The 192,635-nt window shown below is 39.7% G+C and carries 202 protein-coding genes, 1 tRNA gene, 8 pseudogenes, 1 riboswitch and 3 other annotated features; of the genes and pseudogenes, 34 read left to right on the top strand and 177 right to left on the bottom strand.

All coding sequences use genetic code 11. The features are described from left to right. Window positions 1-300: 300 nt before the first annotated feature. From HT728_RS04950 to HT728_RS04860, 20 genes and pseudogenes are all read right to left on the bottom strand, one after another. Window positions 301-747 carry an ArpU family phage packaging/lysis transcriptional regulator gene (locus tag HT728_RS04950; RefSeq protein WP_173234111.1) on the bottom strand — a complete coding sequence of 149 codons (447 nt, stop codon included), beginning with the start codon at window positions 745-747 and terminating at the stop codon, window positions 301-303. A 76-nt stretch (window positions 748-823) separates the two neighbouring features. Further along, window positions 824-1,054 carry a helix-turn-helix transcriptional regulator gene (locus HT728_RS04945; RefSeq protein WP_173234109.1) on the bottom strand — a complete coding sequence of 77 codons (231 nt, stop codon included), beginning with the start codon at window positions 1,052-1,054 and terminating at the stop codon, window positions 824-826. Further along, a complete protein-coding gene (locus HT728_RS04940) occupies window positions 1,047-1,223 on the bottom strand; it encodes a hypothetical protein (RefSeq protein ID WP_173234107.1) in 177 nt (58 codons plus the stop codon). The genes HT728_RS04945 and HT728_RS04940 overlap by 8 nt, the downstream gene beginning before the upstream one ends. Beyond that, complete coding sequence (locus tag HT728_RS04935) at window positions 1,216-1,452, bottom strand: DUF3310 domain-containing protein (RefSeq protein WP_173234105.1); 237 nt, start codon at window positions 1,450-1,452, stop codon at window positions 1,216-1,218. The genes HT728_RS04940 and HT728_RS04935 overlap by 8 nt, the downstream gene beginning before the upstream one ends. Next, complete coding sequence (locus HT728_RS04930; RefSeq protein WP_173234103.1) at window positions 1,437-1,793, bottom strand: hypothetical protein; 357 nt, start codon at window positions 1,791-1,793, stop codon at window positions 1,437-1,439. Before HT728_RS04930 ends, HT728_RS04935 begins: the two co-directional genes overlap by 16 nt. Next, entirely contained in the window at window positions 1,790-2,179 is a 390-nt protein-coding gene (locus tag HT728_RS04925) for a YopX family protein (protein ID WP_173234101.1), read from the bottom strand. Before HT728_RS04925 ends, HT728_RS04930 begins: the two co-directional genes overlap by 4 nt. Then, window positions 2,176-2,667 (bottom strand): MazG-like family protein, encoded by a 492-nt coding sequence (locus HT728_RS04920; RefSeq protein ID WP_173234098.1) that lies wholly within the window; start codon window positions 2,665-2,667, stop codon window positions 2,176-2,178. The genes HT728_RS04925 and HT728_RS04920 overlap by 4 nt, the downstream gene beginning before the upstream one ends. Then, a complete protein-coding gene (locus HT728_RS04915) occupies window positions 2,664-3,077 on the bottom strand; it encodes a hypothetical protein (RefSeq protein ID WP_173234096.1) in 414 nt (137 codons plus the stop codon). The genes HT728_RS04920 and HT728_RS04915 overlap by 4 nt, the downstream gene beginning before the upstream one ends. Beyond that, entirely contained in the window at window positions 3,074-3,334 is a 261-nt protein-coding gene (locus HT728_RS04910) for a DUF1372 family protein (protein ID WP_173234094.1), read from the bottom strand. The genes HT728_RS04915 and HT728_RS04910 overlap by 4 nt, the downstream gene beginning before the upstream one ends. Further along, window positions 3,331-3,807, bottom strand: coding sequence for a methyltransferase domain-containing protein (locus HT728_RS04905; RefSeq protein ID WP_173234092.1), 477 nt, complete (start codon window positions 3,805-3,807; stop codon window positions 3,331-3,333). Before HT728_RS04905 ends, HT728_RS04910 begins: the two co-directional genes overlap by 4 nt. Then, the gene (locus HT728_RS04900; protein WP_173234090.1) at window positions 3,807-4,328 is read right to left on the bottom strand and encodes a DUF1642 domain-containing protein; all 522 of its coding nucleotides are present in this window, start codon (window positions 4,326-4,328) and stop codon (window positions 3,807-3,809) included. Before HT728_RS04900 ends, HT728_RS04905 begins: the two co-directional genes overlap by 1 nt. Before the next feature lies 1 nt (window position 4,329). Continuing rightward, the gene (locus HT728_RS04895; RefSeq protein WP_171043438.1) at window positions 4,330-4,647 is read right to left on the bottom strand and encodes a hypothetical protein; all 318 of its coding nucleotides are present in this window, start codon (window positions 4,645-4,647) and stop codon (window positions 4,330-4,332) included. 169 nt (window positions 4,648-4,816) lie between these two features. Then, window positions 4,817-5,242, bottom strand: a complete 426-nt coding sequence (locus tag HT728_RS04890; protein WP_173234088.1) for a hypothetical protein — start codon at window positions 5,240-5,242, stop codon at window positions 4,817-4,819. Between the two features lie 149 nt (window positions 5,243-5,391). Continuing rightward, window positions 5,392-5,574: pseudogene (locus HT728_RS10630) on the bottom strand (helix-turn-helix transcriptional regulator); the annotation flags it as partial. Window positions 5,575-5,946: 372 nt separating this feature from the next. Continuing rightward, the gene (locus HT728_RS04880; protein WP_173234084.1) at window positions 5,947-6,996 is read right to left on the bottom strand and encodes a DUF1351 domain-containing protein; all 1,050 of its coding nucleotides are present in this window, start codon (window positions 6,994-6,996) and stop codon (window positions 5,947-5,949) included. A 1-nt stretch (window position 6,997) separates the two neighbouring features. Continuing rightward, window positions 6,998-7,738 (bottom strand): phage recombination protein Bet, encoded by a 741-nt coding sequence (gene bet, locus HT728_RS04875; RefSeq protein WP_173234082.1) that lies wholly within the window; start codon window positions 7,736-7,738, stop codon window positions 6,998-7,000. Then, on the bottom strand, window positions 7,735-7,914 hold the full coding sequence (locus HT728_RS10625; protein WP_240149013.1) for a hypothetical protein: 180 nt from the start codon (window positions 7,912-7,914) through the stop codon (window positions 7,735-7,737). The genes bet and HT728_RS10625 overlap by 4 nt, the downstream gene beginning before the upstream one ends. Window positions 7,915-8,019: 105 nt before the next feature. Next, entirely contained in the window at window positions 8,020-8,163 is a 144-nt protein-coding gene (locus HT728_RS04870) for a hypothetical protein (RefSeq protein WP_173212775.1), read from the bottom strand. Between the two features lie 16 nt (window positions 8,164-8,179). Then, a complete protein-coding gene (locus HT728_RS04865; RefSeq protein WP_173234080.1) occupies window positions 8,180-8,506 on the bottom strand; it encodes a hypothetical protein in 327 nt (108 codons plus the stop codon). A 10-nt stretch (window positions 8,507-8,516) separates the two neighbouring features. Then, window positions 8,517-8,807, bottom strand: a complete 291-nt coding sequence (locus HT728_RS04860) for a hypothetical protein (protein WP_173234078.1) — start codon at window positions 8,805-8,807, stop codon at window positions 8,517-8,519. A gap of 146 nt (window positions 8,808-8,953) precedes the next feature. Here HT728_RS04860 and HT728_RS04855 point away from each other — a divergent pair, with 146 nt between their 5' ends. Further along, window positions 8,954-9,145, top strand: a complete 192-nt coding sequence (locus HT728_RS04855) for a YjzC family protein (RefSeq protein WP_173234141.1) — start codon at window positions 8,954-8,956, stop codon at window positions 9,143-9,145. A gap of 470 nt (window positions 9,146-9,615) precedes the next feature. Here the strand turns inward: HT728_RS04855 and HT728_RS04850 are convergent, their stop codons facing one another. The 9 genes from HT728_RS04850 to HT728_RS04810 all read right to left on the bottom strand — a co-directional run bounded on the left by HT728_RS04850 (window position 9,616) and on the right by HT728_RS04810 (window position 12,892). After that, window positions 9,616-9,879 (bottom strand): HTH domain-containing protein, encoded by a 264-nt coding sequence (locus HT728_RS04850; protein ID WP_173234076.1) that lies wholly within the window; start codon window positions 9,877-9,879, stop codon window positions 9,616-9,618. Window positions 9,880-10,015: 136 nt separating this feature from the next. Then, a complete protein-coding gene (locus tag HT728_RS04845) occupies window positions 10,016-10,231 on the bottom strand; it encodes a hypothetical protein (protein WP_061438988.1) in 216 nt (71 codons plus the stop codon). Between the two features lie 33 nt (window positions 10,232-10,264). Then, window positions 10,265-10,675 (bottom strand): ORF6C domain-containing protein, encoded by a 411-nt coding sequence (locus tag HT728_RS04840; RefSeq protein ID WP_173234074.1) that lies wholly within the window; start codon window positions 10,673-10,675, stop codon window positions 10,265-10,267. Then, window positions 10,672-11,547 carry a DUF3102 domain-containing protein gene (locus HT728_RS04835; protein WP_173234072.1) on the bottom strand — a complete coding sequence of 292 codons (876 nt, stop codon included), beginning with the start codon at window positions 11,545-11,547 and terminating at the stop codon, window positions 10,672-10,674. Before HT728_RS04835 ends, HT728_RS04840 begins: the two co-directional genes overlap by 4 nt. Then, window positions 11,544-11,741 carry a helix-turn-helix transcriptional regulator gene (locus tag HT728_RS04830; protein WP_173234070.1) on the bottom strand — a complete coding sequence of 66 codons (198 nt, stop codon included), beginning with the start codon at window positions 11,739-11,741 and terminating at the stop codon, window positions 11,544-11,546. The genes HT728_RS04835 and HT728_RS04830 overlap by 4 nt, the downstream gene beginning before the upstream one ends. A 282-nt stretch (window positions 11,742-12,023) precedes the next feature. Continuing rightward, the gene (locus HT728_RS04825) at window positions 12,024-12,206 is read right to left on the bottom strand and encodes a hypothetical protein (RefSeq protein ID WP_173234068.1); all 183 of its coding nucleotides are present in this window, start codon (window positions 12,204-12,206) and stop codon (window positions 12,024-12,026) included. A 12-nt stretch (window positions 12,207-12,218) separates the two neighbouring features. After that, a complete protein-coding gene (locus tag HT728_RS04820) occupies window positions 12,219-12,404 on the bottom strand; it encodes a helix-turn-helix transcriptional regulator (protein WP_000274132.1) in 186 nt (61 codons plus the stop codon). 122 nt (window positions 12,405-12,526) lie between these two features. Continuing rightward, on the bottom strand, window positions 12,527-12,718 hold the full coding sequence (locus HT728_RS04815; protein ID WP_173234066.1) for a helix-turn-helix transcriptional regulator: 192 nt from the start codon (window positions 12,716-12,718) through the stop codon (window positions 12,527-12,529). Window positions 12,719-12,733: 15 nt separating this feature from the next. Next, entirely contained in the window at window positions 12,734-12,892 is a 159-nt protein-coding gene (locus HT728_RS04810) for a hypothetical protein (protein WP_166727863.1), read from the bottom strand. Between the two features lie 359 nt (window positions 12,893-13,251). On the opposite strand from HT728_RS04810, the gene HT728_RS04805 reads away from it, so the two are divergent. The 4 genes from HT728_RS04805 to HT728_RS04790 all read left to right on the top strand — a co-directional run bounded on the left by HT728_RS04805 (window position 13,252) and on the right by HT728_RS04790 (window position 17,061). Then, window positions 13,252-14,058: a S24 family peptidase gene (locus HT728_RS04805; protein WP_173234064.1), complete on the top strand. Its 807-nt coding sequence runs from the start codon at window positions 13,252-13,254 to the stop codon at window positions 14,056-14,058. A 151-nt stretch (window positions 14,059-14,209) separates the two neighbouring features. Continuing rightward, entirely contained in the window at window positions 14,210-15,160 is a 951-nt protein-coding gene (locus HT728_RS04800; RefSeq protein WP_023937584.1) for an Abi family protein, read from the top strand. A 63-nt stretch (window positions 15,161-15,223) separates the two neighbouring features. Beyond that, window positions 15,224-15,670: a hypothetical protein gene (locus HT728_RS04795; RefSeq protein ID WP_173234062.1), complete on the top strand. Its 447-nt coding sequence runs from the start codon at window positions 15,224-15,226 to the stop codon at window positions 15,668-15,670. 245 nt (window positions 15,671-15,915) lie between these two features. Next, on the top strand, window positions 15,916-17,061 hold the full coding sequence (locus HT728_RS04790) for a site-specific integrase (RefSeq protein ID WP_191994277.1): 1,146 nt from the start codon (window positions 15,916-15,918) through the stop codon (window positions 17,059-17,061). A gap of 87 nt (window positions 17,062-17,148) precedes the next feature. On the opposite strand, the gene eno is transcribed toward HT728_RS04790, so the two are convergent. Beyond that, window positions 17,149-18,453, bottom strand: coding sequence for a surface-displayed alpha-enolase (eno, locus tag HT728_RS04785; protein ID WP_112443688.1), 1,305 nt, complete (start codon window positions 18,451-18,453; stop codon window positions 17,149-17,151). Between the two features lie 163 nt (window positions 18,454-18,616). Between eno and HT728_RS04780 the strand changes: the two genes are divergently transcribed. After that, the gene (locus HT728_RS04780) at window positions 18,617-19,063 is read left to right on the top strand and encodes a DUF1694 domain-containing protein (protein ID WP_173234060.1); all 447 of its coding nucleotides are present in this window, start codon (window positions 18,617-18,619) and stop codon (window positions 19,061-19,063) included. On the opposite strand, the gene HT728_RS04775 is transcribed toward HT728_RS04780, so the two are convergent. The 13 genes from HT728_RS04775 to HT728_RS04715 all read right to left on the bottom strand — a co-directional run bounded on the left by HT728_RS04775 (window position 19,060) and on the right by HT728_RS04715 (window position 36,998). Beyond that, window positions 19,060-20,175: a glycerate kinase gene (locus tag HT728_RS04775; protein WP_173234057.1), complete on the bottom strand. Its 1,116-nt coding sequence runs from the start codon at window positions 20,173-20,175 to the stop codon at window positions 19,060-19,062. The genes HT728_RS04780 and HT728_RS04775 overlap by 4 nt on opposite strands. A gap of 8 nt (window positions 20,176-20,183) precedes the next feature. Next, on the bottom strand, window positions 20,184-20,828 hold the full coding sequence (serB, locus tag HT728_RS04770; RefSeq protein WP_173234055.1) for a phosphoserine phosphatase SerB: 645 nt from the start codon (window positions 20,826-20,828) through the stop codon (window positions 20,184-20,186). Between the two features lie 58 nt (window positions 20,829-20,886). After that, window positions 20,887-22,320 (bottom strand): glycogen synthase GlgA, encoded by a 1,434-nt coding sequence (gene glgA, locus HT728_RS04765; protein ID WP_173234053.1) that lies wholly within the window; start codon window positions 22,318-22,320, stop codon window positions 20,887-20,889. Beyond that, a complete protein-coding gene (glgD, locus tag HT728_RS04760) occupies window positions 22,317-23,456 on the bottom strand; it encodes a glucose-1-phosphate adenylyltransferase subunit GlgD (RefSeq protein WP_173234051.1) in 1,140 nt (379 codons plus the stop codon). Before glgD ends, glgA begins: the two co-directional genes overlap by 4 nt. Beyond that, complete coding sequence (locus HT728_RS04755) at window positions 23,446-24,588, bottom strand: glucose-1-phosphate adenylyltransferase (RefSeq protein WP_000787247.1); 1,143 nt, start codon at window positions 24,586-24,588, stop codon at window positions 23,446-23,448. The genes glgD and HT728_RS04755 overlap by 11 nt, the downstream gene beginning before the upstream one ends. Further along, window positions 24,578-26,506, bottom strand: a complete 1,929-nt coding sequence (gene glgB / locus HT728_RS04750; protein ID WP_173234049.1) for a 1,4-alpha-glucan branching protein GlgB — start codon at window positions 26,504-26,506, stop codon at window positions 24,578-24,580. The genes HT728_RS04755 and glgB overlap by 11 nt, the downstream gene beginning before the upstream one ends. A 382-nt stretch (window positions 26,507-26,888) precedes the next feature. After that, window positions 26,889-29,168: a type I pullulanase gene (gene pulA, locus HT728_RS04745; RefSeq protein ID WP_050971579.1), complete on the bottom strand. Its 2,280-nt coding sequence runs from the start codon at window positions 29,166-29,168 to the stop codon at window positions 26,889-26,891. Between the two features lie 110 nt (window positions 29,169-29,278). Beyond that, entirely contained in the window at window positions 29,279-31,237 is a 1,959-nt protein-coding gene (gene ligA / locus HT728_RS04740; RefSeq protein ID WP_173217846.1) for an NAD-dependent DNA ligase LigA, read from the bottom strand. 92 nt (window positions 31,238-31,329) lie between these two features. After that, the gene (locus tag HT728_RS04735; RefSeq protein WP_001083042.1) at window positions 31,330-32,508 is read right to left on the bottom strand and encodes an MFS transporter; all 1,179 of its coding nucleotides are present in this window, start codon (window positions 32,506-32,508) and stop codon (window positions 31,330-31,332) included. Window positions 32,509-32,587: 79 nt separating this feature from the next. Beyond that, the gene (locus HT728_RS04730) at window positions 32,588-33,451 is read right to left on the bottom strand and encodes an XRE/MutR family transcriptional regulator (RefSeq protein ID WP_000440277.1); all 864 of its coding nucleotides are present in this window, start codon (window positions 33,449-33,451) and stop codon (window positions 32,588-32,590) included. Between the two features lie 2 nt (window positions 33,452-33,453). Next, window positions 33,454-35,355: an ABC-F family ATP-binding cassette domain-containing protein gene (locus HT728_RS04725; RefSeq protein WP_000584859.1), complete on the bottom strand. Its 1,902-nt coding sequence runs from the start codon at window positions 35,353-35,355 to the stop codon at window positions 33,454-33,456. A 421-nt stretch (window positions 35,356-35,776) separates the two neighbouring features. Continuing rightward, window positions 35,777-36,052 carry an HU family DNA-binding protein gene (locus tag HT728_RS04720; protein WP_001284639.1) on the bottom strand — a complete coding sequence of 92 codons (276 nt, stop codon included), beginning with the start codon at window positions 36,050-36,052 and terminating at the stop codon, window positions 35,777-35,779. 106 nt (window positions 36,053-36,158) lie between these two features. Further along, the gene (locus tag HT728_RS04715; RefSeq protein WP_173234047.1) at window positions 36,159-36,998 is read right to left on the bottom strand and encodes a DegV family protein; all 840 of its coding nucleotides are present in this window, start codon (window positions 36,996-36,998) and stop codon (window positions 36,159-36,161) included. A 141-nt stretch (window positions 36,999-37,139) separates the two neighbouring features. Here HT728_RS04715 and HT728_RS04710 point away from each other — a divergent pair, with 141 nt between their 5' ends. Beyond that, on the top strand, window positions 37,140-37,988 hold the full coding sequence (locus tag HT728_RS04710; RefSeq protein WP_050243034.1) for a YitT family protein: 849 nt from the start codon (window positions 37,140-37,142) through the stop codon (window positions 37,986-37,988). A gap of 87 nt (window positions 37,989-38,075) precedes the next feature. On the opposite strand, the gene HT728_RS04705 is transcribed toward HT728_RS04710, so the two are convergent. Then, entirely contained in the window at window positions 38,076-38,993 is a 918-nt protein-coding gene (locus tag HT728_RS04705; protein ID WP_000587434.1) for a bifunctional riboflavin kinase/FAD synthetase, read from the bottom strand. Between the two features lie 307 nt (window positions 38,994-39,300). Here HT728_RS04705 and HT728_RS04700 point away from each other — a divergent pair, with 307 nt between their 5' ends. Both HT728_RS04700 and HT728_RS10745 read left to right on the top strand, forming a co-directional pair. Further along, window positions 39,301-39,438: an SPJ_0845 family protein gene (locus HT728_RS04700; protein WP_000268693.1), complete on the top strand. Its 138-nt coding sequence runs from the start codon at window positions 39,301-39,303 to the stop codon at window positions 39,436-39,438. A gap of 50 nt (window positions 39,439-39,488) precedes the next feature. Next, window positions 39,489-39,578: pseudogene (locus HT728_RS10745) on the top strand (TIGR03943 family protein); the annotation flags it as partial. Between the two features lie 266 nt (window positions 39,579-39,844). Here the strand turns inward: HT728_RS10745 and rpmA are convergent. The 4 genes from rpmA to HT728_RS04675 form a co-directional block, all read right to left on the bottom strand. Beyond that, window positions 39,845-40,138 (bottom strand): 50S ribosomal protein L27, encoded by a 294-nt coding sequence (rpmA, locus tag HT728_RS04690; protein ID WP_000916509.1) that lies wholly within the window; start codon window positions 40,136-40,138, stop codon window positions 39,845-39,847. A gap of 16 nt (window positions 40,139-40,154) precedes the next feature. Continuing rightward, on the bottom strand, window positions 40,155-40,499 hold the full coding sequence (locus tag HT728_RS04685; RefSeq protein ID WP_000613699.1) for a ribosomal-processing cysteine protease Prp: 345 nt from the start codon (window positions 40,497-40,499) through the stop codon (window positions 40,155-40,157). A gap of 15 nt (window positions 40,500-40,514) precedes the next feature. Continuing rightward, complete coding sequence (gene rplU, locus HT728_RS04680) at window positions 40,515-40,829, bottom strand: 50S ribosomal protein L21 (protein WP_000109141.1); 315 nt, start codon at window positions 40,827-40,829, stop codon at window positions 40,515-40,517. Between the two features lie 35 nt (window positions 40,830-40,864). After that, window positions 40,865-40,952: a sequence feature (ribosomal protein L21 leader region), on the bottom strand. Window positions 40,953-41,030: 78 nt separating this feature from the next. Then, the gene (locus HT728_RS04675) at window positions 41,031-41,726 is read right to left on the bottom strand and encodes a YoaK family protein (RefSeq protein WP_173234136.1); all 696 of its coding nucleotides are present in this window, start codon (window positions 41,724-41,726) and stop codon (window positions 41,031-41,033) included. A gap of 398 nt (window positions 41,727-42,124) precedes the next feature. On the opposite strand from HT728_RS04675, the gene HT728_RS04670 reads away from it, so the two are divergent. Beyond that, a complete protein-coding gene (locus HT728_RS04670; protein WP_000981523.1) occupies window positions 42,125-42,424 on the top strand; it encodes a YbaB/EbfC family nucleoid-associated protein in 300 nt (99 codons plus the stop codon). A gap of 328 nt (window positions 42,425-42,752) precedes the next feature. Here the strand turns inward: HT728_RS04670 and pta are convergent, their stop codons facing one another. Genes pta through HT728_RS04650 form a run of 4 tightly spaced genes read right to left on the bottom strand, consistent with a single transcriptional unit; the run spans window position 42,753 to window position 46,136 of the window. Beyond that, complete coding sequence (gene pta / locus HT728_RS04665) at window positions 42,753-43,727, bottom strand: phosphate acetyltransferase (RefSeq protein WP_173217834.1); 975 nt, start codon at window positions 43,725-43,727, stop codon at window positions 42,753-42,755. A gap of 42 nt (window positions 43,728-43,769) precedes the next feature. Further along, complete coding sequence (locus tag HT728_RS04660) at window positions 43,770-44,666, bottom strand: RluA family pseudouridine synthase (RefSeq protein ID WP_173234045.1); 897 nt, start codon at window positions 44,664-44,666, stop codon at window positions 43,770-43,772. Further along, window positions 44,663-45,481, bottom strand: a complete 819-nt coding sequence (locus tag HT728_RS04655) for an NAD kinase (protein ID WP_000799049.1) — start codon at window positions 45,479-45,481, stop codon at window positions 44,663-44,665. The genes HT728_RS04660 and HT728_RS04655 overlap by 4 nt, the downstream gene beginning before the upstream one ends. Continuing rightward, window positions 45,465-46,136, bottom strand: coding sequence for a GTP pyrophosphokinase family protein (locus HT728_RS04650; protein ID WP_000171681.1), 672 nt, complete (start codon window positions 46,134-46,136; stop codon window positions 45,465-45,467). The genes HT728_RS04655 and HT728_RS04650 overlap by 17 nt, the downstream gene beginning before the upstream one ends. 128 nt (window positions 46,137-46,264) lie before the next feature. On the opposite strand from HT728_RS04650, the gene HT728_RS04645 reads away from it, so the two are divergent. The 7 genes from HT728_RS04645 to HT728_RS04615 all read left to right on the top strand — a co-directional run bounded on the left by HT728_RS04645 (window position 46,265) and on the right by HT728_RS04615 (window position 51,037). After that, window positions 46,265-46,834, top strand: a complete 570-nt coding sequence (locus tag HT728_RS04645; RefSeq protein ID WP_173234043.1) for a CYTH domain-containing protein — start codon at window positions 46,265-46,267, stop codon at window positions 46,832-46,834. Window positions 46,835-46,946: 112 nt separating this feature from the next. Beyond that, window positions 46,947-47,906, top strand: coding sequence for a ribose-phosphate diphosphokinase (locus HT728_RS04640; protein ID WP_173234041.1), 960 nt, complete (start codon window positions 46,947-46,949; stop codon window positions 47,904-47,906). Between the two features lie 9 nt (window positions 47,907-47,915). After that, window positions 47,916-49,031: a cysteine desulfurase family protein gene (locus tag HT728_RS04635; protein WP_172931788.1), complete on the top strand. Its 1,116-nt coding sequence runs from the start codon at window positions 47,916-47,918 to the stop codon at window positions 49,029-49,031. Between the two features lie 4 nt (window positions 49,032-49,035). Beyond that, window positions 49,036-49,383, top strand: coding sequence for a DUF1831 domain-containing protein (locus HT728_RS04630; protein WP_001864230.1), 348 nt, complete (start codon window positions 49,036-49,038; stop codon window positions 49,381-49,383). 7 nt (window positions 49,384-49,390) lie between these two features. Further along, window positions 49,391-49,606, top strand: coding sequence for a DUF4649 family protein (locus tag HT728_RS04625; RefSeq protein ID WP_000462491.1), 216 nt, complete (start codon window positions 49,391-49,393; stop codon window positions 49,604-49,606). A gap of 82 nt (window positions 49,607-49,688) precedes the next feature. Further along, window positions 49,689-50,330: a redox-sensing transcriptional repressor Rex gene (locus HT728_RS04620; RefSeq protein WP_000653414.1), complete on the top strand. Its 642-nt coding sequence runs from the start codon at window positions 49,689-49,691 to the stop codon at window positions 50,328-50,330. A 17-nt stretch (window positions 50,331-50,347) separates the two neighbouring features. Then, window positions 50,348-51,037, top strand: coding sequence for a gamma-glutamyl-gamma-aminobutyrate hydrolase family protein (locus tag HT728_RS04615; protein ID WP_173234038.1), 690 nt, complete (start codon window positions 50,348-50,350; stop codon window positions 51,035-51,037). Here HT728_RS04615 and radC read toward each other — a convergent pair. From radC to HT728_RS04490, 26 genes and pseudogenes are all read right to left on the bottom strand, one after another. Then, on the bottom strand, window positions 51,034-51,714 hold the full coding sequence (gene radC, locus HT728_RS04610) for a DNA repair protein RadC (protein WP_173234036.1): 681 nt from the start codon (window positions 51,712-51,714) through the stop codon (window positions 51,034-51,036). The two genes, HT728_RS04615 and radC, sit on opposite strands and share 4 nt — an antisense overlap. Before the next feature lie 42 nt (window positions 51,715-51,756). Further along, complete coding sequence (pcrA, locus tag HT728_RS04605) at window positions 51,757-54,048, bottom strand: DNA helicase PcrA (RefSeq protein ID WP_112443667.1); 2,292 nt, start codon at window positions 54,046-54,048, stop codon at window positions 51,757-51,759. 517 nt (window positions 54,049-54,565) lie between these two features. Then, entirely contained in the window at window positions 54,566-55,426 is an 861-nt protein-coding gene (locus tag HT728_RS04600; RefSeq protein ID WP_000631543.1) for a methionyl aminopeptidase, read from the bottom strand. Window positions 55,427-55,441: 15 nt separating this feature from the next. Next, window positions 55,442-56,719: a CBS-HotDog domain-containing transcription factor SpxR gene (gene spxR / locus HT728_RS04595; protein WP_173234034.1), complete on the bottom strand. Its 1,278-nt coding sequence runs from the start codon at window positions 56,717-56,719 to the stop codon at window positions 55,442-55,444. Next, a complete protein-coding gene (locus HT728_RS04590; RefSeq protein WP_173234134.1) occupies window positions 56,712-57,263 on the bottom strand; it encodes a GNAT family N-acetyltransferase in 552 nt (183 codons plus the stop codon). Before HT728_RS04590 ends, spxR begins: the two co-directional genes overlap by 8 nt. A gap of 15 nt (window positions 57,264-57,278) precedes the next feature. After that, window positions 57,279-58,538: a UDP-N-acetylglucosamine 1-carboxyvinyltransferase gene (locus tag HT728_RS04585; RefSeq protein WP_173234031.1), complete on the bottom strand. Its 1,260-nt coding sequence runs from the start codon at window positions 58,536-58,538 to the stop codon at window positions 57,279-57,281. 1,004 nt (window positions 58,539-59,542) lie between these two features. Next, window positions 59,543-59,701 carry a hypothetical protein gene (locus HT728_RS04580; protein WP_007284777.1) on the bottom strand — a complete coding sequence of 53 codons (159 nt, stop codon included), beginning with the start codon at window positions 59,699-59,701 and terminating at the stop codon, window positions 59,543-59,545. A gap of 9 nt (window positions 59,702-59,710) precedes the next feature. Next, window positions 59,711-61,021 carry a GTPase ObgE gene (gene obgE, locus HT728_RS04575; RefSeq protein ID WP_173234029.1) on the bottom strand — a complete coding sequence of 437 codons (1,311 nt, stop codon included), beginning with the start codon at window positions 61,019-61,021 and terminating at the stop codon, window positions 59,711-59,713. Window positions 61,022-61,084: 63 nt separating this feature from the next. Further along, window positions 61,085-61,219: a DUF4044 domain-containing protein gene (locus HT728_RS04570; RefSeq protein WP_000863859.1), complete on the bottom strand. Its 135-nt coding sequence runs from the start codon at window positions 61,217-61,219 to the stop codon at window positions 61,085-61,087. A gap of 58 nt (window positions 61,220-61,277) precedes the next feature. Beyond that, on the bottom strand, window positions 61,278-61,454 hold the full coding sequence (locus HT728_RS04565; RefSeq protein WP_173234132.1) for a PspC domain-containing protein: 177 nt from the start codon (window positions 61,452-61,454) through the stop codon (window positions 61,278-61,280). Between the two features lie 29 nt (window positions 61,455-61,483). Next, window positions 61,484-62,809 carry a glycosyltransferase family 4 protein gene (locus HT728_RS04560; protein WP_173234027.1) on the bottom strand — a complete coding sequence of 442 codons (1,326 nt, stop codon included), beginning with the start codon at window positions 62,807-62,809 and terminating at the stop codon, window positions 61,484-61,486. A gap of 15 nt (window positions 62,810-62,824) precedes the next feature. Then, a complete protein-coding gene (gene cpoA / locus HT728_RS04555; protein WP_173234026.1) occupies window positions 62,825-63,868 on the bottom strand; it encodes an alpha-galactosylglucosyldiacylglycerol synthase in 1,044 nt (347 codons plus the stop codon). A 115-nt stretch (window positions 63,869-63,983) separates the two neighbouring features. After that, window positions 63,984-64,313, bottom strand: a complete 330-nt coding sequence (locus HT728_RS04550; RefSeq protein WP_173234024.1) for a metal-sulfur cluster assembly factor — start codon at window positions 64,311-64,313, stop codon at window positions 63,984-63,986. 13 nt (window positions 64,314-64,326) lie between these two features. Further along, entirely contained in the window at window positions 64,327-65,436 is a 1,110-nt protein-coding gene (gene rpoD / locus HT728_RS04545) for an RNA polymerase sigma factor RpoD (protein ID WP_000201900.1), read from the bottom strand. A 2-nt stretch (window positions 65,437-65,438) separates the two neighbouring features. Then, entirely contained in the window at window positions 65,439-67,199 is a 1,761-nt protein-coding gene (gene dnaG, locus HT728_RS04540) for a DNA primase (protein WP_173234022.1), read from the bottom strand. Window positions 67,200-67,288: 89 nt separating this feature from the next. Then, window positions 67,289-68,047, bottom strand: a complete 759-nt coding sequence (locus HT728_RS04535) for an ABC transporter ATP-binding protein (RefSeq protein WP_173234020.1) — start codon at window positions 68,045-68,047, stop codon at window positions 67,289-67,291. Continuing rightward, the gene (locus HT728_RS04530; RefSeq protein WP_173234018.1) at window positions 68,044-68,910 is read right to left on the bottom strand and encodes an ABC transporter permease; all 867 of its coding nucleotides are present in this window, start codon (window positions 68,908-68,910) and stop codon (window positions 68,044-68,046) included. The genes HT728_RS04535 and HT728_RS04530 overlap by 4 nt, the downstream gene beginning before the upstream one ends. 68 nt (window positions 68,911-68,978) lie before the next feature. Then, window positions 68,979-69,983 (bottom strand): tryptophan ABC transporter substrate-binding protein, encoded by a 1,005-nt coding sequence (gene trpX, locus HT728_RS04525; protein WP_173234016.1) that lies wholly within the window; start codon window positions 69,981-69,983, stop codon window positions 68,979-68,981. Window positions 69,984-70,246: 263 nt separating this feature from the next. Further along, window positions 70,247-70,465 (bottom strand) — a binding site (T-box leader). Between the two features lie 96 nt (window positions 70,466-70,561). Further along, window positions 70,562-73,258, bottom strand: coding sequence for a phosphoenolpyruvate carboxylase (gene ppc, locus HT728_RS04520; RefSeq protein WP_173234014.1), 2,697 nt, complete (start codon window positions 73,256-73,258; stop codon window positions 70,562-70,564). A gap of 24 nt (window positions 73,259-73,282) precedes the next feature. Then, the gene (locus tag HT728_RS04515) at window positions 73,283-74,506 is read right to left on the bottom strand and encodes an FtsW/RodA/SpoVE family cell cycle protein (protein WP_050242906.1); all 1,224 of its coding nucleotides are present in this window, start codon (window positions 74,504-74,506) and stop codon (window positions 73,283-73,285) included. A gap of 143 nt (window positions 74,507-74,649) precedes the next feature. Further along, window positions 74,650-74,964, bottom strand: a pseudogene (locus tag HT728_RS04510) (transposase family protein); the annotation flags it as partial. Window positions 74,965-75,146: 182 nt separating this feature from the next. Then, a complete protein-coding gene (locus tag HT728_RS04505) occupies window positions 75,147-76,316 on the bottom strand; it encodes a hypothetical protein (RefSeq protein WP_173218370.1) in 1,170 nt (389 codons plus the stop codon). A gap of 23 nt (window positions 76,317-76,339) precedes the next feature. Continuing rightward, window positions 76,340-77,410, bottom strand: a complete 1,071-nt coding sequence (locus HT728_RS04500; RefSeq protein ID WP_173218368.1) for a hypothetical protein — start codon at window positions 77,408-77,410, stop codon at window positions 76,340-76,342. Between the two features lie 346 nt (window positions 77,411-77,756). Beyond that, complete coding sequence (locus tag HT728_RS10615; protein ID WP_240147173.1) at window positions 77,757-78,191, bottom strand: hypothetical protein; 435 nt, start codon at window positions 78,189-78,191, stop codon at window positions 77,757-77,759. Next, window positions 78,184-79,041 (bottom strand): hypothetical protein, encoded by an 858-nt coding sequence (locus tag HT728_RS04495; RefSeq protein WP_240147172.1) that lies wholly within the window; start codon window positions 79,039-79,041, stop codon window positions 78,184-78,186. The genes HT728_RS10615 and HT728_RS04495 overlap by 8 nt, the downstream gene beginning before the upstream one ends. A gap of 75 nt (window positions 79,042-79,116) precedes the next feature. Further along, window positions 79,117-79,461, bottom strand: coding sequence for a hypothetical protein (locus HT728_RS04490; protein WP_001127479.1), 345 nt, complete (start codon window positions 79,459-79,461; stop codon window positions 79,117-79,119). A 184-nt stretch (window positions 79,462-79,645) separates the two neighbouring features. Between HT728_RS04490 and HT728_RS04485 the strand changes: the two genes are divergently transcribed. Further along, a complete protein-coding gene (locus HT728_RS04485; protein ID WP_173218366.1) occupies window positions 79,646-80,017 on the top strand; it encodes an AbiH family protein in 372 nt (123 codons plus the stop codon). A 609-nt stretch (window positions 80,018-80,626) separates the two neighbouring features. On the opposite strand, the gene HT728_RS04480 is transcribed toward HT728_RS04485, so the two are convergent. The 21 genes and pseudogenes from HT728_RS04480 to HT728_RS04380 form a co-directional block, all read right to left on the bottom strand. Next, the gene (locus tag HT728_RS04480; protein ID WP_050252851.1) at window positions 80,627-81,391 is read right to left on the bottom strand and encodes an ATP-grasp domain-containing protein; all 765 of its coding nucleotides are present in this window, start codon (window positions 81,389-81,391) and stop codon (window positions 80,627-80,629) included. Window positions 81,392-81,453: 62 nt separating this feature from the next. Continuing rightward, complete coding sequence (locus HT728_RS04475) at window positions 81,454-81,642, bottom strand: hypothetical protein (protein ID WP_000179769.1); 189 nt, start codon at window positions 81,640-81,642, stop codon at window positions 81,454-81,456. Between the two features lie 321 nt (window positions 81,643-81,963). Beyond that, the gene (locus tag HT728_RS04470; protein WP_050971352.1) at window positions 81,964-82,530 is read right to left on the bottom strand and encodes a hypothetical protein; all 567 of its coding nucleotides are present in this window, start codon (window positions 82,528-82,530) and stop codon (window positions 81,964-81,966) included. Window positions 82,531-82,994: 464 nt separating this feature from the next. Then, window positions 82,995-83,738 carry a CPBP family intramembrane glutamic endopeptidase gene (locus HT728_RS04465; RefSeq protein WP_050971353.1) on the bottom strand — a complete coding sequence of 248 codons (744 nt, stop codon included), beginning with the start codon at window positions 83,736-83,738 and terminating at the stop codon, window positions 82,995-82,997. Window positions 83,739-83,999: 261 nt separating this feature from the next. Further along, window positions 84,000-85,448, bottom strand: a pseudogene (gtfA, locus tag HT728_RS04460) (sucrose phosphorylase). 8 nt (window positions 85,449-85,456) lie between these two features. Continuing rightward, window positions 85,457-85,777, bottom strand: a complete 321-nt coding sequence (locus HT728_RS04455) for a PTS lactose/cellobiose transporter subunit IIA (protein WP_173218364.1) — start codon at window positions 85,775-85,777, stop codon at window positions 85,457-85,459. A 13-nt stretch (window positions 85,778-85,790) separates the two neighbouring features. Continuing rightward, window positions 85,791-87,104 (bottom strand): PTS sugar transporter subunit IIC, encoded by a 1,314-nt coding sequence (locus HT728_RS04450; RefSeq protein ID WP_173234012.1) that lies wholly within the window; start codon window positions 87,102-87,104, stop codon window positions 85,791-85,793. A 10-nt stretch (window positions 87,105-87,114) separates the two neighbouring features. Then, the gene (locus HT728_RS04445) at window positions 87,115-87,417 is read right to left on the bottom strand and encodes a PTS sugar transporter subunit IIB (protein ID WP_001020606.1); all 303 of its coding nucleotides are present in this window, start codon (window positions 87,415-87,417) and stop codon (window positions 87,115-87,117) included. A gap of 12 nt (window positions 87,418-87,429) precedes the next feature. Beyond that, window positions 87,430-88,860, bottom strand: coding sequence for a 6-phospho-beta-glucosidase (locus HT728_RS04440; RefSeq protein WP_173218360.1), 1,431 nt, complete (start codon window positions 88,858-88,860; stop codon window positions 87,430-87,432). A gap of 148 nt (window positions 88,861-89,008) precedes the next feature. Then, the gene (locus HT728_RS04435) at window positions 89,009-89,761 is read right to left on the bottom strand and encodes a MurR/RpiR family transcriptional regulator (RefSeq protein ID WP_023932686.1); all 753 of its coding nucleotides are present in this window, start codon (window positions 89,759-89,761) and stop codon (window positions 89,009-89,011) included. A gap of 8 nt (window positions 89,762-89,769) precedes the next feature. After that, a complete protein-coding gene (locus HT728_RS04430; RefSeq protein ID WP_173218358.1) occupies window positions 89,770-90,492 on the bottom strand; it encodes a MurR/RpiR family transcriptional regulator in 723 nt (240 codons plus the stop codon). A 528-nt stretch (window positions 90,493-91,020) separates the two neighbouring features. Beyond that, the gene (rlmD, locus tag HT728_RS04425; RefSeq protein WP_173218356.1) at window positions 91,021-92,376 is read right to left on the bottom strand and encodes a 23S rRNA (uracil(1939)-C(5))-methyltransferase RlmD; all 1,356 of its coding nucleotides are present in this window, start codon (window positions 92,374-92,376) and stop codon (window positions 91,021-91,023) included. 73 nt (window positions 92,377-92,449) lie between these two features. After that, window positions 92,450-93,424: a DUF1002 domain-containing protein gene (locus HT728_RS04420; RefSeq protein WP_042751122.1), complete on the bottom strand. Its 975-nt coding sequence runs from the start codon at window positions 93,422-93,424 to the stop codon at window positions 92,450-92,452. A gap of 73 nt (window positions 93,425-93,497) precedes the next feature. Continuing rightward, window positions 93,498-94,112 (bottom strand): cell wall hydrolase Pmp23, encoded by a 615-nt coding sequence (gene pmp23 / locus HT728_RS04415; protein ID WP_173234010.1) that lies wholly within the window; start codon window positions 94,110-94,112, stop codon window positions 93,498-93,500. Further along, window positions 94,112-95,086: a nucleoid-associated protein gene (locus HT728_RS04410; RefSeq protein WP_173234008.1), complete on the bottom strand. Its 975-nt coding sequence runs from the start codon at window positions 95,084-95,086 to the stop codon at window positions 94,112-94,114. Before HT728_RS04410 ends, pmp23 begins: the two co-directional genes overlap by 1 nt. Before the next feature lie 7 nt (window positions 95,087-95,093). Then, on the bottom strand, window positions 95,094-96,350 hold the full coding sequence (gene glyA, locus HT728_RS04405) for a serine hydroxymethyltransferase (RefSeq protein ID WP_173234006.1): 1,257 nt from the start codon (window positions 96,348-96,350) through the stop codon (window positions 95,094-95,096). Window positions 96,351-96,410: 60 nt separating this feature from the next. Then, window positions 96,411-96,842, bottom strand: a complete 432-nt coding sequence (locus HT728_RS04400; RefSeq protein ID WP_173234003.1) for a GNAT family N-acetyltransferase — start codon at window positions 96,840-96,842, stop codon at window positions 96,411-96,413. A gap of 1 nt (window position 96,843) precedes the next feature. Then, entirely contained in the window at window positions 96,844-97,446 is a 603-nt protein-coding gene (locus HT728_RS04395) for an L-threonylcarbamoyladenylate synthase (RefSeq protein ID WP_173234001.1), read from the bottom strand. Beyond that, window positions 97,430-98,266, bottom strand: coding sequence for a peptide chain release factor N(5)-glutamine methyltransferase (gene prmC / locus HT728_RS04390; protein WP_173233999.1), 837 nt, complete (start codon window positions 98,264-98,266; stop codon window positions 97,430-97,432). Before prmC ends, HT728_RS04395 begins: the two co-directional genes overlap by 17 nt. Next, on the bottom strand, window positions 98,266-99,345 hold the full coding sequence (gene prfA / locus HT728_RS04385; protein WP_173233997.1) for a peptide chain release factor 1: 1,080 nt from the start codon (window positions 99,343-99,345) through the stop codon (window positions 98,266-98,268). Before prfA ends, prmC begins: the two co-directional genes overlap by 1 nt. Then, window positions 99,342-99,932, bottom strand: coding sequence for a thymidine kinase (locus tag HT728_RS04380; RefSeq protein WP_173233995.1), 591 nt, complete (start codon window positions 99,930-99,932; stop codon window positions 99,342-99,344). The genes prfA and HT728_RS04380 overlap by 4 nt, the downstream gene beginning before the upstream one ends. 122 nt (window positions 99,933-100,054) lie before the next feature. Here HT728_RS04380 and HT728_RS04375 point away from each other — a divergent pair, with 122 nt between their 5' ends. After that, complete coding sequence (locus HT728_RS04375; RefSeq protein WP_001117401.1) at window positions 100,055-100,237, top strand: 4-oxalocrotonate tautomerase; 183 nt, start codon at window positions 100,055-100,057, stop codon at window positions 100,235-100,237. 137 nt (window positions 100,238-100,374) lie between these two features. Next, window positions 100,375-101,748: a tRNA uridine-5-carboxymethylaminomethyl(34) synthesis GTPase MnmE gene (mnmE, locus tag HT728_RS04370; RefSeq protein WP_173233993.1), complete on the top strand. Its 1,374-nt coding sequence runs from the start codon at window positions 100,375-100,377 to the stop codon at window positions 101,746-101,748. A 46-nt stretch (window positions 101,749-101,794) separates the two neighbouring features. Here the strand turns inward: mnmE and dapA are convergent, their stop codons facing one another. From dapA to HT728_RS04350, 4 genes are all read right to left on the bottom strand, one after another. Next, complete coding sequence (dapA, locus tag HT728_RS04365; protein WP_173233991.1) at window positions 101,795-102,730, bottom strand: 4-hydroxy-tetrahydrodipicolinate synthase; 936 nt, start codon at window positions 102,728-102,730, stop codon at window positions 101,795-101,797. 55 nt (window positions 102,731-102,785) lie between these two features. Then, window positions 102,786-103,862, bottom strand: coding sequence for an aspartate-semialdehyde dehydrogenase (locus tag HT728_RS04360; RefSeq protein ID WP_119947698.1), 1,077 nt, complete (start codon window positions 103,860-103,862; stop codon window positions 102,786-102,788). A 354-nt stretch (window positions 103,863-104,216) separates the two neighbouring features. Then, window positions 104,217-104,289: transfer RNA gene (locus HT728_RS04355), tRNA-Thr, on the bottom strand. Between the two features lie 99 nt (window positions 104,290-104,388). Beyond that, window positions 104,389-104,898, bottom strand: coding sequence for a QueT transporter family protein (locus HT728_RS04350; RefSeq protein ID WP_000737071.1), 510 nt, complete (start codon window positions 104,896-104,898; stop codon window positions 104,389-104,391). Further along, window positions 104,896-104,992, bottom strand: a riboswitch (PreQ1 riboswitch). It overlaps the preceding gene by 3 nt. A gap of 28 nt (window positions 104,993-105,020) precedes the next feature. Here HT728_RS04350 and HT728_RS04345 point away from each other — a divergent pair. After that, a complete protein-coding gene (locus tag HT728_RS04345) occupies window positions 105,021-105,452 on the top strand; it encodes a GtrA family protein (protein ID WP_173233989.1) in 432 nt (143 codons plus the stop codon). 81 nt (window positions 105,453-105,533) lie between these two features. Continuing rightward, window positions 105,534-105,911 (top strand): large conductance mechanosensitive channel protein MscL, encoded by a 378-nt coding sequence (gene mscL / locus HT728_RS04340; RefSeq protein ID WP_000916792.1) that lies wholly within the window; start codon window positions 105,534-105,536, stop codon window positions 105,909-105,911. Between the two features lie 40 nt (window positions 105,912-105,951). On the opposite strand, the gene hemH is transcribed toward mscL, so the two are convergent. Then, window positions 105,952-107,046 (bottom strand): ferrochelatase, encoded by a 1,095-nt coding sequence (gene hemH / locus HT728_RS04335; RefSeq protein WP_173233987.1) that lies wholly within the window; start codon window positions 107,044-107,046, stop codon window positions 105,952-105,954. A 154-nt stretch (window positions 107,047-107,200) separates the two neighbouring features. Here hemH and pepT point away from each other — a divergent pair, with 154 nt between their 5' ends. Then, window positions 107,201-108,424, top strand: coding sequence for a peptidase T (pepT, locus tag HT728_RS04330; protein WP_172921652.1), 1,224 nt, complete (start codon window positions 107,201-107,203; stop codon window positions 108,422-108,424). 53 nt (window positions 108,425-108,477) lie between these two features. Here pepT and HT728_RS04325 read toward each other — a convergent pair whose 3' ends face one another. From HT728_RS04325 to glmU, 18 genes and pseudogenes are all read right to left on the bottom strand, one after another. Further along, on the bottom strand, window positions 108,478-112,008 hold the full coding sequence (locus tag HT728_RS04325) for a pneumococcal-type histidine triad protein (RefSeq protein WP_173233985.1): 3,531 nt from the start codon (window positions 112,006-112,008) through the stop codon (window positions 108,478-108,480). A 210-nt stretch (window positions 112,009-112,218) separates the two neighbouring features. Next, on the bottom strand, window positions 112,219-115,311 hold the full coding sequence (locus HT728_RS04320; RefSeq protein WP_173233983.1) for a pneumococcal-type histidine triad protein: 3,093 nt from the start codon (window positions 115,309-115,311) through the stop codon (window positions 112,219-112,221). Window positions 115,312-115,318: 7 nt separating this feature from the next. Further along, window positions 115,319-116,236, bottom strand: a complete 918-nt coding sequence (gene adcAII / locus HT728_RS04315) for a zinc-binding lipoprotein AdcAII (RefSeq protein WP_173233981.1) — start codon at window positions 116,234-116,236, stop codon at window positions 115,319-115,321. A gap of 142 nt (window positions 116,237-116,378) precedes the next feature. Further along, window positions 116,379-117,770, bottom strand: coding sequence for an amino acid permease (locus HT728_RS04310; protein WP_173233979.1), 1,392 nt, complete (start codon window positions 117,768-117,770; stop codon window positions 116,379-116,381). 120 nt (window positions 117,771-117,890) lie between these two features. Further along, window positions 117,891-118,457 (bottom strand): thiol-disulfide oxidoreductase-associated lipoprotein SdbB, encoded by a 567-nt coding sequence (sdbB, locus tag HT728_RS04305; protein WP_173233977.1) that lies wholly within the window; start codon window positions 118,455-118,457, stop codon window positions 117,891-117,893. Between the two features lie 11 nt (window positions 118,458-118,468). Next, window positions 118,469-119,176: a thiol-disulfide oxidoreductase-associated membrane protein CcdA2 gene (gene ccdA2 / locus HT728_RS04300; RefSeq protein WP_173233975.1), complete on the bottom strand. Its 708-nt coding sequence runs from the start codon at window positions 119,174-119,176 to the stop codon at window positions 118,469-118,471. A 229-nt stretch (window positions 119,177-119,405) separates the two neighbouring features. Next, window positions 119,406-119,822: a transmembrane domain-containing protein gene (locus HT728_RS10515; protein ID WP_345890033.1), complete on the bottom strand. Its 417-nt coding sequence runs from the start codon at window positions 119,820-119,822 to the stop codon at window positions 119,406-119,408. Window positions 119,823-120,248: 426 nt separating this feature from the next. After that, a pseudogene (locus HT728_RS10610) lies at window positions 120,249-122,330 on the bottom strand (DUF1542 domain-containing protein); the annotation flags it as partial. Between the two features lie 729 nt (window positions 122,331-123,059). Beyond that, window positions 123,060-123,548, bottom strand: a pseudogene (locus tag HT728_RS04280) (hypothetical protein); the annotation flags it as partial. Next, window positions 123,538-124,434 carry an Rpn family recombination-promoting nuclease/putative transposase gene (locus HT728_RS04275; protein ID WP_173233971.1) on the bottom strand — a complete coding sequence of 299 codons (897 nt, stop codon included), beginning with the start codon at window positions 124,432-124,434 and terminating at the stop codon, window positions 123,538-123,540. The pseudogene HT728_RS04280 and the gene HT728_RS04275, both read right to left, overlap by 11 nt. Window positions 124,435-124,643: 209 nt before the next feature. Further along, on the bottom strand, window positions 124,644-125,567 hold the full coding sequence (locus HT728_RS04270; RefSeq protein WP_173233969.1) for an Rpn family recombination-promoting nuclease/putative transposase: 924 nt from the start codon (window positions 125,565-125,567) through the stop codon (window positions 124,644-124,646). Window positions 125,568-125,891: 324 nt separating this feature from the next. Then, window positions 125,892-127,655 carry a glycerophosphodiester phosphodiesterase gene (locus HT728_RS04265; RefSeq protein ID WP_173233967.1) on the bottom strand — a complete coding sequence of 588 codons (1,764 nt, stop codon included), beginning with the start codon at window positions 127,653-127,655 and terminating at the stop codon, window positions 125,892-125,894. 8 nt (window positions 127,656-127,663) lie between these two features. Beyond that, complete coding sequence (locus tag HT728_RS04260; protein WP_173233966.1) at window positions 127,664-128,254, bottom strand: 3'-5' exonuclease; 591 nt, start codon at window positions 128,252-128,254, stop codon at window positions 127,664-127,666. 103 nt (window positions 128,255-128,357) lie between these two features. Then, entirely contained in the window at window positions 128,358-128,849 is a 492-nt protein-coding gene (gene rocS, locus HT728_RS04255) for a chromosome segregation protein RocS (protein ID WP_000021242.1), read from the bottom strand. Window positions 128,850-128,925: 76 nt separating this feature from the next. Then, window positions 128,926-129,618 (bottom strand): 5'-methylthioadenosine/adenosylhomocysteine nucleosidase, encoded by a 693-nt coding sequence (locus HT728_RS04250; RefSeq protein WP_173233965.1) that lies wholly within the window; start codon window positions 129,616-129,618, stop codon window positions 128,926-128,928. 16 nt (window positions 129,619-129,634) lie between these two features. Next, window positions 129,635-129,946 carry a cell wall synthase accessory phosphoprotein MacP gene (gene macP / locus HT728_RS04245; protein ID WP_173233964.1) on the bottom strand — a complete coding sequence of 104 codons (312 nt, stop codon included), beginning with the start codon at window positions 129,944-129,946 and terminating at the stop codon, window positions 129,635-129,637. A gap of 11 nt (window positions 129,947-129,957) precedes the next feature. After that, on the bottom strand, window positions 129,958-130,503 hold the full coding sequence (locus HT728_RS04240; RefSeq protein WP_000393816.1) for an NUDIX hydrolase: 546 nt from the start codon (window positions 130,501-130,503) through the stop codon (window positions 129,958-129,960). A gap of 9 nt (window positions 130,504-130,512) precedes the next feature. Beyond that, window positions 130,513-131,892: a bifunctional UDP-N-acetylglucosamine diphosphorylase/glucosamine-1-phosphate N-acetyltransferase GlmU gene (glmU, locus tag HT728_RS04235; RefSeq protein ID WP_164227026.1), complete on the bottom strand. Its 1,380-nt coding sequence runs from the start codon at window positions 131,890-131,892 to the stop codon at window positions 130,513-130,515. 143 nt (window positions 131,893-132,035) lie between these two features. On the opposite strand from glmU, the gene HT728_RS04230 reads away from it, so the two are divergent. From HT728_RS04230 to HT728_RS04215, 4 genes are all read left to right on the top strand, one after another. After that, the gene (locus tag HT728_RS04230) at window positions 132,036-132,836 is read left to right on the top strand and encodes a glycoside hydrolase family 25 protein (RefSeq protein WP_173233963.1); all 801 of its coding nucleotides are present in this window, start codon (window positions 132,036-132,038) and stop codon (window positions 132,834-132,836) included. A 94-nt stretch (window positions 132,837-132,930) separates the two neighbouring features. Next, on the top strand, window positions 132,931-133,773 hold the full coding sequence (locus HT728_RS04225) for a DUF368 domain-containing protein (RefSeq protein ID WP_173233962.1): 843 nt from the start codon (window positions 132,931-132,933) through the stop codon (window positions 133,771-133,773). After that, window positions 133,773-134,255, top strand: coding sequence for an aminoacyl-tRNA deacylase (locus HT728_RS04220; protein ID WP_061423884.1), 483 nt, complete (start codon window positions 133,773-133,775; stop codon window positions 134,253-134,255). The genes HT728_RS04225 and HT728_RS04220 overlap by 1 nt, the downstream gene beginning before the upstream one ends. Continuing rightward, complete coding sequence (locus tag HT728_RS04215) at window positions 134,255-134,875, top strand: histidine phosphatase family protein (protein WP_173233961.1); 621 nt, start codon at window positions 134,255-134,257, stop codon at window positions 134,873-134,875. The genes HT728_RS04220 and HT728_RS04215 overlap by 1 nt, the downstream gene beginning before the upstream one ends. Before the next feature lie 359 nt (window positions 134,876-135,234). Here the strand turns inward: HT728_RS04215 and HT728_RS04210 are convergent. From HT728_RS04210 to ybeY, 18 genes and pseudogenes are all read right to left on the bottom strand, one after another. Then, a pseudogene (locus HT728_RS04210) lies at window positions 135,235-135,330 on the bottom strand (IS630 family transposase); the annotation flags it as partial. A gap of 307 nt (window positions 135,331-135,637) precedes the next feature. After that, a complete protein-coding gene (prsA, locus tag HT728_RS04205; RefSeq protein WP_173233959.1) occupies window positions 135,638-136,579 on the bottom strand; it encodes a peptidylprolyl isomerase PrsA in 942 nt (313 codons plus the stop codon). 66 nt (window positions 136,580-136,645) lie between these two features. Beyond that, window positions 136,646-137,359 carry an O-methyltransferase gene (locus HT728_RS04200; protein WP_173233957.1) on the bottom strand — a complete coding sequence of 238 codons (714 nt, stop codon included), beginning with the start codon at window positions 137,357-137,359 and terminating at the stop codon, window positions 136,646-136,648. Window position 137,360: 1 nt separating this feature from the next. Further along, complete coding sequence (gene pepF / locus HT728_RS04195) at window positions 137,361-139,163, bottom strand: oligoendopeptidase F (protein WP_173233955.1); 1,803 nt, start codon at window positions 139,161-139,163, stop codon at window positions 137,361-137,363. 18 nt (window positions 139,164-139,181) lie between these two features. Beyond that, window positions 139,182-140,135, bottom strand: a complete 954-nt coding sequence (locus tag HT728_RS04190) for a competence protein CoiA family protein (RefSeq protein ID WP_173233953.1) — start codon at window positions 140,133-140,135, stop codon at window positions 139,182-139,184. 77 nt (window positions 140,136-140,212) lie between these two features. Beyond that, entirely contained in the window at window positions 140,213-140,590 is a 378-nt protein-coding gene (locus HT728_RS04185) for a type II toxin-antitoxin system HicB family antitoxin (RefSeq protein WP_173233951.1), read from the bottom strand. Window positions 140,591-140,617: 27 nt separating this feature from the next. After that, window positions 140,618-140,809: a type II toxin-antitoxin system HicA family toxin gene (locus tag HT728_RS04180; protein ID WP_173234128.1), complete on the bottom strand. Its 192-nt coding sequence runs from the start codon at window positions 140,807-140,809 to the stop codon at window positions 140,618-140,620. A 223-nt stretch (window positions 140,810-141,032) separates the two neighbouring features. Then, window positions 141,033-141,893 (bottom strand): SAM-dependent methyltransferase TehB, encoded by an 861-nt coding sequence (tehB, locus tag HT728_RS04175; protein ID WP_164226022.1) that lies wholly within the window; start codon window positions 141,891-141,893, stop codon window positions 141,033-141,035. Window positions 141,894-141,907: 14 nt separating this feature from the next. Beyond that, on the bottom strand, window positions 141,908-142,375 hold the full coding sequence (gene smpB / locus HT728_RS04170; protein ID WP_001051750.1) for an SsrA-binding protein SmpB: 468 nt from the start codon (window positions 142,373-142,375) through the stop codon (window positions 141,908-141,910). Continuing rightward, the gene (gene rnr / locus HT728_RS04165; protein ID WP_173233949.1) at window positions 142,338-144,692 is read right to left on the bottom strand and encodes a ribonuclease R; all 2,355 of its coding nucleotides are present in this window, start codon (window positions 144,690-144,692) and stop codon (window positions 142,338-142,340) included. Before rnr ends, smpB begins: the two co-directional genes overlap by 38 nt. Before the next feature lie 101 nt (window positions 144,693-144,793). After that, window positions 144,794-145,027 carry a preprotein translocase subunit SecG gene (gene secG / locus HT728_RS04160; protein ID WP_000282517.1) on the bottom strand — a complete coding sequence of 78 codons (234 nt, stop codon included), beginning with the start codon at window positions 145,025-145,027 and terminating at the stop codon, window positions 144,794-144,796. Window positions 145,028-145,066: 39 nt separating this feature from the next. After that, window positions 145,067-145,216 (bottom strand): 50S ribosomal protein L33, encoded by a 150-nt coding sequence (gene rpmG, locus HT728_RS04155; RefSeq protein ID WP_001809104.1) that lies wholly within the window; start codon window positions 145,214-145,216, stop codon window positions 145,067-145,069. Continuing rightward, window positions 145,216-146,415: a multidrug efflux MFS transporter gene (locus HT728_RS04150; RefSeq protein WP_049488727.1), complete on the bottom strand. Its 1,200-nt coding sequence runs from the start codon at window positions 146,413-146,415 to the stop codon at window positions 145,216-145,218. Before HT728_RS04150 ends, rpmG begins: the two co-directional genes overlap by 1 nt. Continuing rightward, a complete protein-coding gene (gene coaE, locus HT728_RS04145; RefSeq protein WP_173233947.1) occupies window positions 146,402-147,007 on the bottom strand; it encodes a dephospho-CoA kinase in 606 nt (201 codons plus the stop codon). Before coaE ends, HT728_RS04150 begins: the two co-directional genes overlap by 14 nt. Continuing rightward, window positions 147,007-147,831: a DNA-formamidopyrimidine glycosylase gene (mutM, locus tag HT728_RS04140; RefSeq protein ID WP_173233945.1), complete on the bottom strand. Its 825-nt coding sequence runs from the start codon at window positions 147,829-147,831 to the stop codon at window positions 147,007-147,009. The genes coaE and mutM overlap by 1 nt, the downstream gene beginning before the upstream one ends. 48 nt (window positions 147,832-147,879) lie before the next feature. Further along, entirely contained in the window at window positions 147,880-148,779 is a 900-nt protein-coding gene (gene era, locus HT728_RS04135) for a GTPase Era (protein WP_000143264.1), read from the bottom strand. A gap of 16 nt (window positions 148,780-148,795) precedes the next feature. Then, on the bottom strand, window positions 148,796-149,191 hold the full coding sequence (locus HT728_RS04130; protein WP_173233943.1) for a diacylglycerol kinase: 396 nt from the start codon (window positions 149,189-149,191) through the stop codon (window positions 148,796-148,798). Continuing rightward, window positions 149,172-149,669: an rRNA maturation RNase YbeY gene (gene ybeY, locus HT728_RS04125; protein WP_000275156.1), complete on the bottom strand. Its 498-nt coding sequence runs from the start codon at window positions 149,667-149,669 to the stop codon at window positions 149,172-149,174. Before ybeY ends, HT728_RS04130 begins: the two co-directional genes overlap by 20 nt. Window positions 149,670-149,773: 104 nt before the next feature. Between ybeY and pavA the strand changes: the two genes are divergently transcribed. Continuing rightward, entirely contained in the window at window positions 149,774-151,429 is a 1,656-nt protein-coding gene (gene pavA / locus HT728_RS04120; RefSeq protein ID WP_173233941.1) for an Rqc2 family fibronectin-binding protein PavA, read from the top strand. 60 nt (window positions 151,430-151,489) lie between these two features. Here pavA and HT728_RS04115 read toward each other — a convergent pair whose 3' ends face one another. From HT728_RS04115 to HT728_RS04070, 10 genes are all read right to left on the bottom strand, one after another. Further along, window positions 151,490-153,259, bottom strand: a complete 1,770-nt coding sequence (locus tag HT728_RS04115; RefSeq protein WP_173233939.1) for a glucosaminidase domain-containing protein — start codon at window positions 153,257-153,259, stop codon at window positions 151,490-151,492. A gap of 41 nt (window positions 153,260-153,300) precedes the next feature. Continuing rightward, window positions 153,301-154,287 (bottom strand): dihydroorotate dehydrogenase, encoded by a 987-nt coding sequence (locus HT728_RS04110; RefSeq protein ID WP_173233937.1) that lies wholly within the window; start codon window positions 154,285-154,287, stop codon window positions 153,301-153,303. Continuing rightward, window positions 154,250-155,050: a dihydroorotate dehydrogenase electron transfer subunit gene (locus tag HT728_RS04105; RefSeq protein ID WP_173233935.1), complete on the bottom strand. Its 801-nt coding sequence runs from the start codon at window positions 155,048-155,050 to the stop codon at window positions 154,250-154,252. Before HT728_RS04105 ends, HT728_RS04110 begins: the two co-directional genes overlap by 38 nt. 248 nt (window positions 155,051-155,298) lie before the next feature. Beyond that, window positions 155,299-155,679: a VOC family protein gene (locus tag HT728_RS04100; protein WP_049511764.1), complete on the bottom strand. Its 381-nt coding sequence runs from the start codon at window positions 155,677-155,679 to the stop codon at window positions 155,299-155,301. Window positions 155,680-155,736: 57 nt separating this feature from the next. Further along, on the bottom strand, window positions 155,737-156,096 hold the full coding sequence (gene rplT / locus HT728_RS04095; protein WP_000124834.1) for a 50S ribosomal protein L20: 360 nt from the start codon (window positions 156,094-156,096) through the stop codon (window positions 155,737-155,739). A 51-nt stretch (window positions 156,097-156,147) separates the two neighbouring features. Next, a complete protein-coding gene (gene rpmI, locus HT728_RS04090; protein ID WP_001125943.1) occupies window positions 156,148-156,348 on the bottom strand; it encodes a 50S ribosomal protein L35 in 201 nt (66 codons plus the stop codon). Window positions 156,349-156,380: 32 nt separating this feature from the next. After that, window positions 156,381-156,911: a translation initiation factor IF-3 gene (infC, locus tag HT728_RS04085; RefSeq protein ID WP_000848180.1), complete on the bottom strand. Its 531-nt coding sequence runs from the start codon at window positions 156,909-156,911 to the stop codon at window positions 156,381-156,383. A gap of 15 nt (window positions 156,912-156,926) precedes the next feature. Beyond that, window positions 156,927-157,058 (bottom strand) — a sequence feature (ribosomal protein L20 leader region). A 72-nt stretch (window positions 157,059-157,130) separates the two neighbouring features. Next, window positions 157,131-159,371, bottom strand: a complete 2,241-nt coding sequence (locus HT728_RS04080) for a DNA internalization-related competence protein ComEC/Rec2 (protein ID WP_173233933.1) — start codon at window positions 159,369-159,371, stop codon at window positions 157,131-157,133. Next, complete coding sequence (locus tag HT728_RS04075; RefSeq protein WP_173233931.1) at window positions 159,355-160,002, bottom strand: helix-hairpin-helix domain-containing protein; 648 nt, start codon at window positions 160,000-160,002, stop codon at window positions 159,355-159,357. Before HT728_RS04075 ends, HT728_RS04080 begins: the two co-directional genes overlap by 17 nt. A 66-nt stretch (window positions 160,003-160,068) precedes the next feature. Further along, window positions 160,069-160,638: a GNAT family N-acetyltransferase gene (locus tag HT728_RS04070; protein WP_173233929.1), complete on the bottom strand. Its 570-nt coding sequence runs from the start codon at window positions 160,636-160,638 to the stop codon at window positions 160,069-160,071. Window positions 160,639-160,809: 171 nt separating this feature from the next. Here HT728_RS04070 and ald point away from each other — a divergent pair, with 171 nt between their 5' ends. After that, entirely contained in the window at window positions 160,810-161,922 is a 1,113-nt protein-coding gene (gene ald / locus HT728_RS04065; protein ID WP_173233927.1) for an alanine dehydrogenase, read from the top strand. Between the two features lie 55 nt (window positions 161,923-161,977). On the opposite strand, the gene HT728_RS04060 is transcribed toward ald, so the two are convergent. From HT728_RS04060 to HT728_RS03975, 18 genes and pseudogenes are all read right to left on the bottom strand, one after another. Continuing rightward, window positions 161,978-162,973, bottom strand: coding sequence for a PhoH family protein (locus HT728_RS04060; RefSeq protein WP_173233924.1), 996 nt, complete (start codon window positions 162,971-162,973; stop codon window positions 161,978-161,980). Between the two features lie 84 nt (window positions 162,974-163,057). Further along, entirely contained in the window at window positions 163,058-163,273 is a 216-nt protein-coding gene (locus HT728_RS04055; RefSeq protein WP_001232089.1) for a YozE family protein, read from the bottom strand. A gap of 8 nt (window positions 163,274-163,281) precedes the next feature. After that, a complete protein-coding gene (gene cvfB / locus HT728_RS04050; protein WP_173233922.1) occupies window positions 163,282-164,136 on the bottom strand; it encodes an RNA-binding virulence regulatory protein CvfB in 855 nt (284 codons plus the stop codon). A gap of 59 nt (window positions 164,137-164,195) precedes the next feature. Then, entirely contained in the window at window positions 164,196-164,753 is a 558-nt protein-coding gene (gene frr, locus HT728_RS04045) for a ribosome recycling factor (RefSeq protein WP_001262225.1), read from the bottom strand. Between the two features lie 8 nt (window positions 164,754-164,761). Next, window positions 164,762-165,499: a UMP kinase gene (gene pyrH, locus HT728_RS04040; RefSeq protein ID WP_039704027.1), complete on the bottom strand. Its 738-nt coding sequence runs from the start codon at window positions 165,497-165,499 to the stop codon at window positions 164,762-164,764. A gap of 83 nt (window positions 165,500-165,582) precedes the next feature. After that, on the bottom strand, window positions 165,583-166,917 hold the full coding sequence (gene trmFO / locus HT728_RS04035) for a methylenetetrahydrofolate--tRNA-(uracil(54)-C(5))-methyltransferase (FADH(2)-oxidizing) TrmFO (RefSeq protein ID WP_173233920.1): 1,335 nt from the start codon (window positions 166,915-166,917) through the stop codon (window positions 165,583-165,585). A gap of 431 nt (window positions 166,918-167,348) precedes the next feature. Then, window positions 167,349-168,227: a 16S rRNA (cytidine(1402)-2'-O)-methyltransferase gene (gene rsmI / locus HT728_RS04030; protein ID WP_173233917.1), complete on the bottom strand. Its 879-nt coding sequence runs from the start codon at window positions 168,225-168,227 to the stop codon at window positions 167,349-167,351. A 2-nt stretch (window positions 168,228-168,229) separates the two neighbouring features. Next, window positions 168,230-168,547: a DNA replication initiation control protein YabA gene (gene yabA / locus HT728_RS04025; RefSeq protein WP_000358227.1), complete on the bottom strand. Its 318-nt coding sequence runs from the start codon at window positions 168,545-168,547 to the stop codon at window positions 168,230-168,232. Window positions 168,548-168,586: 39 nt separating this feature from the next. After that, window positions 168,587-169,477 (bottom strand): DNA polymerase III subunit delta', encoded by an 891-nt coding sequence (locus tag HT728_RS04020; RefSeq protein ID WP_173233915.1) that lies wholly within the window; start codon window positions 169,475-169,477, stop codon window positions 168,587-168,589. Continuing rightward, window positions 169,474-170,112: a dTMP kinase gene (gene tmk, locus HT728_RS04015; protein ID WP_173233913.1), complete on the bottom strand. Its 639-nt coding sequence runs from the start codon at window positions 170,110-170,112 to the stop codon at window positions 169,474-169,476. The genes HT728_RS04020 and tmk overlap by 4 nt, the downstream gene beginning before the upstream one ends. A gap of 227 nt (window positions 170,113-170,339) precedes the next feature. Next, window positions 170,340-171,137, bottom strand: coding sequence for a pyrroline-5-carboxylate reductase (gene proC / locus HT728_RS04010; RefSeq protein ID WP_173233911.1), 798 nt, complete (start codon window positions 171,135-171,137; stop codon window positions 170,340-170,342). A gap of 3 nt (window positions 171,138-171,140) precedes the next feature. Then, complete coding sequence (locus HT728_RS04005) at window positions 171,141-172,403, bottom strand: glutamate-5-semialdehyde dehydrogenase (protein ID WP_173233909.1); 1,263 nt, start codon at window positions 172,401-172,403, stop codon at window positions 171,141-171,143. 9 nt (window positions 172,404-172,412) lie between these two features. Beyond that, window positions 172,413-173,522, bottom strand: coding sequence for a glutamate 5-kinase (gene proB / locus HT728_RS04000; RefSeq protein WP_240149004.1), 1,110 nt, complete (start codon window positions 173,520-173,522; stop codon window positions 172,413-172,415). Between the two features lie 100 nt (window positions 173,523-173,622). Next, window positions 173,623-175,506, bottom strand: coding sequence for a phosphorylcholine esterase CbpE (cbpE, locus tag HT728_RS03995; RefSeq protein ID WP_173233905.1), 1,884 nt, complete (start codon window positions 175,504-175,506; stop codon window positions 173,623-173,625). Window positions 175,507-175,511: 5 nt separating this feature from the next. Then, a pseudogene (locus tag HT728_RS03990) lies at window positions 175,512-176,579 on the bottom strand (MBL fold metallo-hydrolase); the annotation flags it as partial. 105 nt (window positions 176,580-176,684) lie between these two features. Continuing rightward, window positions 176,685-177,572, bottom strand: a complete 888-nt coding sequence (locus HT728_RS03985; protein ID WP_173233903.1) for an RluA family pseudouridine synthase — start codon at window positions 177,570-177,572, stop codon at window positions 176,685-176,687. Further along, entirely contained in the window at window positions 177,562-178,023 is a 462-nt protein-coding gene (lspA, locus tag HT728_RS03980) for a signal peptidase II (RefSeq protein WP_173233900.1), read from the bottom strand. Before lspA ends, HT728_RS03985 begins: the two co-directional genes overlap by 11 nt. Beyond that, window positions 178,020-178,928, bottom strand: a complete 909-nt coding sequence (locus HT728_RS03975) for a LysR family transcriptional regulator (RefSeq protein WP_001025693.1) — start codon at window positions 178,926-178,928, stop codon at window positions 178,020-178,022. Before HT728_RS03975 ends, lspA begins: the two co-directional genes overlap by 4 nt. Here HT728_RS03975 and HT728_RS03970 point away from each other — a divergent pair. After that, entirely contained in the window at window positions 178,921-179,118 is a 198-nt protein-coding gene (locus tag HT728_RS03970; protein WP_173233898.1) for an AraC family transcriptional regulator, read from the top strand. The two genes, HT728_RS03975 and HT728_RS03970, sit on opposite strands and share 8 nt — an antisense overlap. Before the next feature lie 52 nt (window positions 179,119-179,170). Here the strand turns inward: HT728_RS03970 and HT728_RS03965 are convergent, their stop codons facing one another. Further along, window positions 179,171-179,842, bottom strand: coding sequence for a CPBP family intramembrane glutamic endopeptidase (locus HT728_RS03965; protein WP_173233896.1), 672 nt, complete (start codon window positions 179,840-179,842; stop codon window positions 179,171-179,173). Window positions 179,843-180,060: 218 nt separating this feature from the next. On the opposite strand from HT728_RS03965, the gene HT728_RS03960 reads away from it, so the two are divergent. The 3 genes from HT728_RS03960 (at window position 180,061) to HT728_RS03950 (ending at window position 182,683) form a co-directional block, all read left to right on the top strand. Continuing rightward, a complete protein-coding gene (locus HT728_RS03960) occupies window positions 180,061-180,870 on the top strand; it encodes a Cof-type HAD-IIB family hydrolase (RefSeq protein WP_173233893.1) in 810 nt (269 codons plus the stop codon). Window positions 180,871-181,011: 141 nt separating this feature from the next. Further along, complete coding sequence (locus HT728_RS03955) at window positions 181,012-181,920, top strand: ABC transporter ATP-binding protein (protein ID WP_173233891.1); 909 nt, start codon at window positions 181,012-181,014, stop codon at window positions 181,918-181,920. Window positions 181,921-181,930: 10 nt separating this feature from the next. Continuing rightward, window positions 181,931-182,683, top strand: a complete 753-nt coding sequence (locus HT728_RS03950) for an ABC transporter permease (protein ID WP_000581958.1) — start codon at window positions 181,931-181,933, stop codon at window positions 182,681-182,683. Window positions 182,684-182,723: 40 nt separating this feature from the next. Here the strand turns inward: HT728_RS03950 and HT728_RS03945 are convergent, their stop codons facing one another. The 8 genes from HT728_RS03945 to HT728_RS03910 form a co-directional block, all read right to left on the bottom strand. Then, entirely contained in the window at window positions 182,724-183,602 is an 879-nt protein-coding gene (locus HT728_RS03945) for a HAMP domain-containing sensor histidine kinase (protein WP_173233889.1), read from the bottom strand. Next, complete coding sequence (locus tag HT728_RS03940; protein WP_173233887.1) at window positions 183,599-184,300, bottom strand: response regulator transcription factor; 702 nt, start codon at window positions 184,298-184,300, stop codon at window positions 183,599-183,601. Before HT728_RS03940 ends, HT728_RS03945 begins: the two co-directional genes overlap by 4 nt. 190 nt (window positions 184,301-184,490) lie before the next feature. After that, window positions 184,491-185,366 (bottom strand): N-carbamoylputrescine amidase, encoded by an 876-nt coding sequence (aguB, locus tag HT728_RS03935; protein ID WP_173233885.1) that lies wholly within the window; start codon window positions 185,364-185,366, stop codon window positions 184,491-184,493. 9 nt (window positions 185,367-185,375) lie between these two features. After that, complete coding sequence (gene aguA, locus HT728_RS03930; RefSeq protein WP_173233883.1) at window positions 185,376-186,461, bottom strand: agmatine deiminase; 1,086 nt, start codon at window positions 186,459-186,461, stop codon at window positions 185,376-185,378. After that, on the bottom strand, window positions 186,458-187,585 hold the full coding sequence (gene nspC, locus HT728_RS03925; protein ID WP_173233881.1) for a carboxynorspermidine decarboxylase: 1,128 nt from the start codon (window positions 187,583-187,585) through the stop codon (window positions 186,458-186,460). Before nspC ends, aguA begins: the two co-directional genes overlap by 4 nt. Beyond that, a complete protein-coding gene (locus HT728_RS03920; protein ID WP_173233879.1) occupies window positions 187,585-188,844 on the bottom strand; it encodes a saccharopine dehydrogenase family protein in 1,260 nt (419 codons plus the stop codon). Before HT728_RS03920 ends, nspC begins: the two co-directional genes overlap by 1 nt. Beyond that, the gene (gene speE, locus HT728_RS03915) at window positions 188,841-189,701 is read right to left on the bottom strand and encodes a polyamine aminopropyltransferase (RefSeq protein ID WP_000366713.1); all 861 of its coding nucleotides are present in this window, start codon (window positions 189,699-189,701) and stop codon (window positions 188,841-188,843) included. Before speE ends, HT728_RS03920 begins: the two co-directional genes overlap by 4 nt. Then, the gene (locus tag HT728_RS03910; RefSeq protein ID WP_173233878.1) at window positions 189,702-191,162 is read right to left on the bottom strand and encodes an aminotransferase class I/II-fold pyridoxal phosphate-dependent enzyme; all 1,461 of its coding nucleotides are present in this window, start codon (window positions 191,160-191,162) and stop codon (window positions 189,702-189,704) included. It abuts the gene before it with no gap. Window positions 191,163-191,872: 710 nt separating this feature from the next. On the opposite strand from HT728_RS03910, the gene HT728_RS03905 reads away from it, so the two are divergent. Beyond that, the gene (locus HT728_RS03905) at window positions 191,873-192,568 is read left to right on the top strand and encodes a VIT family protein (RefSeq protein ID WP_173233877.1); all 696 of its coding nucleotides are present in this window, start codon (window positions 191,873-191,875) and stop codon (window positions 192,566-192,568) included. Window positions 192,569-192,635: the final 67 nt, after the last annotated feature.

Raw genomic sequence — 192,635 nt, 5'->3', positions numbered from 1 at the left:
AAATGACAGTAGCTGGAATCGAACCAACTGGTCTAGCAGTAAAACGCACGTTTGGTAAAAAAATTAAGGAGACCCAAACAACCTGCTAACCTGTCCTTACTGTCTAAGAGGCCGAAGCCTCAGAAATAAAATGAAAAATATAAAGGAGACGTCAATGAACGAAATAGAGAAAGGGACTCGAACCCTCAACGCCTTTACGACACCCTGATTTCAGGTAACCATCTACCAAATTCTGAGACCTCTATTTCTAATTATTGACAATACTATTTTATCATGTAAAATAAGCCATTTCCTAGCAATTTACTTGCAAATATCTCCCAAAATTTTACGATAAACAATCAGCTTACCTTTTCGATAAGCTTCCGCAAATTCCAACGCACCTCTACTAAGCATGCGGTAGAACTCACTCTCAGAATATCCTAAGTCCATATAGATAGCCTTGTCTGATAATTGGATTTTCATATCCATGTACTTCTTTGCGATAACCTGCCGAACATATGGATCCATAATGCAGTTGACTGCTCTCTCAATCTCCAGGACTTCTGCCTCTGCATCCACATGGTCGATAACCATATTCTCAGTAACTGTGTTCTTACCAGTAAATGTCTTTGGTTCAAATGAGTAGGTCGTTGTGATTTTAGGCAAATACTCAGCGCCTGCCATTCGGACATACGAGCGATAACTCTCTAGAACATCATAGACATTTTTCTTGGTGAATTGCACGTCAACCTTTTTTAATAACCTCACAACATCGCTCCTTTATGATATAATAGTTTCAAGGAATAATTCATAAAGAGGGTCAGTCGTGTACTGGCTCTTTTTTTCATGTCCTGCTACCGAGTATGATGTCAGTAGGAAATCCAAAGTATGTGCAGACATCTTCAACATTGTAGACATCTGGTGCACTCCCTTCTTCCTCCCACTGAGTGATTAGATAGCGACTATAACCTAGTTTAGACGCCAACTTATCTTTGCTAAGTTTCTGCTCTTTACGCTTTAATTTTAGTAAGAATGCAAATCTACTTGCTTGCTTTGGATTTAATTTTTCATTCATCATCCACCTCAATCTTTACGACTGCTCTACCATTCGGATTTTTTCTCTGTGTTGATGCGAAAGTATAATACTTTAACATCCGTTCAGCAATTCCTGTTTCTTTGCTGATCTCCGCAAGTGTCCCCATAGTAATGAATGTGTCGCCTTCGTACAATGCGTATTCACTCATGTTCCATCTCCTCAATCAACCAGTCAAGGTTCTTACGGGCTTTCTTCAGGTCTTCAAGACCGTTCTTCTCTTTGTAGCGAAGTAAATACTCAACTGCACTGCACCAGCGGTGCGCTTCCATTTCAGTCTTGCCTTTGATGAAATTAGCTGTAACATCCTTTACTTCGAGACCATGAGTCCCGATGTAATGATTTGGTTTGTTTATGCTGTCAATTATTTCTGGGTCCATTTGATAGCCTCCAAAAGTTCTAAGATTATTCGGTTCCATTCTTCGATTGTTGTTTCTCTAAAATCAAACTGAGACATCATTTCAGCTCTTTTGAATAATGCCCTCTTAAAGAATGAAGTTTTTCTGAAAAAATTCATGTCATCTGTTTTAAATTCGGTTATGATTTTCTTTCCATAACCCTCTATCTCTACATGGACTCTTGTTTTTCTATAGAGAGGTAGAGGCTCCGCCCAAACACTTCCTTTCAAGTCTGATTCATCGACTTTCTTAAGCATTAACGATATCTTCTTAGCTTCACTCTCTTTTTTAGCACCACTGAACGGGTATCTTTTTGGTCTCATTCCTTATCCTCCAAAAGTTCTCTGTTTTCGTAGATGTTGCCGATGATTTCTTCATGCTCAGTCCACGCATATCCTTCTCCCAAGTCTTTTAGGTATACAGCTGGCATTCCTCCAAAATACGTACCGCCATATTCTTTTTCTATATAGACTTCGTGCAGGCATCCTCTTGTACATTTGATAATATCTCCGACAAAGACCTCCTTACCATTCTTATCTTTGAGTCCTGTTGATTGCATGAGGATCAATTCTGATTTTTCGATAGGAATAAGAAGTTTGCAGTCCGATGTTGGTTTTTCCATGTTGCAAATCAAGCCGTTATCTGTGATAAAAAAATGTTCTACGAATTTCTTTTTTGCGCTATCCCACGCTCTAAACTTCGGTATCATCCCAAATCCTCCTCTTTCACAAACGAGCCATCAATCCAACGACCTTTTCTGTCTTTGATTTCTTGGTAAGCCAGTTCAAAACATTCTTCGAAGCTATAACCTAGCGATTTACTGATTATTTTCAACCAATTGACTGAAGATGATAGTAAGTTCTTACACGTTGGTTTTCCTTCCCAGTCATAGCACATTTGAAAACAGCTGATACATCCATTTAGGTCTTTTAGGTAATCAGAAGTATCTTGTTTAAATTCTTCTGTAAATCCCTCAAAAACTTCCTGCACATCTACCTTAATCAGCAAGGCAAGACCGACAATCACGACTGCGCAATCTCCGATGCTGTCCTTGGTCAGTTTCTCATTCTTCTTGAGATAGCCTGCGCACAACTCACCGAACTCTTCGCTAAGCTTCAAAGACTGCTTGTCCAGCCGTCCACCGTTTTCAAGATCACGGTCAATAAACCATTGTTTGACTTTGTCTATTGTGTTCATAGTAACCCCTGCAATTCTTCCAAATCAAAATACTCTGTCAGCTCATTTTTCAATTCTTCAAGAGTTCCACATCGTCCAATCAAATCCGACACATCTAGCATCGTATCCTCTTTGTTCAACGTGTTCTCTGCCACTGCATCAGCTACCCATTTTGGATGTGTGCCAGCCTTAGAGAACTGATCTTGAGGTAATAGCTCAAGCAATGTTTCATATCGCTCTTCAAGAGCAATTAGAGCACCAAATACATTGATGTAGTCAGTATCTGCTTTCTTGCTTTCAAAAACTTCTGGCTGATTTTGTTTCACAATTTCCGCATAAATAGCAGACCATTCTTTTTCTGAAAAACGTGATTTCTCAACTAATGCACCGTATTCGATTTCCTTACCATCGACTGTTACTTTATAGTTCATATTCTTACCTCATCCCCTACTTTGATTTTTTCAAACTGTTCTTTCGTAACTACGAACACCCCATAGTCACGAATCGTAATCGTGTACAACTTCCCATGCCGTCCTTTCTCGACGACACGGCCGAATATCTCAACGCCTGCATTATCTGCCTTGTAGATAACCATTGGCTTCTTCTCTTCTAAATCTCGAATCCTGTCCATCTGCCAGATGTTTAATCCAGCAGATAGCAGAATCCAGATTGCTATGAATCGTTTCAATCTGTTGCCTCCTCAAATTTCATAAACGTCATCCAATGCGTCGTCCCACGTTGTTGGCCGAAAAGTGGTTGATGCGGAACTAATTCCAAAATTTCCTTAACGTTTACCTGGGCATCGGACCATTTAAAAATAAGTGTTCCACCTATTTTCAAGACCCTAAAACATTCTTCAAAACCTTGTTGCAAGTCTAATCTCCAAGTCAACAAGTCTAGCTGACCATATTGCGCACGCATAAACGATTTCTGGCCAGCCCATAAAAGGTGTGGCGGATCAAATACAACAAGGTTAAATGTTTCATCATCAAATGGCATATCTCGAAAATCTGCAACAATGTCTGGCTTAACATTGATTTTCTTTTTGTGAATTTCAAATTCTTCTTCACGTCTATCCATGTATGTTGTGTGTGGCTCTTGTTTATCAAACCAGAACATCCTAGACCCACAGCACGCATCTAGTATTCGTATATCTCCCATCACTCCACCTCCTCGACTTCCACGCCTGGGCAATCGAACACCCAGCCGAAGTCTGCGTCTTCTAGTTGTTTGCGAGTGTGTTCTGAACGAAATTTTTTATCTAGTGTTATATTTTTTAACGTCCAAGCGTGAAGGTGCTTAATCAAGGTTAAGTAACTATATGCTTCTTCAATCCATTTAAATCTTACATAATACCGTTTCTCTTTCTCGACCTCGTAGCCTAGAAGCCATGCACGGGCAAGTGTTTCTTGATTACATTCGTGATAAAACCATCTTTGAAGTTCCTCACTATCTTCACCATCTATAGACTTCATTAAATCTTGCAAGTCCCAATTATATTCTTTGGCTTCTTGAATATATTTATGAACACACTGCGGAACTTTGACTTTTTCTGGTTCGTCTAGTTGTTTGATTAATGTAATTGCAGTTTCGGTCGGAATGCCTTCGACTACAGTTCCAAACATATTCAAACCATGAATCCCGATTTCTTCAAATTTTTTAATCAATTCCTGCTTATTCATCTTAGTTTCCTCCATAAATCAAATAAACTGCAATAACTACCTGAGCCATACTTGGCGAATAGCCAATCCAATCATCAAACTCGTTAGATTTTGGCAACCAACCCTTAGTAGCTCCCAAATCATAGTCTGTAGGCTTTTCATCAGCGAAGATACATTCCATCGCTCCCATAAACGTCATGCCATCTTCTGTCATTTCCCAGAAATAGTCCGCCCGGTCTTTCACTGCTTGTGGTAAATCTTGCTTGGGAGGCTTGGGCTTCCCGTCTTCTACCGACCAGCCGTATACTTCATTAACTTTTTTCTTTAAATCTTCCATCATCGTCCAACTCCTCCACTTTCCGTCTCAATTCTTTATTCTCTTTCTCAACGAATCCCGTTCCAGCGCTCTAATCCGTCTCTTTCGTGCATCACACGGCTTCGAATACTCGACTATCTTTTCTTCGTTTTGCTCGATTGTGCGTAGATAACCTTTTATCAATTCTTGCTTATCAAATCCCATCAACTATCCTCTGCAATATCTCGTGATATTCGTAAATCTCCAGTTCAATCCTGTAATTCTTATTTCCAGACTTACCACCGTGCATGAACTCAGTCGATACTATCACATTGTAATTGTCATCTGTCCAAATCTTTGCGTCCGTCAATCCATCGAACAAAGCCTTGCTTGTGGGTGCCCAATTCGGTGGATCATACTTCCGATTTGTCGGAGGATATATCCGAACCTTAACCTTGCAAGGCTTATCCTCGCTGTAAGGCAAACCAAAGTAATCTCTCAGTACATTGTTGCCCTCGTATGCAGCCAACTGCCTTAAGAACTTAGTGATTTTAGCCTTTTGATGAAAGTGCGGTCTATCATTTGCGTTAATCATCTGCTTCCTGTTCAACTCAAACTTCAAAATCAATCGTTCTTTCATCAATACCCCTCAAGCGTCGCTTCGATTAGTTCCATACATACCTCACGAATTGCCACACGGTCATCGTGATTAGGATTTTCAGATTTCACTCTAAGTAATGCTGAATAGACTTCATCGTAGATTGACCGCTTTAGCATACCTTCTGGTTCATATCCCAGTAGATAACCTACGCTTACTCCAAAATATTCAGCCAGCATTTTAGCATTTTTGCTCCTAATTGAAGTTTCTCCATTTTCCCAACGTTGTATGGTTCTATATGGTATTTTGATTTCTTTAGAAAATTCTACTTGAGTTAGTTTTTTGCCTTTCCTTAATTTCTTTAGTCTGTTCATCCGAACACCTCATTCAGTTCCATAATCTCCTCGTTGTTGTTATACGGATCATACGCTAACCGCCCGAAACCTGCTTTATTCGTACTTGTTGGTGTGTTACCTGTCCATTTCAAATGAAGTGACATACTGCATCCACGACAGTTAATTGAACAAGGTTTTAGTTTTGCGAATCGTGTATAGCATATTCCACAAAACGGACATTGCACATCTACTTTTACTACTTCAGTCATACTTTCTACCAAAATCCCACGCCTGCCAAATTGTGAGCAAGGCAAGCATGAGTGAAATTCTTTGCGTCATTCGTCCAAAGTCTCATAAGTGTCACTGACGCATTTTCTAGTTCGCTTTTTTCGTGGTTCACGGCACGTTGTTTTATTTAATCAGTTCATCCAATTCCGCCTGCGTCAACGGCTCAATTCGTTGATAACCTTGGACAGTGTAGTTTTTCTTGTATTCAAATCCCAAATCCGCAAGGCTATTCTTGAAATAGTCTTTTTCTTCCGTGTCAGTGAAATACACTTCCAAGGTCATTTTTTGGGTATATCGTTCCAAGCCGTTTTCAGCCCCTATGACGGCTTCTTGTCGGTTTTGGGATAATTGCCCACCGTCTAAGATTTCGCCCGTCTCTGGGTCAAATTTTGCGGTCTCCGTTGATTTTGGCGCTTGCTCTTGTTGCTGAGCTAAAACTTCCTCACGTTCTCGTTCAGCTCGCTCTTGAGCCAATCTAACTTCTTCCTTTTGCTTTTCAAAAGCATAGTCTGCTTTGATTTGCTCCAGCACTTCAACCAAAGTCATATCTTTCAGCATTCGAATATATGGCTGGTCTGTCATTCCGTACTCGGCACATTGTCCTGAGATTGCTGAGATGGTTTTCTTGTATTCTTCTTGTTTCTGAAACTCAAATGTGACCATGTCATCAAGTGACTTCATAGTGGCTTTTTTAAGCGTCACGCCGTCAGCCATGAAATCGCCAGCCTTGACATACTCAAGGGCCTTCTCGTCAAAGAGACGAGGATCCAGCATGTACTCAGCTGATTTGTTGGCTAGATAACTCTTAACCGTATCTATTTTTAGTTGTCTTTGATGTTCTTCAATTTCCTTGATACCTTTATCAAATTCACTAACTACGGTTGCAAATGGTTCAATAATTGACTTTGCATAACTATCCCATGTATTAGCCGTCTCTGATAGCAAGTTTTTAGTGTCAATACGGATACGATTTTTAGACTCAATTAACTTGTTAAATTCAGCCCGCTTTGCCTTGTCGTCTTTGAGAGTTCCAGCTGTAGGAATATAGTCCTTGTACTTCTCAGTAGCCTCTATGAGGTCTTTTTCAAAAGACTCTCTAGTAAGTTCATCCGTTGTGATCATCTCATAGATTTTATTGATTTTCTTATCATCAATAACCTGTAATTCTTGCATGTTAGTACTCCATTTCTTCTAAGAGTTCACCTTGTAGTGGTTCGTCTTCAAAATCAGGAATTTCATCTTCTGGATAAGCTGATGTTTGATGTTTCTCCTGATCTCGCTTCATCTCTTCAATCTGAGCCATTTTCCTCGTTCTCACTTCTTCTTGAGATTCTTGAGGAGTTACATCGATAGGAGCTGCTTGTTCCATTTCCTCACTTGTATAAAGTCCGCCCACATCTTCTGAGAACGAATCACGGACTGCTGCAACAATTGCAACTTTCTCAATCATCTGCCCTGGCGCTTTTTGCCACCAGTTCTTCCCAGTGTTATACGCTGACAACTCAACTTCACGATATACTGGTCTAGTTCTATCTTTACGATAAACCTCACACCAACCACCGATTAGAGTACAATTTTTAGGTAAGATGACGCCTTTTTTATTTTTTAACTCTCCACTTGCATCTTCGTAGATAATTCCACTTTCAAAACCGTCATAATTTTGATTTTGTTCCGCACGCTTCATAAAAGCGTCCTTTGAGACAACAATCTGTGCAGGATTGTTTCCGTACTTGATAAAGTAAACTTCTTTTGTGAATGGGTTTAAATTCCGATTTTTCACGATAGCCAGTAAAGTTTGTAATTCTTGTGGGCTTGCTTGATGTTTTGGGTCAACAAAATTTCGCAATGTTGCTCCGTCTAGTTTTTGCAAGTCTGTTAGATATGCGCCTTTTGTTTGTGTTAGTTCGTTTGTCATTTTCTTCTTCCTTTCGTCTTCTTCAAATTCCAATTTTCACGTTTTAAGTGTCTATTTTCGTTTTGTAATCTCAAAATAATATCCTGTTGGTCGTTGATGATTTCTCCGAGCTCTCGGCCAAGATGCATATATTCAGCTCGCCAGTTGTCGATTTCTTCGTGTAGCTCCTGGATCATATTTCATCACCCACGTATCGATACTGCCCACATCCAACATAGATGTACTGGCTTGGGTCAAGCTCTTCATGTTCTTCAGGCGGTTGAATCATATCTCTGTCATAATCAAACATGAGCATACACCTTTCCAAGTTCCAGAACTCGTTTCACATATCCGGCCTTGGACGTTAGCCCAAGATCCAGTAATTCGTTTTTTTCTTCATGATTGGCCAAAAGCCACACACGGTTTTCAAGTTCAATTCTAGTCATTAGCGTCTCCTTTGCTCTACCCCAAATACTTTGCATAGCGTGCTCTTCGTGGTTCTGGTAAAGCTAATGGCTCAGGTCGCAATCCTTGAGGCGGTTCGTTGTCATATGTGAAGCCTTTGAACTCACGGCGAATATTCTTGCGAATCTCTTGCCATTTGTCCTCTCTACCACGTTCGAATGCGTGATTGTAGCCTTGGATAATCTTAGACACAAATTCTTGCTCTTTTTGTCTCTCTTCTTCCTTGCGTTTTTCCTGCAATTTGATATGACGGCAAAGCCCTGCAAATCCAAGCAGCAAGGCTCCAACACCCATCAGCTGGTCTAAAATCGGTGGTTCAAACATTTTTATCTCCTTACGCTCTTAATTTTCGTACTTCTTTCTCTAACTCCAAAATTTCATAAACATCATTGACATCATACATAATATCTTTTCCTTGCTTACGAAATCTTAATCCTTTGCGTTCTAACTTCTTAACATAGGCATGAGTAAAGCCGAACTTCTTCATCAAAGCCTGTTGATTGATTGGCATGCGATCATTCTCTAACTGCTCTTTGACTTGCTTTTCAGCAAAGGCCAGTAATTGATTCGTGAACAATTCAGCACTTTCGCCGTCCAATCGTAATTGTAACGTTATACCTTCCATTTTCTACATCCTCTCAACTATGCGGGCAAGCATTTTTGTGATATAATGGTTTAAATTGTTTTAGTATGCGCCTGACTTCGTTAGGTGCTTTTTTGTTTTATCTTAATTCATCTATGCTGACTTCCAGTGCATCAGCGATTTTGCACATGTTCTTAAAAGAAATACGCTCGGTTTTGATATTTCTGATAAAACCTGGAACAGATAATCAGGAACCTGGTCGCTATGTAGAGGTAGGACCTCGTGGCGGAAAAGTTACTAATGGTCATACCGCAACTATCGGAAAAGGTGATCGGCTCCCTCCGACATCTGCTAAAGGTAACGGCTGGAAAAAAGTCTAATCTTCGTTTGCGTACAATCGTTCAATGGTTGTACGCTTTTTCCATACACAAAAGCACATTCCAAAAATATTGATTTGAATCCATGCTTCGGCGTAATCTTTCCCATTGCTGGCATAGTGAGTTATATAATGGTGAATCATTTTATTCCTTCCTCCTATTGAGTTACTTGAGAAGTATCATGAATGGTTTCACAGCTAAGATGCTTGAATTTTTCTAAGTCTATCTGAAAATTGATAGGCTTTTTTATTTCCCCACTATACGGATATCGTCTCGGTCTCATTTCCTTCTCCTTTGTATTTATTTTTTCTACCCTCTCTTTTATTTATTTAGAGGAGTAGGACTTGTTGTCTTTTAATATTTATTGTTATTTAATACTTGTTGTTATTTAATACTTATTAGTGCCTTATTTTACTGATTTGTAAAATACAGATTTGTAAAATACAGATTTGTAAAATAAGGAAATGTAACTGCTAACCTGTGGATAACTTTTCTAAAGCCTCCTCTAAACTCTGTTGCATCATCTCAAATTGAAAATCAGTTATTTTTGTATCTGAGAAGAATCTGAAAGTCTGAACTCCTCGCCCTCTGCCGAGACTTTTTTTAAAAGTTCTGAGATAACCTGCCTTCTCTATCTTTTTGAAATGCCTATCTACCATATCCCGACTCACTCCTAAGCGCTTTGCGATTTCTTCTGGATAGACCAGCCAGTTCTCTTTATTGCTGAGGACGACCATCAAGATACCGATAGAAGCAGGCTCTAGGTTCGAATCTTTGAGAAAATCATTGCTGACAGAAGTGTAATCATTAACTGGATTTTTGAAAGATGAGCTGAGCTTCCAAGTTCTTAAAATCTAACATGATTTCTCCTTCCTAATCCTCAAATACCAAGCGTTTTCTGGTGACTGTTTCCGTCTCTATGCGGACGTTTTTCAGTCCGTTTTTAAAGATATAATCCGCCGCTTGACTGATTGGTATTCCGCTTCCTTGAGCTAGCTCATATAAATCCTCAAATAGTTCATCTGAGATTGCGACCGTGCGAACTCCACGGCTACTCTTTTTTGCTGGTCTCCCTTTACCTGGTTGCATCTTTACTATCTCCTTCTCTAAATTGCTTAGCATTTACCCATTTATGGTCTTGATTTCCATCTTGGTATTATGTGATGGTTCCCATGATTTCCAGTAATCAAAAGCCCTCTCTTCGTCTTTTTTCTTCAGCAGGTCATACCGTGGAATCCTAAAGAATTCTTTAAAGTCTTTAGCAGCCTGACGAAATACCTTGCCAGCAAAAGAACGATCTTTATAAGCTTGACTATCCTTACCACCAAGAGCCATGATAACTTTCACTCTTCGTAAATTTTCAAGCTCTAAACAAATTGACGGATTAACAGGTTGCTCATTTTTTAAATAATCAACATCCCCTGCTAACACTTCCTGATTTTGCTTTAATTCTTTTTGAGTTTGTAGAACCTGAATTAAAATATCTTCTTGGGTTAATTCGCTTGGTTGAATTGCAACTACTTCATGCGTCATAAGATTTCTCCCTCTAAGATTTGATTGTCTTTATTTCTGATTGCTTGTAAATCCGTAAAGAATCGGATGCCTCGATTGACGAAACTGTCGAACTCCTGACCAGCAACACCGTCCGTATGCAGGACTTTTTCTTCATCTGCGTAGATGAGACCGCCCATATTGGCAAGAAAATCATTCCCTTTCTGGATAAGGCTAAGGATATTCTTGTAGGAAGCGATTTTTTTCTGGTAGTCGTCCAACTGCCCTTTGGATTGCTGGATGGCTTTTGTCAATTCATCGTACTTGTTCGATTTTTCATCCACTTCTGCGCGTTGAGCGTAGAGGTCTTTTAATTGAGCTTCAAGAAAAGTATTCCTTTCCTCTGCAGACTTGGCACGCTCTTCTAGTTTTTGACGATTCTGGAGAGCTTCTTGGTAGTCTGCTGGCATAACAGGAACTTCTTTCACGATTTCCTTAGTTGGTTCTTGCCCCTTTTGTAGTTCCATTATTTTTCTTTTAGCTGCAGAAAATTTTAATTTCAAATCTTGCAACTCTCTGACTGTTGGGTTATCACCTTGCTCAATCCTGTTAATTTGAGCTTGTTTCTCTTCTTCTGGTAGGGTTGCAATGAGATAAAGGGCTGTACTACCCAAATTACTCAACGTTGGGTAATTTGGTAATTCTTTAGCAACCTTCATCATGCGGTTTGCTTCCGACCAATTCAAATCAACTTTTTTCAGCCACTCCATAAACTGACCATGAGTCAAATTATGCTCCTTAACATGATTGAGTCGTCTGCCGATTTCCCAAATTGACTGCCCTGCAATTTGTTTGTGATGATTGATTTCTAGTTCAATCTGATTGAGGTTGTTTGATAAAGATATTTCATTCATTCCCTCTCCTCTCTAAATTCATCCAAGCTGACTTCCAGTGCGTCAGCGATTTTGCACATGTTCGTCCATGACATCTCTTTCAATCTTCCAGCCTTTAGGTTAGAAAAATTGGATGGATGGACATCCGATTCCTTAGCTAAACGATACATCGACCAGCCTTTTATTTTTAATTGTTTTTTAATTTTATCCCACATCAAAAATACCATATGTTGTGTTTTTCAAGCACATCAGTTCCTTTCTTATACAATATGTTGACAAACAAAAATGTTTGAGTTATAATATATCCTGACTAAAACGATTTGATAAGACCTTTCAAACTCCTTATGAAAATCGCAAGTCAAATAATTAAGAAAGGAGAATTGCTTATGGTAAAAAATACTAAGCAGACCTCTACTAAAGTCGCCACCAAGGCAAGCAAAGCTCTTCGTGACGGGCGTTCTTCTGCTCGAACAAAGTCTATCGCTGGATCGGCGCTTTCACAGACTCGTAAAAAGTAATACGATATAGTCTGAGTTTAAAATATAGCTTTTTCCTTTTTCAGAAACTTTTATAAGATTCTGTTCTGGGAAAAGCTTTTTTATTTCTTCAGGAACTTCTTGAATATCGCACTCCCCGAAAAAAATTTCTGAGTCTATCGTTGTAATTCCATCAATTTTCATGCTTCCTTCCTCCTACAACATATCTTCTACCCTACACCCTAGCGCCTTGGCGATGACCACCGCCTGCGACAGCGTCACTGCCTTCAGGTCGTTCTCGATCCGTGACAAGGTCGTGTAGTCTATCAAGGTTCGCTTAGCAAGCTCACGCAAGCCCAGCTTTTGAGCCGTTCTCAGCTCCCTCATTTTCGCTCCATACATTGACTTTTTCCTTTCTACTAATAGGTCTTTTCAAAACTGTTGGTACTTGTCAACAGTTTTGATAGAATTATTCTATCGATTTTGAAAAAAGTTTGACCTTTTTGATGTTTCCATTTTGGTGACTATCTTGGTAAAAAAATTTCTTGCAATGGTTTATTAAAAAAACTATGCAAGAAAAACATTTCATCTTGAGTAAAAGGACGTTGCCCCTTTTCTTTCTGACGATATGCCGTTTCGGATATCCCAAGTTTATCTGCCAATTTTTTTTGCGTCAATCCTTTGGATTTACGTAATTCATACAAAAGTATTTGCAAATCATAACCACCTCCCTATCTGAAAATTAAATATAAAATTAGTACGATAATACCAGACCAGAACAATATACTCGGAATAAGTCCACCTCGAATTTCCAAGGAAGTTTTTGCATGATTGTCTTGATTTATCTTTTCGTAATCAAAGTTACCAAACAAGAATTTTTTCCAATCCATATTTTTCTCCTTTTTCTTGCAGGAGATACAGCCTATATGATACAATGACAGTACCCCTTTAAAGGGGAGGGGCTTTAGGTCAGCCCCTTGTAAACTTCTACCACTCTATTGAGTAGTGAAGTTCGAATTTGAACCAGAGAATTTGGATTTTTAAGCCGAATTCTCTTTTTTTAGGTCTTTGTTCCTGTCGCCTCATTGGCTGCACCTCCTTTTTTATTTGGTTGATTACCTCAACCATGATTTAATTATATCACCATTTTGGTGACAAGTCAACACTTTTTTAATGAAAAAATAAAAAAAGTTGCGTTTTCGGTGACTTTTTTATATAATCTACATATAACATCACAGGAGTAAAAAATATGGACTTAAAAAAATACATAGGAAATCAGATAAAGCTATTCAGAAAATCAGCTGGTTTTACTCAAGATGAACTTGCTCAAAAGCTAAATACAACAAAACAAACCATTAGTAGATATGAAAAGGGGGAACGTAAAGCTAATCAAGATATGCTATTTTCTCTATGCGATATTTTGGGTGTAAGTATTGATGACTTCTTTCCATCTATTAGTAAAGGAGACACCCCCACAGCGTCCCCAGATTTGCTCATACAGCAGATAACGGACAAGGTAGTACAATTAACCCCAGATAATAAAAAAATCGTCCTACGGACGTCTGAGGAGCTTCTGGAGAGACAAAAAGCAAACGGCGAGATGTACACAGAGCAAAACGAAGAAGAAACGAAGATAAACGAAGTATCGGAAGTTATCAGCTTGTACCAAGTTGAGGTTGTATCTGAGACGGCTGCAGCTTGTGGATTTAACTATGGATTTGGCTACGACGATACAGACAGAGAGACTATAGAGGTTGACCAGCAACCACCACGTCACGATATTGCGACTAAGGTCAGCGGAGACTCCATGCAACCTGACTATCAAGACGGAGACATTCTCTATTTAGTAGACAAAGGACTAACTACCTACAACGGAGATTTAGCAGTTATCGCATACGGAGACCGTTCTTACTTCAAAAAGATATACACCGAAAACGGACGACTACGCCTCGTATCACTCAATGACAAGTACGAAGACATCACCCTAGACTTCCCACCAGCCGAAGACACGCACATCAAGATTTATGCAGTTATCGGAGTGTATAGAGGGGAATAAAAAAATTATTTTTTTAAAAATATTAAAAAAACAGTTGACTTTTTAAAAAAAATCATTTAGAATGAATTCATTAGAGAGAAAGCGTCGGGATCTCTACGGGGACCGATACGGGAAAACTCCTTCATTCTAAATTAGAATGGGGGAGTTTTTTTTGAAGCCATTTAAAACAATCGAGGAACAAATCGCAACACTAAAAATCAGAGGGTTATCCATTACAGATGAGTCTAAAGCAGCTAAGTACCTACTAAGTAACAATTACTACAATATTATCAATGGATACAGTAAGTTTTTTCAACACCCTGGTACTGACACTTATATTGACGGCGTCACATTTGACGAAGTTTCAAGTCTCTATACATTTGACAAAGATGTAAAACGAGCCATTTTGCAAGCTATTCTTGAAGCTGAACACCATATCAAGTCAATCACTGCTCACAGATTCGCCGAAGCCTACCCCAGTCAAAAATACGCTTATTTAAACACCAATTCTTATGCAGATAATAAAATATTAGACGTGGGATTTATTGTATCAAAACTATCCAAAATCATAAACACAAACAAGCGATACAGAGGAAATTCCATTCACCACTACGCACATACTCATTCAGATGTCCCAATCTGGGTACTAACTGATTATCTAGAGTTTGGAGATTTACGCACGATTATTGAAAACCTGCCGAACTCACTCCAAAATGAAATCGCACGGGATTTAGTAAGTTTTATAAGCACAAACATACCTGACTTTAACGATGTTTTCCCACCAGAAACCTTGATATCTTTTCTAAAAAATATTAACGAGGTACGAAACAAATGCGCTCACAATAATCGCTTATTAAACTTCAGATGCCGTTCTAATAGTACGTTTTGGGAAACGATTCATAACGAAGAGATCTTGATGGGAGATGACAGTAGAAAAACTGTATATTCAACAATTATTAGCCTTCAATGCTTTATTAGTAAAGCAGAATTCAACATTTTATGGAATACTCTTAGAAAGAAAGTTATCAAACTAGAGAAAAAGCTGCCTTCTATAGACATCAATGTAATCAACCAGTCTTTAGGTTTTCCTAATGATTGGCACCGTAATGAACCAAGAGTATAAATTAAAACCAACTGTTTCCATTTTGGAAATAGTTGCGTAAACCGGAAATAAAGGAGAATACCCATGAAAAAACTACTGACCACATCAGCAATCTTGCTTACTGCTACTGTTCTAGCAGCCTGCTCTAACAATCAATCGGCTACCAAAGATAGCGCAGAACAACCAAAAACCGAGCAAACTAAAGCAAATGACAAACCTGCTTCTAAAAAGGCTACTAGCTTAGACGATTTTAAAAAAGCGCTAGAAAGCAATGGCTTCACAATCAAAGAAGAAATCTCAAAAGAAGCTAGCCTTATTCAAGCCGAATCAGGGAAAGGGTTCATCTTAGAAGATGATACTGCTGTAGAGGTTTACGAATATTACGATAAAAACCCAATGTTTAAAGAAGCTAAGAAAGAAAAAGAGTTAATCGGGCACCCTGCTTATATCTACGGAAATTATGTTGTCTTAGTGCTTAACGCTACAGACTCAAAAGATAAGATTTTAGAGAGTTTCAAAGGGTTTGAGTAGATTGTTGACAGTATTTATAAATTGAACTATAATTAAGTTACTTAGAGGCATGCCCTCATAATTTTAGACTTTGCACCTTAGCGTGCCAGGGGAAGTAACTTAACTGTTGCTTCCCTTTTCAAAACCAAAAAAATCCCCACGCTCTCCGACGGCCATCTTTGAGTGTGAGGATATCCTGTATAGTAAACGGCATTAAAAAGCCTGCTTTACTATACCTATTTTATCAAGAAATGAGGTGAAAATCAATGTGGATGGAAGAACTTCCTAACGGAAAATACAAATTTTTTGAGCGATACAAAGACCCTTATACCGAGAAATGGAAAAGGGTGTCTGTAACCCTTGACTCTGGATCAAGCAGGGCTAAGAAAGAAGCTCAGAAACAACTGGACGAAAAGATAGAATCCTTACTGCAAAAATTGACTACTGCTTCTGCTCTCTTTCACACAGTCTTTGACGAATGGTGGGAATTTCACCAGAAGCAAATTAAATTGAGTACGTATAAGACTATGTTAGCTACCTACAACCGAATATCCGATAAAGTTGAACTAGGTACTAAATTGGAAAATATGGATGTGCGGCTGGTTCAAAGATTGATTGATACTGAAGAATGGACATATACCCAAAAATACCGTGTCAAATCAATTCTAAACGTCTTCTTTGACTATGCTATCGACCAAGGTTTTATCGAAAATAATCCTGCTAGAAAAGCGAAATTGCCTAGAAAGAAACAAAGCTTAGAGCAGATGAAAAACGCAAAAGATAAATACCTAGAACCAAAAGAATACAAGGCTATTTTAAAAGAACTCTATCGAAAAGATATTACATTACGATACGCCTTGGCATGTGAGTTCATGATTCTGAACGGTTGTCGTGTCGGTGAGTTGGCTGGTCTGACTCTAGACAAATATCACAAAGATAGTAAGACATTAGATATTCATACTACATTTAATCGATACATTCCAGACGATGATGGAACTAAGACTTTTGCCAGCTTCAGGACGACACACCTCACAAAAAGAGAGATTGAAATACTTGATAAAATGATTGAATTAAATCGTCTAAGCGAAACAACCGATAAGAATTGGCATAAAAGCGACCGCATCTTTGTTACAAATACGGGAAAGCCCGTTCATAGCTCCATCCTAAGCAAGTCTCTCCAGCGAGCAAATGAACGCCTTAAAAAACCAATTCCTAAACATCTATCACCTCACATCTTCAGACATACAACTATTAGCATTTTAGCTGAAAATAAAATTCCTCTAAAAACAATCATGGACAGGGTTGGCCATTCTGATTCTGAGGTCACCACTTCCATCTATACCCACGTCACAAAGAACATGAAAGATGAAGCAATCAATGTACTGGATAAAGTTATGAAAAAGATTTTTTAAAAAGTTTTGCCCCTTTTTTGCCCCCTAAATACAAAAATAGCCCTTCGGATAAAATCCGAGGGGCTAGAAACGTTGTTAAATCAACGATTATTTCTTAAGGTTGTAGAATGATTTCAATCCACGGTATTCAGCTACTTCACCAAGTTGGTCTTCGATGCGAAGCAATTGGTTGTATTTAGCGATACGGTCTGTACGTGAAAGTGAACCAGTCTTGATTTGTCCTGCGTTAGTTGCAACTGCGATGTCAGCGATTGTTGAATCTTCAGTTTCACCTGAACGGTGTGATACAACGGCAGTGTAACCAGCTTCTTTCGCCATTTCGATAGCGTCGAATGTTTCAGTAAGAGTACCGATTTGGTTAACTTTGATAAGGATTGAGTTAGCAGCACCTTCTGCAATACCTTTTTCAAGGTAAGAAGTGTTTGTTACGAAAAAGTCGTCACCAACCAATTGAACTTTACCACCAAGACGTTCAGTAAGAGCTTTCCAACCGTCCCAGTCATTTTCATCCATACCATCTTCGATAGTGATGATTGGGTATTTGTTTACCAATTCTTCAAGGTAGTCGATTTGTTCTGTAGCAGTACGTACAGCTGCTCCTTCACCTTCGAATTTAGTGTAGTCGTAAACTTTACGTTCTTTATCGTAAAATTCTGATGAAGCACAGTCAAATCCGATAAATACGTCTTTACCAGGAACATATCCAGCAGCTTCGATAGCAGCAAGGATAGTTTCAACACCGTCTTCAGTTCCTTCAAAACGAGGAGCAAATCCACCTTCGTCACCTACGGCTGTTTCCAAACCACGAGATTTAAGGATTTTCTTAAGTGCATGGAAGATTTCAGCACCCCAACGAAGAGCTTCTTTGAATGATGGCGCACCAGCAGGTACGATCATAAATTCTTGGAAAGCGATTGGAGCGTCAGAGTGAGAACCACCGTTGATGATGTTCATCATTGGAGTTGGAAGAACTTTAGTATTGAATCCACCAAGGTAGCTGTAAAGTGGGATTTCAAGGTAGTCAGCGGCAGCACGAGCTACAGCGATAGACACACCAAGGATTGCGTTTGCACCCAATTTACCTTTGTTAGGAGTACCGTCAAGAGCGATCATAGCACGGTCGATAGCTTGTTGATCACGTACATCGTAGCCAATGATAGCTTCAGCAATGATGTTGTTTACGTTGTCAACAGCTTTTTGTGTACCAAGACCACCGTAACGAGATTTGTCACCGTCGCGAAGTTCAACTGCTTCGTGTTCACCAGTAGAAGCTCCTGATGGAACCATACCACGTCCGAAAGCACCTGATTCAGTGTAAACTTCTACTTCAAGTGTTGGGTTACCGCGTGAGTCTAGGACTTCGCGAGCGTAAACATCAGTAATAATTGACATTTTTTACTCTCCTTATGAGTTAAATTTTTTACACCTCTATAATACCTTAAAAACCCTCCTTTTTCAAGAAAAAACGTTATCTTTGTGCAAATTTTCCTTAACTTTATAAAGTAATCGCTTTCTTTTGTCTGTTTTATTCTAACTTTTATGATATACTATTTTCATGACAGATTTATCAAAACAATTACTTGAAAAAGCTCATGGTGAGCCAAAACTAAATCCGGATGAGCAAAGACGCTATCTTGGTACTTTTGAGGAAAGAGTTCTTGGATATGCAGATATTGACACAGCAAATAGCCCTCAGCTAGAAAAAGGCTTTTTATCTATTTTAGAAAACCTTCAGGAAAAAGCAGAGCCACTATTTGTGAAGATTTCACCAACTATCGAATTTGACAAGCAAGTTTTCTACTTGAAGGAAGCAAAAGAAACTGATAGTCAAGCTACCATTGTATCTGAAGAGCATACTTCTTCTCCTTTTGGCCTGATTATCCATAGCAATGCACCAGTACAAGTAGAAGAAAAGGACCTTCGACTTGCTTTTGCAAAACTTTGGGAAGGTAAAAAGGAAGAACCTGCCAAAACATCCTTATGGAAGAAATGGTTCGGCTAAATCTTACTCAGACTTAATAAACGCCCAATATTGGCAGCCGTGTGCTCCAGATAGAGACTGGCATTTTTCAAACTATCTTCTAAAGGTTCACATTTCTCCAAAATAGAAAAGGTAGCTTGGATATTTTCAAATGGTAAAGGAGGTAAATCGTCAGCAAGACTACCACAAATAGCAATGACAGGAACTCCGACAGGGGTTCTTTTTGCAACACCTATAGGCGCTTTACCTGCTAAACTTTGACGATCTAGCCTTCCTTCTCCTACAACTACCAAGTCAGCATGTGAAACTTTCTTATCAAAGTTAATTAAGTTCAAGCAGGTATCAATTCCAGACACGATATTTGCCTGAGCAAAGGCACACAAACCGCCAGCAATGCCTCCACCAGCTCCTACTCCTTTAATTTCCAATGTTACAGGTGAGGCTTTTTCATAAAAATCTTGGATTGCCTGATCTACGACTTCAAACATAGTAGGATCAAGGCCTTTTTGTTTTCCAAAAATGTAGGTCGCACCTTGAGGACCACATAAGGGACTCACGACATCTGCTAAAATACGAATTTGCACATCTTCAGGAAGTTCACAGCGATTTTCTGTTGACATAGAAGCTAAGTTTAATAAGGACTGACCGCAAGTGGGCAAGACATTTCCATCCCTATCATAAAATCGATAACCTAAACCAGCAGCGATCCCAATTCCTCCATCATTACTGGCCGTGCCACCAACGCCAATATAGATATCTTTAATCCCTTGAGCAATGAGATGGCGAATCAACTCTCCAATACCACAAGTTTGGATTTGAAGTGGATTTCGTTTCTCTATCGGAATTTTTCCAAGGCCAACCAAATCAGCTACTTCAAATAGTGCCAGTTCCCCTTTTTGAAAATAGCGCATGGCTTCTTTTTGTCCAAAAGGGCCTGTCACTTGGATCCATTTTTCTTCAAGGTCAAGAGAATGTCGGATAGCATCTACAGTACCTTCTCCCCCATCACCAATAGGGCAGAGAAGACATTCTACATCTGCTATTGATTGTTGGAAGCCTCTTTTTATTGCTTCAGCTACCTCTTCAGCAGTTAAGCTTTCCTTAAACGAATCTGGTGCAATTACAATCTTCATATTTTCCCTCATTCTAAACAGTCAATCAAGGGAAGAACTTCTAAAAAATCCCTCTTGTCAACATGGTTTGGTATTTCTTGTTTCAGTACTTTTTTGGCACAAAAAGCAATTCCCAGTCCTGCTGACTTCAACATTAATAAGTCATTAGCCCCGTCACCGATTGCAACAGTTCTTTCTTGAGGAAGTTTTAGTTCCTCTCTCCATTTTTCCAGAGTCTCTTTTTTGACCTCAGGACTTATAATTTGTCCAATCAATTTTCCAGTTAAAAGACCATCTTTGACTTCAAGTTGATTGGCAGAGAAATAGGCAATACCAAGGAATTTTGCAAGCCTCTCAACTATTGGAGTAAATCCACCAGACACCAGACCAACCAAGATGCCATTCTTTTGAAGAATAGAGATGAATTCTTGGGCATTTGGCGATAGATGAATTGAGTTGAAGACTTTATCAAATACAGAAACAGGAAGTCCTTCCAACAAGGAAACTCTTTTTCTTAAACTGCTTTCAAAGTCTAACTCTCCTCTCATTGCCCGACTTGTAATCAGCGAAATTTCCTCCTCACGACCTGCCTCTCTTCCCAAAAGATCAATTACTTCTTCTAGGAGTAAGGTTCCATCAACATCCATAACACACAAACCTTTTACTTGAGACATCAGTTCTCCTCTCTAAACAGCCCAAAAATCGTATGAAGTCATCATACGATTTTATCTATTAATTAACTAAACTATGGTACAACTCAAGGTATGACCTGCAGGCTGTATCCCACGAGAAATCACACTCCATAGCTTGTTTTTGTAGATTTCTCCAAACATCAGGATGGTTTCTATACAAGTCCAAAGCTGTTTGGAAAGTCCAATTTAACCAGTAAGGAGATAGATTGTCAAAGCTAAAGCCAGTACCGCTTCCTTCGATTGGATTAAAGGCTTTAACGGTATCTCGTAAACCACCAACTTCATGAACCAATGGCAAGGTTCCGTAACGCATAGCCATCATTTGAGACAAGCCACATGGTTCAAAACGACTCGGCATGAGGAAGAGGTCACAAGCAGCGTAGATTTCTTGAGCTAGTTTGACATCAAAAGTGATATTTGCTGATAGCTTGTCTGGATATATTTGAGCAAACCATGAGAAAGCTCCTTCAAAGGCTGGATCACCAGTTCCCAAAAGAACAATCTGAACATCATTTTGCAAGATATGGTGCAGACTTTCCACCACCACATCAAAACCTTTTTGACGTGTCAAACGAGAAACAATTCCCACCAGAGGAACGTCAGATCTAACTGGCAAGCCAACTCTCTCTTGCAATTTTGCCTTGTTTTGGACCTTCCCAGACAAATCTTCCTGATTGAAATGATAGTCTAAAAGAGCATCCGTCTGAGGATTATAAAGGTCAGCATCAATCCCATTTACGATACCAGAGACCTTACCAGACTCCATTCGAAGAATCTGATCCAAGTTACATCCAAACTGACTAGTCATAATTTCATGAGCATAGCTAGGCGAAACGGTTGAAACACGATCCGCATAGAGAATACCTGCCTTCATCCAGTTTAAACAGTTATTCCAGCGAAGGGTGCCATCAGCGTAACGTTCAAAGCCGACTCCAAACAAATCCCATAACATTCCTTCTGAAAATTGTCCTTGGAATTCCAAATTATGAATGGTTAAAACAGTTTTAATGCCCTCATAGGCTTGAATCCAACGGTATTTTTCCTTTAACAAGAAAGGAATCATAGCTGTATGGTAGTCATGAACATGGAGAAGGTCAGGAATAAAGTCAATTCTTTCCATAGCCTCAATGGCAGCCAGTTGGAAAAAGGCAAAGCGTTCTCCGTCATCAAAATCGCCGTAAACATGACCACGGAAGAAATAATATTGGTTGTCAATAAAGTAGAAGGTCACACCATTTAGTACTATTTTCTTAATTCCACAGTACTGTCTGCGCCAACCAACACTCACCTCAAAATGAAGAATATCTTCAATCTGATTTCCAAATTTAGCCTCTACCATGTCATAGTAGGGTAAAATCACTGCAACTTCATGTCCCGCTTTTACCAGTGATTTAGGAAGAGCGCCAATGACGTCTCCCAAACCACCTGTTTTTGAAAAGGGCGCACCCTCAGCTGCTACAAATAAAATTTTCATGAATGAATATCCTCTGTTACTTTAGCACCTTTCTTAACAACGACTGGATGTTCTGCAGTTCCTCGAATCACAACGCTATCCGCAACTTCAACACCCTTATCCAAGATAGCATATTCCACCTGAGCCCCTTCTCCAATAACAACACGAGGGAATAAGATGCTATCTTTAACCAAGCTATCCTTATGGACATGAATATTACGTGATAAAACAGAATTAGCCACTTGACCTTCAATAATACTACCAGATGCAAACTGAGAAGTGCTTACCTTAGATGTATTAGCATAATAAGTTGGCTCTTCGTTTTTGACCTTTGTATAAATCTTTTGATTTGGTGAGAAGAGAGAGTAGAATTTTTGTGATTCAAGCATATCTTTGTTAGCTTTGTAATAAGACTCTACAGAATGAATATTTGCCAGATAACCTGTGTACTCGTAGGCAAAAGCTCCTTCTTTGGCAGCTAAATCACGTAAAACATAACGCAATTTCTCTGGATGTTCTTTCTTAGCTTCTTCTTCCAAGCGTTCAATCAACCAAGGTGTATCGACGACAAAGATATCTGTGGACATGTTATAGATTTGATCTGGTAACTTGCTATCAAATAGTTTATGAGAACGAACATGGTCTGTTTCATCTACTTCCAAGATTGCGTTTACTTCTGAAATGTCTTTCTTAGCTAGTTTTTTATAAACTACAGTGATAGGTCCCTTTGTTGTACTATGTAGATGGAAAACTTGGTTCAAATCAATGTTAATCAGAACATCGCAGTTGAGGGCAACTGTTTGGTTTGACCCAGAGCGTTTTAAATAGGTGAGCAGCTGTTGGTAGTATTCTTTTCCAACTGTGCTACTTTCTACACGGGTATTGTAAATACCTAGATAATAGTGACTGAGAAGGGTTGATAAGCCCCACTCACGTCCTGAGCGGATATGGTCAAAGACAGAACTGATATTATCTTGTTGGAAAATACCAAAGATACTACGGACACCTGCATTAGCAAGACTGGAAAGTGGGAAGTCAATCAAGCGATATTTACCACCAAATGGCAAACTAGCTACTGGACGGTGATCCGTCAGTGTTGACATATCATGAAAACCAACTGTATTTCCTAAAATGGCAGAATATTTATCAATCTTCATCTGTTGCTACCCCCACTACTTCATTATATCCTACAACTTGTACTTCTTCTGTTCCATCAATTTCGACACCGTCAGAAATAACTGCACCTTCACCAATAATGGCACGTTTAATTTTAGCTCCCTGACCAACAATTGCACCACTCATGATAACTGAATCTACTACTTCTGCCCCTTCGCGAACTTGCGCACCTGTTGAAAGGATAGAATGTTTAACAGTTCCATCTACAAAACAGCCATCAACAACCAAGGAATCTTCCACATGAGCATTTGCCCCAAGGAAGTTTGGTGGTGAAATTAAGTTTCTTGAGTAAATCTTCCATTGACGGTTACGGCTGTCCAAGGCATTCTCTGGAGAAATGTACTCCATATTTGCTTCCCAAAGTGACTCAATGGTACCAACATCTTTCCAGTAGCCATTAAACTCATATGCATAGACACTTTCACCTGACTCAAGGTAATTTGGAATGACATTTTTACCAAAATCTGACATATCTACATTGCTCTTTTCAGCAGCAACAAGCATATTGCGCAGACGTTGCCAATCAAAGATGTAAATACCCATAGAAGCCTTTGTAGATTTTGGTTGTGCTGGCTTTTCTTCAAATTCAACAATGCGGTTATTGGCATCTGTGTTCATAATACCAAAACGGCTAGCTTCTTTTAGAGGAACATCAAGAACTGCTACTGTCAAACTAGCATTATTATCCTTGTGTGACTGGAGCATATCATCATAGTCCATTTTATAGATGTGGTCCCCAGACAGAATCAAGACATACTCAGGATTGACACTGTCGATATAGTCAATATTTTGGTAAATAGCGTGACTAGTCCCTTCGAACCAACGATTTCCTTCACTTGCAGAATACGGTTGAAGAATAGAGACACCAGAATTGATACCGTCTAGTCCCCAGCTTGAACCATTCCCAATATGGTTATTGAGAGCAAGAGGTTGGTACTGTGTAATGACTCCAACATTGTGAATCCCTGAGTTGGCACAGTTTGAAAGAGCAAAGTCAATGATACGGTAGCGCCCACCAAATTGCACAGCTGGTTTTGCAAGGTTTTGAGTGAGTTTTCCGAGACGAGTTCCTTGCCCACCAGCAAGAATCAAAGCTAACATTTCATTCTTCATTTTCTACTCCTTTTTGGTTTTTATTTGTGACGGTTTTTGCAGATTTCAAGCGGCGTTTGATTTTCCAAACACTTGCTCCCATAGCCGGTAGGGTAAAGGTCAAGGTCTGCTCATAATCTTTCCATAGTCCTTCTTGCGTTTGAACAGTTTGATTATGTTCTTTCCAAACGCCTCCCCACTCTTCTAACTCAGTATTCCAGACTTCTTCATAAATCCCTGCAATAGGCAGTCCAATTGTAAAATCTTTTCGTTCAACAGGTGCCATATTAAAGACGCAGACTAGCATGTCGCCCTTCTTACCCTTACGGATGAAGGAAAGAACACTCTGGTCTCGATTATCCGCATCAATGATTTCAATACCATCATAGCTGGTATCAATTTCCCACAGACAGCGGTTGTCTTTGTAAAACTGGTTTAGCTGAGAAGTGAAATACTTCATCTTAGCATTAATTGGGTCTTCTAGGTTAGACCATTCCAACTGTTCCTCAGATTTCCATTCTAGGAATTGACCATATTCGCTACCCATGAAGAGCAATTTCTTACCAGGGTGACAAATTTGGTAAGTGTAGAGATTGCGCAAACCTGCAAATTGATTGTAACGATCTCCCCACATCTTATGCATCATACTCTTCTTGCCATGAACCACTTCATCGTGCGAGAATGGTAAGAGATAGTTTTCATTGAAAACATACATAAAGCTGAAAGTCACCAAATTAAAGTCATACTTACGGTAAATTGGGTCTTCTTCGTAGAAACGGAGGATATCATTCATCCAGCCCATATTCCATTTGTAGTCAAATCCTAGACCACCAAGCTCTTTCATTCCCGTAATCTTGGTTGCAGACGAACTTTCTTCTGCAATCATCATCACATCTGGATATTCTAACTTAATAATGTCATTCAAGCGTTGAAGGAAATAATAACCTTCATAGTTGAGATTTCCCCCATCTTTGTTAGGTGTCCATGGAGCATCATCATAGTCCAAATAGAGCATGTTGCTAACAGCATCCACACGAATACCATCCAAATGATAGACATCGATCCAATGCTTAATACAAGAAATCAAGAAGGACTGGACTTCATTTTTTCCAAGGTCAAAATTGAGAGCGCCCCAACCATAGTTATGAGCCTTATTATGGTCTTGGTACTCAAAAGTCGGTGTCCCATCATAATAGGCTAAGGCATCATCATTGATGGTAAAGTGACCTGGTACCCAGTCTACGATAACCCCAATATTATGGATATGACACTCCTCGACAAAATCTTGAAACTCCTCTGGTCTACCATAAGCATGCTCTAAAGCGAAGTAACCCATAAGCTGATAACCCCAACTCAACCCCAAAGGGTGGGACATCAAGGGCATAAACTCAATATGAGTATAGTTCATTTCAACGAGATAAGGAATGAGTTCATCCTTGAGCTGGGCAAAACTATAAGGACTACCATCAGGATTTCTTTTCCATGAGCCAGCGTGAACTTCATAGATATTGACAGGACGTTCAGCAAAGCCCCAACGTTTTCTTCGTGCCAGCCAAAGTCCATCCCTCCATTTCTTCTCAGGAAGCTCTGTTACGATTGCCCCTGTTCCTGGACGCGCCTCATATCTGACAGCAAAAGGGTCAATCTTCATCAGTTGATGACCATTTTGACGTGTGACATGATATTTGTAAATATGCCCTTCTTGAGCCATATTGGTAAAGACTTCCCAGACCCCAAAGTCATTTCTTACCATTGGAATCTGACCCTCAATCCAGTTGGTAAAATCCCCCACCAAGTGGACAGCCTGAGCATTAGGTGCCCAAACACGGAAAGTATAACCATACTCTCCATTTAGCTCTTCCTTATGTGCTCCTAGATAATGCTGAAGGTGAAAATTCTCTCCTGTCATAAAGGTGCGCAAAGCTTCTCTTTTATCCATAATACCCCCTCTTTTCTGTAAGCGTTTTCTATGTTTTTATTATACTACCTTTTTAGAGAAGATTCAAGTAAATTACTATACTTCTTTAAAATTATTTTGAAAATCTTCAACAAATTCACTGATGTGTCCACTTGTAAAGCAATATTTTTTCAAAAAAATGTGAAAACGCCTTTCTTTTCTCTACTATAATACCAAAAAGTTCGGATTTTTTCTATGATTATTATTGTTTTATAGCAAAAAAATAAAACCAGGAAAACAATTTCCTGATTTTACACATTTGATGAAAATATTTATCAACTTTTCTATACAAGTGAGTTGTTAGCTAAGCTCTTTCTATTCGTTCACTTCCAATAATGTGTTAGAATAGCGAGATAGATGGTCTTTATAAAACACTCAAGACGGCTAGACTAATATCATCTAAAACATTATCTTCTTTTGAACGACTATTGGTTACCAACATGGCTAAATTTCCTGCATTCTCAAACTGATAGGGTTCGGATTTAGCATTCACAACAACCAAGAGGTGTTCTTTCCCATGAACTTCATAGATAAGGCAGCCGCTATGTTCAATCGCAGAATGCACAAAGACATGATGGTAAATTTCATCATAGCTAGAGTAAGAAAAGGCACCAGTTTTTGTCTTCAATCGGATGACTTGACGGATAAACTCAATACTATCTTGACGCTCATTGATCAAATCCCAGTTGACTTGGTTCACACTGTCAGGAGCATTATAGCTATTCATCGCACGCTCTCTATCATCATGGGTCAACTCACCATTCTCACCAGTCGCAACCAGTTTGGTACGACCAAATTCTTGACCGATTTCCATAAAGGCCATTCCTTGCATGAGCAGATTCATGGCTGTGGCTGTCTCAACCTTGCGCATGATTTGTTCTGAACTTTGGTCTGGATGAAGAGTTGCCAATAAATCGTGAAGATTGTAATTGTCATGGGCTTCTACATAGTTAAGCACCTGATTTGGATGTGTATAGGTTCCTAATTCACGACTTCCTAGGATTGCTTTAGCTAGAATTGGCTCTGTCGCAGCACCACTGACAAAACCTGATTTAATTGCACCGTAAACTTCTCCACCTTTGACAGCATCACGCTGATTGTCATTAAAGAAACCAATGTTTGGCATTTCGTAGGCGTTGTCTTTCTTAGCCTTATCATAAGGGGCAAGACCTGTTCCCATATCCCAACCTTCTCCATAGAGGATAATGTTAGGGTCAATTTCATCCAAACTCTGACGAATCATCTGCATGGTCTTGACATCATGAATCCCCATCAAGTCAAAACGGAATCCGTCAATATTGTATTCCTGCACCCAGTATAGAAGAGAATCAATCATATACTTGCGAAACATTTCGTGTTCACTGGCTGTTTCATTTCCAACACCCGTTCCATTCTGGAAGGTACCGTCTGGATTCATACGATAATAGTAATCAGGGACAGTTGTTTGGAAAGGTGCATCAACAACTGAAAAGGTATGGTTATAGACCACATCCATAATGACACCAATACCCGCATCGTGGTAAGCTTGAACCATGGTCTTCAAATCACGAATGACCTGAGCTGGATCATCTGGATTAGTTGAAAAACTAGTTTCTGGTGCGTTATAGTTTTGTGGATCATAACCCCAGTTGTAGGTTACATTCCCGTCCTCATCGTATTCTTTGTGACGGTCTGCAATTGGTTGCAACTGAACATAATTGTAGCCCAACTTCTTGATATGATCAAAAGCAGTTGACTGACCGTACTGGTTAACCGTTCCAGTCTGAGCAGCACCCAAGAACGTTCCTCGAAGATGTTCATCCACACCTGAGGTCGGTGATTGGGTCAAATCACGAATATGCATTTCACAAATAACTGCCTTACATGGATTTTCCAAACGCCAAGCAGCATCAGAACCATGCTTGACCTCGAAATTTTCGACTTGTTTTTCTGCATGGCTCAGAATAGCAGAACGTTTGCCATCAGGGCTGGTCGCTATTGTATAAGGATCACGTGTCAGTGTTTCGTGATGAGGGAATTGGACTTGATACTGATAAGCCTTACCAGTCAAATCTTCCTCAACATCCAAACTCCAGACACCAATAGTATTGTCCTTATGGTTATAAGAGTAGCGATTGCCTCTCTCCATATCAAAAGTCTTCCAAACAGGTGCATCATTAGTAGCTGATTCATAAACCACAACCTGTACTGCTGTCGCTGTTGGTGACCAGAGGGAAAAATGAGCCTGATTGTCCTCTACATGGCAACCCAATTCCCCTTGGTAACCCCAATGATGGTCAAAACTAGCGCTGTTAATGGCCTTATCAAAGGCAAAAGGATTTTGATTTTTATAGAAAGGACTGGCAATAGCAGGATTTTCAGAGTAATAAATCCGATCATCGCCTTCCAAAATCCAGACCTCTGTTAAGAGGGGATAGTGATTAAAACGGATAGCATATTCTTTACTGATTTGGCCGGTATGAACCACAAAATTCAAGCTTTCTAAGGGATGAACACTTGGGTGTTCAAAGCTAAATAAGGCACCAAAATAATCTTCTTGGTAAGTTAGTAAATCAATTCGTTGATCCTGGCTTTTTACAAAAGAGCAAGTGTCATATTCACCATTCTTGCGATGGTAATGAATGCGCATAGGGTAGGTATACATTTTTATTTTTCCTTTTTATTTTATTTCTGTTTCACTAATAAATTCTTGACCGATTTTGTCCCGATTAACAAATATTGTCATTCTATCTAAACTCTATTTTTAAAAGATCATTACAAACTTTCTAGCCATGCCTCGTCTCTAACCTCAATACCAAGTTCTTGTGCCTTTTGAAGTTTACTTCCAGCATCTGCTCCTGCCACGACGAGGTCGGTCTTTTTAGACACACTGCCTGTTACCTTGGCACCCAGACTTTCGAGTTTACTTTTGGCTTCTGAGCGCTTGAGACGTTCCAATTTTCCAGTCAATACCACGGTCAAACCTGACAAGGCTGCATCCGCTACTACTGTCTGACCTTTATAGTCCAGATTGACCCCAGCTTCTTTTAATTCTCTGAGAAGAATTTCAGAGCCTTCTGTAGCAAAGTAAGTCTGAAGACTCTTGGCAATCACACCACCCAGGCTTTCAATACTAGCCACTTCCTCTGGATCTGCCTGAGCCAGATTTTCGATTGAGAGAAAATGTTGAAGTAAAAGCTGACTGGCCTTACTGCCGACATGACGAATTCCCAAACCAAACAAGAGTTTCTCGGCTGAATTTTCCTTAGATGCTTGGATAGCCTGATATAGTTTAGAAGCGGACTTTTCCTTGACCCCCTCTAAAAGGAGAAAATCTTCTTCTTTCAAACGGTAAATATCTGCCACATCCTTGACTAGATCTGCAGCAAATAATTTCTCAACTACTGATGGTCCAAGGCCTGTAATATTCATGGCATCTCGAGAGGCAAAGTGGATCAAACCTTCCATGATTTGAGCAGGGCAACGCGGATTGATACAACGGAGAGCCACTTCATCTTCAAAGTGCAACAAGTCAGAGTTACAACTTGGACAGTTTGTAGGAATATCTAGTTTCTCTTCAGAAACCCGTTTGGACTCTACCACACGTAAAACGGCAGGGATGATGTCCCCGGCCTTATAGACGATGACCGTGTCGTCTTTGCGAATATCTTTTTCAGCAATATAATCCACATTGTGCAGGGTCGCACGGCTAACAGTTGTACCAGCAAGCTGAACAGGTGTCAGATTTGCAGTTGGGGTTACAACACCGGTACGACCAACTGTCCAATCAACTGATAAGAGTTGAGCTTCTTTTTCTTCAGCAGGAAACTTGTAGGCTACTGCCCACTTTGGAGCCTTGACGGTAAAACCGAGTTCTTCTTGGCTTGCTAGGTCATTGACCTTGATTACAACTCCATCAATATCATAAGGCAGATTTTCCCGTTCCTCTCCTACTTCTTGGATAAAATTCCAAATCTCATCCATGCTTTCAGCCAGAATTCGTTTAGAATTGACTACAAAACCAAGTTGTTCTAGGTGCTTCAAAACCTTTTCTTGGCTGTCACGAGTTGACGGGCTGGCTTCTTGATAGAGAAACGTTGCAAGATTGCGCTTGGCAACTACTGCTGTATCCAGCTGACGTAGTGTGCCTGCCGCCGCATTACGGGGATTGGCAAATTCAGGCTCTCCATTTTCTTGGCGAGCTTGATTAACCTGGTCAAAAGAAGCGCGTGGCATATAACATTCCCCACGAACTGTGATATCTAGTTCTTCTGGCAAAGTTAAAGGAATGTCTTTAACACGCTTAAGATTTTCTGTGATGTTCTCCCCAACAGAACCGTCTCCACGTGTTGCACCTGCAACTAAAATCCCCTTTTCATACGTCAGCGAGATAGATAAGCCATCGATTTTCAGCTCACAAATATAGGTTGGATGAGCCACTTCCTTACGAACACGCGCATCAAAAGCTTCAAGCTCCTCACGTGAAAAAGCATCCTGCAAACTATAAAGAGGATACTGATGACTGTATTTTTCAAAACCATCTAAAACCTTACCACCAACACGATGGGTCGGACTGTCTGCTAATACTTGATCTGGATAGGCAGTTTCTAACTCAACCAACTCTCGGTAAAGACGGTCATACTCACTGTCTGAAACCGATGGATTATCGCTGGTATAGTACTCAGTCGCATAGCGATTGAGCAAGGCGACTAACTCATTCATTCTTTTATTCATAAGACCATTTTACCATAAACTAAGCCCTCCTCACAAACGAGAAGGGCGGAAAAAATACTTAGTTTGAAATTATTTTTGAAACTCAAGCAGCCTTATATCAATTTTTCAAAATGAGTTCGAACATAAATAAACGATATACAAGACAAGATGATAACACCACTTCCAATTATCAGGAAAGAAGAGAGATGTACACTTGGCAAGACTGTCATAAATCCTTTTGCAATAGGCATAAATAGAATAGCTAAGGTAAAAATCGTACTTAGTACTCTCCCAAGAAATTCGCTCTCAACCTTGGTTTGTACTTGAGTAAAAAAGTGAATATTAAAAATCGTCATAAACAATTCACAAACTAAATTTCCAGAAAAGGAAAGAAAAGTTGGCAGTGGTAATCCCATCATAAAAACTCCGACACCTGTCAAAGCCAGTAAAATCAAAAGATTATAAACATTAGCTTTAATTTTACTAGCTAGAAGAGCCCCAATGATGGAACCAATAGCCCCCATAGTTAAAATACTTGCATAGGCTCCTTCTGACCCGTAAAGCTGATTCGAAAAGGGGAGGAGAAATTCAAAAGCTGCAAAAAAGAAATTGACGCTGGAAGCTACCAGCAAAAGGAAAAAAATTTCTTGCTGATGCCAGATATAGTGTAACCCATCCTTGATATCTACAAAAATATCTCTCCCAGTAAAAGCCTTTTTCTCTTGAACTTTTGCTTCCTCTTTCGGAAGGAAAGCCACTAGAACAAAAGCAATGAAAAAAGTCAGCGAGTCTAGCAGTAGCGTCATATGGAGACTTGCAAACTGTAAAACAAGGAAGGAAAGAACAGGAGAGCTAACACCTACAACCTGCAAAACCAGCTCTAAGCGAGAGTTATAGATCACAATCTCATCTTTCTCCACCACTTCAGTTATAATAGCTTTATTGGCTGTACGAGAAAAGGCAAAAGCAATAGCCTGCACAATGTTAGCAACAATCAAAGCTCCAATCATCCAGCTGTCATTCCTTATAAAAGAAATAGCCAGACAAAGAATCCCACAAATAAGGTCTGTCGTCATCAAAATTTTGCGACGAGAAAAACGGTCTGAAATGACTCCACCAAAGGGATTTACGAGAATAGATGTGACGAGTTCAGAAATCTGATACATTCCTAAAACAGTCTGCCCGATAGTCCCCATGGAAGCCAACCAGACACTATTTCCATAATCATAGAGCATATTTCCTATCTTGTTAACAGCTCCACGGCTAATCAACTGTACGGCATAGCGATTCATATAAAAACTCCTCTCAAATTTTGAAACTATTGTATCAAAACTGAAAGGTGCTTTTTATTTTTTCCCTTATTTGGGAAAATTAATCTTTGACAAATTTTTCGTAATGTTCCTGATAGTAGGCTACTTGCTCTGGGAGATCTAGCACATCAAAAATATGCATGGCCTCTTGCATCTGCTTACAACCTTCTTTACACTGTCCTTTTTGATATAAGGCAAAACCATTTAGATAATGGAAAATATTACGCTCATAAAGCTTAATACCTTTACCAATAATCTTCTCTGTATAAGTCTCAAAATAGCTTGCATTGTCAAAAGAAAGATGCTCTAAACAATGCTGGTAACAATTGAGGGCCAAAATCAATACTAATCTCTTATGGCGACCAATCTCTAGGTAAAATTCCTCCCTCTCCATAACTTCTCTACCAATCCGAGTTACATAGTCCACATCGTAGAAACTATAGAGGTTTCCGAAAAGAATCAACTCATACATGGTCCATTCTTCCGTTTTAAAGAGATAATCTGCTACCTTATCCAAATCATCTTGCTTCATATCATAACTCGAATCTCTTTGACAAATCAAACCTTGTAGCAAAATCCAGTTCAGCTCAAAATAAAGGGGATTGATCGAACTCTTAGCCTTTTCAAGTTGTTCCCTTTGAAGCTTTTGAAAACCTGCAATATCATTTGAGTAGTAAAGCGGAATAATCTGCGCCATCATAGCAACATGTTCATGATTTTGAAAATCCCTAGCCTTGTCCATGAAATTTTCGATTGTGACATGAATGTTATCCAAAATCTCAAAGAAACGTGAGACTGCTAGGTCAGACTCCCCAAGCTCAAAGCGAGATAACTGAGAGGTAGAGCAGGACTCGCCTGCAGCCTCCTTTAAAGAATAATTTCCACTTGTCCGAAATTCACGAAGTACTTTTCCAAGACGTTCCATCTTTACACCTGCTCTGATAATTCTTCCCACTCAAGCATGGCTTCTTCCTGACGATGGCTGATTTTGTCCAGCTCTGCCTGCAATTCCATCAGTTTGTCGGCATCGTTTGTTTCCAACATTTGTTCAGAAATGGCTTGACTTTGACTTTCTAACTCTTCAATTTCAGCTTCTAGACTTTCTATTTGTCGCATGAGCTTACGAACTTCTTTTTGACTTTCTTTCTGAGCTTGATAGTCATTAACTGGGCTTGCTTCTGTTGCTTGATTGCTGGTTGAAGCTTCCTCAGTTTGAATCATTTCTACTTCTGATTTCTTCTCAACATAGTAATCGTAATCTCCAAGATAGAGAGTTGATCCATTCTCTGACAATTCCAGTACATGAGTTGCCACACGATTGATAAAGTAACGGTCGTGGCTGACGAATAGAAGAGTTCCATCAAAGTCAATCAAGACATTTTCTAGCACTTCCTTGCTATCAATATCCAAGTGGTTAGTTGGCTCATCCAGAATCAAGAAGTTGTTGTTCTCCATAGACAGTTTAGCTAAAAGTAAGCGAGCTTTTTCGCCACCAGACAGCATGCCGACTGATTTTTTGACATCATCTCCAGAAAAAAGGAAAGCACCTAGGCGGTTACGGATTTCAACTTCCGGTGTCAATTTGAAATCATTCCAAAGTTCATCCAGTACAGTATTACTTGGTGTCAGCTTGCTTTGAGTCTGATCATAGTAACCAACCTCAACATTAGCGCCAAAGCGTTTTTCACCCTTGATAAACGGAATCTGATCCACGATAGATTTGATAAAGGTTGACTTGCCAATACCATTGGGACCAACGATGGCAACAGCATTCATCTTACGAAGGTCTAGGTTAATCGGTTGTGACAGGACTTCCCCATCATAGCCAATAGCCGCATTTTCAACAGTCAAAACAACATTGCCCGACGTTTTTTCAGACTGGAAGGTCATATTGGCTGATTTCTTACCCGCTTCAGGCTTGTCCAAACGTTCCATTTTTTCCAGTTGTTTGCGGCGAGATTGGGCACGTTTGGTCGTCGAAGCACGGACTAAATTGCGATTGACAAAATCTTCCAGAGCAGCAATTTCCTTCTGTTGCTTTTCATAGTTTTTTGCCTCAGTAGCTAGTTTTTGCTCCTTCAACTCAACAAAACGAGAGTAATTCCCCACATAGCGATCCAAGGAATGCTTGGTCAAATCTAGCGTAATTGTCGCAACCTTGTCTAAGAAATAACGGTCGTGGCTGACAATAATGAGGGCACCGCTATAGTTTACCAAGTAATTCTCTAGCCAGGCAATGGTTTCAATATCCAAGTGGTTGGTTGGTTCGTCCAATACCAAAAGATTGGGCTTTTCAAGTAGCATTTTGGCTAGAGCCAGACGGGTGTTTTGACCACCAGAAAGCTCAGCAATTTTCATCTGCCACATAGATTCGTCAAACTTGAATCCATTTAAAATCGCTCGTATATCAGCTTCATAGGTAAAGCCACCTGCTTGGCGAAAATTCTCAGATAAGCGGTCGTAATCTGACATCAGTTTATCCAAATCAGCACCAGACTTTTCTCCCATCTCCAACTCCATCTGACGCAGTTGTTTCTCAGTCCGACGCAAATCATCAAAGACATGAAGCATTTCATCGTAGATAGTGTTTTCAGATTCAAAACGGCTATCTTGGGCTAGGTAAGATAGAGAAATATCTTTTTTCTTATTGATTTCTCCACTAGTTGGCTCCTCTTCTCCAACCAAAATCTTCAAAAGAGTAGACTTACCTGCTCCATTTTTCCCAACAAGAGCAATCCGGTCTCGTTCATCAACCTGCAGGTTAATATTATCGAAAAGAACCTCTCCTGCAAAAGAACGTTCAATTTTATTAGCTTGTAAAATAATCATACAAGTAGTATAGCATGTTTCCCTAAGGCATTCAAGATAATGGTAAGTATTTTAGCGAAGGGTTTATAACATAAAATAAATTATGTATATTTTATGTTAGATTCCTTCGCTATCTTGTTGGATTTTCTAACCAGCCAATCTTGCTTCAAATAGTTATCGCACAAGTCTATTATTTAATTCTTTTCATTATATACGTACGTATAGCAGATTGAAATAAGATGAGAACAAATCGATTGAGGAAGTAAAATTAATTTCTATAAATGTTTTAGAAATTGTTTCGTACTATTTTAGATTCAACTACTATATATACAATATTTTCGGAGCATTCAACTTTTTAACTCTATTTATTACTAGATTTCATAATTAAAAAGCCTACTGACCAAGCTAGAAAGCTTGATACAATAGGCTTTTTGAACACCAATTATTTAACAGCGTCTTTAAGAGCTTTACCAGCTTTGAATGCTGGAACTTTAGAAGCTGCAATTGTCATTTCTTTACCAGTTTGTGGGTTGCGACCTTTACGTTCTGCACGCTCACGAACTTCAAAGTTACCAAAACCGATCAATTGAACTTTTTCACCAGCTGCAAGATAGTCAGCTACTGCTGCAAATACAGCTTCAACTGCTGCTGCTGAGTCTTTCTTAGTCAATTCTGTAGCTTCTGCTACTTTAGCGATCAAATCTTGTTTGTTTGCCATGTTAACGATTCCTCCAAATAATTTCTAATTAACAAATATAATCATATCCTAAAATCCCTTTTAGGTCAAGTTAAAAACGCTATTTCTTCCCATTTTCTTTATTTTTTTAGGAGTGGTAACGTACCAAAATAGCCCAAGCGTTCTCACCCGTGTGAGTTTGAATAATGGAACCCGTTTCCAAAACAGAAATTGGCTGTTCAACATAAGCTTGTAAGCTTTCTTTCATCTCTTTTGCCCAATCAGCACTACCAGAATATGAAATTCCAATCTCTGCTACAGAACGTTCAGAAAGCGATGTTATCAACTCATCTAACCATTTTTTAAAAGTTTTAGCTCCACGACCTTTAACCATTGGCTGCAATTCATGGTCTTTCATTTGCATGACAACACGGATATTGAGAAGGGAGCTTAACAATCCAGTTACACGGCCAATTCGTCCACCTTTTACTAGATTTTCTAGAGTAGAAACGCCAATATAGAGCTCCGTATGGTTTTTAACCTCTTCTACATGAGCTAAAATTGTCTCCATGTCTTTGCCTTCTTGAGCTAATCTCGCAGCCTCAACAACTTGGAATTTCAAGGCTTGGTCAGTGAAGGAACTATCAACAACAGTCACATCTGCAGTAGATAAACTAGCACCTTGGCGTGCTGCTTCTACAGTCCCCGAAAGAGCATGAGACATATGAATAGCAAGAATCTGGCTACCATCCTTGCACAGGTCTTCAAAAACTTCAGCAAAGACACCTACAGGCGGCTGACTTGTTTTCGGAAGATTCTTAGCTTCTTGCATCAAGTGAAGAAATTTACCTTCTTCTTTCAAATCAGCATCAGAATAAACAACATTATCAATCATTACAGATAGTGGCACTACCGTAATATCTAATTGCTTTACTAGTTCTGGTTCAATAGTAACAGATGAATCGGTTACAATCTTAATTTTTGTCATAGTATCAATCTTTCTATTTTAGGATTCAGATTGGTTTTCTTACTTTTAATTATATCAAAAAAAGATTAAAAATCCTAATGGAGTCACTCAAATTTTCCGTAAAAATTTGATATAATCAACTTATAAGAAAAGAGGTGTCCTATGATTAAAAAAATTTACCCCATTTTAACCATTTTACTAGGTGCTGCTATTTATGCTTTTGGTCTAACTTATTTTGTAGTTCCTCATCATCTCTTTGAAGGAGGGGCAACAGGTATTACCCTTATCACCTTTTATCTTTTTAAAATCCCTGTTTCGCTCATGAACTTGCTGATTAACATTCCCCTTTTCATCCTAGCTTGGAAAATATTTGGAGCAAAATCCCTCTATTCTAGTTTGCTAGGAACCTTAGCCTTATCCGCCTGGTTAGCCTTTTTTGAGCGTATTCCACTTCATATTGATCTTCAAGGTGATTTACTAATCACTGCTCTTATAGCTGGGATTCTATTGGGAATTGGTCTTGGAATTATCTTTAATGCTGGAGGTACAACTGGCGGAACTGATATTCTAGCTCGTATTCTCAATAAATACACTCATATATCAATGGGAAAACTGCTCTTTATCTTAGATTTTTGTATTCTCATGCTCATTCTCCTTATCTTCAAGGATTTGAGATTGGTTTCCTACACACTCTTATTTGATTTTATCGTTTCTCGTGTCATTGATTTGATTGGCGAAGGAGGCTATGCTGGTAAAGGCTTTATGATTATCACAAAACGTCCTGACCAACTTGCTAAAGCGATTAATGATGACCTAGGAAGAGGCGTTACTTTCATCTCAGGTCAAGGCTACTATAGTCAAAAAGATTTGAAGATTATCTACTGTATTGTCGGTAGAAATGAGATTGTGAAAATGAAGGAAATGATTCATCGAATCGATCCTCAAGCCTTTATCACTATTACAGAAGCCCACGAAATCCTTGGAGAAGGATTTACCTTTGAAAAAGAATAAAAAGAGGTAATGTCGTGACCTCAAAAGTTAGACTAAATCATCTATCTTTTGGGTTACAAACAACCTCTTTTTTGTTTACTCAAGCTCTTAAGACCAATTTCGAGCTACTTCTTCATCAGCCTTTAACTGATCCACTAATTGATCAACAGAATCAAATTTGGTCATATCTCGAATACGATCAAGCCAATAAACCATGACGGTTTCCCCATAAATATCTTGATTAAAATCAAAAATATTGACTTCAAAACGTGCTTCTTCTCCATCAAAGGTCACGTTTTTCCCGACACTAGCCATAGCACGATACTTCTGTCTTTGAATCTCAACATCAACGACATAAACGCCATCTGCTGGCATATAAGTACGGTCTAAAAGCACCAAATTAGCTGTTGGATAACCAATCGTACGACCACGAGCATTACCATGAACCACCATACCTCTGGATGGAAGCGGTGCCCCCAAAAGTTCTCCTGCTTCTTTCACATTTCCATCTAAAATAGCTTGACGGATACGAGTTGAACTAATCTTTCCTTTCTCATCTTCTATAGGTGGAACAATGATAACTTCTCCATCAAAGTAATCCTTTAAATCTTCTGCTGTTTTTTTGTCAGAACCAAATGTATAATCAAAACCTGCAACAATAATTTTGGCATTCATAGCCTTGATATAAGTTGCAAAAAATTCTTCTGCCGTGAGACTAGCGAATTGACTACTAAAATCAAGGAGATATAATTCTTCTACACCTTCGCGCTTTAATTTTCTTTCACGTTCAGCAGGGTTCAAAATATGCAAAAACAAATCTGGATGATAAGGCTCTAAAGCGATCTTTGGAGATTCATTAAAGGTCATAACGACGATAGGCAATAAATCCTTTCTCGCAGCTTTGTTGGCAACACGAAATAATTCTTGATGCCCCTTATGTATGCCATCAAAATAGCCGAGAACAACGACTGAATCAGATGGTGTGCCAATATCTTTTTGGTTTTTTATAGGAATAGTAATAATCATAAAATAATTATATCATAGCGATAGCTATTTCTGGAACAGAAAATCTGAAATGTCGTTTTTTTCACCTGAAGTGTAGCTGTTTTCAAAAAGCACTTCACTCTATCGTTGCTTAACTATGAACTTTGCAATATTCTTCTCAAAAACTTGTAGGCCATCTTCAAAAGTTTGAAAGGAGTGATTAGACTTGTTCGGTAACCATAAAGTGTCATACTATGCTTATGTATGAAAAAGCAATGCAACTAACTCCTGAGAACTTTAAATTACTAATTGGTGCCGAAAAGGTAGAATTTAGAATCGAGGTACACCTATGGCTGTAAAATTTACAAAACGAGACAACTTGTGCAAGATATTTGAAGAGTTTCCTAAACTCCCTGATTTGAAGCAAGTCACTTTCCCTGATGACAAAGAAAAAAGCCAAAGCAGTAAAGAAAAACTAGATGACTGATTTTCAACAACTCCCATCCAGTGTGCTTCAGATTGGAGCTATTTTTCTCTCCGTCTGTTAGCTTGGATTCTCAGACAGTTTCAGTTAAAGAATATCATTTTCCCTTATCAGAAGGAACGGCTCAAGCCATTCAGACAAGTTAAGGGACGACAAGCCAATATTTGAAACCAGATACCAGTTCTTATAGTCAATTGAAATAAAATCTGAAGAAATCGAGTAGGAAACTCAAATCAATTTTTAGCAGTGTTCTATTCCAGATTCAATCCACTATACATATTAAAAAGTATGGGTACCAAAACAAAAAAACAGGCTCTCCGAAAAACTCGGAAAGCCTTATTTAATGCTACTTCTAGCTTCCTCGCCTTTACATTTCAAGGCTCAGGATAAAAAGGTTCACTGAACCTTTTTATTTAGCGATTGGGTAAACAGAAACTTGTTTTTTATCGCGTCCTTTACGTTCAAAGCGTACTACGCCTTCAACTTTAGCGAACAAAGTATCGTCTCCACCACGTCCAACGTTTACACCTGGGTAGATGTGTGTACCACGTTGACGGTAAAGGATTGATCCACCTGTTACAGTTTGTCCGTCAGCTGCTTTAGCTCCAAGACGTTTTGCTTGTGAATCACGTCCGTTTGATGTAGAACCTCCACCTTTTTTGTGGGCGAAAAGTTGCAAGTTGTTAAGAGTCATTTTTAACATAATGTTTTCCTCCGTGTTAGTTTTCTGTGATAACTCTGGTTTGGACGAACTCAGAAGAGTTCTCCGATAAGTTTGCCATACCTAAGAAAAATGATTCAAAGAATAACTGGGTCATTTCTCTCTGGTGTGAAGGCAGGTCTTTTGGAATCTCAACCATCAGATAGCCACCTTCATCTTCGTTTAATTCTAGGATTGGTTCATAGCCTGCAAATTTCTCAATGGAATTGATAAAGTTAATGGCAAGCGTAGAAACCGATGCACACACGACATCTAAGCCGTATTCGCCACTCTCGGCGTGTCCAGTAATTTCCGCACTCCTCAGCTCGCCATCTTCGGCTCTCTCAAAGACTGCCTGTATCATGTGTTCTCCTTAAAATTAAGCGTTAATTGCGTTGATGACAACTTTTGTATATGGTTGACGGTGACCTTGTTTACGGTGGCTACCTTTTTTAGGTTTGTACTTGTAAGTAACAACTTTCTTTTGTTTTCCTTGTTTTTCAACAGTTCCAACTACAGTAGCTCCAGCAACAAGTGGAGTTCCGACAACAGTGTTTTCACCACCAACAAGAACAACTTCGTTAAAAGTAACTTCTTGACCAGCTTCAACGTTCAATTTTTCAACGTAAACTGCTTGACCAACTTCAACTTTAACTTGTTTTCCGCCAGTTTTGATAATTGCGTATGTGCTCATTATGCACCTCCTATGATTTTTATGGGTTTCCCCGATTTTTTGTGAAGACTCGCCTAGCATCGTGGGACGAACCACTTAAACTTGAATAATCAAGCAACGATGTTCGTGCGGTTGCACAGGAACGTGCATAGTCAACTCTCTAAGTATAGCATATCTCCTATTTTCTTACAAGTAATAACACCTAAAATGAAGCTTTTTCTTTTACTTTTCTTTTACTTTTTTCCGCCACGAGGCAAAAAGCATACTGAGATAAAAAATGCTCATCATAATAGGAACACCAAGAATGGTCTTTTCATGATAGAAAATCGTCAAATAAGCTGAAAAGACAACACCAAGGACAAAACTACTAAGCAGGCTAACAAATATGAACCCTTCACGCAAAAAAGGTGTGTGCTTGGTTCGGAAATAATCCCCAAAAGCTAGCATGGTTCGTTTGATATTCCCTGTCATAAAAGCGTTATTGTAGGCAATACCCGATACTTCTCCAAAAGCAGTTGTCACCAGTCCCATACAGAAGGCCAAGGGCGGCACTAGATAGATATTATCTACAGTCTGCGGAACAAAACCAATAATGATTGATAGGATTGCCAAAGGAATCAGTGACAGAATTGGCTTTTTTACAATTCTCAATTTTTCCTTATAAATGGTTAGTAAAAAAACTCCCAGCATAAACGCTATTAAGGTTAAAAGCTTATCCCTAACATCCGAAACATTATTCTGTATTAGCTCTACCGAAAGAAAGACAACATTTCCAGTTTGTCCAGCTACAAGGGTATTCCCACGAACAATAAAAGTGTAAGCATCCACATATCCAGCACAAAACGTCAAAAAAAGTGCTAACCTTTTAGACTGACGTGATATTTTTCTTATAGGTAATAACCTCATTTTCCCTCCCATTGTATTTTCTCTTAGAATATTGTACCATTTTCTTTCTAAAAAATCGTAGGCTACCATTTAGATTTTACTATTAGCATAAAAATAATAAACAACTATTTTTCCAAAAATAGATAGAGGTAACATATTGGTAAACAAAGCATACGAACCTTTAGTAAAATCATTTCCATGAAACTAGAATAGAGCCCCTCTTAGCAAAAATCATTATTTTAATTTATTTCTAATTACTCCTTGACATAAATAACTCTTACCAATAAAAGACTATGTCTTAAAAAAATGATATAATAAAATCAATACTTGGGCTTGATGGCTATGCTACTAAGAACAATTAGGATAGAAAATCAGGCACTTGTTAACAACAAGGATTATCCCCTTGAGATGAAAGGAACTTTAGAAATCTTATGATGAACATGCAAAACATGATGCGCCAAGCACAAAAACTTCAAAAACAAATGGAACAAAGTCAAGCTGAACTTGCAGCTATGCAATTTGTTGGCAAATCTGCTCAAGACCTTGTCCAAGCGACCTTAACTGGAGATAAGAAAGTTGTCAGCATTGATTTCAATCCAGCTATCATTGACCCAGAGGACCTTGAAACTCTTTCTGATATGACCGTTCAAGCCATCAACTCTGCTCTTGAACAAATCGATGAAACTACCAAGAAAAAACTGGGTGCTTTCGCTGGGAAATTGCCATTCTAAAAACAAGGAGCTAGAACAATACTTGTCGATAACAAAGGCTAAGAAAGGTGCAAAAATTATAAAAAACGCATAATAGCAGGTGTCAAAACACTCAATATTATGCGTTTTCTAATGAAAAAATTCTCTTTTCATACTCATTTAATACTCTTCAAAAATCAAATTCAAACCATATCAGCGTCGGCTTGTCGTAGGTATGGTTCCTGACTTCGTCAGTCTTATCTGCAACCTCAAAGCAGTGCTTTGAGCAACCTGCGGCTAGTTTCCTAGTTTGCTCTTTGATTTTCATTGAGTATAAAAAGCCTCTTCCCAAGGGAAAGAGGACTAAATCTTATTGATGAACAGCTTGAGCTGCTGTGATGAGAGTCAAATTGTAAACATCTTCTGCACTACATCCACGTGAAAGGTCATTAACTGGCTTATTCAAACCTTGTAAAACAGGTCCCACAGCTGAGAAACCACCGAGACGTTCTGCAATCTTGTAACCGATATTTCCAGCTTCGATACTTGGGAAAATAAATACAGTTGCTTGTCCAGCAACTTTACTTCCTGGAGCTTTTAAAGCTGCCGTTTCAGGGTGGAAGGCAGCGTCAAATTGCAATTCCCCATCTATTTCAAGATCTGGGCGTAGTTCGTGCGCACGTTGTGTAGCTGCTACTACCTTATCAACGTTATCACCAAAACCAGAACCTTTACTTGAATAGCTCAACATAGCAATTTTTGGTTCTATACCAAACATTTTCGCAGTGATTGCTGAATTAATCGCAATTTCAGCCAAGGCATCTGCATCAGGATTGATATTGATAGCACAGTCACCAAATAGGTAACGTTCTGAACCACGAGTCATTAGGAAGGCACCTGAAGTACGAGTAACATTAGGACGAGTTTTAATGATTTGAAGGGCTGGACGAACTGTTGCAGCAGTTGAGTGAAGTGCACCTGAAACCATACCGTCAACCAAGCCCATATATACTAGCATTACACCAAAGTAGTTAACGTCTTCACGTAAGAGTCTAGTAGCTTCTTCTTCTGATATCTTACCGTTTCGACGTTCAACGAGCGCAGCAACCATTTCGTCAAACTTAGCGTAGTGGTCAGGATCGATGACTTCATAACCCTCGTGAATCCCTTCAATTTCAAGGTAAATTTTAATTTTTTCTGGTTTACCAAGCAAGACTGGAATAACATCTGTTTCTTTTACCAAGCGTTTCGTAGCTTGAAGAATACGAGGTTCTTTTCCTTCAGGTAGAACGATGCGGACATTTTTACCAACTAGGTTGGCTCTTAGACTTTCAAAAACTTCCATGAGTTTTCTCCTTTAAAATAATAAATTATACTCTAATATATTTTATTGAGTATTAGTTGATAACTGTTTAATAAGGTTACTGAAATCATCCGGCAAGAGACTTGATACCTGCAAGTCTTGCTCTAAAAATGGATGATAAAAGGATAGGTAATGGCAATGCAGGGCCTGACGTTGAATGCCGTCGTCCAGACTACCTCCGTACAAATCATCGCCCAACAAAGGGAAACCAATATGAGAAAAATGGACTCGGATTTGGTGGGTACGTCCAGTATGCAGGCGAATGTCGACCAAGTGGATATTTCCATAAGAAGCGACAATCTTGTAGGAAGTATGGGCGTACTTCCCACCTTTAGCTACTCTTCTAGTGATAATAGAGTCTTCATCACGCGCAATCGGAGCAATAATTTCTCCTTCAGGCTCTAAATATCCATCTCCTTTAACCAGAGCAAAGTAGCGTTTTTCAATGGACTTCTTCTGCAACTGCTTGTCTAATCGTGCATGGGCATAGCCGTGCTTGGCAAAGAGCATCAAGCCAGAAGTATCTCTATCAAGCCTGGTTACAATGTGAACCTGCTGATTTTCATAATTTTGCTTGACGTAGTAACCCTTGATAAAATTGGCAATGGTATTGGAGTGGTTAACACTAGGAATAGAAGCAACTCCATAGGATTTATTCAAGACTAGAAAATGGTCATCCTCATAGAGAATATCCAGTGGGCGCTCGATAGCTTCCAGAGTTTCAAAACCTTCCTCAGCAGGAATATCAATGGTAACGCGGTCTCCAATGTCCAATAGATAAGTTGCATTTTGCGGTTGGTCATTGACTAGAATAGCTCCACCTCGAAACTTAATCTTGGCCAAAAGTCCCTTAGAAACCTCGTGCTTTTTTAAGAAGGTCTTAACCTTGACATGCTCATCTGCGATAAATTCAAACCTCATTCGTCCACCTCGCCGATAAAGGCATCTTTAACGCGGTTCCAGAAGCTGGTATGGCTAGGAGTCGCGACAAAGTGAATCTTATGATGATCAATTTGATACTCGATTCGCTCGATACTACGAAAAGAATAGACACTATTGTCAACCGAAATGGTGTGGTAATCATTTCTTGTTGGAATGAGTTCAATCTTATCCTTCTTAGGCACAATAATGGAAGAGCCCAGAGTTCGATAGACACGATTATTAAGGCTGGCAATTTCCGTTAATTGCAAAGCTTCAATGGTAGGGTGTAAAACAGCACCACCAAGAGACTTGTTATAGGCAGTGCTACCAGTCGGTGTCGAAACTGTTAAGCCATCTCCGCGAAAACGTTCAAAGGGAACACCATTGATGACAATATCTGCCACCATGGTTCGATCAGACCTGCGGATGCTGGCTTCATTGAGGGCACGAAAAATCTTGACCTCTCCATTTCCAAGAAAAACCTTCACATTTAGAACAGGGTAAGAAACCCTTGCTCCGGTATCTAGCTGCAAATTGGTCATTAACTTATCCAACTCAAAATCACGATAATCGGTATAAAAGCCCAGATGTCCTGTATGAAGACCGATAAAGCGTACCTTATCAAGTTGGTCTTCGTACTTATGAAAGGCCGACAAGAGCATGCCATCTCCACCAATGGAAATGACAATGTCCGGACTGCTATCATTGAGTATAAACTGATTTCTCTTCAAACGATCTCGCAATTCATACAAAACCCTTTGACTCTGCGGTTTTCTATTGGCTATCAGATCAATTCGTTTACCTGTATTCTTCATCTGTATCGTCACTGTTTCCTACACCGTCATTTAATTTTCTACTCAAGGGATCAAAAAGAGCCTGGGCTTCCTGGATATCATCACGAATTTCACCCATTTCTTCATCCAACTGATGGGCGATTCTAGCTGTAATTTCCAGTCGCTTCTTAATCTCATCTGGGAAATCCCCTTGGTACTTGTAGTTGAGAGAATGTTCTATCGTTGCCCAGAAATTCATGGCCAAGGTACGAATTTGAATTTCTGCCAAAATGGTCTTGGCTCCATTGATGGTATCAACCGTATATTCTACTACCACATGATAGGAACGGTAGCCTGAAGCCTTTCGATGAGTAATGTAATCTCGCTCCTGTATGATTCGCATATCCTGACGCTTATGCAAAATCTCCACTACTTCCTTGACGTCATCTACAAACTGAACCATCACACGTAAGCCAGCAATATCCTGCAAATCGTGCTCTAAGGTCGCATAAGTAATGCCACGACGAGCCATTTTTTCTTTGATGCTCTCAATTGGCTTGACCCGACCCGTCACAAACTCAATCGGAGAATGCTTATTTTGCTTACGATATTGCTTGCGAATACCACGAAGTTTAATCTTTAACTCACCAACAGCTTGAATGTAAGGATCTAGAAATTCTTCCCATTCTAAGGTCATATATTCTCCCTTGTTCTCATATTATCCGTCAAAAATATCTTTGATTTTTTCTCCAGATTCATATACAATAAATACAATGCTTATTATACCATAAATCCGCTTTCAACGATAAAGAAAAGGTAAGAAAAATGAAACATTTAGAAATTGAATTGAAAACACTCTTGAAAAAAGATGAATATAACCGTCTAAAAGACCAGTTCACAGGTGTCACTCCTGTTCTTCAAAAAAATTACTACATCGACACGCCTGATTTTGAACTGCGAGAAAAGAAAGTCGCTATGCGCATTCGAACCTTTGAAGACTGGGCTGAGTTGACACTCAAAGTCCCGCAGAGTGTTGGAAACATGGAATACAACCAAAAATTGCAACTAAAAGATGCTGAAAACTATCTGTCTAAGGAAGAACTTCCTCAAGGGCTAGTACTGGATGAATTGGCGAAACATGGCATCCAAAGCAAGAACTGGCAGGTACTTGGTTGTCTAACAACACTTCGCTATGAAATGCAAACATCTATTGGTCTCATGGCTCTGGATGAAAGTCAATACTTTGATATGACGGATTACGAATTGGAGCTTGAAGTGGAAAATCACGAGCAAGGCAAACAGGATTTCCAACAATTTTTAGAGAAAAATCAGATTTCCTATCAAAAAGCTACTTCAAAATTGGTTCGATTTGTCAAAAGTATGAAAAATAGCTGAAATAATCTCCATTTTTTGGTAAAATAGAAAAGATAAAAATACACGAATCCCAGTTCATATATGTAAGGCAAATATCACTAGGATTTATAAAGTTTACAGAGGACGGTCTATAATGTCAGATAGAAAAAACATGAAACTTTTCGCACTCAACTCTAACCAAGAGATTGCACAGAAAATTGCTGAAGCTGTTGGTGTCCCACTTGGAAAACTATCATCACGTCAATTTTCAGACGGAGAAATCCAAGTGAATATTGAAGAAAGTGTCCGTGGTTATGATGTTTACATCATCCAATCAACAAGTTTCCCTGTCAACAACCACCTAATGGAATTGTTAATCATGGTCGACGCTTGTGTGCGCGCAAGTGCCCACAGTATCAACGTTGTCCTTCCATATTTTGGCTATGCACGTCAAGACCGCATTGCTTGTCCTCGTGAGCCACTTACAGCAAAACTAGTTGCCAATATGCTGGTTAAGGCTGGGGTTGATCGTATCCTGACTCTTGATTTGCATGCCGTTCAGGTCCAAGGTTTCTTTGATATTCCAGTGGATAATCTTTTCACTGTTCCCCTATTTGCAAAACATTACTGCGATAAGGGACTACTCGGTTCAGATGTTGTTGTCGTTAGCCCTAAAAATTCAGGTGTAAAACGTGCTCGTAGCCTGGCTGAATATCTTGATGCTCCTATCGCCATTATCGACTACCCTCAGGATGATGCAACTCGCAACGAAGGTTATATTATCGGTGATGTTGAAGGTAAACAAGCCATCTTGATTGATGATATTCTTAATACAGGACGTACCTTCTCTGAAGCTGCTAAAATCGTTGAACGTGAAGGAGCTACAGAAATTTATGCTGTTTCTAGCCACGGTCTCTTCGTTGAAGGAGCTGCTGAACTTCTTGACAATACTAAGATTAAAGAAATTCTTGTGACTGATTCAGTAGCAACAAAAGAAAAAACTCCTAAAAACGTATGCTACATCACTGCTAGTGAGTTAATTGGTGACGCTATCGTACGTATCCACGAAAGAAAACCAGTCAGCCCACTCTTTGCTTACAACAAAAAGAAATAAGGTGATTCTTTGATTTATTTGGACAATGCTGCAACGACTCCTATGTCAGCAGTTGCTATTTCAGCTATGACCAAGGTTTTACAAGAAACCCATGGCAATCCTTCTAGTATTCATGGACATGGTCGTCAAGCTGGCAAACTCTTGCGAGAAGCCCGTCAGGAACTAGCTCAGTTACTGGGGACAAAACCTCAACATATCTTTTTCACTTCTGGTGGGACTGAAGGCAACAATACTGCTATCATTGGCTACTGCCTTCGTCACCAAGAACAAGGAAAACATATCATCACAACTGCCATTGAGCACCATGCTGTCCTTGAAACCATTGATTACTTGGTTCAGCACTTTGGGTTTGAAGCAACCATTATCCAGCCAGAAAATCAGGAAATCACTGCCCAGCAAATTCAAGAGGCCTTACGTGACGATACGATTTTGGTTTCTACCATGTTTGCTAATAATGAGACAGGAAACCTACTTCCCATTGCTGAAATTGGCCAAATACTCAAGCAACACCCTGCTGCCTATCATGTTGATGCAGTTCAGGTTATTGGTAAAATCCCTATACATCCAGAAGAATTGGGCATTGATTTTCTCACTGCTTCTGCCCACAAGTTCCATGGCCCTAAGGGAATCGGCTTTCTCTACGCATCTAGCATGGACTTTGATTCTTATCTACATGGCGGAGACCAAGAACAGAAAAAACGTGCAGGGACTGAAAATCTAGCTGCCATCGTGGGTATGGTTGCAGCCCTAAAAGAAGACCTCGAAAAACAAGAAGAACATTTTCAACATGTACAAAATCTAGAGACTGCCTTTCTGGCAGAGCTAGAGGGAATTCAGTATTACCTGAATAGAGGACAACATCATCTTCCTTATGTTCTCAATATTGGATTTCCTGGCCAGAAAAATGACCTCTTACTCCTTCGTCTAGATTTGGCTGGAATTTCTATCTCTACTGGTTCAGCCTGTACTGCGGGCATTGTACAATCCAGCCATGTTCTCGAAGCCATGTACGGGGCAAATTCAGAACGCTTGAAAGAATCCGTTCGCATCAGTTTGTCGTCAGAAAATACTGTTGAAGACCTACATACCCTCGCAAAAACCTTAAAAGAAATTATCGGAGGTTAGCCATATGGCATTTGAAAAAACCATTCTGTTAAAAAATTGTCGTTACGACTACACTCTTAGCCCTTCTGTTAAAAAATTCACCCTTAAGGACAACACCTTTTTTGAGACTAAGGTTGGTAACTATGAATTGACTCGCCTACTTGAAAAAGTGCCAAACAGCGGTGAAGGCTTCCAACTCAAAATCATCATTAACAAGGAACTTACAGGTGCTAAAATCAATATCACTGACAAGTTTGGCCTTCGTCTAGTTGATATTTTCAAATCAGAAGATCACCACATTCATCAGGAAAAATTCTATTTCCTCATGGATAGCTTAGTAGAACGTGGTGTCTTTACAAAATCGGAAAGATAGAGCCAAAATGTTTGAACTGACCTATAAGGACAGCTATCATGTAGAGCGTACACTCAAGTATGAAGATTATGAGGCTCTCATGCTAGCTTTGTCAGGATGTGTGACTCTACCAGATACACTTTATGTGACTTCTTTGACTTTTAAGGGCCAGGAAGTTTATCAGGGTCTGGTCGGAGACCTCTACCGTTTTCTATCACATGCAGATTTTTTACATCAAAACTAAGATTTTTCTTAGTTTTTTCTTGTTTTTGTTGATTTTTTCACAATGTTTCTATAAAATAGAAGAATAGAAAGGTTGTGATTTTGTGAAAGATAAACAGTCTGCTATTCCAAAAGCTACAGCAAAAAGACTCTCTCTCTACTATCGAATTTTTAAGAGATTTCATGCAGAAAAGATTGAACGTGCCAACTCTAAGCAAATTGCAGAGGCTATCGGTATTGATTCAGCGACCGTACGTCGTGATTTTTCCTATTTTGGTGAACTAGGTCGTCGTGGTTTTGGCTATGATGTCAAAAAACTGATGACGTTTTTTGCCGATTTGCTTAATGATAACTCCATCACCAATGTCATGCTGGTTGGTATTGGAAATATGGGCCATGCCCTTCTCCACTACCGCTTTCATGAGCGTAACAAGATGAAGATTATCATGGCCTTTGACCTAGATGACCATCCTGAAGTCGGTAGCCAAACTCCTGATGGAATTCCCATTTACGGAATTTCTCAAATCAAGGATAAAATCAAGGATGCTGATGTGAAGACTGCTATCCTGACAGTTCCCAGCGTCAAGTCACAAGAGGTTGCCAATCTCTTGGTAGATGCTGGCGTGAAAGGAATTCTCAGTTTTTCACCAGTCCATCTGCATTTACCAAAAGACGTGGTCGTTCAGTATGTCGATTTGACAAGTGAACTCCAAACTCTCCTCTACTTCATGCGAAAAGAGGATTAGAAAGCGAAAATCATTTTATGAAAAAACCAGTTATAGGGATTACAGGAAACGAAAAAACTCATCCAGATGATGACATCATGATGAGCTACGCAGCAAAAGGCTTTGTTGAAGGCGTTAAAGACGCTGGAGGGATTCCCATCATCCTACCGATTGGTGATCAAGAAATGGCTAGCCACTATATCAATTTGATTGACAAGCTCATCTTGACAGGTGGGCAAAATGTTGATCCAAAATTCTATGGTGAACCAAAAACTATTGATAGCGATGACTACCACCTTCAAAGAGATATCTTCGAACTGGCCCTCATCAAGGAAGCTATTAAACAGAAAAAGCCAGTTTTTTCTGTCTGTCGTGGGACTCAGCTTTTTAACGTTGCCATGGGCGGAACTCTGTACCAAGATATCGAAGACCACTGGCAGGATTGTTCTGCCGAATACACAACTCAACGCTTGGTAACAGAACCTGATACTATTCTTCGAGAAATCTATGGAGAAATCTCCCATATCAACTCCTTCCACCATCAGAGTATTAAGGATTTAGCACCTAACTTAAAGATTGCAGCTCATGATCCTAAAGATGGTATCATTGAGGCTGTCATGAGTACGGATGATGTTGCCTTTCTCGGTGTCCAATGGCATCCAGAGTTTCTATTTGAAAATCGTACAAAAGATAAAAACCTCTTTGACTATGTCGTTAATGAACTTTAGATTAAATCCGTCTTTTCACGATAACTAAAGTAACTGGAGTGAGAGACAATCAAATGGTCCAAGAGAACAATCCCCATCAGGTCGCAGGCTTCTTTGACAAGTTTAGTAACATGATCATCATTTCGACTAGGTGCTACCGCTCCTGAAGGATGATTGTGGACCAAGATAAGTGAAGTCGCCATATGCTTGATTGCATAGTGAAGAATCTCTCGCGGTTCAGCGATACTACGAGTTGCAGAACCGATAAAAATGGTCTGTTGATGGATGATTTGATTTTGAGTATTGAGATAGAGCGCCACCAAGTGCTCTTGTTTTTTATGTCCCAACTCCTGTTGCATCTTCTTGGCTAACTTTTGACTGCTGAGAATACTTTCCATCTCAAGGGTTTCGTGTTTGTGAATACGATGCCCCAGTTCAATCATAGCTTGTAACTCTATGGCCTTAACACGGCCGATACCAGACAGACTCTGCAATTCCTGCAGGGTCATTTTTTTCAAATCCGTTAGCCTTGAAAGGTTGTTCAAAACTTTCTGGGCAATTTCAAAAACGCTAGCCTGACGTGTTCCTGTTCTGAGTAAAATAGCTAGCAACTCTTGGTTACTGAGCGCTTCCACTCCTTCTTGAGCCAGTCTTTCTCTTGGTAATAATGAATCTTCTTGGAATGAAATACTGTACATAAAAATCCTCCTCACTTTATTATTCGTGAGAAGGATGAAAAATTAGATTTTTTTCTCAATTGGGGCTACACTAGCTAAAAGTTTTTTCAAACCTACTTCTGGGAAATTGATTTTCAATTCCTGCGTAGCACCACTACCTGAAACTTCCAGAACAGTTCCCTCTCCCCATTTCTTGTGGAGGGCAATGTCACCAATGGACCAATTCGTCTCGCTAGAAGCTGATTTTGCTCCAGCTGTAAATTGACCAAATGGAAGACCGCTTGACTGGATAGTTTTTGGTGCTGCACTGCGTTTACGGTCTTGAAGAGCCTGAGCCAAACTCATACCATGACCGAAGGCAAGACCACCACTGCTATATGATGCCTTAAAGCTTGTATTTGCTGGACGAGCCAGACCTTGATACTCAAGTAAGTCCGAGCTGATTTCGTTAATAAAACGAGTGGGACGGTTGTAGTTGGTACGACCAAAAAGCAGGCGCGAGTTGGCATTTGTCAGATAGAGGATTTTCTCTGCACGCGTGATACCTACATAGGCTAGACGGCGCTCTTCTTCCAATTCATCTTGATCTTCAGCTGCACGACTAAGTGGGAAGACATTTTCTTCCATCCCAATCAAAAAGACAACTGGAAACTCGAGACCTTTGGCAGCATGCAGGGTCATCAGGGTCACTTCTGATGTCTCCTGACTACCTGAATCTGTATCCGCAATCAAGGCTAAATCATTTAAGAAACGACTCAGCTTGTCCAGACCAGTTTCCTCTTCTGACCCATCAGAGGTGTCATCAAAGTTTTTCGTCACAGAAAGAAACTCTTCGATATTTTCAACTCGAGCCTTGCTTTCTAAGGTTGCTTGAGCATTAAGGATATCAACGTACCCTGTTTTTTCTAGAACTGCCTCAACCAACTCAGTAATGCTTAACTGGTCCAGTTGATCCCGCAAATCCAAAATCATATTTGCAAAATCCCAAATTGACTGGGCTGCTTTACCCTTGATACCAGACAACATAATATTGGCTGAAGCATCTAGCATAGACATGTCTTGCATATTGGCAAAGTCACGGATTTTCTCAACTGTACCTGGACCAATTCCACGTTTCGGTTCGTTGATAATACGCTCAAAACTAATATTATCACTCAAATTAGCAATGAGGTTGAGGTAAGCGATAATATCTCGGATTTCCTTACGGCTGTAGAACTTGGTTCCTCCGACCATGGTATAAGGAATATTGGACTTGAGCAGGGCTTCCTCAATAGTACGGGACTGCGCATTAGTCCGATAGAGAACTGCAAAATCCTTGTGAAGGAAGTTTTGACTCCGACCAAGTTCATCGATGGTTTTGGCTACAAATACAGCCTCATCTAGTTCATCATTGGCACGATAGTAAACGATTTGCTCCCCATCAGCATTTTGAGTCCAGAGATTCTTAGGACGACGGTTTTTATTGTTTTTAATGACCTCGTTGGCCGCTTGGAGAATGGTTTTGGTGGAACGATAATTCTCCTCCAACAAAACTACCTTGGCTTGAGGATAATCCTTTTCAAAATCCAAGATGTTCTGCATATCAGCACCACGCCAGCCGTAGATAGACTGATCCGCATCCCCAACCACACAGATATTTTTAAAGCGAGACGCTAAGAGTTTGACTAGTTGGTACTGGGCATGGTTGGTATCTTGGTACTCATCAACGTGGATGTATTGGAATTTCTGTTGATAGTAAGTCAAAACATCAGGATTTTGATCAAAGAGACGCAGGGTCAGCATAATCAAATCATCAAAGTCAACCGACTCCGACTGACGAAGCTCTTTTTGATAAGCAGTGTAACACTGGGACACGATTTGCGTATACATATCGCCAGCTTGAGCAGTATAGGCAACATCATCAATCAAATCATTCTTAGCATTGGAAATGGTCCCCAAAATAGTTCGTTCATTCCATTTTTTAGGATCCAAGTTCAACTGCTTGAGAATGCGTTTCATGAGAGTTCGCTGCTCCCCTGGATCTACAATAGTAAAATTGCGGTTGTAGCCAATATGATCCGCATCGCGACGCAAAATACGCACACACATGGAGTGGAAGGTCGCAATCAGACAGTCCTGAGTGGCTGGATTAAGGTTATAAGCACGCTCTTTCATCTCACGCGCAGCCTTATTAGTAAAGGTAATGGCCAAGATATTCCACGGATTGATCAGCTTTTCATCAATCAGATAAGCAATACGGTGGGTCAAAACTCGGGTCTTTCCAGAGCCAGCCCCCGCCATAATCAACAAGGGACCTTCTGTCGTTTGCACCGCCTCAGCCTGACGGTCATTCATTCCATTCAATAATGCGTTCATCTTCTCTTCCTTACTCTTGAAGTCAATATTTCTATTATATCAGAATTCAGGGAAAATAGAAACTTTACGGGGAGTAGCAAAATATAGTGGATTGAAACTAGAATACTACACTGTAGGTTTCTAAAACACTCAACTCTTTCATTCAATTTTTTCATAAACTAGCTCAATACTTCAATATGAAAAAGGTAAATTTAAGATTGGCAATACGAACGTTAAACAGAATTTCATTGCTCTTTTTAGAATCAAAACGACAATATTGTGGAACCTCTACAGAAACAATAGATTGCGACACTAAAATATTCTCCCCTAGTTTTGCTTTACTAATAGTATATAGGAGGAGAGCCCTGAATCCTAGATCCTCTGTTATAATGTCGTTACAAACAAAGTTGAAGAAAATCTTAAAATCAGAAAAACGCATTATACCAGGCATTAAAAGCTTGATACAATACGTTTTATTATAAAAAGATCTACTGGATTTTTTATCAAAATAAACTTCCAGTAGTCTTTTCACTTTTTATTAATAAGTTCCTTCTTCACCTTGACTAGTCAAGATAACAGGACCATCTTTCGTAATGACAAATTGGTGTTCATATTGACAAGATAGTCCACCGTCAATGGTCTTATGCGCCCAGCCGGTCTTCATATCTGTATCAATTTCCCAGTCACCTGTATTGATCATTGGTTCAATAGTCAAGACCATTCCTTCACGAAGACGGAGTCCTCGACCTGCAATACCATAGTTAGGAACCATTGGTTCTTCGTGCATAGTTGGGCCAACACCATGACCAACCAAATCACGCACTACACCGTAACCACGACTTTCAGCATATTCTTGAATAGCCGCTCCAATATCACCGATACGGTTTCCAACAACAGCTTGCTCAATCCCCTTGTACATAGCTTCTTTGGTTACATCCATCAAATTTTTGACTTCTTCGGACGGTGTACCTACAGCATAAGCCCAACAAGAGTCTGCCAGACCACCAGAATAGCTCTGAGTGTATTTTTTCATTTGCTCAACATTGTTGAAGTTTAATTTTGAGACATTCAAATCAGATTTAGCAATTGGGCCTCCCAAAACCATATCAACTTTGAGCAAATCACCATCTTTCAAGATATAGTGACGAGGGAAAGCGTGAGCTACTTCATCGTTAAGAGAGCAACAGGTAGCATAAGGATAGTCCATCATTGCACCGTCAACCCCAATCTGAAGCGGAAGGAAATTTTCTTCCTTACAACGACGGCGGACATACTCTTCAACTTCCCACATATCTACGCCAGGCTTAATCAAATCACGTAAGCCGATATGAATACTTGCTAGAAAATCACCGGCCTTATCCATAGCTTCGATTTCACGAGCTGATTTTAATGTTATCATTTTTTCTCCTAGTTTCTAATTAATTTTAACGGTTACATTTGCTTTTGAAACAATCTGGTGACCATGATAAATATCGTAGTCAATAATAGCTGATCGTCTCGTATGATGAATAATCCGTGCTTGAATGCGCAGTATATCATCTATCTGAACAGCCTGCAAAAAGTAGATCAGCATTTGCTCGATAATGAGATTGCGGCCACTATTCACAACCAAATCTTGGGTCATGTGAGTCAGTATCTCCGCCAATACACCGTTAGCTAAAACACCGTTTTTCTCAAGCATAAAGGGTTCCACTGTAATCACTACTTCATCATGGTGATAAGAAAGTTTTTGTCCAATCTGCTCAGAAAAAGTCGGTAGAGCCGAAACTTGGGAACGGCTCATCTTCTCCATGACATCTCGTCGTGTCACAACTCCAAGCAAGGTTTGATTATTCCGAACAACTGGTACCATTTCAAAGTCTTCAGCAATCATCCGTTGACTAACATTGGCAATATTTGTCGATAATCCAACTAAAAATAGACTACGCGACATAACCTTGTCAATTGTGGTACTTGGTGACTTATCGCCCGCATCTCTCATAGTTACAACTCCAACGACAACCTGATGTTGGTTAATAACTGGAAAACGACTGCTTCGATTCTTACGAACTAAGTCCAAATAATCTTTAACAGTGTCTGTCTCTCTCAGAAAACCATACTCATGACTTGGATGATAAAGCTTCTCAACAGTTAAAATATCCGTTTTGATTTGGACATTTGACAAGGCTTTATTGATCATGGTCGCGACAGTGAAAGTATCATGCTTGCTTCTCAGAACAGGAATCCCTTTTTGATTGGCCAGTTTAAGTACATCATCATGAACCTGAAATCCCCCTGTAACCAGAACGGCATTTTCATTTTCCAAGGCTAGCAACTGAATACGGGTTCGGTCTCCGACAATCAAGAGCCCCCCATCGTGAAGGTAGGACAGGATATTTTGTTCAGTCATGGCACCAATTGAAAACTTACTAAATTCTCTATCTAAACCTTCTTGCCCAGCCAGAACCTCAGAAGAAGTCACTTCTGCAATTTCAGCAAAAGTTAATCTTTCAATCGCAACTTTCTGGGATTTGACGCGGATTGTTCCACTTCTAGGACGGGTCTCCACAATTCCACGGTTTTCAGCTTCTTTAATGGCCCGATAGGCAGTTCCATCACTGACTCCCAGATGATTTGAAATACTACGAACACTGACCCTTTTACCTACTGGTAATTCTTCCAAATAGCTTAGAATTTCCTGATGCTTACTCATTGAATTCTCCTTTTACATACCGAAATTCAAGATAATCCCGCATTTTTCTTGTGTAACGATCACTTCCCTTAAACTGACGAAACAAACTAAATCCAGATTTAAGAGCAACCTTTTGACTAGCTTCATTTTCAAGGTGGGTAATGATGGATAATTGTTTTAAGTCAAATTCCTCAAAAGAAAGCTGACAAATTTTTCTAACAACCTCTGTCATAAATCCTTGAGACCAAGCATCTTTTCTCAAAAAATAGCCAAGCTCAGCTTCTTTTTTGATTTCATCTAACTTCTCAAATTTAATAGAACCAATCATTTGTTGATTTTTCTGGTCACAAATTGCCCATACTCCCAAAGGGGACTTCATAAAGTAATTGGCCAACGCATATTGACTCTCTTCCAGACTTGCCTGAGTTGGGAAAATAAATTGTAAATTTTCAGGATTTGAGGCTATCTCATGGAAGTCTTGACTATCACTAAAAAAGAAAGGACGCAAATACAAGCGATCCGTTTCAAAAAAAGAAAACATTGCTAATTTGGTCCAAATATTCATAAACACCTCTACGGTTTAATCCTCAACAAGTGTAATATCCGCTCCTAGATTACGTAATTTTTCGATAATATCAGAATAACCACGTAAGATAAACTCGATATTGGTAATTTCAGTTTGTCCCTCGGCCATCAAACCAGCAATAACCAAAGCTGCACCAGCTCTTAAGTCGGTCGCTTTAACACTGGCTCCACGCAAATTACGTCCACCCGTGTACAAAATATGACCATTTGTTGTCGAAATATCCGCATCCATCTTTGCTAGTTCAAAAACATGATTTACACGTTTTTCGTAAATCGTATCGACAATTGTACCACGACCATTCGCTCTTAGTAAAAGAGGGGTAAGCGGTTGTTGCAAATCAGTTGCAAAGCCTGGGTAAGGAGCTGTCTTAATATTGATTGCTTTCAAATTAGACTGCTCTTCGACAAAAATGCTGTCTTCAGATACAGTCATTCTCACTCCCATTTCTTCCAGCTTAGCAATAAATCCTTCTAGGTGTTCGTAAAGAACATTATTGATACGAATTCCTTTACCAACTGCAGCAGCTAAAGAAATATATGTTCCAGCTTCAATACGATCTGGAATCACCTGATGACGGGTTCCATGTAATCTTTCAACACCATCAATAATGATGATATTAGTTCCTGCCCCACGGATATGGGCACCCATATTATTCAAGAGAGTAGCTACATCAATAATCTCAGGTTCACGGGCTGCATTTTCAATAATAGTACGACCATTCGCTTTAACCGCAGCAATCATCGTATTGATCGTTGCCCCTACACTAACCGTATCCATGTAAATACTTGCACCATGAAGTCCTGTATCTTTAGCAGATAACTTCATGTTATCTCCCTCGTAGCTAACAGTGGCACCCATAGCTTCAAACGCCTTAAGGTGTAAGTCAATCGGACGAGGACCAAGATCACATCCTCCCGGTAGGCCAACTGTCGCTTCACCAAAACGGCCTAAGAGGCTCCCATAAAAATAGTAAGATGCACGAAGACTGTTAATTTTCCCATAAGGCATTGGAATATTTTGAACACCTCTTGGATCAATCTCCAAGACATCGTCATAACGTTTAACAGTAGCTCCCATCAATTCCATGATTTCGACAAGACTTGCTACATCCGAAATATCTGGAACGCAATCTAAAGTCACCACATCATCAGCCAAGATAATAGCCGGAATTAAGGCTACAACACTATTTTTAGCACCACTAATAGTGATTTCACCTTGTAGTGGTAATCCACCATTGATAACAATTTTTCTCATTCTAAGTTTTCAATACTCTTTCAAGATTTCTAATAAGGTCTTTAAAATAAATTATATCATAAATGCAACCTTTTTTCCATCCTTTTCAATTTTATTGGATAAATCAGAGTTGATGATTTAGTCACTGATACTCAATGAAAATCAAANNGTCACATATATACGGCAAGGCGATATTGACGTGATTTGAAGAGATTTTCGAAGAGTATAATCTTTCTCGAATCGCTATTGCCCCTTTTTTGCCCCCTGAAATCGAGTAGGAGCTAAGACTAACCCCCTTATCTAAGTATCGGAATACGGCTGTTCAACTAAACTTTAGAAAGAACTTCTCCCCCTTCTCTCAGTTCACAGAAGCGTTTTATACATAGCGTCCTATATTTCATGAACAAGACGTTTTCAGGCTAGCATCCTATCAGACAATCTATTTTAAAGATAACCGTGACTCAGGATCACCTCTATCTGTCGTTTTCTCTTTATAGTGATAGACCTCACGGGATAAGTCATACATCTTTCCTCGTGTATACAAGATATGAGGACGTTAAAAGGTTACAGTGAAAATAGAAAATCTTAGTCCGAATTCAATTACTCTCGTGCTTTATGTATATAGGTTACGACTACCTTTTTGGACTTTAGAGTTTTGAGCCCCCTTATCCACTATATACGCCTTACTATCACGTTCCTGTTCGTAGAGCCACGATTTCGCTATCCCTTCCCCTGACGATTCTTATTTCCAGCATCAGACTTAAAACGATCTATCCCCAGACCGTTTTAATCCGCTACCTCACGATAGTCAGGCTTGGGAATCGCTATTTGACTCGCCGAGAATTTTGACATCAGATATACTATAACAAAGTGAAATAAGAATCAAACAATTTAATTTTGAAATTCAAATCAATTGATAACAATATTTTAGAAGATATGCTGTGCTATTCCAGATTCAGTTTGCTATACATCCCGTCGTACCACAAAATCCCGTATCTGATGAGGCACGGGATTTTTTAGCTTCTTTACTGAGATGGATTGTCTTTTTTAGTTCGTGCCAATCTCAGAGCACGATTTGGATTGAGACGATTAAACAGTTCTTCCAATTTCTTTTCATTCCAAACGTCTGCAGCGGAAACAAAATTACCATCCGCATCTCGGAAAGATATCGGTTTATCTCCCATATCAGTCTCCTAGTCTACAAATTCAAACTCAAATTTACCAATGCGGACCAAATCCCCATCCTTAGCACCACGCGCACGAAGGGCTTCATCAACCCCCATACCACGAAGTTGGCGGGCAAATTTCATGACAGATTCATCACGATCAAAGTTGGTCATATTAAAGAGTTTCATGAGTTTTTCACCAGAAAGCACCCATGTTGCATCGTCATCACGACTAATTTCAAAGGCTTTTTCTTCCTCGTCAAATCCATAGTAAGCTTCTTCTTCCATATCTGACTCGTCGTAGAGCAAGAATTCTGGTGTCTTGTCTAACAATTCAGCTGTCGCATCCAAGAGCGTTGCCAAACCTTGCTTGGTCAATCCAGAAATCGGGAAGATAGCTGGTAACTCTTCAAATTCATCGTAGTTTTCAGCCAATTTCTTCTTGAATTCTTCAAGATTTTCCTGACTCTCAGGCATATCCATCTTATTGGCTACGATAATCTGTGGACGCTCCATGAGACGAAGATTGTATGACTCCAGCTCTTTATTGATAGCTAGGTAGTCCTCATAAGGATCACGGCCTTCGCTAGCTGACATATCAATGATATGGAGGATGACACGTGTACGCTCAATGTGGCGGAGGAACTGGGTTCCCAAACCAACACCTTGACTAGCCCCTTCAATCAAACCTGGTAAATCGGCTACTGCAAAAGATTCACCCGATTGGGTGCGAACCATACCTAAATTTGGTACAATTGTCGTAAAGTGGTAGGCTCCAATTTTAGGTTTAGCTGAGGTAATAACACTTAAAAGTGTTGATTTCCCAACAGATGGGAATCCTACTAAACCGACATCTGCCAAGATTTTTAGTTCCAATTGTAACTCACGTTCCTGACCTGGTTCTCCGTTTTCAGAGATTTCAGGTGCAGGATTTTTGGGTGTCGCAAAGCGGATGTTTCCACGTCCACCACGACCACCGTGGGCTACAATAAATTCTTGACCATGTTCAATCAAATCTTTCAAAACCTTGCCAGTCTCTGCATCACGAACAGTCGTACCTTGTGGAACACGAACTCTGAGATCCTCTGCACCACGACCATGCATCCCTTTGGTCATTCCTTTCTCACCAGAATCAGCCTTGAAATGGCGATTATAGCGGAAATCCATGAGGGTACGTAGACCTTCATCTACAACGAAGACGACATTGCCTCCACGACCACCATCACCACCCCAAGGACCACCATTAGGGACATATTTTTCACGGCGAAAGGCAACCATACCATCGCCACCATTACCAGCCTTGACCTTAATCTTGGCTGTATCTAAAAACATACTCATTATTTCTTCTCACTTTAAAAAAGGGCTGGGAAATCCCAGTCACTAAATTTTCTTGAATCTATTTTATAGATTACTGAGGGCACCAATTGCAGTTGCAAAAATTCCCAATAAACTTGCTACTAGCATGATAATCACGATAAACAAGGTTATTTTCTCAAACATCGTTTTTTTACGATTTCCATTATCTCCAAATGCCATTTTTCTCTCCTTCGTTACATTCTATTTTCTATTATCTTAGCATGAATTGAGCTAGTTTTCAATAGTCACTTGCTACTGGTGCGATAATCCATAAAATGATATAAGCTACAATTCCCGCTCCGTAACAGCAAGCAAGAACACCCCATATTACACGAACAATAGTCGGATCCATATCAAAATAATGGGCTACCCCAGCACAAACACCAGCAATTTTTTGATCACTACCACCTCTCATCAATTGTTTTTTCATAGCTATTCCTCTTTCTATTCTTCATGGTCTTTCCAATAATCTCTGATGCTGATTAACTGTGTTTTTGAAGCCTTCAGCATGCGTCTAGAGCCTTTTACCGGTACAGCGACTACCTTTTGCGGAAGATACAAAACTGTTTTAAAAATACGCTGACTGACCGTATCATCTTTTGCTAAATCTTTCTGGAAATTATTTGAAATAATAGCATCAAGATAAAACTCATGCACCCGTTTCCCAAAGTTCTCAGCCGAAATCTCGTACAATTTTTCTGATAAGGTATGCTCATTCATGTCTGGTGTTGCAATCAGGGCTTCTAAAATGGCTCCAGCCAAATCATACTCGCCGTAATACAAGGTACCAAACATTTTATCACTAATAAGATTGTCCAGATACGGATTTCCGTGAGCAATAACAGGCGTTCCACTAGCTAAGCTTTCCAAGTAGGTCAAACCCTGCGTTTCACTTGTCGATGCCGAGATGAAGAAATCTGCCGCCTTATAATAAAGAGCCGTCTCACTAGGAGCAATCATCCCTGTAAAGACAACAGAGTCTTGAATCTCTAGTTTCTGAGCTTGCTCTTTGAGATCATCCAGATAAGGACCATCCCCAGCTACCACCAGTTTAACCTTGTCTTCTTCTTTCAGAACTTCTGCAAAGGCTGCTAAAACTGCTTGAATATTTTTTTCATAGGAAATTCTGGAAAGACTAAGCAACATCTGTTCATCATCTTGAATCCCTAATTTACTACGCAGTTCTTTCAAATTTTCCTGCTTGATTTCCGGACGCTCAAACTTGGCTAATTCAATCCCAGTTGGAATGACGCGTTTTTCAACCTTGACCTTATAGTCAGATAGCAAATCACGGACAATCTCACTCGGGCAAATAACCCCATCCACATCGTGCAGGAAACCTCTGACCAGATACTTGACCATACTAGGACGAATCAACATCCCCTTGGCAATATAATGCACATAGTCTTCGTACTGGGTGTGATAGGTATGGATGACTGGAATTTTCAATTCACGCGCAATCCAAATCCCCAACAAGCCAAGAGAAAATTCTGTCTGAGTGTGGATAATATCTAGCTGATATTGTTTAGCAATTTCAAGTGCCTTACTGAATCCTCGATAGGCAAAGCGGCGATCCTTAAAAGCAAAGAAGGGAACACTTGGAATGCGGATAATTTGCCAATCTTCATAGCGATTGACATCCTTATCTGTCGTCGTAAAGATAAAAACAGCATGTCCCTGTTTTTCAAGTTCTGTTTTCAAGGTTCGAATACTGGTCGCAACACCTGAAACCTGAGGAAAATAGGTATCTGTAAATAAACCAATTCGCATAGATTACCTCACTTTTTATTTTCTCCCTAAAGCGGCTTGTTTATCATAAAAATCCAACCAGATTTGTAACAGATGCTCTTCAGAATACTCTCTGGAAATATTCTTAGCCTTTTCTTTGAGATTTTTTAAGGCGGCAGGATTTGCTTGATATTCCAAAATAGCTTCTTTCATCTCTTCTCTATCTGCTGTCGCCCGATAATTTCCCTCCAAAATCACCTTATAAAGATCCAAATCACGTAGCATAATAGGAGCTTCACAACTAGCAGCCTCTAAAATCGTCATCGGAAAGAGTTCATTGTAACTAGGCAACAAGAAAAGATCCGCCAAGGCATACAATTCACGCATTCGCTCTGGCGACACAATGCCTGGAAAAATCAAATTTTTAGGGGGATTCTCCATGATTTTCTTGTAGCGCTCATAACCATCTGTCATGCCACCAAAAGAGAAACCACCTGCCCAGATAAAGGTAATTTGCGGCAATTCCTCAGCCAGACGGATAAAGTCATCAATCCCTTTGCGTTTCTGAACTTGACCAGCACCTACTACGATAAACTGATTGTCACTAAGACCTAGCTCTGTTCGCAGTCTCACTACCTCTTCTGGTGGAAGGGGATGCCATTTTTCCTTGTTGACAAAGTTAGGGATATAGGTCACTTTCTCACGTGGAATACCAGCTGCCACCAAATCCTCGATAAACATCGGATTGACCACAACCAAGTGCTCCATCCGGTTGTAAAAAGAAAATACATAGCGTTTCACAATCCCCTTTAAGAAAAATGGAATTTTCAAACTCCCCTCAAGTGTATCAGGCAAGAAATGCACATAGCCAATTTTCCTTCCTGAGCGTTTCTTTTGAAATGTTGATAAATAATAGGGAAAATCAATGGTATGAAAGTGAGTCACATCTGCCTCGATTGGAAGATTTTCTGTAACAATCAATTGTTCCTTGGCATCACGATGAAGAAGACGAACTAATTCACGGTAGGCACCTGAAACTCCTTGTCCTGCTACTTTCTCACTTGAACTCAACATATTGATGCGTAATTTCTTTTTTTCCATAACTACTATTATATCATTTTCTTTGAATAAAATCAGCAAAAGAAAGGAGAGACTAGAGGAAAAGAAGGAGAAATTTCCTCACTTTTCCAACGGTCTCTCACATGCTTTTATATGTTTACTTAATGCCTAGGGCAATGCGGGCATAGCGACTCATTTTTTCAACTGTCCAGGCTGGATACCAGACTAATTTAACCTCAGTATCCGTTACTTCTGGAACCTCTGTCATGGCATCATAAATCTGATCCGTCAAAAGGTCTGCTAGGGGACAACCCATGGTTGTCAAAGTCATATCAATCTCTGCTTGCCCTGTGTCGCCGTCAAAACGAATCTCATAAATCAAACCAAGATTGACAATATCGATTCCCAACTCAGGGTCGATGACTTCTTCTAAGGCTGATAAAATTCGTGTTTTGATGTTTTCAATTTGCTCTTCTGTATAAGCCATATTTTCCTCACTCTTAGTCTTCAATAAAATCACGAAGCGGTTTGCTGCGACTTGGTTGGCGTAGTTTTCTCAAAGCCTTTGCTTCAATCTGACGGATACGCTCGCGAGTCACGTTAAAGACTTTACCCACATCTTCAAGGGTACGCATTTTTCCATCATCTAGCCCGAAACGGAGACGTAGAACATTTTCTTCACGGTCTGTAAGAGTATCCAAGACCTCATCCAACTGCTCACGCAAGACGATACGAGTTGTGTAGTCCACTGGATTTTCAATCACTTCATCTTCGATAAAGTCCCCAAGGTGGCTATCATCCTCTTCACCGATTGGAGTTTCAAGAGATACTGGTTCTTGGGCAATCTTCAAGATTTCACGAACCTTATCAGGTGTCATATCCATACGTTCAGCAATCTGTTCTGGTGTTGGATCTTGACCTAATTCTTGAAGGAGATTACGCTGTTCACGAACCAGTTTGTTAATCGTTTCAACCATGTGGACTGGGATACGGATGGTACGAGCTTGATCCGCAATAGCACGAGTGATAGCCTGACGGATCCACCAAGTTGCGTAAGTTGAGAACTTGAATCCTTTAGAATAATCAAACTTGTCAACCGCCTTCATCAAGCCCATGTTCCCTTCTTGAATCAAGTCAAGGAACTGCATACCACGGCCGACATAGCGTTTGGCAATAGAAACAACCAAACGAAGGTTGGCTTCCGCAAGACGTTGTTTGGCTTCAATATCACCAGCTTCAACAGCCAGTGCCAATTCTTTTTCCTCTTCATTGGTCAAGAGAGGTACGACTCCAATTTCTTTCAAGTACATACGGACAGGGTCATTGACCTTAGCCGAAGTTGACCCAATCAAATCCTCATCGCTGAGTTCTGGTTCTTCTTCATTACTAAGAACACGCGCACTTGGATTTCCTTCGTTATCTGTGATCGAAATTCCTGCATCCTGAATTCGTTGCAAGAGATCTTCAATCCCATCAGCGTCCAAGGTAAAAGGAATGACAAGACTAGCATTGATTTCATCATCTGTTGCTGTCCCTTTTTGCTTATGATTACGGATAAATTCTGCTACTTGTACGTCAAATGTTGTTACTTCTTTTTGTTTTGTTGCCATTATTACTCCATTCTTCTCTTTTGGGAAATTAAACGTTCCAATTCTTCTAGGGCTGTATCTGTATCTCCTACATGGCTAGCTTCCTGCACCTTCTTTTTGATTCTCATATTGTCCTGATTCAAGAGAGCCTTGTTTCGAGTCATTTCTACTTCACTTAGTTCCTGCGGTGACATCTCAGCAGGTAAATCCTGAGCTAAAACTTGGTACCAAGCTCTTTCAACTTCCTCTGTCTGTTCTGCTAAAACTTCTGGAGGAAGATTGCCATACTGACCAAGCAAGTCATATAAGACCTGAAATTCAGGTGTATCAAATGCAAAGTCTTCTCGCAAGCGGTAATCGTTCAAAACAAGAGGAGATTCCATCATTCGATAAAGTAGATGGGCTTCTGCCCTCATAATAGCCGATAACTGCTTGGTGACAGGCATAGTGATTGGCATCGGTCTGGAAATTCCTTCCATGCGATTCTGCCTTTGTGCCTGACGACTCTCATTAACAATCTGCTCAATCTGAGCATAATCAAAGGACGCCAGACTGTCAGCTAAAATATGAATATAGCTGTTTTGAGCAGTGATAGACTTTTCTTGAACAATCAAAGGAGCTATTTTTTCAATAAACTCAATCTGAGCCTGTAGATTTTCACTATTTTCAGGCTTGTACTGGTGAATGTAAAACTCAATCGGACTAATACGAGTTTTCGTTAATAGATAGGCCAAGTCTTCTGGTCCATTTTTTTGTAGATATTCATCAGGATCCAAGTTATCAGGCATGCTGACGATTTGCACAGGCATACCACCAATTTCATCCAATGCTTTCAAAGTCGCGGCTTGCCCAGCCTTATCGCCATCGTAAACAAGGACTAACTTCTTGGTTAACCTTTTCAGATGCTCAACATGCTCTCGACTCAAGGCCGTTCCCATGGACGCCACAGCATTTTCGATTCCAGCCCGATAGGCTGCAATGACATCCATGAATCCTTCCATGAGGTAAATCTCACTGGCTTTACCAGAAGATTTTTTTGCCCTATCCATATGATATAATTCGTAACTTTTGTTAAAAATTGCAGTCGATCGGCTATTTTTATACTTAGAAGTTTGTGAATCCGTTTTCTGCCAGATACGACCTGAGTAGGCAATAACCTTTCCCTGATCATTGGTCAGGGGAAACATAATGCGATTGTGAAAGGTGTCTACAAATTGATTGGCATCTGAGAGGTAAAATAGTCCCGAATCCAAGAAATCCTCTTCACGATACTGACCAGCCAAACGTTGATAGAGATAGTTTCGTTCTGGAGGTGCTAAACCAATCCGAAAATGCTTGAGCACTTCATCTGTCAAACCACGCTGATAAAGGTAGTTTCTGGCCTCCTCCCCCATGGTCGTTGTCATGAGAATAGCATGATAAAATTTGGCAGCATCTTCGTGCATATCATAAAGAGCTTGGTGGGGTGAAGCTGGCTTCTGTTCACTATAAAGCGGTTTTTCCACCTCTATACCGACACGCTGACCTAAGATTTGGACAGCCTCCATAAAGGGAACCCCTTGGTACTCCTCAATGAATTTAAAGACATCACCTGAGCGACCACAACCAAAACAGTGGTAAAACTGCTTGTCCTCTACAACGTTGAAAGAAGGTGTTTTTTCACCATGAAAAGGACAGAGCCCTAGATAGTTCCGTCCTGCCTTTTGTAAAGAAATCACATCTCCTATGACTTCCACAATGTTGGCATTGTTTTTGATTTCTTCAATGACTTGTTTGTCAACCATACACAATACCTCCATGTTATCATAGTTTACTTTATATAGTATACTTTATTTCAGAAAAAAAGTAAACCATTTCACTCATTTTCCCTACTTTATTCAAAGAGTTGATAATAATCAGAGATTTTCATTTTTGCTTTATCTTCTTGTTTCAAATCTTGGATAATTCGTCCTTCTTTCATGACAATTAAACGATTGCCATATTTGAGAGCATCTTCCATATGGTGGGTAATCATAAGCGCTGTCAGCTGGTCTTTCTTGACAAATTCATCCGTCAATTCCATGAGGGAAACACTGGTCTTTGGATCAAGAGCTGCAGTATGCTCGTCTAGCAAGAGTAATTCAGGTCGCTTCAAGGTTGCCATCAAGAGACTCAAGGCCTGTCTTTGTCCACCTGATAAGAACTCAATCGGTGTATTCAAGTGTTTCTCAAGACCGTTTCCCACTTTTTCAATAGTTGTCTGAAATTCATCCTTGTAGCTAGCCAGACGTCTCGGAAATAGTCCACGCTTTTCACCACGAAACTTGGCAATCAAGAGATTCTCTGCCACTGTCATACGAGGAGCTGTCCCCATCTTTGGATCTTGGAAGACACGAGACAGATACTTAGCGCGCTTTTCTGGTGAAAACTTGGTAACATCCTCACCTAAAATACGGATAGTTCCACTGGTTAGTGATAAGGTTCCTGCAATAGTGTTAAAGAGGGTTGATTTACCAGCACCATTTCCACCCAAAATCGTGATAAAATCCTGTTCAAAAATTTCTAAGGAAACATCATTTAAAATAATCTTTTCTTCATCAAAGCCATTTTTAACGACTTTGGTTGCATTTTTTAATTCTACAATGGCTGTCATTTGCTTAACTTGGCTCCTTTCAAGATTGTTTGCTTAAATGTTGGAATCATGAGGCAGACTGCTAAAATCACTGCACTATATAGACGAAGGTAACTTGTATTAAAGCCAAATGCGATAACTGCCCACACTAAGAATTGATAAGAAATAGAACCTACAACGATGGTAACCAAACGTTCTGCCAAGCTCAAACTCTTAAAAATAACTTCCCCAATAATCAAACTTGCAAGCCCCACAACGATAACCCCGATTCCTCGAGACACATCAGCATAACCTTCTTGCTGTGCAATGAGAGCGCCTGCAAGAGCAATCACACCATTTGATAAGACCAAGCCCATAAGCTCCATGCGCCCAGTATGAATCCCGAAACTTCTAGCCATATCAGGATTGTCACCTGTAGCAATATAGGCTTGTCCGAGTTTGGTGTCTAAGAAAAAGAGCATGAGAGCAATAACAATACTCACAAAGATGAGACCTGTCAAGAGTTGATTCAAATCCGAATCAAAAGGTAGAACATCCTGAATTTGCTTGGTTCCAAGCAGGCCTAAATTGGCACGTCCCATAATCAAGAGCATGATTGAGTGACAGGAAGTCATCACCAAAATCCCTGATAGCAAGGTTGGAATCTTCCCTTTTGTATAAAGAAGTCCTGCTACCATTCCAGCCAAACACCCTGCTCCTACAGCAAGCAGTGTCGCTAAAAAAGGGTTCACGCCTTTAGTTATCAAAGTGACAGCAACAGCTCCCCCAAGAGGAAAGGAACCTTCTGTCGTCATATCTGGAAAGTTCAAAATCCTAAATGTCATAAAGATCCCCAGACCTAAAATAGCCCAGACAAATCCTTGAGAAATAATGGAAACAATCATATTTTATTTAATCCTTTCTATATTCATCTTTTTAAAAAATGGGAAGAGTCTCCTCCTCCCTACCTTATTTATTCGATGACTTGCCCTGCTTCTTTTAGAACAGAATCAGGAATCGTAATACCTAGTTCTTGTGCTATTTTTTTATTGATGACTGACTTACCAGTTGAAAAGACATTGACTGGGGTATCAGCTGGTTTTGCACCTTTCAGAACTTGGGCAATCATTTTTCCAGTTGCCACACCAAGGTCATGTTGATCAACTACAACTGATGCCAAACCACCTACTTCTACCATAGCTGTCGCACTTGGATAAATCGGTTTCTTAGAACTTTGATTGCTAGAGACAACCGTTGGAAATCCTGATGCAATGGTGTTATCAATTGGAACCCAAATAGCATCTACCTTGCTAGTCATAACAGTGACAGTTGAGGCAATTTCATTTGTTGAAGGAACTGCAAATGTTTCCACTGTCAGACCTGCTTTTTCAGCATAAGCCTTAAATTCTTCGACCTGTGTTTTTGAATTGTCTTCGCTACTTGAGTAAAGAGCTCCGATTGTTTTCACATTCGGTGTCAGAGCTTTGATGAGTTCAACTTGTTGTTGAGCTGGATTGTGGTCAGATACCCCTGTAACGTTGCCACCTGGTCTTTTCAAATCTTTAACCAAGTTAGCACCAATTGGGTCTGTAATAGCGGCCATGATAACAGGTAGGTCTTTTGTGGCACTAGCCAAACCTTGGGCTGCTGGTGTTGCGATACCAACCACAAGGTCATTCCCATTTGCAACCAATTGTTTACTCATTGTCGCAACCTTACTTTGGTCACCTTCTGAGTTCATAAAATCGATTTTAACTTGATCATCTTTATATCCTTCTTCTGCAAGTCCATCTTGGATCCCTTTATAAATCAAGTCAAGGGATGGATGGCTCACAAATTGAAGCACACCAATCTTGGCTATTTTCTTCTCATCCTTATTATTCTGAGCTTCTGATTTATTCATTGAAGAATAAATTAAGCTTCCTGCTACTAAGACTGCTAATGCAGCGATAATTCCAATTAAACGTTTATTTTTCATTCTATTTCCCCTTTTATTCCTTTAAAATACTTCACTTATCTAATACTCTTCGAAAATCTCTTCAAACCACGTCAGCGTCGCCTTACCGTAGATATATGATACTGACTCTGTCAGTTCTATCCACAACCTCAAAACAGTGTTTTGAGCAGCTTGCGGCTAGCTTCCTAGTTTGCTTTTTGATTTTCATTGAGTATAAACAAGCGACGCCATCGTTTTCTTTCCATACTAACCTCCATCAAAAAAGTCCTCACACAAAAAACTTGTGTGAGGACGTCGATGCGCGGTACCACCTCAATTATAGGGAATTTCCCTATCGCTCTGTCTCGCAATAACGAGATGCACTGTAAGGTGTGCTCACCGAATTTTTATGATTTCAAATTCTAAATAACATTCAGCCCAATTTTCATCATCATCACTTATCTGTTTTCAGCTACCACAGACTCTCTAAAAAGTTTATTATGATTACTTTTCTGAATGTTTAAATTATATCATTTTTCAACTACTTGTCAAGACTCTTTTAGCATTTTTTTGAAAGATTCAAAAACTTCCCCTATAGAAAAGAGGAAGTTTGATAGGTATCAACCTGAATTACGCAATCCTGTCGCAATTCCGTTGATGGTGATATGAATCAATCGTTCTTGATCACTGGACAATTCTCCACGACGTTGGCGTTTAATCAACTCTAACTGAATATAGTTGAGAATATTAAAGTAAGGCATACGGTAATCCAGACTAGCTTTTAGATATGGATTGTCAGCTAAGAGTTCGTCATGTCCTTCAATAGCCAAGATAACGTTCTTAGTAACTTGCCATTCATTTAAAATAGTCTCATAGATGGCCTTAACTTGCTCGTCTTCACAAAGTTTAGCATATTCAAAAGCAATATTCATATTTGATTTTGACAAAACCATATCAACATTTGAAAGAAGCGATTGGAAGAAAGGCCAATTTTGGTACATATCTCGTAAAATAGCAATATTATCTGGATTTTTATCGATAAATTCCTTGAAGCTTGAACCAACCCCGTACCATCCAGGGAACATAACACGACTTTGTGACCATGAGAATACCCAAGGGATGGCACGCAAACCACCGATTTCAGTAATCGTCTTACGAGCGGCTGGACGAGAACCGATATTAAAACTTGAAATAGCCTTGATTGGACTTGACTCAAAGAAATAGTCATAGAAATGCTCATTACCAAAGACCAAATCACGGTAGATATCGTAACTACGGTCCACTACTTGATCCATAATAGCTTCATAACGATTTGAGGTATTGGTATCGCTCTTCTTCTGCGTAATCATACGGTTAATGGCTGCAGATACTAGCATTTCAAGGTTATAGTAAGCGGCGTCTTTGTTACCGTATTTATTGCCAATTACTTCACCCTGCTCCGTCAAGCGGATACGATCCTTGATAGACTTGAGCGGTTGAGATGTGATGGCTTCATAGGTTGGCCCACCACCACGACCGACAGTCCCACCACGGCCATGGAAGAAGGTAACCTTAACGCCAAATTCATCTCCAATAGCAGTCAATTGTTGTTGAGCCTTGTAAAGGGTCCAACATGATGACAAGTAACCGCCATCTTTGTTACTGTCAGAGTAGCCAAGCATGATTTCTTGGTAGTTATTACGTGAAGCAATCCATTTTTTGGCAAGGCTAAGAGAAAGATATTGTCTCATTGTTTCCTCTGAATGATCCAAGTCTTCAATTGTTTCAAAAAGGGGAACAATCTGAACACGCGCCCTTTCCGTATCCACCAGTCCTACTTCTTTTAATAGAATAGCTAATTCTAGCATATCAGAAAGGCTGGTTGCATGTGAAATGATGGTCTGACGGATGACATCATCTCCCAACTTATCTTTCAAAACACGAGCCGTCTTAAAAATAGCTAGTTCTTTTGCTAATAATTCTGATTTCTCTGCGTGAGTCGCAGAAAGAATTCGGGGATCTTCTTCTAACTCTTTCAAGAGAAGGTCACATTTTTCTTCTTCGCTCAACTCGCTATATCGAGAATGAATTCCTGCTGATTTCAAGAGTTCTGCCACACAGGCTTCATAGACGCTAGAGTCTTGTCGCATATCAATTGATGCTAGGTAAAAACCAAATATCTCTACTGCCTGCAATAATTCCACAAAATCACCTGAAATCAAGGACTCGCCCTTATTTTCTAGTAGAGAATCTCGAATGGCAATCAAATCCTTGTAGAAATCATTGGCGGTTTCATAACGAGTCCCAACTTCCTTATCCTCAATCAGATAGGTTTTAGTTGCCTGGATTTTTGATTGAATATCAAACAAGGCACGACGGTAAAGCTCTTTTTCGCGGTAAATCGAATTATCCTTAGACTGACGAGCCATTTCTCTGACTTGCTTACTTACATTGACAATACTAGTTGAAAGAGAAAATTCACGATAAAGTTGGTAAATCTTTTCATCATAATAGTTCATGATGACTTCACACTGAGTGAGTGCAGACTGCTTCAAGGTCTCTGCTGTAACAAAGGGATTCCCATCACGGTCTCCACCAATCCACATTCCCATCGTGATCGGTTTAGCCTGTTTTAAATTCAGCCCATGGGCTTGCGCTAAGCGCTTATACTCCGTCGTCAAGTGAGGTACAGCTTTCAAAAAGGAGCTGTTGTAATATTCCATAGCATTCGTGATTTCGTTAGTCACTTTTAATTTTTTCTCACGAATCATGTCTGTCTGCATGATAATTTCGATATAACGGCGCAAATCATTGTGCCATTTTTCTTTATTGATCAACCCCAACTTAACATCACGGTATTTACGCAAAAGACTATGAATATGATTTGTTAAATCCAACATACTTTTGCGTTGCACTTGTGTTGGATGGGCTGTCAAAACAGGGACAACATTCAAGTGTTCTAGGATCTCAACGGCATTTTCTTTTTCAGCAACCATTTTGATCGTTGTAGATAATTTACCTAAATAGTCCTGATCAATATTATTTTGATGATTGATTTCATAAGCTAAATCCACATCCTCTGAAATATTAATCAAAAGAGGTAAGATTGAAAAATAGCGTGAAATATAGACCATTTCATCATTTGATAAGCTAGTCACTAGACGGTTTAGACCTTGATAATCTTCCTGCGTTGATAATTCTTTCAACTGCATGATTTTTTCAAAGGTCTCTGGGGCAAGCATGTTTTTAGTGATATCTTCCAGCAATTCTGTTAGAATCAATACTTCTTCTTGCACAACACTTTTATTACTATAATTTTCTAATTTTTGAAGAGACATAGACTATCCTTTCTTTATTCTACTTCACAGAAGGTTCATTGGTTGATTTTCCAATTCTCGGTACAACTTAGCGCGTTTTTCACTGGCATCAATATTTAAGACAAAGGCTACTGCCACTGATAAGACTAGAAGACTATTTCCACCCTGGGATAAGAAGGGGAAAGTCACTCCTGTAGATGGAATCAAGCCCGAAATCCCTCCGATATTGACAAATACCTGAACCAACATCATCCCTCCGACACCGAGTGCAACCATAGCATTGAAAGGATTCTCCGCTCGGATACCGACCAAGATAATCCGCAAAATCATGAAAAACAAGAGAGCTAAAATAAGACTGGCACCAACAAAGCCAAATTCTTCAATCACGATAGAAAAGACAAAGTCTGTATGAGCTTCTGGTAAATAACCTCGTTTTTCAATCGAATTCCCAAGACCTAGACCAAACCAACCGCCATTGACCATGGCAAAATAAGAATTAGATAACTGGTGACCCGCATCCGCACGATCGGCAAAAGGATTAAAAAAGGCACTAAAGCGCTTGGCCACATAGCCAAATACTGGAATTTTTGAAAAGGTCTCAACACCGATTAGGCTGATAGTGGTCAAGACAAAGACAGAAGCGGCAGATACGAGCGCCAGAATGGTTGAAAACCAGCGATAAGCGATTCCACTAACTGTATACATAATCAAGGAAACCAAGACTAAAATAGTCGCATTTCCTAAATCAGGGAAAATTCCCAAACTTCCAATCAGAACCAGGAGAACGAATCGCCAATCATTAAAAGCACGGGGAAGCCATTGATTTTGAGTCAAAACTTGAAAATCATAAATAGCTATTTCTTCTTGCTGTTTGGAGAATCGGTGAGCCAAATACCAAATAATAATGATTTTTAAGTACTCAGCTGGCTGAATAGTTACTCCTGCAACCGAAATCCAACCGTATGCCCCATTTACGGAAATACCAATAAAACGAGCCAAGAACAATAAAAGCATTTCTATCAATATAACTAAAATGATTAGTCGCTCATTTCTCAAAAAATCTAGTCTCAATTTATAAATTAAGGCAATCAGTATCAAACTAACAATCCAAAAGATTCCTTGGTTTCGAACCAATTGCAAGGCGCTCTTGCCTTCTTCGATTAAAATAGCGCTGGTGGTCGAATAGACCACAATCAAGCCCAAAATAGATAAAAGCAAGTAAGGAATCAAGATGGAATAATTTAATAAGTGCCTCTTACTAATCTTCATAGTATCACCACTCTACTAGGATACAGATAAATCTGTTCCAAATTCCGTTTTATTTTCTAGTTTTGATTGCTATTATACCATTTTTTCAGAAAGAAAAAAACTCTTACCTTACAATCCTTCGAATTTTACTGTTTTTACAGAATTAAGGCAGAATTTGAAATCGTAAAACCATTTTGAATAAGAGTTGCTTCAATCCATTGACTCCGACTAATTATGTTGCTTTCGTGAATGCCAAAATCAGCCGAAATTTGTTCATAAGTGCGCTATTCTCGCATGTATTGAATAGTTACCTTGAGGAGATCGTCTAGGCTTAATTTGGATTTTCGTCCACCTTTTGCGCGTTTACGTTGATAAGCTGTTTTTAACACAGATAACATCTCTTCAAAAGTCGTGCGCTGAACACCTACAAGGCTCTTGAAACGGATATCGCTTAATTGTTTACTTGCTTCATCATCCATAGTTTTATTGTCTTGTATTTTTGTTTCGCAGAAAGTCTATTATCCCTTTCGTTCCAAGGTTTTTACGCTTTTTCAAGCAATCCTACACACTCCACGTGTGGTGCTAGCAAACTTCTATATTATAGAACGAAAGTATGTAAAAGTGATTTTGGAATAATACTATAGAACGGAACTATTAAAATTTATTTAGTAAGGAAATCCCCTAACTCACTGACCAATCCTTGCTTTATAGAACAGAAATCAATACTCTGAACTTTCGTCTCACGTAATGTAATTTTTTCTGCAGTAGTATAAAAATCTAATTCATCTTGAGTGAAGAAATCTAGTGCATCATATCGACGTATAGGTATAAGTTTTTCATTATAATAAACCAGCATTTTAATCGGATTGACTCGTAATACCTCAGCCACTCCAGAATCCGCAGTTGCGAAATAATGGAGATAAATCACATCTGAATTTTCAATACAATTGAATAAAGTACTTTGTTCCAATAGTCTTATATGAAAAATATCCCATGCTGTATTATGTATTTTATCAATTAACTTCTTAGCCCCTAGCTGTAACTTTTTAAATATTTCTTGAACAGCACTATCATTTTTCAAAAAAAGTATTAATAAAGTCATTTCCAATTCTAAAAATACGCATAAATCCTCAAAACAATAGCGTTTAAACTCAGCTACTTTAGCTTTTGTAGAAAGATTTTTTGTATTTTTCAAAACGAATGCTTTCAATATATAGCAACATACTGCCTCATACTGTTGTATCACCTCATCATTGCTTAGGTAGTTTTCTGCATCTTCCCAGATTTCTTTCATCCAAATATATTTATCTGGTTTTAGAGTCTGAGGCACATTAGATTGAAATACTTCAAAATTAGTGCTATCAAAATAAACATAACTTTCAATCATTTTGGCTAATAATTCACGATTTATTGGGGTGGTATATCTTTCCATTAAAGCATTTGAAATATTATTTGTTAGACGCAACGATTTAATTTCGTGTAAAAATTTAATTAAATTCTCCTTATCTGGGACATTTCTTCCTCTATATAAATCATGTATGTAGGTAAAAATGTTTAAGTCATAATTGATAATTCTGGCAACGGGTAAGAAATTATCCTTAGCATTCACAGTATTTTTATCAATAACCCAAATTTTTTGGTAATCTCCCAAACCAATCAGATTAAACTTTCCATAGCTAAATGATTTGCCTATATTACCAAAATTTGACTTTTCTTCATCAAATAGAAAAACTCTACACTCATGAAGGTTCCATCTATTGAAAACTTCTATTTTCTGTATGGTCGTTTCACACTTAACTAGCTCCTGAATAAAAGGATATATTTCAAGCATAGGTGTTTAACCTCCAAAAATATTTAGTTGTCTTGTTCATAACGAATAACTTCTTCCCAATAATCATACTCATCACAAATATACAACATTGCATTAAATAACTTCAAAAACTCTTGTTCTTCGATTTCTTTCTCCCACCGACCATGACTAATCATATGTCGATTTGGTTCATCAAGTGTAAATCTATTAGTATCTTTGAAGAAACTATACAGCCAGTGCATCAGTCCTACATCGCTAAACGACTTATCAATAAATATATTATCAATTTCTTTAATCGCTCGGTGACCTACTGGTATTTTTTTCTCTAATGAAGTCATTTCTGAAATTCTATTTAGTGCACCATCAATTGCCAAACTTCCCAGAGTGTATGCTGCATAAAAGTTTCGATTAAAGTAGCAATCAACCATTGATCTTACAAGAGGAGCTGAATAACACGCTGAATTTTGTAAGTCAATAATAAAATCCTCATTTTTTAGTTTATCCCTAAGCAGCTCTAACCATTCGTCCTCCAAGGTATTCCATTCCTCAGCAAGTAAACGTTGATAAACATTTCTATCACGAAAATAAATAACCCATCCATTTTCTGCCAGCAGTTGAACTCGAGAAATAATCTGCTCAATTTCTTCTTGTGTGTAAATCGAAGGCAGTGACTTTAAAAGTTCATTAATGCCACTAAAAGTCTTTGAATAATCAATTTGATAGCTAGCAATTAAATTTTTAGCAGACTCTGCAATGTTTTGAATTGCTTGCAAGTGTGTGCTTGACAACATCTTATTGTACGAATCAATCACTTCTAACATAACATTAATAACGCTTTTGTCCACTTGAATTGATGAAGGCAGACTTAGTAAAGAAGTTGTCAAATTAGTAATATTCACTAATTTAGCTGAACTTAATACATTTGAAGTTGCAGTTAATTCTGAAATAATGTTAGCATTTACAGTTGCTTGAAAGCTACTAAAGGTATCAGCCAAAACAGAAATAGGTGTAGTATTTTGTCCCAATTTTATCTTTTCAGAGAGGTTTGTTGAGCTGTCTATGGGAATTTTTTTAGAGTCTATTTCAACTTTCTTCACTTTAATACTATCAATCATTTTGTCCCCCAAAAACAGCTTATTCATATTGTTTATTATACCACTAAAACTATAAAAAGACCTTAGCCATTAAGAAGTTCAACTTGAACAACCACTTTGATACAAATTGTTCCTGAACAATAAAAATTTTGTTTTCAAAAAATCTTACTATTTTAATTTATAGAAATAACAAGCAGTGATAGTGACTAAACATAGTGCAAGAAAACTTCTAAATTATAGAACGAAAGTATATACTATCTTGTATTAAAGACCTATTTATAATAAATGTGTAAAATGATTTATTATTAGTTTAGTTAATCATTTACTCTAATAACACTACACTCTGTGAAAAACTAAAAACACAAATTTACCAGTAGTACCTTTTCTCACTTAGATATTGTTCTTTTTCTTCTCTAGAATTTTCATGATTTCTGATTCCTAATAATTCATCTGATGAAGAAACTATTGGGTCGATCCAGTCAGCCTTGGATCTAATCCAATCAATTTCCTCTTTACTAAGTTTCCCTACTATCTCCAGTTTATCAGCCATCAGTCTTAAATCATTTGCTGTTTGAAAATCTTCTAGCATATTCAGAAGAGACATTGTCCGCTTCTTCTCTTCTTCGATTCTATTTTGTAATTTTCTTTTTCGCTCTTGCTCCTCTTCGTATAGTCTTGCTTTCTCTTCACGTTCAAGGCGTAAGTTCTTAACTTTATAATGCTCTTGGTAAATTAAAACAATTATTTCTGGGATTGATTGTTCAAGTGTGAATTCTTTAGTATCTTTAATGTATTTACCCATCTATTATCTTAAATCGGAATTTTCCATTTGGTATATAGTCATACTTCTTTATTCTTGGTTTAAAAGCATATCCATTAAACTTAACGCTATCATTGTACTCTGCTAGTTCTTTAGCTTCTTCTTTTGTTAATTCATGACTTACTTTGTCTGTTGATTCTATAACTTCAAAACGAACAATATCCTTATCAATTTGAATATCCCAATTTGAAGTTACATTATCACCAATTCTTTCAATTACAGTAACTAGTGTATCTAAAAAGCGATATAAACGTGGAAGAGAATTGAGTGAAATATTTTTTACAAATTTAGGTTCTTTTAAATCATTATATCTGTGCCTAGAATCAAAGTAGAGATAGGAAGCAGCTGTTTCCCTCTTATTCCACTCTGCGATTTTATCTCTTAGATTAGCTACAGATTTATGTAATCTCTTATTTGGAGCCTGGTTTAGGTTTAAAACTGCTTCAATAATACGTTCTATTTTATCGTCCTCTATAAATGATAATGAACTTCTTATACTAGTTGTATCAAGTTTAACAGTATCTTCGTTTTTATCCTCCGTACTATCTTCTTTATGTTTACTAGGTTTTATTCTATTGTTCTTTAGACTTTTTCTATCAATATGAACCTCATTTACGTCATTTTGTGGTAATGGAATAATAAGTTCACTTAAATCTTGTCCAGTATTCTTACGATACCAATAACTACCATTTGGAATTGGGATTTCAAATTCTTTGCATTTCTTGAGTAAGTCTGAATAGCTTAAATCATATTTCAATGAAACTTGTTTTGCACTTATTTCCCAGATTACTTCATAGAGTTCTTCTCTAGAAAAGGTCTTTATCATCTTCATTTGAAACACCTTTACCTTTATATTTCACATCACCATTTTTATATTTACCAAGCGAAAACGCAAATTCAAAAACTTCTAATTCTTCACTTCTGCATTTTCGCTTAATATAAAAAGTAAATCTTGTTTTAAACCGTTAAATTCCTCTATAATTTTATCTAAACTAGTTTCAATATTTTCAACACGGATCTCAGATAGCTTACCGTGATTGTATGAAATCATTCTTTCAGCAATAATATGATATGACCAACTCTCAGTGAAACGTCTGTCTCTTTCTTCGTTATGAATAGCAAAACCAATTGGAAGAAGATTATTTCTAAGACCTATCGCAACTGCTTGTGAACTTATACCTAAATAATCACCAGCAATTTTTAATGTGATTTTATTTAATTTTCTAATATCTTCATCGGTATATTTCGGCATGTTAGTACTCCTTTGTTATAATTGCAAATGCAATATTATCTAATTTAAAATATCTTGATGGGCTACTTCTAGTTGTTTTCGCTACCAATCAAATTAATAAGTTCCACATCTTAAAATATGTAATATAAGTCTACTACTATTTATCTCAATAAGTTGGTATAATATATTTCAGGAGGTAGAAAACTTGAATACACTTTTTATTATTGGAAATGGGTTTGATATGGCCTATAAATTAAACACAGGATACAATGATTTTAGAAAGTTCATAATAGACACTTGTAAAGAATTTGGTAGTAAATTTGACTTTAATAATGCTATTAATAGAATTGAACTTGAAGGTTTTCAAAATTTAACTATCCCTGAAGTCGATGAAGACAGCAAAAAATCATTTAAAGATGGCGGATATTATGGGTCTAACTATCATGAAGGTAATCTAGAAGCTTATGAATTCTTTTTCACTCTAACCGAATATGCAAATCATGATAAAAATGTCGATAATATTACATGGAATGAATTTGAAAAAAACTTTCTAAGATACCTTTCAAACAAATTCTAAAGGATAAAAACATCTGTTTAACAAAATTAAATGATTTAGTTTGTGTATATAAATTATGTCAAAATGCTGCCTTCTTTGATTGGATAAACTCAAAAATACAGAATCCTGAAAAAATCAAAATTAGAAGCAAACTCATTGATTCGTATTCAAAGGCTGCTTTTTATTTGGTCTTTAATTGCACTACTGTTTTAGAAAGAAAATATAGATTTTTTTAATAGCCTATTCACTTTGGAAGAAGTCTATGATTTCGGTCTAAATATTGTACCATCTGACATACCTGATATTCCGTATTTGAAAGAGATTATTAAACATACTGATTCAAATACAAAATTTTATGTCAACGACTATTATCTTACTGAGCAAAATAAGAACGACATACAGAACAACCTAAAAAATTGGGGATATAATGGTGTGGTTCAATTTATTAATATGATGTAAAATTTAAGACTCTAAAGGCAAAAAATATCGATTGTTTCCATACTTCCTGCTTTCCTAATCAACTTTCAAATATATAGCGTTTTCATTATTTTCTTAATCTATTATATCATTATTCAAAACAAAAAACTGCAACTTACTCGTTGCAGATACACAGATTTAATTCTGTTCTTTTTAGAAACTTATATTTTCATTTTCAGGCATAGTAAAGACATCGTTTTTTTCAAAATAAGGTTTTACCATTTCTTTCCATCTAGCTTTATGAAAGTTGATTGAGTTTAAAGGAGATAGGCCATAATTTCCCAATGCATAACCATCATTTACTTCAACAACAAGTGTTCTGCCATCACTAGTAACACCAATATCTAGTCCATAAGCTATTGGCGCATCTTTCCAACATGATATGGCTTTATCAATTACACTAGGATCAAATTGTGCATGATAATCACCTGTATAGGGTCGAACATCTAATACGCTACCATCTAAAACAAAACAACGCCATTCTGCTATGAATTCTGCAACCTCACTAATCCATATAGGATAGTCAAAAGGTAGACCAATACCTATCAAATCACGGGTTCCGTTAACAACTCTTCCAGTAAAGACTTTTGAACCAGCTTTAGGCTTAATAAATTTTCCCCAATTATCAGGTATATTTACAATCTCTCCTAAAACACCTTCATAAATCTTTCGACCATAAAAGTCTTTAAGCTCAATAGGATAGTCATAAACCGGAACATTTAACCCCATCATTTTTAGCAATGCTCTAGTCTCCATTATATAATCTACAACTATATCTTCACTTGTTAACTGTTCTATTTCAGAAAAAGATTGATATAAAATAATTTCTTCTCCTTGTAAGTAGGCACCTACTTGAGCATTGTATTTATTAATTGAAACTTCACTTGGTAGTTTGCTTTGTCTAATATAAACAACCATTTTATCACTCCTGCTTCACTAGTGTTGCACCTGTTTGTAAAAAAATAATAGCATTTTTGCTGTTATTTTTTTGAGTAAATAGCTCCCATAATATCATCGAAATAATCAACAGTATTTAGGAGTAATTCTATAACCTGGGACTTTGTTAGTCGCATTCCTCTTCTATCTCTAGCATCTTCTACTAAATTTTCAAGTTTCTCTAGATTTTTATCATCCAAGCTAATCATTATTCTATTTTTATCGGTTGCCATTTTCTTCACCTCTAGTTAATTCTATCATAGGTGTAACACTTGTGTCAACTCGCTTTTATAATACATTAGTTTAAAAGTGGAGAGAATTTTTAACACAGTAACTTTAAATCTTTAGTATTAAAAAATTTTCACAGTATTTATAGAAATAAAATCTATCTCAAATAAGTTATCAAATCTAGTATAAATTATGAGCGGCTACTCTAATACTTTCCCTCTAAACAAGAAGAAGGCTTACACTCAAGGGTTTTCTTAACCCCCTTCGTTACAACGTTTTGACGCTTTTACTAGCAAAGGTACATACTCACAAGGAACTTTGCTTGACTATTGAATCTCTCCCACCTCTTCTTTAACATATCCTTCTACATCTTCAATCTCTACAAACATTGAGTCTAAATGTGATAAGAAATGCCAATCTTCGGCACCTTTTTTTCTGTAGAGAATCGCTTCGCCGTCTTCACTTCCGAAAAAGCTTCTGTCGATTTCATATCCACGGCTTTCTAAGAAGTCTTTTGCTTTACGATAGTTCGTTTCTCTTGTTTCGACATAGGCTTTAACTTCATGGTTGTTAACGACATATGCATCGATTTTTGAATATCCTTCGATTACTCTATCGTTTTTGAGGGATAAATTTGAAATCTCTTTCCAAATAATGTCTACATTTTCCTCAGGATCGAACATAAATTTAGATAAAGGAACAATATTTCCGTTAAAAATAATTTCCATATAATCCGGTATGTTTTTAGGATTAAAATACTCCACTTCAAAACCATCTTCTGTTTCCAGAGTGTATCCCGGAATTTGAGCTACAAAGGCTTTCCCATCTTTTATGGAATCAAATGCGACTAAATCTTTAGAATAATTATTTTGATATAACTCTAATATAATCATTTATAACCTCATCTAAATTATCCGTAGATTGATTTTTCAGAATATAATACTGATTAGTTACCCTTAGGATATAGTAAATTCTTTTTTCCACCTTCTTAAAACATCATTTCAAGGCTACACACTCAGCGGTTCGCTGTTACCGTATCGTTTCGTCGTAAACTCCTTACTCTACGACAGCTATCCCATTGGCAGACTCAAAAGGTTCACCGAACATTTTGAAGATTAACTTCGTTTAACTAACAAACTTACACACTCAACATGTGTTAATATTCTTCTTTTATACTAATAAACAAAAGGCAATGAAAATCATTTTAAAATGATACTGTGGAACGGAAAGATTTTCGCCAGTTGCAAAAGAAACGACATTCATCATTCCACTTGAAATTACAACAGAAAATTCTTTAACATCGATTATCTAGATAGACCGATTGTTACCTTCAATAATGGATATACTGATCTAAATTTTAAAATGTTGTTTCCTTACTAATCCTATTACTCGCCAATATTGTATAAATTAAATAAGTAATAAATATGATAATAAAAATAAGATTAATTTTTAACACAAAATAGAGATTTAACAAATTTGCGAATGCATGAAATAATAGACAGTACCCCACAGATTTCGTTTGACGATAAAGAAGCCCTAAAACAAAACTTAAAAATAATGTATATATAAAAAATAAAATAAAAGGAAATCCTTGATGGCTTTCTCCAACTATAAACCATAAAGGCAGATGCCAAATCCCCCAAATTGATCCTACAATCAAATTAGATTGCCAATAAGTATATTTTTTATCAAGTAACGGTTGTAATATACCTCTCCATCTTAATTCTTCATGTCCACCACCAAAAAAAATTAATTGTATAAAGAATAGCGGCATCAGATAAATTGATACTCCGTTTAATTCTAAGGAAGATACAGAAAATAGTATCAAAATTGCTAACAAATGAATAATGAAATAAATACTACTATTTTTTCTTTTATTAAATACAAAATGTTTAAATTTTATATTATTACTTTTCAAATAAAAGCCACTTGCAATAGCTGGACCAAGTGCACCTACTATATGTAACATTCTCCCTATAAATGTTTCTAATCCCAAAATATGAGATTGCGTAAAGATGGCAAGAATCCCCCAAGCTATATAAGTAATTCCAAATGTACAATAAAGATAATTTTTTAAATTCCTTTTATCAATTTCTGTCATTTTATCTTCCTAATCTTGATTATTTTATGAATAATATTTTTATTGCTTCTTAGTTGCTCTCGGTTATAACTACCTATATTCTATCACAAAAATAGGAGCAGTTTAATTGACTGTTCCTGTTTTTTTATTACAAATATTCTCGAACAATTATCGTCACAACAGAATATAATTCATAGTTTACGTTTAAGTACTATTTTGTTACTAACTAGCTAACAAAAAGAGTGAGGAAATCAAACGTTTCCACCACTCTTTTGTATTCTATTATAGATAAATCGATGTTCTTTCACTATCTATTTTCTCTGTAATTTCAAATGATTTATCTTTCAGATTAGCTCTTAATTCTGCCACTGTATTGGCATCGGTATTGGTCCAACTGATGTGGATAGTATTAGCGTCTTCCATATCAACAGCAAACTCTCCATCAAATGCTGCGCTGGTATTACGGAATTTGAGCAGATCGAACAAGGACTGGACAAACTGGGCGTTGAACTTCTCGCTCAATTTCTTCCAAATCATAATAGTGACGGTTGATGTTGCGGCCTTCTTTGGTTGATTCGAGCAATTCGATATCATTTTCTCCTGACAACAAGCCAACGTAGTAAATCTGCGGAATACCTGGTGCAAAACATTGAAGCACACGTGCCAAGAGATAGGCTTGGTCATCATTTCCTAAAGTTGAATAGTAGGTACAATTTATCTTATAAATATCCAAATTGTTGTAGGCCTCTGAGCTGTAAATCTTTTTGACATTTGCTCCTTGGGTATAGAGGGCTTCTCTTGTCGCCTCTGTTTCAACATCTGTTAGCAAGTCCTTGACATCGACCACTCCGATACTATCGTGCGTGTCCAAGGTTGTAAATTGCTTGCGAGGGCAGATTTCCATCCAGTGAACAAGACGGTTGACATTACCTGAATAAAGAGCATGAAGAACCAGCATTGGAAGGGCAAAGTCATAGACATAGTGGTCTTGCTAAGCGATTTTTTGCTGAATGGTGTAATGTTCATGAATTTCTGGAAGAATTTTCACTCCTTTTGGTGCCAATAGCTGACGCGGAAAATGAAGCATTTCCCAAATATCTGGTTCAACAAAGAAACAGTTAGTGCCGATTTTCTTATTGGCGTAGGCAAAGGAATCCAAGCGAATAATGGAAGCTCCGTGGTCCGCCAGCTGTTCCAGATTTTCCTGAATAAAGCGACGAGTTGTTTCTGTTGTCACATCGAGGTCGATCTGTTGCTCATCAAAGGTACACCAAACTTTTTCCTCACTACCATCAGCAAACTTGGCAATGCGATAGGGAGCACGTGGCTTCCGTTTGTAAATCAGGTCTACATCTTCCTGAGTCGGCCCACTGTTTGGCCAAAAGTTTTTGTAGCGGATAAACAAATCCGCATAGGCAGACTCATCTTTCTTTTCTAGGAAATCAAGGAAAAAGGCGACTTGGCTGAGATATGGTTAATCATGAAATCAAACATGAGGTAGTAGTCTTGACTGAGTGCCTCAATATCGCTCCAATCTCCAAAAGCCTCATCAACCTTGGTATAGTTCATGGGTGCAAACCCGCGGTCGCCTGACGATGGAAAGAAGGGAAGAATGTGGACACCACCGACCACATCTTTCAAAGGGCCTTCTAAGACCTACTTCAAGTCTTTCAGATTTTTTCCAAGACTGTCTGAATAGGTAATTAACATTGCTTGATTTTTTACTTTCATAACTTGCTCTATTTACCTTCCTCAAAGCGTTTATAGACTGCTATAAATTCCTCAGCAATCGTTCGAAAACCTTCTGCACTCATTAACTGATCCTCAGCATGCATCAGAAGTAGACCTGTTTGGCTTAATGCCCCATTCATTTCTTTTGTCAAAAGTGAGTGGTGAGCATTGTGTCCCTGTACAAATGCTTCTTCGCCTTGTTTAATTCTATCTTTAGCCTGCTCGAATTCACCCTGCTTAGCCAATTGAATAGCATTGATGTACATAGATTTTGCTGTTCCTACATAGGTGATAATTTGAAAACACACTTCGAGTACTTTTTCGTCCATTTTAATACCTCTCTTACCAATCTTCATCTTCTAAATCGCTTGTTTCTTGTATTACAGCTTGTAAAGCTTGTTTATCCATCTGTTTAATAAACGGATAATAAACAAAGAAAGACATAACCAAAATAAGTGTTTGCAACAAGGCTGTTTTCCAACCACCGATGATAAATCCTGAAATAATTGGAGGACAAGTCCACGGAACTTGAACGGCACCATACATAGGTGTCAGTCCAAAATAAATCGCTGAATACTGGATGATACAAGATAAAATAGGCGTTAATATAAAGGGAGTTGCTAAAACTGTATTCATTACAATCGGCAAACCAAAGAGCACCGGCTCATTGATATTAAAGATGGCTGGAACCATTTCAAGACGTCCAAGAATTTTTAGTTGTTTTGATTTTGCAAATGCAACCATGTAAACTACCAAACCAATCGTAATCCCGGCACCTGTAACATTGATAAATTGATCAAAAAATTGAATCGTCACAATATGACCGCCATTGGCTAGATTTAATTCTAGGCCCTTATCTAAAATGGCTTGGTTTTCCAAAGCATTCGCCTGTAGCAAGCCACTCATGATGCCACCAACTACAGTTGAGCCGTGAACCCCAAACATCCATAAGAATGGTACAAGGAAACACATAAGCACCGCACCAAACAATGAGTCAGTCAAGCCTTGCATTGGTGTTTGAATAAGATTATAAATCACTTCAATCGTTGTGACCTTAAACAATTGTTCAACAAGTCCGACAAAGATCGTTGCCGCTGTGATGATAACAGTAGCAGGAATCAAGGCTGAAAATGCGTTGGCTACACCAGTTGGTACGCCATCTGGCATTTTGATTTTGATATTTTTCTTCAAAAACCAAGAATAGCTTGCTCCTACAATCAAACCAACGATAATGGCACCAATCATCCCTTTCCCGGAAGTCCAATCCTTCAGAATAATGTTACCAACTACATCCCCATTTTGAGAAATCAAACTGGAAGGCTGGATTAGCAAGAAAACTGCTAGGGCAATGACACCTGCCCCAAGCGGCTCCTGTTTTTCTAGCTTAGCATAGGTATACGCAATCCCAATGACTGTTACAATCGCACTGATATTAAAGGTTGCACCAATTGCTTGATTGAGAACAGGGGTAATACCACTAGTTTCTAACATCGTTGCTAGAGCTGGAACTGGAAGATTGGCCAAGATAAGAAAGATGGAGCCAACAATCAACAATGGCATAGAGAAAACAATACCATCTTTTATCGCTGTTACACCTTTGGTATTGACAAAGGCCATCATCCCATCAACAAACTTTTTAATCAGTTTATCCTTCATCATCTTCTCCTTATTTTTTCATCATGTAAGCTTGTTTAAGAACTGCCATACCGTTTGCAGTGCCATAATCAGCCATTGCAATCACTTCTACAGGAACATTGTGAGAAGCACAAATTTCTTTTGCTTTTTCAAGTTGGAAACCAACCTGTGGGCCTAATAGAGCCACATCAATATCTCCAACTCTTTGTTCCAATTCACTGATGGAATAAGCTGCAATTGTTGCATCTTTCCCTTTTTTCTGAGCCGCTTCTTTCATTCGCTCAACCAAAATACTTGTTGACATACCTGCTGCACAAAACAATCCAATATTCATTTTAATTACTCCCTATAATTCGTTTCCATTTGATGTAATCACTTTTTGATACCATGTAAAGGAATCTTTCTTCATTCGTTGCAAAGTTCCTTCGCCATTATTATTCTTATCGACATAGATAAAGCCATAACGCTTCTCCATTTCACCTGTACCAGCACTAACAATATCGATACAGCCCCAAGGGGTATAACCAATGACATTTACGCCATCTTCTTCAATCGCTAACATCATTTGTTCAATGTGTTGTTTGAGGTAATCAATGCGGTAAGAATCATGGATTCCATCAGGCTCTACCTTATCATAAGCACCGAATCCATTTTCAACTATAAAAAGCGGACAATGATAGCGATCGTATAAAAGATTTAAGCTATAGCGTAATCCCTCAGGATCAATCTGCCAACTCCAATCGCTTGATTCAATATAGGGATTTTTCTTAGTATAAACATCTTTGAAAAGTTCTTCTGTTTCCTCAGATGCTGTAGCAGTCACTGTATCACTCATATAGTAACTCAAGCCAATATAATCTACACAACCTTCTTTTAGAGTTTCTAGATCTTCTGGTAAAATATCCAGTTTGATATTATTTTTTCGACAAAAGGCCTCGATATAGTAAGGACGCTCTCCAAAAACATGAAGATCTCCATAGTGAAATAAACGATGCTCCATTGCCTTCTGGCTAGCAAGTATATCTTTTGTATCACATGTATTCGGATAAAATGGTACCATTGCCAGCATACAACCAATTTTGAAATTTTTATTGATTTTCCGACCCAATTGTACAACTTTTGCAGAAGCCACTGACTGATAATGGATAACCTGCTGTAGTACCTCAACTGGATTTTCATCTTCTTGATAAATGACACCAGAATTAGTCCATGAGCACCAAGGAACATTAATTGCACCTTGATTATTGATCTCGTTAAAGGTCATCCAATACTTAACTTTGTCCTTATATCGTTCCATGACGACTTCCGCAAAACGAACAAAGAAATCAATCAACTTGCGATTACGCCAAGCACCATACTTAGTAACTAGATGATAGGGCATTTCAAAGTGACTGAGTGTGATGACCGGTTCAATTTGACGAGCTAGCAGCTGATCAAATAAATCATCATAAAATTTCAACCCTTCTTCGTTAGGTTCTTCTTCATCTCCATTTGGGAAGATACGAGTCCAGGCAATCGAAGTTCGAAAACACTTAAATCCCATCTCAGCGAATAATTGTATATCGTCCTTATAGGTTCTGTAAAAATCTATTGCATCATGATTCGGATAATATTCGTCAGGTAAGACGCCATCAGTAATCTGTCGAGAGTGGCTAGCACTTCCAACCGTCATCACATCGGCTATCGAAATGCCTTTTCCACCTTTATCATATCCTCCTTCAATTTGGTGAGCAGCAACTGCCCCACCCCATAAAAAGCCTTCTGGTATTTTTGCCATTTTACCAATCCTTTCTGTATTTTGTACTAGCGCTATGAACAAGTCTATTTTATAACATACTGTATCTGCTGACAATAGATATTGAGATAGAAAATAAATGTACAGTCGAACAATATTTGTTACATAAAAAAAACAAGAGTTTTCACTCCTATTTTTTTAAATAAACTTGGTAACGTAAGGATTCTAAAAAATAGACAACTGGAATCTGAGTGGTCAAATTAGTGGAACGTAGCGAGGAATCTGCGTAGGCAACTGGCATAAAGTAGGATAAATTTATATCCGATAGCTGTGATAAAGTGGAAATATCTGTATTTGTCAGACTAACAATCTTAGCATTTCTTTCTTTGAATCCCTGTACCAGAGTTAGAACTTCTTCTGTCTCACCGCTGACACTTAGAGCAATAACCAAAACATCCTCCAAATTAGAATGATGCAATTTCAGAGAATAAAATGGGTTAGTAATAGCAAAGCTAAGAATACCGATTCCAGAAAAAAGATATGAGCCATATTCTGCCAAACTTAGACTAGTACCCACCCCTAAAAAGATAACTTGTTTGGCTTGAACGATCAAGTCTGCTATCTCTGATAGTTGTTTTTTTAAAGCTTCATCTTGGACACTAGTCTGTAAAAATTGTATTGCTGGAATATCAATAGGAAAGTAGTGACGATGTTTATTTTCCTTATCTTCCGACCTTGACAAGGCATATTTTAAATCATTGTAGCTATCAAATCCCATCTTTTTCGCAAAACGAATGATGGTTGTTGTCGATAGATTTATAGATGTCGATAGCTCTCTGATAGTCATCGTAGCAACTTTATCTCTATGTTGCAATATAAAATTATACACGCTTAATTCACTATTATTTAGCCCTTTTACTTTATGATAATCAAATAAATTCATAGACACCCTTATGCTTTTGTAGTATATAGTTGTTTCATTAACATTTCAATAATGAGAATAACAGGTACCTGCGTCGTAATATTAAACCCATTTAAAAATAATTGAGGAACATGATAGGTTATGGAGCAATCAGATAGCCTTGACAATGTTGATTCCAATGTATTTGTGATGGCAATAACTGGACAACCTTTTTCCTTTAATTTTTGTACAATTTTCAATGTTTGAGAAGTCTCACCAGATTCGGATAAGGCAATGACACAAGTTTTTTCCATACTGTTTTGTAGCACTGGTTGCCAAGGATCTTCAATACACATACTAAATTTGCCAATATTTGAAAAATAGCGCGCTCCATATCGACCTAAAGTTCCAGAGGAACCAATTCCGACAAAAACAATCTGTTCAACTTTCTTTAAGATTGCCACAGCCTCCATAATCAGCTGTAAAAAAGTATCTTGCTCAGTATAATCAATGAATAGCTTCAAAGAATGATTGTCTTGATTGTTTAAAATAATTTGCTCATTTTTTAAATATTCTTTATAAGCAATCTTAAAATGGCTATATCCATCAAATCCTAGATGCTTGCAAAATCGTTGTACGGTTCCAACTGATACATGTGCAAGTTGGGACAATTCCTTGATTGTCATAGAGGATATATTTTCATTTTCTAAAATAGTTGTATAAATAGCATTTTCTAAGTCGTTAAAACTTGCTACAACCTCATAACTAAACATATAATTCCTTTTTCTATCTCTATTGATTTGCTTACAATGTAACAAAAAACTAATAACCAAAGTGTTCTACACTAAAATAATGGAGAGCATAAGGCTATAAAACCAAGTCAGCATTAAAATCTATTAGAAAACCAGACGAATCAGATTTGTCTAACGAGACATGGTTAAGAGAAAATACTTTAAAACAGTATTGCCTTATGTCCTAGATTATATCATATTTTTGAGCATACTTTGAGTATTGTTAGTTAATTGACTTAAAAGAAACATAACAAGAGCTTATCTCTATTAAATTGTCTCAATTTCAATCGCCCATTCTGGAGATATGTAAGGTGGGGACGTTTCTATTCCCACAATCTCCTTGTCAATGGAAACAAACACGTACCCACAGGGTAAATGGAAATAGAAACTGATAATTTCTAGCTATCACTTCTATTCATTCCAAAAATTTTCTCACTCTGATACTTCCCCACGCCAATACAAAAAGCCTTGCAATCAAGGCTTTTCGTTATCCCTTTCATTCAAAGGTTTCTAGGTTTTTACGAGCAGAGCAACACACTCCACGTGATGCGTCTGAGGAAAAAGATCCACCGGCTGGACTTTCTTCAACTCGTATCCCAATTCTCGGTAGAGTTTGATATCACGCGCCATGGTTGCGACATTGCATGAGATATAGGCGATGCGGTCTGCTCCTGTTTGAGCGCTTGCCTTGATAAAGCTTTCTGTGAGACCTTTTCTTGGTGGGTCCACTAGGATAAGACTTGGTTGAATCCCATCTTTAAGCCAATTCTTCATAGCATTTTCAGCTGTGTCACAGACATAGTGGGCGTTTGAAATATTGTTCAGCTGAGCATTTTTTTTACTATTCTCAACCGCTTCTGGAATGACTTCAACACCGTAGACTTCTTTGACATGCTTGGCGACTGATAAACCAATGGTTCCAATACCAGAATAAGCATCAATAACCACGTCATCTTTTTTTAACTCTGCAAAGTCAATGGCTGTTTGATAGAGTTTCTCCGCCATTTCAGTATTGACCTGATAAAAGGCTGGTCCAGCGATTTGGAAGTCATTTCCCAACATCTGGTCCGTAATATAGTCTTGACCATAAAGAGTGCGCCACTCCTTACCAAAAATCGCATTGGTATTCTGGTCGTTGATATTTTGCATGACAGACACAATCTCTGGGAACTGCTTGATAACTTGTTCAATCAATTGGTCAACACGAAAAACTTTTGGACGAGTTGTCACCAAAATAACCATGATTTGCCCTGAATAGTGTCCGCGACGCACCACAAGATTACGAATCAAGCCAGCTTGTTCCTTTTCATCATAAGGTTTCAAATCATAACGGCGGAGCAAGTCACGTAGGGCTACTACTAGCTCGTCAATCACAGGATCTTGGATAAAGAAATCTTCTAGAGGCATGAGGTCATGCGAATTCTTACGGAAAAATCCAGTTTCCAAGACACCATTAACACGACGAACAGGCACCTGTGCCTTGTTGCGGTACTTGACTGGATTTTTCATACCCAAAGTTTCAGCAACCTCTATATCAGTAATTCCAGCAATCTTGTATAGACTGTCCTTGACTTGCTTAGTTTTAAACTTGAGCTGTTCTGGATAAGAAAGGTGTCCTAAATCCGCGATTCCTGAACGCAGGTAAGCCAAATCTAGATCTTGATTACGGTGTGGTGACTGGACAAGGTATTTTTCAACTTTTCCAAAGCCAATCTTTTTATTGACCTTGAGGACACGCATGAGAATTTTTTCACTCGGTAAAGCATTCTCTACAAAAAAGACCAAACCATCCACCTTGGCCACTCCTGCACCTTCATGGGTCAAGTCAACAATTTCAACTTCTACAATATCATTTTTCTTTAACATTCTCTTCTCTTTCTATTGGCCGACAAAAAAGACGGCAACGTTACGGTTACCATCTATTATACCATGATTTTTCTTAAGAACCAAAACTCTTGAAGAAGTTGACAATGGCTTGCCAGAGGGAGCTTAAGAAGTTCCCACCGTCCTCTAGCGCCTTATCCGCATCAAAATTAAGGTTGATATTTTTAAAACTGTCGCCAGCTTGTGAAACAATACTTTGTTTAAGGTCATTTAGGGTTTTAGTGAAATCTGCATTGCTGAGGATATCACTCTTTGAGAGATTCAAAGCAAAATTGATGATGATATTGATTTGGTTTCCTGTTATAACCTGATCAAGTTTGTAATTTTTCAAGGTATCTTCAACAATTTTACGGACATCTTCCTCTGTCAGATTTCCCTTGCTTTCTTTAGCTTTGGCGAGTCCTGACTTGATATCGGCTAGGGCAACGTTTAATTTATTAGCATCATAGCCTGATTTGTCCTTATTTTCAGCATTGATATCTGACAAAGCCTTTAGCTCTTCTTGAGCCAAATCTTTATTGGCCTGCGGCACCTTGGCTCCATTAGCTTCTAGCGAATAATAAATCCCTGCTAAAGCACTTTCTCCTGTAACGGGAATAGGGGCTGCTACAGTGATTTTGGCGTGTTCCACTCCTAAAGTTACGGCTGCATTGCGGTACATATCCTGCGTCACCTTAGTAATGTTTTCTGGTGTTTCAATCTTTACCTCAAGTGGTGATTTGTCACCTAGCTTTTGAATCTTGGCTGATGAATACAATTGTAAGCTAGAGTCATTGGCCACATTCATGATTTTAGAATAGACATCAGGTGTCATAGTCTTGAGTTCTTTAGTATCTGTTGAGGCATTGTAGCCTAGTTTTTTTAGAGTTTGATTTTTTTGATCTTCAGACAATGAAGAACCTAGGACATATTCAGGTTGAACATAGGTTTCATCGATGACTTTTTGAACATCTGTTGCTGCATGGGCGCTATTCATAGCTGTTACTGCCCACAAGACCGCAGCACTGGTCAGAAAGAGTTTCTTTCTCATAGGGATTTTCCTCCTTTACCTTTCTAGAGTAATATATCTATCTTAAAGAAAACTTATAACAAAAACACCTGGGCTAGCCAGATGTCGAAAAGAGAGTGAAACATTTGATGATGTAAAGGTTGAGTTGCACCTGTCTAGAATAATAATAGTTTCCTCCATTTACATAAAGTTCTGCACCGTGAAAAACGGAAATGGGGTGAATATAACTATAAGTCTTTCCAGTCGTATTGCCAAGCAAGGGAGCAACAGTCTCACGAGAATACTGTTTAGCCAGTGCTAGGGTGTTTTCCTTACCATTTTGGGCGATAAAATCGATATAGGCAGGTCCAAAATTATAAGCTTGAACAGCTGTCCAGACATCAACACCCTGCTTCTGGGCCAGATAGAGATTGTCTGTCAGAGTTTGAACGCCTTGCCGAATGCTAGAGGCATTATCATTGATGGTGTTGATGGAACCACTTGCAGACTCACTAGACTGCATAACATCGCCTTCTTTTCCTTTTGTTTCGGTATAAATCATAGCGAGCACAAGCTCTTCGTTTGCTAGGGTGTCTTTTTCACTCAAAATTTCTCGTACCATGGGTTGATAGGTCATGACTTGCTTGACATCTTGGTGAACGCGGTAAGCTTTATAGCCAGCAAAAAGGAAGACTGCTAGTACAAGCACTCTTCGAATTCGTTTAAACATTATTTACTTTGGATATCCTCGATATTTTTGATTAAGATAGAGTAAGTTCCATTGTCGTTTTGGATAAACTCAACAGACTCGGCGTCTTGATAGACGTTATTGGGAACGATGAGCTCAATTCCATTTGACAAGGAGAGTTTTTGGTTTTCAAATTTCTTAAGCTGACGACTGGCATCAATTTCATCAAATTGAACAGGCTCTGGTACAGTTTCCTTGACTTGATCAATAAAGCTCAGACGAGCAGTCAGATTATTGTCAAAAAGGTCGTTGGCCAATTTTTCAGGTGACAATTCATTGCTTTCTTCCAGATTGTTAAAAATAGCTGATTTGACCTTGGATTGAAATTGAAAATCATCTGTGTTAAAAGATTCGGCAATTCTCTGGGCTGTCTTTTCCAGTTCCTTGATAGATTTCTTAGGAGAAATCTTAGGGGCGACTGCAAGAAGATTATCTGAAAAATAGTTCAAAAAAGTCCCATTGTACTTGATTCGTTTTTCAATCAGATGGTACTTGCGACTCTGAAGATTGACTACCAAGGCCTCATCAGCCCCTGTTCCAAATCCAGGTAGGTTATTCTGAGTCAGCTTGATTGGATTATCAACTTCTCCTCCGAGGTGAGTCAAGGTCTCCCGCAGGGCAATTCGCAAGAAAGCGAAATGTTCTACACCTTCTTTAGAAAATTGCACAAAAATCAAGTCATTGGTCTTGAGGTTTTCAGAAATACTGAACTCTTCTTTCCAGAGATTAGCCAGTGTTACTGATGTCTCCAACAAATCGTCTGTGATATGATTGAAGAAGGGATTTTCTTCCTCGAAAATCCCAGTCTTGGCTTCATCTGAATACACACGTTCAATTTTTTTACGCAGGTATTCTTCGATTTTTGGAGTAATATTGAGAAATTTATCCGCTAGAAACAGCTCGGTATCATCCGGGCTGAACTGATGAATAATAGCTTTCTTAATATAAATGTCCATAAAAGTATTAGTCCTCGTATAGTGGGAAGGCATCTGTCAGCGCTTTGACTTCGCTTCTCACTTCTTCTAAGACAGCTTCATTTTCTGCATTCTTGAGAGTTTTAATGATGAGTTCAGCCACTTTGCGACTTTCTTCTTCACCAAATCCACGTGCAGTAATGGCTGCTGCTCCGATACGAATACCACTTGTCTTGAATGGTGACAAGGTTTCGTAAGGGATTGAGTTTTTATTTAGGGTAATATTGACTTCATCCAGCAAGTTTTGGGCAACTTTTCCGTTTTCTACAACTTTAGTCACATCCACTAGGAAGAGGTGATTTTCAGTCCCGCCAGAAATGATACGGAAATCAGTGTCTTGCAAGAAAACATCTGCCATAGCCTTGCTGTTCTTGATAACATTAGCAGCATATTCCTTGAAGGCTGGATCTAATACTTCTTTGAAAGAAACAGCTTTAGCTGCTACAACATGCTCCAAAGGGCCGCCCTGAATACCAGGGAAAATAGCTGAATTGATTTTCTTAGCTAAGTCTTCATCATTGGTCAAAATCAAACCACCACGTGGTCCACGAAGGGTTTTGTGGGTCGTTGTTGTAGTGATATGAGCGTATGGTACTGGGCTTGGATGTAGACCAGCAGCAACCAAACCAGCGATATGAGCCATATCTACCATGAGCTTAGCACCAACGGCATCTGCAATTTCACGGAATTTTGAAAAGTCGATAATTTGAGAATATGCTGAAGCACCTGCTACAATCAGTTTTGGTTTTACTTCTTGGGCTTGTTTCAAGATAGCATCAAAATCCAAGAGTTCCGTTTCAGGATCTACACTATAAGAAACAAAGTTGTAGGTTTGACCAGAAAAACTAACAGGAGCTCCGTGGGTCAAGTGTCCACCTGCTGCCAAATCCATCCCCATAACGGTATCACCTGACTCAATCAAGGCCATGTAAGCCGCACAATTGGCTTGGCTTCCTGAGTGAGGTTGGACATTGGCGAATTTAGCACCGAAAATTTCTTTTGCGCGTTCAATAGCTAGAGATTCTACCACATCTACTACATCTGTTCCACCATAATAACGGTGTCCTGGGTAACCCTCGGCATATTTGTTTGTCAAGATAGACCCTTGAGCTGCCATAACAGCCTTGGAAACTACGTTTTCCGAAGCAATCAACTCGATATTATTCTGTTGGCGTTCTTCTTCTTTGGCAATAGCATTCCAGAGATCAGCATCGTATACTTTAAAATCATCTTTGTCAAAAATCATAGGTCTTCTCCTTTATTGTGTGACTAGTCCATTAGTTTGATTTTACAATAAGAAAATAAACTAAAAGATGCGAATAAACCGTTTCTGCATTTTATCACAAGTATAACCAACTTTTTCATAAAATGCATGAGCACCCAGACGATGATCGGCAGAGTTTAAACGGATAAACCCATAACCACGTCTTTTTGCTTCTTGATCCAACCCTTGCAGTAAGCTTTTACCAATACCTTGATCTTGCGCTTGAGGTGAAACTGCTAAGGATAAAATATTAAATCCTGCTTTAGAATAAAGTGATTCATAGACCTCAGCGTGGACATATCCAAGCAACGCATGACTAGCTTCATCCTCATAGCCAAGAAGGAAATGATGGGAATCCTGAGATAATCTAGCTAGTTGACTAGCTGTATCCTCTTGACTAAAAGAATAACCCAAAGCATCTTGGTTGATGTCACAAATAGCTTTCACATCAGTTTCTATTAAATTTCTTAGCATTTCATGCCTCCTCCAAAGAAATCTCTGGCAACCGAGCAAGAATATCTTCTCGCTTAATGGCCCCTTGGCGTAAGATTTTCACCTTGTCTCCAGACAAATCTATAATAGTCGAATCTTGTCCAGTTAGAAAAGCATCGTCTTCCAGACCCAGAACCTCTTGGTCAAAATCCTTCAGAATTTGTTCAAAGGTTACTCCACTTGCCTGACCTGAGATATTGGCAGACGGCCCAATCAAGGGACCTGTCTTTCGAATCAAATCAAGCGTGATGGGATGACTGGGAATTCGAAATCCAACAGTCGCGAGACCAGAATTGACCCAATAGGGAACTCGGTCATTGGCTTCGAGAATAATGGTCAAGGGACCTGGTAAAAAGGTCTCTACAAGTTTTTGTAGATAAGTTGGCTGATTCTTAGAAAAGTGCAAGATGTCCTCGAGAGAGGCGATATTGAGATTGAGGGCCTTATCTCTAGGACGACGTTTGAGCTGGTATACATGATTAACTGCTTTTTCATCTAAGGCCTTAGCAAAAAGACCGTAAACTGTCTCTGTAGGTAAAACGACAGCTCCACCATTTTCCAACTCTTGTTTAATCCTGTCCATCATCAACCACGACCATCCTATCTTGACCAAATTGGTCCTTGAGTGTTCGTACTCGCTTTTCAGTAAGATGTTTCCTAAAAAGTTCAGGAACACTTTGACCTTGCTTGTATCCAATTTCAAGGTAAATCTTGCCACCGTCTTTGAGATAGTCTGTTGCATCTTCCGCAATTCTACGGTAAATAGCTAGGCCATCCTCGTCTGCAAAGAGAGCTAGATGAGGCTCCGAATGCAAAACATTCAGGCCGACCTCTGACTCATCTTCACGAGAGATATAGGGTGGATTGGAAACAATTATATCATATTTTTCAGAAATTTCTGTAAAACAGTCAGATTTTTTTAAAAATATTTGAAGATTTTGATTTTTAGCATTTTCGTTAGCTAAATCTAAAGCATTTTGGGAAATATCTGCTGCTGTCACTGACCAATCTGGTCTATTTTTTGCTAGAGCGAGAGCAATAGCTCCACTACCTGTTCCAATATCCAGAACAGAAAGATTCCTCTCAGGATTTTCAGCCAGGATAAGCTCCACCAACTCCTCTGTTTCTGGACGAGGGATCAATACTCGCTCATCCACTTTTAACTGCATTCCATAAAAATCTGCCTGTCCAATGATGTACTGGGCAGGTTTATGAGCTGCCAACTGTTGGAAAATTCCTTTTACAAATTGTTCTGCTTCTTCTGTTACCTCTTTCTGGAGGGCAAAAACAAAGTCCGTAAAAGATAGATTTTTCAGGCTACGATAGACAAAAGAGAGGCTTTCAGCTTCCTCTCCTTGTCTTATCAACTCTTCTTCAAAATCTGAAAATAATTGAGCTAATTTCATTATTTGTTTAATTCTTCTAATTTTTGTGTTTGGTCATAAAGCACCAAGGCGTCCACAACTTCGTCCAATTTACCAGATAAAATCGTATCTAGTTTTTGGAGGGTTAAGCCGATACGGTGATCTGTAACACGGTTTTGTGGGAAATTATAAGTACGAATCCGTTCTGAACGGTCACCAGTACCGATTGTTGACTTACGCTCAGCGTCTTGTTCATCCTGAGCAATTTGTGCAAAGTGGTCAGCAACACGCGCACGGATGATTTTCATGGCCTTCTCACGGTTCTTCTGCTGAGTACGTTCTTCCTGCATTTCGACCTTGATATTGGTTGGCAAGTGAACGATACGAACGGCAGTCGCAACCTTGTTGACGTTCTGTCCACCAGCACCAGAGGCGTGATAGATGTCGACACGAAGGTCTTTTGGATCAATGTCGTATTCAATCTCTTCAACTTCAGGCATGACAAGAACTGTCGCTGTCGAAGTATGAACACGACCTTGACTTTCTGTCACAGGGACACGTTGCACACGGTGGGCACCTGATTCGTACTTGAGTTTAGAGTAAACCGACTGACCAGAAACCATAGCAACCACTTCTTTAAAACCACCGACACCATTCATAGAGGCTTCCATGACTTCAAAGCGCCAACCTTGGGCTTCCGCATACTTTTGATACATGGTTAGCAAATCTCCAGCGAAAAGTGCCGCTTCGTCTCCACCAGCTGCTCCACGGATTTCAAGGATGATATTCTTGTCATCGTTTGGATCCTTTGGAAGGAGCAAGATTTTCAATTTTTCTTCGTATTCTTCTTTTTCAGCCTTGGCATCTTTGAGCTCTTGCTTGGCCATTTCTTCCAAGTCCGCATCTCCACCTGATTCCTTAATCATCTCTTCAGCATCAACGATGTTTTGAAGGACTTGTTTGTACTCACGGTAGGCTGTTACGGTATCACGAGTTGAAGCTTCTTCTTTTGAAAGCTCCATAAAACGTTTGGTGTCAGAGACCACATCCGGGTCACTCAGCAATTCTCCTAATTCTTCATAACGGTCTTCTACAGCTTGTAGTTGATCATAGATGTTCATTTTTCTTCATTCTCCTTATTGATTTCAGGGGCAAAATAATGTTTACGGCAAACCGAGATATAGGTTTCATTACCACCAATCTGGATCTGTTCTCCATCGTAAACGGGCAGTCCATCCTGTGTACGCAACACCATGGTCGCCTTTTTCTTGCAATACTGACAGATGGTCTTGATTTCGTCAATCTTGTCTGCTAAAAGCAAGAGATACTTGGAACCTTCGAACAATTCATTACGAAAGTCATTTTTCAAGCCAAAAGCCATGACGGGTATGTCTAACTCATCAACAACACGAGCTAGATCATAAACATGATGACGTTTGAGAAACTGGGCTTCATCGACCAACACACAGTAAGGTGTTTCTGGTAGGTCTCGGATAAATCCAAAGATATCCGTCGTTTCTTCAATCGCAATGGCAGGGCGTTTCATGCCAATACGACTCGACACATAGCCAACACCGTCACGAGTATCAAGAGCTGAGGTCATAATCACAACACCTTTTCCTTGCTCCTCATAGTTATAGGCCACCTTGAGAATCTCAATCGTCTTACCAGAGTTCATGGTCCCATAACGATAATACAACTGTGCCATGTTTCTTGCTTCACGTCCATTTCTAAATTTTTGCTACATTCTAGTATATCATAATTTTCTTAAGCTTTAAATGGCAAAATGTGGTAAAATAGAAGAAATCAAAACTAGTGGAGGAAGCCATTATGCCATTTGTACGCATCGATTTATTTGAAGGACGCACGCTCGAGCAAAAGAAAGCTCTTGCTAAGGAAGTAACGGAAGCGGTTGTCCGTAACACTGGAGCCCCTCAATCTGCTGTCCATGTCATCATCAACGACATGCCAGAAGGAACTTACTTCCCACAAGGGGAAATGCGCACCAAATAAGTTAGCTTAAGCAGAATTGCTTAGGCTTTTTCAATCTCCAAGTAACATCCATTGAAGAAATAGCCTAAATTTGTTACAATTTGAAAAGAGACTTGGAAAAATTTCCAAGAAAAGAGCTATTAATTAAAGGAAACATTATGATTACACGTGAATTTGATACCATCGCTGCTATCTCTACTCCACTAGGTGAAGGGGCTATTGGTATTGTCCGCCTGAGCGGAACAGAAAGTTTTGCTATTGCGCAAAAGATTTTTAAAGGAAAAGACTTGAACAAGGTTGCCAGCCACACTCTCAACTACGGTCACATCGTTGACCCTCAGACAGGAAAAGTCATGGACGAAGTCATGGTTGGAGCCATGAAATCTCCAAAAACCTTCACTCGTGAAGATATTATCGAGATTAACACTCACGGTGGGATTGCCGTGACCAATGAAATTCTCCAACTAGCTATCCGTGAAGGAGCTCGATTGGCTGAGCCTGGTGAATTTACTAAACGTGCCTTTTTAAACGGTCGCGTAGACTTGACACAGGCTGAGGCAGTGATGGATATCATCCGTGCTAAGACTGACAAGGCTATGAACATTGCAGTTAAGCAATTAGACGGCTCCCTTTCTGACCTGATTAACAATACCCGGCAAGAAATCCTCAACACACTTGCCCAAGTTGAGGTTAATATCGACTATCCTGAATATGACGATGTTGAGGAAGCTACTACTGCAGTTGTCCGAGAGAAGACAATGGAGTTTGAACAATTACTAACCAATCTCCTTAGAACAGCCCGCCGTGGTAAAATCCTTCGTGAAGGAATTTCCACTGCCATCATCGGACGCCCGAACGTTGGAAAATCCAGCCTCCTCAACAACCTCTTACGTGAGGACAAGGCTATCGTTACAGACATTGCTGGTACCACACGTGATGTCATCGAAGAATACGTCAACATCAATGGTGTTCCTCTCAAATTGATTGATACAGCAGGTATCCGTGAAACGGATGACATTGTGGAACAAATAGGTGTTGAGCGTTCGAAAAAAGCCCTCAAGGAAGCTGACCTAGTACTACTAGTGTTAAATGCTAGTGAACTGCTGACAGCCCAAGATCGCCAACTTCTTGATATTAGCCAAGATACAAACCGCATTATACTTCTTAATAAAACCGACCTGCCTGAAGCGATTGAAACTTCGGAACTACCTGAAGATGTTATCCGTATTTCAGTTCTTAAAAACCAAAATATCGATAAGATTGAAGAGAGAATCAACAACCTCTTCTTCGAAAATGCTGGTTTGGTTGAGCAAGACGCTACTTACTTGTCAAATGCCCGTCACATTTCCTTGATTGAGAAGGCCGTTGAAAGCCTACAAGCTGTTAACCAAGGTCTTGAACTAGGTATGCCAGTTGACTTGCTTCAAGTTGATTTGACTCGAACTTGGGAAATCCTCGGAGAAATCACTGGGGATGCTGCTCCTGATGAACTCATTACCCAACTCTTTAGCCAATTCTGTTTAGGAAAATAAGAAAAATCCATGATCGTTCTTACGGTCATGGATTTTATTATCTTTATTAGTAATCTGGTCTTAAGACACCTGTTACAGTTGCCTTGGTCGCTTCGTAGTCGCCATCTACGACAACCTTGATAATACGTTTGGCATCTTCTTCTGGTGCTGGAACTAGAGGTAATCGAGTTGGTCCAGCTTCAAATCCCATATAGTTAAGAACGGCCTTAACAGGAGCAGGACTTGGATAAGAGAAGAGGGCATTGACTTTAGGAATGAATTTACGCTGAATAGCCGCTGCTTTTTTCATATCGCTTTCCGCAATGGCAGTAAACATCTCGTGCATTTCATCCCCATTTGTATGGGATACAACAGAAATAACCCCATCCGCACCAAGGTTCATGGCATGGAAAGCATCTCCATCCTCACCAGTATAGACCAAGAACTCTTCTGGCTTATGCTCAATCAAGTAAGCCATATTGGCCAAGCTAGTACATTCTTTGACACCAATGATATTTGGATGGTCAGCCAAACGAAGCATGGTTTCTGGAGTTAATTCAACAACCACACGCCCTGGAATGTTATAGATGATAATAGGCAAATCTGATGCATCTGCAATAGCCTTAAAGTGCTGATACATTCCTTCTTGAGAAGGTTTGTTGTAGTAAGGAACAATAGCAAGACCAGCAGCAAAACCGCCAAATTCCGCTACTTCTTTGACAAACTCGATCGAGTCTCGCGTATCATTGGTACCTACACCCGCAATCAAAGGGACACGTCCATTGACAATCTTTTGTACAGCCGCAAAGAGTTCCAACTCCTCATCGTGGGTCAAAGTTGGACTCTCAGCAGTCGTTCCTGCGAGAAGAATACCATCTGTATGATGGGCCAATAAATGCTCAATCAAGGCTGGAATAGCATCAAAGTTGATGGAACCATCCTCGTGGAAGGGAGTAATAAAGGCCGTGATGATTTTACACTCTTTTAAATCTTGATAAGACATGAAAACACCTCTCTATTTCAAAGAAGGAGTTCATCTGAACTCCTAAACGATATGACTATTTTAATTCAAATTTCAATTTGGCAGTTGGACGAACCAATCCACGTTCGTGGAGAGTTTCAGCAATCTGAACTGAGTTCCAAGCAGCACCTTTGAGAAGGTTGTCTGAAACAACCCACATGTGAATTCCTTTTTCAGCATCCAAGTCTTTACGGATACGACCAACAAAGGTATCACGTGAACCTACTGCATTGATGGCTTGCGGATAGATTTGATGAGCTACATCATCTTCAAGAACAGCGCCTGGGAAGGCTGCGATAGCTGCTTTGACTTCTTCTATTGGAGCCACTTCTTTTGTTTCGATGTAAACAGACTCAGAGTGAGCTGACAAGACTGGAATACGGACACATGTTGCCGATACTGCAATGCTATCATCTTCCATGATTTTCTTAGTTTCCTTGGTCATCTTCATCTCTTCGTATGTGTAATCATTGTCAGTGAAGACATCGATTTGTGGAAGAGCATTGAAGGCGATAGGATAATGTTTCTTGTCACCGCCTGAAGGCAAGATTTCCGCATGCAAATCACGTGGTTTCACCCCATCATTCAAGACTTCACGAAGTTCACGTTGTGTTTCAAGAATCGCTCCCATACCAGCACCTGAAACTGCTTGGTAAGTTGAAACAATGATACGGTCCAAGCCCCATTTTTGGCGAACTGGCTCAAGAGCTACCATCATTTGGATTGTTGAACAGTTAGGGCAAGCAATAATCCCGTTGTGGGCATCAAGTGCATGAGCATTGACCTCTGGAACAACCAAAGGAACATCTGGATTTTGACGGAAGTAAGATGTGTTATCTACTACTACCGCGCCAGCTTTAACTGCGTATGGTGCATACTTAGCTGATGTAGAACCGCCTGCTGAAAAGAGAGCAATGTCAACTCCTTCAAAAGCTGTTTCAATCGTTTCTTCAATCGTAATGTCTTGGTCTTTAAATTTCAAAGTCTTGCCTGCTGAACGTGCAGAAGCAAGTAAACGAATTTTATCGATTGGAAGTGTTGATTCTTCCAACATTTTTATCATCTGAGCACCGACAGCACCTGTCGCGCCGACTACAGCAACTGTATATCCCATACATAACCTCTTTCGGAATTTTCTAAAAATTTCTATAATAGAAGTATTATACTACTTTTTCCATGAATTGCAAAGCTTTTTCATCATTTTTTGGAAAATAAAAATCCCCAATCGCTAGACTAGGGACTAAGAGGCATCTTCATGTGATGAGCAGGTTCACACAACTCATCAAGGTCCGCTCCTGCGTTATGACCTCCTTATGCTCAATAGTAGTCCAAAGACTACCTATCGACTCATCGCATCTTCTATTCTACTAAAGAGAATGACTTTTGTCAACAGCCAAAACGCCTTAACTTCATTTATACAGGTCGATAAGAAAAACCTTGATCTCCCAAGGTCATTTTGTTTCTATCATGCTAATTGCCGGGATTGAACCGGCGACCTCATCCTTACCATGGATGCGCTCTGCCAACTGAGCTAAATCAGCTTACTTGAAAAGTATACTATAATCAGAAAAGCTTGTCAAGTTTCCTTAGAAATTTTCTATAAGAAAAAGCCAGGTAAAGGCTACCTAGCTTGTCTTCTTCTATTTGCTTAAATCGATTCGACGACCAATTTTACCGATAATAATCGCTCCAATAATCAATGAGGCAAATTCACCGATCCCTGTTGTAAACCAAGTAAGGAAGAATGGTAATTCTGCTACAATATTTAACTCTGCAGCGATGGTAAACATGGAAATTGAAAAGAGGATTGAGAAGAAGAAATGATCTTTTCGAATCAATCCGTTAAAGAGGTAATCCTTGCTGTATTTTGCAAAAAGCCAAACACCTAAACTGAGGAATACTAAGGTTGAACCACCACCAACAAAGACATCTAGCAGTCCGAAGCTAAAGAAATTAGCAATCATACAACCGATAGTAACTCCGATGATGTACTTGGGATTGTAAAAAGCCATAAAGTTCATCATTTCTGAAATACGGAACTGATAAGCACCATAGCTAATGGCATTTAGAGGCGGTGTGACAGTCAAAACGACATAGATAGCAGCGACGATTGCAATATCTGCAACATCACGAATAGTTAATTTTTTCATCTTTTCTCCTTTGGCGGTTATCCGCGTGTAATATGCTTGGTGAAAGAAGCTAAGCACCAAGGGTTGACTCAATCAACCTTACTAGTATAGCACAATAGCCTGCTTTATGCTATACTTAAAGCATGAAAAAACCTATTCAAAATTTTTTTAACAATGAAATCTTAGCCTATCTCTTTTTTGGCCTTGCAACAACTCTAGTTTCGATTCTCTCACGACTAGTCATTTATCAGCTAACTCATCAGGAACTCCTTGCTACTGCCCTAGCAAATATTATTGGTATCCTCTTTGCCTTTATCACAAATGATACGATTGTATTTAAGCAAGCAAGGAAGAATCGGCTTATTCGTTTAGTGAAATTTTCTCTTGCTCGCCTTTCTACTTTTCTGTTAGATTTACTATTTACTTTTCTGTTTGTGACTCAATTCCCTCATATCATAGGGCAATTTGTAAATGAAGACATTGATAAGATAAATACTATTGAAACAATAATTGCACAAATACTCATTATTATCATCAATTATATCTTGAGCAAGATCTATATTTTTAGAAAATAATGCTCCATTTATGAGCCTTTTAATTGCCTTCTATAATGATTTAGGATACAATGAAACACGAAACGTTGAAAGGAAAACAATATGTTAAAAAATCTAAAATCATTCTTGCTTCGAGGAAATGTTATTGACCTTGCTGTCGGTGTTGTCATTGCCTCTGCTTTTGGTGCTATCGTTACTTCACTTGTAAACGACATTATCACTCCTCTTATTTTAAATCCCGCTTTGAAAGCTGCTAAAGTCGAACGTATCGCTCAACTGTCTTGGCATGGAGTCGGCTATGGTAACTTTTTAAGTGCTATTATCAATTTTATCTTTGTCGGTACCGCCCTCTTCTTTATTATCAAGGGTATTGAAAAAGCACAGAAACTGACTGGTATAAAGGAAGAAAAAACTGACGAAAAAAAACCAACCGAATTGGAAGTACTTCAGGAAATCAAAGCTCTCCTTGAGAAAAAATAATCGTTTAAAAGGATCTAGCGCAAAGCTAAATCCTTTCTCTTTACTCTTTGGGTAACTTGCCTGCTTTTTCAAGCATTTTCTTGATAAGATAAGGCATCTTGACATTCTCCCGACCTTTTTTCTCAATCAATTTTTTCACAAATTCTGGCATTTGTAAATCTTGAGATTCGGCTAAGATATTTTTAGTCTCATCTGAAGGCACTAACTCATCAAAGGTTTCTTCTTCTGGGAGAAATTCCTTAAACTCTTGATGTTCATTGGCTCTGACTGTATTGACCAAGGCATCAATTAAACGAGAATCCGTATTTGGCATTGGTGGACGATGGTAGGTCACACCCAATTCCTGACATAAGTCATAACATTCCACATCATTGTCAAACAAGACTTCAATATGCTCGCTAATGAAGCTGATAGGAACAAAAATATAATGGTCTGGATGTTCTGTCTGTTCTCTGAGATACTCCAAAACATCTGGCTTAATCCATGGAATACCGATATCACTCTCACTCTGCCAAGTATTGGTATATTGTTCTGAACTCAAGCCTAGTTTTTCAGCGACTAGCTTGCTATTTTCAAAAATTTGATCGATATAGGGATCGCCAAAATCCAAGGCAAAAATGGGCACACTGTGGGCTGAAAAGATGACTTTAAAGCTATCCTGCTTTACTTCTTCTTTTAAAATCTTAGCAATTTCATCAGCCCAATAGTTTAAGAGCGCTTCTTCTTGATACCAATCCTTAATAACTAAAAATTGAATTTGTTTGCTTTCTAAAAATTTCTCATAACCCATGACAGAGTAAAAAGAATAATGAGGCTCCAAAATCAAGCAAATACACTGTTCAATACCGTCTGCTTCCATCTGACCAATCACATCTGGAATAAAGGGTCTGGAAAATTTATTGGCAAAATAGACACTATATTCATTTCCCAATCTAGCTTCTACCAAGGCAACCTCTTCACGCGTAATTCTTTGCAGAGGAGTGCCTCCAATTCTTACATAATTATCATAGAGAGTTTGAATCTCGTGGTCTTGAGGTCTCACTCCACGACGAATATTTGTGAAAAAATCAGCCACACCTTCAAAGGTAATCTCTTCTGGCGAACCGAAAGTCATCATTAAAATTGCTTTTTTCATAATCGCTTCCTTGTGATATTTTTATCAAGTTTATTTTATCATTTATCCATTAATAAGTAAACGCCAACATAGCGAATTTCCCTAACTTCTGTCTTTTGTTTTTCTCTCTTTTCTATGATACAATGGAAAAAATGAATTCAAAAGGAGTTTTTTTATGACTTATCCCAATCTCTTGGATCGCTTCCTAACCTACGTTAAGGTCAACACGCGCTCTAATGAACACTCTACTACTACTCCAAGTACACAGAGTCAGGTTGACTTTGCAACCAATGTTCTTATCCCTGAAATGAAACGTGTTGGATTACAAAATGTTTATTATCTACCAAATGGTTTTGCAATTGGGACCTTGCCAGCCAATGATCCATCTTTAACACGTAAGATTGGTTTTATATCGCACATGGATACTGCTGATTTTAATGCTGAAGGAGTCAATCCACAGGTAATTGAAAACTACGATGGTGGTGTGATTGAACTTGGAAATTCTGGTTTTAAACTGGATCCAGCCGACTTCAAGAGTCTTGAGAAATATCCAGGACAAACGCTCATCACAACCGACGGAACAACCTTGCTGGGGGCTGATGACAAGTCTGGTATTGCTGAAATTATGACAGCCATTGAATATCTAACTGCTCATCCTGAAATCAAGCACTGTGAAATTCGTGTTGGTTTTGGTCCAGATGAGGAAATCGGTGTTGGTGCTAATAAATTTGATGCAGAAGATTTTGATGTTGATTTTGCTTACACTGTTGATGGTGGCCCACTAGGTGAGCTTCAGTACGAGACCTTTTCAGCAGCGGGGGCTGAATTGCATTTCCAAGGCCGTAATGTCCACCCTGGTACTGCCAAAGGGCAAATGGTCAACGCCCTTCAGCTAGCAATTGATTTTCACAATCAACTTCCAGAAAATGACCGACCTGAGTTAACGGATGGTTACCAAGGTTTTTACCATCTAATGGATGTGACAGGTAGTGTCGAGGAGGCGCGTGCAAGCTACATTATTCGTGATTTTGAAAAAGATGCCTTTGAAGCGCGTAAAGCAGCTATGCAGTCTATCGCTGATCAGATGAATCAAGAACTTGGTAGCGACCGTGTCACCCTAAACTTGACAGATCAGTACTACAATATGAAAGAAGTCATTGAAAAAGATATGACTCCAATTACCATTGCTAAAGCCGTTATGGAAGATCTGGGTATCACGCCTATTATCGAACCAATTCGTGGAGGAACAGACGGCTCTAAGATTTCCTTTATGGGAATCCCAACCCCTAATATCTTTGCTGGCGGCGAGAATATGCACGGACGTTTTGAATACGTTAGCCTTCAGACTATGGAACGTGCAGTTGATACAATCATTGGTATCGTAGCTTATAAAGGCTAAAAAGACGAGGTAGCTCAGCTACTTCGCCTTTCTTTTTATTCTACTGGTTTTTCTTAGTTTCCAGTACTTGTTGTAGATTCTGTTGTTTCCTTTTCTGAAGCTAATTCAGCAGGTTTAGAATCTCTTGTATTGCTTGGTTTGTTTTCGTCGCTAGCAGTTTCACTGTTAGATTCTGCAGTTGCGTTTGGTTGGTTCTCAGCACTGGTGTTAGCACCATTTGCTTCAGCATTTCTTGCTGGAGTTGCTTCTTCACTTGCGCTAGCTTTTGACTGGATTTGGTGATTCAAGACCAGAATAGCTTTTGTCAATTCAAGTAAAGCTGCTTTGTCTTTACTCTTAGCAGAAAGTTGATCTAGTAGAGCATCCACCTTATCAAAGTCCTCATCAGAACCATTATTACTTTCTAAATAAGAGTGAAGCGATATGAGAATATTGTAGAGTTTTTGATAGAGTACAAGTGTCTGAGGATCTTGTTCAGCATTTTCCTTTTCTTGTTGAAGGGCGCTGGCGATACGAGTCAAGACATCTTTTATCTGGCTGTTTACTTCATCCAAGTCTGCATCAGCCTTGTTTGTAGCAGCTTTGAGATTTTCTACTTCTTCTTCCAAGGATTGTCTGATTCCTTCTTCTTGGATTTGCTCTAAGAGTTGAGTTGCCTTGCTCAAAAGACTTTCTACTTCTTCCTTGCTAACATGATTAACATGCTCTTCTTTTTTAAGATCAGGATAAAGATCTTTCAGGAATTCATAAATTGCTTGCTTAGCAGATTGACTATCAACTTTTTCTTTATCTAAAACTGTTTCATTTACTTTTGTAGAAGCTGACTGATTTTTCAAAGCATCTTCTACTTCTTGTTTTGTTTGATAAATGCTTGGGAACAATTTATTCAAGTCCACAGCCTTACGGAAGGATTGGGATTGATATAAAGTAAAAGTCAAATTAGCTACTTTATTACGAAGCTCATCACTTAAACGACCATCGTTTACATGCTCATAGAAGTACTTGATATATTTCACTGTTGTATCACCAGTACGATCATTAAAGTCTTGTAAAGCTTGCAGTTGTGATTCAACCGCTGCTAAACCAGCCTCATCTTTAGCTAACTTAGCTTCTTGAAGTTTAACGAGAAGGTCTTTCTTAGGAAGCCCATAAGAGTCTGTATCCAGTGTGTTGATTTTATCAATCAAGACCTGATATTTCTTATCTAAAGCACTTGTTTCAACAGGTTTGACACTTTCATCGATATGGATATATTGCTTATCAAAGAGATCAAGTGTCGCAAGATAACCCGCTGTAGAGTTAGTTGCCAATTTCTTCATGTTTTCAGTAAACTGACCTAAGGCTAACTCAATCTGTCTTTGTTTGATTGGATCTTCTTTATAGACGTTTCGACTTTCAGCTAGAAGTTGATCTACTTTTGCCAAAACTGCCTTCTCATCAAAAGCTCCAGGTTGATAGTTGGATTGAAGAGCTGGAATCTTGTTTTTCAAAGCCACTTCATAGCCCTTGGTTTGAACCTTGATGTAGTGATTGTGGTCGCCATGAGGAATGACAAAACTACCGTTTTCAACCTGCAAACGATAAGGAGACACACCATCACGTAAGGCAGTCGTATAAAGTTCATTTAGGAAATCAAGTTCTGGATTTCCAGTTTGGAGTGGAAGTCGAACATGTTCCTTACGAACAGCATAAGGATGAATATGAGTTGGATCGTAGGCTTGGTCTGGATTTCCAAAAACAAAGAATCCGTTTGAAATTCTAATCGCTTCAAGTGGAACCCCATAGGTCTTAGAAATGTAAGCAATTTTTTCTTCATCGCTAGCATCTCTTGAGAAAGACTCTACCGTTTTAGCAAGAGGTTTTACAGGCTCTGCATCATGATGTGTTTTCAAATGGTCCTGTGCAGCCTTAATTTGTTCTGCTGTCAAATCCTTCTTATAGAAGTAATGATTGTGGTCCCCGTGACTCATAACAAATCCTTGATCATCTTCACTGATGACACGATCAGCATCAAAATCATGGCCATGTTCGTCATGGTGATGACCATGTGCATCTTCATCATGATCGTCATCGGCATCATGAGCTGGACTTGGTGTTGTTGTATTTGCACCTTTCAAGTGGTCTTGCGCTGCCTTAATTTGGTCTGCTGTCAAATCCTTCTTGAAGAAGTAATGGTTGTGGTCGCCGTGACTCATGATAAATCCTGCTTCATCTTCTCTGATAATTCGATTGACATCAAAATCATGACCATCTTCTTCATGTTCCACATGTGAAACACCAGGATTGGCTGAAAGAGATGGCGAAGGTGTTGTTAGACCATTGTTTGGAAGAGTCGGTTGCCCAATTACGGTTGATTTTGGAATGTAATGGAAATGATCACCATGTCTTACAATATAGGCTGTAGCAGTTTCTTCGACAATATCTTTAGGATTAAAGATATAGCCATCAGATGTTGAAGAGATAGGCTTATTTGTAAGTAATGAGGCATGATTCAAAGTAGATGGACTACTTGAAAGACTTCCTAGACTAGACGCTACTTCATGAGGTTTTTCATTTGTAGAGACCGTAGAATCAGTCCCGCCTATAGGCACCATTCTAGCAATCTTTTCTTCTAAGGCAGAAAGCTTGCTGTAAGGAATAAAGTGATAATGGTCGCCATGCGGAATCGCAACTCCATTTGCCGTACGGCTGATAATCTTAGCAGGGTCAAAAACCAGACCATCTGATTCACTGTAACGTTGGTCGCTAGGTGAATCATAGAGTTCTTTCAATAGACTTTGGAGATTTTCAACTTTGCTTTCTGACTTGCTAGTTGAGCCTTGTGCTACAGATTGCGTGTTATTGTCACTAGCTGCTGAAGAATAGCTTAACTGACTCGGTTGAGTATTTTTCCCAGCTAGATGAGCTTTTGCTGCTGCTAATTCACTAGCAGACAAATCACTTTTTGGAATGTAGTGATAGTGACCTCCGTGGGGAACGATATAAGCATCACCCGTATCTTCGATAATATCAGCTGGATTAAAGACATAACTATCATCTGTCGTATAACGTCCCTGAGACCTTGCTACAGCAACATCAGAGCTGACCTTCTCATTATCTTTGACATGTTCTTGTTTTTGACGATTGATTTCATCTTTGGTTCGAACATTATCAGCATGAGCTGCATCTTTCAGGTAAACATAATATTTTCCATCGACCTTGATGATATAACCACCCTTGACCTCATTGACAATATCTCCATCCTTAAGTTGATAGTTTGGATCCTTCATCAAGAGTTCTTCACTAAAGAGGGCATCATAAGGAACTTTCCCATTATAGTAATGATAGTGGTCACCGTGTGACGTCACATAGCCCTGATCTGTAATTTTGATGACAATTTGCTCAGCCTGAATTCCTTCTTTTTGGCTGACCTGGTCTGGTGTCAAGTTTTCACTTTTCTGACTGGACTGACTACCATCCACATAAGAGACACGATTATTGTCCTTATTTTCCTGCGATCGATGCTGGTTTAGTGCATATGCACATAGACTCAAGGATACGATAACAGCTGATCCGGCTGCTATATACTTTTTACTGAATTTCATAAATCCCTCATTTCAATAAATGATGAAGCTTTTTCTCAACTTCTTTTTCTCGGTTAAACAATTTTTCTAAACTGGTTATTTAACCATTTAATTAACCAGTAAATAGTTTACCTTTTTTAAGTTTATCTGTCAAGATTTTTATATCATTTAAAAAAATAAAAGCCAGTATTACTACTGACTCTTACATCATCTTGATTTAATAGGATAAACTTATGCTTCTGGTTTCGTCGTAACTGACTCACTACCTTTTAACAAAGCAAGTAATTTTTCTGCCTCTGTCATGATGTCATTATTATCCATGGTTTGCAGGCTCAAGTTACCTCGTAAACTAGCCAGGGTTTCAGTCGCAGTAGCTTTCAGACTAGCATCCGTTACTTTATCAAGTAAAGCTTCTACTTCTTTGAGTTTGGCTTCCACTTTTTCAGTCTCTACTTGATGGACTTCTGGCTCTTCTGTAGTATCTTCAGCTTCTTCCTCTGTCTCGTCTTCATCAGTGCTCGGTTTATAAAGATTATCTGCTGAAGGATTTAAACCAGCGTGATTCTCTTTTTCATCAGATTCAGAGCGAGTTGGCTCACTTACTTCATCATGTTCCTTATTTTCATCAGGTTTACCGTCTTGGTCTGCCTTATTTTTACGAACATGGTCGCTAGCATTACCCCAACCATTATCTGAATGAGGACGTTGGTCCGGATGTTCAACGTAGTATTTTACAGTCGCAAATAAATCTTCTAAGGTATAACCCTCAGGTGCCTTATAGAGTCCTTCGTCAAACCATGCAAACTTAAGATTATGATAGTGATCAAAGTGAGGAATTATAAAGTAACCATTCTGTACAGCTACAGTATACTGTAAATGATTTGGTATTTTTTCTAATGGTACCTTGTTCTCAGCTGTTACGCGGTTATAGATAGCTTCTGTCCCTGTTGCCTCTGGTTTTGCTTCAGTAGAATTTGGAGCTTGTAAGCCTTTTTCTTTAGCATAAGCCTGAGCTGCTGCCCTTTCAGCTTCAGATAAGCTGTCTTTTTTAATCCAGTGGCTATGGTTCAAGTGTGGAGTGACGTAGGCATTTCCTGCATCACTTTCAATATCATGTTCGTCAAAAATGTAGCCATCTGAGGTTGTATATTTACCTGCTAATTTCGCTAATTTAATTTCATCGTTTGTATAGGCAATTTGAGCATTTGGTTTGCCAAGGCGTTCTGGGTGGGTAATCGGTGCTAGAAATGCCAATAAATCATCTACCAATTTTACTTTATTATTAGAAGATTCATTATTCAAGCGTTCTGCTAATTTGTCTAAGGCTTGGAAATCAACAGCACGCCCCTTATTTTCAGACAAGGCTTTATGAGCCTGGGTTAACAGATTGTAAGCTTTATCATAAAATTCTTTGTCACGAGAAGAGACGTTTTCTTTCTTCGCAACTAGAGCATGTGTCTCTTGAGTTTTCTTAGACAAGAGATTTTCAATAGCATCAATCTTATCCTTAGCCAAGTCTTTAGCAAAAACATAGTGACTGACACCAGCAATTTCCACAACATATCCTTTTCCAACTTTTCTAACAACCTGTTCTACTGCAAAATTAGTTTGTTTTTTCTCAGTTGACGGTTGAGCTTGCGGTTTTGGTGCTGGTTTCAAATAATGCATTCCTGGCACGACTGCACCATTTTGCCCTTTTAACAGAATCATTCTTGCAATCTTCTGCTCTAAATCAGACATTTGTGAATAAGGGATAAAGTGATAATGATTTCCGTGAGGCACAGCAACACCATTTGCTGTACGATCTGTTATTTGTGCTGGGTCGAATACCAAGCCATCCGATTCCACATGTCGTTCTGACAAAGGTTTGGCATACAATTCACGTAAAAGGCTTGAAATGTCTTCCCCTTGATTTTGATGATAAGTTGGAGTGACAGTTAGATTGTGGTTCTCTGACAAGCTTGGTTGAGCTGGGTTTGCATTATGACTAAAACTTGAAGAAGGACGAGACCCCTGCTTCCCATTCCAATAGGCTTGGGCTGCAGCCAATTCCCCTGCAGACAAAGCGCCTTTTGGTATATAGTGAAAATGGTTACCATGCGGTACAATAAAAGCGTCACCTGTATCTTCAATCACATCTGTCGGACTAAAGACATACCCATCATCTGTTGTATAGGCTCCTCCAGTTGCTCTATTCGGTGCCGGCGTATTGAGATTAAAGTTTGGTTTAATGGTTGAACCTAGTTTATCTGTACTGCTTGGTTTCGTATTATCAGAATGCTTTTGAACTGGCCGACCTCCAATTGGTAGATTTCGAGCCAATTTTTCTTCCAAAGCAGACATTTGTGAATACGGAATGAAATGGAAATGATCCCCGTGAGGAACTGCCACACCATTTGCAGTACGTTTTATAATCTGTGCTGGGTCAAATACTAATCCATCAGACTCCACATGACGTTGGCTAAGTGGCAAAGCATACAATTCTTGAAGGAGACTAGCTAAATCCTCACTTTGACTTTCAGAATCTGTTGCAGGATTTTGAGGAGTTCCAGATTGACTCGTTCTCACACTAGATCTTGTTTCTCCCCTGCTAGAACGATATTCAACCGTACTTAATTGACCGCCTTTTCCAGATAGGAAGGCTTGGGCAGCAGCTAATTCACTAGCAGACAAGTCACTCTTAGGAATATAGTGGAAGTGATTGCCGTGAGGGACAATATAAGCATCACCCGTATCTTCTATAATATCAGAGGCATTGAAGATATAACCATCATCCGTTGTATAGCGTCCTTGGGCTCTGGCTACAGCAACAGCATTATCTGTGCTTGCATTATGATTATGACTGTGTTCCTGCTTCTGACGTTTAATCTCTTCTTTTGTCCGAATATTGTCCGCATGGGCCGCATCTTTAAGGTAAACATAGTATTTACCGTTTACCTTAATGACATAGCCACCCTTGATTTCATTGACAATGTCTGAATCCTTCAACTGATAATTCGGATCTTTCATCAGCAGTTCTTCACTGATGATGGCATCATAAGGAACCTTGCCATTATAGTAATGATAATGGTCTCCATGAGAGGTCACATAACCTTGATCCGTAATCTTGATAACAATTTGTTCGGCGTTGATTCCCTCTCTCTTACTGACTTCATCTGGTGTCAAATTTTCTGCCTTTTGACCAGCCTGATCACCGTCTATATAAGCAACTCGATTAGACTCTTTCTTAGCCTGACCAGCTTGGTACCGTCCAAGTTCATAGGAACAAACACTTAGGGCAAGGACTGCCACTGAACCCGCTACATATTTTTTATTGATTTTCATTCTTTCCTCACTTTAATTCTTCTGCTAAAACACTTATATTTTCTTCAAGATTTTCTAGGTAAGTCTTGTCATTTTGTGGGTCTGCCTCTAAAGGATTCAGAGTTTTAAGACCCACACCTGTTGATTTGACAAGAGTTTCAGCTACTTTTGAAGAAGCGTTACTTTCTGTAAAAATCGTTTTAACCTTATAGGTTTTAACAAATTCCTGAATTTCTGTTAGTTGTCTTGGACTTGGTTCTTGTTCAGGAGAGATGCCTGCAATACCAAGTTGATGAAGCCCAAATCTCTTAGCTAGATAAGAAAAGGCTGTATGTTGTGTTACAAATGTTTTCTGAGTCGCTTTTTCAAATTTAGGCTGAAATTTCTTAGTTAGTTCTTGAGCTTTTTTGATAAAGGCTTGCGCATTTTTCTGGTAAGTTTCTTTATGCTCACTATCCACCTCTGAAAGTTTATCAGCGATAATCTGAGCTTCTTCACCAGCTTTTTCAGGATCTAGCCAAGTGTGAGGGTCATAGAGCGTTTTTTCATCAACTCCATCCCCTGCTTCCACATCTTCTAGCCCTGGGACGCGGTCCAAGGTCATTCCCTCAGAAGCCTCTAAAACCTTAACTTTGGATTTTTTTAGATTTGGATCCAGACTTCCTGCCCAAGATTCGAGTGTATGAGAATGATAAACAAAGACATCTGCATCATAGATGGCCGCGATGTCATTTGCCGAAGGTTCAAAAGAATGAATCCCACTACTTGACTGAATCATCCGAACATCATTCAAGTCACCAGATACTTCCTTAACCATAGCGTAGATAGGATAAAAACTGGTCACAATTTTCATCCCCTTTCCTGTCTGGCTTTCCTTTTGACTACAGGCTCCTAGCAATAATAGAAAAACACTTAACAAGACTAAAAATAAATTTTGTTTCTTCATGAACAACTCCTTAACCATTTAATTAACTAGTAAACATTCTACTCCTAAAAATTTAATCTGTCAAGATATTTTTAGAAAAAATTTGAAATTTCTTTCACATATAAAAATCTGCTGAGTTTCAACAACTCAACAGATTCTCACTTTATTCTTCTATAGTAGAATGCTTATAACCATAAGTGAAGTAAATAATACTTCCTATCAACAAGGCAATCAAGAAAGCAATCCAGGTTTCCATATTATACTGTAACATAAAGGATAAACAAATGATGATTGATAAAATCGGTAATAAGGGTACCAAGGGTGTTTTAAATTCGCCCGCTTTGGGCATTCCTTTTTCTTTCCGTAAGCGAATCAAGCCGTAAGCCAGCATGATCAAGTAGGCCAAGGTACAAATGTTTAAGAAGGCTGCAATACTAGCTAGTGGGAACATTCCTGCTGCTACTGCTGAAGCTAGACCTGTCAAGATAGTAGCATTTTTTGGTACCTTACTTGTCTTCGTTAGTTCTTTAAAGGCAGCAGGCATTAAGCCATCGCGCGCTAAACTGTAAATCATACGCGATAGGGCATAGGTCATCGAAATACAAACTGTAATCAAGGTCAAGATAGCCACTAATGACACATAGTTGGCTGCCCAACTAATCCCAACACTACGAAGGGCAAAGGCAACGGCATCATCGACATTTAGATGGCTATAGTGAACTACACCAGTTAAGACAAGCGTCACCAAGGCATAAAGAATGGTTACGATAGAAAGCGATAAGACAATCCCTCTAGGAATATTTTTTTGAGGAGTCTTGACCTCATCTACAGCCATAGAGATGGATTCAAATCCCAAAAAACCGAAGAACATCAAGGACGCACCAGCCATAATACCAGTACTAGCGCCATAGATTTGTCCAAAACCATAAGGAGCAAAATTACTCCAGTTATCAAGTTTGATATGCCAAATTCCTACTAAAACAAAGAGAGCTAAAGCGGAAAATTTCAAAATCACTAGAATAGAATTAAAGCGTAAGGCTGCCTTGGCATTTAGTAAAACAAGTGAAGTCACCAAGACCAAGACAAGAATAGGCAATAAATCAACAAATGTCCCAGCTTGAGGATTAAAGGTACCATTTAAAGCCTGAGGAAGGGCTATCCCGTATTGAGAGAGCAAGCCTTTAAAATAAGCTGCCCAACCCGAAGCCACACCAGATATGGCTGTCATGAACTCCATCATGGTTAACCAGCCAGCCAACCAAGCTGGAAATTCTCCTAAAATAGAATAGAGATAACTGTAGGCACCACCTGTAGCAGGTACTCGTGAGGCAAATTCTGCAAAAAAGAGAGCTGATAATCCCACACACAAGGCAGAAATAACGATTGAAATCACTAGGGCTGGACCAGCTAGAGTTGAGGCTGCAGTACCTGTTATTGTAAAGACGCCTGTCCCTACCATGGCTCCGATACCCAGCAAAATCAAATCCCATAACTTCAAATGCCTGTGCATCTCCGTTTTATCCAAACTTACATTCTTTGTTCTAAATATATTCATATTTGACTCCTAAATAAAATGATGATTCTATTTTACCATAAATATAGGATATTTGTGAATATTTATAAAATAATTTTCTAAAAAAATCTGACTACATATTGTAATCAGATTTTATCGATTCTAGTTCATTTCTTTAAATGCTGCTTCTGCATCCGCGTTACTGATAACACCAAATTGAATCTTTCCAATCTTTCCTTGACTATCAATCAGGTATTCTGTAGGAATGCTTCGAATTTGATAAGCTTGGAAGGTAGTTGCTTTTGTATCATAAAGAACTGGGATATCCTTATAACCTTGATCTTGGAACCACTGTGGGAATTGCTCAACAGTTTTTTCACCTTGAATTCCTGGTGCAATGACACTAAGAATTTCGAAATCGCGATCTGGTTTCGCAGCTAATTCCATCAACTCAGGCATACTTTTTTTACATGGACCACACCATGAAGCCCAAAACTTCAAGTAGACTTTTTTACCCTTGTAATCAGATAACTTAACTTCTTTACCATCCATGGATTGCAAGGTGAAGTCTGGAGCATCTTTTCCAACAGCAATTTGTTGTACGGACGTTTGTTGTTGCTGTTGTTTTGGCTGTTGTGCCGCTTGAGTCTTTTTAGTTTCTTCCTCACCACAGGCCATCAATACGACTAATGATAAAAGGCTTAAACCAGCAAACATTATTTTTTTCATCTTTTTCTCCTTTATTCAAAAATTCCAGCTAGAACATTTACTTGTCCTAATAGTAACAAAATTCCCATTAAAATAATGAGGAAACCACCAATTTTCTTCAGTAGCATCATATGACGTTTAATTTTACTAAAACATGGCATTACTACACCTGAAGCTAGAGCCAAGACCAAGAAAGGAATAGCCATCCCTAGAGTATAAATCAAGGTATAGATAGCTCCTTGCCAGGCGCCATTGCCTCCAGAAGCTGCAAGCGCTAAAACAGAACTTAAAACTGGACCAATACAAGGCGTCCAACCAAAGCTAAAGGTAATACCGAGTAAAAAAGCTGACCAATAACGATTTGCCTCTGATTTCTTGAAAGTAAAACTTTTTTGAATCTCTAATTTCTTAAAATGAAAAATTTCCATCTGGTGAAGACCTAAAATGATAATAATGGTTCCCATGACATATCGAAACCAATTGGCATAGAGAATATGACCAAAGTAACCAGCGCCAAAGCCTAGAATAAAGAAAATAAGAGAAATACCTGCGATAAAGCAAAGTGTTCGAATCAAGCCTGACCAGAGAACCTTTCTCCCAAATAAAGAAAAGCTTTTTGCACTTTCCTGATCATCCAATAAAATTCCAGCATAGACTGGCAGAAGAGGAAAAATACAGGGAGAAAAGAAGGACAAGACCCCTGCTAAAAAAACGGAGATTGAAAATATTATCGTTTCCAATAAAGAACCAACTTTCTTAAGATTTCTAATCCTATTTTACTATATTCAATTTAATTTGTATGCTTTCTGCTACGCAAAATCGTATCGGGCACTATTGGACTACTCTTTTCTTTTGCTAGTCAAGGTGGATCTTGTCCCCAAAATAGCCAAAAAGCAACGACAAGGGTTACTCGTCGCTGCTTTTGTGAACGAAAATGTCTTTTAGGTCTGACATTTCATAATTCATGTTTTACTTGAGTTTGGCAAGGATTGCTTTAAGCTCCTCTACTAGTTTAGCTTCTGTCTCTGCTGAGCCATTTTCCTCTTTCACGAAATCAAGGGTTTCTTGGAGAAGTTTTTGGGCTTTGGAAAGGACTTTTTTATCCGCTTTTTCTGCATCTAGCTGTCCGAGAACCTTGGTCAATTCCGTGCTTAATTGCTGGATTTCTGACCCTTTCTTACGACGAACCAACCAGAAGGCAATCACGCCTAGGAGAGCAAGTAGACTGACCACAATCACTCCTGCTGGAACTGAGTTTGTTTCAGTCATCTTATCTGAATCCTTACTATCTTCCGTTCCTTGCTTAGCATCTTTCTTGTCCTGTGTAGGCTTGCTGTCGCTAGCATTTGCTTTCACATCTTTGAGAGAGTCCAAGACAGCCTTCACAGACTCTACTGCAGTACGCAGACCTTGCTCTGTCAAGGCACTATCTTCCAGAGCTTTTTGAGCATCTAGGAGGACAGCCTTGGCTGCATCGATTTTCGGATCAGATACTGTTGCCAAAGCTTTCAAGCGTTGGTCTAACTCTTGAGTCAAGGCACGAAGTTCAGACTTGTCAACTTGCTCTTGAGCTGGAGCTTGCGTGCTCGTTGAGCTAGCTGAAGCGCTTGCTGCCGCTCTAGGAGCTTGAGTCGGAGCTGAACTTGGAGCTGGAGCAGGACTTGCAGGTTGACTCGGAGCAGTTGGTTGAGACGGTTGAGGAGCTGGCTCAGATGGAGCTGTTGGAGTCTCAGTAGCTCCTTGGTCTGGCTGAGTAGGAGTAGAAGGTTGAGGTTGAGGCGTAGGAAGCGGACGTGGAGATGGTTGTGGATTGATGTTCTTGATAGCATCGATTCCTGCCACTTTTGCCTGTTCTACATCCTTATTTGTTACGCCCTTGTCTACCGCAATTTTAGCATCCTTAGCTTCTTGATCCACCTGTTGCAATGCTCTTGACTTGTCCTCAGTTGTCAAATCAAAACGATTCGAAATTTCTGTTTTCTTAGCAAATGCAGCAGCTTCAATTGCTTCGATTGCTTCGGCTTTCTTAGTTCCTGTAGCTGTGACTTTATTGATTTCGCTAACTCCATTTGTTTTAGCTGTCTCTACTGTCGCATCTGTTGTTGCTTCATTTATTGCTTTTATCGCTGCATCTGCTTTTGTTTTTACTGCTTCTTTTCCTGCAGTTTTTTCTTCTTCTGTTAAGCCTGCTTGGTTTCCTATTGTTGTCTTCTTAGCTTCCGCTACTCGATTAATTTCTGCAATTGCTTCGGCTTTCTTAGTAGTTCTTGGCAACGTAACATTTCCTATGTTAGTAATTCCATTATTCTTCGCTGTATTCAACGCTGTTTCATCTTGAGCATTTTTTATATTTTGGATAGCGTTATCTTTTGCTGTTTTCGCTAATCCTTTTACTTCTGTTTTTTCTTCATTAGTTAAAGAATTATCCTTATCTATATTAGAAGTTTTCATTGAAAATGCTTGTTCTACTTCATTTTTCGCCCCATCTTTATCTAATACTGGCGTTGGTGGCGTTGGTATTGTTACTGCATCACTCAAGTCTGATGTAGATCTTGCTACACTAATATCTCCACCATAAGTTGCTTTTATAGTTTCTTTATCCCTAGCAATGTTTTTTGCAGTAATCTTGTCCCCTACATTAAATGCATCACCTGGTGTCCAACTGGCAGTCCCATTTACAGCATCAATTGTTGCTTTTTTAGTATCATTTAGATAAAATTCAACAATTGAATCTTTGGTATTTCTAGCTGTCGCTTTAACAACAGCTCTTTTCCCTGCAGCATTTTCCAAATTTTCTACCGTTACAGTTGGTTTATTAGGTTTTACATTTACTTTAAGTGTCTTATTAACATAAACTTCACCAGTTTTTGAATCAGTAAACTTCAAACGAAAATCATAAGTACCTACCGCTCCGTCGCTTCCTCTAGTTTCATATGTATAAAGCACGAAGTCCCCTTCAACTTTACTTCCCCTATAATCTAAGTATGCTCCAGTAGTCGTAGCACTTGTGTATTGAGGTCTATAACCTTGACGTCTTCTGACTTTTAATATATACCGTGCATTTGGTGCTCGTCCAGCCTCTGTTTCCATACTTCCATCTAACTGATAAAATGTAACGTCACCTGCAGGAGCTGTCCTAAACCCACTACCTTCTGTAAAAGTAGTTCCATTCAAGCTATGATTATGCCCTGCGATATTGGTACCGTTTGGTTCTGTATTTTCTGCCTTTAGACCGACCGTCACTTTACCGTTTGTTGTATCAAGTTTAGGAGCCTTAGGTTCTACATCCTTCTTAACACGTTTTAAGCCAGTATTTTTATAACTTACTAATGTTCTAAAAGCTACATCTATTTCTGTTTGATTTTGCGCCGTTGCAAGGACTTGTCTCGCTTCTTCGGCTTTTGCTTTTAAGGCTGCTACTGATTCTTCTGTGTAGTTTTCTGTTTTTATGGCATCAATTTCACTTAATAGCGATTCTAAGTTCTGAGTATTTAGTTGTCTACTAAGTTCAATATCTGTTTTTGGTTGATCTTGTTTTTCTGCTATCTCTTTACTTGATTCTAATTTAGAGTTGCCTTCAGTACTCCTTTCCTCAACCTTAGATTTTCCTTCACCATCTTTAGATGAAGTTCCTGGGTCTTTTTTCTCTCTTCCTTGAGTTTCTGCTTCAGTTCCTGCTTGTCCTACGCTTGGATTTTGACTGCTTGTCTCTGATGAGCTTAGGGCAGATGAATTGTCAGGCTTGACATCCCTATCCTGAGCGACCACTTCTGTACTTGATTCTGCCGCCTGCACTTCTGTCGCTGGATTAGCCACAAAAAAGACAGACCCTAGCAAGACTGAGGCTGCTCCGATTGAAAACTTGCGTATAGAAAAGCGTTGGCGCTCATTCATTTTAAACTGTTTCATAGTTTTTCCTTTCTTTCTACCCTGTCTTTTCTCCTCTAGCCATGTTCATGCAGGCATCAACTCGCGATAAAAACAGGAAAACATGACCTTTTCTCATCTTGAACAAATGACAAAAAGCCTATTGTTTACTAACACTTAATTATATCAACTTAGTTCCCTTCCTTCAACCTCACTTTGCTTTAGAAAATCGATAATTATATATATATATATGGCTGTTGCCTATTTTAAAGGATTTATAGGCTCCTTATTTGGAAATTTAGTATATTTTCATTATTTTCAGAAATTTTAAATTTATATGACATTCAAAAGAAGCTGTTCGTCTTGCTATCTATCGCCAGAAAGACCTATCCTAGACTCAGCAAATAAAAAACAGGCTCTCCGAAAAATCAGAAATCCTGAGATACTATTTGATATAACTCCTATCCCAAATCACTTGATGTAGGCTCTCCCAGCTGTGTAGAATAGCTGAGGTAGACTAACTATGACAAAAATCAGCCATAGCCTGACTCGTAAAAGCCCAGATAAATATAGGAAAGAAGCAAAGAGAAAGGCCGATAGCAAAATCATACCCAAAGTCTCTCCAAAATTCCTGCAAATAAATAGAAGCCAAAGGAGAGATAAATGATAAAGAGACTAAAGCAAAAACGCTTGCCTGTCTTTTAGTACAAAAAGCACACCTTGACCAGATGGTTTTCCTTACCGTTAGTGCTGATTTTACAACAATGCCTCAAACTCAGTGACAGTCATTTCCAATTGCTCGCTCGCAACCTCAGGTGTTAGAAGACCTTGACGTACTAGATTTACTAAACCTACTTTTAGTCCCTGTTCGATGCCTTCAGCTCGTCCACGTTCAAGTCCTTGTGCTAAACCTTTTTCGATGCCTTGTTCAATCCCCTCTGCACGACCACGTTCAAGTCCACGCTCTAAACCTTGTTCAATACCCTCTGCACGACCACGTTCCAACCCTTTTTCCTCAGCTTGTTCCAAGGCATAGTCCTGCGCTAGCAAGGCTTGTTCTTCGCGCATACGTAGTTGACTAAACATCTTCCTGTCCTCCTCGGACCAGCTCTTGTAGTCCAGCAGTTGGTCTGCTTGGCTGATGGCTCGCTCTGGTTGTTGGGTAAAGGGTTTGTTCCCGAAAAACTCCAACCACAGTTTACGAACCTCGTCTTTGCTGGTTTCTCTGTATTTTTTAGGTTTTATTTGTAATGTTTTTCAATAGCGCCTCAAACTCAGCCACGGTCATACCTAATTGCTCACTTGCAACCTCAGATGACAGAAGTCCTTGGCGAACCATATCTAAAAAAGCAAGCAGCTTTCCACGTTCAATACCTTTTTCCTCAGCTTGTTCCAAGGCATAGTCCTGTGCTAACAAGGCTTGTTCTTCGCGCATACGTAATTGACTAAACATTTTCCTGTCCTCCTCGGACCAGCTCTTATAGTCTAGCAGTTGGTCTGCTTGGCTGATGGCTCGCTCGGGGTGTTGGGTAAAGGGCTTGTTCCCAAAAAACTCCAACCATGGTTTACGAACCTCGTCTTTGCTGGTTTCTCTGTATTTTTTTAATTCCAAGAACGCCATCTTAACCAGATGGTTTTCCTGACCGTTATTGGTGATAGTTAAGACCTCACCTGTCGTATCCTCTCGCATACTAAAACTGTGAAAGGCTAAATCGTCCGAGAAGTAGTTGCTATCCACGATTGCGATAGCGTATACTGGTGCGATATGTTTGTAACTCTGGTGAGTATTTCCTTCTTGCTGGCGGATTTTTTCAAGATTTTGATTGACCTGACTGCATAGGTAAGCCCACAGGCGATTGATGAAAAAATTCTGATGGTGGACTTGGATTTCAATAATAACCTGGGTTCCATTATCTAGTTCAGCCAAGACATCTATGCTAGTATAGAAATCTTGGGCTGAATAAGGCAGAGAAGGTAGTACATGAATATTGCTTCCTTCCAAAATGGTTACATTTTTTGCTGGTAAGTCCAGCATATCGCGGATAAATTGACAAGTGATTTCTGGATTACTAAAGATTTTCTTAGCAACCAAGTCATTAGTCGGGCTAATGCCCGGATGTCTGAGAATCATATTTCCTCTCCTTTCATTATAGCACATTTTTAAATCTAATTTACTAGATTTGATGCTTCTATCTATTTATTCGGAAAAGAAAGTGAAAAGTTCAAACTTTCCTGAAAATAACAATATCTTAGATAAAAAAGATAGCCAAACTCTTTACATCAAGAAATTTAGCTATCTTTTTTAGGTTGTTTTAAGATTGCATAACGCTTACAGATTTCTCACTTATGTTCTTTCAACAGCACTTCAAACTCAGCGACGGTCATGCCTAATTGCTCACTCGCAACCTCAGGTGTTAGAAGACCTTGACGTACTAGATTTACTAAACCTACTTTTAATCCCTGTTCGATGCCTTGTTCAATCCCCTCTGCACGACCACGTTCTAAGCCCTTTTCCTCAGCTTGTTCCAAAGCATAGTCCTGAGCCAATAACGCTTGTTCTTCTCGCATACGTAGTTGACTAAACATCTTCCTGTCCTCCTCGGACCAGCTCTTGTAGTCCAGCAGTTGGTCTGCTTGGCTGATGGCTCGCTCTGGTTGTTGGGTAAAGGGTTTGTTCCCGAAAAATTCTAACCATGGTTTGCGAATACTATCTTTGCTGGTTTCTCTATATTTTTTTAATTCCAAGAACGCCATCTTAACCAGATGATTTTCTTGTCCATTGTTTGTAATTGTTAAAGCCTCTCCCGTCGTATCCTCTCGCATGCTAAAACTATGAAAAGCCAAGTCATCTGAGAAGTAGTTACTATCCACGATTGCGATAGCGTACACTGGTGCAATGTGTTTGTAACTCTGGTGAGTATCACCTTCACGCTGACGAATTTTTTCAAGATTTTGATTGACCTGACTACACAGGTAAGCCCACAGGCGATTGATGAAAAAATTCTGATGATGAACTTGGATTTCGATAATAACCTGCGTGCCATTGTCCAACTCTGCCAAGACGTCTATACTGGTATAGAAATCCTGTGCCGAGTAGGGCAGGGAAGGCAAGACATGAATGTTACTTCCCTCCAAAATGGTCACATTTTTTGCTGGTAAGTCCAGCATATCGCGGATAAATTGACAAGTGATCTCTGGATTGCTAAAAATTTTCTTAGCAACCAAATCATTGGTTGGGCTGATGCCCGGATGACGTACAGTCATATTTCTTCTCCTCTCATTATAGCACATTTTTTAATCTAATTTACTAGATTTGATGCTTCTATCTATTTATTCGGAAAAGAAATTAAAAGTCTCCTAATTTTTAATCAATTCTTTCTAATGGATATATAGAATAAGGAAACTTTCCAATTTCTAGTACTATTTTAGAAGTTATAGTGTAGCATTCCAACTTCAAAGCACCATAAAGTCGATTGAAATAAGAACAATAAAAACAATTCTCGTAAACGGATTGTAATCACAAAAAAGCAAGCATTCACAAGAATACTTACCTATCATGGAAGGAATAGTTGTTCCTCTTTTTTATGACTAAAATTCAAAGAATTCCAGAGCTTTTTTCAAGAGCAAATCCGTATATTCTGGATCTTCTTGGGCTACTTCTATTTCCCACTGAACTTTTTCCAAATCATCTGTAATCACTCCATCTACTCCTAAGTGAAGAGATTTGCTGATAGCTTCTGAATCATTGACAGTCCAGACATAAAGTTTCTGGTCCGTTGTCCATAGTTTGCTTACAAAATATTCATCCAAGGTCGAATACTCCATAGTATATCCTGTCGCCTTTGTTTTAGGAAAGACAGAATTGTAGGGCATGATGAAATAAACTGGCAGTTCGGCATCATACTGTCTTACTTTTTCAACAACATGGTAGTCTAAAGACTGGATTTGATGCCCATAAATCTTGAGCTTTGCAGCATAACGGGCTAAAAAGCGGTCCATCATGTCTGGACTATCTTTTTTACTGGTTTTGATTTCAATTAGTAATTTTTGACCAAGTTCGTTGGCTCGACTGAGATAATCTTCAAAGCTTGAAATTTTAGTCTGGTAGCCATTTTCAAAAATATCAATCCCTTTAAGCTCCTCCAAGTTTAAGTCTTGAGGACTTTTATTGATACCTGCTAGATTTTTCAAGTTAGCATCATGCATCATGACAAACTGCCCATCTTTTGTTTCCTGCACGTCCGTCTCCACCAAGTCTGGTTTGAGTTGTGCTGTAGTTTCCAAGGACTCTACTGTATTTTGAATCCCATTTGCATTAGAAACCCCTCGGTGAGAAATAAGCTGAGGTAGATGAACCATGGGAGCCTCCAGATAAATATAACCTTCTAAGGCAAAGAAAAGACTGGCACAAGTCATGACTCCCCATCGCATGATGTGATCTTTTTCTCTCCGAGGAAGCATATCCAGCTCCTTTCCTGTCAAAAATGAAACAAATTTAACCAAAAAGTAAGTTAAAGCCATATAATAAAGATTTTTAATCACGACAAAATTCAAAATACCAAGAATCAGAGACTCTCTCTGAGTGATGTCATCTACCAAAGTTTGAGCCAATAACAAAGGAATCAAAGGAAGATAAAATAATAAATTTGCCTTGAGCAAGATATAAAATAAATTCCAAGCATAAAAAGCAACTCTTTTCTTGGTTTTCTCCAAACTAAACATCACTGCTTCTCGAACAGTCAGCTGATCATATACAATCTTCGGAAGGGCAAACATCAATCTGACAGAGACATAGAGAAAAATAAGAGATAGAAGTAGGATGCTCAGCCACCACATCCAATATTTATCTTCTAAATAATCTTGAATAAACTCTGGAATGACGATTTTATTGAGATAATAAATCTTCAGCATTTTCCGTATAAAAGGAAAAAGCATAGCTATATAGAAAAAGATAAACAAGGCTTTGGCGCAAGTTAGCTTTTTCATAAATCCAAAACTTTCATGGAAAACCTTGCGGATATACTCAATTAGCCTTCGCTTTTCATGATAGAGGAGATGACGAGCACCAATAAAGAGGAGTCCTATTTGAAAATAAGCGACCAGCAGGTTAATGATAATCAAGGCCAAAAAAGCTAGACTAATCAATGGAGAATGAGTGAGGATGGCTAAGACATTGTTATAGGAAATAAAAAGATAACCTGTCTGATCTAATAAGAAGCTAGCCAACCATGAATTGAATGGGACCCACAAATACTCCACTATCATAAAAATCAAGAAAAAGAGAAAGAGGATTTTATCAAGATTGAGATAAATCTGTTTAAAACCCAATTTTTTAGGTTTTTCAGGTTTCATAGGCACTCCTAATCAAATAATTGAGACAAGTCCAAGCTTCCAAAAGGATTGTTTGAGAGGCTACTTTCTGCCCCTAACAATTCTCTAGCTTGATCCGACTCTAGAAAGGACTCGTAAACACGCGCTGTCATACGAGCATCCTCCAAGCTATTATGAGATTGACCTTGAAATCCAAGAAATGAGGCAACAGTTTGCAATTTGAGATTAGCAATACCATGTAAATCCGAACTCCGACGTTCAAAAGCTTCATCATACAAGTCCACCTTGTACTGCTGGCTGTAGTCTAAACCATGCTCTGCTAGAATAGGCAAATCACTTTTAGCAGCATTGTAGCCAACCATGGGTAAAGAACCCACAAAATCTTGGAATTCTTTTATGACTTCCTCCACTGGAGGAGCATCTTTTAAGGTCTCGGCTGTAATCCCAGTCAAACCATTGATAAAACTTTTTAGAGGCACACTGGTATGAACATAGGAATCATAGGCATCGATTTCCTGACCATCTCTAAAACGCACTGCCGATACTTGAATCAAGTGTATTTGCCCTTCATGCTGATTAAATTCTAAATCGAAAGCAATGTAATCTTCTAATCGTTCCATTTTCTATCTCTCCTATACTGTTATTTTACTTGAGCAACTATACTATTTAGATTAGAAATAAAAGAAGCCATCAGGTTAGCATTTAACCTAAACAGCTCCTTGATTATCCTCCAAATAAACGAGCAAAAAAGCCTTTCTTAGTGGATTGGACTTCTTCTTTTGCTTGGTCCAGCTCTAGCTTGAGATTTTCTTGATCCTTCATGGCTTGAAGAGTCAATTGTTGCTGCTGATCGAGTTGTTTGTCTTTCTCAGCAATCTGACGGTCTTTGATACGCATCTGCTCATCTTTTTCTGATAACTGACGATCCTTGGCTTTTAATTGTTCATAGAGACGAAGAATTTCTGCATTCTTCTCATCAACCAGAATCTCCATCAGTTCACGCTGCTTGACATCTTCACTGACAGGCTCATCTTCAAAAATCGTTTTTTTATAGATTTCTTCTAGCTTAATCAAACCACTTCTGGTAACGACCGTTACCCCTTTGTCGTTTTTATCTGTGTCTTCTTCTGGTAATTCTTTGACACGGTTATTGATTGCTTGGCGAGATAATCCTAAAACCTCTGCAATCTCACTGACGGTCATTTCAATACTCATAATATCCTCTGAAACGTTTTCTAGCTTTTCTTTACTTAAATCTTATCATAAGCTAGAAAAACTGTCAAATTTCCGCTTAATCTAAAGCCTTCAAAAAGGCTAATAAGACTTGGGCAGAGCGGCGTCCAGCTTCGATAATAAACTCATCAAAAGAGATGTTTGCTTCATGGTTGGCATTGTCACTCATAGCGCGGATGACTAAGACTGGAAGATTAAGGGCATGCGCCGCCTGAGCAATAGCTGCCCCCTCCATCTCAACGGCTAAAACTTCTGGGAAATGGGACTTAATCGCTTCTATCTTATCATTTCCTGCAACAAAACTATCTCCTGTAGCAATCAAACCAAGATGCCAGTTTTGATCCAATTGAGATAAACTCTTTTGGATTTTGGCAACAAAGGTTTTATCTGATTCGAAATAAAGCGGTTGTTGCGCCATTTGTCCATAAGCATAGCCAAAAGCTGTGACATTCACGTCATGATAGGCTAATTTGTCTGCAATCACAACATCACCAACAGCAATACCTTCTGCTACTGCACCAGCTGATCCCGTATTAATCAAAGCATCCACCTGGAAATGATCAGCCAAAATAGCTACACTCATAGCAGACATGACCTTACCAATTCCACTTTCTACAAGAACGACTTCATGAGAGGCAATGGTTCCTGTGTGATAGGTATTGCCTAAAACAACTTGCTTCTGGGCATTTTCTAGATGCTGGACCAGATACGCCAGTTCTTCTGGCATAGCCGCAATAATTCCTATTTTCATTTCAATTCCTTTTCTATTACAACAGTTTCATTGCTAAGACAAGCAAAATTAAGAGAAAGATGACTGCAAATAAGATTTTATTCAGTTTAGAATTGAAGACATTTCTCTTGGTATTTTCAATGCGACGGCTTTTATGAATAGACGGTTCGACCTGAATCTTCAAGGTTTCCTGGCTAAAACCATGATCCTTAGGATTGGAATAACCAAAACGGGAAGAAGAGGTTGGTAAAATCTTAGTCTCCTCATCATCAAGTAAAGGAGGACCTGAAATTTTTTCGCCTCTATTAGCCCTTTCAATCATTTCATCCGTTAATAAAGGTTTACCCATACTGACCTCCTCTATTTTTTATGCAATTCCCAATACTGAACAGCCATAATTGTCTTGGCATCACAGATATGACCTGATTGGATTAATTCCTTGGCTTCTTCTAAGCTCACTTCAAGGACTTCTAAGGTTTCATCCTCATCCTGCGGACGCGGATTTTCCACTTTCGTCAAATCGCTTGCTAGGTATAGTTTTAACTTTTCATTACAAAAACCAATAGCTGAATAAAAATCATACAAGAGTTCTAATTTCCCTGTATAGGCTGTTTCTTCCTCTAATTCTCGAAGAGCTGCTGCAACAGGGTCTGTATTTTCTCCCACTTCCAACTTTCCGGCTGGAATTTCGTAAGAGACAGCCTCGATAGCTTTGCGGTACTGCTTGACCAAGATGAGTTTTTGTTCATCCGTTACTGCTAAAACACAGACAGCCCCATTGTGGAAAATCAAATCCCGTTGGGCAGTTCCCTTGCCTTCTGGTAATTCAACCTGATCTTGGACCAGTTTAAATATTGGTCCTTGATAGATTTCTTTTCGGCTAAGCGTTTTTTCTTCAAATTCCATGACAGACTCCTACTGATTCTTAGGATGATGAGGAAGACGTGTTGCATATTCGTCTTTATTGACCTGACGACCGCGACCAATCGCAATCGCATCCGCTGGAACATCTTTAGTAATAGTTGAACCAGCTCCAACGAGGGAATTGTCACCAAGTTCTACTGGCGCAATAATGGTTGAATTTGAACCAACAAAGACATTGTTACCGATGACTGTCTTGTATTTGTTTTTGCCGTCATAGTTGACTGTAATGGTTCCTGCACCAAAATTAACATGGCTACCCACTTCACAGTTTCCGATATAAGTCAAATGACCAGCCTTGGTATTCTCACCGATAGAAGAACCTTTCACCTCGACAAAGTTTCCAATATGGACTTGTGCACCCAGACTTGAACCTGGACGAATGTGGGCATACGGACCGACTGTCACTCCGTCAGCAACACTACTTTCCTCAATCATAGAATTGGTAATGACAGCTCCTGCTCCAATAGTGCTATCCACTACATACGTTCCATTTGTCAAAAGAGTCTCAGCACCAATTTTAGTTTGCCCCTTCAAGGTAACATTGGCTTCGATTTGAACTTCAGGCGCAATTTCAACATCAATATCGATATAAGTTGCTTCTGGGTTGACAAAGCTAACCCCATTGACCATGTGTTGGTGATTGATGCGACGACGCATAACCGACTCAGCTGTCGCAAGTGCCACACGGTCATTTACCCCAAGACTTTCATCAAAATCTTTCAAAGTATAAGCACCGACTTTTTCACCAGATTCACGGAAAATACCAATGACGTCTGTAATATAGTATTCTCCTTGAGCGTTGTTGGTATTGATATTTTTCAAAGCCTCAAACAAACGCTCGTTGTCAAAGACGTATGTTCCAGTGTTGATTTCCTTGATTTGTTTTTCAAAATCTGTGGCATCCTTTTGCTCAACAATACGAAGAACCTCAGCATTGTCATTACGAACAATTCGTCCATAGCCAAAAGGATTATCTGTTTCAGCAGTCAAGATAGTAGCCACATTTTTATGATTGATGTGGAAATCAATCAAGTTTTTCAAGCTTTCACCTGTGATTAAAGGAGTATCTCCTGCGATGACCAAGGTGTGACCTGACAAACCTTCCAAGATAGGCTCTGTCATCATAACCGCATGCCCAGTACCCAACTGTTCAGATTGAGTCACAAATTCTGTCTGTCCAGCCAAGACCTCCTCAACCAATTCTGCCTTGTGTCCTACAACTGTTACTGTCTTTTCAGGTTGGATAGCTCCCACACTACGGAAAACATGTTCCAACATAGAAATACCCGCAACCTTGTGCAACACTTTTGGCAAATCAGATTTCATGCGAGTCCCTTTACCCGCTGCTAAAATAATGGCAAAATTTGACATAATCTTCTCTTTTCTGTAGAAATTCCCTTTTATTATACCATATTTCAAATCATTCCGCGCCCTTGAATAAAAAAATGCTCCAAAGTCCTTTCCTTAACCCATTTTTTTGATTTTTTTTGATTTTTAGGGTAAAATTATGAGATATGAGAAAACAAATTCATCCACTTATTTTATTTAGTTTTTTTGGGATTATGATGTTCATTTTAATCATCAATCGCCCACTTAATGACAACCAATCCTTTAAAACAAAATCCAACATAGCGCAGATTGAAGCACAGGCTTTGAAACACTTAGACAGACCGATTATTGACCTCTCTGGCTGGCAGCGTCCTGAGGAAATCAACTACGATGCCCTCTCACAAAATATTTCAGGCGCTATTGTTCGTGTTCACAGCGGTGCTCAAACGACAAAAGAAAATGATGCTTCCTTTATCAATGGAATAGACAAAGCCTATAAGAGTCATATCACTGAACTTCAAAAGCGGAATGTCCCCGTTGGGGTCTACGCTTATGTAGCTGGAAAAAGTGTCCAAGAAATGGAAAAAGCCGCTGAAGTTTTCTACAATGCTGCCTCTCCTTACAGCCCTAGTTACTATTGGCTAGACATAGAAGACAAAACCATGTCCAATATGAACGAGGGTGTTGAAGCCTTTCGAGCAAAATTAGCATCACTAGGTGCTAAAAACATCGGAATCTACGTTGGGGTCTATTTCATGGAAGAACATAGTATTGATACAGGCAAGTTTACCTCTGTTTGGATTCCGTCCTACGGCTCAGACTCAGGATTTTTTGAGAGCAGTCCTAAAACTGATTTAGATTATGACATCCACCAATACACATCTAAAGGGAAAATTGCCGGCTTTGACCACAATTTGGATATCAACGTCATCTCTCCCTTAAAAAACAAAGAAGAAACCTTTAGAAAACTCTTTTTAAAACCTTAAAAGCATTTGTTTAGCATTTGCTTTTTCTTTTTGTGTTTGATTGTGATACAATATAGTAAGGATTTTTTGAAATAGAAATAGTTGGAGGAACTATATGCTCTCATGGTTAGCGCGCATTATTAAAGGGATTGTGATTGCTCTTGGATTTATTCTACCGGGAATTTCCGGAGGAGTTCTAGCAGCAATCTTAGGCATTTACGAACGGATGATTGGCTTTCTGGCCCATCCCTTTAAAGACTTTAAAGAAAATGTTTTGTACTTTATTCCAGTTGCCATCGGTATGCTTCTGGGAATCGGATTATTTTCCTACCCGATTGAATACCTGCTTGAAAATTACCAGGTCTTTGTCTTATGGAGCTTTGCGGGTGCCATCATTGGTACGGTTCCTAGCCTACTAAAAGAATCAACTCGAGAATCTGACCGAGACAAGATTGATTTAGCTTGGTTCTGGACAACCTTTATCATTTCTGGACTAGGACTCTATGCCTTAAATTTTGTCGTTGGAACCTTAAGTGCTAGCTTTCTTAATTTCGTCCTAGCAGGTGCACTGCTGGCTCTTGGCGTCTTAGTTCCTGGCCTCAGTCCATCAAATCTACTTTTGATTTTGGGTCTCTATGCTCCTATGTTGACTGGTTTTAAAACCTTTGACCTCTTGGGAACCTTCTTCCCGATTGGAATTGGTGCAGGTGCAACTCTCATCGTTTTTTCAAAATTGATGGATTATGCCTTAAACAACTACCACTCACGCGTCTATCATTTCATCATCGGTATTGTCCTATCAAGTACCCTTTTGATCTTGATTCCAAATGCAGGAAACGCTGAAAGTATCCAATACACTGGCCTTTCTCTTGTTAGCTATGTCATCATCGCCTTCTTCTTTGCACTGGGAATCTGGCTTGGTATTTGGATGAGCCAATTGGAGGATAAGTATAAATAATGGCAAAAAAAGTTAAAATCAAAAAAACATTGGTGGAACAAATCCTATCTAAAGCAGGTATCCCACATCAGGGGATTCAAATCAATGCCCTGGAAGGAGAGCTGCCTCAAGGTTATGAACGAGATCAGATTTTCAAAACCTTGGCTCTTTTGGGAGATAAGACAGGACCGATTATCGGAATTGTGCCTATCACTCAACACTTATCGGAAAAGAAACTAGCTAAAATTTCTGGTAATAAAAAAGTGAGCATGATTCCACAAAAGGACTTAGAAAAAACAACTGGTTACATTCATGGAGCCAATAATCCTGTCGGAATTCGTCAGAAACACAATTATCCCATTTTTATCGATAAAATTGCTCTAGACTTGGATCAAATGATTGTCTCTGCTGGCGAAGTTGGTCACAGCATTATCGTAGCGCCACAAGACCTGGCTAGCTTTGTAAAGGCAGACTTTGTAGATATTTTGGAGGACAGCAAGTAATGAAACTCTACTTTGTCCGCCACGGTCGTACCGTCTGGAACCAAGAAGGGCGTTTTCAAGGTGCTAGTGGAGATTCTCCCCTTCTTCCTGAATCCATTGAAACCCTAAAACAACTTGGCCAATATCTCAAGGAAATTCCTTTTGATCAGATTTATGCAAGTGATTTACCTCGAGCGGTCAAATCTGCTGAGATTATCCAAAGTCAACTCAAGACACCCTGTCCTTTAGAAAGTGTTCCGAATCTCCGTGAATGGCAGCTAGGTAAATTAGAAGGTTTGAAAATTGCAACCTTGGAAGCTATTTACCCGCAACAAATCAAAGCTTTCCGATCTAATCTTGCTCAATTTGACACTCAAATGTTTGGAGCCGAATCCCTCTATAGCACCACGCAACGGACCATCCAATTTATCAAATCATTAAAAGATAGTCCAGCTGAGCATATTCTAATTGTCGGTCACGGTGCCAATCTTACTGCCAGTCTTCGTACTCTTCTAGGATATAAAGAACCACTTCTTCGTAAAGATGGCGGTCTAGCAAATGCCAGCCTGACAATTCTAGAAACCCATGATTTTGAAACATTCACTCTCGATACTTGGAATGATACTTCTTATCAATCATAATTATAGCCTAGCCTTCTGAACTAGAACCATAGGAGATATAGTCAGTTGAAACAAAAATAAGACAAAAGAGCCTCGTAAAAAGGTATTGCAACTTGCCAATACCTTTTTGATATGAACATGTGTCTTCTCAACAGGATTGTAGAGCAAAATGAAATAAGAACTGAATAATGTGATTTTGAGAATTTAAATCAATTTATAAGAATGTTTTAGAAGCAGTGATGTACTATTTCAGATTCACTTTTCTATACTAATACTCTTCGAAAATCAAATTCAAACCGCGTCAACGTCGCCTTGCCGTACTCAAGTACAACCTGCGGCTAGTTTCCTAGTTTGCTCTTTGATTTTCATTGAGTATAAGATGAGTAGGGAGGAAGAGGTAAAAGTTTATGCCCAAACTCTTCACATAAGAACTCTAGCTTACCCATTCTATGGAATCTTGCATTATCCATTAAAACTTCCAGACTCATACTCTTCTAAAATCTATTCAAACCACGTCAGCTTCACATTATATATGTTGGTGACCTCATAAGTCTTATCTGCAACCTCAAAGCTGTTCTTTGAGAAGCCTACAGCTAGCTTCCTAGTTTAATCTTTGCTTTTCACTGAGTAGCAAGTTAAAAAAATGAGGCTGGTCAAAAAGTCTTGAAAATCAAAAAACGCATAATATCAGGTATTGAAAACCTTGTACTATGCGTTTTATTGTGGGAAAATTTACTTTATTTTTTCCTGAAGTCGAGTTTTTGCCTGACTCATTGATTTGGACTATTCGTTTGATGTACTACTGCTTGAGCTTGAATCTCCACCACCGATATATTGGGTAAAGATATTTTGGAAGGCTTGGTCCTTAACCTTGATATTGGCTGCTTGCAATTCTTTTCCGATAATGCTTTGAACAAATGTTGAATCATTTTGTTTTTGAGTCAAGATAACAGTTTTTAATTTTTCTTTGTAGTCATCAATATTAGATGATTTTTCTGTTTTCTTAATGAGTTTTACAATGTAATATTGGCTACTGTAGGCTTGTGTGCCAGTTGCTGTAATCACATCAGAAACGCCGTTTACATCTAAAGCAAAAGCAGCTTTTTTAACTTGTTCCGGTACTTCTGTTGAAGCAGAATCAAAGGTGATTTCTCCACCATTCGCTTTAGTTTTCTCATCAGTTGAGTTATCTTTGGCTAATTGGGCAAAGTCAGCACCTTCTGCCTTGGCTTTTTCGAGAACTTCTTTGGCCTTATCTTCATTATCAAGACGGATGATTTGAGCCGTTACATCTGGAGTATATTCGTCAAAGGCCTTCTTGTAAGCATCATCTGTCAATTCAGCTTCTGCTGCCTTCTTAACTGCCAACTCAACTAATTTACTTGTACGAATTTGAGCTTTACGTGTTTCAAGGGTCATTCCTGCTTGTGACAAGACACGTTGGTAGTTCTCACCATATTGTTTCTCTTCTTCGGCAATAGTATCATCAACCTCTTTATCATCAAGCTCTGAGCCATATTGTTTTTCAAAAACTTTTTGGATGGTCATATTTAACAAGACTTGTTGGGCTGAAGGGTTGCTTTTCACTTGCTCATAAAATTGATGTTCTGTGATGACATCCCCTTTCATGCTGATAAGGTCTGCCCCTTCTGAACCTTTCGAACAAGCTGCTAAAGTTGCTACTGATAATAGTGTAATGGCACCTGCCAATAGTTTTTTCTTCATGTCTACTCCTTTGAGATAAGTGTTACTCTATCTATTTTACTATATTTTCTTAAATTTTTCTGAAAATCATTCGCTGTCAGGCAATTGAACATCTGCTACATTTTTACGAAGCATGAGAATGCCGTCTCCCAGAGGTACTAATGTTGCGGTAAGTCCTGGATTGTCTAAGGTTGCGTCAAATAGTCTTTGAAGTCCTCGATAGATGGTTCGCTGACCTCGACGGACTTCTATAATGTCCTTGGCAACATCACCGCCTTGAAAAATATCATCCAAGACAACCACACCACCGACTTCCAAATGTTTGAGGATTTCTGGCAGAAAGACGATGTATTTAGACTTGGCTGAATCCATAAAGACGAAATCATAGGACTCTGTCAAGGTAGATAAGACATCTACCGCATCTCCTTCTAGGAGTGTGATTTGCTTACGACTGTCAAATTGAGCAAAATTTTCCTTGGCAAAACCAATCATTTCTGGATTGCGGTCAATGGTTGTAATCTTAGAATTTGGCGCATATTCTGCCATCAAGAGGGCTGAAAAACCGATGGCCGTCCCAATTTCCAGAATGTTTTTAGGTTGCATGGTTTCCATGAGAAAACGGAAATAAGCTACCGTTTCATGGGGAATAATGGGAATATTTTCCTTGCGGGCAAAGTCTTCCAATTCTTTCAAAGCTCCTGTGACTTGCTTTTGGCGCTGACGCATCAAGTCCACAATTTCTTCCTTGACGACAGGGCGACGCATGTTATGGTTGGCATTCTTACTATACGATTCAACCATCTTATGCCAATCCCAATTTTTCAACAAGGGCTTCAAACTCATTCAAACGACGTTCAAAGACTGCAAAGGCATCGTTGAGATAGTCTTCCTTCTCCATATCAACTCCAGCTTTTCTCATGACATTAAGTGGATAGTCAGACTTACCTGCCTTGAGGTAGTCGATATAGCGGTCACGGTCTTCTTGACTACCATGAACAATCTTTTCAGCCAAGGCTGAGGCTGCTGCAAATCCTGTTGAATATTGGTATACATAGTAGTTATAGTAGAAGTGTGGAATGCGTGCCCACTCGTATTGGATTTCAGGATTGTCTTCCTTACTCAAACCATAATACTCTTGGTTCAAGTCTGCGTAGAGTTTATTTAAGAAATCGCTTGTCAAGACTTCACCATTTTGATCCGCTTGGTGAATCGCGTGTTCAAACTCAGCAAATTGAGTTTGGCGGAAAACTGTTCCACGGAAACCGTCTAGGAAGTTATTGAGAATAGCAAAGCGCGTTGCGTCATCTTCCACTTCTTCCAATAATTTCTCCGTCAAGATATTTTCATTGGTAGTTGATGCAATCTCAGCCAAGAAAATAGAGTAATCCCCGTAAACATAAGGCTGAGTTTCGCGAGTATAGCTTGAGTGCATACTGTGACCAGTTTCATGAACAAGAGTAAAAAGATTGTCTAGATTGTCCTGCCAGTTAAGAAGCATGAAGGCATTGGTATCGTAAGAACCACCAGAGTAAGCCCCTGAACGCTTGCCTTGATTTTCATAAACGTCAATCCAACGCTCACTGAAAGCACGTTTAACACGGCTCAAGTAATCTTCACCCAAGACTGCCAAGGCATCTTCTGCCTTTTTCAAGGCTTCTTGGTAGGTGAAACTATAATCTACTGACGAAAGCGGTGTGTAGACATCGTACATCTTGAGATCTGAAATTCCCAAGATTTTTGAACGAAGTTCAAGGTAACGATGCAAGAGTGGCAAATGCTTGCGAACTGCTGCTACCAAATTGTCATAAACACTTTCTGGAACAAAATTAGCCGCTAGGGCTGCATGACGAGCGCTCTTGTAGTTGCGAACTTTAGCACGATAGTTTTGCACCTTAACATTGGTTTGCAAGGTTTTAGCATAGGTGTGTTGGAATTGTTGATAAGTCGCATAAAGAGCTTGATAAGCACCACGACGCACCTCACGATTTTTAGACTCCATCAAACGTGTGTAAGTCCCATGAGATAGCTGAACTTCCTTACCATCATCGTCAAGAACATAAGGGAAAACAATATCCGCATTGTCCAAGATAGCGAAAGTTTCACTTGCCGAACCAAAGATTTCCCCAGCTCCAGCCAATAATTCTTCTTCGCGTTGTGAAAGAACGTGTTCCTTACCTTGTAAAAGCTTATCAAAATAGTGTTGATAAACCTGCAATTTTGGTTGAGCCTCTAAAAAGTCAGTATACTGCTTTTCACTAATTTCCATAAATTCAGGTTCATAGAATGAAAAGGCTTGGTCTAGCTGGCTGTAGAGAGTCATTGCCTTGGCGTAATACTCTTGGTACTTGGCTTCACGTGTATCCTGGTCATTTTTCATATGAGCATAAACGTAAAGCTTCTCCATTTGGCGTTCCATTTCAAGAGAAAATTCAGTAATTTCGAGTAGGCTATCCGCACTATCCAAGAGATGACCTTCATACCGAGCCACTGTCTCCAGTTGTTCTGTTAACTCTTTTAAGGCTTCTTCCCAAGCCTGGTCAGTTGGGTAAATCGTTGATAGATCCCATGTATCTTTTTCATTTATTTCATTTCTTTGTAATACCATTAGATTCCTCCATCCTTTCTATTCTACCATATTTTTTAAGAAATATTGCTGATAAAAGGCTGGTGGATAAAGCTTTTGCCAATCATTTTGAGTATTTTGTTGGTAATAGGTTTGAAAATGCTTATAATAGCTGGTCAAATCTTGTTCAATTTGGCAAAAATCACCTACTAGTGGTCGAATTTGTGGATACCATTCTTTCAGCCCATAATTCAGGACATTTTCTCCCTTTTGATAGGCTTCTGCTTGTTCTTTCATCCAAATAGGATTTTGATAATACAGTTGTTGCCGGATATAACGACAGATGTCCTTATCCTGAGAAACACTAAAACTAGATATTTTTTGTTTCTTATAGGGAAGACGTAATATCTCCAGTAGACTAGCTTGACCATAGGAAAATTCCTTGATTTGATAATGGAGTTTACCGCGGAGGTCTTGGTGGATGAGATATTTGAGTCTTAAAGTCTGTTTTTCCTCATCCAATTCCCAAACATAAAAGCCCATATTTTGACTGAAATAAAGAAACCCTTCTTGCAGACGAGTCAAACGCTCCTTGAGCCAAAGTTTTTCCCCCAGCAACCACAGTACTTGGTAACCCTGACTACGATAACCCTCACTACGCTCTTTAAGAACTTTTTGAGGCAAGGGACTACATTGAACCTCTAAAGCTAGATTGCCATTTACAAATACATCCGCAATCTGTTTAAGTTCTGGAAACGGGTATTCTAATTGTACCTCTGCCTCTTTTTTCAACCAGTGATAGAGGGATTCCTTATTGGACAGGTGTTCTGGGCTTTCATTTTCAGAGGAATAATCACAGTCTTTTAGGGATTTATGGGCAAAATGGGTCCGGACACTTGGTCCTTGCCGCAAACGGAGCTTACCTCCACAAGCTGGGCAGGTGTATTCTTGCTTCTCAAGCTTATCCTCTAACACATTTACCAATTTACCCCTAGCATCTCTCGCAACAAACATGATTTCCCTCCTTTTCTATATTATTCGTAAAAAATAAAAAAGATCAGGAGATTCCTAATCTTCATCACTCTATAATTTTAGAGTTGCAAGCGACTTTCAAGAGCTTGTGTCAAAACTTCAGAATAGTTCACTTTCTCACGATCTGCAAGTCTGACTAGCCACTCTGGAACCGTAACATTTTTTCGAATCGCTTTATTATTCTTTACGAAAGGCAAGGGATTGACCTGAATCAAAGTCACAAATCCATCAGGAGCTTTCAACTCAGCAATGTCACTAGGAGTAGGCAGAGCCAGTCCTTCATCAATATAAGAAGCTAAAACACTCTCAAGCATTTCCCGTGCATTTTTCATTGCAAGTTCAATCGTTGTTCCTTCAGTCCCGCCTCCAAATTCAGGAAATTCAACCCAGTATCCAGTGCCTTCTCTATGAAAAATAGCAGGATAAGATTTTAGCATAGTACACCTCCACAATTTTCAAATCAACTACAATCCCAAATCTTTTAATATTTTTCTCTCTAAACCTTTTCCTAAATCCTCATTACCGTGAACTGGAATAGTGACAAGATAGGAGACCCCTTCTTTCTTAAAATGATGATGACTTCCTCTCTTACGTACTTCAATCCATCCATTTGCAAGAGCTAATACTCTTCGAAAATCAAATTCAAACCACGTCAGCTTATCCTTGCCGTACTCAAGTACAGCCTGCGGCCAGCTTCCTAGTTTGCTCTTTGATTTTCATTGAGTATAATTTTACCATTTCCTTACCTGTGATTGTCATTTATGGTCACCTTTCTATCTAAAATTATACTTATAATGCGTATTTTTGTCAATTCTTCTATCTTATCTATTCGTAAAAAAAGAAAAAAAGATCAGAAAAATTCCTAATCTTCATGTATGTTTACTTGATTTTCTTAGCTAGCATGGTCGCAAAGCGTAGTTGAATGCGATTGCCATTTTCGTCACGACGGTGCAAATGACCAGGATTTTCATTGTACTTAACCAATTCCCAGTCCTTGTAATAATCTGCCAGTTCCCCTTCTTTAAAAGTGAATGGGAAGTTAACCGAGCAAGGGTAATCCTCCGTGTCCATGGCACAAACAATAAGATTATAGCCACCGACCGTGGTATGCTCCTGCATATTTTTGATAATTGCAGGAATGCGGTCTGCTTGCAAAAACATCAAAACAACTGTCGATACGATGAAATCATAAGCTTGCCCAATGCTAGCTGAATTGATATCGTAAAAACCAACAGGCATATCCAAATCTTCCTGCTCCACAATGCTTTGCAAGATTTCAAGGGACAGTTCATTTTGATCCACAGCTGTCACATCAAAACCTTGCTGGGCTAGAAAGAGGGAATTACGCCCCTGACCACAGCCCAAATCCAAGGCTTTCCCTGGTTTTACTGTCTGCATAGCCTCTAGGACCTCTGAATGAACAGGATTGGTATTGTATTTCTTAGGGAAATAATCCTCAGGTTTACAATAAAATTCCAAGTACCATTCTACATCGTCTGTTACAGCCTCCACTCGGTGCCAGGCTTGTGGTTGTGCCATTGGATTGTCAGCCCCCGCTTCAAAGAGATGCTCAGCTAGAACCTCACCATCCTCTGTCAATTCAATAAACTTGAGAGTTCCTTTTAAAACAGTAATCTTGCCCCAAGTCCCAACCTTGGTATTGTGTTTCTGCTGAACAGCCTCTGGCATGGTTTCTTTAGTCCACAAGGGCATACGTTTATAGGCAATTAGTTTTTCCATTTTCATTCCTCTTTTTATCGCTGATTAACAGCTTTCATCACGCGCGCAATGTCGCGATTTTGCTCACGTCGTTTGATTGACTCCCGCTTATCATAGTCATGCTTCCCTTTAGCTAAACCTAAAAGGAGCTTGGCATAACCATCTTTGATATAGACTTTAAGAGGAACCAGCGTCATTCCTGTCCCTTTGGTCTCTTGTTCCAACTTTTGGATTTGCTTTTTATGGAGCAGGAGTTTACGACGACGTTCTGGTTCTTGGTTCCAGATATTGCCCTCTTCGTAAGGCGCGATATGAACATTGCTCAACCAGACTTCTCCATTTTTTACTTGGGCAAAGCCATCCTTTAGATTGATTCGAGCTGCTCTCACACTCTTGATTTCAGTTCCAGTCAGGACCATCCCTGCCTCTAGCGTATCTACGATAGTATAGTCGTGGCGCGCCTTTTTATTTTGTGCGACGACCTTTCCCTCGCCCTTTGCCATGTTTGGCTCCTTTCTTAGCTACTTCCTTATAAAAAGGGTTCTTTCCTTTTTTCTTCTTGTCTTTTTGTGAATGCTTGCGCTTATCATTTGAGCGTCCTGATTTTATCTTGTCTTCTTTCTTATCTGAACGACGACTTGAACCACGCCCTCTATCATTGCGACTAGACTGTTTCAAGCCTTTTTCGATCACATCAAACTCACTTGGAATATAAGAGAAGTCAATTTCACCCGTCATCTTATCAGCTCTTTCAACGCGAATGCGAATCTGCTGACCTACACGGAAGGTTGTCCCCGATTTTTCCCCACGAAGAGTCAAATCCCGCTCATTGAAATGATAAAATTCAGGTAGATTAGTGATGTGAATCAAGCCTTCAACTGTGTTTGGCAATTCAACAAAGAGACCGAATTTAACGATGCTAGACACAACCGCATCGTACTCTTCGCCCACGTATTCTTCCATGTACTCAGCCTTTTTCATGGCTTCGACTTCACGCTCAGCCTCAATAGCACGACGCTCACGGTTGGAAGACTGGGTCGCAATCTCTGGAATTACTTGTTCAAAATGCTCGGCTATTTCCTTAGAACGGCCGTAGTCCCGAATCATACGGTGAACAAGGAGGTCCGGATAACGACGAATCGGACTAGTAAAGTGAGTATAATAATCAGCCGCTAATCCATAGTGACCGTGATTGTGCTCTGAATAGCGAGCCTGCTGCATGGATCGAAGAAGCATCATGGACAAGACATCTGCATAAGGTTCTCCCTCAACAGCACGCATGATGTCTTGGAGAGCCTCCTGGCTAATCTCACTGGCAGTCCCATAAATGCGCAAGCCAAAACTCGAAGCATAATCAATAAACTTCTGAACCTTTTCAGCCTTAGGCTCCTCGTGAATCCGATAGATAAAAGGCAAATCCAACTTGCTGAAATGCTCGGCAACTGTTTCGTTGGCCATCAACATAAAAGACTCAATCATCCGCTCGGCAACACCACGCTGACGAAGAACGATATCAACAGGCTTACCTTGTTTATCCACTAAAATCTTGGCTTCATTGGTATCGAAATTGAGGGCTCCACGTTTCACACGCATGTTTTCTAAAGTTTCATGAAGTTTGGCCATGAGTTCGATACTAAGAACAATTTTCTGATATTCTTGTCGCTTTTCCTCGTCGCCAGCTAGGATATCATTGACATCGCTATAAGTCATACGGAAACTGGTCTTGATAACTGTTTGTGTAATGGTATAGTTGACCACACGACCATGTTTATCAATCTCCATAATGGCAGACTGGGTCAGGCGGTCAACTTGAGGATTGAGGGAGCAGATACCATTTGACAGTCGTTCTGGAAGCATTGGGACCACACGGTCTGTCACATAGACAGAAGTCGCGCGATTAAGGGCTTCCTTATCAAGAGCCGAACCCTCAGTCACATAGTAGGAAACATCTGCTATGTGAACTCCAAGCTCCAGATTTCCATTTTTCAATGCTTTGATATGCACGGCATCGTCCAAATCCTTGGCATCCGCACCGTCAATGGTAAAGGTAATCTCATCTCTCAAATCCAGACGGCCTTCCATATCCTTTTGAGACGGAGCATCAGGCACACTTTCTGCTTCCTTGATAACAGCTTCTGGAAACTCGGATACAATGTCCATAGACTCCAAAACCTCAAGAACATCAATTCCGACATCCGTTGAATACCCCACCACATCTAGAACACTCGCGACAAAGAAATCGTGTTTCTTGCTTGGGTATTTATCGATAAAGACCTTGAGAACTTCGGTTCCCTCGAGTTTAAGGGCTGGTTTCTTAACATAGATGGGTTGGCTGATTTTCTGGTTTTTCGAACGGATGTAGCCAGCATACTTAGGCTTTTCCTGATCCAGAACGATTTGACCGACTACGGTTGTCAGACTGTGTTCTAAGATATCGATAATTTTTGCTTCCGCTGCTGTTCCCTTATTGCGGTCAGCGACTTTCTTGATGACGACCTCAACGGTATCACCATCAATAGCATAGTTGACATCGTTTTTTCCTACAAAAAGGTCGTCCTCCTCGCCTTCCAGACTAACAAAGCCAAAGCCATTTTTATGAGCATGAAAAATCCCCTTGAGAGTAATCTCATGTTTTTTCTTGACTTCCAAGGTCAGACTTCCATCTTCTTCAAAGCGTATCTGGTGCTTTCTTTCCATTAAGGACAAGGTTTTAATCAACTCACGAAAATCCTTGGAACCGTCTTTTCCCAAAGCCTGAGCCAAGTCATTGACAGTTACCTTTCCCTTATCTTGTAAATATTCTTTTATTCTGTCTTTCATATTTTCTTTCTAGATTTTTTAATTTTCTTTTACTGTAAAACCTTCTCAAATATCATTTAGAAATAAAAATAGGCAAAGACCTAGTCCTGCCCATTATTTTCTTATCTACTTGATAATACCGTCAATGCTAAGGCAATGGCTAGCCAGAAAAAGACTAAAATCCCTGTCAAACGCTGCATTACAGCTTCAAAACCGCGTGCTTTACTGCGTTCAAACAAATCACCTGAGCTGGCATCAAATACATTGCTGGATTGGTTTTTGGTTGGTTGCATGAAAATCGCAATCACAATCACAACAGATAATACTAATAAAATGGTTAATAATAGGTTATACATATCAAACTCCTTAAAATCCCTATTATTTTACCATAAAATCTACTTAGATTCAAGATGTAGGGTTACTTTTCTTTCCTTGGGACAATACTTTAAAACCTCAATCTTGTCTGGATGGGTTTTTGAATTTTTACTGGTTAGGTAATTGATACTGCCACAAGAGGAGCATTTGAGATTGATTTTTACTCGCACTAGATTTCCTTTACTTTTAATAATGTTCGAAATTGAAGCAGGTTAAAGAGACAACTAAAGGCAACACAAAGGCTTGTCGCATAAAAGACAGCATGGTAGCCAAATTGACCTGCTACTGCAGAACCTGCCATAGGCCCAACGACACCTCCCAGATAAAAGAATACCTGATTGAAGGCAAAGACCCTTGAAATACCGGCTTTGGGAGTCATCTTGCTGAGAAGGGCATTGACTCCGGGAATCAAGGCACCGGTTCCCAATCCAAAGAGGAAACGATAAAGTCCTAGTTGAAGAGGGCTAGAGGCATTGGCACAGAGGAGATAGATGATGACTGAATAAAACTGGGCGACAACTAAGAGGCGATGGTTGCCCACCTTGTCACCTAGCTTGCCCATGACTCCTGCACTCATCATACTGGAAAAGCCCATACTGGATACAATCAAACCAGAGACAAAAAGAAGATTCTCTGTCTGCCCTAAGTCGCGTACATAAAGAGCCAAAATAGGGCCAATCGATTGAGCTGAAAATTGGATGACAAAACTGGTCAGAAAGAGGTTGACCAAAAGATAGGGATATTTAACTGATGTAAATAATTCCTTGGTTGGGATGACCTTTTCCTTGGCTACTGGTTGAAAATCTTCCTTGATAAAGCAAATAGTCAAAACAGCAGCTAAAAATAGAAAGCTACCAACCAGTAAAAAGACAGTACGAATGCCAAATAATTCTGCAATAAAGCCACCGATAAAGGGACCCGTTAGAGTACCTGCAACTACGCCTGTAGACAAAGTACCTAAGGCAGAGCCTGATTTCTCCTTGGGAACCTGACTGGCTATCAGGGCTGTTGCATTGGGAACAAAACCCGCAAATACACCATTCAGTAAACGAAGAAAGATTAACCAATAGATATTTGGTACAAAGGCTAAGCCTCCCATAGTAATGGTCATGGCAAGCCCAGCTCGAATCATCATGGGCTTTCGACCGTATTTGTCAGCAAGGATGCCCCAGATAGGAGAGAAAAGTGCTGCAGAAATGGCAGAGACAGAAATAGCTAAACCTGCGTAAAAAGCAGCTTGATCACTCCCTACACCTAAATTTTCCACAAAGATGGGCATAAAGGGCACTACCAAAGAAATACTGGCTCCTGTCAGAAAATTACCAAACCAAGCAATGCGCAGATTATCTTTCCAGTTAATCTCTGTCATCTTGGCTACCTCCCTCAAGAAGGATATACACTTGATTAAGAAGCTGGTCCTGATTCCCATTATTGTCAAGAATATGGCTGGCTAAATCTTTCTTTTTTTCTAAAGGCCACTGGGCTGCCAGGCGAGACTCAGCTTCATCTTTGGACAACTGGTCCCTTTTCATTAAGCGTTCTACTTGGACATCTCGGTCCACATAGACCAACCAAGTCTCATCAAACCAAGAGACGTAGTCCTGCTCAAAAAGTAGGGGAATATCCATGAAGAAAATCTCTTCTGTCTGAGCCAATTGGTCTCTTAATGTAGCTAGTTCCTCACGGATAATCTTTCCTTGGATTTGCTTAGACCATTCTCGTTCTTCAGGATTTGAAAAGATAAGACTAGCTAGGAGAGGGCGATTAAGTTCTCCGTTTTCAAGGATGATTTCTTGCCCAAAGTGCTGGACTAGAGCCTCAAACAGACGACCACCAGGTCTCTGTAGTTGGTGGACAACCGCGTCGGCATCCACCACTTGAAAGCCTTGCTTTCTTAGAAAATTTGTCACAGTTGACTTACCTGAGGAAATTCCCCCAGTGATTCCAATGATTTTTCCCATCAATTCCTCCTTTGGCACTGAGGACAAAAGTGGGTTCCACGTCCGCCTAGTTGGATTTTCTCAATAATGGTACCACAGCGTACACATTCTTGACCAGCCTTGTCATAGACCTGATGAAAATCCTGCATGGTTCCATCTTCCCCAAAGGCATTGGTATAGGTCCGAATGGTGGAACCACCTTTTTCAACAGCCTGTCCCAAAACAGCGATGGTCTGGTCATGAATGGCAGTCGCTTCTGCTGCTGTCAAAGTCTGGGAAGGTCTAGCCGGATGAACCTGAGCTCGCCAGAGGACCTCATCCACATAGATATTGCCAAGTCCAGCTACCAAAGTCTGGTCTAAAAGATGGGATTTGATAGGCTTTTTAGACTTAGCTAGAGCTACTTGAAAGACCTGCACATCAAAGTCTTGTTCGCTTGGTTCAGGACCTAATTTTTTAGAAATAAAGTAGGCTTCCAAAAGGTCAGGCGCCAAGAGTTCCATAGTACCAAACTTGCGAACATCCTCGTAAACAAGCGTGCCACCATCTTCAAACTGAAAAAAAACATGGGCATGCTTGCGTTCAGGAACCTGGTACGGATAGTAAAAATACTTGCCCTCCATCCGCAGATGGGAAATCAAGACCTTGTCTGTCAGGTAGAAAATCAAATATTTACCACGACGTCCCATTGACTCAATAATCTGACCAGGCACTTCCTTTTGAAACTCGTCCAAATCCGTCTTAATCATCTTGGGATAGCGAATTTCTACACTCGAAATCTTCTTTCCCAAAATCAATTTTTCCAAGCCACGTCGAACGGTTTCAACCTCTGGTAATTCAGGCATAAGTCCTCCTTCTGTAAAAACAAGAAGCAGGCATGAGCCCACCTCTACTTAGTATTCTTTTTCATTATAGCCAAAGTCAGCCAAATCTAGCTTTTTATCGCGCCAGTTTTTCTTGACCTTGACCCAAGTTTCTAGGAAGACCTTGTCTCCTAGCATGAGTTCAATATCACGACGGGCCATGCTACCGATTTTCTTAAGCATAGCGCCACCTTTACCGATGATAATCCCTTTTTGGCTATCACGCTCGACCATGATGGTTGCACGGATATGAACCTTGTCTGTCTCTTCGTCTCGTTTCATAGAATCCACAACTACTGCGACAGAATGCGGAATCTCTTCACGAGTTAGGTGCAAGACTTTCTCACGAACCATCTCTGAAACCAAGAAGCGTTCTGGATGGTCTGTGATTTGATCAGACGGGAAATATTGAAAACCTTCGTCCAGATTTTCACTCAAAATATCCACTAGACGAGAGACGTTATTTCCCTGAAGAGCTGAGATTGGAACAATTTCCTTAAAGTCCATTTGATTACGAAAATCATCAATCTGAGACAAAAGCTGGTCTGGATGAACCTTATCAATCTTGTTCACCACCAGAATAACAGGAACCTTAGCAGCCTTAAGACGCTCGATAATCATATCGTCCCCCTTACCACGCGCCTCATCAGCAGGCACCATGAAAAGAACTGTGTCTACTTCACGAAGGGTGCTATAGGCAGATTCTACCATGAAATCTCCTAGAGCCGTTTTAGGCTTGTGAATCCCTGGCGTGTCGATAAAGACGATTTGCTCCTTATCAGTCGTGTAAATTCCCATGATTTTGTTGCGCGTTGTCTGCGCCTTGTCACTCATGATGGCAATCTTTTGCCCCATGACGTGGTTTAAAAAGGTTGACTTCCCAACATTAGGGCGTCCTAAAATGGCTACAAAGCCTGATTTAAAAGTCATAATTTCCTCTTACTGTTTAAAATAATAAATCCCAGATTCGTGGGAGAAAAATCAATGCGCCTGTTAAGGCTGCGAAAAGAGAGACCACTAATACCGCGCCAGCCGCCATATCCTTGGCATTTTTAGCCAGCATGGAAAAGTGATAGTGACTGGCCAAATCCACCACATTTTCAATAGCAGAATTGATAATTTCAAAAGCTACTACCAAGAAAATGCTCAATAGGAGAAAGAGCCATTCGACTCGTGACACCTGAAAAACTAAACCTGCAAGAATGACTACAAGAGCCGTCACTGCATGTTTTCGCATATTACGTTCTTCCTTGATGGCAGTAAAAATTCCTGTGACGGCAAATTCTAAACTGGATATCAGGTCACGATTTTTCCATTTTCGTTTATTGTCTTGTGAGTCCATAGGCTGTCAAAATTTCTTCTTGTAAACCGAACATCTCCGCTTCTTCTTCCGGAGTGTAGTGATCATATCCATTGATATGTAAAAAGCCGTGTACTGCCAAGAAGCCCATCTCACGCTCAAAGCTATGGCCATATTCCTCGGCCTGCTCATGAGCCTTATCAATAGAGATGAACAGTTCCCCAATATAGGCATCAAACTCAGACATCATCTCTGCCAATTCTGGATTTTCAAGCAAATCTTCCTCGTCAAAGGCAATTTCCAACTCTGGCTTATATTCAAGGCTGATGACATCTGTCGGACGGTCTGTGTCACGGTACTCCAGATTGAGTTCATGACTACGCTCATTGGTCACAAAAGTGACTGCCATCTCCTTGTCTTCTTTGCCTAATTTTTGGGCTGCAAATTCCAAAATTTCTTGGGTTTGTTGCAACATTTCTTTTGAAACTTGACCAGTTTCATCTACCATTTCAATATACATGTGCTTCTCGTTTCTCTTTACTTGGCTTTATTATACCACATTTCCATGATTTTATTCTACCTTTTTGATATAATACTATGGAATACAATCACAAGGAGAGAACGATGTCATTTGACGGATTTTTTTTACATCACATGGTTGAGGAATTGCGAAGAGAGTTAGTGAATGGTCGCATTCAGAAAATCAATCAACCTTTTGAACAAGAATTGGTCTTGCAAATCCGCAGCAATCGCCAAAGCCATCGCCTGCTCCTTTCTGCCCATCCAGTTTTTGGACGCATTCAGCTGACCCAAACGACTTTTGAAAACCCAGCCCAGCCTTCTACCTTTATCATGGTTTTAAGAAAATATTTGCAGGGTGCCCTAATTGAGTCGATTGAGCAAGTGGAAAATGACCGTATTGTGGAAATCACGGTTTCCAATAAAAACGAGATTGGAGACCATATTCAGGCTACCTTGATTATCGAAATTATGGGCAAACACAGTAACATTCTACTGGTTGATAAAAGCAGTCATAAAATCCTCGAAGTTATCAAACATGTTGGTTTTTCACAAAATAGCTACCGTACCTTGCTGCCTGGGTCTACCTATATCGCTCCGCCAAGTACGGAATCTCTCAATCCTTTTACAATCAAGGACGAGAAACTCTTTGAAATCCTGCAAACGCAGGAAACGACAGCTAAAAATCTTCAAAGCCTCTTTCAAGGTCTGGGACGCGATACGGCAAATGAATTGGAAAGGATACTGGTTAGTGAAAAACTTTCCGCTTTCCGAAACTTTTTCAATCAAGAAACCAAGCCATGCTTGACTGAAACTTCCTTCAGTCCAGTTCCTTTTGCAAATCAAGTGGGAGAGCCTTTTGCCAACCTTTCGGATTTGTTGGACACCTACTATAAGGACAAGGCTGAGCGAGACCGTGTCAAACAACAAGCCAGTGAACTCATTCGCCGTGTTGAAAATGAACTGCAGAAAAATCGACATAAGCTGATAAAACAAGAAAAAGAGTTACTGGCGACAGACAACGCTGAAGAATTTCGTCAAAAAGGAGAATTGCTGACAACCTTCCTCCACCAAGTACCTAACGACCAAGACCAGGTTATCCTAGACAACTACTACACCAACCAACCTATCACGATTGCGCTTGATAAGGCTCTGACTCCCAACCAGAATGCCCAACGCTACTTTAAACGTTACCAAAAACTCAAAGAAGCTGTCAAATACTTGACTGATCTGATTGAGGAAACCAAGGCAACTATTCTCTATCTGGAAAGTGTTGAGACTGTCCTCAACCAAGCTGGACTAGAAGAAATCGCTGAAATCCGTGAAGAATTGATCCAAACAGGCTTCATCCGCAGAAGACAACGGGAGAAAATCCAGAAACGCAAAAAACCAGAACAGTATCTGGCCAGCGATGGCAAGACCATCATCTATGTCGGCCGCAATAATCTGCAAAATGAGGAGCTAACCTTTAAAATGGCCCGCAAGGAGGAACTTTGGTTCCATGCCAAGGACATTCCTGGAAGCCACGTGGTCATCTCAGGAAATCTTGACCCATCTGATGAAGTCAAGACAGACGCAGCAGAGTTGGCCGCCTACTTCTCTCAAGGTCGCCTATCAAATCTGGTGCAGGTAGATATGATTGAAGTCAAGAAACTCAACAAACCAACTGGTGGAAAACCTGGCTTTGTCACTTACACAGGACAAAAGACCCTCCGTGTCACACCAGACCCAGAAAAAATTGCATCCATGAAAAAATCCTGATTCGACTTGAAATCAGGATTTTTAGCTTATACTCTTCGAAAATCATATCCAATTATAGGACTAATCTTTGCCACCTAGTTTTTCATTGATTTTCATCATCACACTAGCAACTTTCTCGCCCCAATAAGGGTCTGAGGCATATTCCACATTCATACCCGATGCCTTGTTTCCAAGGAAAGTTCTGCCCCTATCGATATAATTTTCCTTAATCCACTTGGTTGCACCTAAAATTCCCTTATCCACATCATCAAATGTCTTGGCAGAAAGGTAAGGCGTCGTATCATAGGCTGTAATTCCAAAGAAATTATTCTTATCTTTGGCAATCTTGCTACGTCCCCAGTCACTTTCTAAAGCACTATGGGCAAGGAGATAGAGGGCATTGATATGGTAATGTTCTTCGGCTTCCTTAAAGGTAGCTCCCTTATTTTCCAGGAGGCTATTATTAATATTTAGCAGACTAAATACCTTATCCAAGTCTTCAGCACTGTAGTTTGTAGCCTCTGTCAAATCTTTGAAAAGGAAGGGATTTTCAAGCTTAAAACCATCAAAATGCAACCCATCTGCCGAATAATATTTCTTGCCTACTTCCATATCAGAAAGATGAGAAGCTACTGGGATACTAGCATTCTGAGCCACATAGTGATAAAAACGGTGTCCATCACTCTCATAATAAGGGATAAAATCCTTACTAGCATCTAGTGCTTGTAAATCTTCTGTTTTCATATAGCCTGACAAACCAGAAACAGTAATAGCCAGGCGCTTGTCATCACTTTTTCTATCCTTATCTAGCCAGACAACACTACCTTGTGATATATAGGACAGCTTTTCACCATCTGCATTATAAACATTGGCTGTGACAGGCACTACTTGATAATAAGCAGCATTTTCGTTTGTAGCTTTTTCTCCAAGCCACTTTCCATCGCTTCCAAGCTGATAACCATCTACAGTCTCATTTTTCGCCATGTAGCCACCAGATTTGAAGTAGTACCAGGCTTGACTTTTAGCATCGTATAGCCATTCTTTCTCAGCCATTTTGCCATCAGATTTGAGATAAAACCATGACTCCTTATCCCAAATCCATTCATTTGCTGCCATATAGCCACCGGATTTTAGATAATAATAGTGACCATTTTCGAAAATCCATTCTTTATCAGCATGATTTCCATTTGCTTTGATGTAAAACCAAGATTGGTATTGTTTGTCAAAAAGCCAACCTTGCTGTACTTTGGCACCACTAGCATTCACATAAGCCTGCTCAATCCACTGACTTGTTAGTAAATAACCACCAGATTTAAAATAATAGTCCTTCCCCTTGATTTGGAGCCATTCTTTCTCTGCGTGCTGGCCATCTGCTTTTATATAAAACCAAGAGTCGTATTGAGAATCATAGACCCAGTCTTCTATTACTTTAGCACCTGATGCACCGACATAGGAAGCTCCTAGCCAAGCATTTCTTTTCATCTTTCCATTTTGGTCAAGATAATAGAAGGCTCCCTTGTCTTCTACCCATTCTGACTTAGCCATATAGCCACCAGATTTGAGGTAAAAATAGTCGTCACCTTGTTTCAGCCATTCATTTTCAGCATAGTTAGCATCTGCTTTTATATAAAACCAAGATTGATAATGAGCATCAAAAACCCATTCATTGGCTGCTTGACTACCATCTACTTTCAGGTATTGTTTTCCTTGCCAAGTACCATCGCTAGCCATTGCACTCTCTGGTCTGACTAAGAAAAATAGCAGGGCTAAAAAAATAAATCTTACTTTCTTCATTAACCTTCTTCCTCTGTTCTTATTTATTTTATTGTACCAAAATTCTCTGAAATTCATATTACAAACTAATAAAAAATCAAGAACAGATTGATTGCAGTTTACTTCAGAGATTCTTTTACTTCCTTGCGTAGATTTTCTAAACTGCTAATGCCGTATTTATCCATGACCTTTGGCAGATTTTCGATGATATCAGGACAGGCATATGGATTGGTAAAGTTGGCTGTTCCAACTCCGATTGCAGATGCTCCAGCCAGATACATTTCTAGGGCTGCTTCTGCCGAATCCACTCCCCCCATTCCAATGATAGGCAGGTCTGTTGTTTGGGCTACTTGTCGGATGAGTTTGAGGGCTACTGGAAAGACTGCTGGACCTGACATTCCACCTGTTCCATTAGCCAAGATTGGTTTTCTGGTTTTGAGGTCAAAGCGCATTCCAACTAGAGTATTGATCATGGTCAAGCCACTTGCTCCCGCATCTTCTGCAGCTTTTGCGACAGTAACGATATCGGTCACACTCGGGGTTAATTTGACATAAACTGGCACTTCGGAGGCTTCCACAGCTGCTTTCACCACATCATAAGCCAAATCTGGATCTTGACCAATCAAAAGTCCGTGATTACAGTGGTCAACATTGGGGCAAGAAATATTGAGCTCGATAGCCTTTACATTAGCTGCCTTGGAAATACCATGAGAAACAGCCGCATACTCTTGTTTTGAAAAACCAGCCACATTGGCAATAATAGGAAGATTTGGATATTCTCTTTCCAACCAAGGTAGCTTTTCGGCCAAAACAACTTCCAAACCAGGATTTTGCAAGCCAATTGCATTGAGCATGCCAGCAGGTGTTTCTGCCACCCTTGGAGTTGGATTGCCAAAACGGGCTTCAAGGGTTGTCGCCTTGATCATAATAGAACCTAAAAGATCTAAATCATAGTACTTGGCATACTCTTGTCCAAAACCAAAACAGCCTGATGCTGGAATAATGGGATTTTTCAAATCCAAGCCTGGTAGAGAAACTTGTAAACGATTTGTAGTCATAATTTTCTCCTTATAATACAACTGTTCCTGTGCGGAAAACAGGGCCATCTTCACAGACGCGTTGGCTGACCGTCTCGCTTTCTGGCACTTTTAGGACGCAGGCATAGCAAGCCCCCATCCCACAAGCCATACGAGATTCCAGAGATAGATAGGCTCTAGGGTGGTCATAAAAGGTTTGATTGATATACTTCATCATTCCAGGCGCCCCACATGAGTAAACAGCATCAAACTGACTATCTAAGTCATTGATAACAACGGAAACATTTCCCTTGATACCATAAGAACCATCATCTGTCGTTACAAAGACTTGACCATTTTGAGCTAATTCCTTTTCGAGGATAACAGCATCCTTGTTGGCAAAACCGAGAACTGTCACTACTTTCACACCACGCGCATGCAATTCCTTGGCCACCTCAAGCAAGGGAGGAACACCAATCCCCCCACCAACAAGGAGAACCTGGTTCTGCTCATCAAGGTCAGACAAGTCAAAACCATTCCCCTGAGGGCCCATCACATCAAGAGTATCCCCCTGACTTAAGGTTGAGAAAATAGCTGTCCCAGCCCCTTCAATCCGATAAATAAGATGACACTGCTTCTTAACCTTATCGATAGACGAAATTGAAATAGGGCGACGCAAGAGATGGGCGTCATCAGGCACACGCAGATGAAGAAATTGGCCTGCCCGCATAGCTTCAACCATTTCCCCTTCTAGGACTAATTCAAAGATTGCTGGTGCGATTTCCTCCTGTGCAACCACCTTCATGGTTTCCAAACGAATTGCACCCAAACGTTTCTTACATGTGGGATTCATGACTTTTCCTCCTTAAATTTTAAGGGGACCAGATAAAGAAAAGACCTTGCTAGTGCAAGGCCTCAGTTAAAATCGTACAACACAAGAGAGCACACTCAAAAAGTCTCCTCTAGAAAATTGCACTATTCTTTTATCTGACACCTTGTGAGTCTCTCTGGACTCCCCTTAAAGGTTAAATTTTTACTAGTATACTCTTTCAGCTAAAAAAAGTCAAGTAGAAAACGAACATTCTACTTGACTTCACGTGATTATTTTTCACGAATGACTTCGACCTTATAGCCATCAGGGTCTTTGACAAAGTAATAGTTAGGTGCAGTTCCTGGTAGACCATTTGGCTCAGTCACTTCATAGCCTTTGGCACTGTGCTCTTGATGAAGTCCCTCAAGATCAGGTGTACTTAGGGCGATATGAGCAAACCCGTCTCCAACCACATAAGGGCCGTGATCGTAGTTATAAGTCAACTCCAACTCATAATCGTCACCCTCAAGTCCTAGATAGACAATCGTGAAGGCATGGTCTGGAAAATCTCTGCGACGCAATTCTTTAAATCCAAAAGCATCTTGATAAAATGCAATTGATTTTTCAAGATTTTCTACTCGCAAGCAAGTATGTAGCATTTTTGAAGCCATATTTTTCTCCTTTATTTTTAAAAAGACTGGACAATCCTGTTCCAGTCTCATCAGTTGTTATTTACCAAGTTTTGCTTTCGCTGCATCTGCAAGAGCTGTGAAAGCTGCTGCATCATTAACAGCCAAGTCAGCAAGCATTTTACGGTTAACTTCGATCTCAGCCAATTTCAAACCATGCATCAATTGTGAGTATGAAAGCCCGTTCATACGAGCTGCCGCGTTGATACGAGTGATCCACAATTTGCGGAAGTCACGTTTTTTCTGACGACGGTCACGGTATGCATAGTAGTAAGAGTTCATTACTTGTTCTTTTGCAGTACGGAACAAGATGTGTTTAGCTCCATAGTAACCTTTTGCTAATTTAAGAATACGTTTACGACGTTTGCGTGATACAACGCCACCTTTAACACGTGCCATGTTTTATTTCCTCCAAATATTTCCTAGAATTGTTTACTTACAGTCAAGCTATTATTTCAAGCGAGTAAGCATTGCTTTGATACGTTTGTAATCTCCTGAATGCACCATAGATGCTTTACGAAGATGACGACGTTGTTTCTTAGTTTTTCCGTGGAAACGGTGAGAAGTGTAAGCACGGAAACGTTTAAGTCCACCAGAACCTGTACGTTTGAAACGTTTAGCTGATGCGCGGTGTGTTTTTTGTTTTGGCATGATTTTTTCTCCTTTATTTAACTTTCTGACAATTATTTTTTGTCAGTCGCTGGCGCCAATTGCATGAACATTTGACGTCCATCCATTTTAGCACGTTGTTCGATGATGGCAATATCTTGAGTTGCTTCAGCAAACTCGGCTAAAACTTTTGCACCAATCTCTTTATGGGTAATCATACGACCCTTAAAGCGAATAGATACCTTAACTTTATTTCCTTTTTCAAGGAATTTGCGTGCATTGCGAAGTTTTGTATCAAAGTCACCCTTGTCAATCGTTGGACTTAGACGAACTTCTTTCACAGTAACAACACTTTGTTTTTTACGTTGTTCTTTTTGCTTCTTCTGGTACTCAAATTTGAACTTACCGTAGTCCATAATTTTTGCAACAGGCGGTTTGGCTTGGGGTTGAATCAATACTAGGTCAACATTAGCGTTATCAGCCAAAGCTTGCGCTTCACTGAGTGGCTTGATGCCTAGCTGTTCTCCTTCAAGACCAATCAAGCGAACTTCACGTACACGAATCTCATCATTGATGAATAAGTCTTGCTTTGCTATGGTTTTCACCTCTTTTGTTTTATTAGAGAAAAACAATAGCGGACTCGTAAATATACAAGCCCGCACGTTATGATAGCGTTTCTTAGAAACTTTTCATCCGTAGGGCCAGGCAACTTAATGTCACAAGGCGAGAAGCTCTCACTTCTGCTTTTCTCAACTTTTATATGATACCAAGTTTTCTAGCTCTTGTCAAGATAAAAAGTTAATTTTTTGAAAAGTTTGTGTTTGTTAACCGACCGTTTCAATCTTCCAACTATTCCCCCCCTTAAAGCGTATAGCTCCTTGCTGGTCAGTTCGATATACTTTGCTATTGATAGTTTCCAGTCGGGTCAAGGTTTCCTGATGGGGTAGTTTCGTTCGATTATTCTTTCCAACTGAAATGAGAGTCATCTCTGGTTTGAACTGTTCTAAAAAGGCTGAACTTGATGAGTTTTTAGAGCCATGTTGGCTAGCTTTCAAAACATCCACCTCTAGGTCAGGATAATGCTTCAGCAAGTCCTTCTCTCCTTTCTCCTCCAAATTTCCTGTGAAAAGAAACTTTTTATCCAAGAGTTTTCCATACAAAACCAGGGAATCTTCATGACCTCCGTCTCCAATTTTCCTTGGAGATAGGACTTCTAACTGACTTCCAAAAATTGGCAAGTTCTCTCCTGCTGTTATACTTCTAACTTTTGTTTGGGTCGCTTGTAGTTCTGCCACAAATTCCTTCTGTTTCAGACTGCCTTTTGACACTAAAATTTCGCCTACATGGAAAGCTTTGGTCACCTCTAACAAATCTCCAGCATGCTCCTTGTCTGTGTTGGTTAAAATCAGCTGGTCAATCTTGGCCACTCCACGACTTTTAAGATAGGGTATCAAGCTTCGCTGAGCATTGCTGGTCGTCGCCTTTTCTTGCCATTTTTCGATTTTCTTATCAGATTCTGCCTTGCCACCGACATCTATGAGAATGGTTTTCCCAGTTACATCCCGTAAGAAAATACTTTCACCTTGCCCCACATCCAGCATGGTGATTTCATTTTCCAGTGGATGCTTGGTCAAGAAAAAGAGACCTATAATCAATAAGCTCAATACTATTAGCCTTTTAATGTTTTTCCTCAAATCATAGACTAAAGCCAAGGAAATTAACAATAAAATTAAAAGCCACGCATTGAGTTGTCCAAAGACCAGAGGTCTACTTGCCAGCTGCGAGACCAAGCGAATCATTCCCTCCAACCATTCAAAAATAAAATTCAGCTGAATGACTGGATAGAGAAAGGAAAGGGCAAATAAGACAGACAAGAGCGGTAAGAAGACCAAGTCAAATAGAAAGGAAAAGACAAAGGTCAAAAGGATGGACCAAGGCTGAAATTCCGCAAAATAAAAGGATAGAATGGGTAATATTCCCAAAGAAATAACCAGACTTTCTCTGGCAACAGCCTTGAGTCCCTCCCCTTCTTTGCCGGTCATGGTCAATATAAAAGCATAAGCGCAAGACAAGACTCCTCCTGCTGTCAGGAAAAAGGTGGGCATGATGATAAAGAGGACAAGAACCGTCAAGGCAAAATTATCCAAGCCCTTAACACCATGTTGAGCCAGTAACTTTTGCAAGAGACTGCGAATGACTGATGCTGAAAATCCTGTCAGACCAGCATAGAGAAGGGAAAAGGGATAGGTCAGCCATTTCAACTTTTCTTGGGTCAAGCCCAATCGCAAGAGAAGTTTCTTAAATCCATCCATGAAAAAGCCTACCTGCATACCCGACAAGGCAAAGAGGTGGATAATTCCTAAACTAGAATAAAGCTCATTCATCTCCTCAAAATCTGTGTCCAGATGCCCTAACAAGAGCCCCGTCATGTAATTGCGTATAGGGTCTGGAAAGTGCGTCTTAATCCAAACCACAGCCTTACGGCGTAAACTGGACAGGTTTTCACCTGCATCCCAACTGCCAACCTTTTGAAGTGACTGGATTTTTTTGATATTGAGTGTCTGGTAAATTCCCTGAGTCTTCAGATAGGCTTGGTAGTCAAAGCCACCAAAATTCCTCTGCCCTTCTGGCTCTGATAGTTTTCCTTCAAGTTCCAAATCATGAAGGGCTGTTAAGGCTTGAAATTGTTCTTTCTCCTCCTCGGACTGGAGTTTAAAATAAACTTGAAAAATGCGTCCATCAGCCTTGCCACGAAAGGATAGACTATCACCATTAACTTTGATGGTATCTGGTAAAATCCGTACGCTTTCAACAGAATCCGCCAAATTTTGACTCGCTTGACTCTGTTGCCAATTTTGAAACAGAAACCAGAAGCCAAAGATTCCACAAATCACTAAAACTTTGCTAGCAGATTTCCAAGGAAATTGAATAAAGAGACAGACGAGCAGAAAAACGAAGCCCAACAAAGCAAGATAGGATGCTGAGAAAATGGCGTAGTAAAGCCAAAGTAACAGAAAACTCAGATAGATTAGGGGAAGGGGGAAATTCTTAATCCACTGTAACATAGTCTTTTAGCTTTTCTATCGTTTTAGCACCAATTCCAGAGACTTTCTTGAGTTCATCAACCGACTTGAATTTCCCATTTGTTTCACGATGGTCGATAATGTCCTGAGCTCGTTTTCCTCCCAGTCCCTTGACCTGCTTGAGTTCTTCCAGACTGGCCTTGTTGAGATTGACCTTCTTTTCCTTGCTCGTCGAAGAAGCTGTCCCAGAACCTGCCTGCTGACTAGCTAATTCTTCTCCCTTAGTTGGGACGTAAACCAGAGCCTCATCACTAACTTTCTGAGCTAGATTGAGCCCCTTGCTGTCTGCTTGCTCTGTCAAGCCACCCGCCTTTTGAACAGCATCATTGACCCGACTACCTACCGGCAAATCATAAATTCCAGGTGCTTTAACAGCGCCTTTGACATCTACTGTGATTAGATCTTGTTCAAGGGGTTCTTCCTTTTCTTCCTTCACTTCCTTTTCGGTCGATGAATCCTTGGAAACAGTTGCAACTTCTGCCTGCAAATTCGTTTCTTTTACAGGTGTTTGTGGAGTTGGCTTTAGCAGGAAAAATCCTCCTACAAGCAAGCCCAGACCAGTACAGATGACAATGATTTTATACTCTTTAATTTTCTCGATAATTGCTTCCATATTTTCTCCTCTCTTAGATTATTCGTAAGAGAAAGAAAAAACAGTCGAAAATTTCTTTTCAACTGCTTATTTATTTGCAAAATAGTCTTCCTTGATCAAGACATAATGAACTCTTGTAACAATTCGGCCTTCTTCATGCTGGTCCATACAAGCATATGGTTCTTCATGTGAAAAACGCATTCCTGATTTCTCCATGACCTTTCCTGACGCGGGATTGTCCTTATCGTGAAGGGCGGTCAACTTGTTCATTCCAATCTTCTCAAAAGCTAGCTCAATCACAGCACGATTGGCTTCTGTCGTCAATCCTTGATTCCAATATTTTTTATTGATAATGTAACCAATAGCTGCCTTCTTAAGAACAGGATCAATCTTGTGCAAATCAATTGTTCCGATAAATTTGCCATTGCTTTTTAGTTCTATTCCCCAGCGTCCCAAGGGATTGGCCAAGTAGAACTGACCAATGTTATTCTTAGTTTCTTCCAAGCTTTGATTGGTTGGAAAAGTGTAACGCGTATTTTCTCTGTCCGAGGCATAGTCAAACATTGCTTCCGCATCATCCAAGGTTACAGGTCTAAGCAATAAACGCTCAGTCTCGACTATTGGATACTGAGCTAGTTTTAAAAAGATTGATTCCATACTTCTCCTCCATTTAAAAATATTTTCTACCAGTCTAGCATAAAAAATAAGTTACAACAAATTTTTCTTGCTTTTTAAAGCGGTTTCATATAGAATAAAATCATCACCTTATTTTATAGATAATTGTGATAAATCATTTACAACCCGTCAATAGAAAGTGAGTTTTTCTCTATGTTAATCGGAATTCCAAAAGAAATTAAAAATAATGAAAACCGTGTTGCCCTCACACCTGCTGGTGTCCACAGTTTAGTCGGTCGTGGTCATCGCGTCCTTATCGAAACAAATGCTGGTCTCGGTTCTGGCTTTACTGATGCTGACTATCAAAAGCAAGGAGCTGAAATTGTCGCTACTGCTAGTGAAGCTTGGGCTGCAGAGTTGGTAGTGAAAGTAAAAGAACCATTAGCCTCTGAATATGGTTACTTACGTGACGACCTGCTTCTCTTCACCTACTTGCACATGGCCGCTGCTCCAGAATTAGCAGATGCTATGTTGGAATCAAAAACAACTGGGATTGCCTATGAAACTGTCCGTGATTCCCAAGGTCAATTACCACTCCTCGTACCTATGAGTGAGGTTGCAGGCCGTATGGCAGTCCAAATCGGTGCTCATTTCCTAACTAAGCAAGCAGGAGGTTCTGGCGTCCTACTAGGTGGTGTACCGGGTGTACCTAAAGGGAAAGTAACCATCATCGGTGGCGGTGTCGTAGGGACCCATGCTGCTCGAATTGCTCTTGGTCTTGGTGCTCAAGTAACAATCCTTGATATCAGTGCTAAACGTCTCTCCGTTTTAGAGGAGGTCTTTGGCCATCAAATCCAAACACTTATGTCCAATTCATTTAACATTGAAGCCAGTGTGAGAGATGCAGATGTGGTGATCGGAGCGGTTCTCATCCCAGGTGCCAAAGCACCAAAATTGGTAACAGATGAGATGGTCAAGCAAATGCGCCCAGGTTCAGTCATTGTGGACGTTGCCGTTGACCAAGGTGGCGTTATCGAGACAGCTGACCGTGTGACAACGCACGATGAGCCTGTATATGAAAAACACGGTGTACTCCACTATGCAGTTGCCAACATCCCTGGTGCGGTTGCTCGTACTTCAACTATCGCACTAACCAATGTCACTCTTCCTTATATCGAAGCTTTGGCAGGAAAAGGATTTATGCAAGCAATTGCTGAAGATGAGGGCTTGCGCCAAGGTGTTACCACTTATCAAGGTTACTTAACCAGTCTTCCAGTAGCCCAAGGCCTCAATAAAAAACATACTCCAATTGATGAACTAGTATAAAAATCTAATTATCAGATAAAAGAAAGAGCAAGTCCAACCGAACTGCTCTTTTTTGCTATTCTGTTTCTTCTTGGACTTCTTCATTCTCTTCATTTTTAATTGGAGCTGGTTCATAAGCTCGGATAATCTGAGCGACAACAGGATGGCGAACCACATCCTTAGCTGAAAAATGAACAAAGTCAATCTGATGGATGTTCTTGAGTTTTTCTTGAGCATCAATCAGACCAGACTTGACGTTACGCGGAAGGTCAATCTGACTGATATCTCCATTGACAATCATCTTAGAATTAAAGCCTAAACGAGTCAAAAACATCTTCATCTGCATGATGGTCGTATTTTGCGCCTCATCGAGAATGACAAAGGCATCATCCAAGGTCCTTCCACGCATGTAAGCAAGGGGTGCAATCTCGATAATTTCACGCTCCATAAGACGAGTCGTTTGGTCTTTCCCCAAAATCTGATACAAGGCATCATAAACAGGTCTAAGGTAAGGATCTACCTTCTCCTTGAGATCACCCGGAAGAAAACCTAGACTCTCTCCTGCTTCCACCGCTGGACGTGTCAAGATAATCCGCTTGACCTGCCCACGTTTAAGGGCAGTCACTGCCAATGTCACTGCAAGGAAGGTCTTCCCTGTACCTGCTGGCCCAATTCCAAAGGTCACATCATGCTGTTTAACACTGCCCACATAAAGTTTTTGCCCTAGGGTTTTGACACGAATAGGTTTACCAGTATTATCCTTGATGATTTCTTCTTCGTAAAGGGCGACAAACTTGTCGATTTCATCGTTTTTGACCATACTAATCGCAGTGACCACATCTGGTGTACCAACGGTCATCCCACGATTTACCAAGACCATCAAAGCCTGAATAACTTGACGGGCTTCCTCACAGGCAGTCTCTTCTCCCAAAACCTGGACAATCTCCGTACGAGCATGAATTACCACATCAAGCTCTTCTTCCATCAAACGAAGATGGCGTTCATTGGAACCAAAAAGATGAAACAGGTCATCTGGATGACTCAGTTGAATGTCTATTGAATGTTCCTTCAAATAAAGAACCTCTCTAATCCTTTTATTTCTTTTTATTATAGCAAAGGGGTGGAGAAATTACTAGCCCAAACCCAATGAATCATGCTAGTGTTCTAAGTATTCTTGCCAGATAGCGTCAAAGTCTCCTAGGTTGAAAGAAAAACTGGCATGTTCTTCCAAAAAGCGACTCACCTCATCAAAATCATCTGTGTGTTTTGGGAAAGATGACTCTTCAAAAGCTAGGTCTGCCAAGATAGCTTTGGGACTGTTACTTTTAGGATTGCGCTCGGTCATGAGCCAAGTGTAAAATGATTTTCTCATAAGTCACCCTAGATCAACTCTGTCCCAAACTGGTCTTGCTTGATTTTACCAGCCTTCATAAGACCACCTAAAGCTTTCTTGAACTGACCTTTAGAAATGCCAAAGGTTGCCTTGATGTCGTCTGGAGATGACTTATCATTTAAGGTCATGAAACCACCATTGCTTTCCAAATAGGTCAAAATCATCTGAGCATCATTTTCCAACATTTCAAAAGAACGTGGTTTGAGGGAGAGGTTCAAGGTACGGTCCACTTCACGGAAACCAATAACGCGCGCATCCAACACTTGCCCCAAACGTGGCTCTGCGTAACGCTCGCTAGGATGGATAAAGCCAAGCATGTTGTTTTCTGGCAGGTAAACAAAAGTTCCTGATAACTTGAGACGGTAAACAATGGCTGGCCAGTTTTGGTTCTGCATGTTGTTGTAGGCAGGACGAGCCAGACGTTGAAAGTCTTCTTGATAGGCCAAGAGTCCCCAGATACGGTCTTTCTTGTCCACCTCAAGACGGATGTAGAGTTGGTCGCCCTTCTTAGGCCAGAGTTCCTTGAGCTCAGGGAGAATATCGAGTGACACAACGATTTCCTTGTCAGGAAGACCTGTATCCACAAAGACACCCAAGTCTTTACGAACTTCCGTTACAGTTCCCCAACCAAATTGGTCCTGAGTGGCAGTCACTTCTAAGGTTGTCAGGCGGAGTTTTTGCTTCATATCCGTGTAGGCAAAACCTTTAACCGTATCCCCTACTGTATGTTGACCTTCTCCCTTAGCAAGAGCATAGGTTTGACCATCCTTTTGCACAAAGTAAAAACGGTCGTTTTCATCGATGATCAATCCAACGATAAAACTTGCAAGATTTGTATTCATATTTCCTTCTTTCGAATAAAACTCAGCCAGCAATGCCAACTGAGTTTTTCTGTTTATTTTTAGACTTCCAAGAGTTCTTTCTCTTTGTTGGCAGTCATGTCGTCGATGTGTTTAACAGCATCGTCTGTTACTTTTTGAATGTCTTTTTCAAGAGTCTTCAATTCGTCTTCAGTGATTTCTTTTGCTTTTTCTTGTTTCTTAGCTTCGTCCATAGCATCGCGACGGATATTGCGGACAGCCACTTTAGCATTTTCACCGACTTTCTTCACTTCTTTAGCAAGGTCACGACGAGTTTCTTCTGTAAGAGCAGGGATAACCAAACGAATAACAGAACCGTCGTTAGCTGGTGTGATACCAAGATCAGAAGCATTCAAGGCACGTTCGATGTCTTTCAATGAAGACTTGTCAAATGGTGTTACCAACAAAACACGCGCTTCTGGAATCGTAATTGAAGCGATTTGGTTAAGAGGAGTTTCTACTCCATAGTATTCTACATGTACACGGTCCAGCAAGCTTGCATTGGCACGGCCAGCACGGATACCACCAAATTCACGAGCAAGTGATTGGTGAGACTGGGTCATTCTCTCTTTAGCTTTTTCAATAATTGCGTTAGCCATATTCTTTCTTATTCCTTTTCTTCGATATTATTTGAAACTGTTGTTCCGATATTTTCACCAAATACGACACGTTTGATGTTGCCTGGTTGGTTCATGTTAAAGACAACCAAGTCAATGTCGTTATCCATTGAGAGAGTTGAAGCTGTTGAGTCCATGATACGGAGACCTTTATTGATGACGTCACGGTGGGTCAATTCTTCAAATTTAACGGCTGTCTTGTCTTTCTTAGGATCGGCATTGTAAACACCGTCGACACCATTTTTAGCCATAAGGATGGCATCCGCTTCGATTTCAGCCGCACGAAGGGCCGCTGTTGTATCTGTTGAGAAGTAAGGTGAACCAATTCCGGCACCAAAGATAACGATACGGCCTTTTTCAAGGTGACGAAGGGCACGTCCACGTACGTAAGGCTCTGCCACTTGTTGCATTGCAATGGCTGTTTGCACACGCGTATCAACCCCAACTTGTTGCAATGAATCTGCCATCACAAGAGCATTCATAACAGTCCCAAGCATTCCTGTGTAATCTGCCTGAACGCGGTCCATTCCTGCTTCTGCAGCAGGTTCTCCACGCCAGAGATTTCCTCCACCGATAACAAGGGCAATTTCGATACCTAAGCTATGAACTTCTTGAATCTCTCTTGCGATTGTTTGAACTGTTTGGATATCGATCCCTACGCCACGTTCACCGGCAAGGGCTTCACCTGATAACTTGATTAAAATACGTTTATACTTGGGATTCGCCATTTTCACTCTCCTTTTTTTATCCTACCTATTTTATCATAATTTCTAAGATTTTTATAGTATCATGAGCAATTCTTTCAAAAAAATTAGACAGTTAAAAATTCCTCTAAATCGCTGAGGGCACGCTCTGCAATTTTTTCATAACGAGCCTTCTTATCACGAATACGCTCGCCTTCCAACTCCTTGATGATTCCAAAGTTGACATTCATTGGTTGGAAATGTTTGCTGTCCGCATGGGTGATGTAATGAGCTAAGCTTCCAATCGCTGTTGTTTCTGGGAAAATAGCCTCGCTTTCTCCCTTGAAAAGACGAGCCGCGTTAATACCTGCAACTAATCCTGACGCTGCGGACTCAACATAACCTTCCACACCCGTCATCTGACCAGCAAAGAAGAGATTTGATTGTTTTTTAGAACGGTAAGTCTGCTCCAGAAGATTTGGTGAATCCATATAAGAATTGCGGTGCATGACCCCATAACGAACAAACTCGGCATTTTCAAGACCTGGAATCATTTGGAAGACACGTTTTTGTTCTCCCCATTTGAGGTGGGTCTGGAAACCGACGATATTGTAGAGGCTACCAGCCGCATTGTCCTGACGAAGCTGAACCACCGCATAAGGTGTTTTGAATTCTCCATCACGAGGGCCTGTGTAGTCATCTGGATACTCAAGCCCCACTGGTTTCATAGGACCATAAAGCATAGTTTTAATGCCTCGTTTGGCCATGACTTCGATAGGCATACATCCTTCAAAGTACTTTTCTTTTTCAAAGGAATTAAGCGGTGCTTCTTCCGCATTGACCAAAGCTTCATGGAAATCCATAAATTCTTGCTTGGTCATGGGCGCATTGAGATAGGCCGCTTCTCCCTTATCATACCGAGATTTTAGATAGACCTTGCTCATATCGATAGTGTTGACGTCGATAATAGGCGCTGCCGCATCGTAGAAATAGAAACCATCGCCGTCATTGAGAGCATGAATCTTTTCAGCCAGAGCATCGCTGGTCAAAGGACCAGTAGCGACAACTGTGATAACATCTGTCGGCAATTCTGTAATTTCATCACGAACCACTTCAATCAAGGGATGGTTGGCAACTTTTTCGGTCACCATTTGAGAGAAACCATCACGGTCCACCGCAAGTGCACCTCCTGCAGGAACACGGGTTGCTTCAGCAGATTCCAAGATAACTGAACCCAAGCGACGCATTTCTTCCTTGAGGAGCCCAACGGCATTTGTCAAAGCATCCCCACGAAGAGAATTGGAACAAACCAACTCAGCAAAATTGTTTGTTTTGTGTTGAGGTGTTGACTTGACACCACGCATTTCATAAAGTTTAACTGGAATACCACGTTCTGCGATTTGGTAGGCTGCTTCAGAACCTGCCAAACCAGCACCGATAACATTGATATAAGATTGAGACACGACACTAATACCTCTTTGGGAGTGTGAAGACAAGGTTCACATTGAAAAAGCCAATCAAACTTAAGAGTTTTCGAATTTCTTGGCTCAGGCTGAAAAAGTCCACAGGACTTACTTCGATTTCGAATTTCTTGGCTCAGGCTGAAAAAGTCCACAGGACTTACTTCGATTTCGAATTTCCTGGCTCAGGCTGAAAAAGTCCACAGGACTTACTTCGCTTTCGAGTTTCTTGGCTCAGGCTGAAAAAGTCCACAGGACTTACTTCGCTTTCGAGTTTCTTGGCTCAGGCTGAAAAAGTCCACAGGACTTACTTCGCTTTCGAGTTTCTTGGCTCAGGCTGAAAAAGTCCCCCAGACTTTTTCACTCCCACAAATCTTTCTAATTTTTTCTTCTACTAGTATAACAAAAAAAGGGAAGAAGGCAAACTTCCCTGTTTAGTCATTTTCTTGATTTTCTTCCCAATCGTGATAGGCAGCGTAGAGCTGGCTTTTATTCCACTGGTAAATCTTAGCGACTTCCTTGATAGCTTGATTTTTCTTCATGCCTTGCTGGATACGGGCTTGGATTTCTAAGAACAAGTCCTCCTCGTCTTTTTCCTCCACATCCTGACTGGCACCTTCAACGATGAGAAGGCATTCGCCCTTGAGTGACGTTTCAGCTATGCTTTCCAGCAATTCAGAGATCTTTCCTCGTTGGTATTCTTCATAGATTTTGGTCAATTCCCTAACCAAGACGACCGAGCGGTCACCATAGACTTCTAGCATATGTTCCAAAGTATCTGCTACACGATGGGGCGATTCATAGAAAATCTGTGTTTCTGGATAGTCTTTTTTCGAGTCGAAAAATTGCTTTTGCTGGCCTGATTTTCTCGGTAAAAAACCATAAAAGATATGTGGCTGTGGCGCTAAACCACTGGCAATCAAGGCAGAAATTCCTGCAGAGGCACCTGGAACTGTGACAACTGCAATTTCTTCCTCAATAGCTGCCTTGACCAAATCATGACCAGGGTCCGAGATACTAGGCAGACCCGCATCGGATACCTGAGCAATACTTTGTCCTGCTTTCAGGAAACCAATCAAATCAGGAATCTTTTCCTTGGCATTGTGCTCATGAAAACTGATTTGCTTGGTAGAAATGTCAAAATGCTTGAGCAATAGACCTGTATTGCGCGTGTCCTCAGCCGCAATCCAGTCAACTTCTTTCAAGGTCTGAATAGCTCGAAAGGTCATATCATCTAAATTGCCAATCGGCGTTGCCACTAGGTACAGCTTGCCGTAGGGAGACTGCCCCTTAAAACTTTTTTGAATCTGCATGCTTACTCCCTGTATAACAACTCGTCACAGAACATACATTCCTCGTCCTGCTCTCGACGTTGTCCATAAAAATCATTACATACGTGAAAACCATCTTTATAAATTCGACGGACACTTTCGCGAACATGTTTGGCCTTGACAGGAGCATCTGCTTCCACCTCACCCAAACGTTCGCGCAACTTACTATTTTCCAAGCGAAGAGCTGTATTTTCCTCTACCAGGCTCTTGAGATTTTTCTTGATAGCTTCCACATCGGCCAAGGTTACCAATAACTGTTGGGAAAAATCATCCAGCGCGTCAAATAATTCTTTTTTGTCCATAAAACAGCCCTTTCCTTTCTTTATCGTTCATTTTTGAGTTCATATTTCTTTCAAGACCAGATATTCCATGGCATTTTGAAAGCTGACATTGGATTGCCACATTTTTCTGGCTTCTAGCAAATCTTGTAGAATCACTCTTACTCTTGCTTGCAGGAGGTTCTGCCCACAGAGGACTTCAAGAATCCGTAAAACCTGATCTTGTTTTTCCTTGTCATCTGCCAAGTTCGCTAATTTAGCAACCTGCAAATAACTTTCTTTTTTCTTAGCCACTAACCAAATCAGCAGGCGTTCACTTTCATCGACTAAGGTCCAAAAACTTGCCTGATTAGCCAACTTTTCCGCTTCAGCTCGCGATTGACTAAACTGGGCTAGGAGAGTCGCTTTTTTCTTAACCAACCCCATTTGTTCTAAGAGTAAGATGAGCTTCTCTTCCTGCTTTTTAAAGTGAAAAATTTGCGTCCGACTTCGGATTGTAGGTAAGATCTTTTCCTCATCGCTGGTCAAGAAGAAAATGTAAACCTCACTCTGGGGTTCTTCGATGACCTTGAGCAGAGAATTGGCTGCGTTAGGATGCATTTTCTCAGCTTGCTCGATAATAAAGACCTGTTGTTGGCTTTCAATCCCTGCTTGAGAAAACTGCCCCACCAATTCTCGAATCCGTTCTGTCTTGATGACCTGATTAACTGGCTTAATCAAGGTGACATCAGGAAATTCTCCCTGTTCAATCAGCTTACAATTTCGGCAGTTTTCACATGGTAAAACGCCTACTTTATCCGTACAAAAGAGGCTCTTAGCCAAAAATTGCGCCATTTCCAAGCTTCCAAAGAAACCTGAAAAGAGATAGGCGTGATTGAGCTGGTTTTGTTCTAGAATACGGACAAAGCGGTCAAACTGGGCTGGTTGCCAAGCCTTTAGTTGATCTTGTTTCATTTGGCCAAGCCCATTCTGTCAAACAAGACAGCCTTGGTAGTTTCCACAACCTGCTCCAATGGAAGACTAGCATCAATCTTGACAATACGATTTCCTTCTTTTTCCAAGAGAGAAAGATAACCTTTACGAACTTTTTTATGCAAGTCCAACCCTTCCAAATCCAAACGATTAACCTCGCGGTCACTATTAGCAGCAATACGAGCCAGTCCTTCTTCGACCTCGATGTCAAAATAGAGTGTCAAATCAGGTTTGAGTCCATCTGTCGCAAAGTGATTGAGCCAATCAATGGCGTCAATATCCAAGCCACGACCAAATCCCTGATATGCAACGGAACTATCGATGAAGCGGTCCATAATGACCAACTTGCCAGCTTCAAGTGCTGGAAGAACTTTTTCCACCAAGTGCTGTCTGCGACTAGCAATATAAAGAAGCAACTCTGTCTTCGCATCCATCTGAGTATGACTTGGATCCAGAATCACTTCCCGAATCTTCTCCCCAATCAAGACTCCGCCAGGTTCACGGGTCGTCAGCACCTCTACTCCTTTTTCCTCGAAAATTGGGAGCAGAGCCTCTAAAACACTGGTCTTGCCTGCTCCCTCTGGTCCCTCAAGAGAGACTAAAAATCCTTTTGACATGTCTAACTCATTTCTTTTTTACTACTTCTATTCTATCAAAAAAATAGGGGTTTGTGACAATCTTTTTGCTTCTCATTTCATACTCAATGAAAATCAAAGAGCAAACTAGGAAGCTAGCCGCAGGTTGCTAAAAACACTGTTTTGAGGTTGCAGATGGAAGCTGACGCAGTTTGAAGAGATTTTCAAAGAGTATCAACCACCATAAAAGAGGCAGACAAATCCACCTCTTATTTACCAAGTTTTTTAGTTCGTTTGTAGGCTTTAGTGACTGCCTCCATGACCGTTCCTCGAAAAGCATGCGCTTCTAGGCTTGCTACACCAGCGATAGTCGAACCGCCTGGGCTGCAAACTTGGTCTTTTAAGACCCCAGGATGCTCTTGGCTTTCTAAGACCAATTGTCCAGCTCCTACCACAGTTTGGGCTGCCATTTTCAATGCTGTTTCTCGTGGTAATCCCGTCTGAACCCCCGCATCCGCCAAAGCCTCAATAAAGAGATAGACAAAGGCCGGACCACAACCTGCAAGACCTGTCGCCGCGTCGATTAAGCCTTCTCCAAGTTCAACCAAGAGACCAGCCTTGGCTAACAGCTGACAAAAGAGCTCACTGTCCTCAGCCCTGCAATTAGGGGACAAGGCATAACTAATGACTCCTTGTCCGATAGAAGCAGGGGTATTTGGCATCATACGAATCATTCGGTGTTGACTTGGAAGAAGACTAGCCAGTTTTTCTAAAGTCAATCCAGCTGCCATCGAAATCAAAAGAAGACTTTCTCTTTTTTCAAGGATGGTCTGATATTGAGAAAGCAAGTCTGAGAACTGAGCAGGCTTCACTCCTAGAAAAATCACATCAGCTTCTGCAAATATTTCTTCATTACTAGAAGCCTGACCACCAAAGTCTGCAATGAAAACATCTACCTTGGCTTGACTACGATTGGCAAGGAGAAGGTCATCACCCGTCTTAGACTGCAAGACAGACTTGGCCAAGCTAGCACCCATATTCCCCAAACCGATAAATCCAATCTTCATCTCTTACTCCCTTATCTGTCCGTCACCAGTAACCACATACTTGTAGCTTGTCAATTCCTTCAAGCCCATGGGACCACGCGCGTGGAGTTTCTGAGTAGAAATTCCCATTTCGCATCCAAGACCAAATTGGCCACCATCGGTGAAACGAGTTGAGGCATTGACATAAACCGCTGCAGAGTCCACTTGATCTGTAAAGTAAGCCGCAGCTTCAGCATTTTCCGTCACAATGGCATCCGAATGATGGGTACTGTGAGCCTCAATATGGGCAACCGCTTCTTCTAAACTGCTCACAACCTTAACAGCTAGGACATAGTCTAAAAACTCGGTGTCAAAGTCTTGTGCTTCAGCTGCTTGACCTGAAACAAACTGACTTGCTTTGCTATCTAGGCGGAATTGAATTGGTTCCAACCCAGCTTCTTTACGCTCTGCAACTAGAACTTGCTCCAAGCGAGGAAGGAAGCTTGCTGCCTTGTCTTCATGAACAAGTAGAACCTCCATGGCATTGCAGACAGAAGGACGACTGGTTTTGGCATTGTTGATGATAGACAGTGCCTTGTCGTCATCTGCGTCCTTATCGACATAAACATGGACAATCCCAGTCCCCGTCTCAATAACAGGTACGATAGCATTCTCAACCACGGCATTGATCAAGCCAGCCCCTCCACGAGGAATGAGAAGGTCTAGATAGCCCTTGGCCTTCATCATGGCATAGCTGCTTTCTCGGCTGGTATCTTCCACCAGTTGAATCACATCCGGGTGAATAGTAGTCGTTTCCAAGCCCTTCTTCAAGGCTGTGACAATGGCATGGGCTGTTTGATAGGCGTCCTTACCACTACGAAGAACAACTGCATTTCCACTTTTAAGAGCCAAAGCAGCCGCATCAGACGTCACATTTGGACGGCTTTCATAGATAATACCGATGACACCCATAGCCACACGTTTTTTGGTGATAACCAAACCATTTTCAAGATGATTGGTTTCTAAAACTTCACCGATTGGATCTGGTAAAGCAACCACTTCACGAATTCCTCTTGCCATCGCTTCTATACGTCCTGCATCCAAATAAAGACGATCCAACATCACATCTGAGATTTTCCCCTTAGCCGCTGCCATATCGAGGGCATTAGCCGCTAAAATCTCCTCTGTAGCAGCCACTAAGTGGTCAGCCATGGCTAGCAAGGCTTGGTTTTTTACCTCTTCACTAGCCGTGTTGATTGATTTTTTAACAGCCTGTACCTGTTCAAATTGTTCTTGTGTACTTACCATAGTTTACCTCTAAAATTCTGTAAAGAGTAGTTGGATTTCAGGAGTAATGGAAATCCAGTCATCACGGTGAATCAAGACACCCTTGGCTTTTTGAGAACGCAACATATCCTCCAAAGCAGATGCACCAAATTGCACACGCCCTTTTCCAAGTGATTTTCCACTTTCCTTGTCAAATACTGTCACAATATCGCCGTAAGAAAAGGCGCCTTCTGCTTCAACGATACCAGATAAGAGAAGACTCTTTCCATGTTGAGAGAGAGCTTCTGCAGCCCCTTTATCTACCCAAATAGAACCTTGACTCTGAGCATAAAAGGCCAGCCATTGTTTCTGGGTACGAAGTCCCTTCTCTTGCGCAACAAAGTAGGAACCATCCTGGGTCTCCTCAGCCGCCTCAATCATGGCATCTGACTTCAAGGAAGAGCAGATATAAACAGGAACTCCTGATTCCGTCGCGATAGTTGCAGCTTTGATTTTGGTCAACATGCCACCTGTCCCATTAGACGAACCGGCTCCACCGGCCATATCAATAATCTCACGATTGATGGTCTCGATTCGCTCCAAGCGTTTGGCTCTTGGGTCTGAATTAGGATTTCCAGTATAAAGACCGTCTACGTCTGTCAAGAGAACCAAAAGGTCTGCTTGGACCATGGCTGCTACCTGAGCACTTAGAGTATCATTGTCCCCAACCTTGAGCTCATCAATAACGACACTGTCATTCTCATTGATGATAGGAATAGCTCCACGGCTAAGTAGAACTGACAAAGCCTGATGGGCATTTTTATAACGGCGCTTGTCCACAAAATCATCCTGGGTCAGCAAGATTTGTGCAGAAACGATTTGGCGCAAGAGAAGATTGGTCGTGTATTCTTCCAACAAAAGGCCTTGCCCTACCGCTGCTGAAGCCTGTTTATCAGCAATCTTAGTCGGACGCTTTTTAAATCCTAAGGCCCCAAAACCTGCAGCAATGGCACCCGACGACACCAAAATCAATTCATGACCAGCCTCGTACAGCATAGCCAGCTGCTGGGTAATAGCCTTTACCTTACTACGTGATAAACTTCCATCCTCATTTGTCAGAGAAGAAGTCCCCACCTTAAAGACAATCCGTTTGTATTTCATAGTCTCACTCCGATTCTTCATATTTACCCATTATAACATGAATAGCAGAAAATAGAAAAGAGTTGATAGGAAAAAGAAGGTCCTAAAACCTTCTTTTTTACTACTGTTCTGATTCCGATTTATTTGTACTCGTCTCAGAGCTTTTTGAGGTTGAAGAAGTCAAATCTTGACTAGTTGAAGCGCTTGTAACACCTTCATTCTGTCTAATTTCTTTACTTTCAAGATCTTTTTTCACTACTTCTTTAGACTCTTTTATTTCTGAATGACTTGTAGTTTTAATTGTAGCAGATTTCTCGATCGGAACATCCACTAACCAGGCTCCACTTGAATCAACAGTATAGCCTTCTGGTGTCTTACCGTTCACAAGTAATTGACCATTTTCTTTCAAGAAGTACCATTTATCCTTGTCCTTGATCCAACCAACAGCTCGTGAACCGTCTGTCTTGTAGAAATACCAATCATTTGCCTTTTTAAGCCAACCTTGCTTCATAGATCCTGAATCTTCTAGATAGTAATGATGACCAGCAACTTCTATCTCGCCTGTCTTCATGATACCAGTAGAATCCATATAGTACCAGGTTTCTTTATCTTTTACCCAACCCGTTTTCATTTCCCCTGATTGAGCAAAGTAATACCATTGCCCCTTATATTGAAGCCAACCTGTCTTCATAGAGCCATCGTTTGATAAATAATAGGACTGACCTCCAGTATTTACCCAACCAATTTCCATCTGATTTTCTTTGTTGAAATAATACCAGATTCCATCAATTTTCTTCCAATTTTTAGCAGAAGCACCAGAGTCTGTCAAATAGAACCAATGATTGTTCCATTTTTTCCATTGATTCTGTAACAAGATACCCGTTTGGTTAAAGTAATACCATTCACCTTCGATTTCATTCCAACCGACAGCATACTCTCCTGTAGAATCAGGTGCTTGATACCACCAGTTCCCATATGCACTCTTATGCCAACCAGCTTGAAAACTTGGAATCGGCTTGTAGGAAGTTGAAATGTTTACTAAACCGTCTTTTCGAATATCAAAAACTGTTGCATCATAGTCTTTGCTGGCTGCGTTGATCCTCTCAATTCCTCGTTCTTTGAGCCAATTAACATACTCACTATCAACACCATTTTTCCAAGGTAGACTATCCGAAGTTTGAACAATCAAACTCGGACTCAAATGTTTAATGAAATCCTTGGTATTTGATTTGTTTGTATCATGGTGATGATTAAACTTCATCAAATCAACTTTTCCAATAAGAGGTCCATACTTATCTTCCGCTCCATGCACATTATCTAAGTCGCCCCCAAGGTAAATTTTCTTGCCATTGACTTTCACTACACTAATCAGGGAATTGGAATTGTCATCCCAAATTTTCTTTAATTCACCTGATGAATCAGTTTCATTTTCATAGTTATAGAGTTGAATATCCATGTCCCCAAACTGAAAATGAGCATCTTCCTGTGTGATGTTTTGAATAACTGAAACACCTTTTTCTGAAGCAGTCTGTAAAACCTTATCATAACCGTACAGATTATCCCATAGACGTTCAGAATTAGTAATACGACTATCACTATATTTTTTAAGATAGACTCGGTCAACTGGATAGGTAGACAGTAATTCATCAACATTTCCAATATGATCACTGTGGGTATGGGTCACCAAAATAAAATCAAGTTTTTGAACACCCAATTCCTTCAAACGACGAAAGACACGGTCTGTTAGAACATGCTTATAAGACGTTTCAATTCCTTCTCTCCATGGATAACGAGAATCACTTCCATCTGGGAAATCATAATCTTCTCCTGTATCCACCATGGCAAAATGTCCATTGCTTTCAAGAATAATCGCATCACTGCCACCTTCTTGAACATTGATAAAGTGAATTTTATTTCCTGAACTTTCTTGAGCTTGAACATTTCCATACCATGACAAACCTAAAAAAGCGCCTGCAAGTGCTAAACTAATCAATTTCTTTTTCATTATTGCTCTATTAGAATTCCTTTTTGATTAAAATAATATCTTTTTCCATCAATTTCGTTCCAACCGATAGAATAATTTCCTGTAGAATCTGGTGCTTGGTACCACCACTCGCCATTAGATTTCTGATGCCATCCCGAAACAAACGATGGTATTTTTTTATATTGTTTACTTATATCAACTATGCCATTTTGTCTAATATCAAAAACAGTTGCATCATATTCTGTACTAGCTGCATTTATTCGCTTTATCCCTAAACTATCTAACCATGCTATATATTCAGGGTTGTCTACAATAGGACTATCATAAAAACCTGGAACAGCATCACTTGTCTGCACTATGATTTCTGGAGATAGATTTAATATAAAGTTTTTTGTATTTGATTTTTCGGTATCCTTATGATGATTAAACTTCATCAAATCAACTTTTCCAATAAGAGGACCATACTTGTCTTCTGCTCCATGAACATTATCTAAGTCGCCCCCAAGGTAAATTTTCTTGCCATTGACTTTGACTACACTAATCAAGGAATTGGAATTATCGTCCCAAACAGGTTTAAGATTTCCATTCTCATCATATTCATTTTCATAATTATAGAGCTGAATATCCATGTCTCCAAACTGAAAATGAGATTCATCTGCCGATATATCTTGAATTAATTTCACCCCATTACGATTTGCAGCTTTAATCGCATTATCATATCCGTAGAGATTATCCCACAAACGATTTTTATCAGTTATACGACTATCATCATATCTTTTCATATAAATACGATCAACAGGGTATTTATCTAATATTTCATCCATATTTCCAATATGGTCACTGTGGGTATGGGTCACCAAAATAAAATCAAGTTTTCGGGCACCCAATTCCTTCAAATGACGGAATACTCTATCTGTCATTACATGCTTATAAGAAGTACCGATTCCTGGTCTCAAAGGATATTTAGGATTACTACCATCAGGAAAATCATAATCTTCTCCTACATCAATCATGGCAAAATGACCATTACTTTCCAAAATAATAGCATCACTTCCTGCAGTCAGTACATTAACAAAATGTATTTTATTACTGGAAAAGCCAAAATATTTTTCTAGCGTTAACCCATTATATATATATATATATTATAATTAAGATTGCAGTTACCATAATTATACTGGACTTCTTTTTACACTTCATTCTTACTTCCTCAATCTCTCTAAAGTTTCCTTAAATATCTCTGGGATATCTGCTGTAAATTCCAAGGTCTCACCTGTTCTCGGATGAGTAAATCCTAGCGTCTTGGCATGGAGAAATTGGCCATGTCCTTTTAAAGTCTTACGAGGACCATAGACTTCATCACCAGCGACTGGATGGCCAATATAAGCCATGTGAACACGGATTTGATGGGTACGCCCTGTCTCCAGTTGTAACTCCACTAAGCTATAATCTCCAAAGCGTTCCAAGACGTGGAAACGGGTCACTGCAGGCTTCCCTTTAGCCGTCACAGCCTGTTTCTTACGGTCTTTTTCACTACGGCCAATCGGTGCTTCAATGACACCACGATCATTGGGTAGATTTCCATGAACAATCGCCCAATATTTGCGGAGAGACTTTTTATCCTTGAGTTCTTGGGCAAGTGCTAGATGCGCCTCATCGTTTTTAGCAATCATGAGAAGACCTGACGTATCCTTATCAATACGGTGAACGATTCCCGGACGCAAAACCCCATTGATACCAGACAAGTCCTTAATATGATACATAAGGGCATTTACCAGAGTTCCACTAGTATGACCAGCACTCGGATGCACAACCATCCCCTGAGGTTTGTTAACGATGGCCACATCCTCATCTTGGTAGATGATTTCTAGCGGAAGATCCTCAGCCACATACTCTAAGACCTCTGGTTCTGGCACATGGTAAGTGACGACATCGCCCTCTTGGACAGTGTATTTAGCTTTCTTGACTTGACCATTGACCAAGACCTGACCTGATTTGATTTGTTCATTCGCGAGACTGCGTGATAATTCTGTCAAATCCGACAAAGCCTTATCTAGACGCAGGCCACCAGTTTCAATTTTAATTTCCATTTATTTCCTCTTTTAGCATTGCAATCAATAAAATAATCACTCCAACCGTCAGATAGCTATCTGCCACATTGAAAATTGCAAAATTGATAAAGTCAAGGTGGAACATATCCACAACAAAGCCCTGACTGACTCTGTCAATAAAGTTTCCAAGACCACCTGCAATAATCAAGGTCAAACCCAAGACCATCCAGAGTGAGTCCTCCATGTGTTTATGTAGATACCAAATGGCACCTACCACGACGACCAGAGTAATGATAGCAAATAACAACTGCTGATCTTGTAACATCGAAAAGGCTGCCCCTCGATTTTGCAGGTAGGTCAAGCTAACGAAATTGGGAATCCAAGAATGCACTTCACCCAGTGGAATCTGTTGGACGATATAGGATTTAACCAACTGATCCAGCCCAATCAAAAGCAGTACAATGACTGCCACTATTCCTCTTTTTTTCATGATTTCCTCTTCTGATCAAAATATTCTTGCATGACTTCTACGAAAAGAGTTCCAGCCTGACTCAGCTCCACTTCCTCACGTTTAACATAGACCATGCGATTATCCAAATTATCCTTGAGACGAATAACTGTAATACCATTCACACTGTCACTATCCAAAAATCCAGAACCTGTCGCATAAGCGTCCGTCCGCTCCAAAATACCATTCAAGGTAGCACGGTCTGTCACATTAAACATCTGTGAACTCGCACTGGTATCAACAAAGTTCTCCGAATAATAAAGGTACTCATCTTTCTCTTGAGTGAAACGAACCGTTGGTAGATCTGCTAAATCCTCCATGACCAATTCCTCTTTCTGGGCTAAAGGATGCCCCTCTCGGAGATAAATATGGGTATGGAAGGGAATCAATTCAATGACCTCAAGACCCAGCTTTTCAACCCGTTGCATAATCCCCTTTTTATTTTGATTGTTGAGGTAGATAATCCCAATCTCACTATGCCCTTGCGCTACTTCATCTAAGATTTGAACAGTAGTCGATTCAAAAATACGGAAGTTCTTATAATCAGGATAGCGCTCTGAAAAGGCCGTAATGGTTGGTGGCAAGAAGTCATAGTGCTGACTAGCAATGGAAAATTCATCTTTTTCTTCCTCAGGGTTGGCATACTGATTTTGAAAAATATCAAATCCCTTGACCAATTCTTGCGCTTTTTCGTAAAATTCCATACCGCGACGGGTCAAGAAAGTCCCTGAGCTGGTCCGACGAAAAATCTTAAAGCCCAACTCTTTTTCCAAATCACGAACAGAAATGGACAGACTAGGCTGACTAACATACATCTTTTCAGCAGCTTCACGGAAAGTACCGCTATTCGCGATGGCCACAACATAGCGTAATTGTTGAATGTTCATCTTCTACCCCCAACTTCTTTATCTTTTCATTATACCATATTTTAGAAGTTTTCCAAAAAGGAAAAAAGCACATCCTATTCTCCTTAACTATCTTCACTATCTGCCTTTCTCAAGCCAATCTTATTTTCAAAATCAATTCAAAAAAATAACTGGATACACACCACTCCAGTATCGGAAAGAAAAACGATGACTATTTGTGAAAAAAAGAAAATGCCGGAAAGTTCCGACATTGTTTTAGTAAGCTAACTTCCTGAAAATAGGAGTAACCATACATTCCAGAAGGCAGCGATATTGATGAAAATATGAACTAGTATTGGATAGTAGAGACTTTTTGTCATGCGATACAATAGAGCTAAAATGAGACCTCCACTAGCATAAATGAAAAAAGCAAGAGGAGTTAAAGAAAAATTGGTATGAATATAACCGAAAATAATAGCAGAAAGCAAGACATCTCCGTACCAAGGTGAGTTTTTGAAAAAGGTTGTCATAAGCACACCGCGATAAATCAATTCCTCAGCAATAGGGCCGATGAAGCAAACGATGAGCAAGAAATAGGGTAATTCCTGTCGCCCCATCATTTCTATCGTTTCATTCAAAGAAATTTGATTCGAGGACGAGGGTATGAAATAAGACAAGAAGAAGTCCGACATATACGAAATGATGTAGCCCAGTAAAAGGTAGATAAAGTACCTCAACTGCCACTTGAAATGAAAAGTCTTCTTTCCTGCAAAAACTAGTAGATAGATGACCGCTAATAAAAGACCTCCACTCTCCATCCAAAGCAGAATCTGAAAAAATTCACGACTTGCTGGTAGATAAGGCTTTGCGAGGTGATTGAAAAGCCCCCAAAACCAAGTTGATTTGTAAAAAATTAAGGATAATGCTAGTAAAATCTGAATAGCTCGTTTTTTCATATTAAATTCTCTGCTTTCCTTGACTAGATTATTGAATAGAATGGTTTACTTAACTATATAACAAGTTTAGTATAGCATATATTGGTGGAATATCCTCTTCAAATCATGAATTGTTATCAAAATATCTTAAACTGTAAAATCAATTAGCCCAAAGCTTCCTATCAATTTCTTCTCCAAAATATGCTATAATAATACCAAAAGATAAAGAAGGAAGACCTATGATTAAACTACTAGCCTTGGATATGGACGGAACCCTCCTCAATGAAGCCAAGGAAATCCCACAAGCTCATATTACTGCTATTCACCAAGCTATTGAAAAAGGTGTCAAACTGGTTCTCTGTACGGGTCGCCCGCTTTTCGGTGTCCTCCCCTACTATCAAAAACTGGGGCTTGACCTCCAGAATGAGTATGTGATTGTTAACAACGGTTGTTCAACTCACCAGACAAGTGACTGGGGGCTAGTTGACTGGCAAGAACTTAGTCCAGCAGACATCGAATACCTCTATGACCTAGCTGAAAAAAGTGATGTTCAGTTGACTCTTTTTGATGAGGAACATTATTTTGTCCTCGGTGGCAAACCTAATGAAATCATTCAAAATGATGCCAAACTAGTCTTTTCAGACCTGACTGAAATTTCTCTTGAGGAAGCGACTAGTGGCAAGTTTCGTATGTTCCAAGGTATGTTTTTAGGAACAGAGAGCCAAACAGACGATTTTGAGCAACGTTTTGCTGAGGAACTCTGCCAACGATTTAGTGGAGTTCGTTCGCAGCCTGTCATTTATGAAGCTATGCCACTTGGTACGACAAAGGCTACTGCTCTTTCTCGACTAGCAGATATTTTGAAGATTGATTCCTCAGAGATTATGGCCATGGGCGATGCCAATAACGACATTGAAATGCTCCAGTTTGCCGGCCTCGGTATTGCTATGGGAAATGCTAGTGACCATGTCAAATCTCTTGCGGATGCTGTTACAGTAAGCAACGAAGAAGACGGTGTTGCGCGTGCCATTGAGAAATATATTTTATAGTAAAGAAGCCCAGTTCATATCAACTGGGTTTTGATATTTAAGAATTCCTAAAACTTTAGAAACTCTTTAGAAATGCTTGAGCTTTCTTTGATTTCTATGCTTTATACTAAAATTAACAAAATAAATCAAAAGGAGAGAAACATGAAAACAGTACTTGACATTCATGGATTGTCCAAAAACTTTGACAAACAAGCTATCCTTCAGGATCTTCATCTAACGATAAGAGAGGGAGATATCTATGGACTTATTGGGAAAAACGGAGCTGGGAAAACCACCTTGATAAAAATCATTACGCAACTACTGTTTGCGGATAAAGGAACTATTTCCCTCTTCTCTAGCCATTCGGAAAATGAATGGAGCAAGTCTCTATCTCGAGTAGGTTCAGTGATCGAATCACCTGTAGCTCATAATCATTTAACAGCTTATCAAAATCTGAAATATTACTGTATGATTCGTCATATTCCAAATGCTGATCAAGTCATTCGAGAAACCCTGAACTATGTAGGTTTGCCAGATACAGGTAAAAAAGTCTTTCGTGATTTCTCGCTAGGAATGAAACAAAGACTTGGTATCGCCATTGCCCTCCTATCTAAACCAGACTTCCTGATTTTAGATGAACCTATCAATGGTCTCGACCCAATCGGTATCAAAGAATTTCGACTCATGATTCAACGCCTCAATCAAGAAAAAGGAATCACCATTCTCATCTCTAGCCATATCTTGTCAGAACTCTATCTCCTAGCTAATCGCTTTGGTATTTTAGATCAAGGCAAGGTTATCCGTGAAATCAGCAAAGCTGAATTTGAAACACTAAGTGAGGATTATATTGTCCTTAAGACAGCTGATCAAGAGAAAGCTTGTCAAGTATTGAAAGAACAAATCCAGCTCCAGTTCAAGGTTGTTAATCCAGAAAATGAAATCCATATCTTTGGTCAGGAACAAGATGTCAAACAGATTCTCAAAGAATTAACCTTGGCAGATGTTGACATTGACGAGATTTACTATGCCCGTCAAAACCTAGAAGAATACTTCACTCAATTGGTCCAATAGGAGAAAAATCATGATACATACCATTCAAGCAGACTTTTACCGTCTTTTCCGTTCCAAAGGTTTTTGGATTACAGAATTCATTCTCTTTATACTCATGTTAATGGGGGCTATTTTTGGGGCTACTGGCCATCTGATGGCAATCCAGACACAAGAGCCAGAAATTCCAACCCATGGCTGGGACGGTGTACAAGCCCTGATTAACGCATCTAGTCAAGGTTCAAACCTCGTTTTTCTCTGCATAGTTCTAGCCTGCCTCGTTCTTGGAGTTGATTTAATCGGCAAACTCTATAAAAATAATTTAACAGTGGGTGTTTCTCGTACCGAGTTTTTCCTTGCAAAAGCCTTTGTATTGACTTGTATTGCACTCTTGCAAGTTATCATCAGCCTTGTGATTGCCTTTATTCCAGCAACTATCTTAAATGGATTTGGCACTATGCCTGATGGCTTTATTGGCAATCTACTGATAACCATTTCCCTTCAATTCCTTTGCCTCCTTGCTTGGCTTTCCATTGTTTCCTTCATCCTCTATGTTAGTCATTCTTATCTTGCAGTATTTATTGGCTATTTGGTCAGCTCTATCTTACTTTCTATGCCAATGCTCATCTTCCCAAGTATCAAAATTTTGCCATATTTATCATTGCAGTTTTTCTATGCTATGACTGCTAATAGTGAATCCATTTTCTATACCCTTATAGTTAGCTTAGCTGTTATTGTAATCTTTAATCTAAGTGGACTGGCAGTTTTCAAAAAGAAAAGTCTATAAAAAATGACCTCCTCTAGCCTACAGAGGAGGTTTCTTTTCGTTAAAAGTAAATGAAAACCGACAACCACTGTCCATCTGTGCTTAGTTTCATCTCTGCACCGAGAAGATGACATAATTCCTCAGTGATATAAAGGCCTAAACCAGAGGATTCTTCCGTATCAGATAGATTTTCAGAATAAAAACGGTTGCTGAGATTTTCTATTTTTTTGATGGGTTGTTTGACAAGGTTTGCAATCTCTAAGACAAGCTGTTCCTTTTCCTTTCTCAAAGATAGACGTGCTTCTTCCTTGCCATGTTTGAGGACATTTCCAAGCAGATTTTGTAAAATTCGATCCAGCAAGTCTTCATCAGTCCTCATTTTTAAATCATCTTCAACCTTAAAATCAAGCGTGATATTTGCCGCCTGAAAAACATCATAATAAGCCAGAGTTTTTTTGGTGATAAAAGCTGAAAAATCCACTTCTTGCAGTTTCGGTTTGACAGCTCCTTCCATCAAACGACGGTATTCTAGGAGAGCCTCCAAACGTTTGGAAACTAAATCAAGATGCTGGGCTATTTTTTGTAAGGTTTCTGCTTGGTTTTCAGGAGACTTTATCAATTGTTGGGTGTAACCTGAAGCGATAGTCAAAGGGGTTCGAATATCATGAGCGATATTGCTGATGGCCATATCCAGAGTCTGTTTTTCCCTTTTCATAACCAACCGAGATTGTTCCACTTCTTGAAATAGATTTTCAATTTGCTGGTAGAGTTGTAAAAAATGTTTGGAAAAAATGTTGACTCCGACTCTTTTCATACTACCCGTGAGAATCTTGTCTTCAATCTGTTGACTCAAGTTTTTAAGTGCTAGATGGTAGCGAATCAATGCAATCGATAAAATAATTAAGAGTACCAGTAGGATAAAGATTATCATGTAAGTCATTGCTTGTCTCCTTTTAATCTTACCCCAACTCCCCAGATGGTTTCAATATATTCTTGATTTGGGTCAAGCTGGTTTAATTTTTTACGAAGATTACTCAAATGCGTATTGAGGGTATTATCTCCAGGTAGATAGCTATCCTCCCAGACCAATTCATAAAGTTCTTCCTTGGTAAATATTTTCTTAGGGTGTTTGAGGAGAGTTTGGAGAATCAAGCATTCTTTCTTGGCAAGGCGAATCGTTTCCTGACTATTTTTGATTTCAAAACTTTCTGCATCAAACTGGATATTTTTCAAGTTTTGTGGCAGATTTTCAGTTTTTTCTATTTCCATAGGCTGTTTTTCTATGCTTTGACGTAATTGAACAGTAACTCTGGCAAAGACTTCATCCAAATCAAAAGGTTTGACTATGTAATCATTTGCACCGTCTAAGAGGTATTGACTGATTAACTTCTTATCGCTCAAAGCCGTTAGCATAATGACTGGAATTTGACTTTGTTCTCTGATGGCTTTTAAAACCTGATCCCCATTTTTCCCAGGAAGCATGATATCTAGCAAAACGAGGTCAATCCCACCTTGGTCAAAACGCATGATTCCTTCTGTACCGGAAAAGGCTTGAATCACCTCATGCTCCTCAGTAAGAAGTGTTCGTAAAATCTCTTGAATGTCACTATTGTCTTCAATAACCAATATCCTAGCCATAAATACCAACCTTTCTGCAACTATTATAGCATGTTTTATTGATAAAGCTTAAACAGAAAAGCTCCTCGCATAAAAGCGCGAGAAAGCCTTAGAGGATTAAAATATAAAATCCACTTGCTAGATGACCTAGTATCTTATAGTTGCTAATAAGAAGTTAGTCTAGCAGAATGAATCTCTCATTTCTCCCCTACTAGTCCGTAATCCGTTGATACATTTCAGGTCTTCTATCTCGAAACAAGCCCCAGTTTAGGCGTTCGCTTGCTCCCTTGTCTAGGTCATAAGTTGCTAACAGAACAGCTTCTTCTTGTCTTTCAGCTCGTTCTAGAATAGCTCCTGTTTCATCCGTCATAAAGGATGAACCGTAGAAGTCAAGACTGGAACTCTGTCCGCCATTTTCCTCACTAGGCGTGACCTCTTCCAAGCCATAGCGATTGGCTGCAATAACTGGAACAATATTAGCTGCTGCGTGCCCTTGCATGGTACGTTGCCAATGACCACAACTATCTGTATCCAAAATCGGCTCTGAACCGATGGCTGTAGGATAAAAGAGCAATTCAGCCCCATTCAATGCAAGACAACGGGCTGTTTCAGGGAACCATTGATCCCAACAAATACCGATCCCAATCTTAGCATAGCGAGTATCCCAGACCTTGAAACCTGTATTGCCAGGCGTGAAATAGAATTTTTCTTGATAGTAATGGTCATCTGGTATGTGGGTCTTTCGATAAACGCCCAGCACTTCCCCATCTGCATCAATGACGGCAATAGAGTTATACAAGACATTGCCATCTTTTTCATAGAAACTGATTGGCAAAACGACCTTTAGCTCCTTTGCAATGGTTTTAAAATGCTGAATGGCAGTATTTTCTGTCACCGACTGGGCATGCTGATAGTAGTCATACTGGCGTTCCTGACAGAAATAGGGACGTTCAAACAACTCGGGTAAAAGAATAATTTGTGCGCCTTGTTCTGCAGCCTGACGTACTAAACGCTCCGCTGTTTGGATATTTGTTGCCACATCCTTGGCGCATTGCATCTGAATGGCTGCAACTCTTACATTTCTCATCTTTTTCTCCTATTCTGGGATTTGTTGGGTGATACAGTGGATATTGCCACCACCTAAGAGAATATCTCTGGCTGGAATTCCGACAACTTTACGGTCTGGGAAACACTCACTGAGAATATCTAAGGCTACTTGATCGTTTTTATCTTGAAATTGGGGAACCAAGACTGCCTTGTTAGCAATATAGAAATTGACATAGGAAGCAGCAAGCCTTTCACCTGCGTATCGCTCTTCTTCTCCTTCTTCATAGATGTAGCCTGGCAAATCCTCTTCTGTCACAACTTGACGAACTGCAGGGATAGGCAATTTATGAATGATAAACTTCCGTCCTTTTGCATCTGTTTCCTTTTCTAAAAGCGCTAAATCAGCTGATGACATGGCATATTGAGGATCGCTTTTGTCGTCTGTCCAAGCCAAGACAAGCTCTGCAGGACCAACGAAGGCAGCAACATTGTCAACGTGTTCATTGGTTTCGTCCTGATAAATACCATAAGGAAGCCAGATAACTTTTTCAGCACCAAGGCTCTCTAATAAGGTACTCTCGATTTCCTCTTTAGTCAGGTGAGGATTGCGTCCAGGGCTTAGAAGGCAACTTTCAGTCACAAGAATGGTTCCTTGACCATCGCTATGGATTGCGCCGCCTTCCAGTACAAAAGGTTTGGCATCGTAAACAGGCATTTCCAAGGCCTCAGCAAAACGACTAGCTACTTGGTCATCATCTTCATAGTCTTGGTAGAGACCATCTACAGCTCCACCCCAAGCATTGAAAGACCAGTCTACTGCCAACTTTTCTCTTTTATCATTAAGGAGAATGGTCGGACCTGTATCACGCGCCCAGGCATCATTGGTGGGAATGTCTAAATAAACAACGCTATCTCCAAGATAAGATTGGGCTTCAGATAGATAGGCCTGCTCTACCAAAAGATAGACTCTTTCCCCTTCTGCTATGGTCTTAATAATCTGGCTAAATGCTGCTTTAGCAGCTTTTCCTTGAAAGGGCCATGAACCTGGTCGAGTCGGCCATATCATGAGGGTACCATGATGTGGTTCGTACTCTGCTGGCATACGATAGCCTAATTTTTTGGGACTGTCCATCATGATAATCTCCCTTTAAAATCTTGATAGCCAAAGGCTTTGACTAAGCTACAGTCACCCTGATCGTCCATGAGATAGAGACTTGGTAATCCAATACCGTTAAAGGTATTATTTTTAACAAATGAGTAAATAGCCATATCTTCAAAATAAAGTCTATCACCGATTTGGACTGGATTTTCAAAGCTATAATCACCAATCACATCGCCCGTCAGACAGGTATTAGAAGAAAGTCTGTAGGTATGGGCTTTTTCCTGTGCCTCAAAGCCATTTCTCAAAGGTGGACGATAGGGCATCTCAAGTACGTCAGGCATATGGCAGGTCGCAGAGGCATCTAAAACCAAGATTTCCATACCGTTTTCTACAATATCCAATACTTCAGTTGCTAGATAACCTGCATTGAGCGCAATAGCTTCACCAGGCTCGATATAGATTTCAATATTGTAAGTTTCTCGGATACGCTTGATTTCTGAAATCAGCAAATCCACATCGTAACCTTCTCTTGTGATGTGGTGTCCGCCCCCCATATTGAGCCATTTGACCTCATGTAAGTAAGGACCAAACTGCGCTTCTACTGCTTTCAAAGTTGTTTGTAAATCATCTGCTCCCTGCTCGCAAAGGGTATGAAAATGAAGTCCGTCCACCAAATCTAGTAAATCACTCGGAATCTTGTCTAGAGTAACTCCGAAACGGGATCCAGGGGCGCAAGGATCATAGAGCGCATGATCTCCTTGAGTTGAACACTGAGGGTTAAGTCGCAAACCCACGCTTACACCAGCATCCCGACAACGGGCCCCATGTTTACGCAACTGTCTCTCCGAGTTGAAGACGATATGGTCTGTTATCTCCAGCAATTCCTCCAAGTCTGCATCCTTAAAAGCCGGAGCAAAAACATGGACTTCCCCCGGAAACTCTTCTCTAGCGAGCTTAGCTTCATAGAGTCCACTGGCTGTCGTACCAGATAGATACTGGCTAATCAAGGGATAGGTTTTGTAGAGGGAATAAGCCTTCTGGGCAAGCAAAATCTTGCAACCAGCTTCTTCTTGTACATATTGTAAAATGCGGCAGTTAGCTTCTAACTTTGTCAAGTCAATGACGTAAGCTGGTGTTGGTACTTGTTCTAACTTCATCAGTCCACCATTTGTGGATTTTCAACCACAACCCATGGCAAACCATACTCATTCAAAGCTTCCATGAATGGATCTGGATCCAACTCTTCAAGGTTGTAAACTCCAGCTTGTTTCCAAGTACCATTCATAACTAATTTTGTCCCAATCATGGCTGGAACGCCTGTCGTGTAAGAAATAGCTTGTGACCCGACTTCTGCATAGCACTCTTGATGGTCGCAAACATTGTAGATGTAGATGGTCTTTTCAACGCCATCTTTAATACCTGTAAAGATACATCCGATATTAGTTTTACCAACTGTGCGTGGGCCAAGGCTAGCAGGATCAGGTAGCAAGGCTTTTAAGAATTGGATTGGTACGATTTCTTGTCCGTTGAAGTTAATAGCATCTGTACGAAGGAGACCAACATTTTCAAGACATTTCATATGAGTCAAGTAAGATTGACCAAAGGTCATAAAGAAACGAATACGTTTGACACTTGGAATGTTCTTAGCCAATGATTCGATTTCTTCGTGGTGAAGGAGATACATGTCTTTTTGTCCAACTTGAGGGAAATCGTACTCACGCTTGATAGACATGGCTTCCACTTCGACCCATTCCCCATCTTCCCAGTAAGAACCTGGCGCAGAAACCTCGCGGAGATTGATTTCTGGGTTAAAGTTTGTCGCAAATGGATAACCGTGGTCACCACCATTACAGTCTAAAATGTCGATATAATGGATTTCATCAAAATAGTGTTTAAGGGCATAAGCTGAGAAAACACTGGTCACACCTGGGTCAAAACCAGAACCAAGTAGAGCGGTCAAGCCAGCTTCTTTAAATTTTTCCTGATAAGCCCATTGCCATGAGTAGTCAAAGTAGGCTGTAAAACCAAGTTCCTTACAACGTTTCTCATAAATAGCACGCCATTCAGGGTCTTCTGTATCTTCTGCTTCGTAGTTGGCTGTATCGATATAGTGAACACCTGTCGCCAAACAAGCGTCCATAATGGTTAAATCTTGATATGGTAAAGCTACGTTCAAAACAGCTTCTGGTTTGTAGCTTTCGATCAAGGCAATGACTTCTTCGACATTATCTGCATCAAGAGCAGCTGTCTCAATCTTTGTACTTGTTTTGCCTTCTAGCTTCGCTTTCAAGTCATCACATTTTGACTTGGTACGACTGGCAATCATAATTTCTGTAAAGGTTTCGCTATCTTGGCAAATCTTTGAAATAGCAACTTGGGCAACGCCCCCACATCCAATAACTAGTAAACGACTCATTTTTTTCCTTCCTCTTCTTCTAAAATGTCCTCAACATACTTGGGCAACATAAAGGCTCCCACGTGTAAGTTTGCAGTGTAGTATTCTGTGAAAAGCTGGCGTTTTTTCCAGCCTTCCTTGTCAAAATCTTTGACAGGGTGGTATTTTTTCGATGCAAATCCAAACAACCAATAACCAGCAGGGCTAGTTGGGATATGGGCTTGGTAGACACGACTAATTGGAAAGGCTTGATTGACCTTACGGTGCATGCTTCGGCAAGCCGACTCATCCTCATCAAAGAAGGGACTCCCATGCTGGTAAATCATGATTCCGTCTTCCTTCAATGCTCTGTAACTGTTTCCGTAAAATTCCTTGGTAAAGAGCCCTTCCGTATGGCCAAATGGATCTGTCGCATCGTTGATGATAATATCGTAGTCATCTTCACAGTTTCGCAAAAAGCGTAGCCCATTTTGGTAGTAAATGGTAACACGTGGATCATCTAGCCCTGCAGCAAAGTCTGGAAAATACTCACGACAAACCTCAACCAACATTTCATCAGGTTCTACAATATCGATTTGTTCCAATTCTGGATAGAGGGTTAATACTTGGGCAACACCGCCGTCACCACCCCCAATAACCAAGACTTTCTTTGGATTGGGATGCACAGCCATGGGGACGTGAACTGTCATTTCGTTGTAGACAAAATCATCCGCATCTGAAAACAATACATGGCCATTTAAAATCAGTATTTTCCCAAAAGCTGGCGTATCCAAGACTTCGATATCCTGCCATTCACTTTTACCAGCGTAGAGTTGTTTGGCTGTTCTCAGGGACAATTTCACATCTGGAGTATGAACTTCAGAAAACCATAAATCCATCTAGTTCTCCTTTCTCTTAATGACGTTAATGTGATTGACCTCCGGATCTTCCGTCCCTTGGAGGGAACAACCACGTTCCTTGGCAAATTGGATATAATCGACAATTTCTCGTGTAATGCGTTCACCAGGCGCCAAGATAGGGATTCCTGGAGGATAGCACATGACAAATTCCCCACAGACCTGTCCAACAGATTCGTCTAAAGACAAACTTCTTCTCTCTGAATAGAAGGCTTCCTGAGGAGAAAGGACCAACTCAGGCTGAATATATTCTCCAGCTATCAAGTCTTTCCCATCTCGTGAATAGAGTCTCTTGATATCAGCCAAAGCACCGACCAAGCGCTCGATGTCTTGGATACGGTCACCAATCGAAATATAGGCCAAGATATTGCCAATATCACCAAACTCGATCTGAATGTCGTATTCGTCTCGTAGGAGGTCATAAACCTCAATACCTGTTAAGCCAATACCCTGAGTGTAAACTGACAACTTGGTTACATCAAAATCACAAACCGACACACCATCTATTAACTCTTTTGAGTAGGCATAGTAACCGCCAATGGCATTGATTTCACGGCGGGCATACTCGGATAGCTCAATGACCTTCTCAAAAGATTCTTTACCACGAAGGGCTAAGTTGCGACGTGAAATATCCAAACTAGCCATCAACAAGTAAGAGGCAGATGTTGACTGGGTAAGATTGATAATCTGACGAACGTACTCAGGATTCATCTGCTCCCCGATTAAAAGAAGCGAACTTTGTGTCAAACTCCCACCAGACTTATGCATAGAAACTGCTGCCATATCAGCACCTGCATCCATAGCAGAAATTGGAAGTTTATCAGTAAAATGCAAATGCGCTCCGTGGGCCTCATCTACTAAAACCATCATGCCAGCTTCATGAGCCATTTCTGTCAACCCCTTTAGGTCTGAACAGATGCCGTAGTAAGTAGGATTGTTAATCAAAATGGCCTTGGCATCTGGATGGTCCTTTATGGCCTGGGCTACTCGGTCATTTTCAAGACCTAAAGCGATACCAATCTTAGGATCCACACTCATCTCGATATAGATGGGAATGGCACCACATAGAACCAGCGCATTGATAGCAGATTTATGGACATTTCGTGGCAGAATAATCTTATCTCCAGCCTTGCAGGTTGACAGAATCATAGTCTGCACCGATGAAGTTGTTCCCCCTATCATTAGAAAAGCATGGCTAGCTCCAAAAGCATCCGCTGCCAGCTCCTCTGCATCCCGAATAATCGAAATAGGATGGCCAAGATTATCCAAGGGTTTCATCGAATTGACATCAATGCCTACACATTTTTCACCTAGCAGTTCGACAAGTTCTGGATTTCCTCGTCCACGCTTGTGACCTGGAACATCAAAGGGAACAATCCGTTTCTTGCGTAACTTCACCAAGGCCTCATAAATTGGGGCTTGATTTTGATCTAACTTCTTCAAGACTTACTCCTTTACCGTATTTTTAGTGCCTCAAGAAGATAAAGGCGACTAAAGGTTGACTCATGAAAAAAGAGCAGGTTTTCACCTGCTCTGCAATCTTCTGACGTTTTTATGTTTGTTTCTGTTGAGTATGTCTGTTCCCGATGTTTCCTAACTCTCTAGTAGCAAATATTACGTACTTTATTGATCGTTTCACAAGATGACGTGTGCTTTCACCACACTAAAAATTTATGAATTAGGACAAGTGTCCTAACATCAACTTATAAAAGTAGGCTTTTAACCCTATCAATAATGTGGTTTTTCAACCACGCTTCGGCATTCAACCCTGCCTGTCCGTAGGCATTTTTTACTCGGGTTTATATTTGCTAGAAAACATCATCTCATTTTCTAAGCTCCATTACTATATCATGTTTTTAAGAACTTGTAAAGCGTTTTACGAAAAAAATATAAAAAAGTTCGCAAAATAGTTGGATTTTATTTGATTTAATACTAATTATTCTCTTGTAAACGATTATAAAGTGAACAAAATGTTTATCGTATTTAATTTAAAATTTTTTATGCTATTCTATACTCTTTACCTTCGGTATTTGACCTATTAGAGAAGATGTCGACATCTTTATATCATTAAAATCGTGCAACTTTTTTCAGATACTTTTAAAAGATTGATTTCCCTATATTTTTCCTTTATACTGGATAACAAGGAGAATAGTATGTCAGAAACAAATCACGAAATCGATTCAAATTTTGCAGGTCGTTTAAATATCCTACGAGCGGGTGTTCTTGGTGCCAATGATGGTATTATTTCCATTGCTGGTGTGGTTATCGGGGTTGCTAGTGCTACCAGCAATATCTGGATTATCTTTTTATCTGGTTTTGCGGCTATCTTAGCTGGTGCCTTTTCAATGGCTGGTGGAGAATATGTATCCGTTTCAACTCAAAAAGATACCGAGGAAGCGGCCGTTGCGCGTGAGCAAGTCTTGCTAGACCAAGATATAGAGTTAGCTAAAAAATCTCTCTATGCGGCCTATATTCAAAATGGTGAGTGTGAAACATCAGCCCAACTCCTCACCAACAAAGCCTTTTTAAATAATCCGCTCAAGGCTTTGGTAGAGGAAAAATATGGGATTGAGTATGAAGAGTTTACAAATCCTTGGCATGCTGCCATCTCTAGCTTTATTTCTTTTTTCCTTGGTAGCTTACCTCCAATGCTGTCAGTGACCATTTTCCCAAGTGAATACCGCATCCCTGCTACTGTCCTTATCGTCGGTGTGGCCCTTCTTCTCACTGGTTACACTAGTGCCAGACTTGGAAAAGCACCAACCAAAACAGCTATGATTCGGAACCTAGCTATTGGCCTCTTGACCATGGGAGTTACCTTTCTGCTAGGACAACTTTTCAGCATTTAATACTCTTCGAAAATCTCTTCAAACCACGTCAACTTCGCCTTGCCGTAGATATGTTACTGACTTCGTC

It is taken from the genome of Streptococcus sp. 544 (assembly GCF_013277385.1).
In the GTDB taxonomy this organism is placed as follows: Bacteria; Bacillota; Bacilli; order Lactobacillales; family Streptococcaceae; genus Streptococcus; species Streptococcus mitis_BA.
Note: the sequence above shows the minus strand (reverse complement) of the source record. Positions and strands in the feature narration are given on the sequence as shown.

Bases quoted from the DNA above. Each gene is read 5' to 3' on its own strand.
- HT728_RS04945 (WP_173234109.1), bottom strand. From the start codon at position 1,054: ATGAATGAAAAATTAAATCCAAAGCAAGCAAGTAGATTTGCATTCTTA.
- HT728_RS04940 (WP_173234107.1), bottom strand. From the start codon at position 1,223: ATGAGTGAATACGCATTGTACGAAGGCGACACATTCATTACTATGGGG.
- HT728_RS04935 (WP_173234105.1), bottom strand. From the start codon at position 1,452: ATGGACCCAGAAATAATTGACAGCATAAACAAACCAAATCATTACATC.
- HT728_RS04930 (WP_173234103.1), bottom strand. From the start codon at position 1,793: ATGAGACCAAAAAGATACCCGTTCAGTGGTGCTAAAAAAGAGAGTGAA.
- HT728_RS04925 (WP_173234101.1), bottom strand. From the start codon at position 2,179: ATGATACCGAAGTTTAGAGCGTGGGATAGCGCAAAAAAGAAATTCGTA.
- HT728_RS04920 (WP_173234098.1), bottom strand. From the start codon at position 2,667: ATGAACACAATAGACAAAGTCAAACAATGGTTTATTGACCGTGATCTT.
- HT728_RS04915 (WP_173234096.1), bottom strand. From the start codon at position 3,077: ATGAACTATAAAGTAACAGTCGATGGTAAGGAAATCGAATACGGTGCA.
- HT728_RS04905 (WP_173234092.1), bottom strand. From the start codon at position 3,807: ATGGGAGATATACGAATACTAGATGCGTGCTGTGGGTCTAGGATGTTC.
- HT728_RS04900 (WP_173234090.1), bottom strand. From the start codon at position 4,328: ATGAATAAGCAGGAATTGATTAAAAAATTTGAAGAAATCGGGATTCAT.
- HT728_RS04895 (WP_171043438.1), bottom strand. From the start codon at position 4,647: ATGATGGAAGATTTAAAGAAAAAAGTTAATGAAGTATACGGCTGGTCG.
- HT728_RS04890 (WP_173234088.1), bottom strand. From the start codon at position 5,242: ATGAAAGAACGATTGATTTTGAAGTTTGAGTTGAACAGGAAGCAGATG.
- HT728_RS04880 (WP_173234084.1), bottom strand. From the start codon at position 6,996: ATGCAAGAATTACAGGTTATTGATGATAAGAAAATCAATAAAATCTAT.
- bet (WP_173234082.1), bottom strand. From the start codon at position 7,738: ATGACAAACGAACTAACACAAACAAAAGGCGCATATCTAACAGACTTG.
- HT728_RS10625 (WP_240149013.1), bottom strand. From the start codon at position 7,914: ATGATCCAGGAGCTACACGAAGAAATCGACAACTGGCGAGCTGAATAT.
- HT728_RS04870 (WP_173212775.1), bottom strand. From the start codon at position 8,163: ATGACTAGAATTGAACTTGAAAACCGTGTGTGGCTTTTGGCCAATCAT.
- HT728_RS04865 (WP_173234080.1), bottom strand. From the start codon at position 8,506: ATGTTTGAACCACCGATTTTAGACCAGCTGATGGGTGTTGGAGCCTTG.
- HT728_RS04860 (WP_173234078.1), bottom strand. From the start codon at position 8,807: ATGGAAGGTATAACGTTACAATTACGATTGGACGGCGAAAGTGCTGAA.
- HT728_RS04855 (WP_173234141.1), top strand. From the start codon at position 8,954: ATGTTCTTAAAAGAAATACGCTCGGTTTTGATATTTCTGATAAAACCT.
- HT728_RS04850 (WP_173234076.1), bottom strand. From the start codon at position 9,879: ATGGTCGTCCTCAGCAATAAAGAGAACTGGCTGGTCTATCCAGAAGAA.
- HT728_RS04845 (WP_061438988.1), bottom strand. From the start codon at position 10,231: ATGCAACCAGGTAAAGGGAGACCAGCAAAAAAGAGTAGCCGTGGAGTT.
- HT728_RS04840 (WP_173234074.1), bottom strand. From the start codon at position 10,675: ATGACGCATGAAGTAGTTGCAATTCAACCAAGCGAATTAACCCAAGAA.
- HT728_RS04835 (WP_173234072.1), bottom strand. From the start codon at position 11,547: ATGAATGAAATATCTTTATCAAACAACCTCAATCAGATTGAACTAGAA.
- HT728_RS04830 (WP_173234070.1), bottom strand. From the start codon at position 11,741: ATGTGGGATAAAATTAAAAAACAATTAAAAATAAAAGGCTGGTCGATG.
- HT728_RS04825 (WP_173234068.1), bottom strand. From the start codon at position 12,206: ATGAAAATTGATGGAATTACAACGATAGACTCAGAAATTTTTTTCGGG.
- HT728_RS04820 (WP_000274132.1), bottom strand. From the start codon at position 12,404: ATGTATGGAGCGAAAATGAGGGAGCTGAGAACGGCTCAAAAGCTGGGC.
- HT728_RS04810 (WP_166727863.1), bottom strand. From the start codon at position 12,892: ATGGATTGGAAAAAATTCTTGTTTGGTAACTTTGATTACGAAAAGATA.
- HT728_RS04805 (WP_173234064.1), top strand. From the start codon at position 13,252: ATGGACTTAAAAAAATACATAGGAAATCAGATAAAGCTATTCAGAAAA.
- HT728_RS04795 (WP_173234062.1), top strand. From the start codon at position 15,224: ATGAAAAAACTACTGACCACATCAGCAATCTTGCTTACTGCTACTGTT.
- HT728_RS04790 (WP_191994277.1), top strand. From the start codon at position 15,916: ATGTGGATGGAAGAACTTCCTAACGGAAAATACAAATTTTTTGAGCGA.
- eno (WP_112443688.1), bottom strand. From the start codon at position 18,453: ATGTCAATTATTACTGATGTTTACGCTCGCGAAGTCCTAGACTCACGC.
- HT728_RS04780 (WP_173234060.1), top strand. From the start codon at position 18,617: ATGACAGATTTATCAAAACAATTACTTGAAAAAGCTCATGGTGAGCCA.
- HT728_RS04775 (WP_173234057.1), bottom strand. From the start codon at position 20,175: ATGAAGATTGTAATTGCACCAGATTCGTTTAAGGAAAGCTTAACTGCT.
- serB (WP_173234055.1), bottom strand. From the start codon at position 20,828: ATGTCTCAAGTAAAAGGTTTGTGTGTTATGGATGTTGATGGAACCTTA.
- glgA (WP_173234053.1), bottom strand. From the start codon at position 22,320: ATGAAAATTTTATTTGTAGCAGCTGAGGGTGCGCCCTTTTCAAAAACA.
- glgD (WP_173234051.1), bottom strand. From the start codon at position 23,456: ATGAAGATTGATAAATATTCTGCCATTTTAGGAAATACAGTTGGTTTT.
- HT728_RS04755 (WP_000787247.1), bottom strand. From the start codon at position 24,588: ATGAAGAATGAAATGTTAGCTTTGATTCTTGCTGGTGGGCAAGGAACT.
- glgB (WP_173234049.1), bottom strand. From the start codon at position 26,506: ATGGATAAAAGAGAAGCTTTGCGCACCTTTATGACAGGAGAGAATTTT.
- pulA (WP_050971579.1), bottom strand. From the start codon at position 29,168: ATGTATACCTACCCTATGCGCATTCATTACCATCGCAAGAATGGTGAA.
- ligA (WP_173217846.1), bottom strand. From the start codon at position 31,237: ATGAATAAAAGAATGAATGAGTTAGTCGCCTTGCTCAATCGCTATGCG.
- HT728_RS04735 (WP_001083042.1), bottom strand. From the start codon at position 32,508: ATGAATCGCTATGCCGTACAGTTGATTAGCCGTGGAGCTGTTAACAAG.
- HT728_RS04730 (WP_000440277.1), bottom strand. From the start codon at position 33,451: ATGGAACGTCTTGGAAAAGTACTTCGTGAATTTCGGACAAGTGGAAAT.
- HT728_RS04725 (WP_000584859.1), bottom strand. From the start codon at position 35,355: ATGATTATTTTACAAGCTAATAAAATTGAACGTTCTTTTGCAGGAGAG.
- HT728_RS04720 (WP_001284639.1), bottom strand. From the start codon at position 36,052: ATGGCAAACAAACAAGATTTGATCGCTAAAGTAGCAGAAGCTACAGAA.
- HT728_RS04715 (WP_173234047.1), bottom strand. From the start codon at position 36,998: ATGACAAAAATTAAGATTGTAACCGATTCATCTGTTACTATTGAACCA.
- HT728_RS04710 (WP_050243034.1), top strand. From the start codon at position 37,140: ATGATTAAAAAAATTTACCCCATTTTAACCATTTTACTAGGTGCTGCT.
- HT728_RS04705 (WP_000587434.1), bottom strand. From the start codon at position 38,993: ATGATTATTACTATTCCTATAAAAAACCAAAAAGATATTGGCACACCA.
- HT728_RS04700 (WP_000268693.1), top strand. From the start codon at position 39,301: ATGGCTGTAAAATTTACAAAACGAGACAACTTGTGCAAGATATTTGAA.
- rpmA (WP_000916509.1), bottom strand. From the start codon at position 40,138: ATGTTAAAAATGACTCTTAACAACTTGCAACTTTTCGCCCACAAAAAA.
- HT728_RS04685 (WP_000613699.1), bottom strand. From the start codon at position 40,499: ATGATACAGGCAGTCTTTGAGAGAGCCGAAGATGGCGAGCTGAGGAGT.
- rplU (WP_000109141.1), bottom strand. From the start codon at position 40,829: ATGAGCACATACGCAATTATCAAAACTGGCGGAAAACAAGTTAAAGTT.
- HT728_RS04675 (WP_173234136.1), bottom strand. From the start codon at position 41,726: ATGGGAGGGAAAATGAGGTTATTACCTATAAGAAAAATATCACGTCAG.
- HT728_RS04670 (WP_000981523.1), top strand. From the start codon at position 42,125: ATGATGAACATGCAAAACATGATGCGCCAAGCACAAAAACTTCAAAAA.
- pta (WP_173217834.1), bottom strand. From the start codon at position 43,727: ATGGAAGTTTTTGAAAGTCTAAGAGCCAACCTAGTTGGTAAAAATGTC.
- HT728_RS04660 (WP_173234045.1), bottom strand. From the start codon at position 44,666: ATGAGGTTTGAATTTATCGCAGATGAGCATGTCAAGGTTAAGACCTTC.
- HT728_RS04655 (WP_000799049.1), bottom strand. From the start codon at position 45,481: ATGAAGAATACAGGTAAACGAATTGATCTGATAGCCAATAGAAAACCG.
- HT728_RS04650 (WP_000171681.1), bottom strand. From the start codon at position 46,136: ATGACCTTAGAATGGGAAGAATTTCTAGATCCTTACATTCAAGCTGTT.
- HT728_RS04645 (WP_173234043.1), top strand. From the start codon at position 46,265: ATGAAACATTTAGAAATTGAATTGAAAACACTCTTGAAAAAAGATGAA.
- HT728_RS04640 (WP_173234041.1), top strand. From the start codon at position 46,947: ATGTCAGATAGAAAAAACATGAAACTTTTCGCACTCAACTCTAACCAA.
- HT728_RS04630 (WP_001864230.1), top strand. From the start codon at position 49,036: ATGGCATTTGAAAAAACCATTCTGTTAAAAAATTGTCGTTACGACTAC.
- HT728_RS04625 (WP_000462491.1), top strand. From the start codon at position 49,391: ATGTTTGAACTGACCTATAAGGACAGCTATCATGTAGAGCGTACACTC.
- HT728_RS04615 (WP_173234038.1), top strand. From the start codon at position 50,348: ATGAAAAAACCAGTTATAGGGATTACAGGAAACGAAAAAACTCATCCA.
- radC (WP_173234036.1), bottom strand. From the start codon at position 51,714: ATGTACAGTATTTCATTCCAAGAAGATTCATTATTACCAAGAGAAAGA.
- pcrA (WP_112443667.1), bottom strand. From the start codon at position 54,048: ATGAACGCATTATTGAATGGAATGAATGACCGTCAGGCTGAGGCGGTG.
- HT728_RS04600 (WP_000631543.1), bottom strand. From the start codon at position 55,426: ATGATAACATTAAAATCAGCTCGTGAAATCGAAGCTATGGATAAGGCC.
- spxR (WP_173234034.1), bottom strand. From the start codon at position 56,719: ATGAGTAAGCATCAGGAAATTCTAAGCTATTTGGAAGAATTACCAGTA.
- HT728_RS04590 (WP_173234134.1), bottom strand. From the start codon at position 57,263: ATGAATATTTGGACCAAATTAGCAATGTTTTCTTTTTTTGAAACGGAT.
- HT728_RS04585 (WP_173234031.1), bottom strand. From the start codon at position 58,538: ATGAGAAAAATTGTTATCAATGGTGGATTACCACTACAAGGTGAAATC.
- HT728_RS04580 (WP_007284777.1), bottom strand. From the start codon at position 59,701: ATGGGAGATAAACCGATATCTTTCCGAGATGCGGATGGTAATTTTGTT.
- obgE (WP_173234029.1), bottom strand. From the start codon at position 61,021: ATGAGTATGTTTTTAGATACAGCCAAGATTAAGGTCAAGGCTGGTAAT.
- HT728_RS04570 (WP_000863859.1), bottom strand. From the start codon at position 61,219: ATGGCATTTGGAGATAATGGAAATCGTAAAAAAACGATGTTTGAGAAA.
- HT728_RS04565 (WP_173234132.1), bottom strand. From the start codon at position 61,454: ATGAGAGGTGGTAGTGATCAAAAAATTGCTGGTGTTTGTGCTGGGGTA.
- HT728_RS04560 (WP_173234027.1), bottom strand. From the start codon at position 62,809: ATGCGAATTGGTTTATTTACAGATACCTATTTTCCTCAGGTTTCAGGT.
- cpoA (WP_173234026.1), bottom strand. From the start codon at position 63,868: ATGGAAAAAAAGAAATTACGCATCAATATGTTGAGTTCAAGTGAGAAA.
- HT728_RS04550 (WP_173234024.1), bottom strand. From the start codon at position 64,313: ATGGCTTATACAGAAGAGCAAATTGAAAACATCAAAACACGAATTTTA.
- rpoD (WP_000201900.1), bottom strand. From the start codon at position 65,436: ATGGCAACAAAACAAAAAGAAGTAACAACATTTGACGTACAAGTAGCA.
- dnaG (WP_173234022.1), bottom strand. From the start codon at position 67,199: ATGGTTGACAAACAAGTCATTGAAGAAATCAAAAACAATGCCAACATT.
- HT728_RS04535 (WP_173234020.1), bottom strand. From the start codon at position 68,047: ATGACAGCCATTGTAGAATTAAAAAATGCAACCAAAGTCGTTAAAAAT.
- HT728_RS04530 (WP_173234018.1), bottom strand. From the start codon at position 68,910: ATGATTGTTTCCATTATTTCTCAAGGATTTGTCTGGGCTATTTTAGGT.
- trpX (WP_173234016.1), bottom strand. From the start codon at position 69,983: ATGAAAAATAAACGTTTAATTGGAATTATCGCTGCATTAGCAGTCTTA.
- ppc (WP_173234014.1), bottom strand. From the start codon at position 73,258: ATGTCTCTTCAAAAATTAGAAAATTATAGTAATAAAAGTGTTGTGCAA.
- HT728_RS04515 (WP_050242906.1), bottom strand. From the start codon at position 74,506: ATGAAGATTAGTAAGAGGCACTTATTAAATTATTCCATCTTGATTCCT.
- HT728_RS04505 (WP_173218370.1), bottom strand. From the start codon at position 76,316: ATGCTTGAAATATATCCTTTTATTCAGGAGCTAGTTAAGTGTGAAACG.
- HT728_RS04500 (WP_173218368.1), bottom strand. From the start codon at position 77,410: ATGATTGATAGTATTAAAGTGAAGAAAGTTGAAATAGACTCTAAAAAA.
- HT728_RS10615 (WP_240147173.1), bottom strand. From the start codon at position 78,191: ATGGGTAAATACATTAAAGATACTAAAGAATTCACACTTGAACAATCA.
- HT728_RS04495 (WP_240147172.1), bottom strand. From the start codon at position 79,041: ATGAAGATGATAAAGACCTTTTCTAGAGAAGAACTCTATGAAGTAATC.
- HT728_RS04490 (WP_001127479.1), bottom strand. From the start codon at position 79,461: ATGCCGAAATATACCGATGAAGATATTAGAAAATTAAATAAAATCACA.
- HT728_RS04480 (WP_050252851.1), bottom strand. From the start codon at position 81,391: ATGGTTGTTTATATTAGACAAAGCAAACTACCAAGTGAAGTTTCAATT.
- HT728_RS04475 (WP_000179769.1), bottom strand. From the start codon at position 81,642: ATGGCAACCGATAAAAATAGAATAATGATTAGCTTGGATGATAAAAAT.
- HT728_RS04470 (WP_050971352.1), bottom strand. From the start codon at position 82,530: ATGATTATATTAGAGTTATATCAAAATAATTATTCTAAAGATTTAGTC.
- HT728_RS04465 (WP_050971353.1), bottom strand. From the start codon at position 83,738: ATGACAGAAATTGATAAAAGGAATTTAAAAAATTATCTTTATTGTACA.
- HT728_RS04455 (WP_173218364.1), bottom strand. From the start codon at position 85,777: ATGGACGAAAAAGTACTCGAAGTGTGTTTTCAAATTATCACCTATGTA.
- HT728_RS04450 (WP_173234012.1), bottom strand. From the start codon at position 87,104: ATGAAGGATAAACTGATTAAAAAGTTTGTTGATGGGATGATGGCCTTT.
- HT728_RS04445 (WP_001020606.1), bottom strand. From the start codon at position 87,417: ATGAATATTGGATTGTTTTGTGCAGCAGGTATGTCAACAAGTATTTTG.
- HT728_RS04440 (WP_173218360.1), bottom strand. From the start codon at position 88,860: ATGGCAAAAATACCAGAAGGCTTTTTATGGGGTGGGGCAGTTGCTGCT.
- HT728_RS04435 (WP_023932686.1), bottom strand. From the start codon at position 89,761: ATGAATTTATTTGATTATCATAAAGTAAAAGGGCTAAATAATAGTGAA.
- HT728_RS04430 (WP_173218358.1), bottom strand. From the start codon at position 90,492: ATGTTTAGTTATGAGGTTGTAGCAAGTTTTAACGACTTAGAAAATGCT.
- rlmD (WP_173218356.1), bottom strand. From the start codon at position 92,376: ATGTTAAAGAAAAATGATATTGTAGAAGTTGAAATTGTTGACTTGACC.
- HT728_RS04420 (WP_042751122.1), bottom strand. From the start codon at position 93,424: ATGAGAAAGAAACTCTTTCTGACCAGTGCTGCGGTCTTGTGGGCAGTA.
- pmp23 (WP_173234010.1), bottom strand. From the start codon at position 94,112: ATGTTTAAACGAATTCGAAGAGTGCTTGTACTAGCAGTCTTCCTTTTT.
- HT728_RS04410 (WP_173234008.1), bottom strand. From the start codon at position 95,086: ATGGACATTTATATTAAGAAAGCTATTATTCATCAGTTCAGCCCGGAT.
- glyA (WP_173234006.1), bottom strand. From the start codon at position 96,350: ATGATTTTTGACAAAGATGATTTTAAAGTATACGATGCTGATCTCTGG.
- HT728_RS04400 (WP_173234003.1), bottom strand. From the start codon at position 96,842: ATGCTAAGAAATTTAATAGAAACTGATGTGAAAGCTATTTGTGACATC.
- HT728_RS04395 (WP_173234001.1), bottom strand. From the start codon at position 97,446: ATGATGGACAGGATTAAACAAGAGTTGGAAAATGGTGGAGCTGTCGTT.
- prmC (WP_173233999.1), bottom strand. From the start codon at position 98,266: ATGAAATTAGCTCAATTATTTTCAGATTTTGAAGAAGAGTTGATAAGA.
- prfA (WP_173233997.1), bottom strand. From the start codon at position 99,345: ATGAACATCTATGATCAACTACAAGCTGTAGAAGACCGTTATGAAGAA.
- HT728_RS04380 (WP_173233995.1), bottom strand. From the start codon at position 99,932: ATGGCACAGTTGTATTATCGTTATGGGACCATGAACTCTGGTAAGACG.
- HT728_RS04375 (WP_001117401.1), top strand. From the start codon at position 100,055: ATGCCATTTGTACGCATCGATTTATTTGAAGGACGCACGCTCGAGCAA.
- mnmE (WP_173233993.1), top strand. From the start codon at position 100,375: ATGATTACACGTGAATTTGATACCATCGCTGCTATCTCTACTCCACTA.
- dapA (WP_173233991.1), bottom strand. From the start codon at position 102,730: ATGTCTTATCAAGATTTAAAAGAGTGTAAAATCATCACGGCCTTTATT.
- HT728_RS04360 (WP_119947698.1), bottom strand. From the start codon at position 103,862: ATGGGATATACAGTTGCTGTAGTCGGCGCGACAGGTGCTGTCGGTGCT.
- HT728_RS04350 (WP_000737071.1), bottom strand. From the start codon at position 104,898: ATGAAAAAATTAACTATTCGTGATGTTGCAGATATTGCAATCGTCGCT.
- HT728_RS04345 (WP_173233989.1), top strand. From the start codon at position 105,021: ATGAAAAAACCTATTCAAAATTTTTTTAACAATGAAATCTTAGCCTAT.
- mscL (WP_000916792.1), top strand. From the start codon at position 105,534: ATGTTAAAAAATCTAAAATCATTCTTGCTTCGAGGAAATGTTATTGAC.
- hemH (WP_173233987.1), bottom strand. From the start codon at position 107,046: ATGAAAAAAGCAATTTTAATGATGACTTTCGGTTCGCCAGAAGAGATT.
- pepT (WP_172921652.1), top strand. From the start codon at position 107,201: ATGACTTATCCCAATCTCTTGGATCGCTTCCTAACCTACGTTAAGGTC.
- HT728_RS04325 (WP_173233985.1), bottom strand. From the start codon at position 112,008: ATGAAATTCAGTAAAAAGTATATAGCAGCCGGATCAGCTGTTATCGTA.
- HT728_RS04320 (WP_173233983.1), bottom strand. From the start codon at position 115,311: ATGAAAATCAATAAAAAATATGTAGCGGGTTCAGTGGCAGTCCTTGCC.
- adcAII (WP_173233981.1), bottom strand. From the start codon at position 116,236: ATGAAGAAACAAAATTTATTTTTAGTCTTGTTAAGTGTTTTTCTATTA.
- HT728_RS04310 (WP_173233979.1), bottom strand. From the start codon at position 117,770: ATGAATATATTTAGAACAAAGAATGTAAGTTTGGATAAAACGGAGATG.
- sdbB (WP_173233977.1), bottom strand. From the start codon at position 118,457: ATGAAAAAAATAATGTTTGCTGGTTTAAGCCTTTTATCATTAGTCGTA.
- HT728_RS04275 (WP_173233971.1), bottom strand. From the start codon at position 124,434: ATGATTCTCAGACATCCGGGCATTAGCCCGACTAATGACTTGGTTGCT.
- HT728_RS04270 (WP_173233969.1), bottom strand. From the start codon at position 125,567: ATGACTGTACGTCATCCGGGCATCAGCCCAACCAATGATTTGGTTGCT.
- HT728_RS04265 (WP_173233967.1), bottom strand. From the start codon at position 127,655: ATGAAACCTGAAAAACCTAAAAAATTGGGTTTTAAACAGATTTATCTC.
- HT728_RS04260 (WP_173233966.1), bottom strand. From the start codon at position 128,254: ATGGAACGATTAGAAGATTACATTGCTTTCGATTTAGAATTTAATCAG.
- rocS (WP_000021242.1), bottom strand. From the start codon at position 128,849: ATGAGTATTGAAATGACCGTCAGTGAGATTGCAGAGGTTTTAGGATTA.
- HT728_RS04250 (WP_173233965.1), bottom strand. From the start codon at position 129,618: ATGAAAATAGGAATTATTGCGGCTATGCCAGAAGAACTGGCGTATCTG.
- macP (WP_173233964.1), bottom strand. From the start codon at position 129,946: ATGGGTAAACCTTTATTAACGGATGAAATGATTGAAAGGGCTAATAGA.
- HT728_RS04240 (WP_000393816.1), bottom strand. From the start codon at position 130,503: ATGGAATTTGAAGAAAAAACGCTTAGCCGAAAAGAAATCTATCAAGGA.
- glmU (WP_164227026.1), bottom strand. From the start codon at position 131,892: ATGTCAAATTTTGCCATTATTTTAGCAGCGGGTAAAGGGACTCGCATG.
- HT728_RS04230 (WP_173233963.1), top strand. From the start codon at position 132,036: ATGAGAAAACAAATTCATCCACTTATTTTATTTAGTTTTTTTGGGATT.
- HT728_RS04225 (WP_173233962.1), top strand. From the start codon at position 132,931: ATGCTCTCATGGTTAGCGCGCATTATTAAAGGGATTGTGATTGCTCTT.
- HT728_RS04220 (WP_061423884.1), top strand. From the start codon at position 133,773: ATGGCAAAAAAAGTTAAAATCAAAAAAACATTGGTGGAACAAATCCTA.
- HT728_RS04215 (WP_173233961.1), top strand. From the start codon at position 134,255: ATGAAACTCTACTTTGTCCGCCACGGTCGTACCGTCTGGAACCAAGAA.
- prsA (WP_173233959.1), bottom strand. From the start codon at position 136,579: ATGAAGAAAAAACTATTGGCAGGTGCCATTACACTATTATCAGTAGCA.
- HT728_RS04200 (WP_173233957.1), bottom strand. From the start codon at position 137,359: ATGGTTGAATCGTATAGTAAGAATGCCAACCATAACATGCGTCGCCCT.
- pepF (WP_173233955.1), bottom strand. From the start codon at position 139,163: ATGGTATTACAAAGAAATGAAATAAATGAAAAAGATACATGGGATCTA.
- HT728_RS04190 (WP_173233953.1), bottom strand. From the start codon at position 140,135: ATGTTTGTTGCGAGAGATGCTAGGGGTAAATTGGTAAATGTGTTAGAG.
- HT728_RS04185 (WP_173233951.1), bottom strand. From the start codon at position 140,590: ATGCTAAAATCTTATCCTGCTATTTTTCATAGAGAAGGCACTGGATAC.
- tehB (WP_164226022.1), bottom strand. From the start codon at position 141,893: ATGGAAAAACTAATTGCCTATAAACGTATGCCCTTGTGGACTAAAGAA.
- smpB (WP_001051750.1), bottom strand. From the start codon at position 142,375: ATGGCAAAGGGCGAGGGAAAGGTCGTCGCACAAAATAAAAAGGCGCGC.
- rnr (WP_173233949.1), bottom strand. From the start codon at position 144,692: ATGAAAGACAGAATAAAAGAATATTTACAAGATAAGGGAAAGGTAACT.
- secG (WP_000282517.1), bottom strand. From the start codon at position 145,027: ATGTATAACCTATTATTAACCATTTTATTAGTATTATCTGTTGTGATT.
- HT728_RS04150 (WP_049488727.1), bottom strand. From the start codon at position 146,415: ATGACAGAGATTAACTGGAAAGATAATCTGCGCATTGCTTGGTTTGGT.
- coaE (WP_173233947.1), bottom strand. From the start codon at position 147,007: ATGGGAAAAATCATTGGAATCACTGGGGGAATTTCCTCAGGTAAGTCA.
- mutM (WP_173233945.1), bottom strand. From the start codon at position 147,831: ATGCCTGAATTACCAGAGGTTGAAACCGTTCGACGTGGCTTGGAAAAA.
- era (WP_000143264.1), bottom strand. From the start codon at position 148,779: ATGACTTTTAAATCAGGCTTTGTAGCCATTTTAGGACGCCCTAATGTT.
- HT728_RS04130 (WP_173233943.1), bottom strand. From the start codon at position 149,191: ATGGACTCACAAGACAATAAACGAAAATGGAAAAATCGTGACCTGATA.
- ybeY (WP_000275156.1), bottom strand. From the start codon at position 149,669: ATGTATATTGAAATGGTAGATGAAACTGGTCAAGTTTCAAAAGAAATG.
- pavA (WP_173233941.1), top strand. From the start codon at position 149,774: ATGTCATTTGACGGATTTTTTTTACATCACATGGTTGAGGAATTGCGA.
- HT728_RS04115 (WP_173233939.1), bottom strand. From the start codon at position 153,259: ATGAATTTCAGAGAATTTTGGTACAATAAAATAAATAAGAACAGAGGA.
- HT728_RS04110 (WP_173233937.1), bottom strand. From the start codon at position 154,287: ATGGCCCTGTTTTCCGCACAGGAACAGTTGTATTATAAGGAGAAAATT.
- HT728_RS04105 (WP_173233935.1), bottom strand. From the start codon at position 155,050: ATGAATCCCACATGTAAGAAACGTTTGGGTGCAATTCGTTTGGAAACC.
- HT728_RS04100 (WP_049511764.1), bottom strand. From the start codon at position 155,679: ATGGCTTCAAAAATGCTACATACTTGCTTGCGAGTAGAAAATCTTGAA.
- rplT (WP_000124834.1), bottom strand. From the start codon at position 156,096: ATGGCACGTGTTAAAGGTGGCGTTGTATCACGCAAACGTCGTAAACGT.
- rpmI (WP_001125943.1), bottom strand. From the start codon at position 156,348: ATGCCAAAACAAAAAACACACCGCGCATCAGCTAAACGTTTCAAACGT.
- HT728_RS04080 (WP_173233933.1), bottom strand. From the start codon at position 159,371: ATGTTACAGTGGATTAAGAATTTCCCCCTTCCCCTAATCTATCTGAGT.
- HT728_RS04075 (WP_173233931.1), bottom strand. From the start codon at position 160,002: ATGGAAGCAATTATCGAGAAAATTAAAGAGTATAAAATCATTGTCATC.
- HT728_RS04070 (WP_173233929.1), bottom strand. From the start codon at position 160,638: ATGGAATCAATCTTTTTAAAACTAGCTCAGTATCCAATAGTCGAGACT.
- ald (WP_173233927.1), top strand. From the start codon at position 160,810: ATGTTAATCGGAATTCCAAAAGAAATTAAAAATAATGAAAACCGTGTT.
- HT728_RS04055 (WP_001232089.1), bottom strand. From the start codon at position 163,273: ATGAGAAAATCATTTTACACTTGGCTCATGACCGAGCGCAATCCTAAA.
- cvfB (WP_173233922.1), bottom strand. From the start codon at position 164,136: ATGAATACAAATCTTGCAAGTTTTATCGTTGGATTGATCATCGATGAA.
- frr (WP_001262225.1), bottom strand. From the start codon at position 164,753: ATGGCTAACGCAATTATTGAAAAAGCTAAAGAGAGAATGACCCAGTCT.
- pyrH (WP_039704027.1), bottom strand. From the start codon at position 165,499: ATGGCGAATCCCAAGTATAAACGTATTTTAATCAAGTTATCAGGTGAA.
- rsmI (WP_173233917.1), bottom strand. From the start codon at position 168,227: ATGCAGATTCAAAAAAGTTTTAAGGGGCAGTCTCCCTACGGCAAGCTG.
- yabA (WP_000358227.1), bottom strand. From the start codon at position 168,547: ATGGACAAAAAAGAATTATTTGACGCGCTGGATGATTTTTCCCAACAG.
- HT728_RS04020 (WP_173233915.1), bottom strand. From the start codon at position 169,477: ATGAAACAAGATCAACTAAAGGCTTGGCAACCAGCCCAGTTTGACCGC.
- tmk (WP_173233913.1), bottom strand. From the start codon at position 170,112: ATGTCAAAAGGATTTTTAGTCTCTCTTGAGGGACCAGAGGGAGCAGGC.
- proC (WP_173233911.1), bottom strand. From the start codon at position 171,137: ATGAAGATTGGATTTATCGGTTTGGGGAATATGGGTGCTAGCTTGGCC.
- HT728_RS04005 (WP_173233909.1), bottom strand. From the start codon at position 172,403: ATGGTAAGTACACAAGAACAATTTGAACAGGTACAGGCTGTTAAAAAA.
- proB (WP_240149004.1), bottom strand. From the start codon at position 173,522: ATGAAATACAAACGGATTGTCTTTAAGGTGGGGACTTCTTCTCTGACA.
- cbpE (WP_173233905.1), bottom strand. From the start codon at position 175,506: ATGAAAAAGAAATTGATTAGTTTAGCACTTGCAGGCGCTTTTTTAGGT.
- HT728_RS03985 (WP_173233903.1), bottom strand. From the start codon at position 177,572: ATGGAAATTAAAATTGAAACTGGTGGCCTGCGTCTAGATAAGGCTTTG.
- lspA (WP_173233900.1), bottom strand. From the start codon at position 178,023: ATGAAAAAAAGAGGAATAGTGGCAGTCATTGTACTGCTTTTGATTGGG.
- HT728_RS03970 (WP_173233898.1), top strand. From the start codon at position 178,921: ATGTTCATCTTCTACCCCCAACTTCTTTATCTTTTCATTATACCATAT.
- HT728_RS03975 (WP_001025693.1), bottom strand. From the start codon at position 178,928: ATGAACATTCAACAATTACGCTATGTTGTGGCCATCGCGAATAGCGGT.
- HT728_RS03965 (WP_173233896.1), bottom strand. From the start codon at position 179,842: ATGAAAAAACGAGCTATTCAGATTTTACTAGCATTATCCTTAATTTTT.
- HT728_RS03960 (WP_173233893.1), top strand. From the start codon at position 180,061: ATGATTAAACTACTAGCCTTGGATATGGACGGAACCCTCCTCAATGAA.
- HT728_RS03955 (WP_173233891.1), top strand. From the start codon at position 181,012: ATGAAAACAGTACTTGACATTCATGGATTGTCCAAAAACTTTGACAAA.
- HT728_RS03950 (WP_000581958.1), top strand. From the start codon at position 181,931: ATGATACATACCATTCAAGCAGACTTTTACCGTCTTTTCCGTTCCAAA.
- HT728_RS03945 (WP_173233889.1), bottom strand. From the start codon at position 183,602: ATGACTTACATGATAATCTTTATCCTACTGGTACTCTTAATTATTTTA.
- HT728_RS03940 (WP_173233887.1), bottom strand. From the start codon at position 184,300: ATGGCTAGGATATTGGTTATTGAAGACAATAGTGACATTCAAGAGATT.
- aguB (WP_173233885.1), bottom strand. From the start codon at position 185,366: ATGAGAAATGTAAGAGTTGCAGCCATTCAGATGCAATGCGCCAAGGAT.
- aguA (WP_173233883.1), bottom strand. From the start codon at position 186,461: ATGATGGACAGTCCCAAAAAATTAGGCTATCGTATGCCAGCAGAGTAC.
- nspC (WP_173233881.1), bottom strand. From the start codon at position 187,585: ATGAAGTTAGAACAAGTACCAACACCAGCTTACGTCATTGACTTGACA.
- HT728_RS03920 (WP_173233879.1), bottom strand. From the start codon at position 188,844: ATGAGTCGTTTACTAGTTATTGGATGTGGGGGCGTTGCCCAAGTTGCT.
- speE (WP_000366713.1), bottom strand. From the start codon at position 189,701: ATGGATTTATGGTTTTCTGAAGTTCATACTCCAGATGTGAAATTGTCC.
- HT728_RS03905 (WP_173233877.1), top strand. From the start codon at position 191,873: ATGTCAGAAACAAATCACGAAATCGATTCAAATTTTGCAGGTCGTTTA.